Raw genomic sequence first — 181,312 nt, 5'->3', positions numbered from 1 at the left:
CGCGGCTCTCTTGAATTTCGCAGAGGGCAGATCTAGAAGCGAACTTCTTCGTCGCCAGCGGCGCGCCGCCCTCGTTGGTGAGGCGTATATAGTCGGCGCCCGTCCAAACTGTCAACAACCATTTCAAACTTTCTTGCGGAGAACTGTTAGCCGCGCAAAGCCAGGGGCTAGCCTGTCCCCATGCGGCGGAACCGTCTCCAATCCTGTCCTTCTATATGGGAACAAAACAGGAAACTTCAAGGATCACGCGCCCCGTGCCCGGTCTGCAACGCGTATTCATGGCAAACGGGGACTGGAGCCCGACGGTTTCGGCGGATCTGCATGGCGGCGCGGCCGAACGGCTGGAACCATTCGTCCCGGCTGTTGGTTCCATCAGCGAAGAACGGGACCGCCGAGCGGGCGTCGCAGCGCAACAGACTTGAGGCCCTCAACAAGTCCTCCAGACATCTCGCTCGACGACCGGCAGGCGGGATCGGACTGAGTTCAGCGGCTCGCACCAGAAGCCTGCCCTCGGGCCCGGGGGTGAGCACCGGCTTTGAGAAGTCCGATGCTCACAATAGAGCAGCGGTACGAGTCGGTTTGAAACTCCGCCGCTCTAACGCTGCCGCGTCTCAAAGAGCACCAAAAGCGACGACTCGACCGGGTCCTAATCCGACCTTCCTGTCATATGCCGGGAGCGTCGATGACGCCCCCGGGGGATGCACTAGCATCTTGCGCGTTTTCCGCTTGCGCTCTTGGCCGTGGCTCAGAGCTACGGTTGGGCGATGTCAGTTCGGTGCCACCGCGGTATCGCCCAGCACCACACCCTTGGCAGCCTGTTCGATCACGTCGGCTACAGCCTCTGGCTGGGTAAGGAACACCACATGGCTGCCTTTGACCTCGGTCGTGACCGCCCCAATACGATCGGCGGTGCTCCGAAGCAATTCGGGCGCAATAGCGCCGTCCTCAGTCGCGACAACGTACCAGCTCGGCTTGGTCTTCCATGCCGCCGTCGTCACCTTGGCCTCAAGCGCCCTCATAGCGATCGGCACCTGGGAGTCGCGCAGGAATGCGGCGTCGGCATCGTTGGTATCCCCAGCAAAGCCGTCCTTAAACGTCTCAGTTTTCAAGAACGCAAAGCCATCGGGCTGCACGTCAGGCTGAAAGTTCGGCGGCGGAGGAACCTCGGCATATTGGTCCAGCGTGGATTGACCGACCTCTGGCGCGAAGGCGGCGACATAGACGAGGCCCGCAACATTGGCAGCGTTGCCGGCTTCTGTAATTACCGTGCCACCGTAGGAATGGCCGACGAGAATGGCTGGCCCATCCTGCCGGGCGAGCACGCGACGCGTTGCGGCGACATCGTCCTCGAACGACGTGAGCGGGTTCTGGACGATCGAGACTTTATAGCCACGGCTTGTCAGTTGGTCATAGACGCCCCGCCATCCAGCTCCGTCGGCAAAGGCGCCATGGACGAGAACGATGTTGCGGAGCGGCACGCTCTGCGCACCGGCAGCAGTTGCCGAAAGCGTCAGCGCACCGACGGCAATCGCTAGGGATTTGATCATGGTAGTCTCCAGTTGGGTTTGCTGTTGATAGGACAATCATGATCTACCCCCAAGGATACGGCTTGATTATCGAGCGGATTCAGACATCAATGTCTCGAAATGAGAGACAATCCGAATTTGCTGGAGGCCCCATATGCTGCGCGACTTCAGCGATACGGTCGCTTTCGTAAAGGTGGTGCAGGAGGGGAGCTTCACAGCGGCAGCGCGCGTGCTCAAGGTGCCGAAGACACGGGTCAGCCGGAAGGTGCAGGAGCTGGAATCCAGACTGCACACACAACTGCTCAATCGGACAACACGCAGCCTGAAGCTGACTGAAGCGGGAGCGGTTTATTTCCAGCACTGCGAGCGAGTGGTGAAGAATCTGGAGGACGCGGAGAACGCAGTGGCGGAGTTGCAGCAACATCCGCGCGGGTGGTTTCGGATTACAGCCCCGTACTGGCTGGCAACTCGCGTCCTCGCGCCGCTGCTCACCGAGTTTCGCCGCTTCTATCCAGAGGTGTTCCCGCAATTGCTGCTTGGGCACGAGGTCGTCGACCTCGTCGCCAAGGACATCGACATCGCTTTCCGGCTCCAGGAAGGCACCCTCCCCGATTCCACGCTCACGGCTCGGCGGCTCGGCGCATTGCCGATGGGCATCTATGGAGCCCCGGCCTACCTGGAACGCGCAGGAACGCCACAGCGTCCTTCGGAGCTAGCGGAACATGCCTGTCTGTTGACAGAGTTCTATTTCAATCGTCCGGCAGTAGAATGGCCCCTATCGAGCGGCGGCGAGCGGTCCCAGTTCAAAGTACGAGCAGTGGCCGTCGCCAGCGATCCAGAGGCCCTTCACGGGTTCCTGCTGGAAGGAGTTGGCCTGTTCATGACCAACCATGTGCGCGTCAAGTCGGACGTTGCCGCTGGAAGACTGGTCCGCGTCCTGCCCGAGTGGGCAGGGCCCGAGCCGACCCTCTATGCGATCCGGCCAGGCGGCGGCGTTCAGCCTCCCAAGGTTAAAGCATTCTTGGACTTTCTCATTCCGCGGCTCGACTTGAAGAGGATTGATAGCAAAGGGAGCCAAATCTGAAGCCGATCCTGCGCACCAAGCGCTTCTTCCGCCGCATCGCCGGGCGTTAAACTGACCCACTACCCCCTTTGGCGGCAGCCGGCTGATCCAGTTCGACCCGAGCGTAGCCCTTATCAACGTTACACCGATTTAATGTGCAAGCGAGCGGGAGAATTGCCATAAAGCTTTGATATCGGCGAGTCATCCTGCGTGTCGGAGTATGCCGTCGCGTCTACTTCACCTTGGGAACTGTAGACGGTATATTTGCCAACCGGAGCGCCGATGGCCACCTGGAAACAGATCGTTTTTGCACTTGTGATCCTCGTCGCGGCCGCGGCCGCCTGGGTTCGCTTTTTTCCAGGCGCGCCGGATGTGCTGGCGCGCTGGGGCATCGACTGGGCTTATGCCGCAACGCCACCAACGGGCGCCGTCGATAAGGCCGGGCAAGCAGGCAGCGGCAACGCCGCCGGCCAGAGGGTGACCATCGTCGCGTCGCCGGCGGCCGCGGCCGTCATCAACGATCGCCTGCAGGCAATCGGCACTGGCCGCGCCAACGCCTCGGTGACGGTCAATCCCTACAGTTCCGGCCGCCTCGTTGAATTCGTGGTCGAGTCCGGCGCCCATGTCGAAAAGGGGCAGGTCATTGCCACCCTCGATTCCGACACCGAGGTGATCGCACAGGACCGCGCCAAAGTTGCTTTGCAGGATGCGCAGGCCAAGCTCGTCCGGGTCAAATCGCTGCGCGCATCCAACGCCGCGACGGCGGTCGCCGTTGCCGATGCCGAAGTGGTGCTGGCCAATGCCAAGCTGGCGCTTCGCGATGCGGAACTGGCCTTGCAGCGCCGCTCGATCGTCGCGCCCATCGCCGGCGTCGTCGGCATCCTGCCGATATCAGCCGGCAATTATGTGACCAGCCAGTCGGCGGTCGCCACCCTCGACGACCGCTCCAGCATACTGGTAGAATTCTGGGTGCCGGAGCGCTTCGCCGCCGCCGTCAAGGTCGGCGCGCAATTGTCGGCGACGCCGATCGCCAATCCCAACAATGCCTATACCGGAACGGTTGCCGCCATCGACAACCACATCGACGAAGCCAGCCGTACCCTTCTGGTCAAGGCAAAGATCGCCAATCCGGCCGATTCGCTGCGTGCCGGCATGTCCTTCCGGATCGCCATGAAGTTCCCCGGCGACAGCTATCCGGCGGTCAGCCCGCTGGCGATCCAGTGGGGGTCGGACGGCGCCTATGTCTGGGCGATCGCGGAAGGCAAGGCCAAGCGGGTGGCCGTCCGCATCATCCAGCGCAACACCGAGACCGTGCTGATCGACGCCCCGATCGTCAGCGGCGACATGGTGGTGACCGAAGGCACCCAGAGCGTCAGCGAAGGCGGCGAGGTCGCCATCGCCGGCGAAGAACAGCGCGCCGCGGACGCCGACGGCTGATGACCGCTTCCAACAACGCCGCCAGCGACACAGGCTTTACCGCGCTATTCATCCGCAGGCCGGTGATGGCCTTCGTCTTGAACACACTGATCGCGGTCGCCGGCCTTGCCGCCTTCTACGGCGTCGAAATCCGCGAGCTGCCGGACGTTGACCGCGCCGTCGTCACCGTTAACACAACCTTTGAAGGCGCGGCGGCCGAGACCGTCGACCGCGAATTGACCGACGTGATTGAGGGCGCGGTCGCCCGCGTCTCCGGTGTGAAGTCGATCTCGTCCACTTCGTCCTTCGGCACGAGCCGCGTCACCATCGAATTCAACGACGGCGTCGACCTCGACGTCGCCGCCTCCGATGTGCGCGACGGCGTCGGCCGCGTCGCCGACCAGATGCCGGACACGGCGGATGCGCCGCGCATCGTCAAGGCCGACGCCAATTCCGAGCCGGTGATGCGGCTGGCTGTCACCTCCGACACCATGTCGGTGCAGGACATGACGGTGCTGGTCCAGGACCAGATCGAGGACGAGCTTGCCGCCGTGCCCGGCGTAGCCGACGTCCAGGTCTATGGCGACCGCGACAAGATCTTTCGCATCGATGTCGACCAGAACAAACTCGCCAGCCTGGGCTTCACCGTCGCCGACCTGAGGGCAGCGCTGGCCTCGGTCGCTTTCGATTCGCCGGCCGGCTCGATCACCACGACCAACCAGGACCTCATCGTGCGCACGACGGCGGACGTGACCACGCCGGAGGAGTTCGAGAACATCATCATCGGCGGCACGACCCGCATCCGCGACGTCGCCACCGTCACGCTTGGCCCCGACATCGGCCAGACCACATTGCGTTCGAACGGCAAGACCGGCATCGGTCTCGGCATCATCCGCCAGGCGGAATCGAACACGCTGGATATTTCGACCGGCGTCAGGGCCGCCGTCGACAACCTGCAGGCAGACCTGCCTCAGGGCATGTCGATCAAGGTCACCAGCGACGATGCGGTCTTCGTCAACGGCGCAGTGCATGAGGTCGAGATCGCCCTCGGCCTGTCGGTCTCCATCGTGCTGATCGTCATCTATGTGTTTCTCCTCGACTGGCGCGCGACGCTCATTCCGGGCCTCGCAATGCCGGTCGCCATGATCGGGACGATCGCCGCTATCTATCTCGCCGGCTTCTCGGTCAACATACTGACGCTGCTCGCCCTGGTGCTGGCGACGGGCCTGGTCGTCGACGACGCCATCGTCGTTCTGGAAAACATCGTGCGACGACGCAACCAAGGCATGGGACCACGCGCCGCTGCCGTGCTCGGCGCCCAGGAAGTGTTCTTCGCCGTCATCGCCACGACGCTGACGCTGGTCGCCGTCTTCGTGCCGATCTCCTTCCTGCCCGGGCAGACCGGCGGCCTGTTCCGCGAATTCGGCTTCGTTCTCGCCATATCGGTGCTTCTGTCCGCCGTCGTGGCGCTGACGCTTTGTCCGATGCTTGCCTCACGCATGCTGTCGGCCGCGCCGCTTCACCACGAAGGCGGCAGCGGCATCGGCGCCCGCATCGGCGGCGCGCTGAACATGCTCTACCGGCGCTGCCTGCGCATCTGCCTCGACGCGCCGTGGATCGTGCTTCTGGTCGCGCTGCTGTTTGCAGCCACCGCCTTCACGCTGTTTGGCACGATCCGCCAGGAACTGACGCCGACCGAGGACCGTGCCGTCGTGCTCATGCGCGTCGACGCGCCGCAAGGGGTCAGCCTCGACTACACGACGCAGCAGATGGAGAAGATCGAGAAACTGATCCAGCCGCTGCGCGATTCCGGCGAAATCCGCAACACGTTCGAGAGCGCCGGCCGAAACGGCGCCTACAATGCCGGCTTCATGGTGATGACGCTGGCGCCGTGGGACGAGCGCACGCGCAGCCAGCAGCAGATCATGGCCGACATTAGCCGGCTCACTCGGCAGGTGCCGAGCGTGCGCGTCTTTCCGATGCAGCCCAACAGCCTCGGCATTCGCGGCGCCGGCAATGGCCTGCAGTTCGCGCTGGTCGGCAACAATCGCGCGGCGCTCGGCGACGCTGCGGTTAAGATCATCGCCGAGATGCAGAAGGATCCCCGCTTCCAGTCGCCCCGGCTCTCCGTCGACCCGACGCAACCCCAGCTTTCCGTGGCCATCGACCGCGAGCGCGCTTCGGACCTCGGCATCGACATCACCGGGCTTGCCGACACTTTCCAGGCCATGCTCGACGGCAATGATGTCGTCGACGTCTATATCGCCGACCGCAGCTACGGGGTGAAGCTCGTCTCGACGACCAACCCGATCAACGATCCAACCGACCTGGAGAATATCTTCCTGAAGACGGCCGACGGCCGCTTCGTGCCGATGTCGACCATTGCCACGCTGACCGAGCGCGCCGTGCCGCCTTCGCTGACCCGCGAGCAGCAACAGCCGTCGGTGGCGATCACCTCCAACCTCAGCGGCGATTTCGCGCTCGGCCAGGCGCTCACCCGCGCCGAGGCAATCGCCACGCCGCTCCTGCCGCCGGGCAGCCGCATCGTCCCCTTGGCCGAGGCGGCGACGCTGGGCGAAACCAACAGTGCCATGATCACCATCTTCGGTTTCTCGCTGGTCATCATCCTTTTGGTGCTCGCCGCCCAGTTCGAGAGCTTCGTCAGCGCGGTCATCATCATGGCGACAGTGCCGCTCGGCCTCGCCTGCGCGATCTTTGCCCTTTTGCTCAGCGGCACCAGCCTCAACGCCTACAGCCAGATCGGCCTAGTGCTGCTGGTCGGCGTCATGGCCAAGAACGGCATCCTGATCGTCGAGTTCGCCAATCAGTTGCGCGACCGCGGGCTTGGCGTGCGCGAGGCGATCGAGCAGGCCTCCACCATCCGGCTGCGGCCGGTGATGATGACGATGATCTGCACCGTGCTCGGCGGCGTGCCGTTGGTGCTGGCGAGCGGCGCCGGCGCCGAGGCGCGCATCGCGCTCGGCTGGGTGATCGTCGGCGGGTTGGGCCTGGCCACCGTCTCGACGCTGTTCCTGACCCCGGTCGCCTATCTCTTGCTCGGCCGCTTCGTCACGCCGAAGGTGGAAGAAGCATCACGGCTGAAGCGCGAGCTCGAGGAAGCCGCCTACACCAATGTCGAGCCGGCGGAGTAGGTTCGGGTCAGGCAGCGGCGCACCAGGCAGGCAATCGCTTCAGCCACTTCTCCCCGTCACTATACGGGGAGAAGTGCCCGGCAGGGCGATGAGGGGCGGCGCTGACTTCAACAAAATTGATCTCCAATGCAAATTGGGCACTGTCATTTGCCTGAAGAGATTTGCCCTAACCACGGCACTTTACCCGTGGCACGGATGATCGCAGTTCGGTTAGTCTTGTCAACGCGAAGCCCTTCCCTTGAACGAGGCAGGGCGCGCGGAGGAGTTGCAATGAGCTATCTGGACGAGCTGTTTTCGGTGGCCGGCAAGACCGCGCTGGTGACCGGGGCTGCGACCGGCATCGGCCGCATGGCGGCAACCGCTTTGGTCAGGGCTGGCGCCACCGTGATGATCGCCTCGCGCAAGGGCGAGGATTGCATCAGCGTTGCCGGCGAATTGAACGGCCTCGGCGGCTCCGGCCGGGCCGAGGGTTTTTCCGGGGATGTTTCCAGCGAGGCTGGCATCGCTGCGCTGGTCGCCGAGGTCAAGGCACGGACGGAGCGGCTGAACATCCTGGTCAACAATGCCGGTGTTTCCTGGGGGGCGCCGCTGGAAAGCTTCCCCTACCATGCCTGGGCCAAGGTGTTCGGCGTCAATGTCACCGCCGTCTTCCATCTGACGCGCGAGCTTCTGCCGCTGCTCGATGCTGCCGCCAGCGACGCCGATCCGGCCCGGGTGATCAATCTGGGTTCGGTGATGGGCACACAGCCGCTGGCCGACGACGCTTATTCCTACTCTGCCTCCAAGGCTGCGGTTCACCATCTGACGCGCACGCTTGCGATCGAGTTCGCCGCCCGTCGCATTACCGTCAACGCCTTCGCCCCCGGGCCCTTTCAGAGCCGGATGACCGCCTTCGCCACCGCGACCGAGGAACAGGCCAACCATGTCGGCGGCCATGTTCCGCTTCGTCGCATCGGCGCGCCGGATGACATTGCCGGCGCAACGCTCTATTTGTGCAGCCGTGCCGGCAGCTATGTCACCGGCGCCGTCCTGCCGATCGATGGCGGGCAGTCGGTGCAGCATGGGCTGACACTGTTCAAGGAATGAAGCCGCTCGCGCTCCGGACGGTTGAAATGGAGGACATCAGCGTGGAACCGATCAGTCTCGATGTGCTTCTGGCCAGCGTCGGCAAGGAAGTCGGCGTGTCGCCGTGGCGGGTGGTCTCGCAGCGCATGATCGACCAGTTTGCCGACGCCACCGACGACCACCAGTTCATCCACTGCGATCCGGAGCGGGCCAAGCGCGAGACGCCGTTCGGCGGCACCATCGCGCATGGCTTCCTGTCGCTTTCGCTTTTGTCGGCGATGACCTTCGAGACCATGCCGCCGCTCGAAAACAGCAAGATGGGCGTCAACCATGGCTTCGATTCGCTGCGCTTCCTGGCGCCGGTGAAGACCGGCGCGCGCATCCGCACCCGTTTCGTGCTGGCCGACGTCAAGGTCAGGCCGTCGGGCTGGGTGCAGACGGCGCATGACGTGACCATCGAGATCGAGGGTTCGAAAAAGCCGGCCCTGACCGCGCGCTGGCTGACGCTGACCCTGATCGAGCGCCAGCCAGAAGCGGCATAGACGGCTCAGCGAGCGTCGCTGGAGATGAACTTCATGTGCCGGCCGATCTGCAGAGCGATGTAGACGACCAGTGAGCAACCGATCGGAAACACGATCTCGTTGAGGCCGGTTGCGATAGCCTGCGGCAGTGCGGGGCAACGTCCTTCACCGCGGCCGTCTCGATCGTCAGCACCGTGATTCCGCCGCCGAACACCGCGCCTATCAAGGCGCCTGCCAGCGTGAAATGGAGCGGACGGGGTTCTTCCTTCGACGCCAGCGAGGCCAGTATCCAGCCGAGCAGGCCGTATTCGATCGCCCGCAGCACCCCCAACGTCGTGAGCGAGAGGATGGCCGGCTTTGCGGCCGCATCAAGCGCACTTACCATGACCTTTTGCGTCCCCTTGGCGATGCCCATCGCCAGTGGCGCCGAGATCGCGCTGATCAAGCCGCCGAGCGAGGCTCGCACCTTGGCGAGCGCCGTTCCGAGGCTGACGCCGGCGCAGACGAAGAACGCCCATGTCACGCCTTGCGCCAATTCGATCAGGACCTGGGTGGTAGCCGGGTGGGAGCCTGCTGCAAATCTGCCAGCCAGAATAAGGGCCTCCATGGCGAAGCCGAGTGCGATCGCCAACCATGCAACCATGACGACTCGCCTGAGCGCCAGCCTGGCACCATGAGAAAGTGGATCCACGTCCGACACGCCGGACGAAAGCTCAGTCGTGGCCATGTTGGCCTCCCCCAAACGGAATTTTTGCAGAACGGCGAACTATCGGTCGGTTGTAACGGCCCGATGTTGCCCGTTTGGGCCAGAGTAACACTCTACGTGAGAAGAAAACGGACATGTCGGAATGCTCAAGCTGGTTTTGACAGCGCCTTGTCCGTTTCCGTACAGCGTATATAATTTAGCCAACCGCCAACGGATAAAGGCAGGCAAATTGCAGCTCAGCGTCCAGACACGCCGCGAGAAACAAAAGGCCGAACTGCGCTCCGAGCTTGTCGATGCGGCGCACAAGCTCGTGCAGGAGGAAGGCTATGAAGGCCTCACCATCCGCAAGCTGGCGAAGCGCGTCGGCTATGCGCCAATGTCGGTCTATTCCTATTTCGCCGACAAGCAGGACATATTGTTCGCGCTGGCCGAGGATGCGTTCGAGACTCTGGCCAAGCGTATCGAGGATCACCCGGCCGACGATCCGATCGAGGCGCTGCAGGTGGTGATGACCGAATATGCGGCCTTCGGCCTTGGCAATCCCAACGAATACCGCACGGTGTTCATGACGGAAAAGACCAGACCGCCGGAAGGCAGGACCTTCGCCGAGATGCAAGAGGGCAACCCGTTGATGAAGGTGCTGATCAGCAGAGTCGAGGCCTGCGTTGCCGCCGGCAGGCTCAAGGGCGACCCACGCGCCATCGCCACCATGCTGTGGGCAGTCGGCCACGGCACGATCTCGCTGCTGATCACCTTTCCCTTCTATCCGTTCGGCGATCAGCAGGCTTTCGTGAAGCGGATGTGCGACTTCACGCTTGCCGGGCTGGCCACTCAGGACGTGCCGCCGCTGACCGGAACGCCGGCCAACTGCTGAAGGAATCTTGGTTTCGAAGACCTGAATATCTCGTAAGGCACTGGTGAACGGCGCCGGGCGGCGCAACTCGGTGCGTGCCGACGCGATGCAATTCCAAACATTCAAATAAAATTGTTCGTACATGTACGACTTCCGGCTTGAGCCCCGCGACTGTCGGGCGTATATGTACGCCATACCGTACATGTACAAAAAAGTTCAGCCGCCGAAACCGGAGACAGACAATGAAAAAGACAATCCTCACCCTCGCGGCCGTCCTGGCATTGTCGGGCGCGGCCCTCGCCGGCCAGAGTCAGCCCGGCAAGCAGGCGCCGGCCGCCTGCGCCGACACCAACATCAAGCTCGATTGCGGCGCGACCGGATCGGTCGAAAAGGTAGGCTCGGCCACTCGCGATGGCTCTACTGAAAAAAGGGAGCCGCGACTCGGCATCGACATCGATCCGTGGATCGTGCCCAGCACGTTCTGAGGTTCGAAAGCAAAAGGGCGGTAGGAAATCCTGACCGCCCGTTTTCGTGGCCATTTCAGCCCGGCTTCACCGAAGCCTGATGGAAGTCATTTCCTGCGCTTCTTCATTCCAGCCACGATCTTGGCCTTGCCGGGCCTTGCGGGAGCGCCGGAAATGGAAGTCCCGGTGATCGACACCGGATCGCTGGCCGGAAACGTGTCCTCGAGCCCTTCCTCGAGCTCCTCTTCGATGTTTGATTCTTCGTGCTTCTCGTGTTCGAGAGAGCGCACGGCCGACGTCTTCTGGACCGGTGGATTCGGCGCGGATTTCGACGGCATCGACATTCTCCCTCGACTTGCTCCGGCAAACGGTCGAGCGCAGCGAATGTTCCTAAGCCGCTGCGTCGCCTGCCGCCTCCGACAGGAAAGTAAAGACATAATCGGAGAAGGAACGCCAGCATTCGACCCGGAACGCATCGGCCGCGGTGCGCAACAGCACAATCTCGACCTTGCCCAGAATGGTGCGCGACGCCGCGCCTACCGGAAAGGCGTCAAGCGACAGATCCTGCGGGCAGCCTGAATTGATTGTTGCCGCGGCTGCCGGGCCGGTGACCGATATGGCGACGTTGCGATGCGAGATGCCGACCGCCGAATGCAGCACTGTCAACTTGGCACAGTCGGCGAGCGGATCTTTTGCCGCCTCGTCGATGACCAGCCATTCGTCCGGCCCTAGCCACAATGCAGTGCGCCCGGCCTTTGCCGCCGAGGTTTTGGGCTTTCGCGGCAGGGTCACGCCGAGCGCCTTCGAAAGCGCCGCGACCGAGGCCTCCGGCGCGCGCAGCGAAATGCGCTCCGCCGGCGGCAACACAGCAAGCGTGACGCCGGTGGCGGAAAATTCCTGGCCGGCGAGCGCCGGGCGGCGTTCGGCCGATGGCGCAGTGGCGGCAGTTTTCTTCGCGGCGGCCTTAGCCATTGAGGCGCTCCCCCTTCTCGTCGAAGAACACCATGCCGGTGACCTCCACCTCGATCGTCCCGTTTGGCATCGGCACGTAAAGCGTCTCGCCAATCCGATCACGGCCTCCGGCAACCAGAGCCAGGGCGATCGAGCGGCCGCAATTTTGCGACCAATAGCTGGAGGTGACATGGCCGATCATGGTCATCGGGATCGCCTGCTTCGGATCGCCGACGATCTGCGCGCCTTCTTCCAGCACCACCTTGGGGTCCTTGGTCTTCAGGCCGACAAGCTGCTTGCGGCCCTTGGCGACAAGATCCGGCCGCGCCATGCCCCTGATACCGACGAAATCGGTCTTCTTCTTGCCGACCGCCCAGTCGAGACCGGCATCGCCAGGCGTCACCGTGCCGTCGGTGTCCTGGCCGACGATGATGTAGCCTTTTTCGGCGCGCAGCACGTGCATCGCCTCGGTGCCGTAAGCGCAGGCGCCATGCTTCTGGCCCTCGGCCCACAGCGCTTCCCAGACGGCCTGGTTGTGGTCGGCCGGCACGTTGACCTCGAAACCGCGCTCGCCGGTGAACGACATGCGGAACAGCCTCGTCGGCACGCCGCAGATCTTGCCTTCGCGCACCGACATATGCGGCAGCGCGTCGTCCGACATGTCGATGCCTTCGACCAGCGGCGCGATGATGTCCCGAGACTTCGGTCCCTGCACGGCGATCACCGCCCACTGCTCGGTGATCGAGGTCAGCCAGACGTTGAGATGCGGGAACTCGGTCTGGAGGTAATCCTCCATATGGTTCACCACCCGCGGCGCGCCGCCCGTCGTCGTCGTCACATGGAAACGGTCCGGCGCCAGTCTTCCAACGACACCGTCGTCATAGATGAAGCCGTCCTCGCGCAGCATGATGCCATAGCGGCAGCGGCCGGGCTCCAACTTCTCCCACGGATTGGTGTAGAGCAGTTCCATGAACTTGGCCGCATCCGGCCCGACCACCTCGATCTTGCCCAGCGTCGAGGCATCGAACAGGCCGGCGGTCTTGCGCACGGTGACACACTCGCGATCGACGGCGGCATGCATGTCTTCGCCCGCTTTGGGAAAATACCAGGCGCGCTTCCATTGGCCGACATCCTCGAACACGGCACCTTGGCGCTCGGCCCAGGGATGAATCGCCGTCTTGCGGGTCGGGTCGAAGAGCGGACCCCGCGCGTGTCCGACGATCGAGCCGAAGGTGACCGGCGTGTAGGGCGCGCGGAACGTCGTCAGGCCGACTTGCGGGATCGGCTTGCCCAGCGTCTCGGCTGCGATGGCCAGGCCGTGCATGTTGGAGGTCTTGCCCTGGTCGGTCGCCATGCCGTTGGTGGTGAAGCGCTTGACGTGCTCGATCGAGCGCATGCCTTCATGCACCGCCTGGCGGATGTCCTTGGCGGTGACGTCGTTCTGGAAATCGACGAAGGCCTTTACCGTCGTGTCCGCACCGGCGCCGGGCGCCGCACCCAGCATGCCGCGCGACCAACTCTCGCTGGTGTCGACCTTCGGCTTGGCGCTGGCGCCGGCATTCTTGACGCCCGCATCCTTGGCCGCCTTGGCGCCCGCCGCATAGGCCTCGTCGATCGTCGCCGACAGCCCGTCCGTGCCGTTGCAGGCGCCGACGGAAACGCAGTCCTGCGCATAGGCGCCGGGCACGAAGCGCTTGGTCTCGTCGTTGAAGGCAACCTTGCCGCGCGACTGCGAGAACAGATGCACCGACGGCGTCCAGCCGGCCGACATCAGGATCGCGTCGACCGGGATGGTGCGCTCGCCACCGCCATTCTTCGGCTGCACGGTCATCGATGAGACGCGCAATTTGCCGCCGGCGCGGATCACCGCACGGCCGAAATTGACCTCGATGCCGAGCGCCCTCGCCTCATCGATCACCGGTCCGGTCGGGTTGTCGCGCAGATCGACGATGGCCGCCACGCCGACGCCGGCCTTCTTCAGGTCGATCGCCGCCGCATAGGCGGAATCATTGGCCGTATAGACGCCGACATTCCTGCCGACCGCGACGCCGTAGTGGTTGAGATAGGTCCGCGCCGCCGACGCCAGCATGATGCCGGGCCGGTCGTTGTCGGCAAACACCATGTGCCGCTCGATGGCGCCGGTTGCCAGCACCACGCGGCTGGCGCGGACCTGCCACAGCCGCTCGCGCGGCAGGTCGCGGCCGGGGCTCTGCAGATGATCGCTGACGCGCTCGACCAGCCCGACGAAATTCTGCGCGTAATAGCCGAAGGCCGTCGTGCGGGACAGCACGCGGACATTGTCCATGGCCTTGAGCTTGGCGACTGCACCTTGCGCCCAGGCAAAACCATCCTGGCCGTCGACCCTGGCGCCACTCTCGAAACGAAGGCTGCCGCCGAAATCCGCCTGTTCGTCGGCAAGGATGACGCGCACGCCGGTTTCGGTCGCGGCAAGTGCGGCGGCGATGCCGGCAGCGCCACCGCCCACCACCAGCACGTCGCAATGGGCATAGCGCGCCGAATAGTGGTCGGGATCCGGCTGGTCGGGGGCGACGCCGAGGCCGGCCGCAGCCCTGATCTTGGGCTCGTAGAGGTTCTTCCAGGCGGACTTCGGCCACATGAAGGTCTTGTAGTAGAAGCCCGCCGAAAGCAGCGGCGAGGCGATGTCGCCGACCGCGCTGACGTCGAAGGAAAGCGACGGCCAGCGGTTCTGCGACTGTGCCGTCAGCCCGTCATAGAGCTCCTGCACGGTGGCGCGGACATTCGGCGTCTTGCGCGCTGCGTCGCGCTTGACTTCAACCAGCGCGTTGGGCTCTTCCGCCCCGGCGGACAGGACGCCGCGCGGCCGGTGGTATTTGAACGAGCGGCCGACCAGATGGACGCCGTTGGCAAGCAGCGCCGAGGCCAGCGTATCGCCCTCGACACCGGCATAGGGCCGGCCGTCGAAGCTGAAGCTGGCCGTCTCTGCCTGCTTGAGGCGCCCAGCGCCGGGAATGCGGAACGCTGCGATCATTTGGAGGCTCCCGGCAGCTTCGCGGGCTTCGGCTCGCCGGCCTTGTAGGTCATCAGGAACCTGTCGCTGACGGTATCGCGCACGGCATTGAAGAACCGCGCGCAGCCATGCATGTGCCGCCAGCGCTCATGGATGATGCCTTTGGGATTCGAGCGGATGAAGAAGAACTTTTCGAAGTCGTCATCGCTTGTCGCGGCCATATCTGACGAACGCGCAATATGCGCCTCGCCGGCGTTGCGGAATTCGAGTTCCGGACGCTCTTCCTGGCAATAGGGGCAGCGGATGAGAAGCATGATTGTTCCTACAATTCGCCGTGGCCGACGCGGGCGCCGGCAGGTTGATCGCAAAGCTTCTGGCCCAACGTCACGAAAGGAGCGACGAGCCGGATGCGCTCCTCGATGCTTGCCGCGGGGCGAAAAAGCGCGCGGTTCGCCATGTTGCCGATAGTGAGCTGGATCGGATCGGTGGTGACGATGAGGCCGCGCGGCTCGAATGGCTCGTCCTCGTCCAGATCGGATGGCCGGCCTTCAAAGAAGGAAACGATTCTTTGCCCGCCGCTCCAGACGCAGGCCAGAACGCCGTCATCGGCAGCAAACGGCCATTCCGCCTCGTTTTCGGCGCGACTGATCGGCTGCACGCGCACCTCGTCTGGCGACGGAAAATGAAACAGGCCTTGCTCTCCCGCGAGCATCAGCGGCATGGCGACAGCCATCTCGGCCATCATCAGTGCGCCACCGCTGCCGCCGCCGCCTCGTCGATGAGGCGGCCGGTGCGAAAGCGCTCGATGGTGAAAGGCGCATTGATCGGATGCGGATCGTCCCTGGCGATGGTGTGGGCAAAGACATGGCCCGAGCCCGGCGTTGCCTTGAAGCCACCCGTACCCCAGCCGCAATTGACATAGAGGCCGGGCACCGGCATCTTGGCCAGGATCGGCGAGCGATCGGGCGTCACATCGACGATGCCGCCCCACGAGCGCAGCATCTTCATGCGGGTGAACATCGGGAACATCTCGCAGATGGCGTCGAGCGTGTGCTGCAGGATATGCAGGCCGCCGGTCTGCGAATAGGAAATATACTGGTCTGTGCCGGCGCCGATGACCAGCTCGCCCTTGTCGGACTGCGAGATATAGGCATGCACGGTGTTCGACATCACCACGCAGGGGAAGACCGGCTTGACCGGCTCCGACACCAGCGCCTGCAGCGGATAGCTTTCCAGCGGCATGCGCACGCCGGCCATGTTCATGATGACGGACGAATGGCCGGCGGCAACGACGCCGACCTTCCTGGCGCCGATGAAGCCGCGCGTCGTCTCGACGCCCATCACCGCACCGTTCGGCGCCCGCTTGACGCCGGTGACCTCGCAATTCTGGATGATGTGGACGCCGCGCGCCGAAGCGCCGCGCGCATAGCCCCAGGCGACGGCGTCGTGACGAGCGGTGCCACCGCGACGCTGCAGGGTCGCGCCCATCACCGGATAGCGGGCATCGCGCGAAATGTTGAGGGGCGGACAGAATTCCTTCGCGGCTTCCGGCGTCAGCCACTCATTGTCGATGCCGTTCAGGCGGTTGGCATGGACGTGGCGCTTCAGCACCTGGATGTCGTGGACATTATGGGCCAGCATCATGACACCGCGCGGCGAATACATGACGTTGTAGTTGAGCTCCTGGCTTAGCCCGTCCCACAGTTTCAGCGCATGGTCGTAGATGCCGGCGCTCTCGTCATAGAGATAGTTGGAGCGGATGATGGTGGTGTTGCGGCCGGTATTGCCGCCGCCGAGCCAGCCCTTTTCCAGCACCGCGACATTGGTGATGCCGTGCACCGTGGCGAGATAGTAGGCGGTGGCCAGGCCATGGCCGCCGGCGCCAACGATGATGACGTCGTACTCCTTCTTCGGCTCTGGCGAGGACCACTGTTCCTCCCAGCCCTTGTGGCCGCGCATGGCCTCCCGGGCGATGGCGAATACCGAGTATTTCTTCAACGTTCCAGCCTCGCAGATAGCGGCCGGGCATCCAATCGAGCGCCGGCGCGCGAGGTGTATCACTAGCGAAACAGCGCTGCCACCCTTGCGCTGTTTGCGACGGCGCTTGCCGTTTTGCGCCGCGACAAAAAAGACCGGTCCGAAGTGGCGGACCGAACGACGATGCATCCGGGCACCTTCGCAGGTATCGGGTGGCTCGCGCCGCCTCGATCTGCGACCAAGCATCCAATTGCCGGCAAAGCTGGCGCGAAAAAGGATGCAAAAAATGTTCGCACTCACCAACAAAGTCGCAATCGTCACCGGCGCCAGCTCCGGCATCGGCCGCGCCACCGCGAAGCTGTTTGCCGAACAGGGCGCCAAGGTGGTCGTCGCTGCCCGCCGCCAGGCAGAGCTCGATGCGCTCGTCGCGGAAATCGAGGAAGCCGACGGCACCGCGATCGCCCTTGCTGGCGATGTCCGAGACGAAGCCTATGCCAATGCCCTTGTGGATCTTGCGGTGGACAGGTTCGGCGGTCTCGACATCGCCTTCAACAACGCTGGCTCCGTCGGCCAGATGGGACCGGTTCCCGACATGTCGCTGAAGATGTGGCACGAGACCATCGACATCAATCTGACCGGCGCCTTTATCGGTGCAAAATACCAGGTGCCGGCGCTGCTGGAGCGCGGTGGCGGCTCGCTGATCTTCACCTCCAGCTTCGTCGGTCGCACCGCCGGCATGCCGGGCATGGCCGCTTACGCTGCGGCCAAAGCCGGGCTGATCGGTTTGACGCAGGTTCTGGCGGCCGAATACGGAGCACAAGGGTTGCGCGTCAACGCGCTGCTGCCCGGCGGCACCGACACGCCGGGCGCGACGACGACCACACCCGAGGCCCGGGCTTTCGTCGAAGGCCTTCATGCCCTGAAGCGCATGGCGCAGCCGGAAGAGATCGCCCGCTCGGCGCTCTACCTGGCGTCGGATGCGTCGAGCTTCACCACTGGAACCGCGCTGTTTGCCGATGGCGGCGTCTCGATCAACCGGACGTGAGGCGTTTCCTGCGCGGGCGAGCGAGCCGCAATGTCGCAAAGGCGGTCTTGCTTTCCAGCGCGATTTGGCGATTTCTTCGGACACTGCTGTTCGAAGACGGACCTAAAACATGCTGCTGATCAGGACCTACATCGCCGCGAGCGCAATCGAAGGCGTCGGCGTCTTTGCCGCCGAGCCGGTCCGGAAAGGGACGTCGATCTGGCAGCTCGATCCGGACTTCGACCGCCTGATCCCGATGGAAAAATATGAGGCGGCGCCGCCGCACCTCAAGGAATTGCTCGACAGATATGCCTATCCAAGTCCGGACCGGCCCGGATTCATGGTCTATGAAGTCGACAATGGCCGCTTTATGAACCACGCCGAACGGCCGAACACGGACTTTTCGCAGCATGGCGGGGCAACCGCGATCCGCGACATAGCGGCGGGCGAGGAAATAACCTGCGACTACGGCGAATTCTTCGAGGACTTCGAGCGGCTTCATTTGGCTACGGCGTCATAGCGATCCGGTTGCGTCGGTGGAAGAGCATCAAACGGCCCGGAGCGACGATCGGCTCCAGGCCACATTTCCAGCCCCCAGCTTTAGTTCCGGTGGGCGTGCGGCTCGTCGGTGTGCCGACCGTCATACTGCAGGTCCAGCTCGCGAATCGCCTCCTTGCCTTTCTTCGGATCGACAAGCCGAAGAAGCGCATCGATTTTGGCCTCCATCCGGTCGGTACTCTCCTTGGATTGCGGCGAACCGACGAAGAGCAGGAACGCCAGGCCACCGACCTGCCAGAGCAGCTGCAGGAATTCCGATTGCCAGTTTTCGAGCGTGTCGCGGCTCATTTCGATCAGGTAGCCGCCGAATTCGGGCGGTTGGCCAAGCGCTCGCTGCTCGTCCAGATAGGCGAACCAGCCGAAACCCCAATGCCCGACGATAGATAGGACAAAGAAAGCCAATGTGATCCAGGCATAGCTATAAGCCCGCCAGACCGAAGGTGACTTCACTCCGGCCGCCGGCCTGTTATCCTCACCGCTTGGCATTGTCGCTGTCCGATGCCGTGCGAGCCAGGAACTGCTCCGTGGTCGCGGGCAGTTTGTTTTTCAGCCACTCGGCCATCGCTTCCTCTTCACGCAGGTTTTGTTCACAGGCGCGAGCGACCTCTGTTTCACCAAGAGATTCGGCGGCCGCGATGAGGATCCTGTAAGAGGCGATCTCCATATGCTCGAAAGTGTAGCTCGCGAGTGAGCCTTTCATCACCTCGTCGCCGGCAAAGACGCCGCTTAGGGACTGCGCCATCGCCAACAGCTTGCCGCCGGCGTCCTTCAGCGTGGATGCGTCTTCGCCCAGTCCTTCAAGGCAGGTTCTAAGACGCGCGGCTTGTCCCTTCGTCTCGTCGACGTGCCGGCTAATGCGCTCACGGAGCTCGGGATAACTGTCGAGCCGGCTCAGCTGGCCGTTCAGCATGGTTTCGGCCTGCTCCTCCATCGCATGCGCGTCCCTGAGCCACTGGACGAGCCATTCACGGGTGTCAGACATCGGTTTTCTCCTGTGCTTTGCTTGTGCGAGAACAACCGTTGGGGAACGAAGTTGGTTCCTTCATCGATAAAGCCAGGCGGGCCGTTTTTGTCGGATTGAGGCAGCAGAAATTTATCGGTGGCGGAGAAATGCCAACGATCGCTCATCCGCGCGACAGGACCGCTATCGAGAAAGCCGACACACCGCCCGAGGTTGCGATTCTTGCTTTTTGACGGCAGTTATGCTAAGTATTTTGGCATGGTGCTGATTTGCGCCGACGACCCGCCGCCGAGGCGGGTTTTTCGTTTCGGCAGTGGACAGAGCGGCATGATTCTGCTATCAGCCGCCACAATTCGTGGTGTAAATCGCTGCGGAGGCTAGTGGCTATGGCCGCTTGCCTGTTGATATCAAACATGAAAGACAGGATTGCCCGTGCAGGTACTCGTCCGCGACAACAATGTTGACCAGGCGCTTCGCGCGCTCAAGAAAAAGATGCAGCGCGAAGGCATCTTCCGCGAAATGAAGATGCGCGGACATTATGAGAAGCCTTCCGAGAAGCGCGCCCGCGAAAAGGCGGAAGCCGTTCGCCGCGCCCGCAAGCTGGCCCGCAAGCGCGCCCAGCGCGAAGGCCTGCTGCCGATGACGCCGCGCCCGGTGGCGGCTGGTGGTGCTGCTGGCGCCGGCGCTCCGCGTCCGCCGCGGTTCTGACGCCAATTTTTCGTCCTTTTCGAAGGATATCCAAGGTGGCGCGATGCGTAATCGCCGCCACCTTTTTGTTTTGAATTCCTCGATTCGGAGAGGCCGGTTCGCGAGGCCGGTTCGTAGGGGAACAGACCTGACGGCGCGGCGGGCAGTGAGGACAGAGCAGACATGAACGCAATAAGCGTGGAGCGCAGAACCGCATTGCGCGGCTTTGCACTGACGGCAACCTTGCTTTCCGGGCTGGCGCTCGCCGGCTGCCAGACAGCCCCGACCGGCGAATTCACCAACATCGACAAGGCACAAGGGTCGGCCGAGAACATCTCCTCGCTGTCGGCCGTTATCCAGCGCAGTCCCCAGGATCCGGAAGGCTACAATGTGCGTGGCTCGGCCTATGGTCGCGGCGGCCAGTATCAGGCGGCGCTCAAGGACTTCAACACCGCCATCCAGCTCAATCCGAATTTCTACCAGGCCTATTCGAACCGCGCTCTCATCCAGCGCTTCCTCGGCGACCAGGCGGCCGCGCTTGCCGACTACAACCGCTCGATCCAGATCAATCCCGACTATGACGCCGCCTATATTGGCCGCGGCAATCTCTACCGCAAAGCCGGCCGCATCCAGGAAGCGTTCAACGATTTCCAGAAGGCGATCCAGCTCGACACGACAGATGCGCGTGCCTATCACAATCGCGGCCTGATCTATCAGAGCCAGGGCCAGCACGCTTTCGCCATCGAGGATTTCTCGACCGCCATCTCGCTGGCGCCGGACGCCGCCGAACCCTACAATGGCCGTGGCCTCTCCTACCTCGCCATGAACGACGAGGATAATGCCTTCGCCGACATCAACATGGCGATCAAGCTCGACGGCAAGAATGCCGAGGCCTGGTCCAACCAGGCGCTGATCTACGAGCGGCGCGGCGACAAGGCCAAGGCGGCAAAATCCTACCGCGAGGCCGTGCGCCTCAACCCCACCTACCAGCCGGCCAAGGACGGCCTGGCGCGCACCAGCGCCGGCTGACCGACGGCAGCGTTGAGCCTGATATGGCAGGCCTGGCGTTTGGCATGCCTTCGAAGCCTTCAATCACTGTGCGTTAACGCCCGCCTTGATCGCGCCAAGTTTTCGGCGGAACGCTCGGGATGCTCAGCCGTTGTTCAAGGCAATTCGCAAAAGGACCCTCCCATGATCAAGAAACTCGCCTGTGCCGCCGCCCTCGCCGCCACGGTTCTCGCCGCCCCTGCCAGCGCGGGCAAGCTTCAGCTCGGCGTGCTCGACTGCACCATCGACGGCGGCACCGGCTATATCATCACATCCAACAAAGGCGTGGCCTGCACCTTTCGCCCCCATCATGGCGGTCCTCCCGAAGCCTATACCGGGATCATTTCCAAGCTCGGCGTCGACGTCGGCAAGACTCACCAGGGCGAATTGATATGGGCGGTTCTGGCGGCCAGCCGCGACCGTGATTCCGGCGATCTCGCAGGCAGTTATTATGGCGTCAACGCCGAGGCCAGCCTGGTGACCGGCGGCGGCGCCAACCTTCTGGTCGGCGGCTTGAACAGCGCCTTCTCGCTGCAGCCTCTCAACGTACAGGCGCAGACCGGCGTCAACCTGGCAGTCGCCGTCACCTCGCTGGAGCTGATCCACTCTTTCAAATAAGCGGCATTGGGTAGCTCTGCGCGGCGGAACAGGACAGGACCTGTTCCGCGCCGCCATGATTTTTGGGAACCGCCACGTCAATGATGTTCACAGCGATCGCCATGATCGCCGCCGGCATCAATCTTCTAAAGCGCGTCGCGTTGAAACGGATTCAATCGACGCGCTTTAAGCCTTTGTTTTTATGCATGTCGTTATCCCAAAACCGCTGCGCACTTTTGGGCGACATGCACTATCATGCTGACTTCCCGCCTTCAGCATCCTCGGTGCACCCGCAAAAAACCTCTTGAACTCAACTGCGGTTGAGGTTTTACAACCCGTCCCCGAAGCGCCGCGTGCCCATCTGGAGACGAAGAGCGCTCCACCATTTTTTGAATCGGCGTATAAGAAAGTTCGGAGGGCGGGGTGACCGAAACCAGCACAAACAGGGTCGATTGGCGCGCGCTGTGGGCGAGCGGCGATCTGGCGCGCTTCTGCTTCATCAGCCTCGGCATCCTGCTGCACGCCACCAATGAAACCATGGTGGCAACGGTGATGCCGGCCATGGTCGGCGAACTCGCCGGCGTTCAGTTGGTCGGCTGGTCGCTGGCGATCTACGAGCTCGGCGCCATCGTCGCCGGCGCCGCCGCCGGGCGGCTGGTGAGCTACGTCGCGCTGCGCACCAACATGGTGGTCGCCGCCCTGCTCTATGCGGCCGGCGCACTGGTCTGCGCCATCGCGCCCTCCATGCCGCTATTCCTAGCCGGGCGCCTGATCGAGGGGTTTGGCGGCGGCGCGCTGGTGTCGCTGGCCTTCGTCTCGGTCGAGCGGCTGTTTCCACGCGCCATCTGGCCGCAGCTTTTCGGCGTCATGTCGGCGATCTGGGGCGTCGCCGCCTTCAGCGGCCCGGTGCTGGGTGCATTGATGACCGAGTTGCTCTCCTGGCGCTGGGCTTTCGGCGTCTTCACGCTCGGCGGCACCGCCATGGCATTGGCGAGCTTCATCGTGCTCGACACGCCTGAGGCGACCAAGCCGCAGGCGATCACTGGGACGGCGCCGCCCTTCCCCTTCGCCGCGCTCGGCTGCCTTGCCGTCAGCGTCGTGCTGATCGCCACGGCCGGGGTCGACATTGCCCTGCTGCGTTCCTCCCTGCTGCTGGCCCTCGGCCTGGTCGGGCTTGCGCTGTTTGTCCGCATCGATGCGCTGAAGCCGCGCTCGCGGCTGTTCCCGTCGCGGCTGTTCTCTTGGCGCTCGCCGGTCGGCGCAGGCATGACCATGGTCGCCGCGTTCTCCGTGGCGACCTGTTCCTTCGCCGTCTACGGACCGCTGCTTCTGACCAGCCTGCACGGCATTCCGATCCTGACCACCGGCTACATCATCGCCGCCGAATCGATCGCCTGGTCGATCCTGTCGATTCTCGTCGCCAATGCGCCGCCGGAGCGCGAGAGGCTGATCATCACCGGCGGCGCGCTGATGATCGCGATGGGCATCGCTGGTTTCGCCTATGCCGTGCCGGCTGGTTCGATTCCGCTGATCCTGTTCTGCGCCTTGCTGCAAGGCGGCGGCTTCGGCATTGCCTGGCCCTTCGTCACCCGCGTGATCGTGGCATCGGCCAGGGATGGTGAGCAGACGATCGCCTCTGCCGCCGTGCCGACCATGCAGCGCATCGGCTATGCGGTCGGCGCAGCACTGACCGGCATCGTCGCCAACGCCAGCGGTTTTTCCGAAGGCCTGAACCGAGAGGCGGCAGCGAATGTCGCCACCTGGTTGTTCCTCGCCTTCGTGCCACTCGGCCTTCTGGGATGCCTTGCAGCCCTGAGGATCTCGGGGCCGGCAGCCCGGCCACAGGAAGCAACGGGCTAGACAGTAATTGTCTTCAGCCGCTCGGCGATCAGTGCCGCAAGCCGCGTCGCCACCTCGTCCTTGCTCATCTCGGGCCATTCGTCGACTCCGGCCTTCGAGACGATCCGCACCCGGTTGCGATCGCCGCCCATCACGCCGCCTACGCGGGACACGTCGTTGGCGACGATGAAATCGGCGCCCTTCTTCCTGAGCTTGGCCTCGGCGTTCTTGACGAGATCCTGCGTCTCAGCGGCAAAGCCGACGACCAGGCTGGGCCGCCTTTTGTGATGACCGACACCGGCAAGAATATCGGGGTTTTCGATCATCTGCAGTGCCGGCGGCCCCTCGCCTGCCACTTTCTTGATCTTCTCGCCGGCCGAAGTCTCGCTACGCCAGTCGGCAACGGCAGCCACGAACACGGCCGCGTCCGCCGGCAGCAGCTGTTCGACCGCGTCCTTCATCTCGTTTGCGGTTTCGACATGCAGCGTGGTGACCCCGGCCGGATCGGCAATACCGACCGGACCGGAGACCAGGCGCACATCGGCGCCGAGCCTTGCCAGCGCCGCCGCAATGGCGTGGCCCTGCTTGCCGGACGAGCGATTGGCGATGTAGCGCACCGGGTCGATCGGCTCATGCGTCGGCCCTGAGGTGACGATGATCTTTCTGCCTGCCAGCGGCTTCGGCCTGATGTCGAGCAGCGCCTCGATCGCGGCGACGATCTCCAGCGGCTCGGCCATGCGGCCCTCGCCTGGCTCGTTGCTCTCTGCCATCTCGCCCTTCGCCGGACCGATGAATGCGATGCCGTCCTTCTGCAACGTCGCGCGGTTTCGCCGGGTCGCCGGGTGCGACCACATTTTCGGGTTCATGGCGGGCGCCATCAAAACCTGCTTGTCGGTTGCAATGAGCACAGTGGAGGCAAGGTCATTGGCGTGGCCGTTGGCGAGCTTCGCCATCAGGTCGGCGGTGGTCGGCGCCACGACGACAAGGTCGGCCTCGCGCGACAAGCGGATGTGGCCGACATCGTGCTCGTCATTGCGGTCGAACAAATCGGTGAAGACGTGGTCGGCAGCCAGCGCTCCAACCGACAGCGTGGTCACGAACTCCTGCGCCGCAGCGGTCATGACGACACGCACCGCAGCGCCCCGCTCGCGCAGCCGGCGGATCAGGTCGAGCGCCTTATAGGCGGCGATGCCGCCGCCGATGATCAGCAGGATGCGCTTGCCGGAAAGGATCATGCCCGAGACCAGTCCTTGTCCAAAGTCATGCCGGCTTCAGTACCGGCGTGATATCGGTATGGATGAAATCATCGCCCTTGAAAAGCAATGGCAGATCTCGGGTCTTGGCGAGAGCGTAGGCGAAGCAGTCGCCTATGTTGAGGTTGGCCGGGTGGCCGGTGCCGCGGCCATAGGTTGAATAGGCAAGGCGAGCTGCAGAAAGCTGCACCAAATCGAAGGCTAGAATTTCGAGTTGAAGCTCCGAAACTATCGCTTCAAGTCGGGCAGCTCCCTCCGGATATCTGCCTCGCAAGGCGACGCAATATGCTTCATATAGCGTGCCAGAACTGATCGACGGCAGCTCCGATCGGGCGATGGCGTTGGCGAACAACACGTTGTCTGATTCCCGCCCCAGAATGGAAATCAATGCCGACGTGTCGACGACAAGAGCGCTCACCGGAGGCCTTCGTCCCACATTTCATCTGCGAGTTTCTTCAGGTCGAAAGGCTCCGCTGGTTTCACGCCAAGCGCCAGAACCTTGTCAACGTCGATCCTTCGTCGTGCAGGGCTTTTAACCTCTCGCGCAAGAACTTCCCGAGCCTCCTGCTCCATCGAAACACCTCGCGCGGCGGCGCGCTCGCGAAGGGCCTGCTTCACGCTGTCGTCAAGATTGCGGATGGTGAGCGTACCCATGGCATTGCTCCTTCTCATCCAACATAGTTGATGAAAGGAATGCTTTCAATGACAGCGCCGACAGCACTGCTGTCATTGCTTGCATTCAAAGCAGCTTCCAAGCGATATAGACTAACGTCACCGCGATCACCCACAGCGCCAGCCGGCCGGAGCGGGTGTAGCGCGCCTCGGCCTTGCCGATCGCGTGCGCTGTCCTTTCGTCGAAGCGCAACCCATGTTCGGCCATCAAATCGATCTCGCGCGACAGCCGCTCGGTGCGGGCGGCGAGGTCCGGCGCCTGGCGGGCCAGCGCCAGCAGCGCGCTGGCGCCGTCGCGCGCGTCGGCCAGCAGAGCACGCGGGCCGAGATTGCCCGATATCCAGCCGCTGACCACCGGTTCGGACGTCTTCCACATGTTGAAGGCCGGGTCGAGGGTGCGGGCGACGCCCTCGACCACCACCATGGTCTTCTGCAGCAGCACCAGTTCGGAACGCGTCGCCATGTCGAAGAGGTCGGTCACCTCGAACAGAAGCGTCAAGAGCTTGGCCATCGAGATGGTATCGGCCGGCTGGCCGTGGATCGGCTCGCCGATCGCCCGGATCGCCTGGGCGAACGCCGCGACATTGTGCTGGCGCGGCACGTAGCCGGCCTCGAAATGCACTTCGGCGACGCGCAGATAGTCACGGGTGATGAAGCCATAGAGGATTTCGGCGAGGAAACGGCGCTCCTTCTTGCCGAGCCGGCCGGCAATGCCGAGATCAACGGCAACGATGGTGCCGTCGGCCTCGACGAACAGGTTTCCCGGATGCATGTCCGCATGAAAGAAGCCGTCGCGCAGCGTTTGACGCAGGAACGACTGGATCAGATTGGCGGCGATCGCCTTCAGATCGTGACCGGCAGCAGCGAGGCCGGCAATGTCGTTCATCTTGATGCCGTCGACCCATTCCATGGTCAGCACGTCGCGGCCGGTGCGCTCCCAGTCGACCATCGGCACGCGAAAGCCGGGATCGTCCTTGGTGTTCTCGCCGAGCTCCGAAAGCGCTGCCGCCTCGAGCCTCAGATCCATTTCGATCTTGGTGGTCTGCGCCAGCGTCTCGGTCACTTCGACCGGCCGCAGCCGGCGCGACGACGGGATGTACTTCTCCTGCAGGCGGGCAGCGAGAAAATAGCTCTCGAGATCACGAAAGAAGAGGCGGCGTACTCCTGGCCGGATGACCTTGACCGCCACCCGCGAACCGACGCCGTCGTGCAGGGTTTCTGCGATATGGACCTGAGCGATCGAAGCCGCGGCAACGGCATCGCCGAAACTGGCGTAGAGGTCGCCGACCTTGCGCCCGAGCGAAGCCTCTATCGCCGCAATGGCCTCGGTCTGCGGAAAGGTCTGCATCTTGTCCTGCAGCATGGCGAGGTCGAGCGCCATGTCGTTGCCGACGACATCGGGCCGTGTCGCCAGGAACTGCCCGAGCTTGACATAGGATGGCCCGAGCCGGACGACCGCCTTGGCCAGCCGGTCGCCACGCTCATAGGCAAGCGCGCGGCGGCGGGTGAACAGCCGTGCCATCCGCCAGCCGAGTTTCGGCAGGCCGGAAAGCTCGTCGCCCGGCAAGGCCGCCACGACACCTTCGCGGACCAGCACCCAGCCGGCCCGCACGAGCCTGAAACCAGCGCCGACCCTGCTCATGACTGCGCTAGCCTCAAAGCTTCCAGCCCGAATGAAGCGCAGCAATGCCGCCGGAATAATTGCGAAAAGAAGCGCGGTCGAAGCCGGCGCGGGAAATCATCGCCGCAAAATTCTGCTGATTGGGAAACTTGCGGATTGATTCGACCAGATAGGAATAGGGCTCGCCGTCACCGGTCACCGCCTTGCCGATCCTGGGGATGGCGTTGAACGACCACGCCTCATAGACCTTGTCGAGCAACGGCATGTCGACCTCGGAAAATTCGAGACAGAGAAAGCGTCCGCCGGGCTTCAGCACGCGATAGGCTTCGGCAAGCGCCACATCGATGCGCGGCACGTTGCGAATGCCGAAAGCGATCGTGTAGGCGTCGAACGTGGCCTCAGCGAAGGGCAGCTCCTCGGCATTGGCTTCGACGAAATCGGTGTTTGCCGTTAGTCCCTTTTTCTCGGCGCGGTCGCGGCCGACGGCGAGCATCGAGCTGTTGATGTCGAGAACGGTGGCATGGGCGTTCCTGCCGCTCGCCTCGACGATGCGGAAGGCGATGTCGCCGGTGCCGCCGGCAACGTCGAGAACGCTCCAGCCCGGTCGTTTCGGTGGATTGAGCCATGTGACCATAGCGTCCTTCCACAGCCGGTGCAGGCCGGCCGACATCAGGTCGTTCATCAGATCGTAGCGGTTCGCGACCTTGTGGAAAACGTCATTGACCAGGGACTGCTTCTCGCCTGCCCCTACACGCTTGAAACCATAGGACGTCTCCATGCCGCCAACGGCCGTGGTTCTCTCAACCGACATTATTTTTGATCCGCCATAAAACCGGCGGGACCATAGCCGATCGATGGTGCCGACGCTATTGTTTAAGGCGCGGTGTTCGGCCGCGCTTCTCGGTTGTGGAATCATGCTTATGGCTCCACGACCCGGGCTGACCTGACGGGATGACTGCATGCCTTTGAAAGCGGAACTGCACTGCCATATCGAAGGGGCAGCGGCGCCCGAACTCGTCATCCGCCAGGCGCAGAAATACGGCAAGGACACCTCGCCCTACATTCAGAACGGCTCTTTCGTCTGGCACGATTTCACCTCCTTCCTCGCCGCCTATGACTTCTCCTCCGACCTGTTCCGCACGGAAGAAGACTATGCGCGGCTGGCCGATCATTACCTGACCAGTCTCGCCCGCGACGGCGCCATCTATTCCGAGATCTTCACCTCGCCGGACCACGCCGACAAGGCCGGCCTGTCGCCCAAGGCCTATACGGACGCGCTCGGCGAAGGCATGGCCCGCGCCAAGGCCAAGACCGGCATCGAGGGCCGCATGATCGTGACCGGCGTGCGCAACGCCGGCGTCTATTCGATCGAGCAGGCGGCGCGCTTCGCGGCCCGCTGCGGGCATCCGCTGGTCACCGGCTTCGGCGTCGCCGGCGACGAGCGGATGGGCGATCTGGAGGACTATGTCAGGGCCTTCGAAATCGCGCGCGAGGCCGGCCTCGGCATCACCGTCCACGCCGGCGAGCTGATGGGCTGGGAAAGCGTCAAGGCGGCGCTCGACCATATCCGCCCCGCCCGTATCGGCCATGGCGTGCGCGCCATCGAAAATCCCGACCTTGTCCGGCGCATAGCCGACGAAGGCGTCGTGCTCGAATGCTGTCCCGGCTCCAACATCGCGCTGAAGGTCTTCGACAGTTTCGCCGATCACCCTTTTCCGGCGCTGCAGGCGGCGGGCTGCAAGGTGACGCTAAACTCCGACGACCCACCCTATTTCTGGACGTCGCTGAAGCGCGAATACGACATTGCCGCAGAGCATTTTTCGATGGACGACAAGGCGCTCGCCGCCGTCACCAGAACCGCAATCGAGGCCGCCTTCGTCGATAAGAAGACCAGGACAGCGCTTCTCGCCCGCCTCAACGCCGCCGCCCGCTAACTCTCTCCTCCTGCAAAAACTGTGCTAGGTGATCGCAAGCAGTTCCTTGGCCGGCGCATTGTCGATAGGGTTCGCGTAAGCAGCCGGAATTTCAGGAGAACACCATGAAGGGCGTCACCGTCGTCGACCACCCGCTTGTCCAGCACAAGCTGACCATCATGCGCAAGAAGGAAACCTCGACGGCCGGCTTCCGGCGGTTGTTGCGCGAGATCTCGCTGCTGCTCGGCTACGAGGTCACTCGCAACCTCGAACTGACGACGACAACGATCGAAACGCCGATCGAGACGATGGAAGCGCCAACGCTGGAGGGCAAGAAGCTGGTCTTCGCCTCAGTGCTGCGCGCCGGCAACGGCTTGCTCGAGGGCCTGCTTGACCTGGTGCCGGCGGCGCGCGTCGCCCATATCGGTCTCTACCGCGATCATGAGACGCTGGAAGCGGTCGAGTATTTCTTCAAGGCGCCGAGCGATCTCGCCGACCGGTTGGTGATCGTCGTCGACCCGATGCTGGCGACCGCCAATTCGGCGATCGCGGCGATCGACAAGCTAAAAGGGCGCGGCGCCACCAACATCCGCTTCCTCTGCCTGCTGGCTGCGCCAGAAGGCCTCGAGCGCTTCATCAAGGCGCATCCCGATGTCCCGGTATTCACCGCGTCCATCGATCGCCAGCTCAACGAGAAAGGCTACATCATGCCCGGCCTCGGTGATGCCGGCGACCGCATGTACGGCACTAAATGACCGTGCCACTCGTTTACCGATCGTTTACGCAAACGGCCGCTTTCCGCATCTGTTAAAGCTGCAAACACCATGTCGCGATAAGCATGGACCTTCACGAAGGCCGGTCCATGCTGCGCAATCTTCTCATCCTAGGCGTGCTCGCCGTAACATCGGCGTCGTTCCCGATCCTCTATCAATCGAATCCGCAGATGCTCGATGGCCTGCTGAAATCGGCGGTCGGGGCGAGGCCCACGGTCGAAACGCAAACGGACCTGAACCTGGCCGCGGTTCCCGACAGACCGGCGACGCCGCAGCCGCTCGGCCGCAAGGTCGTGGTCACGGCGGATGCGCGCGGGCATTTCATGTCGGCGTTCAAGCTCAACGGCCGTCAGGTCGACGGCATGATCGACACCGGCGCCACGCTCGTCGCCATCAACAGTTCGACGGCGCGCAGGATCGGCATTTCGCTGAACGCGTCTGACTTCCGCCACACGGTCAACACCGCCAACGGGGCGATCAAGGCTGCCCTCGTGACCGTCGATCGCCTGCAGATCGGCAAGATCACGGTCGACGGCGTCCAGGCAGTGGTGCTCGACGACAAGGCGCTGCGCACCAATTTGATCGGTCTGAGTTTTCTCCAGCGGCTTGAAAAATATCAGGTCGAAAACGGCGCACTGTTGCTCGTCCAGTGATCACCCGCGCGGCAGGATCCGCCTGATAACGGTTTTTTCCGCGGGCGGCTTCGAAGCGCCGATCGTATAGGCCGAAAGCACGGCGGCCGCGGTCGCCTCGGCATCGGAGGCATTGCGGGCATGGACCAGCGCCAGCGCCTCGCCGGCGCGCACCTCCGCGCCGACCGGCAATAGCCTGGTGATGCCGACCGCATGGTCGATCCTGTCGTCGGGCCGTATGCGCCCGCCGCCAAGCCCGACGACCGCAAGCCCGATGTCGCGGGTGGCGATGCCGGTGACAAAGCCGTTTTCGGTCGCCTTGACCGCAAGCTCAGTCGCCGCCTTCGGCAGGTATTTTTCCGGATTCTCGACGAAGTCGGCCGGACCGCCGAGCGCCGCCACCATGCGCGCGAAGACGGCGGCGGCGCGGCCACCGGCAAGCGTCTCGGCGGCGCGCCGCATGCCGTCCTGGTTGGACGATACCAGCCCGGCGGATTGCAGCATGTCTGCGGCCAATGCCAGCGTCACATCCTCCAGGCGCCGGTCGCGGACGCGGCCGGTGAGAAAATCGACGGCATTTTGCACCTCGACCGCGTTGCCGGCTGCCGATGCCAGCGGCTCGTTCATGCCGGTGACCAGCGCCGAGGCCTTCAGGCCTGCGCCGTTGGCGATTTCGACCAGGCTGTTCGCCAGTGCCGCTGCGTCGCGCGACTTTTCCATGAAGGCGCCGTTGCCGACCTTCACGTCGAGCACCAGTGACTGCAGGCCGGCGGCCAACTTCTTCGACAGGATCGAGGCGGTGATCAGCGGCACCGATTCGACGGTCCCCGACACGTCGCGGATCGCATAGAGCCTGCGGTCGGCGGGCGCGAGATCGGCGGTCTGGCCGATGATGGCGCAGCCGGTTTCGAGCACCACCTTGCGGAAGCGCGTAACATCCGGCTGGCTGACGTAGCCGGGGATGGCATCCATCTTGTCCAGCGTGCCGCCGGTATGGCCGAGGCCGCGGCCGGAAATCATCGGCACATAGGCGCCGCAGGCGGCGACGATCGGCGCCACCATCAGCGAGACATTGTCGCCGACGCCGCCTGTCGAATGCTTGTCGGTGACCGGGCCCGGCAGGTCCGACCAGTCGAGCACGTCGCCGGAATCGCGCATGGCCAGCGTCAGCGCCACCGCCTCGTCGCGGCTCATGCCGTTGAAGAACACCGCCATGGCGAACGCCCCGACCTGCCCGTCCGAGACGGTGCCGGCGGTCACGCCTTCGATGAAGCTGGCGATCTCCTGCGCCGAGAGCTTATGGCCGTCGCGCTTGCTGCGGATGATTTCCTGGGGGAGCATCAGGCCGAGACCTTACTCTCCGGCAGCCCGTCTTCGAACACACGCTGGAGAATGGTCGCCAGCCGCGCGCCGCCAACCGGCGCCATGTCCTTGGTCTCCTGGTGCGAAAGCTCCGCCCCGGTCATCCCTGCTGCAAGGTTGGTGATGACCGAGCAGGCAGCGACGCGCAGGCCGAGGAAGCGGGCGAGAATGACTTCCGGCACGGTCGACATGCCGACGGCATTGGCGCCCATGACGCGCGCCATGCGGATCTCGGCGGGCGTCTCGAAGCAGGGCCCGGAAAACCACATATAGACACCCCTATGCAGCGCGGTAGCCGTCGCCTTCGCCGCCTTCTCGATCGCCGAGCGAAGGCCGGCATCATAGGCTTCGGTCAGGCCGACGAAGCGGCGGTCGCTGGGCTCGCCGATCAGCGGGTTGGAGCCCGAGAAATTGATGTGGTCGGTGATCAGCATCACCGAGCCTGGCCCCATGTCCGGATCGACCGAGCCGGCGGCATTGGTGAGGATCAGTTGCGAGATGCCGAGGCCGGCGAGCACCTCCAGCGCCGGCCGCATCGCCGCCGCGTTGCCGTGCTCGTAATAATGCGCGCGGCCGGACAGCATCAGCACTGGCGTGCCGGCAAAACGTCCCGCCACCACTTCGCCGGCATGGCCGGTGACGCCGCTCCTGGGAAAGCCCGGCAATTCGGCATAGGAAATGCGGACAGCATCCTCGACCTGGTCGACAAGCCCACCAAGGCCCGAACCCAGCACCAGCGCAGTGGCGGGCGCCAGCCCGTCCAGCCTTTCGACGAGATGATCGAGCGCTTCCTTCATTTCAAAATATCGCCCTGGAAGCCGTAGGGCAGCATCTCGCCCATGGTCACGGTCTCGACCACGCCGCCATTGTCGCAGAGATAAAGCTTGGTCTCCGGTCGGCAGAATTCGGCCAGCCGCTGCCGGCAGCCACCACAGGGCGAGCATTTCGCCATGCGCTCGGCAATCACTGCGATCTCCGTGATCCTGCCGCCGCCGCCCATGATGTAGTGGCCGAGCGCGGTGGTCTCGGCGCACCAGCCTTCCGGATAGGACGCGACCTCGATGTTGGCGCCGGCAAAGACGCGGCCGTCGTCGGTGCGCAGTGCCGCCCCGACCGGGAATTTCGAATAGGGCGCATAGGCCTTGGCCATGGCGGCCTTGGCCGCTTCGAACAGGTCATGCGACATTTAGTTTTTCCCTAGAATGATCTGTCCGAAAACCGGCTTCCACTTTTTCGCGGCCGTGCTCATATTTTCCTTTTCGCATGGCCCGGTCCGAAAACCGGCTTCCACTTTTCGGGGCCATGCTCAGCGTTCCTTGACATAGGGCACGCCGCCGGCGCGCGGCGGGATCGCCTTGCCGATGAAGCCGGCGAGCAGGATGACGGTGAGAATATAGGGCAGCGCCTGCATGAGCTGCACCGGCACCTTGCCGATCAGCGGCAGCGGCGTGCCCTGCAGGCGGATCGACAGCGCGTCGAGGAAGCCGAACAACAGGCAGGCGAACATGGCGTTGACCGGCTTCCACTTGGCGAAGATCAGCGCGGCCAGCGCGATATAGCCCTTGCCGGCAGTCATGTCCTTCACGAAGCCGCCGTTCTGCACCATCGACAGGTAGGCGCCGGCAATGCCGGTGAGCACCCCGGTGCAGATCAGCGCCCGGTAGCGCAGCCAGGCGACCGAGATGCCGGCCGTGTCGACCGCGGCCGGGTTCTCGCCGACCGCGCGCATCCGCAAGCCGAAACGGGTGCGGAACAGCACCCACCAGGTGAACGGCACGGCGAGGAACGCGATATAGACCAGCACGGAATGGCCGGAGATGAGTTCCGAATATATCGGACCGAGGATCGGCACGCCCCTGAGCGCGTCCGCGCCGGGCCAGATGATCGCCCCGAACCGCTCGTCCGAGGCCAAAGCTGGCGTACGACCGCCTTGCTGGAACCAGGCCTGGCCGAGCATGATCGTCGATCCGGCGGCGATGAAATTGATCGCGACGCCGGAGACGATCTGGTTGCCGCGATGGGTGATCGAGGCAAAGCCGTGGATCATGGCGAAGGCGACCGAGATCAGGATGGCCATGCCGAGGCCGAGATAGGCGGAGTGGAAGACGGAGGCTGCGGCGGCACCGGCGAAGGCGCCGACCAGCATCTTGCCCTCGAGCCCGATATCGAAGATGCCGGCCCGCTCCGAATAGAGGCCGGCGAGGCAAGCGAGCAGCAAGGGCACCGACAGGCGGATGGTCGAGTCCAGAACCTGGATGACGGCGTTGAACAAATCCATCTCAGGCGCCCTTCCCCTTGATCGCTTCCATGCCGACGGATCTCGGGCTGAGCGAGGCGAACAGCGCCTGGACATAGGGCCGGAACATGTGCTCGAGCGCGCCGGCGAACAGGATGACCAGGCCCTGGATGATGACGATCATGTCGCGGCTGATCGCCGGCATCTCGAAGGCGAGCTCGGCGCCGCCCTGGTAGAGCATGCCGAATAATATTGCGGCGAGCACGATGCCGACCGGGTGCAGGCGCCCCATCAGCGCCACCGCGATGCCGACGAAACCGGCGCCTGAGACGAATTCAAGCGCGACATTGTGCTGGTCGCCCATCGTCGGGTTGAGCGCCATCATGCCGGCCAGCGCGCCCGAAATCATCATGGCGACGATGATGATGCGGGTCTCCGAAATGCCGGCATAGCGCGCCGCTTTCGAGCTGTGGCCGTAGGTGCGCATCTCGTAACCGAGCCTGGTGCGCCAGATCAGCACCCAAACCAGAAAAGCCATGGCCAGCGCCAGCAGGAAGCTGATGTTGAACGGCGCCGAGCGTATCTTGGCGCCGAACAATTCGATGACCCAGTTGAGCTTCGGCAGTTGCGCGCCGTCGAGGAAGGTGCGTGTCTGCGGCGCCATCGAATTGGCCGGCTTCAAAAATCCGACCAGTGCGTAGACCATGACGCTGGCGGCGATGAAATTGAACATGATGGTGGTGATGACGATGTGCGAACCGCGCTTGGCCTGCAAATAGGCCGGGATCAGCGCCCACAACGCCCCCATTACCGCGGCGGCGATGATCGCCAGCGGGAAGGTGAGCCACCATGGCAGCACGCTGTCGAAGGCCAAGCAGACGATGCCGATGCCGAGACCGGCGATATAGCCCTGGCCCTCGCCACCGATGTTGAACAGGCCGCAATGCGCCGCCACCGCCACCGAAAGCCCGCTGAAGATGAAGGTGGTGGCGTAGAAAAGCGTGAACGCGATGCCTTGCCCACGGCCGAACGCGCCCTCGACCAGGACGGCGGCCGCGCGGAACGGATTTTCGCCAACCAGAAGCACGACGAAGCCGGCGACGACGAAGGCAACGGCGAGATTGATCACCGGAATCAGCCCGTAATCGGCCCAGGCCGGCAGCTTGGCGTAGGGAGTGCTCATTCCGCCGCCTCCTGGCGCTCGACGCCAGCCATCAGCAGGCCGAGCTCGCCTTCGCTCGCATCCGGGCCGCACTCGCCGACGATGCGGCCGGCAAACATCACCAGGATGCGGTCGGACAGCGAGCGGATCTCGTCGAGCTCGACCGAGACCACCAGCACCGCCTTGCCCTGGTAGCGCATGGCGATGAGGCGCTTGTGGATGAATTCGATGGCGCCGACATCGACGCCGCGCGTCGGCTGGCCGACGATGAGCACGCCTGGGTCTTGTTCCATTTCCCGCGCCAGCACGATCTTCTGCTGGTTGCCGCCGGAGAAATTGGCGGTCTTGAGCCGGCAGTCCGCCGGGCGGATGTCGTATTTGGCTATTCTGTCCTTGGCGTCGTCGCGGATGGCGTCGATGTTGAGGAACGGCCCCTTCAGGTAGCGCGGATCGTCGTGATAGCCGAGGATCGAATTCTCGTTCTCCTCGAAGGCCAGCACCAGCCCGACATGATGACGGTCTTCCGGCACATGGGCGAGACCGCGGTCGCGCAGCTCGCCGGGATCGGCGGCCCCGGTGAGATCGATCGGCTTGCCGTCGAGCATGACGGAGCCCGAGACGGCCCGCCTGATGCCGGAAATCGCCTCGAGCATTTCGGATTGCCCGTTGCCGGCGACGCCGGCAATGCCGACGATCTCGCCGGCGCGCACATCGAAAGAGATGTCGTCGACCATGGTGACGCCGCGGGAATCCTTCACCGTCAGGTTCTTGACCGCGAGCTTGACGCCGCCGGCTTCCGCCTCGCCCTTCTCGACCCTGAGCAGCACACGGCGCCCGACCATCAGCTCGGCCAGTTCCTCGACCGTCGTCTTCCTGGTCTCCCTGGTCGCCACCATGGTGCCCTGGCGCATGACAGAGACCGTGTCGGTGATCGCCATGATCTCGCGCAGCTTATGGGTGATCAGCACGATCGTCTTGCCCTGCTCCTTCAGCTGCTTGAGGATGCGGAACAGATGGTCGGCTTCTGCGGGCGTCAGCACGCCCGTCGGCTCGTCGAGGATCAGGATCTCGGCGCCGCGATACAGCGCCTTGAGGATTTCGACACGCTGCTGCAGGCCGACCGGCAACTCTTCGATGATCGCATCGGGATCGACTTCCAGCCCGTATTCGCGCTCGAGCCGTTCCAGTTCGGACCGCGCCTTGGCGATGCTCTTCTTCAGCAGCGCATCGCTTTCGGCGCCGAGAATGACGTTTTCCAGCACCGTGAAATTGTCGACCAGCATGAAGTGCTGATGCACCATGCCGATGCCGAGCGCGATGGCGTCGTTTGGCGACTTGATCGACGCCGGCTGGCCGCCGACGCGGATCTCACCGCTGTCGGCCTGGTAGAAGCCATAGAGGATCGACATCAGTGTCGACTTGCCGGCGCCGTTCTCGCCGACAATGCCGTGGATGGTGCCGCGCACGATCTCCAGATTGATGTCGCGGTTGGCGCGCACGGCGCCAAAACTCTTGTTGATGCCGATCAGCTCGATTGCGGCTTGCGCCATGCAGCCTGTCCCACTCTTATTTTTTTATCGCTTGGTCAAAACGCCTAGCATGACGCCCCGTCTGTGCCAATTGGCCGGAGCAGCGTTCACTCTCGACAAATCCCCGCGCGCTTGTCAATTTCGAACGTGGCCGCAGCCTTCACATTCGCTGTCGCATCGGCCGGAAAACCGGATTCGATTTTCGGAAAGCACGATGCGAAGATTGTAAGTGTCAGAGCGTAGTTTGTGCGTCCAATTGGACGCCCGTCGCTCTAATGTGGCAGACCCAGAAAATTCGCATCTCTTGGGAGTTGCGCAGCAAGAACCCGAGGTTTTTCAAATGACCATGCCCGCCGACCGGCTGACAACGCTGGAAATACGCGCCGCCGAGCAGGAGAAGACCATCGAGGAACTGTCCGGCCAGATCGCCGAGCAGTGGAAGGTGATCGAGCGCATGCAGCGCAAGCTCGATGCGCTCACCGACCGCTTCCTGGCGTTGGAGGAACAGGCCGCACCGGACGTGCCGGTGACCAAGCCGCCGCATTGGTGAGCGACTGAGGAAGAGCAACGAGCGTGGCCGGTGAAAGCGACCGCATAGCCGGACGGCCGCGAATACGTGCAGCCGGCCCACGCGGTTCTCAGGTCAGGCAGCGGCTTTCGACGGCTGCCAAAGTTCGATCGGATTGCCTTCGGGATCATGAATGCGGCAGAAGCGGCCGGCCTCTGAATCCCATTCGGCGCGAGTTTCGACGGCGATGCCCGCCGCCTTGAGATCGGCCACGGTCGCATCGATGTCATCGACGCGGAAATTGATCATCCACTGCTGATCCATACGACCGAAATAGTCGCTCTCTCGACGGAACGGTGCGAAGACGGTCGGGCCAGCCTCCTGTTTCCAGACGGTCTTGGCGATGTCGGCAATGCCCAGATGCTTCTCGTACCAGGCGGTCAGCGCTTGCGGGTCGCTGGCGCGAAAGAAGAAGCCGCCTATTCCCGTCACCGTCGCCATCGGCCGTTACCTCCTCTTGCCGGATATTATTTTTGCGGTCCGCCATCCATAACGCAAAACCGCCGGGTTTTCACCCCGGCGGCTTTGATCAGATCCGCGATGTCGGTCGATCAATAAGGGCAGGCGTTGTCCGACATGTAGTCGTGCACCTTGACGGTGCCGGCGATGATGTCGGCCTTGGCCTTTTCGACCGCCGCCTTCATCGCGTCATCGACAAGCGCCTTGTTGTTGTCGTCCATCGCATAGTCGACGCCGCCTTCCTTGAGGCCGAGATCGTTGATGCCGCCGGTGAACTTGTCGTTCTTGGCGTCCATGAAGGTGTTGTAGACGGCAACGTCGACGCGCTTGACCATGGAGGTCAGCACCTTGCCGGGCTGCAGGCCGTTCTGGTTGGAATCGACGCCGATGCCGAGCTTGCCGCCGTCGGCTGCTGCCTGCAGCACGCCAACACCGGTTCCGCCTGCCGCCGCGTAGATCACGTCGACGCCCTGGTCGATCTGCGTCTTGGCGATCTCGCCGCCCTTGGCCGGATCGTTCCAGGCTGCCGGCGTGTCGCCGGTCATGTTCTGGATGACATCGGTTGCGCCGGCCGCCTTGGCGCCGCCGACATAGCCGCAGCCGAATCTGCGGATCAGCGGAATGTCCATGCCGCCGATGAAGCCGACCTTCTTCGACTTCGAGGCCATCGCCGCCATCACGCCGACGAGGTAGGAGCCTTCCTGCTCCTTGTAGACGACGGAGCGGACATTGGGCTTGTCGACGACCATGTCGATGATGGCGAATTTGGTGTCGGGAAACTCGACGGCGATCTTCTCCAGCGCATCCGCCCAGGAGAAGCCCGCCATGGCGATCGGATTGCGGCCATCCTCGGCGAAACGGCGCAGCGCCTGCTCGCGCTGGGTCGCGTTGCTGACCTCGAATTCCACATAGGCGATACCGGTTTCGGCCTTGAATTTTTCGGCGCCATTGAAGGACGCCTCGTTGAACGACTTGTCGAACTTGCCGCCGAGATCGTAGAGAAGCGCGGGCTGAATGTCCGCGGCGAAGGCCGGAAGAACCATCGCAGTTGCGGCCAGGAGGCCGAGAACAATACGTTTCATGTGATCCACACCCTGTCGGTTATTTTTTCCGTTATGCACCGCCCGCCTGCCCGGTTCTCCGGCAGGCATGCGACATCAGACAGGAGCGTCTTCCTCCCGCTTCGGGCCAATCTGGCACGGCCCGAAACAAAATTCACGCGGAATTTTGACCTTTTGGAAAAGCGTGGCGCCGCGTCCCGGCGCCACGGATCATCGCCTCGCCAAGGGCCTCAAGCGGAGACGGCAGCCGGGATGGCGCAGGCAACGCCGGTGCCCTGCAGGTTGCAATAGCCGTAGGGATTCTTCGCCAGATATTGCTGGTGGTCTTCCTCGGCGAAGTAGAATTCGGGCGCCGGCGCGATCTCGGTGGTGATCTTGCCGCGGCCAGCACCGCGCAACGAGGCCTCATAGGCGTCGCGCGAAGCGATCGCCGCCTGGTATTGCGCATCACCGAACGTATAGATCGCCGAGCGGTAGGTGGTGCCGACATCGTTGCCCTGGCGCATGCCCTGCGTCGGGTCATGGCTTTCCCAGAACAGCTTCAGAAGCTGTGCATAGGACACGATCTTCGGGTCGTAGACGACGAGCACGACTTCGGCATGGCCGGTCAAACCGGTGCAGGTTTCCTGGTAGGTCGGGTTGGGGGTGACGCCACCCGCATAACCGACAGCCGTGACCCATACGCCCTCGACCTGCCAGAACATACGCTCGGCGCCCCAGAAGCAGCCCAGTCCGAACATCGCTGTCTCCAGCCCCTCGGGATAAGGCCCCTTGAGCGGCCGCTTCGAGACAAAGTGCTTGGATGCCGTCGGGATAGGCTTGGCACGACCCGGCAGCGCCTCGGCAGGCTTCGGCAGATTGAGCTTCTTGTTCAGCATGTCGCTGAGAAAAAACATGCGCGGTCTCCCTTTCTCTTTGATTTGGGATTTCTCTTCGTTTGGGGACGCCAGAAGGCCATCAGCAACAAGTCATCAAGTCCGGGCGAACCGCCCTGTCGGCCGCTCCCGCCTGTAGCCGATAATGTAGAGAATGAAGGCAAGCACCGCGAACACGGCGAAGCCGGGCTGGTTGAGCACCCAGGCGACGGCGCCGTCCCACAGCAGCGGACTGACCTTGTCGCGGACGAAGCTTTCGAAGGCGCTTCGCGTATCCGGCGAGACGGCGAGCCAGCTTGTGTTGAGCGGGGTCATGACCAGCGCCGAGGCCGCCACCGAGCGTGTCGTATCGAGCACCGCCATGATGACGGAAACCGAAAGCGCAACCATTGCCGCGAGACGGAAAAGAAAGCGAAACATGCAGACCTTTCCTCCCCAGGACTTTAGCAGACAGACTGCAACGTCTGTTTCGAACAGAGAGATAGTGTGCGCGCGCTTTGTTCGCAATCGCGACACGCGAATTTGAAGCTACGCCGCCGGTTTCAGCTTTCGCCGATTGACGCGCCAGACAGCGAGCACACCGCCCGCCACCGCGCCGACAACCAGCCCGGCCAGCCCGACGAACAGGGCAAAATAGGCGCAGGCACCCTCGAAGCAGCTCATGTCGGTGAGATTCGCGACCATCAAGCCGCCGAAAAACCCGGCGCAGGCGCCGAGCGCGGCGCCGAGAATGACCCCGAGCAAGGTGGCGATGATCGAGGCCAGCACCGGCGGGCGTTCGGTTCCCGGATTGGCATAGACTGCATCGGCGCCCGAGCCGCGGCGCAGAAGGTAGATGCAGAGCAAGCCGATGGCGATTTCAGCGCCGGTGATGGCCAGCCCTCTGGCCGAGAAAACGAAGTCCGGCGTGACCAGGATGTAGCACTGCCTCGCCAGCAGCCACAGTATGGTGGCGACCTGCCAAAGCGTGAAATGCCTGGGAAAACGCGCCGAGCGGTTGAAGGCGAGACCGAGGACAAAAAGCCCCCACAGAAAGATGACGATGCTGGCGGCGAGGCTGCCATAGATGAGATAGTAAACGCTGTCCGGCAGGCCGTAGTCGCTGGTCAGCGGCCATCCCGAGATCATGCCGTAAACAGACCAGGCCATGACCAAGGCGAGCCAGGCAGGCGGGATGTAGGACAGCCCGCTGTCCGGTCGCCTGGCCGGCCGTCCGCTGGCCGGCTGCTCGTTGCTCGATGTCATGCCGCCCCCGCAAAGCTGACGGACACTCGATAGGCGGCCAACAGCGAAGTCAAGCGCGGCAGGTTTTTTTCGGCATTTCCCGTGCACGTCGTTCGACAGTCGCCGCATCGGGAGCATTGCGTCGGTAGCACGACAAAACCATCTGTACCCGGCAAAGCGAATAGAGTGCCGTTATGGCTTGGCATTCGATGCCGGATCGACTAGATGAGCCCCGCGCCTGTTGCTTTGACGGCTCAGGTGCGGGGAAAGGGTGTCCGTTGGTTGACGGCGCCCACGGTACCGAGTTCCGGACCGGAATCCCCCAAGGGAGACGCATCTCCCCAACCCGCGCGGCGAAACCGGCCGACGCGAAATGCCAAGACGGAGAGGTGGCCGAGTGGTTGAAGGCGCACGCCTGGAAAGTGTGTTTACGGGAAACCGTAACGCGGGTTCGAATCCCGCTCTCTCCGCCATCCAGCTTCCATAAAAATCCTTTCTTTTCAAAAACTTCCTTGTTGCGCTTGACCAGTGCGAAGCGAAACCTATCTCAGACTGTGTAACAAACTGTGTAACATTAGAGAAAGATAATGCGACGTTCCGCAGCGCCAAGGCCGCATAAACGTGAAGGCATCTGGTATCTCGTTCGCAGGGTGCCGAAGGAATTCGCGGCGTTTGATCGCCGCTGCCTGGTACGCATTTCCACGGGGGTCGCCGTGGCTGACGATCCCCGCGGTGTACGGGCGCGAGATGCAGTGCAAAGCCTCGGCGCAGGGCTGGAGGCGTATTGGCGTAGACTGCGGGAAGGCCAATCCGCCGAGGCGGGGCTGCGTTTCGAAGCCGCGAGGAAGCGCGCGCGGTCATTTGGATTGGCCTATCGCACTAACGAGGAACTAGCAGCGGGGCCGCTCGACGAACTCATGGCCCGCATCAAGCTGCTTCTCGACAAAAAATCGATCGAGGACGCGGAGGACGTCTCGGCGGTGATGGGTGGGGAGAAGCGGCCAGCGGTCCGCCTGAGCGGTCTTATCAAGGAATTCGAGACGATCGAGCAACAGAACTTGCTGACTATGTCGCCCAACCAAATCAAGAAATGGCGTAACCCCAAAAAGCGCGCAGTTGCCAATCTGGTTGGAGTCATTGGCGACAAGGAGATCGCAAGCCTCACTCGGGACGACGCAGTCGCGTTCCGCGAGTGGTGGCAAAAGCGGATCGTTGAGGACGGACTTGATATCGGTACGGCCAACAAGGACATCGGCCATGTTTCGAAAATGCTGCGCGTCGTCGATCTGACTCACCAGCTCAAGCTGGAGCCGGTTTTTCGCAACCTCCGTCTTTCCGGCGCCGTCCCCGGGCAACGCGCTGCGTTCCCAGCGGAGTTCATTCAGGAGAAGATACTCGCTGAAGGCGCGCTCGACGGACTCAATGACGAAGCCCGCCATCTAATCTATGTAATTGCCGATACCGGACTCAGGCTTTCTGAAGCGGCAAACCTCACCACCGAAACAATCCACCTCGATCAAGAAATCCCGCATGTGCGGGTGCGCCCCAATGGCCGTCGCTTGAAGACCGGTCATTCAGCCCGTGACATTCCCTTGGTTGGCGGCGCACTTGCAGCCATCAAGCTCCATCCGGGCGGCTTTCCTCGCTATCGCGACAAGGCCGCCTCACTTTCAGCGCTCGTCAACAAGGTGCTCGCCAGCAAGGAACTTCTGCCGACTTCCGAGCATAGTCTTTATAGCCTGCGTCACACTTTCGAGGACCGGCTGACGGCAGTTGAGGCGCCGGAGAAGGTAATTGCCTCTCTGATGGGCCACAAATGGATCCGGCCGAAATACGGCGCGGGACCTTCGTTAGCGCAAAAGCGCGAGTGGCTCCAAAAAATCGCTTTTACCCCGCCCGGGCGAATGTGATTGCGCCATCCAGGCCGTGAGAACCAACCTCACGGCTCCAGCTGTCCGAGCCATTTAGGTTGAGCGTGGCCAGCACGCGCTGCGCTCGCTCGCGATTTCCGAGCTTCCGCCGCATTTGTTCGACCTCGTATTCCAGCCTTTCGAAGGTCGGTGTATAGGCATCTCCATGACGGATGACCAAGTAGGCCGCAACAGCTAGACAGCATTCGAGCTCCGTGGCCGATGGACCGGAAAAAGGGGCGACGCCATAGCAAGGCGCGCAACGCCTCTCGAAAGCTTCCGAACTAGGCAAACGGCCAGCACGTGGCATCGTGACAGAAACCTATGCCTGATCGACGAACCTGAAGTGCTCACGAAGCTTGACCGGTGCGCAGGCCATCGGAGGGACAATTCCGCTCTGCCTAAAACCGACAAAAATTTTGAAACACCCGTCCCTCCGGCTCGAATTCAAAAGTTCAGCCCAGACAGGAACGCCTGATATCTTGTCGTGCACTGTCACCGTGCCAAACCTGGTGCCGGCGACAACGGCAGTTTGGCGAGCAGAAGAATTCCCGAGACTGAGACGTTCTACGGCTTGGCTCATGTTCGCGTTCCTCCTCGATTGGAAACAGGATGGGCCATATGGAAGCGAATAAAAGGAGGTTGGTGACGAGTCTCGGTAGTGGAGTAGAAACGGATGGAAAAGCTTGCGCTATTCGCCATCGGCGCCGCTAAGCGCACTTGAGAGAAGGGGCATGATCGCCAAGAGATGACGTCCGAAGAACTCTAGCGCGTCGCTTGTCGCCCCACTCTGAACTCTCGTCGGTCTGGTCCATTTATTCGACTCGAGGATGTTCGTCCGTTCATCCGGCAGGCTGCATGATCGGCATTGGCGAGGCAATCGAGGCGACAAACATCGCTCGATATGAGTAGCCGACAGGCAATCTCTAATTGCGAGGAGCGGATAGAATTGGGTACGGTCAAGGGATGAAAACGCGATATGGCTACGCTGGCGTCCATATGTTCGACCGCACATCCAGCCTTAGCCGGTCGCTGTGTGTCAAAGCGATTTAGAGGCGCGACACCGCAAGCCAGTTAGAAATGCGACAGTGACGCGTCTTTTTGGCACGACCTTAGCACCCGATCGGGCCTCAGCTGGTCGTGGTTGCGCAGCCCGATCGGGTGCGATTTTATAGAGCTCCCCTGGCTTTAGCTTTGAGATCCCGTCATCGACACAAATGCAAGGGAACGGTCCGACCGCTTGCGGACATTCGACATGCCGTGGCAGCTTGCTATGGTGAGCCAGCGCATTCCGATACACGTTTTCCGCGCTCTTCAATTCGTCAGGCGTGAGACGGTCGTGACCGCTGCGCCAATTGATCTCGTGGCAGGGTTTGAGAAGCCTCTGGTTCTCGTTGTCGACGGACGAAGCTTTGATCCCACTCGATCAAGAGTGCGCTCTTTGCGAAGCCGGCTATACCGTTGCTCCAGCCCCTGTGCTGAGGCTGAGCGCTTGATCAAGGACAGCCCCCGGCCGCTGCTGTTCTGGACGTGAAGTTGCGGGATGGTGACTGCGTTGAGGTCGCGAAGACCTTGACCGCGGGTACGTTGTTCATCCGGATGAGCGCTGAGCCGAGAAGCGGCCAAGAACGCTTGCCTGTATTCGAATCCTACGGGAACCGCGAAACGAGCGTCCAAGGGACGCAATTCTCCGACGTCGTTCACTCAAGCTCATCTCGCAACTTGAACGCTTGTATCAAGCCGCTGCGTGTGCGCCGGTGGACCGGATTGCTGCATCCAAACCACGTGCTCAGTTCCGCCCCCGCAATAACTCTACCGTCCGAAACGGCTTTCGCGCGCCAGGTCCACCCCACATGAAAGTTCCGCGAGCAGCACGGACGGAGAGGCCGGTCACAACTCCTTCGCGTGCTCTTTTACTACCGAATCAAGTGCCAGATGGAGAGGCACTGCCTTAGAGAACAGGAAGCCCTGCGCGGTTCTGCAGCCAAGCTTGTACAGAGTTTGCCGATCTGCCTCTGTTTCAACGCCCTCGGCCATGACCTCGATCCCGAGCGTCCTACCAAGATCAATCACCGCTTTGACAAGCAGCCGATCCTCCCGGGACTTGGCTAAGCCGCGAATGAAGCCCTGGTCTATTTTCACCTTCGTGATCCGACTGTCCTTGAGCGATGCCAACGTCGAAAAACCGGTGCCGAAGTCATCGAGCGCGATAGAAATGCCAGCATGTGAAAGCCGGCCGAGCTTTTCATCCACTCTGTCCGGATCCACTGGGGCTTCTTCGGTAATCTCGATATCGAACATCGTTGCAGGGAGGTCTTTTGCCGCCAGACCATTAAGAATCATGTCGTCAATATCGCCAGCTTCCAATTCGCGCGGTGAAACATTCATCGCCACACGAACATCACGACAGTCAGCTTTGACCAAGCCCTCGATAAGAGCGCAACAGTCGGCGAATACCGTTTGAGTTAGCAGCTGAAGCATTCCAGTTTCGCGTGCCGCTGTCATGATCTCGGGCGGAGAAATGGGACCGTGAAGCGGGTGAGACCACCTTAGCAAGGCTTCAAAACCGACGACGGCTTCAGTTTCGAGTCTTACGATTGGCTGGAACCAAGGGACCAAGCTTCTCATCGTTATCGCCGAATGAAGATCGCGTTCGATTGACTGGCGGCGTTGCAGTTCCCGGGCTAGCTCGGCATCGAACAGACAAAATTCATTCCTGCCGCGGCGCTTAGCTGTGTAAAGGGCGATGTCGGCCCGCAACAACATTTCCGTTAGTCCGGGGTTTTCAGCCAAGTAGATTCCTATAGACGCTCCAATGCGGACCGATGCGATCCCAGGATAGGGGCGAGCAAGCTTGGCTATGAGATTGGACGCGAGATTGGTGGGAGAAGGAGAATTCTTTCGCGAAGAAAAAATCAGCACGAATTCATCCCCACCGATGCGGGCGAGCGTTGAGCCCTCCGGTGCTTCTTCCTCTATTCGGCGGGCGATCCTGACAAGCAGCTCGTCACCCGTTCTGTGACCGTAGGTATCGTTGACAGATTTGAACCCATCCAGATCAATCAGCATGGCGACAAAGGGCCCATCAGTGTTCTCAAACTGATCGATTGCATGTTCGAGGCCGCGCCTGTTGAGGAGCGCGGTAAGATGGTCCTCCCTGGAATTGCGCTCCATTTCCGCGGCAAGCCGCTCGGCTTGATGTCTCAGGCGGCTCGCGTCACGGAAGCGCGCTTGTCCAACGAACGAGGCTCGAACCAGGCCGCCCTCGAAAAGCAGGACGGCAAAAGCCAGAATGTAGTTTTCCAGGGTTCCCTTCGTCAGCAAGCATGCGGCGGCAATGAGGAGTGGCGGTGTGATGAAGTATATCGCTGCCGCAGCATATGAGCTGCCGTACGTGACCGCGCCAGCTGAAATGCCCGCCAGAATTATTAGATGCAGCGATGCTTGAGACGTAGTGTACCCAGCCGTTAGGACGGCAAGGAATGACCAGGTGAATCCCGCCAGAAGAGCAAGCCTGCCAAACCAGCGAAGCCGCAGCCAAACCCGTGTCAGATCATCCTGGACTCCGGGTTCCTTCAGCTGATGACGGGCGAGTGCAAGGCGGGCGGCATTTATCGCATTAACGACCGAAAACCAGGCCGCGCCAGCAAGACCGTTCCCGGAAAGGGCCTGCACGGTCAAAATCAGCCCGGACAGCACAATGCTTATCGGCATTGAAACGAAAAGGCCTGCCCTCAGATCAGCGAGCTGGTCCTGAAGGATTCTCGCCTCCAGCGGATCTTCTTTTTCCAGGGCTGGACGGGTCAGCTTGCTTACTCCTGCTTGTCCGCAGCCTACGCAGCCCCCCTGAAGGACGGGTTAATTCTTCAATCGGAGATCAGCGTCGGGAGCAGGATTACTCCGGCGCATGATGCACTCTCTCGCATCGCTCGCCCAGCACATCGCGCAAAAATGCAACTGCTGGTGCAGTATCACCGCTGGAGCTCCGCCGAAATCCCATGCCGGACAAGGGGAACATGTTGGGCAAAGCGAAGCCCCAGATGCCTTGCAAGCCGTGCCGCCAGGTGGTCTCTGGAGTAGAGTCCAACCAGTATGTTCGTTGCATGGTAGAGCGGCGCCGCCGACAGGCGCAGCCGCCTTTCGTATATGTGCAGCATGTCGGGGTCGCCAACATTGCGGCCGTCGCGGCACGCGGTCATGATTCCACGGGCGAGCTGCTTCTGGCTGCTGAGGCCGATGTTGAATCCGTGAGCGGTCACCGGGTGCATGCCGATGGCAGCGTCGCCGATGAGTGCGGCGCTCGGGGCCCGGAATTTGTGCGCCCACGTCGTGACCAGCGGATAGGTATGGCGCTTGCTTGCCAAGGTCATTTTTCCAAGGCGCCCTCGACACCGTTTCGTCAACTCCGACAGGAACAAATCGTCATCGAAGGCAAGCAGTCTATAGGCCTCGTTTGAGCGCAATGTGAGCAGCAGCGACGACACGCCTTCCGCGAGGGGCAATATCGCTATCGTCTGATGGTGATCGAACCATTCGATGGCGATCTGGTGGTGGGCGCGCTCGTGCCTCACTCGGCAAATCAGCATCGAGTGGCCAAGCCGGTTGATATCGGCGCCGATGCCCAGCAGATCACGCGTGGCGGACAAACGCGAATCCGCGGCAACAACAAGCCGAGCAGTTAAACGCGCGCCATTAGAGAGCGTTACGACTGCTCCTTCTTGGCTGTTTGTTGCATCGACGACCGAGTGGCCGCACAACAGCCGGGCGCGATCCTGCAAGCGGACGATTTTGAACAGCGCCTCGCGGATCCGGCAATTTGGAACCAAAACCCCCAGCGGTTCTCCAGAGTTGCTGGGAGGATCGAAACGAAGAGCGAATGCGCTCGAGCCGTTGAGCACGCGCGCGCCTTGAAGTGCTGATTTGTCCGAAGCCGGGATGACATCCCAGGCGCCGAGCTCGCGAAGGGTTCTGATCGAAGCGTTGGTCAGCGCGATTTCGCGACCATCGAAAGCCGGATTCGCCAGACTATAGAATGTGTTCTGTTCAACAACTGCCACCTTGAGTTCGCTTTGGGCAAGCGACGCAGCGAACGAAAGGCCGACCGGCCCGGCTCCAACGACAACGATGTCAAAATTCTCGTCAGAGCCCATCAGCGTGCCGCCATCCCGTCGGCTATCCTCGTGTAACGGTGGAACTGAGCCGAGTGACATCCGCTGAGCTCCGTGCCCGCCGCATTGCCTAAAGGCGCTGGGCCGCGGGATTCGCATGGATCGGCAACGAAGCACGCAACCCGCTCAGAGGTGGATGCGGCTAACCGAACCCGCCCTTTCGCCGCGCAGCCGCGCAGATCGCCGCCAGCAAGCGAGACACTCGCGACGCTGGTCAGCCACGGCCGCGCCGCATCGATGGCCACATTCGACTTGGAACCCGTGCGCATAGCTACTCACGCTCCACGACGTCGAAGCGGGTTCTCTTGCTAGGGTATCGAACGTAGCGCTCTCTCTCGTCATCCCAGCCAAGGTAGCGGAAACTTTTATGCACGACCGCGCATATCTTCGCAAGAACCTGCTGCATGGCTTCGATGTCGATGTCCTTGCAATTCAGTCGCCGATAGAGCAAAGCCCACGCGGCGACATAGTCGTCGAAATAGCGCGCGTCACTCGAACCAATGATCAACTTCGGACGGTTGGTCGATCTCGAAAACGCACGTCCCAACCCCGATGATGCTCCGCAGCACGTTGACATCACGAGGATCTTCGGCGCTGGATCCGAGCCCTGGAACATTTCTACGAAGTCAGCCCAAAGTAGGCTACCTCGCCCACTGGATGAAGCGATCCCGTCTCCATTGCCGTGCCCAGCGATGTGAAGCACGTCGCACTTCGCCTTGTTCGCTTGGACTACAGCCTCACGAAAATGCTTTCGGTCCAAAGTAATGCGATAGTCCGAGTGGATGTTGAAAGCCTTTAACAACTGCTGCAGGATCGGTCCCTCGTGCTTGTCGTGGTAGTAGTCTTTCGCGTAGTGGCAGTCGATGATGTGAACGGTTTTCATGGCACTCCAGCCGTTTGTTCGTTGATCGTCGTGACGAGCGGACACCACGCGCCCGGAACCGCGTGACGTACGCTGAGTTCCGGTGCCGTCGCATAGCCTCAAGGCGCGGGCCGGGAATCCGGATGGATCGGGAACGACGCACACAACCCATCAAAGGCGAAAGCTGTTGATCGGCCCCCGTTTCCGCGCAGCCACGCTGATGGCCAGCCAGCAAGCGAGATACACACGACCCTGGTCAGGTAAATGGCTGCGCCGTAAGCACAAGGCATAGCCGACCACACGACAGAAAAACCCGGCACCGTGAAGGTGCTGATAATGACGACCAAACTTTCCGTGAGTCATGCATTTCTCCCTCGAAGACTGGTCTATAGACCACACCGATGAGTATGACCCTGATCTGGATCAGCCAGACATGACCAACCGGCACTGTCGGTTCTCGGTCGGGTGATCGATCGCGACGTTCCACTTTGGAACCCGTGCGCACATTGCCAAGCTCTCGTCGGCCACGCGAGGTACTTTCGTGGCATCAGCCGCCTCATATTGGTGCAATGGGAGGCAGTCCTTCGCACGACAGAGGCTTTTCACAAATCGATGTAGTGCGCAGCTTAGGTCAAGGTGGTCATGGAGCATGGACAGCTTGTTCCCGACCGAGCCGGCTCGACTGACGAGCGCGATCCGCGCATCTTATGCACAGCGGATTGAAATCAGCGTTCCGGTTTGTCGTCCCGATCAATTAGTATCCGCTCGGCGGCTCCGTCGAGATCTTCGTATTGACCGCTTCGCAATGCCCAGACGAAGCCGGACAGGCCCAATGCACCCAGAAAAAGGGCCACGGGTATGAGATAGAGTAAGGTCGTCACGAGGATTGTGCCGAATAGCTGACTGCGGAGCGTCTGACTTTTTGAATAACTTGCACCGTCGCATTCGCCATGAAGCCGTGCAAGCGCAATGCGTTTCCAATAACAAGCAGCGATGAGGCAGACATGGCAATGGCCGCTATCAAGGGCGTGACGTGCCCGAGGATGGCGATTGGTACTGCCACCGCATTGTAGACGATTGCGATTGCGATGTTCTGCCGGATCAGGTGTCCTGCCTTGCGCGAGACGCCCAGGGCGAGCGGCACCGCCAGGAGGCTTTCGCGCAGGAAGACGAAGTCTGCCGCGTTGCGGCCAATGTCGACGGCGGTGGCCGGTGCGATCGAGACATGCGCCACGCTCAGCGCCGGCGTATCGTTGAGGCCGTCGCCAACCATCAGAACCTTGTGCCCAACTTTCGCGAGGGTCTCGATGCGCTCGACCTTGCCCGATGGCAGCAGGCACGGAACGAAGTCGTCGATATCCAGCAGCTTTGCCACTTCGGCGCAGGCTGCGGCGGTATCGCCCGACAGCATTTCGATCGACACCCCGTCACCGTTCAACTGTTGGATGCCCGCTCCAGCGTCGGCGCGCAACGCATCCTCGAAAACGAAGGATGCGGCAATCATCCCGTTTCTCGTCAGGACCGTTCCGCCGTAGCCGTGTTTGCCTTCACCGCCAGTTCGAGCCTTCCAGCCGGCCCATCCGCGTCGACCCAGTCGCCAGGTGCTTCCCGCGTCAGTGGCTTCGATTCCAAACCCGGGATGCTCGGTCACAGTATCGAATTTGTGCTGCCCGCCAGGAGCGGCAAAACCGGCTATGGCCTTTGAAAACGGATGGCGGGAATGCGCAGCCATGTCGGCGGCGATTGCCAGCATCGCCGGATCAATCGAGTCCGCATTGACCAGCCGGGGCTGGCCGAGCGTGAGCGTGCCGGTCTTGTCGAACACGGCAGTATCGATCGCCGCGAGGCGCTCCATGGCCGAACCGTCCTTGACCATGATGCCGCTCTCGAAAAGCCGCCGCGCCGCGACCACCTGCACGATCGGCACCGCGAGGCCAAGCGCGCACGGGCATGTGATGATGAGAACGGCGATGGCGATCGTCATCGCCCGATGCCAGTCGCCGGTCGCCGCCATCCAGCCCAGGAATGTCACAAAGGCGGTGAGATGGACCACTGGGGCATAAAGCGCTGAAACGCGGTCGGCGATACGGCGATAGTGCGCGCGGCCGCCCTCGGCGGCCTCCATCAACCGGACCATTTCCGCGAGGAACGAATCCTTTGCGGCGGCTGTCGCCTCAATCGTCAGCGGGCCGGTAAGGTTGAGCACGCCGGCCTGTACTGCTTCGCCCGGCGCCACGTTTTTCGGCGTGCTTTCGCCTGAGGCCAGCGAGCAGTCGAGATCCGACGTTCCCTGGATGATCTTGCCGTCGACGGGGATCCTCTCACCGGCCGCGATCAACAACCGCATGCCTGGTTCGATCTCGCCGACCGGCAGATAGTCGCGCGCGCCGTCGCCGCGCATCACCATGGCGCCACGCGCGGCCAGCTGAGACAGGCCCTTCACGGCAGTCCGGGCACGCTCCCGCATCACATGATCCAGCGTGCGCCCGATCAAAAGGAAGAACAGCAGCGATACCGACGCGTCGAAATAGGCGTGGTCGCCATGATTGATCGTCTCATAGAGGCTCATGGCATAGGCGAGCGAAACACCGACCGCGATGGGCACGTCCATATTCATGCGACCATGGCGCAAAGCATTCCAGGCCGAACGGAAGAAGATTCCGCCGGCGAAGGCGAGGGCAGGAATGGCGATCAGCGCCGAGACCCAGTGAAACAGGTCGCGGGTAGCACCTTCGGCGCCGGACCAGACAGAGACCGAAAGCAGCATGATGTTGCCCGCCGCAAAGCCGGCAACAGCGACGGCGCGGATCAGTTCGGCAAGCGTCTTGTCCTTGTCATCGACCTCGGGTGTGAACAGATGCGCCTCGTAGCCCAGCCTGCCAAGCGCGGCGACGAAGGGTGGCACCTCGTCTCCTCGCCACCGGACCGCGACCCGCTTCGTCGACAGGTTGACGCGCGCGCTTTCGACGTGATCGAGCTTTCCAAGTGCCGCCTCGATCGTCTGGATGCAGGCGGCGCAATGAACCGTCGGCACTGAAAGATCGGTCTGCCGAAGATTGTCGCCAAGCGATCGGCTCGCCAACCTGATCTCCTGGCTGGATGGCAGGACCGACGTGGCGCCGTTCAGATCCAGCGCCATTTCAGCGCCCGGTGCACAACAGCTCATTGCAGCGCTCCATGGGAAATCATAATCCTGCGGACGTCGCGATAGGGTCGTGTCAGGCCGGCATCGGCGTCGACTTCGACGATCCAGACGCCGTCCTTCGGCATATGCTGGGCGGCGAACTCCTGGCCGGAGGCGAGGGCGAGCGTGACGGACTTGTCCTCTTTCTCGTAGGCGGGATGACGAAACAGCACCTTGACGCCGTGCAGAGGAACCGGCTTGCCGGCGGCGTCGGTGAGGCTGTAGCGGACTTCGCCCCATGCGATGGTCAGCTTGCCGGTCCAACCGAGCGCTGCTTGGGCGCGGCCGGCCTCGGCCTCCTTGTTGAATTGCTGGCTGGCCACATAGGTGTTCTCGACGACGAGGCCGGTCCAGCTCGTATTGGCGAGCGTGGCCATGGTCAGGTTGACGGCGATGACCACCCCGAAGAAGGTGAGAATGATGGCCAGCATGTGCCTGCCGGTGAATTCGCGAAGCTTTTGGGCATTGGCGGTCATTTGGCGGCCTCTGGCGCGTTGAATGTGGCGGTGTATTCGTTCGACTCGAAGCTCGCCTTATCCTCGACACGGAACTTGAAGGTCTGTGCCGGGGCGTGGATCTGGTCCGCGGGCTGGCGAACGAAGACCTTCAACGTTTTCAGGCGGTCGGGTTCGACCGGGATGGCGAAAGACCGGCCCGCCGGGATGTCGTCGCCGACGACGACCATGTCGGCACCCTTCAGACCCTGCATGGTGACGACGATTGTCCTTGGCTCAGGGATCATGTTGAGCAGCTTCACGGTATAGCCATTGCGGATGGAGCCATCGGATAGCGTGACGAATTGCGGATTGCGGTCATGCAGCACGTTCAGTTCGAGCCGATCGCGCGTCAGCAGCGAATAGAGCAGGCCCAGCCCGATCAGCGACCATAGGCCCATGTAGATGTAGGTGCGCGGCCGGAAGATCTTGCGAATGTGAAAATGCGCCACCTGATCGGAGAAGGTGCCGACAGCAGTCCTGACCAGCGACGGATTGATTGAACTGGAGCCGCCTGCGGTCGCCAGCATCATGTTGGCGTTGTAGTCGGAGAGCGTCGCGTAGGAGATCAGCCCGCGCTCCTTGCCGAGCTTGTCCATGACGCCGTCGCAGGCGTCGATACACAGCGCGCAGGTAATGCATTCGAGCTGCTGGCCGTCGCGAATGTCGATTCCCATTGGGCAGACCGCGACGCAGGCATTGCAGTCGACGCAGTCGCCGACGGACTGCCCCGAGGCTTGCACCTTCTTGGCGTGGCGCGATCGCGGCTCGCCGCGCCAGTCATTGTAGGTGACGGTGAGCGAATTCTCGTCGAGCATGGCTGCCTGGATGCGCGGCCATGGGCACATATAGGTGCAGACCTGTTCGCGCATCAGGCCGCCGAACGTGTAGGTGGTCGCCGTCAACACGGCGATGGTGATGTAGGCGACAGGTGCGGCCGTACCGGTGAAAAGCTCGCCCATAAGTGTCGGTGCATCAGCGAAATAGAAAATCCAGGCGCCGCCGGTCGCCGCAGCGATGACCAGCCAGACGGCATGCTTCGATACGCGCAGCATCAGCTTGCGGGCGGTCCAGGGACCAGCGTCAAGTTTCATTCGGGCGTTGCGGTCCCCCTCGATCGCACGTTCAACGAGAAGGAACAGATCGACCCACACGGTCTGCGGACATGCATAGCCGCACCAGGCACGGCCGACAGTCGAGGTAATCAGGAAAAGTCCAACGCCGGCCATGACCAATAGGCCGGCCACATAGAAGAATTCCTGCGGCCAGATCTCGATGAAGAAGAAGTAGAAGCGCCGATTGGCGACATCGAGCAGCACGGCCTGGTCCGGGGCAAATGGACCGCGAGCCCAAGGCAGCCACGCAGCCAGGTAATAGATGCCAAGGGTGATCGTCATCACCAGCCATTTGAAGCGACGAAAGTTGCCCGAGGCGCGCTTCGGAAAGATCTTTTGACGCGCGGCATAAAGGGGCTTGCGGGTTTTGGCGGAATTGACAGTTTCTGTTTCGAGCCGTGTCAACTGCGTCTTGTCACGCACGTGCAACTCCACTTTCCCAGCCAATGTCAGGGGCACCTGTCGAAAAGCCTCGCGGTAGGACAGCCTTGGCGGGTTGTGCAGATCGCATTAGGAATGGTGTCGAGGCCCGGCTCACGCCGGGCCTCGTCCGCTTGGCAGGGGGGACCGAAGAATAGGGCTTCCATTCCTATTCTCCGCCGCCAAGCGAATGGACATAAACTGCAAGTTCCTTGACCTTGATTTCGCCGAGACGGCCAACCCAGGCCGGCATGATACCCTGCTTTGGCGCACGAACCTGGGCGGCGATGGCCGTCTCGCCGGACCCGTAAAGCCAGATCGCGTCGGTCAGGTCGGGGGCGCCGAATTCCCTGTTGCCTTTTGCATTGTCGCCGTGACAGGCGACGCAGTTCTCGGCAAAGACCTTGGCGCCGGGTTGGATCAGACTTGCATCGCGGACCTTGCCGGAAAGGCTGGCCACGTAGGCGCTGACTTGTGCGATCTGGTCGGCGGCGATGATGTCGCCGAAGGCCGGCATTTCTGACAGTCGCGTGTCCGGATCGGAAGCAAAGCGGAGGCCGTGCGTGATCGTCTGCTGGATCTGGTCGGGGCTGCCGCCCCACAGCCAGTCATCGTCATTCAGGTTGGGAAAGCCCTTCGATCCCTGAGCGCCGGAGCCGTGGCATTGCGTACAGTTGACCTTGAACGCGGCAGCCCCGGCAGCGACCGCGAATTCGCGCAAGTCATCGTCAGTCAAGATCTCCGAGACGCTGTTTGCCTGGATGGCTGCAACATACTTGCCATTGGCGGCCTCGGCCGCGGCAAGGTCGTTCTTGACGTCCTTACGGCTTGAATAGCCGAGCATGCCCTTGGTTGCCGAGGTCAGCATCGGCCATGCCGGGTATGCGGTCGTATAGACGAGCGCCCACGCTATGGTGACGTAGAAGGTAATCACCCACCATCGCGGCAGAGGATTGTTGAGCTCCCTGATGCCGTCCCATTCATGCCCGGTGGTTGAGACGCCGGAGACCTCATCGATGTGCTCGTCGCTCATGATCACTCGTCCTCGAGCGGAATGCGGGCAGCTTCGTCGGCCAGCCTTCGGCTGCCGGGGCGTAGGGCAAAGGCGATGCACCCGACGAAGAACAGCGCCATCGCAACCAGGCCCCAGCTGTCGGCAAACGCCCGCATCAAATTGTAGGTCATCAGCGTTCTCCTCAGCGGTAGCCGGCGGCTTCGTCGTAATTTTTGAAGTCGACCAGTGTGCCAAGCATCTGCAGGTAGGCGAGCAGGGCATCCATTTCGGTGACCTGTTGCGGGTTGCCGTCGAAGTCGCCGATCTTGGCTTTGGGGTAACGCGCCTCAAGGCCTGATGTGTCGGCATTGGGATCGGCCTGCGCCGCCAAATCCGCATTGGCGTGCGCGATCATGTCATCGGTGTAAGGGACGGCTACACGCCTGTTGGCGATCAGATGCGTCGAGAAATCCTTCACGTCGATCGGCGTGTCTTTCAGGAACCCATAGCTCGGCATGATCGATTCCGGCACCACCGAGCGCGGGTCGGTAAGATGCGCGACATGCCATGCATTCGAGTAGCGGTCGCCAACCCTGGCGAGATCCGGCCCGGTGCGCTTCGATCCCCACTGGAAGGGGTGATCGTACATGGACTCGGCAGCAAGGCTGTAGTGGCCATAGCGCTCAACTTCGTCGCGGAACGGCCTGATCATCTGGCTATGGCAGAGAAAGCAGCCCTCGCGCATATAGATGTTGCGCCCGACAAGTTCGAGCGGCGAATAGGGGCGGATCCCTTCCACCTTCTCGATCGTATTGTCGAGATAGAAGAGAGGCGCTATCTCGACGATACCGCCGACCGTCACCACGAGCAGCGAGCCAACGAGAAGAAGCGTGGCGTTCTTCTCGATGATTGCGTGTTTGTCCATCAAGCCCATCACCTGGCTCCTGATCGCGCAGGTCGGATGGCGACGGGGCTCGGCATCGGCTCCTCCTCGCGCTGGTGGCCGAGGATGGTCATGGTGATGTTCCAGGCCATGATCAGGGCGCCGGAGAGGTACATGGCCCCACCGATGGCGCGCATGACGTAGTATGGGTGCATGGCAGCGACGGTTTCGGCGAAGGAATAGACCAGGAAGCCCTGCTGGTCGTATTCACGCCACATCAGGCCCTGCATGATGCCTGACACCCACATGACCGAGGCGTAGACGACGATCCCGAGTGTCGCCAGCCAGAAGTGCCAGGTGACGAGCCGCAGCGAGTAGAGCCGGTGACGGTTCCAGAGCTTCGGCACCATGTAGTAGATTGCGCCGAACGAGATCATGCCAACCCAGCCGAGCGCGCCCGAATGGACGTGGCCGATGGTCCAGTCGGTATAATGCGACAGCGAATTAACCGCCCTGATCGCCATGATCGGGCCTTCGAAGGTCGACATGCCATAGAAGGCGACGGCCATCACCATCATGCGGATGATCGGATCGGTGCGCAGCTTGTCCCAGGCGCCGGACAGCGTCATCAGACCGTTGATCATGCCGCCCCATGACGGCATCCACAGCATGATCGAGAACGCCATGCCGAGCGTCTGCGCCCAGTCGGGCAAGGCGGTATAGTGCAGGTGATGCGGGCCAGCCCAGATGTAGAGAAAGATGATCGCCCAGAAATGGACGATCGACAGCCGGTACGAATAGACTGGCCGGTTCGCCTGCTTGGGCACAAAGTAATACATCATGCCGAGAAAGCCGGCGGTGAGGAAGAAGCCGACCGCGTTGTGGCCGTACCACCATTGCGTCAGCGCATCTTGGACACCGGAAAAGGCGGAGTAGCTCTTGGAGCCCAGGAACGAGACTGGCATCGACAGGTTGTTGACCACATGCAGCATCGCGATGGTCACGATGAAGGAGAGGTAGAACCAGTTGGCGACGTAGATGTGCGGTTCCTTGCGCTTCAGGATCGTGCCAAGGAATAGGATAAGGTAAGCGACCCAGACGATGGTCAGCCAGACATCCACATACCATTCGGGTTCGGCGTATTCGCGGCCCTCGGTGATGCCGAGCAGATAGCCGGTCGCGGCCATGACGATGAAAAGCTGGTAGCCCCAGAAGACGAACCAGGCGAGATCACCGCCGAAGAGGCGGGCGCGGCAGGTGCGCTGCACGACATACAGAGACGTGCAAAGCAGCGCGTTGCCACCGAAGGCGAAGACGACACCGGATGTATGCAGCGGCCGCAAACGGCCGAAATTGAACCAGGGCTGGATGTTGAGATCGGGATAGGCGAGCTGAAGCGCGATCACCACGCCGACCAGCATGCCGACGACACCCCAGAACACGGTGGCGATCGCGCCGTAGCGGATCGGACCGTCCATGTGAGCGGATGGGTCGATCGGAGCTGCTGGCTTGAACTCCGTGTTGCGCAACAGGATCGCAGTGAAACCAGCCACTGCGAAGAACAACACCCACATATGTCGGCGGAAAGGTTCATCCACGCCGAAGCCGGCGGCCACCAGGGCCGCAAAAGCGAACACGCTTAGAAGGACGATCTCAGTGCCGAATTTCATTGCAGATCCCGATCTCGAATCTGGTGGATGCCAAATCCGCAGCGCACTAATTGCGCAGCCGCCGCCCCCTCGCCCTGATCTATGTCAGGCCGCACGATTTTGTGTCGGCGGCGCAATCAGCAGGTGGCGAATGAACGAGGAACGCAGCGCGGGCTCACCCCCTCATGGACAAGGGAGGCGTTCCCTGGGTTGGGCGGGCGCAGACGCGATCGATTGAGGCGAAAGCTGAGGCTCTGCGACGCGTTGGATGCTATTGCCGATGCCCTACCAAACGTTGTTCGAATCCCATTGGAAACGAACGCGATCGTTCGGCCGAGCCGTGGCAGCTTAAGGACCGTGCTTCGCCGGTATGTGCCGAAATACACCTGGCGATTGGTCATCGTCCCTATCAAAGCCCGAAAGCTGTCACGACCGTGACGCCGCTTCTTCGAAGGCGCGGCGAGATCGCATTAGAAGGCAAACACGGCCCGCCCCGGAGCCATGCGACATGGGCCTCGCCGCTTAGGGCCGCTCGCGTCCGCCGCCACAGCGCTTCTCCAGACGGCTTATGCTGTCCACCGTCACATGGCGTGCGTTCTCAATCCGAATCACCCCGTCAGCCCGCAATCGCGTCAGTTGGCGGCTCACGGTTTCGTTGGTAATTCCAAGGAAATCAGAGATTTCGGCACGCGTCAGCGGCAGATCGAAGGACGCTGACTTGGAAGCCGCGTCGAGACTGGAATCGATATTCCGGGCCATCATGAGGAGAAAACTCGCCACCTTTTCCGGAGCTGTCTTGCGCCCCAGCGTCACCATCCACTCGCGCGCCTCATCGAGTTCATTCAGCGTCTGTTCGAGCAGGCGATGCTCGAATTCCCGTGACGCCTTCATCATCCGTTCGACGGCCGCTCGCGGAAACGAGCACAGCGTGACTGCTGTTGCCGCTTCCGCATTGATCGAGCTTTCCACCTTGAAAGGACGTCCCAGAAAATCCGGTGCAAACTGGAGACCGACGATCTGCTGGCGCCCATCCGACAGGCTCTTTGATAGCTTTACCACGCCTGAAAGCACGTTCGAGTAGCTGTCGACGTTCTGTGCCTCGCCGGTCAACTCCATTCCTGACTCGATCCGGCGACGCGAGCAAGTCTTGGCGAGCCCAACCAAATTGTCTGGATCGAGCGCACCGCAGACACCGCGACGCCGTGCCTCGCAAGGGAGGCAAAGAACAGGAATGCCGGAAGTATGAATGTCTTGCCGAAAGGTCATGCGTTCGCTTTACCCGATCCTAACTGCCGGCAGGATACCCATCCAGGGTAGAGAAGTCCTGCGGCGGTTTGTCCATGCGCGCGGCTGATCGAGATCAGGGTCTGCTTCAGCGATGCGTGCAGTGTTCGGCGGGCAACACGGTGAACGCGAGATGCAATCGGAAATAGCTGTCAAACTCAGCGAGAACGTCCCACGCTACACCAGCTATCCGACGGCGCCGCATTTCCATTCCGGGGTCGATGCTGCCATTTACCGTGGCTGGTTGGAGGCGCTGGAAAGTGGCGACGAAATCTCGCTGTATTTGCACATTCCTTACTGCGACAAGCTCTGCTGGTTCTGCGCCTGCCACACCAAGCAGACGCACCAATATGAGCCGGTGGCCGCTTATCTGCGCTCGCTGAATGCTAAATCGTCACGATTGCCGGTCTGGTGAGCGGCAAGGCACATGTCCGTGCAATCCACTTCGGTGGCGGTTCGCCAACGATGCTGAGGCCCGATGACATGGTTGCTCTTGGAGCGGCCTTGCGGGACAGCTTCGACCTTCTCCCGGATGCTACGGTCAGCATCGAAATCGGAACCAACGACATGGACAAGGCGCGCCTTGATGCGCTTGCTCAAATCGGCGTAACGCGGGCGAGCCTCGGCGTGCAGGATTTCGATCCGCAAGTGCAAAAAGCAATTAATCGTGAGCAAAGTTTTTTGCAGACCAAGGCAGTCGTCGACGGGGTTCGTTCGCGGGGCGTTGAATCGGTCAATCTGGACCTGCTCTACGGGCTCCCGAATCAGACACGCGAGACGATCTGTTCCACGGTGGCGCAGGCACTGACCTTGGAACCAGACCGGATGGCTCTGTTCGGCTACGCACATGTGCCCTGGTTCAAGAAGCATCAGACGATGATCGACGAGGCATGGCTGCCGAGTCCCACCGAGCGTTTCGCCCAATCTCAACTCGCGGCGCGGGCAATTGTCGCCAAGGGATATGAGGCAATAGGACTCGATCATTTCGCGAAGCCCGACGATGCGCTGGCCATAGCGGCCCGCGCAGGGGTTTTGCATCGCAATTTTCAGGGCTACACCGAGGATCGCTGCCCGACACTGATCGGACTTGGCCCTTCGTCCATCGGTCGTTTTCGCCAAGGCTACGTGCAGAACATGGCTTCGACTGCCGGGTACGGGCGCATGGTTGCGGATGGCGGGTTGGCTGCCGTCCGGGGCGTTGCCCTTTCCGACGACGATCGCGTCCGTGGCTGGATAATCGAGCGGCTGATGTGTGATTTTGCCTTCTCGGCAGTCGATCTGGTGGAGCGGTTCGGCAAAGCCGGCGAGAAGCTCCTTCATCGCTCGAGGTCCATCGCCCTCCACGATCCTGCCCGAGCGCTTGAATTCGATGGCGACAGTTTCGTCGTACGGGCTGAAAGTCGCCCCTTCGTTCGAACCATCGCGGCCAAGTTCGATACATATTTCAAAGGGGGAACGGCGAGGCACTCGGTGGCGGTCTGAGCAAAGCACAGTGCGCTCGCCGTTTGGTCGATCGCGAACCAGCTGCGTTTCATTTTGACCGCTCATAGGCGACTACCGCATCCAATCGAAAATGCAAACTTAGGCTGTTGCGCGGTATTTCCTTCCACATCCTCTCTTACGCATACCTGCATTCCAAGGTGTTTGATCCTATGCTTCGCGAGGAGCAGGTAGGCCGCGACAGCTAGGCAATGTTCCAGCTGCCTCTAGCGGAGGAGTCACGATTTTTCGGAAAGCTCCGTCGGCAGACCTTCTTTTCGGGCCTTGGCAAAGGCTCGGTCGCCTTCCAGAAACGCCGCCAGCATGAAAGGGATGAGTTCTGCCACGGTTTCAGACTGACGATAGGTCTGACGGTAAAGTGCAGCATACTCCTTGAGTGTTTGGCCCAGCTCCGCGCTGACGGTAATGGTGATCTTCGAAGCTGTTCGGTCTGGAAGCTTTCCAAGTTTCAGGTCAGCCATGGTAACTCCTGCTCAACTCGCGTATGGCCGCAGCACGATGTCCTTGTGCACGATGACGCGCAGTGGCCAACCTGGGCGGACGATGATGGTGGGCTGGATATTGAGGTTTTTTTCGGTGATGCGCTGGCCGGCTCGACTGGCGTTCTGCTGGGCTGATTCCCGGATCGCCTTGACCAGATCGCTCTCGTTTTCGCCGAGGCTGAATTCCGTGCCGACACCGAGCAATGTGGCAAGCGCCACCCCCTTGATCAGCTGCCAGGTGTGGAAATCGACTTTGTCTTCCAGCCCTGCGTAGCCGGCGGTGTCGCTCGCGGGCAGATTGTCGATTTCGACCGACGAGCCGTCGGGCAGCAGAATGCGCTGCCAGACCAGCAGCGCTCGCTTTTGCCCGAACGCGACGACGCTGTCGTAGACGCCGATAAGACGTGAGCCCTGCGGAATCAGCAATATGTTGCCCGTGACCGTGTCGTGCACATTCTCGGTGACTTGCGCGACGACAAGGCCCGGCAAATCGGAATTGATGCCGGTGATCAGGCTGGCGGCAATCACGCTGCCAGCCATCAGTTGATACGGCGAGATCGGCGTCTGCAGCGCATGCGGATTGTAGATCCCGCCAGTGCTCCGCTGGCTGAGGAAATCAAGCTTTCGCTGCTGATTGTTCTGGTCGCTTTCCGCCGGCGCCACCGAGGCTGACGCGCGTGCTGCTTCGGATTGGGGAAGTGCCTCAAATGGATGCTGAGCAGTTTGCACGCTCTCACCGACATCTGTCTGTTGAGCTCGATTTTCGACGCGGAAAAGCACCTGCGATTCACGCGCTTCGATCGCCTGCTGCGCTAGACGCTGCTCCTCGGCCGAGATGTCTTGGCCCGGCACGATGCCGAGCTGGCGCTGCCGCTCGAGGATGGGGCGACCGAGGTCGCCCGGCAAAGGTGGCCCAAGGACGGGAGACTTCGGCTTCATGCCGGAATAGTCATGGGGAAGCGTATCGAGTCCCTCGACGGTTGGTTTGCGCTCAGTGCTGTAGAGATCTTCCGCCTGATCCCTGATGCGAAGGGCCGGCCCCTGGAGCGCCATCATGGCAACGCCGAACACAGCGCCGGATCCGAGCGCTGCGATCGCGATGATCACACCGCGCCTGAACCGCACCACGCGGCGGGGAGAGGCCCGAAGCTGCAGTTCCTCGGGATCCAGTTTCGGCGGGATGCCAGAGCGGGAATTTTCGATCATGAGCCCTCACCTCACCGGCTGGAACGCGAAAAGAGCGAGATCCGCCGTAGCGGTTGCCTGTCGTCAATCCTGCTGATGCGGATCACCTGCTGCTGCTTGGTGCCGAGGCGAAGTTCGGCCGCGGCGAAGAGCCGATCGACGATGTAATAGTTGCCGCGCACGCGATAGTTGACGAGCTCGCTGCTCCCATCTGCGCCGACGATGAAGAGTGGTGGCGCCTCGCCCTGATCTATGCGACGAGGGAACTCAATATAGACCTTGCTGCCGTCGTCGAAGGCTCGCGTCGGTCTCCAGGGCGGTGTGTCGCCACTGATCGAGTAGCGAAAGCGAAGGTTTTCGAGCGCGATATTCGACGCGACCGGTGTAACTGCCTCGGCTTGAGCATTGCGCTGGCGAAGCGCGATGATCTGGTCTTGGCTGTAGGTCCAGGAGATTGCCGCCATTGCTGTCTTCTCGGTGCTTTGAAGCTGCAAATGATAGGTCCGCCGGTCCGTCGTAATGACGACATTGGTGGCAAGACCCGGCGCGAAGGGTTTCACCAGAACATGGGTGCGCTGATTGTCACCGGTGCCGCTTGCAGTATCGCCTATGACCCAGCGCACGGTGTCGCCAGCCGACACGGCGGTTAGTTTCTCGCCCGGCTGCAGAGCGATGTCGGTCACGCGCTCCGGCGCGGCATAGAGCTGATAAAGCGCGCCATCGGTGAAGGGGTAGACTTGCACGGCATTAACATACCCGTACTTGGTGGGTTGCTGGGTCGCGGCTTTGTTGGCATCAGCGACGCGTTCTTCAGGGGGGCGCTTGTCCTCGGCCTTGCCGGGCTCGGGCTGCAATTGGCCAGGCAGCGGCAGTGGTTTTGGCACCTCGACAATTCTAATCGGCCTCTCCGGCGCCTTCTCGATCGCGGCCGGTTTGAAGTCAGCAGCGTCATAGGAAATCTCAGGCGGCGGCACCTTCTTCGATGCACAAGCGGAAACGACCGCTGCCGACACCGATAGGATCAGCACGGCACGAATCGGTGACATTTTATCTTTCATTGGTGGACTCCGTCGGAGAAAGCGGGGGTGGGACGGCGCTGTCGAGCTCGCGTGACCAGTCAATGGCGTTGATGAAGACGCCGAGCGGATTCTTGCGCAGCTGATCCGTATTGCTTGGCGAGCGGATCACGATCGTGAGGATCGCAGTCCAGCGCATCGTGCTGGCAAGGCTTCCGCGCTCAAACACCTGCTCGGTCCATTTGACCTGGAATGAACTTTCGGAGGCCCTGACCACGCTGGTGACCTGTACCGAGACACTGCGCGTTCCGATCTGACCGAAGGGGTCGTTCGCCTTGGCGTATTCGTTGAGGAAGAGCGCTGCGCGATCGCTAGCAAAGTCGTAAGCTGCCAACCAGTTCTGCCGTACCAAAACCGGATCGGTGGAAACGGAACGGACATTCTGGATGAAGCGGCCGAGATGCCAGGCGATCTGAGCATCCGAGGGCTCATAATTCCGGATTGCCGGCGCGACGGCGCGCGTCTCGCCGAAGCCATCGACCTCGACGACGTAAGGCACGACACGGCTTTGCATCGACTGCCATACGAGTCCGCCGGAAAGTCCGGTCGCCAAGGCCAGGCACCCAAGGGCCATGAGCCGCCAGTTCCTGGCCTGCAGTCGAGATGAGCCGATGCGCTCGTCCCACAGCTGGGCGGCTTTTTGATAGGGCGTGACCGGTTCGGGTGTTTTGCCGTAACGGTGCACGGGTCGCTTGAAGAGCATCTAGTCATCCTTGTCGTTGAGAGAGGGGTTGGCGCTGCCTCCCGGCCGGTCTCCGTCTCGGACAGCTTGCATGGCAGCGTGGCGATGTGCACGGGCGGTCTGTTCAGAACGTAGGCGCCTTGCCCACGTCGGCGCCGAAACAGTGGCCGAACCGGCAGAGCGTTCGGTCATTGACGCGGTCGGCGTGCCGCCGGTCGCGGTCCACGCGGCATCGCGCCCGGCATCGGCGTTGCGCCCAACACTTGCAGTGGCGGATCGCGCTACGCGTATAGCGGCGCCGCCAGCGGCACTGGTTACACCATGCATTCCAGCAGCCACACCGGAGAGGCCAACGTCGGGCGAGGTTGCGCGCCCGATCTGCCAGGACGTGGAAGCAGCCGATCCCATTGTTGTGCCGGCGCGGATGGCGGCGAGACCGCCGCTGGTTGCCATACGCGCGCCAGAAAATGCCGTGCCTCCAGCAACGAGTGATACACCCGCTGCCGCCGCGGTCGTGCCGAGGGCGGCGCCCGCGCCAAGCTGCGGTGCGCCTGAGACAAGACCCGACGCGATCCCCGGCCCAAAAATGCCAAGGCCAAGCAGTGCCAGTGCGCCCAGTACCTGGGACATGGCAGCGGCCAGATCCGGCTCCTTGCCTTGCAATGCGGAAGCGAACTCCCCGAAGAGCGTGGAGCCGATGCCGACAATGACGGCGAGCACCATCACCTTGATGCCTGACGAGATAACATGGCCGAGCACGCGTTCGGCCAGGAAGGCTGAACGGTTCCAAAGTGCGAATGGAACCAAAACAAAACCTGCCAGCGTGGTGAGCTTGAACTCAAGGATGGTGATGAAAAGCTGGATGGAAAGGATGAAGAAGGCGATGATGACCAGGAACCAGGCCATCAGCAGCACGAAGATGGTCAGTGCGTTGCCGAAGATTTCCGGGAAGCCCAGGAGCTGACTGGCTTGGTCAAGCATTGGCCAAGCACCTTCGAAACCGGTCGCGGCAATGCGGCCCGGGCGCAAGAGATTGTCTGCCGACAGATTGCCGGCCGACGCCTTAATCCCGAGACCGGCAAAAGAACGATAAACGATATCGGCGAGGTTCTTGAAATTGTTCAGGATGAAGGCGAAGACGCCAACATAGAGCACCTTGCGGACAGGCCGGCCGAGAACGCTGGTTTCGTCGCCGAACGCCCACGCCAGGCCGGCAAGTGTGATGTCAATGCCGATCAGAATGGTAGTGAGGAAGGCGACGTCGCCCGATAGCAGACCGAACCCGCTGTCGATGTAGCGGATGAAGGTCTCCATGAAGCGATCGATGACGCCAAGGTCGTTCATGCCGCTGCCTTCCTCGTCGTGATGAACTCGTGATTAATTGCCGGGATAAGCCGAGCCGGTACCCAAGAATCGCTTCGTCATCTCGCGGGCGGCTTCCTCTGACTGGGCCTTGCGGGCGGCATCCTCGGCCTCAGCTCGAAACTGCGTTGCGAGCAGCGTCTGGATCTGCATCTGCTGCTTTGTCGAAAGCGCCATCAGCTGGTTGGTGGCCTGGCTTGCCTGAAGCGCACCGGCCGCCCCTTGGCTGCGGTTGACGAGATCGGCGAGCAGATCGCCGTCGGCGCGGACGTTCTCGACGATTTGCGACTGGACCCCCATGGTCTGGCGGAACGCCTGCATGGCGGTTTGCCAACGCTCGCGCGCAGCACTCGCCACATCGCTGACCTTGATCGTGGCGTCGTAGCTTTCCGGATATTGGCTGCGCCACTGGTCTTGAAGCTTGCCCAGATCAAAGCTGAGGCCACTCGCCTGGTCCATCAAGCCGTCGATGCGATGGAGCGAACCGGTGAGTTGGCCAACGGAAGAGAAATCCAGACGCTGAAGATTGCGCGCCATGTTCTGCAGCATGGTCGCCTGATTCTGCAGCGACTGGATCTGGTTGTTGATCTGCTCCAATGCGCGCGCGGCCGTCAGCACGTTCTGCGCATAATTGGACGGATCGAACACGATAAGGGCGTAGGCGGGCTGCACATAGTCGGCCATAGGCTTGGCGATCAGGGAAACGGTGATCAGGCCGGAGAGAAGGCGTCGCCGCATCATGCTAATTGCTCCTTGTCTGGTTGAGGGAATTGCTTGAGAAGTTCGCCGGCCCAATCGAGGCCGCGCGCGATCAGGAACTGCGAGGCAAAGCTGCCTTGCCCGTCTTCGGACATGATCCTGTCGATCAGAGTCTGCGTGGCCGGATCGGAAGCACCGCAAAGCGCAAGAGCGATGGGGCCAAGCTCGAGCTCGAACAGACGGTTGCCGCGGCGCGATTGCAGATAATACTGACGCTTCGGCGTGGCGCGGGCGATCAATTCGATCTGCCGCTCGCTTAAACCGAAGCGCTCGTAGGCTGTGCGCGCCTGGGGTTCCACGGCACGATCATTGGGAAGGAAAATGCGCTGCGGGCAGCTTTCGATGATTGCCGGCGCTATGCCAGAGCCCGCGATATCAGCCAGCGACTGCGTAGCGAAGACAACCGACACGTTCTTCTTTCGCAGCACCTTCAGCCATTCGCGGATGCGGGCGGCGAACAGCGGATTGTCGAGATAGACCCACGCCTCGTCGAGCATGATCAGCGTGGGCCGTCCGTCGAACCGTTCCTCAAGTCGCTGGAACAGATAGGTAAGCACCGGCAGCAAAGCGCCTTGGCTGTGCATTAACTCCTCGGTCTCGAAACACTGCACATCCGACAAGGCCAGCCCATCATGATCGGCATCGAGCAGGCGGCCGAAGGGACCGTCGAGCGTGTAGGGCATCAATGCGGTCTTCAGCGCATTGGATTGAAGCAGGACCGAAAGACCGGTCAGTGTGCGTTCCTGCGCCGGCGCGGTGGCAAGGCTGGCCAGCGCTGACCAAATAGCCTCCTTCACCTCCGGCGTGACGGTGACGTTCTCGTGGGCAACAAGGCTGGCGATCCATTCGGCCGCCCAGCTTCGGCTAGCCTGGTCGTTGATGCTGCGCAGTGGCTGAAAGGCAAGGGAACCGTCCGCTCCTAGCGCGTGGTGTTCTCCACCCATGGCAAGTGTTGCAGCACGGGCCGAATTGCCTTTGTCGAAGACATAAACCTGGGCGCCGGCATAGCGCCTGAACTGCAGAGCAATCAGAGCAAGCAGAACCGACTTGCCGGCGCCGGTCGGACCAACAACCAGCATGTGGCCGACATCTTCGACGTGGGTGGAAAGCCGAAACGGTGTCGACCCACTGGTCTCGGCAACGAAAAGCGGTGGCGCTTCGGTTTGGGTGACTTTCGCGAGATGCTCGTTTGTCGCAGGACCGGCCCAAACCGACGACAGCGGCATGAGATGGGCAAGGTTCAATGTATGAACGAGCGGTTGGCGAACGTTAGCGTAGACATGGCCAGGCAATGAGCCGAGCCAAGCCTCGACCGCATTGACGCCTTCTCGGATCGTGGTGAAGCCGAGCCCATTGATGATGCGCTCGACCGCGCGAAGCTTCTCTGCAGCGGCTTGGCGATCCTCGCCCCACACCGTCACGGTGGTGGTGAGATAGCCGAAGCTCACATGATCGCCGCCCAATGCCTGAAGGGCTTCGTCGGCATCGAGCGCCTTGTTGTCGGCATCGCTATCGACAAGCGGGACCGGCTCGTTGGTAATGACCTCGCGTAGGATTGCCACGATCGATTTGCGCTTGGCAAACCACTGCCGGCGCAACCGCGTCAGCGTCTTCGTGGCTTCCGTTTTCTCGAGCGGAATGAAGCGCGTCATCCAGCGATAGGCGAAATCCTGATGATTGAGGGTATCGAGGATCCCGGGCCGGGTGAGGTTCGGAAAGCCGAGGATGGTCAGTGTGCGAAGATGCTGCTCACCCAGCATCGGCTCCAGGCCACCGGTAAGCGGCGCATCGACCAGTATTGCATCCAGATATATCGGCGTTTCGGGGGCCATGATAGGATGGCGGCGAGGCGAAATCGTGCCGTGGAGGTAGGTCAGCGTCTGAGCATCATCGAGGACGCGTACTTCGGACATGAAACCCGAGAAGAGATCGAGCACGCGGTTGGTCTCGTCACGGAACCTCGCCAGATCCTGGCGCCAGTCTCTTTCTCCTTGGGAATAATGAGAGTCGACGAGCGCGCTTTCTGCGCGCGCCTGGGCGTCCGGCGGTGGCATAAACACCAAGGTCAGATGATAGCGGCTCTCGTAGTGCGCTACCTTCCCCTCGAAAGCAGCGCGGCGTTCTTCGTCGACCAGCCACGACGCGGCGTCAGGAAAATGCGAGTTCGGATAGCCCAGCGCTTCTATGCGCTCGGCCTCAAAGAACAATGCCCAGCCAGAGCCAAGGCGTCTGAGAGCATTGTTCGCCCGGGCGCAAATGCCGACGAGTTCAGCCTCCGTCGCACTTTCGAGATCCGGGCCGCGGAACCGCAACGTCCGCTGAAAGCTGCCGTCCTTGTTGAGCACGATGCCGGGCGCCACCAAGGCAGCCCAGGGTAGATGGTCGGCAAGCCGGTCGGCTTTGCTTCGATATTCCGAAAGGTTCAGCATGCAAGCCACCCCTTCAGACGTAGGTGGCGCACAAGCACGCTGGCGAAGTCCGGATCGCGTCTTGCGGCAAAGACCGCTAACGAGTGGCCCGCGATCCAAAGCACCAGACCAGCAATCCATTGCTGCAAGCCGAAGCCAATGGCCGCGGCCACTGTACCGTTGAGGATCGCCACCGCGCGCGGAGCCCCGCCGAGCAGGATCGGCTCGGTCAGCGCCCGGTGGACCGGTACTGCGAAGCCCTCGATATGCTGCTCCCCGGCGGCCATCAGACGAGCGCCCCACCACCGAAGGAGAAGAAGGAGAGGAAGAAGCTCGATGCCGCGAAGGCGATCGACAGACCGAAGACGATCTGAATCAGGCGCCGAAAACCACCGGCGGTGTCGCCGAAGGCAAGCGTCAGGCCGGTGGTGATAATGATGATCACCGCAACGATCTTGGCGACCGGTCCCTGCACGGACTCCAGGATCTGCTGCAGCGGCTGCTCCCACGGCATGCCGGAGCCGGCCGCATAAACCGGGGCCGTGATAAGAAACGCGAGCGCTGTGGACGAAAGAAAGCGAAGCTTCTTGCGCATGAGGAAGGCCTTTCAAAGCTGCTGGAGTTGCGAAAGCGTGAGCGGGGCAACGGCGTAATCGCCGCTGCCGTCGAGACCGGTGACCTCGGCGATTGCGTCGATGTGGCGCGACGAGCCGCGTCCCGCTATAAAGACGATCAGATCTATCGCCTCAGCGATGAGCCGGCGGGGAACGGTGACCACCGCTTCCTGGGCGAGTTGCTCAATGCGATAGAGAGCCGAGCGCGCGGAATTGGCGTGTACGGTAGCGATGCCGCCTGGGTGCCCGGTGTTCCATGCCTTCAGCATGTCGAGCGCTTCCGCGCCCCTCACCTCGCCCACGATGATGCGGTCCGGCCTGAGCCTCAGCGTCGAGCGCACGAGATCGGCAAGGGTGACCGAGCCCCGCCTCGTTCTCAGGGCAACGCAGTCCCTGGCCGCGCACTGCAGTTCGCGTGTGTCCTCGATCAGGATCACCCGATCGTCGCATTCGGCGACTTCAGCCAGCAGAGCGTTGGCGAGTGTTGTCTTCCCCGAGGAAGTGCCGCCGGCGATCAGCATGTTGCGCCGCTCGTGGACGGCCTTTTTCAGCGCATCGGCCTGCAGCGGCAGCATGATGCGTTCGGCAACATAGTCGGCCAGGGTGTAGACTTTCGCGGCGGGCTTGCGGATGGCAAAACATGGCGCCAACACCACAGGTGGCAGCAGGCCTTCGAAGCGTTCGCCAGACGGCAATTCGGCACTGACGATCGGGTTGTCGGCGTGCGCCTCGGCGCGCACGTGCGAAGCAACCAGGCGGATGATACGTTCTGCCTCGGACGGGTGCATGTGAACGTCGGTATCGACCCGACCTTCGCCTAACCGGTCGAGTCGCAGCGCGCCGTCGGGATTGACCATCACCTCGATGACGGACGGATCGGCCAGGGCTTCGGTGATTGCCGGACCCATGGCGGTGCGTAGCATGACACGCCGCCGGTGGTCGGCCTCGGGATGAGAGCTCATCCTTCCCCTCCCCCACCATTGTCTTTGCTAAGCGACTTTTTGCCGGAAGCGATCTGGCGGCCGACCTTCTCAACGAATTTCTCGAAACGCTCTTGGGCAATAGCCTGCGTTGCCCGATCCGGGACCGGCGTGTGGGCATGAAGGGTGATCGAAAAGCGGATGAAGAGCGCCAGGCTCTCCAGGATCACCTCGGAATCGCGCCTGACGTGGGCAAGATCGCGGGAGAGCCGGTCAAGCCTTACGCCGTAGCGCCGATCGAACTCGCTCTCGCCACGCCGCTCGATGAACGCCTCGATCGCCTTCGCCACGATCGCTGATTTGGTCGTTGACGGATCGCGACTGAGGTTGTCCAGTTTCTCGCTGAGCTCCGGCTCAAGCAGAAACTGATGGCGAATGCGGTGCGGCTTCATGCGGCTCGTTCCGACGGCCCGGCGTTGCGCCGGCGACGGGAGAAGCATCGGCCAGACGCTCAAAATTGCTTATGGCCGTTATCTACGCTGAGGTGCGCTCTGCAACTCAGCGGACTTCAGAAGCCGGGAATGACATCGTCGCCCCTGCCCTCGTTGATACCGTAGGCGCGGGCCGCAGTGGAAATCCGATCCATGACACGCTTGTCCGCGAGCGCTTCGCTGTCATCGTCTGCGGGCTTGTACAGATCGGCCTGATCGGGCTCTTGAGAGACAACAACGTCTTCTTCGGGCAGGCTTGGATGGCGTTGCTGCTGAACGCCTCCCTCGTCTTCAACTGGCGCGTCGGCGCTTTCCTCGTCCGCAGCAAGTCGGCTATCGACGCTGCACACTTGTCCAGTCCAGCCGTCCGGGCGTGATGCAGGGCAGTCCGCATAGGGCCCGTCGTGCAGCACCGGCGCAGGCAGCACCCGATCTGTGAAATTCTGATCCTGATAATAGCGCAGCTTCTTGGCGCGGATCGGCGGCAACCCAGAAACCAGGACCAATTCGTCTGACGGCGGCAATTGCATCACCTCGCCTGGCGTCAGGAGCGGGCGCGCGGTTTCCTGGCGGCTCACCATGACATGTGAAAGCCAGGGCGCAAGCCGATGGCCCGCATAGTTGCGCATCGACCTAAGTTCGGTTGCGGTGCCGAGGGCATCCGAGATGCGCTTGGCCGTGCGTTCGTCATTGGAGGAAAAGGCAATTCGCACGTGGCAATTGTCGAGAATAGCATTGTTCTCGCCATAGGCCTTTGAAACCTGGTTCAAAGATTGTGCGATCAGATAGGAGCGAATGCCATAACCTGCCATGAAGGCGAGCGCCGTTTCGAAGAAGTCGAGGCGACCGAGCGCCGGAAACTCGTCCAGCATCATGAGCAGCTGATGCTTACGGCTCTTCTTCGGGTCCCCCTCCAGACGCTCCGTCAACCGCCTGCCGATCTGGTTCAAGATCAGTCGCACCAAAGGCTTGGTGCGCGAGATATCCGAAGGCGGCACGACCAGATAGAGCGACAGCGGTCGCTCTCCATCCACTAGGTCAGCGATGCGCCAGTCGCAGGACGAAGTGGCCGCCGCGACCGTTGGATCACGATAAAGCCCGAGAAAGGACATGGCGGTCGAGAGGACGCCTGAGCGCTCGTTTTCCGACTTGTTCAGGAGTTCGCGAGCCGCCGAGGCCACTACGGGATGGACCTGAGGGTTATGCCCCGTCCCGAGATGGTTTGTCGTCATCATCCGCCGTAGCGTTGCGGCAAACGAGCGTTGCGGGTCCGACAGGAAGGTGGCGACGCGGGCCAGCGTCTTGTCCTCTTCAGCGTAGAGCACGTGCAAAATGGCGCCAACTAGGAGTGAATGGCTGGTCTTCTCCCAGTGGTTCCGTCGCTCCAGCGCGCCCTCGGGATCGACGAGGATGTCGGCGATGTTTTGAACGTCCCGGATCTCATCTGGGCCTTTGCGCACCTCCAGCAGCGGGTTGTAGCGTGCCGATCTCGGGTCGGTCGGATTGAACAGAAGGCAGTACGAGAATTTCGACCGCCAGCCGGAGGTCAACTGCCAATTTTCGCCTTTTATATCATGAATGATGGCAGACCCGGTCCAGGAAAGTAGCGTTGGAACAACCAGCCCCACGCCCTTGCCCGAACGCGTCGGCGCAAATGCCATGACGTGCTCCGGGCCGTCATGGCGCAGATAGCGATCGTTCAGCCTACCGAGGAAAACGCCCGCCGGCCGTAACAACCCTGCCGTCTCGACCTCATGAGTCGTGGCCCACCGTGAAGACCCATAGGTCGTAACCGACCCGCGCTGTCGCGCGCGCAAAAGCGAGCCAGCGATTGCGGCGGCACAGCCCAGGAATCCGCTGGCGCCTGCAAGCGTACCGGCTTTGTCGAAGACCTCCGGCGCATAAGCATCGAAGTGGAACCACCATTCAAACAGCTTCCACGGCTTGTAGATTGGCCAGCCGGCGAAGAGAAACCATGGTGCGCCGAGAGGCGTCTGGTAGGTCAGCATTTGAGCGCACCATTGGGTTGCCGTCCATACGCCGATAATGACAATTGCGCACACAACGGCGATCTGCCCGATCAGTAGCTTCGTAGGTGTCATCGGCTTGGCCCGCTGAACAACGCGACCTAGCATCGCGCGGCGCAGCCGGGACAGGAATGTTCCTCACATACGATTTGGGAGCAATGAACGACTTCCTACGTATGCAGGTCGGTCAGCACGCGTGTTGCGCCTTCACGCGACACCATCCGCCACTCCATCCTTTCCATTCACCCTGAGGCCCGGCGCCGCCGACAGTTGCGTGACCGCTCCTCCGCAAAGTTATCTTCTGCGTTCAGGGAGCCACGGCGCCTGGGCTGGCTGATGAACACCGTCCGCTCGCGCATGTGGGGTCGAATTGATTTGTGCCCAAGTGGAGGCAGGCTCGTCTTCCAACAGTTGCCGCAGTTCCCCTGGCTCGAACGCCATCATCGGTGGGGAAGCGGGTTCATCCTCCAACAGTTGCCGCAGTTCCCCTGGCTCGAACGCCATCATCGGTGGGGAAGCGGGTTCATCCTCCAACAGCTGCCGCAGTTCCCCTGGCTCGAACGCCATCATTGGTGGGGAGGCAGGCTCGTCCTCCAACAGTTGCCGCAGTTCCCCTGGCTCGAACGCCATCATTGATGGGGAGGCAGGTTCGTCCTCCAACAGTTGCCGCAGTTCCCCTGGCTCGAACGCCATCATTGGTGGGGAGGCAGGCTCGTCTTCCAACAGTTGCCGCAGTTCCCCTGGCTCGAATGCCATCATCGGTGGGGAGGCGGGTTCATCCTCCAGCAGCTGCCGCGGCTCTTCCTCGTGCGGCAAGCGCCTCCTTAGCCGGTCTTGCAGCGCCTGCCGATCGGCAACGAGGTTGTCGAGGGGCAGCGGCTCGTGGTCTGGCCGCTGCCCTTTCACCAATCGTTCAACCAGCGCCCACGTGCCCTCCAGGACAAATACGCCGCAATCATAATGGTTCGTCTGTCTGGCCATGGGGGCTGGCGCCAAGGTGGCATTCAGCAGTCCTGCGAGCTGTTTTGCAGGCACGTCGTTATATCCCTCTCGCTGGAGGGAGTCGTAGTGATAGGCGAACCGCCTTTCCGGGTCGCGGCGATCAACGAGCAGCAGCGACCAATGGGTGCCGGGGCTAGTAGCCGTGCCATTATTCACTGGCAAGAACAGGAAGTCGGCTGTGGCGTTGTTTTGATTATAGATGGACTGCAATATGCCTCGAGCGTCTTGCGGCGACGTGTGTCGCAGTAGATGGGATACGGAAGGATCCACCAGCCGAGTCCGGGCAGCGAGCGCCGGATTGATCCCCTGCAGTTGCCCCTCCAGCAAATTGTAATCTCTCTGGATATGGGCGTCGCTCAGCCATTCGGCGGCGCCGAGCACCCGCCCCGTTGCAACGTTGGACGGGGCTGTCGGATCGAGCGCCCCGATCTGAGCCCCAGAGGAACTGGTAGTCAGTGTGGTCACATCAACCAGTGGAAGGCCGCGGTAGGTGCCTGGCAGCCTAGCGGTTGCTGGCGAGGCGGGTTGGGGAGCTCTTGCCGGTGCCGCTGGCCCAGCTTCAGCAGCGGCCCCAACGCGCCTGGTGACTGCGTCTGCCGGATGAGCAGAAAGGACAGTTTCGCGCCCGAGCACAATGCGCGGCAGGATATCCCGGAGGTGAGCCAATGCAGAACTGATACTTAGCCTATTACCATAGGAGACAGCCTTGAAGCTCTCAACATCTTTATCCAGCGATTTGTCGTGAATCCGAGCCGCAATCCCAAGCTTGTTATTTTGACGCAGGTACTGACTAAAATGTCTAAGAAAATTTGTATAGCCGCCCACGGTATCTGGATTCCGTCCGGTCGCAGGCGCTGCCAGGTACTCCTTGGTCGAAGCGGCTCTGTAATTTCTAATGAGCTCGGCATCGTCAGGATAGGGGATCACGACAGGGCGAGCCATAATCGGGGCTCCGCCTGTCGACTTCTTGAGGTAACGCAGTGCGCCAGCCACGGTGGAGGAACCACCCGTACTCTCGTACTCCTTGAGATCCTGATCCAGCGACGAATGGTAAAGCCGAGCAGCAAACCCTGGCTTGTTGTTTTGAAGGAGCCACCGACTAAAGCCGAAAAGAGAATTTACATTGTAAGTGACCGTGTTCGCTTTGGCCTTACCCGCGTGGAATGCTGCCCTCAGCCCTTCGATAGCGGTCGCATCGTTGGAATAGACAGGACGCTTGTCGGCACCGTCGGGGACTACAATTGGACGATCCGGCTGCACTGTCGAGGGCATCGACCCACCACCTCCGGGATGCGGTGCTGGGGTGGATTCGTGCTCATCCCTCTGCCTGACGAGCTGCGCCTCACATTCCGGTGTAGCCACCTTATGAGGATCCTGCATCGGTTCGATCCCCTCCATCTCCTGCTGCAACCAAGCCAAAGCTTGGCGAGCGGCCTGCGCGGCTTCATCAACCGCGGAGGATGTCTCCACACCTCTGGCGGACGCCGGCAGAGCCTGCTCCGCCCGCCGTCGAAAGAGCTCTGGCGAGGCGGATTTCTCCGCCCACAATCTGGGCTGCGTAGCGAGTCCCCGTCCAGATTTATGTGGCACCGCCTCGCTTGGCAGCGGGCTGCTCCTGTCCCGTGCAGCTACCAGCTCCTCCGGGGCGCCCTGGTCGCCGTGGCGCCAGTTCAAGTGAGGGACGGCCTCTCCAAAGTCGGGCGCTTGGTGTTGGTGCGCGGTTGGGGCGAGAGACAATGGTAGATCGGTGCCCTCCTTATAACCTACCGGCAGGAGCTCCTCTGGCCAATCGAATCCCTGCTGTGGTGCGGTATGCTGAGCAGCGTCGCCACGGGGACGAGCCTCCATGCTGACCGCGTTTTCCAGATGATTCCCGAGTATAACGCGCGGCGGGTTCTTGCGGAGATAAACTAGCGCAGATTCGATCGGAGCTCCACCATTAGAGGAGGCGGCCTTGTAGCTCTCAACATCTTTATCCAGCGATTTATCGTAAATGCGACCCGCAATTCCGAGCTTGTCATTTTGACGTAGGTAATGACTGAAATGGTTAAGAGCAGTTGCGTAGCCGCTCGCGGATCTGAAATGTCTGGTGAGCGCGGCGTCGTCAGGATGGGGGTTCAGGACAGCGCGACCCACAATCGGGCCGGCTCCGCCCATCGACTTCATCAATTGACGCAGTGCGCCAGCCACGGTGGAGGAACCACCCCTACTCTCGTACTCCTCGAGATCCTGGCTCAGCGACGGATGGTAAAGCCGAGCAGCAAGCCCTGGCTTGTTGTTTTGAAAGAGCCAACGACTAAAGCCGAAAAGAGAATTTGTGCTGCGAGTGACCGTGTCCGGCCTGGCTTTACCCGCAAGGAGTGCTGACTTCAGCCCTTCGATGGCGGTGGCATCGTTGGAATAAACAGGACGCTTGTCGGCACCGTCGGGGACCACAATTGGACGATCCGGCTGCACTGTCGAGGGCATCGACCCGTCGAGATGCGGTGCTGGGGTGTATTCGTGCTCGTCCCCCTGCATCACAAGTTGCGCCTCCCGTTCCGATGTACCCACCTGATGGGTGGGGAGTTGCATCATCACGCGAGCGCCTGAGTTGCCAACCTCACCTGGTTGCCGCTCAGTGACAGCATGCTGCAGATTGCTTTGGATCCTCTGCCTCTTCGTTGGTCTCAACTCACCTTTACCATGCGAGCCATTGACGAGGACCTCCTCGCCTGGCGCACCCATCAACTCGTCCGCCGCCTGCAGTTCGCCCAAGTGCTGCTCAAAACCGGCTTGGCCGGCCTGTCCGCTTGCTCGTGCGGTACGGCGTGCTGCACCTGCAGCCAAGCTGCCACGATGAATGTCTAGTTTGTACGGGTGCACGCTATCCTCACTTCCACAGATCACATGAGCAACCTACTCAGGCAAGCTTTCGAGAGGCTGACGAGGTCCGCCGCCGCGGAAGGCGAAGGCTGGTTTTCTGCTCAGCGGTTGACGGCCTCGCGTGTTGCGGCCGCGCCGGGTATCACGCCAATCAATCTGAATAGTCGATGCGTCAAACGAACCAGGATGGGATTTTCGTAGCGGGGCTGCTCTACTCACTCTTGTCCTGAGGGCAGAATTCAACCATATCGCCGAGCAACTGGATGCCGATTGGATACCCGATCCGGAAAGCTTCAGCTCCTATGTGACGCGATGATGAGGCCTGGTCTCGCAGCGGCATGCGTTCCGAGAGATGCTGCACCAGGTACGAGGCGACCTTATCCAACAAGGCACCACTTGCGCTGTTTTGTGGAGACGAGCGTCGGCATGCATCCATGCGGGTGCTTGAGTGGTGAAGACTCTGAACGACGGTTCCTATGGCGCTGCCGGCGCAATCAGCTGCTTGGGGACGCGTGACGCAGATCAAAGCTCCCCTTGCCGAGCACGGAGCAGGCGAGTGAGAGAGCAGATGAATAGGCGTGTCGCCAATATTTTCGCATTGCTCTAATCGATTATAGTTGTGAGGAGCAATTTGAGACCATTTACTTGCGGCTCAAGTCACCCATAAAAGAAGGCAAGCACCGATTCGGTAGCTTATCCCCTGTCTTTCGCGTACTCGCGGCCGTGGCGCCGGGTGAACGATTGAAGACCGCCGGTCTCACTCGCAGGTGGGTGCCAGGGCGTGGGGCGGTTGGCAAGCCACAGGAGTAGGACAATGTCGAAGGATTCGGGTAAGGGCGATAATCACGGCGGCGGACCGGGCAAGATCGAGATCACGGTGGTGGTGAACGGCCAGCCCACGCAGGTCGAAGCCAATCCCAACCAGCCGCTTCACGTCATTCGTACCAAAGCCCTTGAGAACACGCAGAATGTCGCCCAACCAGCCGAGAATTGGGAATTCAAGGATGAGGCCGGCAACTTGCTCGACGTCGACAAGAAGCTTGGCGATTTTGGTTTCCCGAATACTGTGACCCTGTTCCTCAGCCTGAAGGCGGGCGTCGCAGGTGCCTAAACCCCAAAGTGTGGATCCGGAGGTCTCCCGAGCGAAGTTTGATCGGGAGATCGGCCGGTTCCGGCCATATGCTGATGTCTATCGGGCTCAGGGCTGCTTCTTGATCGAGGCGACTTTTCCGCGCGCTTTCTTCATTTTCGCCAGCCCCAAGTTAAAGCCACGGGTGGTCAGCGCAGCGAGCGAGGTCGACTTCACCGACTACGACTTAAGACCACCGTCCGTGGTCTTCGTCGATCCGTTTACGCGTGATCCGATTGCCCGGAAAGATCTATACCTGAAAATGCTTAGACGTCCGCCGCTGCCCGGAACGCCGCCAGAGATGATAGGAGCTCTCATCCAGCAGAACGCCGTGCCGCTGACGGACTTCATCCAGGCCAACAGTCCCGAGGACGAACCATTCCTGTGCATGGCGGGCGTCCGGGAATACCACGACAATCCAGCCCATTCAGGTGATCCATGGCTACTTCATCGGGGTTCTGGCGAAGGCTGTTTGGCCTTCATCCTGGACAAGATCATCAAGTACGGAATCGTTCCTATAGAGCAGTTGCAGATTCAACTCCAACCGACAATCGTAGGAATGGTGGTATCCCCTCAGGCGATACAAGAATGACTGGTTTGAGAGATGTAACGATCGTGACTCTCCCGCGCGGCTGCATCTCGACCACGCATGGGCATCTGCGCTCAGTTGGTCGCGAGGGCAATGAGGGGATGGCACTTTGGGTCGGCGTTCAGGAAGACCGGCACTTTGCCGTAACAGAGACGGTTATCCCGGCGCAGCGTCACATTCGAACAAACGATGGCGTTTGCGTGATCGTTGCGGCCGAAGAACTGCACCGGCTCAATGTCTGGCTCTACAAAAGCGGCCTGAAACTCTTGGCCCAGATTCACAGCCATCCGGGCCGCGCCTACCATTCGACGACGGACGACGCTTATGCGGTTGCTACCACGGTTGGGTGTCTGTCGCTGGTGGTGCCGAATTTCGCCCGCGAGCCTTTCGATTTTGCTCGGGTCGCCGCCTATCGGCTTGACGAAAAGGCCAAATGGAATGCGCTCCCTCCCGCGGCACTGTCGCGAATGATCATGATATCGAGTTGAACAATGGCATTCGCTAACTTCATCGATCGCGCCGCCACGGCGGCATCTCAGGTCCTGGCCGATTTTCATCTGGGAGACTTCAAAGCAGCTCTTGAAAAGCAGGTCGTGGCAGTCGCCTTCGACCATCAGGCCGCTTCCTGCGCCGAAGGCCAGGCGACATTAGATCTTGCGGTGAGATTGCTCGCTAGGCTCTACCCGGTTCTGGCGATACTCCCGCTGGACAGCGCGGCGAGCTCTCAAGCCCAAGCGCTGGAGCGCTTGGCAAAGTCGATCAATCCAAAAGTCGGCATCCGGCGTTCCGGCAAGTCTGCCACCGTCTGCGTCGTTGCAGGGGTAACGCGCCCATCACTCCGGTGCCCGATCTTTTTCGTGGGATCGGACGGTTGGGCGGCAAAGCTGTCGCGTACGGACCCGGTGGGCTCTGGCCCAAGTCTGCTGCCTTATGGAGCTGGCGCCGCCAGTTGCTTCGGCGCCGCCAACGTCTTTCGAACTATCTTCGCCGCCCAGTTGACCGGCGCCGAGTTGGACGAAACCATCGACCTCTCGCTATGCAGCTACGACAAGACCAAAGCCGGGGAGGCTGGCCCGATCGACTTTCCAGTCGACCTTGGCGAAACCCACCTCGTTGGGCTCGGTGCGATAGGCCATGGCTCGCTTTGGGCGCTAGCGAGACAACCCGATCTCAAGGGTCGTCTGCATGTAATCGATCACGAAGCGATCGAACTCTCAAACCTGCAGCGCTACGCATTGGCCGGCCAGGCGGAGATTGGTATGTCCAAGGCGGTTCTTGCAGCCACCGCCCTTAGATCGACTGCCCTTGAGGTCGAGGCGCACCCTCTGACGTGGGCAGAATATGTTGCGCGCCGGGGCAATTGGGTCTTCGACCAAGTGGGTGTGGCGCTTGACACCGCCGCCGACCGTCTGGCTGTCCAAGGTGCACTGCCGCGATGGATCGCAAACGCTTGGACGCAGGAGCACGATCTCGGTATCTCCCGGCATGGTTTCGATGACGGCCAGGCTTGCCTTTGTTGCATGTACCTGCCATCCGGAAAATCCAAGGACGAGCACCAGCTGATTGCCGAGGAACTCGGAATACCGGAAGCACACGAGCAGGTGAAAACGCTCCTGCAGACCAATGCCGGAGTTCCCAACGACTTTGTAGTTCGCGTGGCTACAGCGATGGCTGTGCCGTTTGAACCGCTAGCCCCGTTTGTCGGCCAGCCCCTGCGCTCCTTTTATCAGCAGGCTATCTGCGGCGGTCTGGTGTTCCAGCTTAGCGAAGGAAGTCGCCGCGTTCGAACTGTCGTTCCGATGGCCTTTCAGTCGGTGCTTGCCGGGATTATGCTTGCCGCGGATTTGGTCAAACATAGTGCGGGGTTTCCCATGAGCCCGACGACGAGCACTCGGGTGAATCTTCTGCGCCCCCTTGGCTCTCACTTGCACGATCCGAAGGCCAAGGACTCCAGCGGCCGCTGCATCTGTAGCGACGACGATTTCATTGCCGCTTACAGGCGCAAATACGGCGAGCCCGTTGATCAGGTAAGCGATGTCTCGGCCGCCTAAGCAGACGCGCACCTCTCCGTGGACGCAGGGGGCGCGGCTTGTGGGCGTGACCATGGGCGCCATTATGACACGCTTGGCCCGCTCCTTTGCCCGCCTATCGTCCTCCGCGCATGATCCCTGACACCTCCTTGCCGACGTGATGATCCAGCACCAGCCGCCATGGCACCAGAGGCTGGTCAAACCTCCGTTGTTGGCCGGTTTGGACAGTGCTGCATCAGGTCTCGACCGACGTCTCGACAGTCAGGGCTGCTTCGACGGGTGTGAAGATGTCAACATCGACCCCAGGCGCCCGAATCGTCACAATCAGGGCGTACCGAGCCAGAGCGTCGACGCGTTCCAGGTAAGGCTTCTCCTTCCACCAGCCCCCGACCGGGAACACGCCGATCGCGTCACGCTCGGCGAGATCGGCGGCGCTGCCCGACCAGAAATCGGCGTGCAACGAGCCGCGATCGCGGAAGGTGCCGAGCAGCCACTCTTCTCCGCCTCCAGCAGGCGCCCCTTCCTCCTCGTCCCGAGCGGCCTGATTGATGCGGGCTCGGAATTCGTCGACTGTCTCGGTCGCTGACTTTACTCTGAACCGAAGACCATGGGACGCGTAACGATGCCGGCGGGTCCATCCGCGTTCACCGGGGTTGGGTTCGATGAAATAGGACAGCGTGACGCGGAGCTCGACCTGGGCAGCGCCGAGCGCCGCGAGCTGCTCCTTCGGCCAAGGCAGGCGATGCAGCTTCATGTCACGCGTTTTGGCAGCCGCGCCGCCCTCGCGCTGGAAAGGCTGAAGCTCATCTTCAACGATAAGCGTCAGGTCGTTCACCGTTGACAGAAGCGCGCGCCCAAGATCTGGCACGCCATAACCATAGCGCCGCACGAGCGCCTGGATCTCGCCCTTCGCTCCGTTGCACGCATCGATGCGTGCGCGCATCGCCGGAGTCCATTCGGCCGAGTGGACGATCAGGGCGCGAACCGTTTCAGGCCACAGCTCGGGGCGCGCTGATAGAATTAGTCCCGCCATCCGTGCGGCATGGGCCGTTGCCGCGCTCGTATCTCCGAGGGTGGTGAAGTGGCGCAGTTCGGGTCGATAGAAAGTGGTCAATATCTGCAGATCGTCGATCGGCTCGCCAGGCAACACACCGTCATGGGCGAGATTGCCGCCTTCGAAGACGACCTCGGGCTTCACCGGCCACTGCCTGTCCCAAACGACCGAAGTGCGACTGCGCGGCGAGAGCTCGCCGACCGGCGCGATCGGAGCGTAGCCCGCAAAGTCGGTGTCAATGATATCGACCTTTTCTGTGAAAGCGCCGACCGTCAGCGCATTCCAGGCCTGAGAAGGATCATCGACTGCTTCCAGATCGTTGCGCGTCAAATGCTCGGCCGGCATGAGGTCATCGCCGATGTTGCCGGCAGAGAGAACGATCAAGCGTCGCTGTTCCTCTTCGAAACAGAGTTGGTCGATAGCGGCAGACCACGATGTGGGCCTTCCACGCGCCGGACTGGCGCTTGTCACAGCCATTGCGATCGCGCGGCGGCGCTCCGGCGCCTGCACCTCGGCGCGGGCGATCGCTTCCGCGGTGATCGCGCCATAGAGTTCTGGATCGTTTGCCTCGTCTTCTGGCGGAAGGATACGAACACTCTCCAGCCGAAAGGGCAATGAACTGGATCGCCTCCGACCAGGAGCGGGACCAGATCACCGTACAGGCCGACACCTGCCATTCGCGTCCCGTGGCCGCTCCACGCAGGTGTGTCGTCGCTGCCCCATGCCGGTTTGACGGTGTGCCAGTCTTCAACGGCAAGTGCGGGTTCGATCAACGGGTGGGTGCGACGCACGCCGCTGTCGAGAATGCAGACCGCAATATCGGTTTGAGGCGGTCTGACGCGCCCGAGAAGCTCGTCGCTCCAGTCCCTTTGCTCCGCGCCGCCAAGGCCCATGAAGAAGGACGGCGTATCCTTCGCGCGCCGCAGCTCGGCGACGACATCGCTGTGCGCAATCATGCGGTCGAGCATTGCCGTGCTGGCGAGTGCCAGCATGACCACCCGCTCCGGAAACCTGACCGCATGCGTGCGCAAAGTGATGTTCAGGGCTTCGGCAATGTGCTCGAAGTTCTCGCGGCGACCGTCGCGCAGCCAGACTTCCCACCACACCTGCTCGTCAGCGGCCTGGGGGAAGAGGTCGTCGTGGTCGGTAAACAACAATCGTGCAGTCGCCAGCCTGACTGTCTCCATGCGGGAGACGAGCGGCTCGTTGCGCGGTCTGCCGCGGTCAGTGTCAACGTCTCGATACGCCTCGACTTTCCGCAAATAATAGGCTTGCGCGCTTTGCGGCAGGAACACCGACGCTGTGATGGGAGCACCGGGTTGAGTTGGCTCATGGACGGCGACCAGCTCCATGTGCTGGCGACGATCGGCCAACTGGTCGAGGGCCGCCCGTCCGGACATGGGCAGATCGATCTCGAGATAAAAGCCAGGCGTGCCGACCGACAGCTGGGGGTCACGCGCCGCAATCTGCTGGCGTGCACTTTCGACCGCTTGTTCGATGGATTGCGTCAAGGCCGCAGCATGCGACGCCCGATCACGCGCCGGCAGCGGCGGTGCATGTATAAGTTGGTTGGGCCGCCGATAGGCTTCCCGAATGCCGTTGTTGCGAAGGTGGATATGGGCGCGGTCGCGCGGAAAATCGTCTGCCATTATGATCTGTGCTGTCGCTACTCAGACAGCGAAGCCTGCCGGCGTTCCTTCAGAGCGTCGATGAGCACTTCCGAGGTGATCCGCTTCCCCCCCCGCAATATGATGGTTTTTGCAGCGTCGTCGGCCGCGCGGGTGATCTCGGCCTGCGACAGTCTCTCTGCCTGAGAGATCGCCTCGTTCCAGGCAAGCCCTCTGGTGTCGAAGCGGTCGAGTCGAGCCCGAAGCAGCGCCTCGATAATCGGCCGATCGGGCACGGCGTATTCGATGACATCGTCGAAACGGCGGAACAAAGCTCTGTCGAGCAGCTCGGGATGATTTGTTGCCGCAATAATCAGGCTGTGGCTGTCGTCTTGCTCGAGAAACTGCAGAAACGAATTCAGCACGCGCCGAATCTCGCCAACATCCTGGCGTTCGCCTCGACGCGCGCCGATGGCATCGAATTCGTCAAAGAAGTAGACGCCCCGCGTCGCCTGCATTGCATCAAAAACAAGCCGCAGCTTTCCGGCAGTCTCTCCCATGAACTTGGTGATCAAACCATCGAGGACGATCGTGAAAAGGGGCAGATGAAGCTCCCCGGCCAATGCCGATGCGGTCATCGTCTTGCCTGATCCTGGCGGGCCGACCAGAAGCAGTTTGCGACGGGGAACAAGCCCGTGCTCGCGCAAGCTTGCTTGTTGGCGCTGCTCTCCCAGCACGCGGTGCAGGCGCGAGCGCAGACTGTCCGGCAAAATCATGTCGGTCAGTCGCAGGTCCGGATAGCGCACATGCAGGAGCCCTGCGAGCTCGCCCTTTGGCTGAAAAAGGGGAACCGGCCGACTGCTCTTGGCAATCCGGGCGTCCCTGCTCTTGGCTGCGTCGACCAGATCCTTGAGCTCCTGAGCAAGCTTGCCATGGCCTTGACGTGCCTCATGCGCAGCAAGCTGCATCGCGATAGAGAGGAAACGATCCTCGTCGCCGGCAATGTGGCTTTTAAGCAGCGTCACGATATGGCGGGCCGTGGTCATGGCTCTCTTCTGGGGTATCCGTTTACTTGGCGAAGCGCATGCAACCTAAACGCTTTCAACGGCGATTTGTATCGCGCAATGGTGTTTTTTCTCTTGTCGATGTTCGCCCGTGGCAACTTCAGCGGTGAACTGTTGCGCCGCGGTCATAGGCCAGCCGGAATAACGCCGGCCAGCAGACAACAGTCCGCATCTTCGAGCGCTCGAAGTCTGGCCACTCACGCAGCGTGTCGGGTCCGAACGCTCCAAAGCCGCCCCGCCTGGCAGGTCCATGCGACCGATTGCGGGCGTGCGGCCATAAGGTCTACGCGGGCTCGCATGGCTGCCCGCGCCGCTGGCTAAAAAGCTGTACACCATCTCACGAAACACCAGGTCCGCTCCTTTGCCGGCCGACGGTCCATGAAATCCCCTCCCCACTCACGACACCGGAGACCTCCTTGCCCACATGGCGCTCAAGCACCGGCCGCCATGGCACCAGCGTGAACTCGCGCGACTTCTCAACGACGGCATATTTTCCGCTGGCAAGCTCGACGGAGCGGCGGAGCGTACCCTCTACTCGTCCTCCGGATCGCGCTTCGGCATAGGGCAGGCCAAGTTCCTCCGACAGTTGGCCAGCAACACGGTTCAGTTCTCGCTGGCGCAGGATCGAAAGCATGTTGGCTCGATAGACGATCCGATCCTGTTCTTCATGCGCGAGGCCTTGCGCGATCAGCCACTCCCGCCGGCGAGCTTGCGCCTCTCTCACGTCGCAGCCGAAGCCGGATCCGTGCAAAGGCTCGGGTCTATCGGCAACCAGCTCCCGGTCGAGCCAGGTGGCGCCGTTGAAGCTGACCTGTCGCTCCAGCGCCATTGAGGAGAGCTTGTCGACAACGACAGGCTCGGCCCTGGCCCGCTGGCCCTCATAATTCGCGACGCGATCGAGATGGTCCGGCGCGATGAGCCAGGTGCCGTTCGGCTCTCGCTCAACGCCGCCGGTCGCGCGGCGGATCGCCTCCAGCCGCCGCACATGCGTTCGCGCAAAGCTCTCGGTGGCGGATGGGTCATGCTTCAGGTGGATATCGACGTCGTAACGGCCGCCATTCGCGGCGGCGATTTCGGCGATGGTACGATCGACCCGCCTCGGCTCGGTGTTCCTTGGCGCGACACGCACGATGCAGCCATTAGGCATCGTTTCCATCGCCTCGCCTCTACCGATGTCGATCCAATGGCTCTTACCGTCGACGGCGTCGACGATCATGTAGTGGCGGTCATTGATCTCGTCGGCCAGTCCACGCGCGACAACGCGACCGACGAGAGACTGGACGGGCTCGCCGGCTCGATCGTGGATCACCCAGTCGGCGGCACTGCGTGCAAGCCCCTTGCCGGCCAGTTCGCGGTGCATGGTCTTGATGATGTCGCCGCGTTCGCCGGTGCGGCGCAGCGTGGCTTCGAGCTCATCGTCGAGGCGCCAGGAGCCAGCGCCGACCTCCGCGGCCAGACCCATCCGCTCGAGCTTGCGCAGCCGTCCCTGGTGCAGCGTCTGGCGAATGGCGTCGGGACCGCCCGGCGAGACCAGGCCGTCATCATCACGCATGCTGAGCAGCCGACGGTCGATGCTGGTGAAGCGTTCCTGCTCCATTTCCCGGCGCAGGCGAAGCTCAATCTCGCGGTCGGTTCGCGGACCGAGATCGAGGCTGACCAGCTCGGCCGCCCGCTCGCGGATGCCAGATGAGATATATTCGCGCGCGATGACCAGGTTCTCGCCACGGTCGTCCCTGCCTCGGACGATGATGTGGCTGTGCGGGTGGCCGGTGTTGAAATGATCAACCGCGACCCAGTCGAGCTTCGTGCCGAGGTCTTCCTGCATCTGCGCCATGAGCCGCCGCGTCAGCGCCTTCAGGTCTTCATACTCGATGCCGTCTTCGGCAGCGACGATGAAGCGGAATTGGTGGCGGTCGCCGTCCGCGCGATCGATGAACGCCTTGCCGTCGACGCGGTCGCTGTCGGCGCCGTAGAGCTCGCCAGGCGCACCTTCTCGGGTGACGCCGTCGCGCTGAAGATAGCGTAGATGGGCACGCGCCCCGTCCGCGCCCTTGCCGGCGAGCTTAACGATCCGCGCCTTGACGATCACCCGGCGCTGGCGGAAGGCGGCATACCGGTCGCGCGATTTCAGCAGCGCCGCAGCCGCCCCGCCGCGCCCTGTCCGGCTGCCCGTGAAGCGACCGCCGGGTTGGGGCTGGCCGCCGGCTCGGTTGACGGCTGCCCGGACTTGACCGGCATAGCGTTTGCCTGCCTTCGAGCCGCGCGACCCGATTTTGCCGAGCTTCGGCCTGAACTCGTCATCCTTCATGCGAGCCTTCCAGACATATCAAGCAAAATCAGACACTTACACGTCCAACCCTCTTGGCACCGGCGGCAGCCTCCTGGAAAAACGATGTGCAGACAAAGATTTAACCGCCTCCTGGAGGCGGTACCTTTATCTTGCCTTACGCGCCCAGCCCCGCCAGACGCGCCCCCGTCCGCCCATGGCTAACGCACCGGCTCCTTCGGCTGCGCGCCGTCCTTGCCGAGCGGCACGAAGAGATCGCCGTTTCGCACGCCTGAGTGAACACCGTCATGAATGAAGAACAGCGACCGTCCGAGAGGAGCGATTTGCGCCTTTGGAGCGTCAGATTGGCTTTCGAACGCCTCGATGTCGGCCGCCGAAACTCCGGCCGCCTTGAGTTGGTCGAGGTACTCGACGGTCTCTTCTGGCAGCGGTTTGCCACGCTTCAAATGCTCGTCGTAGCGCTCGGGACCGGCATTGTAGGCGCCAAACAGGCCAGGAAATCCGAAGCGGTCATACATGGCGCTGAGATAGGCCGTGCCGGCCAGGATATTGTCGCGCGGATCGTGGGGGTTAGGCCCAAGGCCGTGTTCGACCCGCATCTCCTCATAGGTGCCGGGCATCACCTGCATGAGGCCCATGGCGCCAGCGGGGGAGGTGATGGGGCGGCCGCCGCGCATTGTCTTGCCGCCGCTTTCGGCAGCCATGACGGCATAGATCCAGGCTTGGGGAATATGGAAGCGCCGGCTTGCTTCCGATACCAACGTCTGCCACTTTCGCAGCTGCGGACTTTGGGAGATGGCGACCGGCTCAGCGCCGGTCGAGGCGGAACAGGCGCATGGCGCAATGGCGATCATGCCCAACAAGAGGAGGGTCACTCGGTCCATAGTGGTACGAGCCTCCCGATGACATTTTGAGTGGGAACAGGCCCGAAATAGCGGCTGTCGAAGGAGCGGTTTTTGTCGCTGCCGAGCAGGAAAACCTCGTTATCCCCGAGCGCTCGGCAGCCGTTCCACCATGGCAAAGGTCGGCCTTCGGCGTCGATTTTGAGCCGGCGCGCGACGATGTCGCCGCCGATGATGATGGCGTCATTGAAGGCGCAGACATTATCGTCCGGCAGCGCTGCAAGACGTTTTGCCAGCGGCACATTGCGAGGCAGATAGCTGCGCTCGGCGGCGAGATACGCCGCGTATTCAGGCGGGCGCACGAGCACGAGATCGCCACGCGCCAGCGCTCCCGCAGCGATGCGGTAAAGGCCGATCGGCGCGCTGGCCGAGGCGTTCCAGACCAGCCAAGGGGTGGGCTTTCCCAGCGCCGTGAAGCCCAAAAGACCGAGACCGGCCGCGGCCAAGGCGACCGTCTTACGGGCTCGAACACGCCTCAGGCGGCTGCCGATCAGATGGATGGAAGGGCGCCGCCTCATGAACGGCCTCCCGTGCCGCCCTGGCCGGAACCGGCCTTGCCATCGCCGGCGGTGGAGTGCTGCGGGTGTCCTTTCGACCAATGGTCGAGTTCGTCGATGTGATAGCGGACATAGCGGCCGTGCTTGCGGAATTTCGGGCCGCCGCCCTTGAGCCGCATCTTTTCGAGCGTGCGCTGGGAGAGCCCGATATAGAAGGCGGCTTGGGCTGTGCTGAGAAACGGGCTGCCCTTTTTCGCGCGGGCCGCGCGTTCGTTTTCGTCGTCCATGATGATCCTCGTTTCGCTTCGGACAAGCGAGGGCGAGGATGGGCGAGGGAGATCGTCTCGGGGACGGGCGAAGAGTCGGGGGAGAGTTTTCGCCGCCCTTTAGGGCGGACGGGGTTTGGGTGGAACTCCTGGGAATGAGCCCCGCGCCGGGGCTGCGGCGCGAGGCTCTAGCTCGGCCGGTCAGTCGGACGGGTTCCAGATGATGGCGTAGGTGTCGTGATCGTCCTGGCCGGCGGCGCGGCCGAGATTGGCGTAGAACTTGCGCGGTCCGAACTCCGGCGCTGCAATCGACAGGCTCACATAATCCTTGCCGGAAGTCTCGCCGGTGCGGATCCAGCCGGCGCCAACTTCGACCCCTTGCGTAAGCACCCGGAAGTCGGGATGGTTGTCGGCGCTCTTGGCCTGGTTGGGGACGATATCGATGTCGGCGCGGACGCTGAGCGTCTTGAGCTGGCCCTTGTAGGCGCCGTTTTCCTGCTTGTTGACGTAACCGATCGCGGTCATTTCGAAGTCTCCTTTTGTGGTTTCGCCGGGGACCATCCCCTGCGATGGCGCACCGTAATGGGCGCGTCAGGACCGCCTGAATCCGACAGGGCCGCAGCGACAGCGAAGGATCCGAGCGGGCAGCTTTTTTGTGAGCGAAGCGGCGCGAGGAAGCCGCCGCAGGCGGCGGGGAAAAAAGCTGATGGCGAGGGTTTCGGGCGGCCGGACCCGCCCATAGGTCGACAAGCCAGCCGCAGGGATGGTCCTTGGAGAGAGCATGGAGACCGCTCGCCAAGTGCGGTCTTTCAGCCAAGCAGGACGCCGGGATGAAACGGCCTGCAAAGATGCTGCGCCCTTATGCCGGATCGAGATCGTGCCAGCGGGTCGGGCGCCAGAGCAGACATCCGGCATGGTGCGATCTATGAAAGCAGGGCTCGCCAGCGGGAATTTGATACGCGAAGGGGCCAAAGCAAGGCTGGATGAGAAGCCGGTGCTACCTGCAGGTCCAGTGTCATGTGGCGGCGCTCGGGAAACCGCTACGCAACGTGACGCGCTCTTATGAGGCGAACAGACCGGCCCCAAAACCGATCGACCGGTGGTCGGCGCGAAACGCGTCATGCCTGTCCGAAAGCTGACAGTGGCAGAAGACGCATGTCGGGTTCCGCACAATTGACCATGCTGGATTTGTGAGGTTTTCAGGGAGAGCCATGCGTTCACTACCCAGTGAGCTTTGGCACGGCATTTGCACTTGAGATGTGGCAACACGGATCGAAGGTTGACTGCATGCACAAGCGCGAGATGAGCAATGCTCTCCTTTCCTGGAGGCTTGGCAGCAGATTCGATTGTGACGTTGCGAGGAGCTTCAGCCGCTCGCGGCGGAAGTGATCTCAAATCTGAAGGCACCGTTGGGGCCGCAGCCATCAAACACATCTTTCTCTTTTTCGCAGCTCGTCATCAACGCGATGCGGACTTCTTCGCGTCGACGGCGGCCGAAGGTGGAGAAGGGCTCGACTTGCAAAAAGGAGTTGTCAATGACGTCTTACGTTCGCACCAACAGCCCGGCGCAGGTGCGCTCACTGTCCACCTTTGGCAAGCATCTGCAAAGGAGCGTGCTGACGGCGACGCTGCTTGCCGCGGCTTCGACGGGAAGTGAAGCGCAGCCCTATGTTCGTGCTGACGGCAGCACGACTGACGACTTGGAAGCGGCGCGCGCAAGTTGGCGTCATGACGCCGAATTCAATGGAAATGTGGGGCTCGCAGCCATCAACGCGGATGCGCGTATGCGTTGGGTTCCACCGGGGAGGGGGCCAGAGCTCCTCGCCTGCCCTCGTCCGTCTTGACGAGTGCCCGCTTACAGCCTACCTCACTATCGCGTTAGCACTCGTCCATCGCGAGTGCTAACAAAAACCCCTCAACATCCGCACCAGGGAAAAATCCGAAAATGGCAAAGTCGAAGTTCCGCCCGCTGCATGACCGCGTGGTCGTTCGCCGGGTCGAATCCGAATCCAAGACCGCTGGCGGGATCATCATCCCGGATACGGCAAAGGAAAAGCCGCAGGAAGGCGAGATCATCGCCGTCGGCTCCGGCGCCCGCGACGAAGCTGGCAAGCTCGTCCCACTGGACGTCAAGGCTGGCGACCGCATCCTGTTCGGCAAGTGGTCGGGCACGGAAGTCAAGCTCAATGGCGAAGACCTTCTGATCATGAAGGAATCCGACATCATGGGCATCATCGGCTCATATCAGGCCCTTTCGTCAACTGAATTCCCGGGCTCGATTGAAGCCCCTGCCAGGAGCTAAAAATGGCTGCCAAAGACGTAAAATTCTCCCGTGATGCCCGCGAGCGCATGCTGCGCGGCGTCAACATCCTCGCCGACGCGGTGAAGGTCACGCTCGGCCCCAAGGGCCGCAACGTCGTCATCGACAAGTCGTTCGGCGCCCCGCGCATCACCAAGGACGGCGTCACCGTCGCCAAGGAAATCGAACTTGAGGACAAGTTCGAGAACATGGGCGCGCAGATGGTCCGCGAAGTTGCTTCGAAGACCAACGACATCGCCGGCGACGGCACCACGACCGCGACCGTTCTGGCACAGTCGATCGTCCAGGAAGGCCACAAGGCCGTTGCCGCCGGCATGAACCCGATGGACCTGAAGCGCGGCATCGACCTCGCGGTAACCGACGTCGTTGCGACGCTGATCAAGAACGCCAAGAAGATCAAGACCTCCGAAGAGGTTGCCCAGGTCGGCACCATCGCCGGCAACGGCGATGCTTCGGTCGGCAAGATGATCGCCGAAGCAATGCAGAAGGTCGGCAACGAAGGCGTCATCACGGTTGAGGAAGCCAAGACCGCCGAGACCGAACTCGAAGTCGTCGAAGGCATGCAGTTCGACCGCGGCTACCTCTCGCCCTACTTCGTCACCAACGCCGACAAGATGGTTGCCGAGCTCGAGGACGTCTACATCCTCCTGCACGAGAAGAAGCTGTCCAACCTCCAGGCCATGCTGCCGGTTCTCGAAGCCGTCGTGCAGACCTCGAAGCCGCTGCTCATCATCTCGGAAGACGTCGAAGGCGAGGCTCTGGCCACGCTGGTCGTCAACAAGCTGCGTGGCGGCCTGAAGATCGCCGCCGTCAAGGCGCCGGGCTTCGGTGATCGCCGCAAGGCCATGCTGGAAGACATCGCCATCCTCACCGGTGGCCAGGTCATCTCGGAAGACCTCGGCATCAAGCTCGAGAATGTCGGCCTCAACATGCTCGGCCGCGCCAAGAAGGTGTCGATCTCCAAGGAGAACACCACCATCGTCGACGGCGCCGGCAAGAAGGCCGAGATCCAGGGCCGCGTTGCCCAGATCAAGCAGCAGATCGAAGAGACCACTTCGGACTACGACAAGGAGAAGCTGCAGGAACGTCTGGCCAAGCTCGCCGGCGGCGTTGCGGTGATCCGCGTCGGCGGTGCGACGGAAGTCGAAGTCAAGGAAAAGAAGGACCGCGTCGATGACGCCCTCAACGCGACCCGCGCGGCCGTCGAAGAAGGCATCGTTGCTGGTGGTGGCGTCGCGCTGCTGCGCGCTTCGGCCAACATCAAGGCCACCGGCGTCAATGCCGACCAGGCCGCCGGCATCAACATCGTTCGTCGTGCGCTGCAGGCTCCGGCCCGCCAGATCGCGGCCAACGCCGGTGCGGAAGCATCGATCGTTGCCGGCAAGATCCTTGAGAACAAGGGCGCGACCTTCGGCTACAACGCCCAGACCGGCGAATATGGCGACATGATCGCCATGGGCATCGTCGATCCGGTCAAGGTTGTCCGCACCGCTCTCCAGGACGCGGCCTCGGTGGCCGGCCTGCTGGTCACCACCGAAGCCATGATCGCGGAGGCTCCGAAGAAGGAGTCGGCTGGCGGCGGCGGCATGCCTGGCGGCATGGGTGGCGGCGGCATGGGCGGCATGGGCGGTATGGATTTCTAATCCAGCTCTGGCAGCTTTCGCAACGAGAGGGCGGCAGCAATGCCGCCCTTTTTTTGCGAACCTCGGTCCGATAAACGATCGGCGCCAACGCCGGCCATCGGCGTTAGCGCAACCTCAAAAGAACTGTCGAGTTGATTGCGGGCGACTTTTGCGTCATCAGAGGCGCAAGGCGGTCGCGTGTGAGGATTGCGCGCTCCCATGGGCGGTTTCGGCATGTGCCTCGCCTTCGACATCGGCATTGAGGCCAAGCAGGAAATCGGCGGCTTTCGAGGCATGGCTTGCGGCGCGGAAGATGGCGCGGTTGTCCTCGCGCAAAACCGTCAGCCATGAGCCGATGTAGTCGGCATGGCGCACGGTCGGCTCGATGCCGAGACTGCTGCAGATGAAGGCTGATGCGATTTCGGCGACCAGTTCCTCGCGCGCATAGGTCTTGGACCCGAAGGAGCCGGACAGGTCGCGCGCGAGTCGCGTCGGGTGGCCGGTCCAGTGGCCAAGCTCGTGAAAGCAGGTCCGGTAATAGTCAATCTGGTGGAAGAAAGCCGGCTGCGGCGGCACCTGTATGGTGTCGCTGCCGGGCATGTAGAAAGCGCGCTCGCCGCCGATGCGAAAATCAGCGCCGGTTGCATGAATGAGCGCCTCGGCCTGCGGGACCATCTCGCGCTCAGGCAGAGGCTCGCCGGCGGCGTAAAGATATTCGGGCAGATTATCGCACTGCGCGACATTGAAGACGGTAAAGCGCTTCAGGAAGGGCACCGCCTGCGGTTCGTCGCCATCGGTGTCGGCGCGTTCCTTTTCGTTCTTGGGAACAAAGCGGTCAGCGTGAACGATGGTGGTGCCGTGCTCACCCTTCCTGACATTGCCACCTAGGGAAAGCGCCTGCCGGAAGGTGAGCCAGTTCTGGCTGGGGAAACCGCGATCGATGACCCCGCCCCACAGGATCAGGATATTGATGCCGGAATATCGGCGCTGGGTGGCCGCATTCCGCGGCAGGCCGAGGCCTGTCCTTGCCCTGCCCCACGGCTTGACCCATGGCACGGTGCCGCGCTCCAGTTCGGCAATGATGCGGTCGGTGATTTCCTGATAAAGGCTGGCGCCGGTGCGCCCGCCACTCTCTGCGCCAGCCTGTCGGCTGCCGCAACGTTTGTTGTTTGCACGCATCGTGATGTCCTCCGCTCTTCAATCGCGCCCTCCCCGGAAGCGGGGTGGGCGGCGAAAGCGACCGGAAAGGCCCGACGTCGGAGGCGGACTGCATCCGCAGGACCGGAACGGAGTGGAGGACCCGAAGCGAAAGCGAAGGGTTGCGGGACGCCGCGGCGGGCCTAGAAGGGAGTGCTGCCCGCCCTGCGCCACCGGGGAAGGCCACGATAAAAACGACGCCGGCCGACAGGCCGGCGACCGTCAGCAGCCGAAGGCTGCCCCGCGCCAGGGGGCGAAGCCGCAGGGCCAAGACCGCCTGAGCCTGGCGAAGATAAGCGGGCTCGGTTCACGAGCACCCGGCCAGCGCCTTCAGGCGCGGGCGCTCAGGATTGTTGTTGGCGCCCACGGCAGCTGGATGACCGCAACAAGATGCCGAGGAGCAACAGCAAAGCCAGCTGCCACAAACGGCACGCTCCGGCAACAACAGCGTGGCCGATCTACAGATGCTGCCCCGCACGAGAGCCTGCACGCTTTGAGCGCGCATCGGCGAGCAAGCGTTGCAAGCTGGCCATGTCGACCAGGTGGGCGATCACTATATCGCCGACCACCAACGCGGGCGTACGGTCGATGTGCAGACCTTTCGCGAGTGCGCGGACGCGCGCAAGTTCATCTGCGATGGCCGGATCTTGCATTCCCGCTTGAGCTGCTCCACGTCAAGGCCCACACGCGCTGCGATCTTGAGAGTGATCCTTTCAATGATCCAACTGGGGGAAGTCATAAGGGCGCGGTGGAATTCGTCGAACTTTCCCTGTTTTCTCGAGGCGAGTGCGATTGGGAATCCGGTCCCAGGACCGGGAACCGTCTGATCACAAGCTTCAGATTGGGATCATTCTTGAAGGCTTTTTGGTAGTTGAGATCTGCCAGTCTGCAATGCGGACAGTTGTGGTAGTCATTGAATATGACCAGAACGGCATCGCCTTGCGGGTTGCCGGCGATTGGCGAAGGGGGTCGTTGTCGAATGCGCCGCTCCACTTTTGCCTGTCGATCGACCACGCCTGCCGGTGCAGGTTCGCGCTATATTGGCTCGCCAGCACGGCGAGGAGTAAAAGAAGAGCTGCGACAGTGATGGCAGTCGGCTTAGACATGAGTCTCCAATCCATGGACGGCGTGGCAGCAACGGCCCGCCTTTTGGTGTAAAATGCTTTTGATCGAGCCCCGCACTTGCCACAGGGCGCAGTCGCGAGGGCGCACAGCTATAGATGCCGGTGCGCTCTGGCGGTTTCTGGAAAGATGGCCTTGCGCCATCGGGCCCACCCCACCAGCTGAGCGTCGTTCGCGCGGGCCGGGCAACCGCGACCGCCATTCACCACGCCGGGCGACTGACCGTCCGCCCGGCAGAGCGCTGAAGGGTCCCCGGACCTTCCGGGTTGCCGGCGATTTGGCGAAGCGGGGTCGTTGACGAGTGCGCCGCTCCACTTTTGACTGTCCATTGGCACGACTGCATGGGCGGGGGCGGCCTTTCCCGCGGCGGGGGGGCGCTATTATGGCTCGCCAGCACGGAAAGCAGCACGGCGAGGAGAAAAAGGAGAACCGCGAGAGTGGTGGCCGTTGTCTTAGACATGAGGCTCCAATCCATGGACGGCGTGGCAGCAACGGCCCGCCTTTTCGGTGTAAAATGGGTCGCTTTTGATCGTGCCCCGCAGTTGCTACAGGCGCACAGGTGCGGGTGCGATCTGGCGGTTTCTCAAATACGGCTTTGCGCCATCGGGCCCACCCCAATAGCTGAGCGTCGTTCGCGCGGGGAACTGCGTTCACCACGCCGGGCGACTTGACCGTCCACCGCCAGAGCGCTGAACGGTCCGCTAGTGAGGCGCTCCCCGAATCGTCGTTTATCCCGCTCGCCCCAGACCGGGCGACAGCCAGCGTTGCCGCTACGCTGCGGAGAAATATCGTCAGCGCGTGGCATTCGGACATAAGCTGATCGACGCCAAGAATAAGACCCACGGAGGTGACCGGTGCGGCCGGAACAAGAAAGAGCGTTGCAGCCATTGTGACGAGGCCTGCACCGGTAATGCGGGTTGTTCCGTTCGAAGGGAACAATGCGACGAACAGCATGAGGATCCGGCAGCCGATCGGCAGATCAGTTTTCGTCGTCTGGGCGATGAAGAGGGCGGCGAGCATCATATTCGTGCCGTCCAGATTGAATGGAATGAGACCCACGACCGAATGCGTGGCGCCGGCCTTTTCCATCTTCTCCATGAGCGAGGGCAGCGCGGCCTCCGAGGAGGACGTTGCGAGCAGCAGCTCGTCCTTGATGTATCGGACGAGAGAGAAGATCGAGCGGCCGTTGTAGCGGCAGACCGCGCCGAACAGGACCGAGAAGAACAGGACTTGCAGGATGTCGCCTTCCGCGAAGGCACTGGCAATCGTTGACGGGATGATGTTCATCAGGAAGCTGGTCACGGACTGCTCGTGAGCCGTGGCCACATAGCCCTTAACGGCTTGGACATCGAGCGAGGCCGGATCGATGTTGAGGCCGGCGCCAGGTTGAACGATATTCGCGACAATCAGTCCGACAACGAGTGCAAGTGTCGAGAAGGTGAGGAAATAAACCATCGCCTTGGCGGCAACTCGGCCGACCTTCTGCAGATCGCTCATGCCGGCAATGCCGGTCGCAATTGTCAGGAAGATGACAGGTGCGATAATCATCTTGACGACTTTGATGAAGGCATCGCCGAGCGGCTTCAGGCTCTGGCCGGTCTCCAAATGGAAATAGCCGATTGCAGCACCCAGGATTATGGCGGCAAGCACCTGCACGTAGGCCCGGGCAAAATGGCGCTTGCGGGCCGCTGCGTTCGCTATGGGGACTTGTGGAACCAACACCGTTTCTCTCTCCCTGACCGGATCGGGGTGGGGGCTCCTCCTTCTCCCATGCAGTGCTCCGGTCGAACGCTGCGCCCACTTCGGCGCAAGCGATGTGCCAAATAGCAAAGAGGGGAAAACGCGCAGGACCTCTCACGCAGTGCTTGTTCGCTCTCCCGCACTCGCGCTGCGGTTGCCAGTCAACTATGGAAGGGTCAGTTCTTGGGAATTCCAAAGGTCGCTCTTTGCTTCGGCGCAGCTTGGCTGGCTGGAAGGTTTCCTGTTTGCCTTGGGGTCTGGGACCTGCGTCCAGATGGTCAACATTTGCCTGCGCGCCGCACGGGGCTCCAAAGATTCAATCGAGGACGGGCCCTCTTCGAAAACGGGGGCAGCGTTGGTCAAGCCCTTCCACCCTGCTGTCCCACCAAGGGTGTTCAGAAGCTCAGTTCACGATCAAGCGATGGATCAGCTTCATCTGGCGTTTGCGCCATCGCGGCGGCGTTGCAAGGGGTCTGCCAAGGATGAGGAAGCCGCGAGGCAGGGCCCGAGACCTAGACTCCATCCTCATCAACAGCGCGCTCGGCTCGCGTTAGGAATGTTCGAACCGCAGCACGATCAGGTGGGCCACACCGTTGGTCGGAACCGGAACCCGACGAATGATCGTTCGTGACCGACATCTGTGAACAAGCAGTGTGTGTCATTGCAATCACCACCCATTGCGCGCAATTGCCCATATGGCCGTGAATGAACTGGATTTGGTGATTTTCCAGATGGCGGTGGAAAGCGTCCGCTTGCTCTCTTCAAGTTTTGATGAGAAGGCGGCTGAGATAGCCACGAGGAGCCGTGGTAGCCTTCTTTTCGACGTGCGGGTTGACGGTGACCTGGAGGTCCAGCGAGTCGCAGCCATTGGATATCCAGGCGACAAGATCGGTGTGGTGGCATTGGACCGAGAGGGCCTTGTTAGCTGCTGTTGCCTTGTCAATGGCACCTTCTCACCTTTCATTGCACCGTTGGAGAACTGGACCAGCATGCCCCTGTCCATGCAGGCCCAGATCGATGTCACAGGCTATGCGAGGCTCCTTCTGGCCGCCCTGCGAAATGCTGGACATATGCTGGGCAGGTAGCATCACCGATGATGTGTGTGATGAGATGGTGCAGACGGCTAGATGAGGCGATCGCTTGCCGGCAGCTTTGGCCGCCAAGCGATCGGTGAGTTCGCAATGCTGGACACGTCCTGTAGACTCTGCCAGTTAAGTTAGCGGACAACCATCTGACGAATGCCCGATCTGACAGTCTGGACGGCGCGGCATGCCCTCCTAGGAATGCAGCCGTGGTTCTACTCCCTCGGCTGTTTTTGCGTCGAAGGCGACGGGCACACCGTGAACGATGGACGTCGCCGCCACCAATTCCTCAACTCGCGATCGGTCGCTTTGCACGCCGGCATAAGCGTTCGAATGGCGCGGATCGCCTGGGCGGTGGAGAGGAACCGGGCCTTGCCTCTGGACAGAACATAGGCTTCGGCGGCTTTTTCACCCGCCTCCCTGAAACTCTGACTGACACGATCTAGGACGGGAGTTCGGCAGCCTTCAAGCCTATGTCCGATACCGGACAATCAGGCAGCGGTGGCCAGGCCGAAATAACGTTGCTCCTCCTCGCCGTAAGCGCCATGCGTGAGTTCCATCAATCCGACGCGGTCGATAATCGTGACCTCGCCGCGCTTGGCACGGACAAGTCCTCGATATTCAAGCATTTCCAGGGCCGTGGTGACCCCGGGACGGCGGGCGCCGAGCATGGTCGCCAGAAATTCATGCGTCAGGTAGATCTTGTCTCCGTCAGAGCGGTCATGGATCATCAGCAACCAGCGGGCCAGCCGTTCCTCGATTTTGGAGTGGCCATTGACCAGTGCCGTCCGGGACGACTGGACAAGGAACGCGTGGGCATAGTCCAGCACTGACGTGCGCAGCGACGGGCTTTCCGCAACCGCAGGACGAAGGATTTCAACCGGCAGGCGCCAGCCATTGCCTGCGGCCTGGATATAGGTGTCGTTGGAAGAGCTGTCCTGTCCGAGAATGACGGCAATTCCTGTCATCCCGTCATATCCGATAATGCCGACTTCACATTGCCGTCCGCCGGTCATGGTGGCGACCACCGAGGCGACGCCCCTCTCGGGAAAATATCCATTCCTGATCGGCTGATGCGCGATCTCCAACTGAGCCTTGATGTCCAGTTCGACGCGATGCAGCGAAGGTCGCAACAGCGCGAAGTCCTCCGGCGAAAGGGATTTCAGCACCCGGTTGCGAAAAAGGGATTCGGGCAAGGCTCTCTCCCATGCGGGCAAGAGCGCGTACCTCTTACTGTCGGCTGCATCCGAAGTAACTGACGGCCGATGCCAAAGCATAGGCTTCGAAACGCGCGATTGCAAAGCCCTATCGGGGCAGTGCAGCCATGCTAGAAGTCGCGCGGCCTTACGATAGGCGCGGATGACATGATTCCCTTCTGCGGCCACCAAGAACGGCTCGGGCACGCTTTAATCGTTCATACACAAGCTCGCAGGAATGTAAGCGGCGGAACAATCGGGTGATTCGTACCGCCCTGCCCTTTCAGAAATCAAGTCATTGGACGTCAATTCGGGCTGGAACGCCTCGTCGCGGAACGGCACAGGAAACGCAGCCGGATCAGCAATGGTGGTTCACCGTATCTGCGGTCGGATGTGCGGTCCGGCGGCTCATCGCCCAATGGCTTGTCGACGGGGAAGTGGAACTCGTCATGTCGCCGCGAACCGTCACCGCGCTAGCGGGGCGCTTTTGAAGACGCCGGTGTTTTCTTTGTGGAACTGAAACTGGGAGGTGATTGATGCATGACTCAAACTTTTGGGTATTTCCGCTGGATCGGCGACGCACATTGGTCGAAAGTATCGCCCAGGCCCTCGAGACCAAGAAGGGCGAGGCGGCGAGTGCGTTCTGGCGCTGTGCTGCCAAGAAAATGCTCATTCAATTGTCCGATGTAGGAATTGCGCAGAGTTCGCTGCGCAGGAGGTTGGAAGCCTTCTTCATGCGGTCTTGGACGATATGGCCAACCGAACGGTAATGCACATAGCATAGGCTTGGGCGCTGTTGGATCGCGCGTCAGCTCGGGTCCTTATCGGGGGACTGCTCCGACTGGCCGACGGTCCGGCCAAACCGGCATACCGGCAAAGGTTTGAGGTTGGGATCGCTCACGGCGGCCGGTCCAATATTCCAAGGCGACCTCAGAAGCCACATTGGCTTCTTTCCAAGCGGACGGGCGCCATTTTGGCGTGCTCACGCTGGACTGCGGGTTGCGCCTACGGAAATCCGAAGTCCGGCCGCGCGAGTCGATCGACCGGAACAGTCGAATGCTCGTGGGGCCGGGTCCCCTCAGCTTGACGGCGGGCGGTGGCGGCCGTGAGCAGACTTAACCCAGGTCACGGCTGAGCATCCGCAGGCGCTATGCCGATTGGATGAGAACTGGTTGCCACAACACCGGCCCGTTCAGGCGTCCCCTCCAGCGGATGCGCAAGAGACTGGCGTAGGAAATCTCGAGGAAGCCGGCGACTGCCTCGGTGTTGCCGACCTGCTGGGGCTGTCCGATACGTGACAACGGCCAGGTCGCGAGACGAAGGATCCTTTCGATGCGCGTATCTGTCACCGTTACGATCCCGGAGAGATTGTTGGCCAAGCCGAATTCGATGATGCCCGCGAAGAGCTCGTAGGTTGCTTGTGCCAGGCCGCCAGCAGCCTTCGGCGCTGTCGCAGGGAGATCGAGCGCGAAACGACTACTCTCCCAGATATCGGCACTCGCAGGGACCACCATCTCATCCAGCAGCGCCGGAAACGTATCGCGCAACATAGTCGGTCCGGTGGTCGGCAAAAGGCGGACGCAGCCGCAAGTTCGCCAATCGGACCCCTTGAGAAGTAGGTAGACGGGGTTCAGGCTGTCAAACGGGTCCGTTTCCATTTCGCCTTCGGTCTGCACTTCCCAATCGAGCCGCTTCTTGAAAACCCGATACCTAAGCCCGTGCATTTCCCTGAGTTCGCTCGCGAACTCGGCGTAGCAGTCGGGTGTTATCAGCTGCATCATTGTCGTCTCCGTGCGGGATGTGTCCACGCAATCGAAGGGCAAAGCCGTCATGAATGCAGCCTGTAGACCTTTACAGCTAGCCTTGGAGAGGATCAGGATCTCGCCCGAGCAGCCATCCGCACTATGGCCTGGTTGATGGTTCGCACGCCAAGCTTCGCCTTGGCGTTTTCCTGATGGAAGGTCACGGTGCGTTTCGAGACACCGAGAATCTGGCTGATATCCCAGGCCGACTTGCCGCACGCCGCCCATTTCAGGCACTCGAACTCCCGCGGGGTGAGCGTTATGCCATCTACCACGCAATCTTCGGCGAGCCTGCGCCGGGCATGGATATGAACGTTGATCGCAACCAACTGCATTGCTTTTTCGTAGCGCGTCAGCGACCTCAAAAGTGGCGGATGCGCCTCGTTGGAGGCGAAGGTCAGTGCGGCGAACCGGCCGCGAGCATCATGCATCGACATGGTCAGTCCGCCGCGAATGCCGAACTCAGCTGCTTTTTCCAGGACTTCCTGCTGCGAGGTCGGCAAATAACGGTGATCGCGGTCCACACCCCAGTCGAAGGTATCCCAGCCTCGCAGTCCCCGCAGGATCACGGGATCCACGCTGTGGTAGCGCAGTTGCAGGTAATGTGATGTCCATGATGATGGATAATTCGAGATCAATCGCGGCGTGTCGCCGGAAGCGGATGGGTAGGTGAAATAAGCGAAGAACGGAAAGTCGAATCCGGCTGCGGCGGACGCCATTGCCTCATGGAGATCGACGGCATCGACGCTTGCAGAGAGTTGCTCGACCAAGGTTTCAAATACGCGATGCATCTGCGCTTTGCGTACCTCGCGGAGGTTGCTGGAAGCCGGGCGGAGACGTGGTTCTAAATGATGGCCTGTCCCTGCAGGGCGTACGACGCGCCGCCGTCATCACCGCAATTGCTGTGCTGCTTCCGATTGGAGAGAGCTCCGCGCACCTGACCAACTACCGATGGGTGATATTGCGACGTTATCGATGAGCCGCGTGTCGCCAAGCCAAGCCGCAGCAAGCAAGCGTGCCGGTCGGTCAAGGCTTGCTAACGATTGCAGGTCTGTTTCTCCGCGAAGCTCCAGGTATTCGAGCTCGCGATAGCCGGCAGCCAGAATTGTTGCACGCGCTTCATCAAGCGTAGGCAGGATGGGAGAGCCGCGTGCAAGCCGCTCGGCCGTATCGAGCAGGACCGATGCTAGTTTTGGGGCAATGGCGCGTTGGGCTGGGGAGAGCCGCACGTTACGCGACGATAGCGCAAGACCATCGGCTTCGCGGACTGTCGGACAGGGCACAATAGTGATCGGAATGTCGAGGTCCCGGACCAAGCGCCTGACAAGCTGAAGTTGCTGAAAATCCTTTTCGCCAAAAAAGGCGAAGTCAGCGCCGGCCTGCAGGAAGAGCTTGGCCACGACCGTCGCCACGCCATTGAAATGGCCGGGCCGGAATGCGCCGCACAGGCATTCGCTGATGCCGGACACTGAAACGACCGTGGCGAAGCCCGCCGGGTACATTTCCTCTGCGTCCGGCACATAGAGCAGATGCGTGCCCAGCGGCGCGAGCTTGGCAGCATCTTCGCTTTCCGTCCGAGGATAGGCAATCAGGTCGGCGGGGCTGTTGAACTGCTTGGGGTTTACGAACAGCGTCACGATCACCCGCTCGGCCCTTTCAAGCGCCTTCCGCACAAGGCTCAGATGCCCGTCGTGCAAGGCTCCCATGGTCGGCACAGTACCGATCGTGGCACCCGAGCGACGCCATTGCGCAACGACGGCGCGCAGCTCGCTCACGGTTCGAGCGATCGGCACGCTCATGTGAAGTCTCCGGCCTTCAAGGCGTTGACATAGAGATGTTCGACCGCCGGAAAGTGCCGGTTCCGCACATCGGTGGCGTAAGCGGCGATTGCCGCCTCAGCCTGCTCACCGAGCTCGGCATAGCGTTTGACGAACTTCGGCCGAAATGATGTGAAGAGCCCGAGCATATCGTCGCTCACCAGAATCTGGCCGTCGCAAGATGGCGAGGCACCGATGCCGATGGTGGGTATGTCGATATCGGCGGTTATCTGCCGTGCAAGCTGCTCCGGTATCTTTTCGAGCACCAAGGAGAAGGCGCCCGCCTCGGTTACCGCCCTGGCGTCGCGCCTGATCCGCTCTGCATCGGCTCCCCGGCCCTGCACACGATAGCCTCCGAACGTGTTTACCGCCTGCGGCGTCAGCCCCACATGGGCCATGACAGGTACGCCGCGCGCGGTAAGGAAGCGGATGGTTTCCGCGATGGTCTCGCCGCCCTCGAGCTTCACCGCTGAACAACCGGTCTCACCCATCACCCGCGCAGCGTTGCCGAAAGCGTGCTCTGGGCTTTCCTCGTAGGAACCGAAGGGCAGGTCGACGACCATCAGTGCGTGTTCAAGGCCGCGGCGAACGGCCTGTCCGTGCATGATCATCATGTCGAGCGTGACGCCCAGCGTCGACGACAGGCCGTGCAGCACCATGCCGACGCTGTCGCCGACAAGAACGATGTCGCAGTGGCGATCGAGTAGCCTCGCGACCGGCGTGGTGTAGGCCGTCAAGCATACAAGTGGCGTCTGGCCTTTTCGCAATCGAATATCTGGAGGGGTAATCCCTTTTATCTCACCAGCCGCGCTCAACCGACGCCCCCTTCCCTTACGTTACCAACAGCGGGTGTCGCGTTTGGCATATTTTTGTGCGACTGCGAAGAGCTAAAAACAGCGCTTGAGTACTACGGTGTTGACGTGCTGGCTGCCAAGGTTACATTCAATCGATTAAGGCGCTCCGTTGGGCCAACCCACTTTCGCAAACATGGATCCTCAGACAAGAAGAACCAAGAAAGGCAAAGCCGCCGTCAAAGCTGACGAAGCCAAAGTGGACCTGACTGCCGTCGTGGTCGCCGTAAACGACAGTGAGCCCTGTGTCCTCACCGTCGGTCATGCGGACACCCTCCCTTCTGGACCTTTTGCGCTTGAGCATCGATCGCTGCAGTCGGGTTTGAGGGGGTGGGTGGAGCAGCAGACCGGCCATGCACTGGGATACATCGAGCAACTCTACACCTTCGCCGATCGCGATCGCATCGGCACTGAGCGCCACCAGCGCGTCATCTCAATCAGCTATCTTGCATTGACCAGGAAGGAACAGGCAACGAACTCGGCCGCGTGCGGCTGGCAAAGTTGGTACGAATATTTTCCCTGGGAGGACCACCGCTTCGGCACGCCGCCTGTGCTGCTCGATAGATTGCGGCCCCGCCTGATTGAGTGGGCCGGCGGCGCCAGCGAGCCGACCACTCAACGCGAGCGCCGGCAGCGCGCTGCGATAGCCTTCGGCTTCGACGACCGCCATTGGAACGAGGAACTCACGCTCCAACGCTACGAGTTGCTCTATGAAGCTGCTCTGATTGAAGAGGCCGGTGGCGGCAGGGACGCGATTGCGGCCGCGGCTGGCAAACCAATGGTCGCTGACCACCGTCGTATTCTGGCAACCGGGATCGCGCGGCTGCGTTCGAAGATCAAATACCGGCCGGTCGTGTTCGAGCTTATGCGGCCTTCCTTCACGCTGCTGCAACTGCAGCGAACCGTGGAAGCTCTGGCTGGCAGGCTCATCAACAAGCCGAACTTCCGGAGATTGGTCGAGCAGCAGGAACTTGTTGAGGAGACTGGGGAGACCTCCCTCGACACGGGCGGCCGACCGGCGAAGCTTTATCGCTTCCGCCATGCCGTTCTCGACGACAGGGCTATCGCCGGGACAAAATTACCGCTGGCGCGGGCTTGACATACTTATAGTCAAGGTAGACATATTCCCTTATTGTCAAACCGAATATAATCGAGGCGCCAATGACTGGGGCGTTACCTATGGCTGCGTCCCTGTATGAGCGTGTCCGGCGGGTGATCCCTCCCGTTGAATGGCTCGCGTTCGCCGGCGATATTGAAGCCATCTTAGCGCTGAAGCGTGAGCGCAATGCGGTGGTGCTGGCGCACAATTACCAGACGCCCGAAATTTTTCATTGCGTGGCAGACATCGTCGGCGACAGCCTGGCGTTGGCCCACAAGGCGGTGACGGTCGACGCCGACATCATCGTGGTTGCCGGCGTTCATTTCATGGCCGAGACGGCAAAACTGCTCAATCCGAACAAGACCGTGCTCATCCCGGATCTCAGCGCCGGCTGCTCGCTGGCCGAATCGATCACGGCAGACGACGTGCGGTTAATGCGGCTGCGGTATCCGGGGGTCCCCGTTGTTACTTACGTCAACACTTCGGCCGCCGTAAAAGCGGAGTCCGACATCTGCTGCACGTCCGGCAACGCGAAGGCGGTGGTGGAATCGCTTGGCGTGGCGCGTGTGCTGATGCTGCCGGACGAATATCTGGCGAGGAACGTGGCAGCCGATACAGACGTCGAGATCATCGCCTGGAAAGGCCATTGCGAGGTGCATGAGCGCTTCACCGCAGCAGACATTCGGGAACTGCGCGATGCCCATCCAGGCGTCATCGTGCTGGCCCATCCAGAATGCCCACCAGACGTTGTCGCGGAGGCGGAGTTCTCCGGCTCGACCGCAGCGATGTCGGATTATGTCGAGCGGGAGAAACCGACGCGTGTCGTCCTTCTGACCGAATGTTCGATGAGCGACAACGTCGCGGTCGCGCATCCCGACGTCGAGTTCGTTCGCCCATGCAACCTGTGCCCGCACATGAAGCGCATCAACCTCGCCAACATTCGCGCCGCGCTCGAGCAGAACCGGCATGAGGTCCGGATTGATCCGGAAATTGCCGGCCCCGCCCGCCGCGCGGTCGAGCGCATGCTTTCCCTATGAGCCTGGAGGTTCGCGACATCGCCGGGGCGCCGGTCGTCATCGGCGGCGGCATTGCCGGCCTGATGACGGCGCTTCATCTGGCGCCGGAACCGGTCGTGCTTTTGACCAACGCGCCGCTTGGAACCGGAGCCTGCAGTGAGCTTGCCCAGGGCGGTCTTGCGGCAAGTCTCGGCGGCGACGACGGCCCGGATTTTCACCTTTGCGACACGATAGCTGCCGGCGACGGACTCTGCGACGAGGCCACGGTGCGGCGAGTGGTCCGAGCTGCACCCGAAGCGATTAGGACGATCCAAAGGTTCGGCGTCGCCTTCGACCAGCACCCTGACCGCGCGTTGCGACTTGGGCTCGAGGCGGCACACTCGCGACGGCGGATTGTGCATGCAGCTGGCGACGCCACCGGTCGCGAGTTGGTGCGCGTGCTCATCGCCGCGGTTCGGCGTACAGCCTCGATCACCACTATCGAAAATGTGGAGGTCCGCCGGCTGGTCGTGCAGGACGGGTCGGTCATCGCCGTGGTCGCCGCAGGACGAGCCGGCGCGCTCGCTCTGCCCACGCGTCGCGCGGTGCTGGCGACTGGCGGCGTCGGCGGGCTGTTTTGCGATACGACAAACCCCGCTGGCTCATGGGGTCACGGGCTGGCGCTCGCCGCATGGGCGGGGGCGGAACTCGCCGACTTGGAATTCATACAGTTCCATCCAACTGCGCTCGACGGTCCGCGCCGGCCGATGCCGCTGGTGAGCGAAGCCGTGCGTGGCGAAGGCGCGGTGCTCATCGATGAGCGAGGAGAGCGCTTCCTCGCTGACACACCTGGCGGTGAACTTGCGCCTCGCGACGTCGTCGCGCGCGCCATTTGGCACCAGCTTGCCGTTGGACGCCGCGTATTCCTGGATGCACGGCAAAGTCTCGGCCCGAGATTTAGCAAGCGTTTTCCAGGCATCGCCGAATTGTGCCGGAGCGCAGGGGTCGACCCCGCGACCGACCCGATCCCGGTGCGCCCGGCGGCACATTATCACATGGGCGGCGTCGCCGTAGACAGCGCCGGCCGCAGCTCCATCGAGGGATTGTGGGCCTGCGGTGAGGTCGCCTGTACCGGCCTGCACGGCGCCAACCGCCTGGCCAGCAACTCGCTCACCGAAGCGGCGGTCACCGCGAGCTGGGTTGCCGAAAGCGTTGCCGGCACGTCGTATACCCGGCGACCGCGCAGATGCTCCACATTCGTCCCTCCACGACCAGACGCTTCCGCGGTCCGCCCAATTGTCTCCGCCGCCCTGGGTATCATCCGCGACGGCGAGGCAATGCGCGAAGCGGTGGCGACCCTGCTGCCGATCGCAGCTGACAATGTCGCTGCCTCTGGCCCGGCTTTGGTCTCACTGATGATCGCCGTGGCGGCCCTGGGGCGGGAAGAGAGTCGAGGCGCGCACTGTCGGTCCGATTTCCCGCTCCACGATGCCGACGCGCGCCCATCACGGCTGACACTGCACAGCGCAATGCGGGCCGCGGCCGCACTCGATTGCCGGGCTACCATACGGAGCACCTGATATGATTTCATTCTCCCCCCTCCCCGCGACCCTAATCGAACCGATTGTGCGCGGTGCGCTCCTCGAAGACCTGGGCAGATGCGGCGACCTGACCAGCGATGCGGTTATCCCGCATGATTGCACTGCCACGTTGGTGCTCAAATCGAGGCAGGCGGGCGTCGTTGCCGGGCTCGATCTGGTCTCGTACGCCTTCCTGCTCGTGGAACCGGCGATCAACATCCAGATCTGGCGCCCTGATGGCAGCGATGTCGGGGCCGGGGAAACCATTGCAAAATTGTCCGGACCCGCGCGAGGCCTGCTCACGGCCGAACGCACTGCCCTCAATTTCTTATGCCGGCTGAGCGGCATTGCCACTGCCACAGCGGCGATGGTTGAGGCCGTGCGCGGTCACAAGGCGAGGATCGTATCGACGCGAAAGACGACGCCCGGCCTGCGGGTATTGGAAAAATACGCCGTGCGCGTCGGCGGCGGTGCCAATCACCGCTTCGGCCTCGATGACGGCGTGCTCATAAAGGACAACCACATCGCGATCGCCGGCGATATCCGCACAGCAATAGAGCGGGCGCGCGCCGCCGCAGGGCATATGGTGAAGGTCGAGGTTGAGGTCGACACGCTGAAGCAGCTCGATGCAGCGCTCGCGATTGGTGTTGACGCGGTGCTGCTCGACAATATGTCGGTCGAGGATCTTGCCCGCGCGGTTTCTATAGTGGGTGGCCGTACGATCACCGAGGCTTCCGGTCGGGTGACGCCGAAAACGGCGGCGGCGATTGCGGCGACCGGTGTCGATCTCATCTCCATGGGATGGCTGACGCACAGCGCCCCGATCCTCGACATCGGCCTGGACATGCCGGACCACCAGAACATCTGCAAGCATTTGAACTGAGGATTACGGCATGAGGAGCAACATCAGCTCGGCAGGCGTAGGAAGGCGGTGGGAAGACGTGCCGCAGCTCGCCTTTTAGCGAGTGCGCTCCAAAGCCAAGTCGGACCGGGCTTGCCGGTCGACAGACTCCTGAAGGCGTACCGGACTAGCAACAAAGGTTTGACGATGACGGTTGGAATGAACTCGGAGTTCGACGTGAACCAGACCATGCAATCGGTCGATGGAACGCCTCCGCGATGGAACCGCAAAGAGGCTGAGGCCATCTACGGCATGCCATTCAACGATCTGCTGTTCCTAGCTCAGACGATCCACCGCCAGAACTTCGATCGAAACCGAGTGCAGCTGTCGCGGCTCCTTAGCATCAAGACCGGCGGCTGCCCCGAAGATTGCGGCTATTGCAGCCAGTCTGCGCATTACGAAACCGGGGTGAAGGCGTCGAAGCTGATGAACGTCAAGCATGTCATCGACGAAGCGGCCAAGGCGCGTGATGGCGGCGCAACGCGCTATTGCATGGGCGCGGCGTGGCGAAGTCCCAAGGAGCGCGACATGGACGTCGTGGTCGCCATGATCGAGGGCGTCAAGGCGCTCGGCATGGAGACCTGCATGACACTCGGCACGCTCGATCTTGAGCAAGCTGCTCGCCTGAAGCAGGCCGGTCTCGACTACTATAACCACAACATCGATACCTCTGAGCGCTACTATGGCGAGGTTATTTCAACCAGGACTTTTGCCGACCGGCTGGAAACGCTTGGGCACGTGCGCGCGGTTGGGATGAAAGTCTGCTGCGGCGGCATCGTCGGGATGGGAGAAGAAAAGACCGATCGCATCGACATGCTGGTCACGCTCGCGAACCTGCCCGAGCCGCCGGAAAGCGTGCCGATCAACATGCTTATTCCCATCGAAGGCACGCCGCTTGCCGCGGCCGACGCCATCGATCCGATCGATTTCGTCCGCATCGTTGCGCTCGCGCGGGTGATGATGCCGAAATCCTGTGTAAGGCTGTCCGCCGGCAGGACGGCGATGAGCGACGAAACGCAGGCGTTGTGCTTCTTTGCCGGCGCTAACTCGATCTTTGTCGGCGACACGCTGCTGACGGCGGACAATCCCGGCGAGGACAAGGATAGCCTTCTGTTCCAGCGTCTCGGCATCGAGCCGATGGAACTCGCCACGCAATGAACGAGGCAATTCTTGCCCGCTATGACGCATCCTTGCGCGGACTGGCGCGCAAGGACCGGTTGCGGACGCTCGCACCGCGCGCCGGTCTCGACTTCTCGTCGAACGACTATCTCGGACTTGCCGCCTCCAAAAGACTTGGCGAAGCGGTTGCGGCGGCGATTGCGCGGGGCACGCCGGTTGGCGCCACCGGGTCGCGGCTGTTGCGCGGCAACGCACCGGAACATGAGCAACTGGAGGCGGACGCCGCGGCATTCTTCGGCGCCGACCGTGCGCTGTTCTTTGGCAGCGGCTACATCGCCAACTTCGCCCTGTTGACCGCGCTGCCGCAGAAAGGCGACCTGCTGGTCCTCGACGAACTCGCCCATGCCAGCATGCATGAGGGCGCGCAGGCCGGGCGCGCCGAGTTCAAGCTGGCCGCGCACAACGACGTCGACGCTGTCGAGGACGCAATCACCCGCTGGCGCGCTGAAGGCGGCATGGGGCGAGTGTGGATCGCCGTCGAAAGCCTTTACAGCATGGATGGCGACCGCGCGCCGATGGAGAGCCTGGTCGCGCTGGCTGATCGGTACCAGGCATTCATCGTCTTCGATGAAGCGCATGCCACCGGCGTCTGGGGACCGGACGGCCGGGGACTGGCCGCCGCGTGCCAAGGCCGCGACAACATCGTCACGCTCCACTCATGCGGCAAGGCGCTCGGCGCATCCGGTGCACTCGTCACCGGGCCGAGGACACTGTGCGATTATCTCGTCAACCGGTGCCGGCCGTTCATCTACGCCACCGCGCCCTCGCCGCTGATGGCGGCCGCGGCGCGCGAAGCGCTGACTATTCTGTCCGACGAGCCCATGCGCCGCGCTCAGCTGCAGGAACGCGTTGCCTGCGCCGGCCGCCAATTGGCCGAGCGCTGCGGCGTCGTACCCAGCGGCTCGCAGATCCAGCCATTTGTCATCGGCGACGTTGGGCGCACCATGGCGGTGGCGGCGGCCCTGCAGGCACGCGGCTTCGACATACGCGGCATACGTCCGCCGACGGTGCCCGAGGGCACATCGCGCCTGCGCATTTCGCTGACGCTCAACGTCGATGAGACCGACATTTCCGCCATGGTCGAGGCTCTCGTCGAGGTGTTGGCCACAGCATGACCAAACGCATCGTCGTCACCGGAACAGACACCGGAATTGGCAAGACAGTGTTTTCGGCCGGACTTGCCGGGCTGCTCGACGGCTTCTACTGGAAGCCGGTGCAATCGGGCCTCGACGAGGAGACTGACAGCGAGGTCGTCGCCCGGCTTTCCGGCTTGCCCGACGGACGCGTGCTGCCCGAAGTCTATCGACTGACGATGCCGCTGTCGCCGCATCGATCAGCCGAAATCGACGGCGTCGCGATCGAGGCCGACGATCTTTCATTTCCGGTCCTGCCGACACCGCTCGTCATCGAAGGCGCCGGCGGGCTGATGGTGCCGCTCAATCGACAGACAAGGTTCATTGACATATTCGAACAATGGCGGCTGCCGGTCATACTGTGCGCCCGCACCGCGCTCGGCACCATCAATCATACGCTGTTGTCGATCGAGGCCCTGAGAGCCCGCTCCATCCCGCTCATCGGCATTGCCTTCATGGGCGAAGAGGTGGCCGATACGCAAAGGACAATCGTGGAATTCGGCGGCGTGCCGCAGCTCGGCAGGCTGCCGCACCTCGGTCCGCTGACGGGCGAAACGTTGAGAGATGCAATGATTTCCGGCTTCGACCTGGCCATGATTGCCGGAGGCGACTGATGGCGCAGTCTCGAGTCTGGCATCCGTTCACGCAGCACGCGCTAGAGCCCTCGATCCCTGAAATCGTGCTGACTGAAGGCGCCTATCTCCACAAGGCCGACGGCTCCCGCATCCTGGATGCGATTTCTTCCTGGTGGGTCGTCACTCATGGCCACCGCCACCCCCGCATCATGAAGGCCATCGAGACGACCGCGTCGAGCCTCGACCAGATCATCTTCGCAGGCTTCACCCACGAGCCGGCCGAGCGCCTGGCCGAGGCGCTTGTCGGCCTCGCACCCGCCGGCCTTGACCGGGTGTTCTATTCCGACAGTGGCTCGACCTCAATCGAAGTCGCGCTGAAGATGGCGCTCGGCTATTTCCGCAACATCGGCGCGCCGCGTTCGCGCATCGTCGTCATGGAGCACAGCTATCATGGTGACACGATCGGGGCGATGAGCGTCGGCGCCCGTGGCGTGTTCAACGCCGCCTACGAGCCCTTGCTGTTCGAGGTCGACACCATCCCCTTCCCGGCCGCCGGGCGCGAGCAGGAAACGCTGGATCGGTTCGAGGCACTCTCCCGCGACCGGCGCGCCGCCGCGCTGATCGTCGAGCCGCTCGTGCTCGGCGCCGGCGGCATGCTCATGTATCCGGCCTGGGTTCTGACCGAATTGAAGAGGATCACTGAGGCCGCCGGCACGCTGCTGATCGCCGATGAAGTGATGACCGGCTGGGGGCGCACCGGAACCATGTTCGCCTGCGAACAGGCGTCCGTCTCGCCGGACATCCTGTGCACCTCGAAAGGTCTGACCGGTGGTACCATCCCGCTGGCCGCCACGATCGCCACCGATGCCATCTTCCAGGCTCACTATTCCGAGGATCGCAAGAAGACGTTTTTCCATTCGAGCTCCTACACCGCCAATCCGATTGCATGCGCGGCGGCACTTGCCAATGTCGAGATCTGGCACGACGAGCCGGTGGCCGAGCGGATCGCGGCCTCGAGCGCGATGCAGGCCGCTGGCCTCCAGCGCTTTCGCGACAACCCCCGCTTCACCGATTGCCGGGCAACCGGCACCATCACGGCACTCGACCTACGCACCGGCTCAGCCGGTTATCTGGCCGAGATCGGGCCAAAACTGCGCGCTTTTTTTCTTGAGCGCGGCCTGCTCGTGCGCCCGCTCGGCAATGTCCTGTACCTTCTGCCGCCCTATTGCATTACCGGCAACGAGTTGGATGGGCTCTATGACGCCATCGAGGAGGCCGGCGAACGCTTCGGCTCAAAGCCATGAGCCGATCATCGCGCATTCTCGGGTTTGGCCATCATGCGCCCGCGCGCAAGGTGGAGAATCCGGAAATCGAAGATCGTCTCGGGCTTGAACCCGGCTGGATCGAGCGGCGCACCGGGATACGGTCGCGCTTCTGGGCAGCGGACGAAGACACGCTGTCGGCCCTTGCCGCGCACGCCGGCGACATGGCGCTGACCAATGCCGGTATCGACCGCGGCGACATCGGCCTACTGTTGCTCGCTACCTCCACACCCGATCATCTTCTGCCGCCAAGCGCGCCCCTGGTCGCACATCGGCTGGGACTAGGTCGCGCCGGCGCGATCGACCTGACCGGCGCCTGCGCCGGCTTCATCTATGCGCTGATGTTCGCCGACGGGTTCACCCGCCTGCACGGCAAAGCGAGCCTTGTCATCGCCGCCAACATCCTCAGCCGCCGCATCAATTCGGCCGAGCGCGCCAGCGCCGTGCTGTTTGCCGATGCCGCCGGCGCCGTGGTGATCGGCCCGTGCGAAGACACTGACCGGGGCATTCTTGGTGCTTCGGTGGATTCCGACGGTTCGGGCTACGGGCTGATCCAGATTCCCGCCGGCGGAAGCAACACGCCGTTCCATGGCGAGCTCGACCTCGCGCAGACACGGATGACGATCACTGACGGCCGTGAAGTATTCAGCAAGGCCGTGGAGATGATGACCGCCTGCTCGAGAGATGCGCTCACTGCTGCCCGACTGAGGCCGCAAGACCTCGATCGTTTCGTGCCGCATCAGGCCAATGCTCGCATTTTCGACGCGGTCGGCAGGAACCTCGGCATCACAGATCACTCGATGGTCAAGACGATCGCCGAATATGGCAACTCTTCCGCCGCGACGATCCCGCTCTCATTGTCGCTCGCCCATCGGGCGCAGCCGTTTCGGCCTGGCGAGAAAGTCCTCTTGGCGGCAGCGGGTGCGGGTCTCAGCGGCGGCGCGCTTGTCGTGGGAATTTAGTAAAGCGACGCTTGCGCACAGGACTGCTCATGAATGAGACTATGAGAATGGCTCAATACGTAAATAGTCGCCGGCAAGCTCCATAGAGCTGGTTCCGTGCGGTGCTCCGCGATGTCTAAGTACCGAACCGCTTGCTCAAATCGCAGCGCTCATCGAAGGCCAGCAAAACCTCATGCAGAGCGAAAATCCTCAACCGCCCGTTTCAAAGACGCTCGCCCCATTTCGAAACAAGGTGTTTCGCTCAATTTGGACGGCCACCCAGATTTCCAGCCTGGGTTGGCTAGTGCAAACGGTCGCCATCAGTTGGCTTATGGCAACGATTTCTGCGTCCGACCTTATGGTTGCACTCGTCCAGGCCGCATCTACATTGCCGGTGTTCTTCCTCTCAGTTTTCGCCGGAGCCATTGCCGACAACTTCAGCCGCCGGTGGGTGATGTTTGCGGGACACTGCCTGATAGCATCGGCGTCGATGACGCTGATGATTTCTGTGGGTCTGGGATTTGTCAGTCCTTGGCTGATTCTCGGGTTAGGTTTCCTGGCCGGCTGCGGCTTTGCCTTGAATGATCCGGCCTGGCACGCTTCGGTCGGCGATATCCTTCACAAACGCGACATTCCGGCCGCAGTGACGCTTATGTCCGTCGGATACAACATTGTGCGCAGCGTTGGTCCGGCCTTAGGGGGCGTGATCCTGGCCGTCTTTGGGCCGCTGGCCGCTTTCGCCTTGGCTGCGGTGAGTGATCTGGCGCCTATAAGCGCGATATGGCGCACCAAATGGGAGGTCCGCTCTTCGCCTCTCCCTCGTGAGAGAATGACGACGGCAATTCATGACGGAGTGCGCTTTACGGCGATGTCTTTGGAGATCAGGGCAGCGACCGCCCGAGCAGCTCTTTTCGGATTGGCAAGCATCTCCATTCTGGCGTTGCTCCCTCTCGTCGTCCGGGATCAGTTGAAGAGTGGGCCAATTGTCTACGGTATCTTATTGGCCGGCTTCGGCATGGGTGCTTTCATCGCGGGCATGGGCAACGGCTTCTTGAGGAAGGTCACGTCTCAAAACAGGCTGGTGGCCTTCGCCTCTGTGGCTTGTGCAGTCTGTTGCCTCTCCCTTGCCCTGACATCGTCGGTTCCTGTGGCGGCCATTTCGCTGGCGCTCGGCGGAGCGGGTTGGCTTATCACCTGGACGGGCATTGACGTGTCGGTGCAGTTGGCAAGCCCAAGGTGGGTTGTAGGCCGCACGCTCTCCATTTACTACGCCTTGAGCGCAGGCGGTATGGCTGCTGGCAGCTGGATCTGGGGTTCTGTCGCGCAAAACTATTCCTTGACCTCAGCATTGGAGGGCGCCGCGGGCGCTCTGTTGCTGGTTGCAGCAGCGGGGATCGTGTTGCCGGTCCGTCCCTGGGAAGAAACGGATCAAGAAAGTTCAGTTTTTCATCCGCCGGACGTGGCTCTCGATCTGAAACCCAGAAGTGGCCCTATCGTGGCCAAGGTCGAGTATTTGATATCGGAGGAAAATATCGAGGCCTTTCTGGGCTACATGCGCACGCGGCGACACGTCCAGAGCCGTGCCGGTGCACGAAACTGGACGCTCCAGCGAAATCTGCAAACACCGTCACTTTGGACGGAGACATTCCGCACCCCCACCTGGATGGACTTTCTCCGCCTAAATCATCGACTCACCGCAGCAGATAAGGAAGTCGGCCAGCATCTCCTGTCACTGCATGAAGGAGAGGTGCCTCCGCAGACAGTGCTTTCGATTGAACGAACGACCGAGGCAATTCGTACCCGTACCTCGACAATCTTTTCTCGTCCTCCAAGATGACGCCGTCAAGCTGCTATCCAGGGACAGGGTGGATCACCGGTGCTTTGCAGAGCACAGCCTCACACCGAGAGCAGCGTGCTCCGAGTTGTGCGATCGAGCGCACCCAGGCGAGATGATGATGAACGCGGCGTCAAGTGGAAGTCCCCTGCATGCGCTTGCGGAGTCTTCTGCGAGAGCCCATGCCGACGAGCGCCAAACAAGGTCTGATGCCTTCGGAGTCGTGGCCTCAACTCATCGATTCGGTCGCTCGATGATTGCTGCGCGCACCCGGTCATCGTCGGTCAGACGGTGGCCCTTTGATGTCGCCAGACGTCCACTTGCGATGTGCCGGGCGTAAGAATCCCGTGTTACTTCGTTCTGAACGTACCCCTCGCCGACTCGGCCAATAGCCGACGCGCCGAAGCCGATCACGTTTTTGCAAGTATCGGCCGAGTATCCCAGCGAATTACGCCGCAGGCGCCCGGTCTTCTGCGCTAGCGCGAGTTCGTCGTCCGGCAGAGCGAAATGATCGAGCCCGATCTCCCGGTAGCCGGCGCCAACCAGTGTCTCGGCGACAGCTGCAGCCTGTTCGGCGCGAACATCGCCGTCCGGTAGACCTGCCTGCTCGATTAGGCGCTGATTCTTTATCACGGAAGGAATATGCGCGTAGCCGAACACCGCAAACCGGTTGGGGCGCATGGCGACCGCAGCCATCGCGGTCTGGATGCAGGACTGCACAGTCTGTTTCGGGAGACCGAAGATGAGATCGAAGTTGATATGGCCAACGCCATGCCGGCGGAGATTTTCGACGGCAGCGGCCGTCTGCACCTTACTCTGGATCCGATTGATCGCCTTTTGCACATCGGGATCAAAGCTCTGCACGCCGATGCTCGCGCGGTTGACACCGGTAGCTGCCAAGGCTTCGGCCATTTCCGGTGTGAACGTTCGGGGATCGATCTCCACGGCGATCGCAGCAGTTTTGCTGAAAGCGAAGTGGCGGCGTAGAAATTCCATCAGCGCCAAGTGCTCGGCTGGCCCGATAAGGTGAGGCGTTCCGCCGCCGAAATGCACATCGCTCACCGGCAGCCCTTGCCGCGCTTGCTCCGACACCAAACTGATCTCCTGACGCAGCACCGCCAAATAATTAAGGATCGGGCCGTTGCGACGCGTGACCGCGGTAGGGAAGCCGCAATACCAGCACATGGATCGGCAAAACGGAATGTGGAAATAGAGCGACACCGATTCGTCGGCCGGGAGGCCCCTCAGCCATTCCTCATAATCGTCAGCACCAACCGCCGCAGAGAAGTCTGGCACAGTCGGATAGATGGTATACCAAGGCGGCCGGGGGGTCCCGGTACTTTGTCAGGATTGAGGTGTGCAAGGAGCTGTCGTCCCACGTCGCTGATCCATCATTGTTTCGTTGCGCGCTCGTCCTGTCTCTGACCTAAGTCAGTGCGTCCCGCTTTCTCCGCGTTTTCAAGGCGGAGGCGGCGATGTCGCAGTCTCGGTTGGACAGGACGGTATCAACCACGCCGGGGAGTGCGCGTGCCATGGTTCCGCCTGAGGTGATGGTGCGGTGCCGCATTCAACGTTTGAGTACGTGACGCCAGTGCAGTGTACTTGAGGCGTCTGCGGAAGAACTTTGCAATGCGAAATTCATGTCCGACGCCAAACGTCGCAACGCACCTGTCAAGCCTCGTTCAGACGCCATCCAGGTCCAGCCAGCGGCCTTCCCTGCCGGCCGAAAAACCATACCGGCTTTAGCCACCGAGACGCTCTAAAGCTGACGTCCGCTCATTTGATGAAAGGAAGGCGCCGCTAGGGGGTGCACAAGGCTCCCCGGCTTGACGTCGCTTCGAGCGATGAGCGGCGGTGTGGCTTGTCGTCAAGCGCCGGGCAGCGTGCCCCCTACCGATATCCCGAAAAGATCGACCAAGATGGCCATCCCGACGCCACACGCGGTCTGGATGAGGCCGACCATGAAAATGCGATTGGCGCGTTCGTAGATGGGGCGGCGCAAGGAACTCATGTCGAGCAGCATGGACAGCGCTCTCATCTGCAGTGCGATGCCGAGCAGGATCGGCACTACGGCGAACAGATCGTAGAGTTGCCATGGCAAGGGGTTCGCCGCCCAATGAGTGAGGAAGCCGAGCGAAAAGGCAAGCAGGATACCCACGGCAGTGATTGTGCCGTTGCGGAAAATGGTCTCGATCAGTTCTTCCTTCGGATCGTGCTCGTCCAAGCGGCTTCCTTTCGTTGCTCTTTCCGTCGAGACTAAGTTCTCGAGAATGCTGTTCATCGCCAATTACTCGAGGCGAGCCGTAGGCAACCGTTTCAGGGTGCGCTCCCTTCTCGCTACCGGCCGCGCAATGTACCTGCACGGCGAACTTACAGCGGCGAAAAGGTGCTTCGGCCACCATGCGACACATCGGACGTGGACGCCCTCTGTTCCTGGCGCAGCCCTTGCGGACCGCACGCGCGCAGTAATCCTTCTCGGTAGCGCATGAAGCGGCCTCCGTTGCGGTCAGACGGGAAGCCCTCGCTGTTAAACGAGACTGTCACATATCGAACATGGCGAACCGTGTCGCACATTGCTTTTCGCAGTGACCCTCAAAAAAAGTGATTCCAGCGAGACGAAGGCGCGTCGGCCCAATTTTGGTGTCGGCCGCATCTACGCTTCAGGTTGGCATGTCGCTTGCTGCTCTATTCCGAGGCTGCAGCGGTCTGACCGGAGTGTTTCACATATAAACGATAATGAATTTCCTAGCAGAAAACACTATTCTAAGTACATGTGGCTTTTACGCTGGATAACCTCCCATGTCAAGCGGTTTTACGTCCACAAGTTGGAGACAACACGCACAAAATTTAGAGTAAAGCTTTCTCTTACGCCTCTATCCTTTTTATTCCTTCATGGAGATCTAGACATGTACATCAAGAATCGTCTTCTTGGCTTAACTGCTCTGATCGCCGCCTCCGTCGTTCGAGCAGCTGGCGCCGAGCGGGAACCGGCCGAGTACATCAAGATCTGCGACGTCCTCGGCTCGGGGTATTTCTATATTCCCAACACCGACACCTGCCTGCGCATCGGCGGCTATGTCCGTTATGATATCGGCCTGGGTGATGTCCGATCCTATGACAGCGCAAGAACCTCGGATGTGAGAACTGGCGAGGACCAAGGCACTTGGCGAAACAACACACGCTTCACGTTCAAAACTTGGAGCGGCCAGCAGACCGAGCTCGGCGCGTTGACGACCTATACCGAAACCCACGTGAATTTTGGCAATAGCGCTAACTCGCATGACAGTCCTCAGAACTATGATTTCAACAGCGGCCTCGCACTGGCTTCTGCCTGGGTCGAGCTGGGGGGCCTGCGAGTTGGCAAGGACGGGTCGGCCTTCGATACGTTTGTAAGCTACGCTGGCAACGTTCTCGATAGTATGCTCGTTCGGTCGGCCGGCTTCGACACCAATGTGGCTCAGTCCTACTTCGACGCCGGCAACGGCATTTCGACCGTGATTTCGCTCGAACAAGGATCGGGCTCAGCCGGTACTATCGACAGCTATATTCCGCACGTTGTCGCCGGCTTGAAATACACGCAAGGCTGGGGCTCGATCACCGGCGTCGCGGCTTATGACAGCAACTACGAAGCTTTGGCCGGCAAGATCCGTGTCGACGTCGCTGTCACAAACCAGCTGTCGCTGTTTGGACTGTTCGGCTACGGTTCCAATGGCAGTCTCAACGAGGACTCAAACGGCGCAATCGCCAATCATGTGCGCGGCTCGTACAACATCTGGAACGGCCAGTGGGCTTTCTGGGCGGGCACCACCTACGAGTTTGACGAGAAAACTTCGTTCAACTTTCAGGTCTCGAGTGATCAGCTCAAGAATTCTGGTTTGGCTGCAAACGTCGTCTATATGGTCGTTCCTGGCTTCACGGTCACAGCCGAGGTCGATTACGACCACTACGGCAACTTTGGCGTCGGCCCTGCCGACCCTACGACCGTCAAGGGCACGAGCAAGCCGAACAGCGTCGGCGGCATTCTCCGCTTCCAACGCTCATTTTGAAATCTCTCCAGCCGCGAGCATCTCTGGCAAAGGCACTTGCCTCGACAACGCACGCATAGAGAGCTTCTTTCGCCATCCTTGAAGTCTGCATCGACCGTCCACGGCCCATCGTACCAACTTGAGACTGAAAGGGGTGAGCCCTGTGTAATACAGCCTAGCCCTTGACCTGCCCAATGAACCGGCCAGGGGTGGTCAGTTCAAATTCGGGGCCGTTTAGAGGGCAGTGTGAGGCCGTGTCAGGTAAGTGCCACTGCAATGTCGGGACCGCGACACGCCTGTCGCTGTGGATGGCTGGAATTGCCCTTCGCGGCGCCATTCATTCTCTCAACATTTACGTGATAATGCACGCTTAGTCCGATCCGCGTGGCAGCACCCATCCTAGGTCGCTATCGGGTGGCCTTAAACCTGAACAGCTCCATCGTCGCGGCTGCTGCCGAAGCAGGAGCAATCACAGGGACCCGCACTGGTGCTTGTCAGCCGTCTGACCCGCTACTTCGTCTTAGGAAGAGCATTGTCTTTGCCAAAAGCCGGCCAGTATTTCGAGATTGCCAGTGTGGCGCCGGCTGAAGAGAAATGACCATAGTCGAAATACACAAACTCTCCTCTGTCGGAATAGGGGCAGCGTCCTGCGCTGCACAGGAATTTCAGCGGATCGATGAATGTGGCGCCTTTGGTAAATGAGCGCACACGTTCGTTGATGCCGGGGTCCATCGCCATCGGCCAGGACGTATCGTCCAGATTTTGGCGCTTGGCGAAGAACGCAATTTTCCGGACGTCAGTTGGGAACTGCGGAGACTGGCCGATGACAAACACGCGCACGCCCAGGGCACGAAGCGTATCGATTGTTTGCTGAAGACCGTCGAAGCCTCTGACCTCATAGTCACTCCATTTACCGCTGAGGATAACCGTCTTGATGTCCGCTTCCAAGATGATGTCCAAGGCCTTGCGATTGAACCGGACACAATCAAGACGAGCGTAAGAGTAGTAAGAGAGTATCGGCGGGCAGCCGGCGTACGTATATTCCACGATGTTCGCCTGCAACCGATTTATGTTAGCACCCAGGCCGGAAACATAGTGCGCGGCGAAGGAGTCGCCCCACAAAAAAACCGTTGTTGGAAAACCGCGAGTGCGCGTGCAATCCTCCATATTCCAGCTTTCGATCCGGCTGGTGCCCTCGTTGAAACAGATGCCATTCCTCCAGTCCCCGACGGAAATGCGCCGCTGGACATAGTCCGGAAACCGTTGCGGAAAGCCGTTGCCGAGCGCCCCCGCCGCTCCGCCGGCACAAAGAACAACGATCGCGAGCGCTGAAAAGGCGAAGATAGGCCCCGGGGCGGTGAAGGTCCTCTTCTGTCGAAACGGCTGCTCTACAAACTTCCAGGAGAATGCAGCCAATGCGAGGCTTGCCACCAACATCGCACCGGTCATCAACGGATCGAGTTTTTGGAACGAAAGATAATGCGCGAACGCATTGAGCGGCCAGTGAACAAGATACAACGAATACGAGATGAGCCCAATCCAGACCAGCGGCCGGACTTCGAGCATGCGGCTGGCGACCGTCGAGGGGGAATTTTGGCCAACATAGATCAGAAGGGCCGTTCCCATGCATGGATACAAGGCGTTGTAGCCTGGGAACGGATCACTCTCCGAAATCGCGAAGAACCCGATGGCGAGAAGGCCAAATCCGGCCAACCCCACCGACTCCATCAGGAATCGGTTGCCCAACGGCGGGGGGCGTTTGAGCATGAGCAGGGCGCCCAACATGAGTTCCCAGATTCGGGTCGGCAGCAGATAGAATCCGGCGGTGGGCGCCAGCGATGTCGCCATCACCGCCACTACGAAGCTGCAGAGAATTATCGGAAGAAGTGTCGTCAGCCAGCGCTTCCCGATGTAGCGATAGATTAGGAACATCAGGATTGGGGCGAAGATGTAGTACTGCTCCTCTACGGAAAGCGACCAGGTGTGCAACAGTGGTCGAAGCGCGGCATCGATCGAGAAGTAACTTGACGTTTTCCAGAAAAAAACGTTCGACCAGAAAGTCGAGGCAGCTATGATGCTAAGACTGAATTCGCGCAGATCCGATGGCAGAAGAATGAACAATGCCGCAATGCAGGTGAGAAGCATCACAAAGACGAGAGCCGGCAGAATGCGCCGGGCACGGCGCCAGTAGAAGTTGACGATCGAAAATTGGCCGCGTTCAAGGTCATCCAAGAGGCTTCCGCTGATTAGGTAGCCGGAGATGACGAAGAAGATATCGACCCCGCCAAAGCCACCCGGGATCGCCGAAATTCCGAAATGAAAGAGTACGACCGGAAGTACAGCAACAGCCCTAAGGCCCTCGATATCGCGCCTATATTGCATCCAGCGGTTCCTTTGATTTTAGATCAGGGCGAGATTGGAGCTTTCAATCCCCGGTAGGAGTGCTGCCAAGATAAGGGACGGTATCAGCCACCTTTATCCGTCCCGAATGTTCTGTAAGTGGCAACTGGTATAGAAGCACGATCGCCATCGCCGGACTTGACGGCCTGATTGTCGAGCAGATCGCGCGGATCGTTGACCATCACGGCCAGGTTATATCCTGTCGAACAACCAAGCGGCTGTTTGAAGGATTCTTCATTGGGTAAAGCACCATATGAGGGACAGACCGGCGGACGGGCGTGATAGACAATCGCCTCAATTCGCACTGAGCCGGCGTCGTGTTGATCGAGCAATTGAATGTTGTCTGCTTCGATTGCCAACTGCCTGGCCTGATGGGCTACCCGTGCGCTGAGCTGGGGCGAACCGCTGATGAGGAGGTGGAGGGCATCGAACCGGCCGCGACTGGCCTTGTCTAGGAAAACACGCAAACGCTGCCGTTCGGAAGCGCGCAGGCTTTGCAACGTCAGGACGGTGGTCTCCTCTCGGACAAGCATTGGTGCCGATGGTTCGACATCAACTGGCGTAGTACTGGTGCAGCCACTTACGCTTGGTGCCAGAGCGACAAAGAGGATTATAAAACGCAACATCATTGGACGACACTATTCGATGATGAAGCCGAGACCGCCCTGGGCGCTTGGCGCGCCCGCACGGATAGCAGCGCGGTCTCGCGGGGGACTTGCCACGGAATTCGTCGGAGCGCCCCCTCCGTTCAAAGCCGGTGCCGCCCGCTCGGTAGGTGCGCTCATCTGGTTTGGGTTGGAGCCTGGTCTTACAATGTAAGGCGTAACTAGAATGACCAGTTCTGACTCCTCTTTTTGAAACGAGGACGAGCGAAAAAGCGGTCCCAGGATCGGCATTTCTCCGAGCCAGGGAAAGGCCCTGACATCATTGTTGACGTTCCGCCTGATTAGACCGCCGATTGCGAAGCTCTGCCCACTGGCGAGTTCGACGACCGTATCGGCTCGGCGCGTGGAAACTGCCGGCACGGAAATTCCGTTGATTTGCACGGCACCTTGCGTCGACAGTTCACTGACTTCGGGCGTTACGTGAATGTTGATTTGATTGTTGCTGAGAACTGTCGGCACAAATTCCAGACTGACGCCGAAGTGACGGAATTCAACCGATACCTGCCTGTTTTCCTGCAGGACAGGAATGGGAAATTCGCCGCCAGCGAGAAAGCTGGCTTTTTCACCCGACATGGCGGTGAGGTTCGGCTCAGCCAGGACGGACGCTATATGCTCCTTGGCGAGCGCGTCGAGAACCGCGCTGACGTTGACGGCACCGTTGTCGAATCCGATTTCTGCTGTACCGCCACCCTGGGTTGAACCAGACCCAGCGCTTGCACCGCTTCCGCTTAGAACGCCCACTTTGAAATTGCCGATTTGACCGAAGGCGGACAGGTTGACGCCGAGTGACTTCATGGCGCTGCGTGAGACTTCGGCTACGCGCACGCTGAGGTTAACTTGCAGGGATCCAGCGACCTTGATGTTGTTGACGACTTGCGCTCCGTCGCCCAGATATTGCTCAGTGACTCTTTTTGCGGTGTCGGCGACCTCTGCGTCGGGCGCTGTCCCGCTAAGGATTGCGCCGCGCGGCGTATAGTTGACGCGGATGGGATAGTCGCCGACCTGCTCCCGCAACATGGCGCGTAAATCCCCGATCGGTTGCGTGACAACGATACGCAATTCGGCGAGAGGCTCGCCGTTGCCATCCAAGGCGAATAGGCTGGTCCGCCCCGATTTCTTGCCAAAGACGAAGATTGTTTTGCTCGATGGTGCCTGAAAATCCGCGATCGTGGGGTCAGCAACAAAGATGGTCGTGGCTGGCGCGGGCAGATGAACGGTCTCCCCGAGCGAAGAGGAAAGGGTCAGCGTGGCGTTGATGCTATTCGAAGCCGCACGCGGCGCGCCTTTGTCCTGCTTGTTTTGCGCCGCGACACCAAGTGGGAAAGTCACAATAAGCGCACAGAGGAGATGGCCCAGGTAACGGGGCACTGCAGGTCTAGGAACCTTGATGGCGATCGCCCGCCAATTGAGCGCAAGGCAAGGATGTTGAAGGATCAGCAAAATAGATCTTCTTTCGATTCGACAAACTATGCGGATGACGCGTCAGTCAATTCTAGAATGTAACCAATGCCACGGATGGTCTTGATCCGTGGCGTTGCACCTGATCTGGTCAGATGTCCACGTAAACGATAGATTCCGACTTCAAGCGCGTTGGCAGACACGTCGTCGTTGAACGAATAGAGGTGATCTTCCAACTGCGCACGGGGCACGATGCGGCCTGCCCGGTTAAGCAGATGCTCTAGAATACAGAGTTCGCGACGTGCGATCATCATTGGGTGCCCAGCAACGAAAACCTGTCGGGCGACCGGATCGAAGTTGAGATTGCCAAATACGAGCCTCAGGTCGGTCATTTGTGTCGCCCGGCGCAGAATGGCTCTCATTCTGGCGATAAGCTCATCGGTAGAGACGGGTTTGAGCAGAAAGTCGTCCGCACCACCGTTGAAGATCGCAATTCGCTTATCGAGATCGTTGAGGCTGCTCATAATGACGGCAGGAACTGAATGCCCGTGGGTCCTCAACTGCCTCAGCCAACCCAAGCCATCGCCATCTGGCAGAGCCAATTCCAGCAGGAGAATTTCATAGCTGGCGCAAGAAAATGCACTCGAGGCCAGTTCCAGAGTACCAACGACATCAACGACGAAGCCGCCATCCCCGAGCGCAAGTCGCATGGCGCGCGCAAGATCCGCATGATGATCCACGAGCAGCGTTCGCATTTCATCTCCTATCGAAGAGGGACGGCCCATCGAACGCGTCACCGGCGGCCATCTGATCGGAGCACACGGCGCGCAACTCGTCGCAGCTCTCGGAACTGGTCCGAGTCGGAGGGACATGCAAGTCGCTCGGTGGCAATAGGCGCGGGTGAGGACCAACTGGCGGGCTCAAATACGCCGGTCGGCGAACCCACGACGCCAGCAACCCGCGTGCGATTTCTCGTTGCATCATCTCTCCTACGTGCAGCCCCTACGCTCGCAAGGCAGCGTCGCGGCTCAGAGCCCGATTCCCACAGAGGGTAGGGTTAGCTTTCGAGAAACTGATTGAACAAATCGATTATTTGGATCAAATGCATCCACGGTATGGATGCAGCGCCGCATCTTCAACGACTGCGGCGTCCTGATGGATTCTAGTGTCTGTCGTGCTCTGCTTTTTTCGCTGTCCTTCAAGGCTGGCGAGCCTGGTGGAACCTGCGCGTCATTGGCTGTGGTAGCTTGATGCTCAAAAATGGAGCGCCCCGCGGAAAGCCGCTCTCAGATTCCAAAAAGCCTTGCTGGTCCAAAAGAGCACTTCGCGTCTCGACACCAAAATGGGCGAGGAAAACTGACGTCTGACAGGGATGTGTATGCAACAGCCGATTTGCGGCACCAGGAAACGACCGCGTTCAGGCTGGAGATCGACGACCAACGGCTCCTCGATTTCCGCATTCAGGCCACGACGATCGACCGCTTTCCAAGCTCTTCCTGTGCGGGCGGATGCCGGCAAACAGCAGCACAGGGTCAGGGAAACCGCGAGCGGGCCTGCTTGATCGCCATGATCACATTGCCGCTGTTGCGCGTGCGGACCGGAATGCATTCGGTCCAGCCGGTGGCAATTTCGGTCAGCACCATCGTCTGCACGAAGCTCCCCGACCAAGACGTGCCCGAATGCGCTCAACAAAGCCGGGCGGCGGATCTTTCCAATCGCCGAAGGTGCGGGCTTGCACCGAGCGGCGAACTGCCGAACTCATTCCTGCCCGGCGGCGCTGGCCGCCGCGAGCGACGATGCGGACCTCAGCCGCTCCGAAGCCTCCCACAACACGATGAGCGCCTCGCGGACATCGCTGCCGTAACAGCGGCTGCGGCTCTTGCCCGCAGACGGCCTCTGCTCACGACGGTTCATAAGACGGATCGCGCGCGCTTGCGATAATAGCCGATTACCGCCCCGAACTCATTCAGAATGCGCCGCTTGTCAACGCCGCGATAACGCTCCACGATCGCCGCTTCAGTTCCGACCGTGTCGCCATGCTGAGCCGCGCCATACTTCCCCCGAACCGGAATGGCACGACCTGTCCAATGCGGCTCGTTGCCTTCCTTAATTCGCTGACCGGAAAGGTACCGGAAGTCGTCTAACGCATCTTACCCGCTGAAACGGCGGCAACACCTCGACCTCTATCGCGTGGGGGCCTGTGAGCATCCGTTCACCGGGTTTCCGTCATCGGCTGAGGCGAATTGCCACCATCGACCGTTATCGGATGGGCCGCGATACGTCGCCGTATCATGATTAGGGGGCGCACCTAGCGGAGCCATAGCTCTCCACCCAGCCATGTTCCCCTCGTTGGAAGATGTCCGGCGGACCAGAGGGGTGCTGTCCCGTCAGCTTTTCCTGAAGAGCGGCCAAGGCAATCCCTACCAATCCATCACCACCTTCCCCGAATTGCCGCTCTTCATCGCCTCGAAACCGTCGAAGTAGTCATCGACCCCGATGCGGTGTGTGATCAGGCCCGACACGTCGAGAGGACCCTGCACCAGCGCGATCATCTTGTACCAGGTCTCGAACATCTCGCGGCCGTAGATGCCCTTGAGATGCAGCATCTTGAAGATGACCTTGTTCCAGTCGATCTCGAAGCCGGTCGACGCAATGCCCAAAATGGCGATCTTGCCACCATTGTTCATGGTGTCGATCATGTCGCGGAAGGCGGGCGCCGCACCCGACATTTCGAGGCCGATGTCAAAACCTTCGGTCATGCCGAGTGCCGGCATGATATCGCGCAGCTTTTCCTTCGACGCGTCGACCACATGCTGGACGCCGAGTTTTTTCGCCAGCGCCAGCCGCACCGGGTTGATGTCGGTGATGACCACTTTTCGCGCGCCGACGCACTGCGCCACCAGCGCACCCATAATACCGATCGGCCCGGCGCCGGTGACCAGCACGTCCTCGCCGACAAGGTCGAAGGACAATGCGGTGTGGACGGCGTTGCCCAGTGGATCGAAGATCGCGGCGATCTCATCGGGCACGTCGTCGGGGATCGGCACGACATTGTGCTGAGGGATTGCCAGATACTCGCCGAAGGCGCCGGGCCGGTTGACACCGACGCCGAGTGTGTTGCGGCACAGATGCCCCCTGCCCGCCCGGCAGTTGCGGCAATGGCCGCAGACGATGTGGCCTTCACCCGAAACGCGCTGGCCGACCTTGTACTCGGTCACCGCCGCGCCGAAGTCGGCGACGGTACCGACGAATTCGTGACCGGTCACCATCGGCACCGGCACGGTCTTTTGCGCCCACTGGTCCCAATTGTAGATGTGGACGTCGGTGCCGCAGATCGCGGTCTTCTTGATCTTGATCAGCACGTCGTTGGGGCCGATCTCCGGTACCGGCACCTCTTCCATCCAGATGCCCGGCTCGGCCCTGGCCTTGACCAGCGCGTTCATCATGTTCGACATCAGGATCTCCCTATTCCGTGATTGCGCTTCTGGCGAGATAGCCTGCACAACGGGAAGGTAGGCCACTAACTCGTTTGAACGTCCGGAATGGTCAGCCCCGCCTGCTCGGCCTCGCGGCGCAAATTCTGACGGGGCCTGGGGCCGATCTGCTGGATCACCAATCCGGCTGCCAGTGAGCCAAGGTCGCCGCAAGTCTGCAGGTCGCGGCCTTGCGTGTAGCCATGCAGGAAGCCGGCGGCATAGAGATCGCCGGCGCCCGTCGTGTCGACCAGTTCCTTGATGGCGGTCGCCTTGATCACCACGGTCTCGTCGCCGCGCACGATGACGGAGCCCTTTTCAGAGCGTGTCACGGCGGCGATCCGGCAATCCTTGCGGATCTGGGCCAGCGCCTCGTCGAACGACGATGTCTGGTAGAGCGACTTGATCTCGTGGCTGTTGGCAAAGACGATGTCGACCGTGCCCGAGCGCATCAGGTCGAGGAATTCGTCGCGGTAGCGGTCGACGCAGAACGAATCCGATAGCGTCATCGACACTTCGCGGCCTGCCGCGTGCGCCAGCTTCGCCGTCTGGCGGATTGCCTCCTTGGCGCGCGGCGGGTCCCACAGATAGCCTTCGAAATAGGTGACCTTGGCGCCGGACGCCTTGTCGGCCTCGACATCCTCCGGTCCGAGCTCGACGCAGGCGCCGAGATAGGTGTTCATCGAGCGCTCGCCGTCGGGGGTGACGAAGATCATCGAGCGCGCCGTCGGCGGCTCGCCCTTGAGCGGCCTGGTGTCGAAGGCGACACCCTGTGCATGGATGTCGTGGGCGTAGATTTCGCCCAGCGCATCGTTGGAGACCTTGCCGAAGAAGGCGGCGCGGCCCCCAAAGCTGGCGACGCCGGCCGCCGTGTTGCCGGCGCTGCCGCCGGAGGCCTCGATCGCCGGGCCCATGCGGCTGTAGAGCAGTTCGGCGCGTTGTGTGTCGATGAGGTTCATCGCGCCCTTGATGATGCCGTTCGTCTCGAGGAATTCCTCGTCGCACTGGGCGATGATGTCGACAATGGCATTGCCGATGCAAAGCACGTCATAATCCGGCATCAAAATCTCCGCCAAAACCCGAGCCGGCTTCTTGCCACGCCGGCCGGGCGTGGTCTCGCGAGTTGAAATGGGTTGCCGCATGCGCTTGATCCAGCCGCCCTCACGCAGCTGCCGGTCCGGCTTCACGCAGCAAATCGTCAGCTTTGTCCGTCTTCTCCCAAGTGAACTCAGGCTCTTCACGCCCGAAGTGTCCGTATGTCGCCGTCTTGCGGTATATCGGCCGTAAGAGATCAAGCATCTTGATGATGCCTTTCGGTCGGAGATTGAAAACCTCGAGAACAAGGCGCTCGATCCTTTTTTCCTCGATCCTTGCGGTTCCGAAGGTATTGACCATGACAGAAACCGGACTGGCCACGCCGATCGCGTAGGCAAGCTGAACCTCGCAGACCTCCGCAAGGCCGCTGGCAACGATGTTCTTCGCGACATACCGGGCGGCATAGGCCGCCGAGCGGTCAACCTTGGATGGGTCCTTGCCCGAAAAGGCACCGCCGCCGTGACGCCCGGTCCCACCGTAGGAATCGACGATGATCTTCCGTCCTGTGAGGCCGCAGTCGCCGGCAGGCCCACCGACCACGAACCGCCCTGTTGGGTTGACCAGAAATCTGATCCCCGAAGTATCCAGGTGGGCCGGCAGGACCGGTTTTATGATCTCCTCAATGACGCCTTCGCGGACCGTGGCTTGTGAGACCGCTTCGTCATGCTGCGTTGACAGGACTATGGTATCCAGCGCCACCGGGCGGAGCCCTTCGTAGCGTACGGACACTTGAGATTTCACGTCCGGACGCAGCCAGCCAAGCTGTCCCGCTTTCCGGACCTCGGCCTGTCTTTTCGTCAAATGGTGAGCGAGTTGGATCGGCAGGGGCATCAATGTATCCGTCTCGTTGCATGCGAATCCAAACATGATGCCCTGATCCCCTGCCCCTTGCCCGAGATCCTGCCCTCGTCCTTCATCAACGCCCTGGCTTATGTCGGGCGACTGCTCGGTGAGGGCCAGAACGACGGCGCAACGTCGACCATCAAAGCCAATCGCATCATCGTCGTAGCCAATATCGAGTATCGTATCGCGGGCGACTTGGCTGTAATCGATGTGTGCATGGCTGGTGATCTCGCCAGCCACAACGACCATCCCCGTCTTCACCAACACTTCACAGGCGACGCGCGCCTTCGGATCGGCGCGCAGGACCGCATCGAGAATGGCATCGGAGATGTTGTCTGCCATCTTATCGGGGTGTCCCGCGCCGACGGATTCGGAAGAGAACACGAACTGCCTGGTCATAAAAATGCCCTCGCTTCAAGTGCTGGAGTTAGTGAGGAGTTTCTGGATTGGGGTGGCTTATCGGTCGGGGATGCCGGGAACATCGAACGCAGTGCAGAAGTCGGCAACGTCTCTTCGTACGCTCGCATGAACTTCCTGGTCATCGGGCTGGCGGCAGACCGAGTCGATGAAAGCGGCGATCTGCACCATCTCCGTTTCGCGCATGCCCATGGACGTCACCGCTGGTGTCCCTAAGCGGATGCCGCTTGTCAGCGCCGGATGCCGCCGGTCGCCCGGGACCATATTGAAATTCGCAATGATGCCTGCACGCGATAAGCGCTCTGCATAGGCTTTGCCTGACAGCGGCCGGTCCCGAAGATCAAGGATCAGCATGTGATTGTCAGTGCCCCCGGTGACGAGTTCATAACCTCGCTCCAGAAGCGCCTGGGCCAGAGCCTTGGCGTTGTGGACGATCTGCTGACCGTAGACACGAAAGGACGAGTTCGCTGCTTCCTGCAAAGCGACGGCAAGCGCGGCGATAGTATTCATATGCGGTCCGCCTTGCAGAAGAGGGAACACGGCGCGGTCTATACGTTTGGCCAGATTGTGTTTGCTCTTCGGATGATGGAGGGGCTGATAACGGTCTTCATTCCTTGATAAAATGAAGCCACCCCGGGGACCGCGGATCGACTTGTGAGAGGTGCTGGTGACCACATCGCAATGGGACACGGGGTTCGGATGCACTCCTGCGACAACCAGGCCGCAGATGTGGGCGATGTCAGCCACCAGATACGAGTTCACCTCCGAAGCAATTTCGGCCATTGCCGCGTAGTCAAAAATACGCGGATAAGCAGTTCCGCCGACCCAAATTAGCTTCGGGCGTTCCCCCTTGGCGGTCTCGCGCAAGTGGTCATAGTCAATTTGCTGTGTCTTTTCGTGCAGCCTGTACGGGACGCGCTGATAATCGCTGCCGGAAAAATTGACGGACCAACCGTGAGTCAGATGGCCGCCTTCGGGTAAAGGCAAGCCCATGACTTTGTCACGGGGGCTCAAAAGCGCGCGATAGACAGCCTGGTTGGCTGGCGAGCCTGAATAAGGCTGGACGTTGGCGTGTTCACTGCCAAATAGCGCTTTCAGGCGCTCGATCGCGAGGGTCTCAAGCTCATCGACGATCTCGTTTCCGGCGTAGTAGCGCGCACCGGGGTATCCCTCGGCATACTTGTTGGTGAAAATCGACCCGGTCGCTTCCAACACCGCCGAGGAGGCAAAGTTCTCGGAGGCGATCAGTTTGAGAGTTGTCCGCTCCTGGCGCTCCTGTCTTAGAAGCAGTTCGTGAACGCGGGAGTCGACGGCGGCTAAGTGAGGCCGCCCGTAAGTGTCGGGCTGCGCGATGGCGCCGCCGGCGGAGTTATCCATGGTAGTCGCGCTCCATTTGGACTGATCTATTTCACGATCAAGCAGGCGGTCCCTTCAACCGCGCGTCTTGTATTGCTTCCAGGCGTTGTAGGTCTCTTTTATGGTGGCCATCATCGTGGGGCAGGAGATCGACCACCAATTGAGCCAGCCCGCCATCCTTGCCTCCTGCTTGCATATGGTACGAAGACTGCGGACGTTGTTCGTTGCAGCAAAGAAAGTTGGCTCTGACCAGCCGCCGGACGTGGCGTCGAACCTGCTCGCGAGGCAGACTGGTAATATCGGCCAGCTCGCCGACGGTTAGATCCGCATGCGCGCAAAGGCCCAGGATTCGAAGACGATCAAGATGCGCTGCCGTCCTTAGGCGATTTACCAGTGTCAACATTGGCTGGCATCAACCCGGACGGGATGCAGCAAGCCGCTAGCCCTTCTATCCCCATCAATCCGCATGAGACCTCTCTCGTCATTTGCTGTAAATCCGCTGGTATGGATGCTAATGGAAGATGGATCACAGTCCTTTCTACGACTAAGACGCCAGATATTGTGGCGAATGTACCACCTGACAGGAGACTACGCTCACGAACATTATGTGAATTTTTTTTAACGTTGCTGAGAATCAAGAATGAGGTTTGGCGAATGTCTCGCCGTCGACTGCCGAATCCTGCCCGACGGGATTATGGGGTGCGTAGCCTACTTGTCCTTTCCACATGACCAGCGACGATGGGGCGAAGGCGGCAGACATAGCTCTGGAGCATGCTGCGGTGTCTTTGGCCTGAAGCCGAGGAAGGCGGACCGTGGCTTCCGCGCCGCTGCCGGGAGCCCGCGAACAGGCCAAGTGGATCAGCCGGGTGTTGCCGTCATAGAGCGTGAGACGCAAAGCTGGCCAGCCGCGCCCTGAGGCTGACGCACCGCTCAGCGTCCACCTTGCTCTCGAAGCCCATCGGCATAGCGCCGATAACGACTTGACCGCGTGCGTGTCGACGAGCGATCGGTGAGCGCAAGGATCGAGGGTGCAGTGCAGGATAATGCTGTTTTAAATCAGCGCTGTTTTCAGCCGACTGCCTTGAGCGTGGGCACAAGGATATAGGCCCAAGGCAGGAGATCATCGTCTGGCTGTTCGGGAGGCCGCCCTGGGCGCGCGACAGCCGTTCCTTCGGCTGCGCCGCTCCGCCACCATCCGCGCCGTGCCTTCCGGAGACCATCCCCGCTGCCGGCCGGCGCCCGTGAAAACCTCGACCCGGCGCACCGGCTCGAGATGGCTGGGCTCAGCGTAACTCTGAAGTCGTCATATACCGAAGCCTTCACAGACTTCGGACATCCCCCTCACAGTCCGATCCAGATGGCGTCAGGAACACCGCTTGCGTTGATGCGGATGAACCCCTGCTTGTGCCACAATGACCCTTATGTCAGCGCGCGAGCCAAAGCTTCCGCGCAAGGCGACGGCTAGGATAAGGCAATGCCGACGAAGGGCACATTGCTTGCCACACTCTGGAATGATGGCATGCTCGGAAGGCCTAGGTTTTGCTCAGGGCCGCCTGCAAGGCGCGCTTTGAGGTTATTCACATAGCCTTCTGCGTAGTCCTGCGCCGTCGAGACCGAAAGATCAATGCCTGCCGCCAAGGCCTCTTCCATCAGGTGCTTTACGAGCCCATTTCGAATGGCCAGCTTGACCTCGGGGCCTGCGATAAGGCCGATCGCCTGCGCGGCCATATTGAGGCCAGCTTCCTCCAGCGCTCGCTTCATATCGCCTCCGTTAATGGCCGTACGCAGGAGATTGGCTGCTTGCGACTCAGCCTCGAGAACCATCGAGGCAAGATCGGCTACTTGTCCGAGGCCCGGAATGAAGCTGAGCAGTCCCACCGCCGTTGCCGCCAAGTCGAGCACTTTCGTCTCGATTTTGAGCACGGAGTCGACGACGTGCATGACGGCCCCGCCGTTCTTTTTGGCTGACTTAATGTCAGGCTGGTCCATCAGGCCCATCTTCATGTCCGCGACGGCATTCTGCTCTTCTGCGGTTTGGGCGCCGTGGGTGATTGGCTGCTGAACGTTGCGGTTCGCAGACGACATGTTTGTGCAAAAATGGGCAAAGTCTTTTTTGCTGATATTGCCGGAATCAACCGTATGCCCGCCGCCAAAGTCGAAGAATTTATGATGGGTCTTATAGCCCGTGATCGAATTGTTCAGGAGGCCAAACAAAAGAGGATCTGAAAGGAGCTGAGAGGCTGCTTCCCGCACTTTCGGATCAAGGCTCTTGTCGTCTTTCATTTTCGCCAGTTTGTCGCGAGTCAGAACACCGCTTCCAAAGAACGTGTCCTGATGGTCCTTGATCATCTCGACCGTATTCAGCTCAGTTTGCGTGAGGCTCATCGACGATGAGGCGACTTGCAGGAAATCCTCTTTGTGCATCTTCCCTTTCGAGCCACCGCACAACTGGTTCCAAGCATCGGGGTGATCGAGGAAATATTGCGCCGCCGCAATGACCTGGGGCGGAAATTTGCCGTTTTTCGATTCGCCGCCGACCATTTTCTTGAACTCATCCAGACTCAGGTCCTTGGACAGATTTTCGGAGTACCGGTAAAACTCCCGCAAGGCATCGCTCAAGGTCATGACCGAAGGCTGCAAACCTCCGCTGCCGTCGGCTGGTATGTAGTTCTGCTCGTAGCTTTGCGCTTGGGCTTCCTGAAATGCAGCAACTTGTGGGTGGTGGTTTGAAAATCCGGCCAAGTCCTTGGCGTTGATCTTGCCTCCACAGCGGCCGTCGCCCTGCGAGCCAATCGCATAAAAAAGTCCCGAATCCTGCTGCAGTCCCTTGATCGCCGCTTTCAGATCCGGTGGCGTAGAGGGATCATTGGCTTTCTCGGTCAACGACTTCCAACTAAGCGGGCATTGGTCCTTGTGACGGTTGAGTACCGCAACAATCTGCAACTCAGCCGTGGTCAGCGACCCACCGTTCCACGTGATTCCGGGGCTCGGCCTGGGAGCCGGCTCGATCTTCGGGGTGACGCGGAGCAGATGTTGGGCTTCAGTCGCCTTGGAGCGTTGCGATTGGTCCTCCTTGAGAGCCGCCCTCATATGTGGCGGCAGCAGATCCAGTGGGTGTTGCTCCAAGCCCTTCAATGTCGATTCGACATCCGGTGCCAGATGGCCCAAAGGGTCCTGCCGCAATTTATCCATTGTCGAATCAAGATTCGACGTTGGCAGATCCCCTTGCGCGAAAGAGCCGGGCTTGTTTGCCAGCACACAAGTGGACAGCATCGCTTCGAAGCACGATGCACTTTGCTGATGCTGGGTCGCAAAATGGGAAACTTTCAGGCCCGGCCAACCCCTTGCGGACTGTAGCGAATTTGAGCGGTAGAAAGTTGAAAGATTGCTGGCCGACATTGTGCATCCTCAGACGTGACGTTGAAATCCCCACAAGAGACCCCGACAGAAGATCCCTTGCGTTTCACAAAATTCGACAATTCCAAGCGTCGGCAGGTCACGAATGCGCCTGCCCTGCCTTCAATTGCTGTGTTCCGGGCCGGCTCCAAGGTTCGGTCCAACACAATGGCCGGAGTCACCGCGAGAGCTGCCGGGACTCATCATGAGCGGATTAGCTTTCGAGAAACTGACGAGTTTGCGAAGAGTTCACAAAGGGGTAGCCGCAGTCATGTTCTTCAGAGCTGCGGCAAATCCTCAATGTTCATTTCTTGCCCAGCTCAGGCTTCCCGCCAACGCTATCCTGTTGTGGGATGTCAGAAGAATAAGAAGCATCCGGTCGTCCGTCGCGAACGACCGTAGTGGAGGAGCCGCGAAACAAGATCAGCACTGATTCCTTTGGCGTGGCCGCTATGTGAGTCTGCGCCTGCGCCTCCGCCACCAAGCCGTTAAAGGTCTGCTCCACGAGTGCGACGAAGCGCGGTGGACCGGAAACGAAGACGAGGCCATTGCCTGGCACGGGTTTGACCACATAGCGCTCGTCGGAGATATCAAGCTTGTCGAGAGCCCCCTTGAACGCATCGAAGCGAATCGACGTCATCAAAAGCATTCGAGTTTGCGATTCTTGTGCAGCAGACACATAGAGCACAAGGCCGTCATAGTACCATTGGAGACCGTAAAGGTTCGTCAAGCGGTCGAGGAACGCGCGCGGTGGCAAATCAGGCATACGTCCGCGAATTCGCCCCTTCACCGCAGGACTGATGTTGACCCTGATATTCAGGTTGTTGCCGAATTCCTGCAACGCTGCAGCGAGTTCCTGATCCAGAACCGTGTATCTATAGGGTGTCGCCGGAAGGGACAGCGGGACTGCGTGCGCCGGGTGAATCCCGGTGGACAGAAAAAACCCGGCACAGAGAAGTCTCAAAACATGCAGGGTGACGGGTTGGATAAGCGTTCTCGGCATGTCGCACTGATAAACCAAACGCTGAAATCATCACAAGTGACTAAATTGCCGAAGAGATTTTAGATGTCGAAATGACGCCGCCGTTAGTCAGCTTGTTGTCAGCTTGCCCCCCTAGGAGTGTTGCGCCGACACCGGGTGATGAATGGGCGGGGCCCGCCCGGTCAGAGAGAGCAACCGAGTCCTTACATGATGATGCCTGTCACGTCGATCTCTGCCACTCTAACGGCTGGCCTCCCCAGGGTCGGATCACCGTCGATTGTCGAGCAGGCCCAGTTTGAGCGCGCCTTAGGGCATGCAGCCGACTCGCTGAAAAACAATGCCGCCGCGGAGCCAGCGAGTGCGGCGCCAGTTGCTGCGGCGATGGATGTTCAGCGCGCGGCTGCGCCGACGAGCGGCATGGGCGATCGCGTGTTGCAGACGATTTCCTCCCTATATCCACACAACACTGTTTCCTTCCCCGCGCTCGACCATGACATAGCCCTTTCGAAGGGCGCTCTACCGGGACCGGCGCAGAAGCTTCCCGTCGCAGGTGAGGCGGGAACCGGAATCTCGGGCATTCCTCAACAAGGGCAAGACTTCGAAACGATGATGGCTGGTCTTCGGGATGTTTACAACGGCGTCACCCAGGTGGCGCTTATCTCCAAAGGCGTCAGCGGCGTCACATCATCCGTGAATAAACTTTTGAAGGAAGGCTGAACCGCGCGCATGATTGGCTTGGCCGAGGGCGAAATCATGCGTGGCCTGTCAGGGTGGCGGTCGGTTAGACTTGTCATGCTGCTAGTTCTCGTCGCCCTCAGTGCTTGCAAAACCGACCTCTACACGCAATTGCAAGAGCGTGAGGCAAATGAAATGCTCGCACTTCTTGAAGACAACGGGGTCGCCGCGATCCGGGTGGTCGCCAAGGATGGGACCAGCACGATCCAGGTTGACGAAAAGCTGCTCGCCTTCTCAATCAACCTTCTGAACGCCAAGGGGTTGCCGCGCCAATCCTTCAAGAACCTCGGTGAGATATTCCAAGGATCAGGCCTGATTGCCTCGCCGACCGAGGAGCGTGCCCGTTACGTGTATGCCCTGAGCGAAGAGTTGTCGCGGACGATCAGCGATATCGATGGCGTTTTTTCTGTACGTGTTCACGTCGTGCTGCCGCATAACGACCTTGTGCGAGCCGGCGCCACGCCATCCTCGGCCGCGGTGTTTATCAGGCACGACGCCAAAACAAATGTCGCGGCTCTGCTGCCAAAGATAAAGATGCTGGTAGCCGACAGCATCGAAGGCTTGTCCTACGATAAGGTGGAAGTGGTTTTGGTGCCGGTAGAACGGTCCGCACACGAGCAACGGCCCGATCCGACTGCTGTTTTGCCACAAGCATCAACACCTCTTCCTGCGCCAATTCTGGCGACCGTGACAGGTTTTGCCGCAGCCGTATTCGCAGTGGCCTGTTATCTCTTGGTCAGCGTTGCTACGCGTCGGCGCAAGCAATCAACCGGCGTTTCCAAGGTCGAGGGGCGCCGGGATGCTTCTGCTGTCGAGGCCATTCGCAAAAGAATGCCTGCAATTGGACGTGGGTGACATCTCATTGCCAATGCCTATACAGACCGCCCGACCTGATGGTCCGCACCAATTGCGTTTTCCGGGCGCGAGCGAGCTTGCGGCTTCGGCCCATCCGACCCGTCTAGCGGCGCGTCTTGATCCAGCGTTATCGGCAGAAACGTTAGTGAAGTTGCAGAAGTGTTCCAGACTGCATCCAAGGCTGGCAGAATTGCTGGGCAACTATGACGTGGATCTGAACCACATCGGCTGCAGGCCGGACCTTCTACGCGGGCACGATCCATATCGAGCTGCCCTTCTTGCTGGTAGTATCTGGCATGCCCGTTCGCTGGTCGCGTTTGTCTCTCAGCCTGAGCTTGCCATCCTTGTGAAACGCATCGGCGTGGATGCACACGCATTCGGAATCCGACACCTGCTGCATGCCGTTGAGAACAGACTGATCGCGGACCCAGAAAAACTCGCTCAGCAAATCGAATACGATGGACATGCATGTCTTGGGGCTTGGCTCCAGGACAGTTCAGCGACCGAGCGTAACCGCGTGCTTCTTCGGTTGCCCGAGGGGACTGCCGCGGAGACTCCAGCACCTGAGCATTGGACCGCCGCCGGCCAATTGCTTTCACTTGTACTAGCTCATTTTGAGACAGAGACCCCGGTGAAATGACAGCCGAACTTTCCGAGGGGCCAATAGCGCCGCAGATGCGTCCAATCGGACCACTGATACCCGCGAGCGAGCTCGAAACCTGGCACAGCGCCGCGCAAGCGCTTGCCGCGGCAGAACGGCATCGGCAGCGCGTTCGAAACTGGGCACGCGCCGTTTACCAGCGGGCGTGGGTGCGCGGCCACATGGAGGGCTCGAATGCAGGCACCGAGGAGATGGCAGGGCTGATTGCGGAGACAATCTCCGAAATCGCGCGACGAAAGGCGGCTCTGGAGCAGGAATTGCCGCAGCTCGTGATGGAAATATTGAGCGATCTTATCGGCGCTTTCGATCCGGGCGAGCTACTGGTGAGGGCTGTTCGTCACGCCATAGAGTGTCAATACAGCGGCGCCGAAGTTTGCCTTCATGTTTCTCCCATGCAAGTCGACATGCTTGCACGAGAGTTTGCTCGATGCGACGGCCAGGATGGTCGACCAAGGGTGCGGATCGAGCCCGACCCGACGTTGTCGCCGCAACGGTGCGTGCTGTGGAGCGAGTACGGCAATGTCGACCTGGGACTTGACGCCCAGATGCGCGCGCTGCGCCTTGGTTTCGGGACGCTATGTGAAAAAGGCGAGCTATGAGAAAGCCCGTCCCAGAACATAACGCTGACGCCGACACTCGAGCTCTCGTTCCAGCAATCTCGTCTTTGAGGGCTGCGGCCAAGCGAATTGACACGCGTGCGGTGCGCGGTCGGATCACGCGGGCTATCGGCACACTGGTTCATGCCGTCTTGCCAGATACTCGTATTGGGGAACTTTGCCTCCTAGAGGACCCGCGAACCGGGCTGTCGCTCGAGGCCGAGGTGATCGGCCTGTCGGGTGATGGTGTATTGCTGACACCGATCGGGGACTTGGTGGGCCTATCCAGCCGCGCAGAGGTCGTGGCCACTGGCCGAATGCGTGAGGTGCCCGTCGGCGGCGATTTGCTCGGTCGCGTGATCGACAGTCGTTGCCGCCCATTGGACGGCAAAGGCGAAATCAAGACCGTCGAAACTCGGCCCCTGCATGGCAGAGCCCCCAATCCGATGACGAGGCGCATGATTGAGCGGCCATTCCCGCTTGGGGTCCGTGTCCTCGATGGTCTGCTGACGTGCGGCGAGGGCCAGCGGATCGGGATTTATGGCGAGCCAGGTGGTGGCAAGTCGACGCTGTTGTCACAGATCGTAAAGGGTGCCGCCGCTGACGTCGTCATAGTGGCGCTCATAGGCGAACGTGGACGGGAAGTTCGTGAATTCATCGAAAGGAATCTTGGTGAAGAGGGCCTTCTCCGTACGGTCGTCGTGGTTGAAACCTCCGACCGCTCGGCGGTGGAGCGTGCGCAATGCGCTCCAATGGCGACTGCGCTCGCGGAATATTTTCGCGATCAGGGCCTACGCGTTGCTCTCATGCTGGATTCGCTGACGCGCTTCTGCCGCGCTATGCGCGAAATAGGCCTTGCTGCGGGTGAGCCGCCGACGCGACGGGGCTTTCCTCCTTCCGTTTTTGGCATGCTGCCAGGCCTGCTCGAGCGCGCCGGCATGGGTGAGCGGGGCTCAATCACGGCCTTCTATACGGTGCTTGTAGAGGGTGATGGCACGGGTGATCCAATCGCCGAGGAATCGCGTGGTATTCTCGATGGCCATGTCATCCTCTCACGCGCTATTGCGGCGCGATCGCATTTCCCCGCTATTGATGTGCTGCAGAGTCGCAGCCGCGTCATGGATGCAGTCGTTTCGGGGACACATCGCAAGGCAGCATCCATTTTCCGCGAGCTCCTATCGCGCTATGCCGAGACCGAGTTCTTGATCAATGTTGGCGAATACAAGCCAGGTGGAGATCCCCTGACTGACCGGGCCGTCGCGTCAATCGACGAACTGAGGGAGTTTCTGCGCCAGAGCGAAGATGACGCGTCAGATTTCGAGGAGACGGTCGCATGGATGTCGCGTCTGACCGCGTGAACTGGGTTCAGTCTTCGAGGTTACGGCTTCTGAAGGAAATGCAAGAGCGTCGTGCACTTGGCGAGCTGTCCAAGAAGGAAGCCCAGCGCGATGTGGCCGCCTCAGCCGTACAAAATGCCGCTAGGGAGCTTGCAATGATACAGCAACATTGTTCAAGAACAGAAGCAGCGCTCTATCAGCATCTGATGTCACTCGACAACTTGTCTAGCGCAGCGCTCGACCGTCACCGCCTTCACACTGAACAGCTTGCCGCTGAGATCACTTCCAGACGGCAGATGCTTGATGATGCCCAAATCGCTCAAGAGGAGGCTGAGATGGCGGCGTCCAGGACGAGGGAGCTATGGGTCATATGTTCGGCGGCAAGGGACAAATGGCAACAAATCGAGGACGACGTGCGGCGCGCCGTCGAGACTCATTCGGAGGCCGCAGCCGAGATCGAGGCCGACGACGAGATACTGCTGAAATATGCGAGGGGGTCGCTTGCCTAAATGCCGCGCAACCGGATCCGACAGTCGCAAGAGGTCGTCCGAATGACACGACCGTGCAGTCTTTGATAGCCGCTGCGGTCACACCCGCCATGTTCGAACCAGTTCTGAAACTGTCCCGCACGGTTGTCTCGTGGCTCAATGATACAGCAGCGCCCCGCACGCCGTTTCAAAGCCGGATCAACGAGGTGCCGCTATCGGTGCGAACGGCAGGGCTTGTCTGGCAGCAGGAACCTGCTGCCATTCCGATGCTTGACTGCGTCTGGAGAGTGGGAGCCGAAACGGTCATCTTGTCGCTGTCGCGCCCGCTCGTAGAGGAGTTCATCACGACAGTGCAGAACGGCTTGGCCTTCCCTTCCGAGCCAACTGCTTCGCTTATTCTCGAACTCGCTCTTGAGCCGCTTGTCACTCGACTGGAGGAGACGACGCGTCTGAACGTGCAACTCGTGCGCGTATGCGAAGCCACGATGCTGGCTCCTCATCTTGAACTCGACATCATTTTCGGCGCGGTCAAGGGCAAGGGCCGTCTATTCCTGTTCACGCCTCTTGACGGCTTAGTACCGCCTGCGTTTCGCGCGCTAGGCGAACTGCTTGCCCAGTTGCCGCGGCAGCTGGGCGGGCTGCCTCCAGAGCTCCCGCTCATTGTTGCAGGAGAGGTCGGCACGCTTCGCCTTCCTGCGGCGCTTCTTCGAAGCGCATGTGTCGGTGATGCATTGTTGCCCGATATTGCGCCGTTCGGCCGCGGCCAGATCACCCTAGCTGTCGGCCAGTTGTGCGCCGGGGCGGATCTTGACGGCGATGAATTAATCTTGCGGGGGCCTTTCCGCCCGCGACCGTGTCCTTTGGAGAATGCGCATATGACACAACCCGGATCGCAACCGGAGCTTACTAAGGATCTCGACGATGTCGAGATCGTGCTTGTCTTTGAATGCGGCCGCTGGCCTATTTCTCTTGGGGAATTAAGAAGTGCCGGCGAAGGGCATATTTTTGAACTTGGATGGCCGATCGACGGCCCGGTCGACATAGTGGCCAATGGTCAGCGTATCGGGCGTGGCGACATTGTCCGCATCGGAGAAGAGCTGGGCATCAGGCTCCGTGGCGGGTTTGCATGCAATGAGTGAAGCTCAGCCGACAATCCTGGCGCTTCTTGCGGTTACCGCCGGACTCGGTCTGCTGGTTTTAGCAGTTGCCACGACAACGGCCTTTGTAAAGGTATCAATTGTTCTTTTCCTCGTCCGCAATGCGCTCGGGACCCAGACCATACCACCCAATGTGGTGCTGTACGCCGCGGCGATGATCCTCACTATGTTCGTTAGTGCGCCCGTTGCTGAGCAGACCTATGACCGCATGTCGGATCCCAAGCTCCACTATCAGACATTCGACGACTGGGTAAGCGCCGCTAAAGCCGGAAGTGAGCCCTTGCGCGAGCATCTCAAGAAATTCACAAATGAAGAGCAGCGGCGATTTTTCCTATCTTCGACAGAAAAGGTCTGGCCAGAGGAAATGCACGCTGCAGCCACGCCCGATGACTTTGCAATACTTGTACCATCTTTCTTGCTATCAGAATTGAAGCGCGGATTTGAGATAGGATTTCTACTTTATCTGCCTTTTATTGTTATAGATCTGATAGTGACAACTATCTTGATGGCAATGGGTATGTCGATGGTCTCACCAACTGTTATATCTGTCCCGTTCAAGATCTTTTTGTTTGTTGCCATTGATGGTTGGTCAAAATTGATGCATGGGCTTGTGCTGAGTTATACGTTACCGGGAGGCTGATCATCACTGAATACAGCATCATTACTCTTATGAGCCAATCACTGGTGGTTTTCATGATCTGGATTCTACCGCCGCTCATTGCATCAGTGGTTGTCGGCCTCGTCATCGGCATCCTCCAGGCGGCGACGCAGATCCAGGATGAAAGCTTGCCGCTCACCGTGAAGCTTCTGGTCGTTGTCGCGGTGATTGGGCTGTTTGCTCCTGTGCTAAGCGCCCCGCTCATAGAGCTAGCCGATCAGATCTTCACCGAGTTTCCCGCAATGACACTTAGCTACTAGTCCGCCCCATGGACGCGCCATCGGCCGATATTCAAATTCTGATCCAGACGGCTCTCGAACTCGTCGTTGCGGCAGGTCTTGGGGCAGCCCGCGCGATGGGCATCATGCTGATCTTTCCCGTATTCACACGCTCGCAGATCAGTGGGCTGATCCGGGGCTGTTTGGCTGTTGGCTTCGCACTACCATGCCTGGCACACGTCAGCGGCGGATTGCCGGCGCTGGATTCTGATACACGCCTGATCCAGCTAACCCTGCTCGGATTCAAGGAAGTTTTTGTCGGTGTACTCCTTGGCACTTTTCTTGGCATTCCGCTTTGGGGCCTTCAGGCTGCCGGGGAGCTTATCGACAACCAACGCGGCATCAGCAGCCCGACCGCTTCGGCCGATCCCGCGACGAACAGTCAGGCTTCCGCGATGGGCGTTTTTCTGGGGATCACTGCGATTGCCATATTCGTCGGATCAGGAGGCCTGGAAACTTTGATCAGTGTCCTGTACCGCAGCTACTTGATCTGGCCGGTGTATCAGTTTCACCCGACACTGAGCGGGCCAGGAGCAATGGAGTTGTTGGGGCTTCTCGACCGCATAATGCGCACGGCATTATTGGTATCGGGGCCTGTCGTGTTCTTCCTGATACTGATTGATATATCGATGATGCTGCTGCGTCGCTTTGCCCCGCAATTTAAGGCGAGCCAACTGTCTCCGGCAATCAAGAACATTGTCTTTCCAGTTCTCATGGTCACCTACGCTGCCTATCTGGTGGAGAGCATGAAACTGGAGGTCACACAAGCCAACGGCGCGCTGGAGTGGTTCGACAAATTGCTGCCATGAGCGACACAAGTGAAGAGAAGACACACGCCGCCAGCCCGAAGAAGTTAAGTGAAGCGCGCAAAAAAGGACAGCTGCCACGTAGCTCCGATTTCGTCCGCGCGGTCGGGACTTGCGCTGGGCTCGGCTACCTTTGGCTAAGAGGCAGCGTGATCGAGGACAAATGCCGGGAAGCGCTCCTATTAGCCACCAAGTTGCAGAGCCTACCTTTCGATACCGCGGTGCCGCAGGCATTGGTTGTGCTCGTCCAACTCACCGTCGCGGCTGTTGGCCCGCTGCTTGGAACCCTCGTCGCCGCGGTGATTTTGGCCAGCCTGCTAGCCAATGGTGGATTTGTCTTCTCTCTGGAGCCGATGAAGCTCAGCTTTAAGAAAATTGACCCCTTTGAAGGGCTGAAGCGCTTGGGGTCTGCTCGTTCCATGGTCGAAGTCTGCAAGACCATGTTCAAGGTATTGGTTCTCAGCGCAACCTTTTCCATTGTCCTTCTCGGGATGTGGAAGACAATGGTCCCTCTGCCGATCTGCGGCATGGGCTGTGTTGGCCTCATCTTTATGGAGACAAAATTGCTGATGGGAATTGGCGCCGGCGCACTGCTGGTCGGCGGACTGATCGATCTCCTGCTCCAGCGCGCGTTGTATCTGCGCGAAATGCGCATGACCAATACCGAAGTGACGCGCGAGTCGAAGGATCAGCAAGGAGCGCCAGAGTTGAAAGGTGAACAGCGTCGCATCCGCGAGGAGGCGGCCGACGAGCCTGCGCTTGGCGTGCATCGCGCCACGCTGGTCTTAACAGGAAGGGCGGTCCTGATCGGTCTGCGTTACGTTCGCGGTGAAACCGGGGTGCCGTTCTTAGTTTGCCGTGCCGAAGGTGAGCGCGTTTCACATGTGTTGAGTGAGGCGCGGGCACTACGCCTGACGATCGTCCATGACCATGTCTTAGCGCGTCAGCTGATAAGCACTACAAAACTCGGCCACGCGGTTCCTATGCAATATTTCCAGCCTGTCGCGAAAGCATTCTTTGCCGCAGGCTTGGCCTAGTCATTGGAAGTCCACGACTGCCCAGTTCAAAACTGACCTGGTTCCATGCTAGTGGCAAATGTCGGCTGGCCATCCGTGCCCCAGTGTCTCTGTCAGGCCAACCGCGCAACCGCGGGCCTGGGGCAATCACTCCCCTCGGATCTGCCACCCAGCAACTACGGCAAGTCCTCCGGGCATGACCTTTCAGCCTCTGCTGGCCGGTGCGTGGCGCAGTCCGAGGTTTTGAGGCCGGCAGTGCGGATTTGATTGGTGCAGCCGTTGGAATGCCCTCGTCAGCTAGTCGTCAACTAAGCGCCCTATGTTGAACAGCCGTGCTAACTTGAGCTCGGTTGCGAAACATAGGAGTACGAATCGTCATGTATGGTCGAATTGGTGGCTCATCCGATAGTTACCGCGCGCATAATGCCGGCGAGCAATCGGATGCAGGAAGCGAAGGGTTCGCGGACACATTTGCCCGAATGCACTTATCCGGATCGGAAGGTAGCGGCGCCTCATCATCGGCGGCTCCCCAAGCATACTCCCTCAATTCCCGACCTCCTGTGGTGGAGATCAACAGGACTTCCTTCAGGAGACAGGTGAGGCAATTTCATGGTGATGAAATCACGCACATCGCCGACAATCCTCAAGAGTATTCGGAGTTCGTATCGTCACGAGCCAGGCGCACCGCGGACGTTGCTCAGCAATATGGCATCCGTCGAGATACGGAGCACGCGCGATATTTCAGTTACCAATTGGGAGACCGGAGTGCCGGACTGCTGAGAATGGAAGGCGGATTCAGCATGAACGAGTTCGAATCGGAAAGTTGGCGGGAACAATTTCCTGGTCGAACTGAGGTCACTTCCATAGTGGATCTTCAAGTCGCCCATCCGCTCGTCGAAAATGCGGGCGATATTCTGCTGGAGCATCAACTTCGGATAGACGGCGACCGACCGTTGCTGAATTGGCGTGCGGCTAATCCGGAAGCACAAGCGCGCGCGCAGACGATGGGGTTTGTTGAAGTGGATCATGGCGACCTGGTGCTTGACCCTACGCAGCATCCCGACAAATGGACGAAGAACAGTGCCGGTGAGTGGCAGCGTGCAGGCAAACCTCCACTCTATCTCCACAAAACCGAGGACAGCGACAGCAGCGATAGCGGGTCCGACGACGATTTCATGTGATTTGTCGGCCCGCCGCCGAGCCTTGCAACTGGTGACGGTTGCAAGGCTGTTGGCAGTGAATGCTAATTGTCCGGCGACAGCCCCGCCTTAGCGCCAGCGCCGCCGAGCAATCCAGCCCATCTCCCAGACAATAAACTGCGGATGCGCATCGTGGGTGCTTGCGAGCGGATTGTATTCGGGCCGGAACTCCGCCTCTTGGATACGAGCTCTCCCGAATCCAATTTTCTCCACCACACCGTTGGGTCGTTGCGATGCGCCGATCCCGATCGGATCGGCTATGCCTGCTCCGCGCTCGCAGGAAGACCTTCCGCCTCGATCTTGGCGGCGCGATCTCGGCGATAAGTTGGATGGGAGGCAAGATACGCCGCCACGTCAACAGCAGGTAACGCGACATCGCAAATCGGCCCTGACGGTAGCCGATCGACTCCAATCGCCGGACCGCAACTCGCGCAGCGGCATTCGCGGTTTGGCCAGGAGAAATGCTCGCTGACTCACAGCGTGGCCGGCCGCATTCTGCCCTAGACCCCAAAGTACGTGCCCTGTCATGCAGCCTGCGCCGACGGGAGCTCGGCACGCGAATGGCGTGGTTGGCGGCCAAGCCCCGAGGTCAACAAGGACTTACAGAAAGCGGGGGTGAGTTTGCCGCGATGAATTATGACCTTCTCGCGACCGGACCTAGCATCGGCTTCCTCTCGCTCTCGATTGTAGCCGCGCTGTTCGTTGGATTTAACGTGGCAAGCGGTGAATTCGGAATCAGCCAGCCCTTCCAAGTTTCTGGCCATGACGGGGCGACTCGTGTGGATGTGCACCCACATCGGGCTCGGCATCGCACCATTGACCAGCATCTTGGGCTGCAGCTTCATCTCAAACAGCTTTCCTGGCTCGCCACGCAGCGCGATCGGTGCCTCCGGCGGCATCAATTCGTCGGCATTGCACAAATGTTCCAGGTATTTTTGCGCCGGAAATGCGTAGGTCTTCATGCAATCAGTCGTAATGCCGGCTTTTCCTTCATTCAATGCGTTGGCCTGTCCCAGCACCATGTTCAGCAACCCTTTGAGCTGGTCTGTGCGTTCGTGCACTTTGGGTAGCTGGGTGGAGGTGAGTAGCAGGCGTACATTACGCCCCTGCAACCCGGCGAGACAGGTTTGCATCTCAATGGCCTGGGCTCGCAGGTACTGGGCCACATCGTCCACGACCTTACCGGCCTCCTCAGGCTTCATCTGGCGCACTTGGGAGACGACGCTTTGCTGACCGGCCAGATCGAACTGCAAAAGTTCGTCCAATCGTTTGAGCCGCTCCGTCAATACCTCCATTGACAACGCGGCGCCCCCGATTGTCGAGCCTGCCCCCGACGAACTCGCAGCCACCTCTTGCGCTCTCACCTGTGTACTCGCAACTTGATCCGAGCGCGCGAGAACCTTGGCTGCTGGCACTGTGCCGGCGTTCGCAGCGACTGGTGTTGATGGCTGCCCGGCGGCAGAAGTCCCGGCGCGAGCTGCCGACTTATGCTTTGACTTCCCTTTCCTTCGCGCTGTAGTGCCTTCTGACACTGCAGCCGTACCAGCAGTGTCAGCCGGTATCGCAGCGCCTGCCCTGGCCGGCATCGCAGCGCCCGCCTGGGCCTGTGGCGCCATGATGGCTGACGGCGGAGACTGCAGGTTCAACAAGTGCATGGCATCGTGCGCAGTGATCCATGCATCGTCCACGATCCGTTCGAACAGTTTCAATGGGAGGCCGGCATCTGGGTAGGTATGGCTTAGCTTGGTATGCACCTCGTGCAACGCCAATCCAAAATCCGAAAGCCGCTCCATGATTTTTTCTACAACCGCGCAATCATGAGCGTTGAGTGCTTTGCCATCATCCATTATGCCCTTCGCCAAAGAGAGGGCGCGAAGAGCTTCTTGACCGGCGCTTGCCATCAGCTGCACCACTCCATTTCGACCGACGAGGAGTTCCTTCAAATCTGGCTCGAACCTGCTCGCCCGCAGTTCAATCTTGGCCCGCGCAAGACCGATCCGCTCACGGACCAGCCAGATCCTGACACTCAGTACCGAGCCGGCACGCAGCCGCAGTGCGCACCGCTCGGCTTCCCGCATCACGGGCGTTCCACTGGATAGGCTAGCGGTGGCAGCGCAGGCGGATCGCTGCCGTTCGGAGCGCCATGCCTTTTTTTCCCACCACTTAATTGCCGCCGTATGGTGGTTCTCCACATTTAAAATCAACAGCTCCTGCCGGTCCGCCTGGGAGTAGGAGTAGAGTTTATCGACCATACCTGCCGCTTTCTTGGTCTTTTTGTCCAATTTCGTGATCGTCGACAGGCCAAGTTTGTCTACTTCATTCGCGGCGTCGCACACGATCTGGCAACATCTACGCACCTTGTCGTCTGGCATAATTGTCTGCGCCTCAGCCGCAGGCAGGCTAGCGCGGTACTCCAGAATTGCTGAGGCTGCATCGACGACCCGACTGATCAGCTCCACCGCCTCCTCGGGGACGTCGGTTTTCCTGGCCGCAGCCTCGCAATCAGTCAGTTGTTGAACAAGACTGTTCATTCTGAGCTGTGTCGGACTGATATCTTCATTTGACGATGAGCTGGTGCCTTCCACCTGCGCGGTTGATAGTTGGCTACCGACCGGCGCCATGGCTTCGCCCTCAGACATGGAGGGAGAACCGCGCCGCCTTGCGGCTGCGCCACGTGGCGCTACGGTTCCGCGTGGTGGCGCAGCGGCTCCACGTGGCGGTGCGTTCAGGATTTGATCTTCGCCAATCGAGGCGCCTGGCAGACTTTCGCGGGCATCGCCTGGACCGCGCGCAACTGGAAGGGAGGAGGGCCTCCTATCGGCGTCCCCAGAGCGCATCTGCTCCACAACGGAATCGAATGACTGTCCACCTTCTCCCGCAGCAAGACTTGATTGCGAAAGGGAACTGCTCGCCCGCCCCGCGCGGCTGGCTCCAGTTTCAGCCTGCGATTTCCGTGGTCGGCCAATGCCCTTCATATTGCGTCTCCGTAGTAGGCGAGAATGTGCTGCTATTGTGCTGGCGGCTGACGAGACCAGCGGCATCTTTCGGTTAACGTCACGGTCAGCCAGACCCGCGACGGCGTAATGTTCCCGCCAAAGTGCTTCTCAGTAGCAGGCCAAGATTGGCCCGAGCTCACAGGACTTTCGCAACGTTGCCATCGATGTCCTGAGATTATCAGCGCTTCAGTCCGCCGATTTCCAGGAACAGCGAATGAAATCAGACCAACTCGGCTAGCTCCCCTTCCTAGACACGTGCCTGACGATTTTATTGAGGCGTCACTCCTCTCGTTCGCCACCGACAAAGTCACACATTTGCTTCAGAGAAGCGTGTGCGTTGCGTATCGCGCGGGAAACCATTTCGATCTATAGTTACAAAAAGTGTCGAGACGGGACCTTTGGATCCGAAGGTCAGGCACGGCCGGCCTAGATAGACCGCTTGGCTGACGATTAGCTGACGATGGGAGTTCTCACGAACAGGGCAAGAAAATCCGACCGCTTCAAGCTTTCGATATGGTGAGAAGAGGATCCGCACCGGCCTCCCAAAGCCGGCAGACCATCCCATGTTCGTACGGTCGCCGACCTTCTCGAAGCCAATGAGCTCACCGCGCCGGGCCGTGATGTGCAGGCGAGAGAATGGTGATGCAAAGACCGAGTTCCTGCTCGTTGCGTGCGCCCGTGGAGCCAGCAAGAATACGGTCATTGCGGTCATGCAGCACGTGGACCGTGTCTCCTGTTCGACACCACAGCATCGAGGATGCAAACGAGCTGCTGCGGCTGCCATTCGGTCGCGGCATGCGTGGACGGCGGGATTGGCCGAACAGCCGAGATCGTGGTCGACTGTTCGATGCGAGAGCAACATCCTGCAGAGCATACGTTTTTGCGCTGGCCGGTTTTTGTCAAAAGCCGTCAGGTTCTCGAAAGCTCCCGCCCTTAGCTTGATCGAGGTTAACCTTTAACACGTCGCCGCCAATGGCAAATGCCGGAGTACCTGATGATAGCAGCAATTGGGAGTGGAGTTGGCAACCTCGGGACTTCCTTGATCCGAAAGGGCCATGGGGATTCGAAATCCGAGCATTCTGGTGATGGCAAGCCGGCTGGTGGCAATGATGGCAAGCCAGCTGGTGGGAATGATGGCAAGCCAGCTGGCGGGAACGATCGGGCGGATAACCGGACCGTTTCAAATGATCAACTTCAAGACAACTCACAGTCTGCAGCACAAAGTGAAGCCTTCCAAAGTATCCTGCGATCGTTCGCGTTCCAATTCGCGAACGATGCGATGGCTGAGGCCGATGAAGCTTTGGATGACACAGAAGATGCCTGACGCGGGAAAATCCGGCGTGAGGTCATACAGGCCGTTATTGACGGCACAACTCCAACAGAAAAAGGAATGATCATGGCTGCAGTTGATAATAATAAAAAATCAGGCAATACCAATACCAGTAGCGCCGGCAATACCGATAAAACTAACAGTGGCACTCCCGGCAATACAAGCGGAGCTGATGCTACTGCTTTTCAGGCGCAAGTGCAGGAACTAACCAATGTTAGCTTGGAGGCGACGAAAAGGAGTGTCCAGTTGCGCACTCTAACGACCAATCTCCAGACCATCAAGAAGGCCGCCGACGAACGCGTTTCGTAATGTCGGAAGCGGGTTTTAGACTGCCCCCTAGCGCGTCTCCTTATTGACGCGACGTAGTCCCGAAATGAGCCGCATGGCAATTGCCATGCGGCTTCTATCCTGTTTGAGAGATGCTCTGTGGATGACGCCGTTTCCCTCCGTTTCGAAGTGCGTTCGGGGCACTATTGCGGTCTGACCGGCAAGACGGATCTTCAAAAGTGTTTAATCGGCAGCGGCTTCGATGCCGATTTGGTCTTTGTCGAGCAGGGACTGGCACCGCATCACCTTCGTGTAACTCTTCTTGGCAAGTCGATCGAACTGGAGGCGCTTGCACCCGGACTCAGTATCGAGGGCAACCGGAATATCGCCGCAGGCCAGTCCGTTGTTGTGCCCCTTCCTGTCGTCCTGCTCGTAGGCGAGATGTCCATTGCTTTGTCCGTGCAGGATGCAGAGCCGCCTGGTTCGACCGGCATACCGCGCCTACCGATCGGTGTGCTCGCCATGGTCATAATCAGCTCACTCGGGATCGGCGCGCTTTCAGGCACGATCTCCTATCTTGGCAATGCAAGTGGATCGAGCCCCAATTCACTTCGGGCTGAAGTCGCGTCCAGAACGATCAGTCACCGCGCTGACAATGAACTTACGGAGGCAGCGGCCCAAGAGCTGCAGGAGGAAGTCGATCGAGCGGGTCTTCTCGACGTCAAGATTGGGTCGGCAAAGGGTGTTGTGACCGCCGAAGGCACCGTCACGTCTGAATCGGTCATCAGCTGGCAGAAGCTTCAGCAATCGTTCGATCGTCGCACCAAGGGTACTCTAACACTGGTGAACGGAGTGCTCATCAAAGAGGAGAAGGCGCCATCCGCAATCGCGGTCGAAGCTGTGTGGCATGGGGTCCAACCATATATTGTCATCGACAGCGAGAAGTATTTTGTCGGCGCCATTTTGGCTGATGGATGGGTGGTCGATCGTATTGAGGACAGCCGTGTGCTGCTGAGCAGGAATGGCCGCATTGCTGCTCTCCAATATTGAAAGCTCGCAGGCCCCATCAAGCAGCACTCTATGGCCAGCCAAACATCCTGTCGCGCTCGGTGCTGACAAGCTGGCTGCGTTGGAAACATTTGCTGCCCAGCCATTTCGCGCCTGCTTGTGGCTCTCATGCAGGGTCACGCGCTGGCCAAGGCTGAGGCGCCTTCGGAGTTCGAAAGCCACGTTTCATGGCGTAACAGCAGAGTAAGTCTCAACCGATTGCAAAGGTGTCTCGATGGCCAACGTCCTGCGTGACTTCATCAAGCGTGCGCCGGCCAGCCCGGATTTAATGGTTGCGTTGATGCTGCTTCTGGCTGTCGCGATGATGGTCATGCCTATCCCGGTCGTGGTGGTCGACGCCCTGATAGGATTCAATATGGGGTTGGCCATACTGCTGATGATGGTTGCCCTGTATGTCAGTACTCCACTTGATTTTTCCTCTTTGCCCGGCGTTATTTTGATTTCCACTGTATTCCGTCTCGCGCTCACGGTCGCAACGACGCGACTGATCCTGGCCGAGGGGGAGGCCGGCAGCATTATTCATACTTTTGGCGATTTCGTCATTTCAGGCAATATCGTGGTGGGTTTCGTCATATTTCTGGTCGTCACCATGGTGCAATTCATGGTCCTCGCGAAGGGTGCCGAACGGGTGGCAGAAGTGGCGGCGCGTTTCACGCTGGATGCTCTGCCGGGCAAGCAAATGGCGGTCGACGCAGAGCTACGCAACGGCCACATCGATGCCAACGAATCCCGCCGGCGGCGCGCCGAATTAGAGAAGGAAAGCCAACTCTATGGTGCGATGGACGGCGCGATGAAATTTGTGAAGGGCGATTCCATCGCCGGGCTGGTGGTTATCTGCATCAACATGCTGGGTGGAATTTCGATCGGCCTGCTCTCCAAGGGCATGTCCTTCGGCGAGGTACTGCATCACTATACTCTGCTGACGATAGGCGATGCATTGATATCGCAGATTCCGGCCCTTCTGCTCTCCATTACTGCGGCGACCATCGTCACCCGTGTGACTGGGACGGCGAGGATCAACCTCGGTACCGAAATGGTCAGTCAGCTCACGGCCAGCACTCGAGCCTTGCGACTGGCGGCCGGCGTCCTGGTTGTAATGGGGTTCGTTCCTGGGTTTCCCCTCCCCGTCTTTCTGATGCTGGCCGCAGTGTTCGCTGCGGCAAGCATTGTCAAGGCTGATGTGCTGGGCGCCGGCACTGCCGATGCGAAAGGTGGAACTGCAGCGGAGCCTAAGCAAGCCGCGCCTGCGAAGGAATTCCCGATCGCATTTTTTCTAGCGCCAGATCTTATGCAGGCGGTCGATCAAGCCGAATTGCAAAAACATATTGGGCGCGTTTCGCTCCTGGTCACAGCCGATCTGGGCATTATCGTTCCTCGCATCCCTGTCTTGGTTGACGAGCAGCTGCCTGCATCGCAATTCCGGATTGATGTCGAGGGCGTGCCAGTCGAACAGGACGCCTTAGATCCAAACCAGATGACGCTCCGAGCCGATGTAGCGCACGTCGACTCGAGCGGTGTCCCCCTTAGACGTGAGCCGAAAACGGACAGACTCCCGGTTGAACATACCCCTGCAAAGGCCCTTACGGGCGCCGGCACGGAGCATAGGGCTCCCGGCGAACTCCTCGCCTTGCGCGTCCATGCAGCGTTGACCCGCTACGCACCGCGATTGGTGGGCATCCAAGAGACCCGACATTTCCTGGGCCGAATGGAGCAGGAATATTCTGAGCTTGTGAAAGAGGTGCTACGCACGACGCCGATTCCTCGGATTGCCGATGTTCTGCGCCGCCTCCTGGAGGAAGGTATCCCAATCCGCCACACCCGTCTCGTGTTGGAGGCATTGGCCGAATGGAGCGAGCGTGAGCAAAACGTTGCCCTGCTGACGGAATATGTCCGTTCTGGTTTGAAGCGACAGATCTGCCACCGCCATGCCAACACGGAGGGCATCGTGTCCGCCTTGGTCGTCGAGCGCGAGAGCGAGGATGTGATGCGTGGCGCGGTTCGAGATTCGGATGCAGGCCCCTATCTCGCACTGGAGGATCGGCAAAGCGAAGCGATGCTATCACAGATACGTCAGGTCCTTTCGAACGCAGAACCGGGTCAAACCCGCCCTATTCTGTTGACGTCGATGGATGTCCGACGTTTCGTCCGCGGCTTTCTGACGCGAAACGGGATTGATCTCGCCGTGCTGTCTTATCAAGACCTCGCCTCCGACTTTACAATTCGCCCCGCAGGATCCGTCACACTCCCGCACGGATCGAACAGCGGATTGTTAGAGTAGTCCCACCTTTCCTAACTGAACGCCACGCGCCTCCCCGATAACTGAGAGATAATATGAATAGTAATACAGTTTCTCCATCGCCTATGTTTCTGCGCCGGAACTCACTTCTTTTTGCCCTACTCGCCATTCTGCCTTTGGGCGGTTGCGCCAGCTGGCAAAAGCCGGCTCTTTCCGTGCAGGAGACATCTTCCCCCGAGTTGCTCAGCGCCGATCAAATCGATCCGGCTATGCGCGAACGCATTTTGCGCGAAGTTGGTCAGGATGTTCAAGAGCGGGCTTTGCGGGATGAGGTGAAGCAGCACCCGGACAATGTTGATGCGGCGATACGACTTACAAATGCCTTGGTGGGCCAGAAGCGCCCGCACGAAGCGGTTGAGGTGCTCGACAGCGTCTTGGTTGCAGCCCCAGGAAACGTACGTGCATTGAATGCGAAGGGCGTGATTTTGGACATTGAGGGGCGGCATGACGCGGCACAGGCCCTGTATCGGCGAGCTCTCGAAAACGAGCCAGGCAATCAGATGGTGCAGCATAACTTCAATCTGTCGCTTGCCTTTAACGGCAAGTCCGAACAACCAAGGTTAGCACGATCGCAATAGGTGGGCACAGCGCATGTGCAGCCTGTTCCCCCGCTCGAACACGCGCTCGGCTCCCATCATAGATGGCCCCCTGAAGAGAGCCATATCTATGCAAAACAGTTGCTCCAGATCTGGCCGGCAGAGATCGGCAGGAGAGCCGGATGACATCACGCGGCCACCCGCAAGGCCACCCGCCTCGCTTCGTTGCCAGAGCGCCCTCTCCCTCGCCGGTCACCGTCTCGCAATGCGGCGACCTGGCTTAAGGCGGTCGACCGAGCGCCCGATGCAGTAGCCATGAATACGTAACGCAGCGATGGACCCGCCGGATCGTGTCGCGCTTGTGCTGGCCGTCCCTGCCATTACAGCACGGTGATTGTAGCTGGATCCTATTCTAGAGGCATCGATGGTGCGGATGCCTTCGATCCAAACAATCGATTTGTTGAATTCGTCCGCCTGAGGAAATTAGCTGCGGCGATCCGACTTCCGACGCCTGCAGGCGCAAAACCAACAGCGTGAGCGCTGCGGGTCCGGAGGCAGGCTGCAAAGTGCAATCACCAGCGCTGATAAGCGGCAAGTGAAGAATGTATCGCTCGGGCGACTCCTGTGTTGTGCACGGTTGCCCCGCGAGGTGAACTGTAGCAGCTTGGCAGCTCAGCGTTCACGAAAGGAGAAAAGATTTGGGGCCAAGCAAAGACCGGCTTTTTTGATTGTCTTGCTGTATCGCTATGGTGGGGCGGGCGCGACCGCTCCCATAATTCAATACGCTGCCTTTAGCGATGGACGATGACGGGATGCGTCGCCGAGACTTCAATGGTGGAGGAGCAGCGCACCCGTCGATCCATTTGCTTTCAGCGGCAACCGCCACTATGTAGCGACACTTCGCCCAACTGTGTTTCAAGCTGCCCGGAGAAGTTTATGACAGAAGAACCCCACAAGACCGACATCCTCATCGAGCTCACTGCCGATGTTGTATCAGCCTACGTCTCCAACAACCCCGTCCCGGCGGGGGAGCTTCCTGCCCTGATCGCCCAAGTGCACGGGGCTCTAAACGGCACGGCTGGACTCATACCGGCAGAAGAGCCTGTGCCTGTAAAAAAACCTGCTGTCCCGATCAAAAAGTCGATCGAACCGGACTACATCATTAGCCTTGAAGACGGCAAGAAATTCAAATCGCTAAAGCGCCATCTGGCGACGCACTATGGTCTGACCCCAGACGAATATCGCGCCAAATGGGGTCTGCCGTCGGATTATCCCATGGTGGCGCCGAATTACGCCGCTGCGCGCTCCGCCTTGGCCAAGACCATGGGACTCGGCCGCAAACCGAAAGAGCCGGAAGCCCCCGCCCCGGCGCCGGCGAAACGGACCCGCAAGAAGGTCGCAGCCTAAATCCGTATCAACAGTCGTTCCGGACGCGCAGCAGCCGTAGGCCCAATCTGCGCGGAATCAAAGGGCGGGGATGAGCCCCGCCTTTCCCGTCCAAGAGCCTCATTTCCAGAGTAATTAATGATGGCTCCAGCAATCCCTGCCGCGGCATTAACTTGCATGCTCCGGCCCGGGTTTCGAGCCGTCAATGCGTTCCGGCGATGACGAAACCTTGCCAAGGCTTTCCCGGACCGTTAGCCAGCCTTGCTGAGGCTGCCTGCAGAGGACTTTCCCGTGCGGCGATCCTGTTCCACCTCGTAGTTGATCTTCTGGCCCTCATTAAGGGTCGACAGGCCCGCTCGTTCAACAGCGGAAATGTGGACAAAGACATCCTGACCGCCGTTGTCAGGCTGAATAAAACCAAAACCCTTCGTGCTGTTGAACCACTTCACCGTTCCAGTCGCCATATCCATTCCTTTGTAATAAGTCGCACTTAGGCAGGCCATTCACGCCAGCCTGATTTGTACACGAGACTTTAGGCGCAGCAAAATCGGAAAAGCAAGGCCCACTCGATCGCCTGATCTCCAGCAGCAACTGCAACATATGCGAGGCTCGTGCCAGACGAGGCGTATGCCAGACGTTTCGTCGTGCGCTGTCGCTCGAACGTTGACAGAAACAATGACACACCTTGCAAACTCGGCACATCTTGTGGACGTGCTCGGGTCGCTTCTCGACTGCGATACCCGCTCCTGACCGGGTATCGTCGGCCAAAATGAGGGTTTTTGTCATGTGCCGCCAGACCGAAAGATCAGGCGCGCAGCGACCTGCACACTCAAACCGGAACCCGCGAACCTCGATTAGCTTTTGCCTGCTCCGAAGGGCGGTAGCCTGCTCTGAGGCGGGCCACTGTCGGGTTGAAAACCAACTGTCGGGTTCGGAACCCCAGATTGTCGGCAAGGTACGCGCCGCCCACTGGTTGGCCAAAGGGGCACTGGCTCCTGATCCTGCCGCCATGCTCGCCCGATCTCAACCCGATCAAGACAGGTCTGCTCAAAACTCAAGGCGCGGCTGCGGAAGAAGGCGGCCAAAACTTTCGACGCTCTCTGCGGAACTCTCGGCGATATCTGCCAGCTGTTGGAGCCAAATCAAAAACCATTAATTGCGACAGGTGATTTTATGACATTCATTGCGAAGAGGCCAGAATGAACAGCGGAAGAGAGTAGCAGCTCTCTGGTCGCGGCGAGGTGGATCGTCGACACGATCGGCACCTGGCCCGTGCGGGGATCGCACCGCAGCCAGCACCAGAGCCAGACCTTGACCGCTTGCCTTGCTCAGGCGCCACAACAACGAGTGGCTGGAGCAGATCCACGTGAACTCAGCGATATCGATCAGACGATGCTTACCCTCATGAAAGCCGATCCCGACGCTGTCCAGCGCCGCGAAATCCTGACCAGCATATGGCGCCTCGGATGCCACCGCCTGCACACTCACCATCGACATGCCGGAACTCGGAACCAAAGGCCGCAAGCCTCGCCGGCCTCGGCAAAATGGAGCGGCCGCGCCTTCATCCGGGGCGGCCGGGCCAATGTTCGCCAGGCCCTCTACATGCCCGGCCTTCGCCCTGCGCTTCAACCCCGACCTCAAGGCAAAATACCAGGCGCTAAAGGCGGCAGGCAAACCCGCAAAGGTCATCATCTTGTTGCGAAAGCTCCTCATCCTAGCAAACGCTCTCCTCAAGGCGCAGCGAAAATGGCCCCTAAAACCCTTGACCGAAACGGATACCTTAGCCTTTCAGGTGAGGCGGGCCGACATAGACCAACCGCGGGTTTAACTTCGCGAGTTTAAGCTGATTATGCCGATGCCAACTCTAGCGCCTGCGCGACCGTTTTAGCTTCCATCAACAAGGCGGCAGGGTGGGAGGAAGTACCCTCCCCTGCCGCGAACAAGCTTTGGACAAAACCCCACCTTTTTTGTCCGTAATGTGATCGGGAGGCCGGGGCGCGGCGGTGCTCAGCGGATGTGACGCGCGAGATCTGCGACCCTACCCATCAGCACTTCCATCGGTCCTCGCTGGAAGACGCGCAGCCAAAGCACCGCAAAAGTGCTGATAACCACAACGAAGCCAAAGAGCGTGGACAGGCTCTCGTCTTTGAAAATGTTTATCTTCATAAGATAGGCTATTCCCGCAATGTGCAGCACATAGGCCGTCAAAGACATCGAGCCGACTGCGATTATTGGCCAGACCAGCTTTCGCAGACGCGGGAGCGCATCCACAGCGAGCATGCAAGCCGCCAAGATGATCATTGCGCAACCGGTGCTGCCCACGATCGAAAGCGTCGTTTCGCTATGAGGTGCGGCTATCCATGACGACTTGACTATCAATGACGACTTGGAAGGCTCAAAAAAGCCGTCAACGTCAGACCACCACAAGGAGGTTTCAGTCAAAGCGCGGGAACTCAGCGCGAGCAAGGATCCCCCATGGCCCAACACGGCCAGCGCGACCCCCGCCAGACCAAGGCGCCAATGCGCTGCTAGCGTATTAAGATTAAGGCGCGCGATGGCCATGCCAGCGATGAGGAAAGGAACCCAGGTCACCGCGGGATAGTAGCCGTTGACCATGAGGTTGAAGACCGGGTCGAGGAGGTTGGGGGCAACCGACAGAAGGGAGGAACGGACTTGCGGGAGAACTAATGCCGTAGCGGCAGCGATCAAGCCCAGCTGATATGCGCTGAGCCGATGGAGCGGCAATACCAACAAGAAGCAAATTCCGTAGTATTCTAGGATGACTTCGACCTGGGTACCGAGGCAGCCCAGGATTGAGCCAAGCGCGAGCAAAACAAGGGCACGAATTGCGACTCTGGCGATGGCCTGTCTACCGGCTATCCCCGACTTCGGCGCCTTGCGACCTGTAATCAGGAGGATTGAAAAACCGGCCAATACGGCAAACAGGGCCGACGGCCGCCCATGGGTTAGTTCCATCAGAAACCCGACTAGTCCTCCTTCGCCGGGGTCGGGACCGAGATGGGCGGCATACATCCCGAAGACAGCCAGGCCCCGAGCGAGGTCGATGCCGACCAGCCGATCTACTACCGACCCATTCCTAGCGTCGGCAACCGGTGCCTTCATTACCATGGTAGATTCCCTTGTTGGGTGTGTGGATCGCGGGAGCCGCGATAGGAGAGCCGGTCGGCTGCTGCCGTCGCCTCGTGAAAGGGTTCAAAACATCGCGCCATCTGGCGCATCGAGCCGGCGACAGAGCTGTTCAGCCATTAGCCTGGGGTAAGAACAACAGATCGGCTCACAAAGCCTGTGTCACGGACCTGAAAAGTGGTGTCGCGGAACCGTCGTTTTTTGCATGATGGCTAAGCCGAGAGATCCACTGCACCGACGAGAGACTCAGCGACGTTGGATATCCGATCAGTACGCCGCGGCTCCGCCGGTGACGATCACCCCGGGTGTCAAGGCCAGGGCGTAAACCTGCCATAATCTGTGGTGGTGCGCCCGCGACCAATCCGTTCGACAAAGCTCGGCGCATGGTCGAGCCAATCATATTCTTCCATGTGGCTGTTGCCTGAAAAACCGAAGACGCCGTTCGCTGGTCCAGCTGTTCCAGACCTCGGCCTGCGTCGGTCGTTAGAACCGGCGCGCCTGTTTCCCAAATCAATTTGCTGATGCAGCCGCCGGGGGTCACATTGAGCAAAAGTGCCGAGGTCAGGACGGGTTTCATAGGGGCTCTTCGTTTGGCTTTGTTAACGACCCCTTTCTTGCAAGTTGTAGCTGACAGCAGCCTGAAAGCTCCCCAAATAATTCGCTGCCGCCGGTTCAGCCTATTGTCAGCTTCGACCAATAAGATGGGAGCCTTGCCCTCATACCGGAGCTCGGCAGCATGATGCGAATACTGCTCACTGAAGACGATAAGGACCTTGGAAGTGCTATGCACGATCATTTGGTGGCTGGTGGCCACGCGGTCGACTGGGCCAAGAACCTGTCCGAAGCGCGCGATTATGCAGCTGTGGTCGGCTACGACCTTATTTTGCTCGACGTTCACCTGCCGGACGGCAATGGGATCGACTATCTGCGGGAGCTGATCAAGGAACTTGAATCGGCACCGGTCATCATTCTGACAGCCTGCGATCGGATTTCGCATCGCATCGAGGGCTTCAACGCTGGAGCCGACGACTATTTGGTCAAGCCGTTCGATCTGGGGGAACTCTCAGCGCGTATCCATGCAGTGGCACGTCGCCATGGGCATTTTCCGGAGCCGCAATTTTCGGTTGGGACGCTTTCCATACAGGCAGCCGAGCGACGCCTCTTCCGCGACGGGCAGGAGGTCTACCTGACTTGACGCGGATGGGCGGTGCTCGACTACCGTCTGCCCCAGCCCTGCACGGTCGTTTCAAAAGGGAAGATCGTGGACGCGCTTTTCGGCAGACGGCGCTGATTCATACTCTAAAAGAAAATTCGGCTTCCAGTTGCCTTGGCCATGACTGCCCTTCCCGAGAGATGGGTGACATTTCATTCCGGATAGATGGGTTACACTTTCGGCCCTTTGCAAGGAGAGCAAGGTGCCTTGGAAGGAGTGTAACGTCATGGAAGAGCGGCTGAAGTTCGTCGCCCGGCTGCTGGACGGCGAGAAGATGGCGGTGCTTTGCCGGGAGTTCGATATCTCGCGCAAGACCGGCTACAAGATCCTCACGCGCTACAATGATAGCGGCCTGGAGGGGCTGACGGACCGATCGCGGCGGCCCTATCGCCACGCCAATCAGCTTCCGTTTCAAATCGAGAAGCTGATTGTGCGCCTCAAGCAAGACAAGCCGACATGGGGTGCGCCGAAGATACGCGAGCGGCTGGCCCGGCTGTATCCGGATGTGCACCGGCCCGCGATCTCGACGGTGCATATGCCGTGCTCGACCGCCACGGCATGGTCGAGCGCCGCAAGCGCAGGCGCAACAGGGCGACGGGGACACCACTTTCAAACGGCTGTCGCCCTAACGATCTTTGGTGTGCCGACTACAAGGGCGAGTTCGGCAGAGAACACGGCCGGGACAGGGGATCACAAACACTTGACCGTTCCAGACCCTGGCAGTGGCGCATCGATTGACCGTTGGCTCTGTTCGTGGGCACCGAAAATAGGGCCTTCTTGGTCCTCGGCAGAGAATATGGCCCGGACGGGGGATAACAAACACTTGACCGTTCCAGACTCTGGCAGTGGCGCATCGATTGACCGTCGACTCTGTTCGCGAGCGCCGAAAATACGGACGACCCCTATGGTCAAAGTGCACTTCTGACCTGCTAGGCACTGTTCGATAACTGGAGGCACCCGCTACGGTGCCCTCGTATTTAAGACACCTGTCAGTTTCAAGCCTGGACATTGACGCGTGGCGCGGCTGCCATTCGTTGACCGCCACGTCGAATTGCCCGCCAACCAGTGTACAGCCGCCGGTGGTCACATTGAGCAAAAGTGCCGAGATCAGGAGGGGTTTCATAAGGCCTCTTCGTTTGGCTTTGTTAACGACCCCTTTCTTGCAATTGTAGCTGACAGCAGCCTGAAAGCCCCCAGATATTCGCTGGCGCCGGTTCAGCCTACTGTCAGCTTCGATCAATAAGGCAGGAGCCTTGCCCTCATACCGGAGCTCGGCAGCCTGATGCGAATACTGCTCATTGAAGACGACGACGACCTTAGAAGTGCTGTGCACGATCATTTGGTGGCTGGTGGCCACGCGGTCGACTGGGCCGAGGACCTGTCCAGAGCGCGCGTTCATGCAGCTGTGGCCGGCTACGACGTTATTTTGCTCGACGTTCACCTGCCGGACGGCAATGGCATCGACTATCTGCGGGAGCTGATCAAGGGGCTTGATACAACGCCGGTCATCATTCTGACAGCCCGCGATCGGATTTCGCATCGCATCGAGGGGCTCAACGCTGGCGCCGACGACTATTTGGTCAAGCCGTTCGATCTGGGGGAACTCTCGGCACGCATCCGTGCAGTGGCACGTCGCCAAGGGCATTTTCCGGAGCCGCAATTTTCGGTTGGGACGCTTTCCATACAGGCAGCCGAGCGACGCCTCTTCCGCGACGGGCAGGAGGTCCACCTGTCTGGACGCGAATGGGCGGTGCTCGACTGCCTTCTACGCCAGCCCGGTTCGGTCGTTTCAAAGGGGAAGATCGAGCACGCGCTTTATTCATTCAATTCGGAGTTCGAGAGCAACACAGTGGAGGTTTATGTCAGCCGGCTCCGCAAGAAGATCGGCGGGGATAGAATAGCAACCGTGCGTGGCTTCGGATACAGGCTCGTGGTCACATGACGAACTCGAACAGCATGACGAGAAAGCTGATATCGTGGTTAGGCGGGGCAACGCTCCTGGTTTGGATCGCCGCCCCAACCATTGCTGCGTTCATTTTTTGCAATAATGTAAACGAAAGTTCGGATGACTTGCTCCAGGCGAGCGCAAAGTACAGACAACCAGAGCTGATCAAGGTCTTGAATGGAAAACACGTTGATCAATACAATAACCACTTGCCAACTTATGAAAAGTACTGGACCTATCGTGAGCAGGTTATTAATAAGTACGGGGTAGTGCTTATTTCTGAACCGGAAGAGGGTCAGCAGCCCTTCCCTGATGCTCCCCTGAGTAACGGCTTTTGGGGAAACGCTGATTACCGCGTCTACACAGAGCAGATCCAAGACGGCGTGTATCATCAGTTGGCCGAACCGCTTGATGGCCGCCGTACCACAATCGCGAAGGGCGCACTTTTTGTCTTCCTTCCGACACTCGTGCTCCTGCCCTTTAGCTTAGCTGTTTGGTGGATCGTGATCCGGCGCTCGCTGCGGCCAATCGAGGTACTGCGACAGCAGATCGGATCGCGCGACGGCGGCAATCTGTCACCAATGGACTTGAGCGATTTCCCGGCAGAGTTGGCTCCAATCGCGGCATCCGTCAATCGGCTTCTCGATCGTCTGCGGGCGGCTCTCGAGGCCGAACGCGAGTTCGCCGCAAACAGTGCGCATGAACTGCGCACGCCGATCGCAGGTTCAATCGCTCAGATGCAGAGATTAGTGGCCGAGCTCCCCAATGGGTCGGCCAAAATGCGTGCGCGCGGCATCGAGCAAGCGCTGTCGAGCCTTGGCCGCCTTGTCGAAAAAGTGCTTCAGCTCGCTCAAGCTGAATCGGGGGTTGGCATGGCGGATCACGCGATCGATCTTGTCCGATCGGTTCGGCTGGAAATCGACGACCTGAGGAAAAAGCCGCAATATGCCGGACGCCTGCATCTTAACGTCGACGGCTGCCCCACTTTGATGCGCAAAGTGGATGTCGATGCGTTTGGGATCCTCCTTCGTAACCTGATCGAGAATGCGCTGATACATGGACTGGCCACTGTTCCGACAACAGTTTCCGTCCAAACTGATGGAACCATCGCTATTGCAAACGCCGGACCGGTGGTGCCCCTCCCCGACCTCGAAGGGCTTACAAAGCGATTTAGTCGTGGTGCTACTCCTGCTGCGGGCTCAGGCCTTGGTCTACATATCGCTAACATGGTTATCCAGCGGATCGGTGGCAGTCTAGAGCTTGCGTCGCCCGCCCGCGGTCGCAATGATGGTTTCGAGGCGATCATACGAATTCCTCAATGACACCGGTGAATTCGACGACAGTTGGACACAGGGCGGATTGCTGGCAAGGCTGCTGACATGGCGAACTGTACGGCAGTATGTATACGGCGTAGAAATCGTACTTCACACAACGCATTTCGGCCGCGGCAATCAATGCCGCTATCATCGTCTGAGCAGTTCGATCGAAGCGACACGACATGATCGGCAAAATCGAAGGCTCCGCCTCACCGCTCGCTCGATTTCGCCCGGGGAGAAAAAAGGCCATCCGAGAAAGTGCAAGCCGCCGCGCAAAGGCGACGTGTCCAATTGTCTGGGTGCCCCTGTGCGCCGGCCCGATCGGGTTGGCGCAGGTCCAGTAAGGACCCGGACCAACCATTCCATTTAGACGACCGGCAGGTTTTAATCGGCGTCCGGATCGCCGTCCCAAAATGCCCCAAGTATACGGCTAGAAAGGCTGCCAACGATCGAGCTTTGGTCGGAGGCGTGCTTGTCAGCGTCTTGGGTGCTTGACCGGCCCTTGCAATGGCCATCGCCATCGCAAGTATCGTGCGTGGCAAGTGAGACCGCAATTTCATCAGCCTGGAGCCGACCGTATCGGTGCTTTTTTCTGATTTAGGGATTTTTCGTTTTCCTCTTGGATCATCACGGGTTTGGAGAGGATCTGGTGTTAAGTGCCATTCGGAGCGCCGGCGAACCGCCCGAAATTAATGTGGTCGAGTCATGAAGCCTCCCGAATGCGTTAAACGAGACCCTTTATGGCGGCCCTGGCTGACAACAGTCTGAAAGCTGCAAGCGGCATGCGAAAATGGGGCGATCCTGAATGACGACAGATGCTATCAACATGAAAGAGGCTCGCCCTGAAAGCTGAGCACGCTTTATGCTCAGGCTGCTGACAAGGCCGAAGCAGCGTAAGTGCGTAGTGAAATCCAAGGTCCACATGGGTCGTCGCGCGTCCCGTGCGCCTGGGAAGGCGCCGGCCCGGCCAAGCTTTCCCAGCTCGTCCGCATGATGCTTCGCTGAGCGTCAATGGACGTTGGCGCGAGACCAAGGCGTCGTGCGTTGCAATCCGGACGGTCCAGGGTATCAGGAGTTTCACGGCCTCGGCCCGCTTGGCTGGCCACAGTTGAAGCTCCAACGTACCGGCTGGCACCGGGAAATTGGGCTCTGCGCTGCCTCAACGCTGATGGCACGGTCAATGCTTGCCTACCGCTGGGGCCGCCCATGCCGTGATGCTGTCGGTCGACGTTCGCAAACCAGACCCTCGCGAGACCCAGCGAAGGGGCTCGCCGGTACGACGAGGGACCTTACCTCTTTATGCGCGGCATCATTATCGAGGATGACATGTTGCCTTACACGTCGTCCCTCGCGCTCGGGTCTTTGTGGGGCGGATGAAGTCCTGATCGCGGTGGCACTGCTGCATGTTTGCGTAAGACCCATCCAGTCACGATCGCGCTGTCCTTCGATGTCGCGGTGCTGATAGGCGGGCAGATCGGTGTGCGCGGCGCCCGCCAAAGGATCGTCGTCACGCCGGAGGAGGCGAGCGTCATAGCCGGCGCGCCGGCGAAAGGCGCTTTCTGTCGGATGCCCGACAATGTCGGATATCGCAAGTATCAAGGTTGGATCAAACCTTGCGAATCGGGGCTTTCTTACTTGGCACGGGGCATGCTCAGGTATCCGCAAACACCCAATGGATAACGAGCAGACTTCCCATGGCCTCACCATGCCGAAAGTTTCCCGGACGCATCCAAAGATGAGGCTCGGGTCAGGCCCAGCAACACGCTGACGGCTCACGTGGCTCGGCGTCGCGTGCCGATCCACTTTCTCCCAATAGGCGTTCGGGAGACATAGATCCTTCAAAATGAGGAACAGATCACTTTGCCGGGAACGCAGCCCATAACCCCACTCTCCCTATCAGAACTACCAAGCAAGCCCCGCACTCATGGGCTTCGCAGGACGTCCGTTGCGTCCGAGTTGGTCGGCGCGGGGACGGCTCCGATCCCCGTCGCATGGGAGGACGGCAAGGCGAGGGATTTCGTGCTCGACAACGGCATGGAGGTGGTCGTCATTCCCAACCACCGGGCGCCGATCGTCACCCACATGGTGTGGTACAAGATCGGCAGCGCCGACGAGCCGCCGGGCAAATCCGGCATTGCCCATTTTTTCGAGCATCTGATGTTCAAGGCGACGACCAACCATGCGGCCGGCGAATTCGACCGCGCAGTGTTCGAGATCGGCGGCTCGCAAAATGCCTTCACCTCCTCCGACTACACCGCCTTCTATCAGACAGTGGCGCCGTCGGCGCTCGAGCTGATGATGAGCTTCGAGGCCGACCGAATGCGAAACCTCATCCTGACCGACGATGTCGTCAAGACCGAGCGCGACGTGGTCATCGAGGAGCGCCGCTCAAGCACCGACACTAACCCGCAGGACGTGCTCCATGAGGAGATCGACGCGACGCTGTGGCAGAACCAGCCCTATCGCATCCCGATCATCGGCTGGATGCAGGAGATCGAGCAGCTGAACCGCGTCGACGCCACCGCCTTCTATGAAAAGTACTATTGGCCCAACAACTCCGTGCTGATCGTGGCCGGCGATGTCGAGCCGGAGACGGTGAAGGTGCTGACCGAGAAGACCTATGGCAAGGTGGCGCGCGGACCTGACCTGCCGCCGCGCATCCGGCCGGTTGAGCCCGAGCAGAACACCAGGCGCACCGTCACGCTCTCAGACGCCCGCGTCAGCGTGCCCAGTTTTTCGACGCAGTGGGTGGTGCCGTCCTACCACACCGCCAAGCCGGGCGAGGCCGAAGCGCTCGACCTGCTGGCCGAAATTCTCGGCGGCGGTAACCGCGGCCGGCTCTACCAGGCGCTCGCTGTCCAGCAAGGTATCGCTTCCAGCGCCCGCGTCTATTTCCAGGGCACTATGCTCGACGACACCAAGTTCGCCATCTATGGCGCACCGCGCGGCGATGCCAAGCTGGCTGATCTCGAAGCGGCGGCCGCTGCCGAAGTCGCCCGCATTGCCGAGGATGGTGTCAGCAACGAGGAACTAGGCAAGGCCAAGGACCACTACTTGCGCAATATGATCTTTGCGGAAGACAACCTGGACTGGCTCGCCAGCATCTACGGCTCGACGCTGGCCACCGGCGGTACCGTGAAGGATGTCGAGGAACGGCCGAATCGATTTCCACTGTGTGGTCCTCCACCAGCCAGGCGATGATGCCCTTTTCGGACTTCACCTCCTGGATGTTCATCGCAGCATGGGGCCGAGCGCCGAGCGCATCCGCAAGGTTACCCCCGAGCAAATCAAAGCAGTTGCCGCCCGCTATCTCGCGTTCGACCGTTCGACCACGGGCTATCTCTTGCCCAAGACGGAGAATCAAGAGATGACGGTCAACATCGGCTTTGCCTTCAAGGGCGGCACCAAGCAGGACCCGGTCGGGAAGGAGGGGATGGCCAAACTGATGGCCGGCCTGTTCATCGAAGGCGCTGGCCATTACGACAGCGATGCCTTCCAGGTGAAGCTCGACCATGCCGGCGCCGAAATGAGTTTGGACGCGCAAAGCGACGACATCTACGGATCGATGTGCATGCTTTCCAAAAAGCAGGACGCGGCGTTCGGCCTGCTTCGGCTCGCGCTGAACGCGCCGCGCTTCGAGCAGGGGCCGATCGATCGCGTCCGCGCCGAGATTGTCTCCCGCATCGTCGGCAGCGAGCGAGACCCTAACGCCATCGCTCAGCGCAAATGGCTGCGCGCGATCTATGGCGCGCATCCTTGTTCAAGGCCGGGAGAAGGCACAAAAGAGAGCCTCCCCGGCATCACGCCGTCCGACCTCCGCGCCTTCCACCAGGCCATTTTCGCTCGCGACGGGCTCCATATTGCCGTGGTGGGTGACATTGACGCGAACACGTTGAGGGAAAGGCTTGACCAGCTGTTTGGTGATTTGCCTGAGCAACAAACCCTCGTCCCCGTCTACGATGTCGCGCCGAAACTCGGTCAACTGGTGGAGGAGAACTACGACCTGCCGCAGACTTCGCTGACGTTGGCCTGGCCTGGCGTGAAGCCTAGCGCGCCGGATTTCTACGCGGCCGTGCTGCTGAACGACATCCTTGGCGGCTCATACTTGACTTCCCGCCTTTACGAGGAGGTACGTCAAAAACGCGGCCTTGCCTATCACGTCAGCTCTGAACTAACCCTTGACTCGCTTCTGGTTACGACAGAGACACGCTCGGACTGCGCTGCCCAAACACTGAGCATCGTGCGAGATGTGGTAAAGCAGATGGCGCAGCAAGGACCGACCGGGGCCGAGCTCAAGGCGGCGAAGAAGCACCTGATCGGCGCCTATGCCATCGACCAACTGGGCTCGACCCGCTCGATTGCAGACCGGCTCCTGGATTTGCAGATTCACAAGGCCGACGTCGACTACAACCAGCGTCGCGCCCGCAGCATCGGTCGGGTGACGCTCAAACAGGTCAAGGCGGCGGCCAAAAAGCTGCTTTCGGCCGAGCCCGCCATTTTGGTGGTCGGCCCGCCGCTGGGCGGCAAGGATGAGTAAAGAAACTCATCTCACCTTCCTTCTTCATCGGGGCTTCTCGTGGGAAGAGCGAATGTGGAGGCCCGTGGGCCAAGCAGATCATGCAGACGCGCGGAGTCGTTTTCGCCGACCTTGCGCGGCATTGGCGGTCCGGCGGCCTCTCGCCGAAATGGCGCTCCTCAGCATGTATGCCGCCTTTTTGCAGAATTCAGTCGCATGCCACCAGCAGGCATGGTGGATGAAGCAAACATCCGACTGCTCAATCCATCAATTGATGAACCGCGGGCACTCAAACTAACGAAACTGCTGTCTTTTCATCGGGCTAGCGTGGTCTACCAGCTGCTTTGCCGAGGCCCTACGACGAACCCACTGGTGCAGAATACACACTGACGGCCTGTCGACCTGGATGTTCGCTGCGTTGAGGAGGAATCCGGTATTGCCCCTGTGCCTGCCGATGATCCGCCGTCTGAAATCCCCGCACCTGTTTGGAGCCATCGACCGCCTGCCGGCACTCGGCAGACCAGTTGGCAATAAGACGTTCGAGGTCGTCAATCCGTCGACCGGCGAAGTTTTGGCAGAGCTTCCCGATATGGGCGTGGAGGAGACACGTGCTGCGGTAGACAAGGCCTATGTTGCGCAGTCGGGATGGGCCGCGTTGACGGCCCGAGAACGTAGCGACGTTCTTTGGCGATGGCATCAGCTGATCATCGACCATGCAGGCGATCTCGCCGCGATTCTGACTGCGGAAATGGGCAAGCCGCTTGCCGAAGCCATTTCAGAGGTATCGCATGCGGCGGCGTATCTGCAATGGTATGCCGAGGAGGCCAATCGCGTCTATGGCGAGACGATCTCGGCACCCTCGACAGACCGCCGAATGCTAGTGATCAAGCAGCCCATCGGCGTTGTTGGCACGATCACGCCATGGAATTTCCCGGCCTCCATGGTGGCGCGCAAAATCTCGCCGGCCTTGGCTGCGGGCTGCACAATCGTGCTCAAGCCCGCTGAACAGACGCCGCTCGTGGCTGGCGCAATGTTCGCCCTCGCCCATCAGGCCGGCTTTCCCGATGGCGTGGTCAACCTGATCTATGCGTCCGAAGGTGATCGCGTGGGCCGTGAACTCTGCACCAATTCCAAGATTCGAAAGATCAGCTTCACCGGTTCGACCGAGGTCGGACGGCTGCTGATGCGTCAGTGCTCTGACCAGATCAAGAAGGTCAGCCTTGAACTCGGCGGCAATGCACCTTTCATCATCTTCGATGATGCCGACATTGACGGTGCTGTTGACGGTGCGGTCCAGGCGAAGTTCCGCAATGCCGGCCAGACCTGCGTTTCCGCGAACCGCATTTACGTCCAATCGAGCGTTCACGATGAGTTCGTCAAGAAATTCGTGGAAAGAATCCGGCACTTGTCGGTTGGCGACGGATTCGATGCCGGAGTGGACATCGGACCGCTCATCGACAAGCATGCTCTGGCCAAGATCGAGTCTCACATCGCAGATGCCATTGCGAAAGGCGGCACAATACGATGCGGGGGCCAGCGTATCGGCAAGAATGGCACGTTTTTCGAACCCACGGTCCTCACCGAGATTTCCAGCGTCATGGCAGTCGCGCAAGAGGAGACATTCGGGCCGCTCGCGCCGATCATTCGCTTCAACGATGCGGATCAGGTCGTGCGCGAGGCCAATGACACGATCTACGGCCTCGCCGCATACTTCTATGCCTCAAACCTGAAGCGGGTCTGGCGTGTGGCAGAGGCTCTGGAATATGGCATGGTTGGCATCAACACGGGACGCATGTCCTCGGAGGCGGCACCGTTTGGCGGGATCAAACAATCCGGCATCGGGCGGGAGGGTTCCCGTCATGGCCTCGAGGACTATCTGGAAATGAAATATCTTTGCATGGGCGGGATTTGAAACCTGCTGCACTGTCTCTCCGCCCCACCGGGGGGCGGCCTGCGGTCAATGCCGCCACCTAATTGGAAGTTCCAAACGCCGTTGACCTGAAACACGGATGCCCGGCAGGCGACTGAGCTCGCTGCCGGGCCGGACATGCCTTGGGAGGGCATAAGTCAGCGCTCCTAGGGCCGATGGGCCACTCAGTTCGTGCGCCTTTTGCCGATTGCGTTGCATGGGCCGTGCCAAGCCAAAAAGCATTGATAAACCGCCGATGGATCAGCTTTTGCCCTGTTGCGCATTCTACATTGTGGGATATGCGACAATGCCCAAGCGGTTGAATCGTCGTGTTGGAGACGCCCAGACGGGTCATGACTGCTATTCTTAGGACAGTGCGCAGCAAGCCGCTACTCGCTGCACTCCAGGCACACCATTTCCATAATCAAGCGGTGGGTGCTATGTTGACCGAGCTGTCGACCAGGGAACGGTGTGAGGCCTCAAATCCCTCCATATTGTTGCACCCGCCGGTCCAACAGGACTGCAGGTCCGGACTCAAAGGATCTTGGCTGCTATGGCGACATTGCGGTGCACGCCGCTTTCCGACCAATGATGTGCGTCCAGGTCGAGGCCGGCCCTAATGAACCACCGCCTTGGCACCCTCGCCCATCTCATTTCGGCATCGACAAGCTAGACCAGAGCGCACCTTGCAAGGCGCCATGCAGTCCTGTCGGCGGGCGAACTGTTGGTGACGGGTACAGCTGCGAGCGAACGTTCATCCACCGACGCACAGCGCGGACTGTCGCTTTTCAAATTAGGAAATCTCTGTAGCCACCATTCATGAGCGCGCGGCCACGCGAGACGGCCCGACGGATGCGGTCGCGCAGATGATCGCGAGGATCCGCCCAGTCGGCATGGACGCGCCGTTGACCGATGAGAACTTCGGCGAGCTCGCGATGAGGTGCTCCGGCGAGCGAACCGTCGAGCGCACGAAGAACGAAGGACAAACGGACGCCGCGCTTTTCCGGCGCAAACAAGCGGGGGGGCAACTGTTGCCCTAGACTGAGAGCATTGAGGCACTCCAGTCCCCTCAGTCGATGCTTTAAAAGCACCGCGGGCCAGATGGCTTGCGTATGCAGGCAAACAGGGTGGAGGATATTCGCGCCCGAGACGGCGAGCTGCAGCGCGTGGTCCGCATTGCGAAGAAGAACATGCTGGCTCTTGTCGGGCGCCAGCAGGACGGTTGCACGACAGGGCAATGCCGAGAGTTCGAACGGCGGTGTCGGCGACGAGGCAGGCAACCGTTCCGCAATGACCGGCAGCACATGGACGCACCAGAGCGGACACCAGAATACGACCGAAGCGCGGCCACAAGACTCCGCGAAACAGAACACCCCAGCGTGACAGGTCGCCGGCCGACGCGACCATATCGAGAAAGGATTGGAGAGACCAAGTCTTGCAATGCTGGCGCGCAGCGGTCAGATCGCGCTGGAACGCTGGATTGCGGCGTAAGAACTCCCAAGCCCATTCCCGCAGCGTCAGGCCAGCGGTGTAGTCGTATGATCTTTCATCCCGCCAATCGGCCTGATCCGCGCCAGTCAGGAGATTCATGACTGACATCCCCTGCCCGCGCCTGCGTGCGTCGAAACATTATGCCACTTCGCAAAGCATCGGCGAAGGCAGCAGACGTCGAAGACCCCGTTTCGTTGAAGCGTCAGCCATCGCCACTGTCGGCGACAGAAGATGTGCCCAAATTGCCACCAGACCGTCGAACGGGCACAGCGACGGCCAGCGCGACCTGGAATTGATTCCGTAACGGTCATCGGCTCCTGCGTCGCGATCCAGACGTCCCTTGAAGGCGCAGTAGCGCGGCAGTGGATCGCACGCTGCTTGTCGGCAAGTTGTCGTAGCGGCGGCGCCATAGGCACGGTCATTGGAGGGTCTCCTGCGGCAAGTTTTCGCCATTGGAGGCCAATCTCCCCGCTAGGGCAGCCTGTGCAGTTGCACAGGTGAAGCGGATCAATCAGGGGGAGCCATGGCGGAAACTGGATGATGACGGCTTGAGGAGAGCGGCGTATCGAGGCGGGTGATGAAGCCTGCCAGTACCTCTCAAGGAGAGTGATATGCCATGAACGAGACTATCAACACATTGTTCGCCTTCGTCAGCCCGACGAAATCGATGATACCCCGACGGATGTACTTCGCAGCGGCGCGCGCAAATTGCTTGCGCATGCGATCGAGATGGAGGCCGAAGCGTATGCCAAGGCGGTCGACTGACTGACGAAAGATCAGAATGCGTCGCTGGCGCTCTACGATTTCCCCGCCGAACACTGGGATCATCTGCGATCGTCCAATCCCATCGAAAGCGTCTTTGCAACCGTTCGCCATCGCACGGTGCGTAGCAAGGGCTCGCTATCCTGGAAAATCGCCCAGCTGATGGTCTTCAAGCTGGTCATTGCCGCGGCCAGGAGGTGGCACGATTGAAAGGACAAAATCAGTTGCCGAAACTCATCGCAGGTGCCAGGTTCCTGGACGGAATCGAGGTCATCGAAACGAAGCCGCAGAGCGCCGCTTGATCAGCCTCGTCACCCAAATTCCAGCATAGCTCCATCGGAACTGCCAGCCTTCCTTGCCGATCAGGCGCATATCAGCGCTGACGATACCGAGGACGGCGATGGCGGTCACCTCCAGGCCGCCGAGTAACGACCCTCAAAACACCGCACTGGTCGAGGCCAGCCTGAACCGGTATCTTGTGCCTGCCCTCGGGAGTCGCTCTATCCACCATGTGATCGACACCGACATTGCTAACATCACCAAGAAGATCGTCGCCGGGGGTCACCCGCAAGCGGCTAACACGGCCTTCTGGTGTATGCGGGCATTTTTCAACTGGTGTCGCAAACCGCCGCAACGGCTCATCGCGGTTTCCCCGCGAGGGATTGGAAAATCCGGATCCGGCCCCGATCGTCAAGCGCAAGCGAGTGGTGAACGATGCCGAACTGGCGGCTATATGGACGGGCTGTGAGCCCGAACCGGGCGATATCGGCTATTCGTTCGGCTCCATCGTCAAGCTGCTCATTCTGACCGGACAGAGGCGTACGGAAGTTGCCGCGATGCGTTGGTCCTCAACCTTGAAGCCGGAACATGGAACTATCGGGTGACCGCACGAAGAACGAAGAGCCTACGCTTATTCCGCTGTCCACACTGGCGGTGTCGGTCCCCCAGTCGGTACCGAAGACCAATGACACGTTTTTTTCCCTGCGAGGGGCAACGAAAGAAGCCACTTCTCAGGCTACGCGAAGGGCAAGAAGGCTCTAGACGGCAAGGTCAATACTGACGGGGTGGCTTTGGAGAACTGGACCCTTCACGATCTGCGCAGGACGCTCGCGACAAATCTCGGCAGGCGGCAGGTATTGCCACACGTCATCGAGCACATAGTGAACACAAGGCGGCGTCCTTGACAGACATTGGCGAAATCTACAATCTCTATAGCAACGTCAAGGAGAAGCGCGAGGTGTTGCAGATGTGGTCAAATCACATCGAATGGCTGATCAAGCAGGCTGCGGATGACGCTCTGGCGGCGTAGCTGCTGGCATGGGCGGAAGATGCGGCGCAACAATCGTCAGAGCCTCATCGAATTGGAGATCATACTTGACCAGCAAATGCGCGGCCAATGCTTCGATGGCCGACCAGTGATCGAGTACTAGCCGGGCCGTGCAATCTTCGATCCGCCCCCAATCGGGGCGGCGCGGCATCAGGAACCGCAACTCACCATAGATTCGCTTGGCATCCGCGTAGTCGCTGCTCCCCTCATTCCCATCGGATGCATTCATCGCCATATCGCGCGGGTCCAGATAGCCTTCGAATGCGGATTCTGCAAAAGGACCTGCCAGACACGCAACTATCTCCCGGATCGCATCATCGCGTTCCAAACATCGATCCATATCGTCCTCGAAAATCGGCTTTCGCTTCGAGGTGAATCCTTGCGCTAAATAAAAACCCGCGCCTTCGACAACACCACCGCACTCTCCGTCACCGGCGTGGGGGTAAATACTAACACTTGAGAAAGCAGGGAGTTCACGGTCGTCGTCGAACATCTGACGGTGCAAAACGATGGCGGCCACCGCGTGCCCGGCTTCGTGATGCGCCACAAGCGGCAGATATTGGGAGGCTACATTCATGCGGTGCGGCTCTCAGGTCTAGTTTGCTTTTGCGCATAGGACCGCAATTGTCGTGCCAACTGGGAAAATCATTTCGGGCAATGCGATCGCTCCGATAGCGTTGTGTCTCCTGTCTGACATTGTTGGGAAGTCGACACGCGCCCGTCACAATGCGGTCGACCTTCCGCGCGAGTTGGGTGACCCGTGAAGGCGGCCGACCAGGACGATGTTGCGCTGATCGGCGACGAAGGCGCCGCCGGGCGAGATCGCGCATCAGGGGGTGACCGGCGTGTCGGCGAAGTCGAAGTCGTCGATGTCCTTGGCCAGCGGCAACTTGGCGACAGCGAACTGGTATTTGATGGAGCGGGCCTGCTTCTCCGATATCTCGGCCTGCAAGAGATCACCGACAATCCTGGGCGGCTCGTGCCGTCGCTTGATGGCGACGCGCCCATGATCTCGTCATAGGCTCTGCGCATTCCGTAGAGCTTCAGCGCTCCCATCAGTTCCAGTACCTCGGTGCGTTCCATGGCTGTTTGTCCTCCTGAGACTGTCATAGCGGGCGCAGTCGGCGACCGCTCGTGAGCTAGCTCCAGCGCCTGGGGAATGGAAAGGATCGTGCCCGGCGCCGGATCGCGGCTGCGGGCCAGGATGTTGAGGATCACCGGCGCCGACGATGCACCGTGCTCGATGGCTTCCTGACAGGCGGCCTCGACCGCGCTCAATCCGTCGGTCAGCACCCAGGTGAGGATCAACACCATCTGCCGGTCGACGTCATCAACCGCCTTGAGCTGCGCCGCACCTTCTCCATTGCCGACCGCAGGACCCAGCCAAGGAACGGCGCGCGCCGTGTGCCAGGGATCGTAGACGGCCTCGTTGCGGCCAAAGGAGCGAACGTGTTCTCCCACGACCACGCCATCCTCTGGCGGATGCGATCCGATCGACACAAGCATGGATCTCGACGGGCCGACCGACGGCACTCGACAGCACCGAGTATTTGTTGTTGTCGAAGCGCACCGTGCAGGTCTTCGACACCGACGGGGGAATGCAATGGAAGCCGTCGAAGCGACCGGCAGCCGCTGCCGCTGCGGCTTGGCCGCATTCGCCGACAGAAGCCGGTCCAGCGTCTCACGCCGAGCTCCCATGCGGGGATAGGGCTGGTGCTTGCGCTCGTAGCGGAACTGCGTCTCCTCAGAACGCAGGACCTTGCGCACCACCTTGCGCGAGATCTTCAGCTCACGGCAGATCGCTTTGATCGACTTCCGCTGGACCAGCGACAGCCGACGTATCTTTGCAATCGTCTCTAAAACCAACATCCAAAACACAAATGCCTCCGATCAAGCCGGAGGCACCTTGATGACCCCATCGTTAAAGGGTCCCGTTTGGACGAAAATCACCCTTTAAACAGGGTCCCCATTCCACGAAAAATCAATGCACTACCTTCCGCAGCTGCGAGAGATCGCCACCGACCGCTTTGAAGGGGCTTTCGGCGGTCTCGTCAGCGAGGTTGTGGCATGAAGAAACATCAATCCACAGCATTGGGCCGAAGCATGCCACGGGCTCATGCCGCGGGAGAGCGGGAATATATTCTTGAAAGAAGCGGTCTCCGACATCAATACCGACAGGATGGGCAGCTTTCTCACATCACTTGAGGTCGAGCGTGGCAGTTGCGACCCGCAATGCAAGGCTGGCGGCGATGCATGCCTTTGCGCGGTTCCTGATTTCGGAGCACCCCGAATATATGGATACGCTGCAACTGGTGGTGACACTTCCCTTCAAGAGGGCGCGTGGGTGGCACCTGTCGAACATCTCGATGAGCCCGGAAATCAAGAGCGTCCTGGCGCGTATCGACCGCCGCACGCCTTCTGGACAGCGGGATTACGCTCTGTTTTCGCTGATGTTCAATACGGATGCACGAGTTCAGGGATCCTGAATCTTCTATTGTGACCTTCGTCTGGTATCGCCCTGTCCCGCCGAGCAAAGCAACGACCGCCCCACACTGCTCACCCGGTTCGGTGTTCGATACTTGCTGCGCACACATGGCTGCGGGCGAAGGAACCACCCTGGCTGAAAAAAGCATCCATCATCGCCCTTTGCGGGACACGACGGCATCCACCTCGTTAAGGCGGGTGTTGACATCGCCACCATCAGTCGATGGCCAGGCCACTCGGGCTGAACTAACGATGCGCTACGCCCAGGCCGGTATCGATATGAATCGGCAAGCGCTCGAACAAGTCTTCCCCGACGTGATGTCATCGGCAAAAGATCAGACGATCATCGCTTTGATGGCTGGATGTTTGGCTGGCTGCACCGCTTGTAGACGCTCAGTTATGTGGAGTTGTATCGCGGGAAGTCGCGCGTCTTGGGCTTTTGCGGTGTCAGCTCCACATCTCTCCGCAGTGCACGTTGTCACTGTTGAAGAGCCGTTTGTTCAATCTTCGTCCTGGCACGGCAAGGGTTGTCCATATTGTGGGCGTCTTGCGCTTGCCGAGCTTGTCCGAAATCCAGCGCCGGATCAGGCGTGAACACTGTTGCGTAGTTCGTCAGCCAGAGCGCGGAGAACGTCGGCGCTTCCTTCCAGCGCCGTAAAAGCGTAGGGATTGAGGAACTGTCGGCCCCAGAACAGATTGCGATCTATGCCGGATAGCGTAGCTTCCTCGCTGACACGCGGCCAATTCTCGGCAATGCATCGGAGCTGGCCTTCAACAATCGCAAGAGCTTCCGGCGCGCTGAGCAGGAAGTGATGCGCGGCTTCAAGGCAGGACGCTATCCGGCTCATGCGGTTATTGCCGCTGATGAGCATGGCCTGGCTGGCCTCCTGGCCACTGCGGGCCTGCGGACAAATATCGTACGCAGGCGTGAGGGTGAGCCTAGCCCCGTCCCAGAATGCCGCATGGTTGCGGGCATGATCGTCGGTGTTGCCGCAAAGTATGTTGAAGACAATGCGGCTGAACAACTCGCGCAGAGTTTCCGACGGCGCGGTGAATCGGTGGCGAATGATCTCCGCCAAATCCTGGTAGCTGGCGTAACGCGCCATCATCTCATCGAGCGCGAGCATCGTCAGCGCTGAGACCATGGATTTGCGTTGCCAGCCGCCCGTGACCTTGATCCGGTCGAATCGCTCGACGAGCAACACGTCGTTGCCTGCGGCGCGAACGAGCGAGACGGATGCCGCTCTGATGCCGCACAAGGCGGCAAGCCGCATGGCTATGAATTCTCCTTTGACGACGCTGTAAAGGTCGGCAGACGAGGAAAATTTCGCGACATGCTTGACGGCGTCATCCTCGATCAGCGCCTTTGGCCTTGCGCCGCCGATCGAGCTGCCGTGATGCAGCGCCTGATCTAATTCGGGGGTGAGCGGAATACCTTTCTCTACCCGCTCCGCCGATTGGACAAGCTCTTCGAGAGTGGCATTGGCCAGTGCGCGCGGCTCGTAATGCATGGGCGAAAACTGAAAATCGAGCGCGCCGATGCGGTCCGAGCCTGATTCCAGCAAGAACGTCAGTTCTGAAATATCGAGCCGCGCGATTTCATCGCCCTTCACACCGAATTTGCGGTTTAGGATAACCCGTCGTCCCCAGGCATCAGGGGCAGCATCGCGGATGCATCCCGGCATGGTTAGGCCAGGAAGCAAAGGCAATTCGCCTGCCTTCAGGGGCAGTTCCGGGAGATAAAGCGGGATCGCGCTGCCCAGTTCACGAAAGCTCCTGCCATAGTTGAAGCTGACGAGTCCGTCATGGGCATATAGCCGCCCGGCGACAACCGGCGCGGTCTCGCCCGGCAGCCAGACCCAGACATAGGCTTCGTCGTACTTAGGGACCTTAGAACTCATCGACGATCTGCTTGCCGGCCTTGTAGACGTGCTTCGGCAGCAGCGCGATGCGATCGTCCATGCGGCCTGTGAGGGCTGTGATGCCATTGCCGTCGGCATCGAACAGCTTCACACCGACAATGGCAGCAGCTTCGAACATCAGTCCGATTTCGACTTTGGGATCGCCCTTCTCGATGCGCTGCAGGGTGCTGCGTGAAACACCGATTCTCTCGGCTAACTCCTGTGCGGTTAACCGGTGCTGCATCCGGCCAAGCCGGACGGTCTTACCGAAAAGGCCAAGCGCTTCCATCGCGTAGCGCGAATAGGTGCGTTTATGCGTTGCCGTCATTCGGGTCTCTGTGACCTATACATGATCCATATCGCCTTCTTTCGGCCCTTATATAGGTAATGTCACAGAGCGACTGCCAAAGTCAAGACTCCGTATCGTATGACCCTAATCCCCCTGATTCGACTTTATATGCAGCAAGAGTTCGCATCACGGCTACGTTCGGAAAGCGAGATAGAATGCGACGGGAGACGCCAGCGTTACCCATCCGAACGAGGAAGGCGGATATTGCCGACGGCTCCTGCACAACCGGCCAGCTCTGCGCGCCTCGGGCCAGGCAGAGATCTGGCGCTGGATCGCGGACAGCCTTGAGACGCCTCGCATGAGTCATTCCATGGGCGGTCCCAGTGCCACTACGCCAAGCGCGATGAAGCGTTGCGGTCTTCGTCGCGCGCAACGGCGACAGCGTGCAGGAGGATGGCTCGGGTCAGGGTGGACAAGCATCTGCGTAACATTTTGCTTCTGGAGGACGGGACGAGTCCAGGTTGGCCGCTGCTCAAGGCGCTGGCTCCGCAGCAGAGCGGAGGGAACTGGAGGGTCTGGTCCGGCGTCGAGGCACGGCGCAAGGCCTGCCGCGAGGGCGCGGATAGTGCTACTGGCCAGCGAGAGGATTTAGAACAAGGAATTGCCTTACCTTGGTGCAACGCCCAACACGGGGCACATTGCGTCGGCGCTTTGCCGAAAAGTTGTCGCGGTGCTGGGCGCCTCCAATCTGACCTTCGCCTTTGCCAGGTCCAGCCAGAAGCTGCCGGACTGGATCGAGGGCCAGGTGCGGGCGCTCGCCTTCTTCGGCGGCGTCACCAGGGCGATCGTCTGCGACGCCCTTTGGCAGGCGCACGTGGGCTTCAGCTGAACCGCCTCCGAGATGCGCAAGCCGGCAGCATAGCAAGTCGGCCGTGAACAATGAGAGGGATCAGGCTTCGAGCTCTTTCGGCTGACTTTGTAGGGCTGCGATGAGAAGCCACAAAAATCCCTTCAGCCACCTGAGCAGGAGGGAGAAGCTGTATCCGACGGCGGCCAGAATGGCGTTGAGGGCGTCGCCCTGCTGGCCGGCGAGGTAGTTGCGGCCCATGCGGTGTTCGCTCTTGATGTGGCCGATGACGGGCTCGACCGCCGAGCGCCGCCGCATCTGGCGCTTTGGCTGGGGTGACGCGGCGTTTCTGGCCGGCGGTGAAGACCCTGAGCTTGTGGCTCTGCGGTGCGTTATGGCCGCGATAGCCGGCGTCGGCGAGGATGCGGCCGATCTCGTTGCCGATGGTCTTTTCCATGTCGGGGATGACGCTTGCCAGCGTGTGGCCGTCATAGGGATTGCCGGGCAGTGCTTTGCATGCAGGGCGAACTGGCCACCCCTGGAGCGCTTCAGCGTGGTGGCCACCGACACCTTTACCCCGAACTCGTAGGGCATATGTGCCTTGCCCTTGCCGATGCATTCCACCTCGTGCGCGTGCAGGCTGTAGATCTTGCGGCCGCGCTGGCGCTGACGTTGCTCGAGAACGGTGGCAGGCTGGTACAGCGGCCATTTGAAGAGCGCGTCCAGCCCCGCATCGCCGGCGATCTGGCGACCAATGTCGCGAATGGTCCGGCCGAGATAGGTCTTGAGCTTGCGTAGCGCCTTGTTGGCCCGCTTGAACTGCTTGGCGTGGGCATAGCGCTGGTGGCTGATCAGCGCCAGCTTGCCGACCCGCACATAACTCTGGCGCAAATGGAGCCCCGTCCTCTTGGCCAGCCGCACCAGCCGTTCGCGTGCCCGATGGATGAGCTTGGCGTCGGTCGGGAACATGACGTTCTTCGGCTGCACGGTGGTGTCGACGATCACCTGGCGCGTGTCGGCCGGTTTCATCGCCCGGTCTTGACCGCGAGGCTGAGGCTCTCCTGCAACAGCACCATGATCCGCTCCTCGCCCATACGGCTGCGCCAACGCGTCATCGAGGAGCGGTCGAACGGCAGCGTATGGCAAAAGAACGTCTCGCCGGTGAGATACTGGAAGTAAGGGTTCTCCACCCAGCGCTCGCACAGCACCTCATCCGACAGGTTGAAGGTGTGCTTGAGGATCGCCAGCCCCGCCATCAGCCGGGTCGGCAGCGGCGGCATGCCGGGGCCGTCCGAATAGACGGCGCCGAAACGCTCCTCCAGCACCGGCCAGTCGATCGCCTGCGCCAGCCGCACCAGTTCGTGCTTCATGTTGATGATCTGATCGAGCCTGGAGCGGAACAGGTCCTGCTCTCCCGTCTCGCGCTTCTCGCGTGGCCTGGACATTCGCCGTCCCCTCGATTCGCCGCCGCCGAACCGAGTGAATCACGCTCCGCAGCACAAGGGAATCGAAAACCGAATTGCAGGAAAACAGCGTCCAAATACCGCTAATCCTGCAATTCAAAAGACGCTATCCGCTTCCCAGGCCAGATCAATGGCTTGCGGATTAGTTCACGGTCGACTAGCAAGTGGGTTCTTCAGGGACGACTACTAGGGCGTGTCCTCAGTTGAGGAGGAAAGTTATGGCGACGAGTTGGACGACGGCAAGGAAATTGCGCGCGGTCTTGTCATAACGCGTGGCGATGGCGCCGAAGTGTTGAGCTTGTTGAAGAACCGCTCGACGAGATTGCGCTCGCGGTAGAGTGCGAAATCGGTCTGGTGCGGGATGAGGCGGTTGGGCTTGGGGGGGATGACCGGGGTGATTCGGCGGTCCTTGTGGGTCTGGATGAGGGCGTCGGCGTCGTAGGCCTTGTCCGCAAGAAGGGCTTGCGGGTCGACTTGGTCGAGCAGCGGCCCAGTTGGCTAAGATCGGAGGCTTGGCCGGGGGTCAAAGAGAAGCCGACGGGGTTGCCCAAGGCGTCGACCACGGCGTGGATCTTGGTGATCAGTCCGCCTCGGGAGCGTCCGATGGCTTGGTTTTCGCCCGCTTTTTTTGGGCGCCGGCGCTGTGTTGGTGAGCCCGCACGATGGTTGCGTCCAGCGACATGTACTCGTTGTCGTGATCACTGGCCAAAGTCTTGAAGATCGGTCAAAAACGCCACTCTTGGCCCACCGGTCGAAGCGTTGCCAGACAATCTTCCAGTCCCCGAAACGTGGTGGCAGGTCGCGCCAGGGAATACCCGCCCGGTAGCGGTAGAGCACCGCTTCGACAAACAGCCGGTTGTCCTGCGCCGTTCCGCCCACATGGCCCTCACGGCCGGGCAGGAAATCCTTGACCCGATCCCACTGGTCGTCGCGAAGTCCGTATCGCCGCATCGGTCGGTTCCCCAAATCAAACCGACCACCTATGAAGCACTCAAACACTGATTTGGGAATCCCCTAACTGAAGACACGCTCTAGTTCGTCTTCGGGCTCCATCATGTCGCCGACATCCAAGTGAAATTTTTTGGTCTGCGCCCCCCTCCGCGGCGAAGGGCCTCAAGTTGTTCCTGTTTCGCCGCGGGTCGAAAATGGTGTGATCGACCAATCGATCAAGCTGACGGCACCCTCAAGTATCTCCTCCGTCCGCGCAAGGCTAGGTGAAGCGGCTATGACATAGCCAATCCAGTCTCGGGAATCGCCTTTCCTGAGAATCGGCGTCTTGGGTTCAACGCGGAAATTTACCTCGGCGACACCGGATAGTGCGACCGCCCGACTCTCGCCAACGATCGAATCAATTATGCCATCGCGGTCTGGAACAAGTAGCCGCGCGGCTGCAGTGTGGGATTGCCTTTTTTGCAAATCCCATGCCTCGCCGATCGCCAGCTTGATGTGCTCGGTGACAAGATCGATGCCGTAAGCCAGCCGAATCAGTTGGGGAGTTGGTGTGCAAGGAAGACGTGGATTGACTTCGATGACGACTGGGCCACGCATCGTCCACCGGAACTCAATGCCTGTTGGCCCCCAGCCAAGGCCGAGAGCTCGCAAACAGTTCAGCGAAACTTCGGCGATGCACTTACGCTGGTCATAGGCCAGCGCGGCCGGGAAGGCGCACTCTCGAAATACGAAGTATGGAAGATCGCCCAAGTCAGCGGTCCCGATCCCAATGATGTCATTCCCCATTATCTCCGCACTAAAATACGGGCCTTGTGCGAATTCTTCGACCAGTATCCTCGGCGAAGACTGCCATTTATGCTTCCCGCCCAACAGATAGGTCGAATGTTCGAATAACTCATCGACGGTGCGGCACAAGCGGACTCCGCAGCTAAAACTCCCTTCGGCCGGCTTAAGAATCACTGGTAGGCCAATCTCTGTGGCAGAGCGTTCTATGTCCGTCGCGTTCGCTGCTAAACGATAAGCAGGTATTGGGACGCCCGCCTCCGCGAGGAGTTGACGTTGAACTAATTTGTCGCAGCACCGTTCAACGGATTCGGGGTCGGGTCCGGGTAAATCGAAATGCCGGCAGAGCTTTCCAACTGTCGCATAGAATGAGTCACCGGTGCTTGTAATCCCAGCAATGTCATAGTTCGCACGTAGCTGAAGACATTCGTGGATCAGCGCGTCGAGGTTGTCTGTATCGACACGAATGACGATGCTTTGCGGCGTCAGACGGTTGTACCGAGCTGGATCAGCCGAAAGGATAATTGGGTGAAGACCAAGACGCAGGGCCGCTTGGACGTAGAGCGGACCAACGTCCCATGGATAGATTTCGATTAATATGAGCGCTCTTCTTGTCATGGCTGCTGCCCTCATGTCGCTTGCTATTCGGCCGTCTGAGCATACATCAGTTTGCATAGGCATTGATTTTCGGACTGACCTCCTATCATTGTCGTGAACGTACCATTTTCAGCGATTTGCGGTCGTAAAGATTGTGCAAAGTTACTTGAAAGATCTGTTGCAATGTCCGCGCGCGAATTGGCGAGTGGTGGTCAGGCAGTGAGACTGACGAATTGGCCGGGGTAGGATCAGCCTAAGGCCGTAAAATCGTTAAGACTACGTTCTGATTCGAAGCTTCTTTTGGAAGCTTGAAAGCGTGGATACGACCTTTGGCTGCTGGCGCGCTTTCGACGGAGAGATTGTCAGGATCGGAAGTTCCTGGTCTCCCACGGTTCCGTAACGCCCACCAACGCGAATTTCCACGGGTTCCGCGCATTCCGTCTTTTGTCGAACAGCTCTCGATTGTATTCGAGTTTTCTAGAGCTAATTATAAAGTCGCCTTACAGAATTCACATACTTTTTTAACATATTTTAGCTTGTCGTCAGGACGAGTTTGGTCCCTATTCTGACGTCAAATATGGGGAAGAGAAACATAACCTTTCGAAGCAAATTAATGCTTTCGGAAGTCTAATGTAGCGACTTTAAGAGCGGGCTGTTTCCGTAGCGCCGAACGCGTAGGATTCATTGGTACGGGCAGCATGGGGCGACCAATGATCGCAAGGTTCGCGGCAATTGCGCCGCCGATGAGAACTGTACCGCACCTAATTTGCCCCTATACGGAGGAATTGACATGAATACCCTCGATCAGGGGACCGCACTGGAGCAAGCCGCACGCAAACGCATCAAGGATT

General features: G+C 60.7%; 154 protein-coding genes, 1 tRNA gene and 12 pseudogenes. 71 read left to right on the top strand and 96 right to left on the bottom strand.

Annotated features, from left to right (window positions below):
* Positions 1–767: 767 nt before the first annotated feature.
* Positions 768–1,547, bottom strand: coding sequence for an alpha/beta hydrolase (locus EN885_RS17790; RefSeq protein WP_127294676.1), 780 nt, complete (start codon positions 1,545–1,547; stop codon positions 768–770).
* Between the two features lie 133 nt (positions 1,548–1,680).
* On the opposite strand from EN885_RS17790, the gene EN885_RS17785 reads away from it, so the two are divergent.
* From EN885_RS17785 to EN885_RS17760, 5 genes are all read left to right on the top strand, one after another.
* Entirely contained in the window at positions 1,681–2,610 is a 930-nt protein-coding gene (locus tag EN885_RS17785; protein WP_128242868.1) for a LysR family transcriptional regulator, read from the top strand.
* Positions 2,611–2,871: 261 nt separating this feature from the next.
* A complete protein-coding gene (locus EN885_RS17780; RefSeq protein WP_128242869.1) occupies positions 2,872–4,026 on the top strand; it encodes an efflux RND transporter periplasmic adaptor subunit in 1,155 nt (384 codons plus the stop codon).
* Positions 4,026–7,157 (top strand): efflux RND transporter permease subunit, encoded by a 3,132-nt coding sequence (locus EN885_RS17775; protein ID WP_128242870.1) that lies wholly within the window; start codon positions 4,026–4,028, stop codon positions 7,155–7,157. Before EN885_RS17780 ends, EN885_RS17775 begins: the two co-directional genes overlap by 1 nt.
* Before the next feature lie 270 nt (positions 7,158–7,427).
* The gene (locus EN885_RS17765; RefSeq protein ID WP_126105092.1) at positions 7,428–8,243 is read left to right on the top strand and encodes an SDR family oxidoreductase; all 816 of its coding nucleotides are present in this window, start codon (positions 7,428–7,430) and stop codon (positions 8,241–8,243) included.
* 26 nt (positions 8,244–8,269) lie between these two features.
* Positions 8,270–8,764 (top strand): MaoC family dehydratase, encoded by a 495-nt coding sequence (locus EN885_RS17760; RefSeq protein WP_029348059.1) that lies wholly within the window; start codon positions 8,270–8,272, stop codon positions 8,762–8,764.
* Positions 8,765–8,795: 31 nt separating this feature from the next.
* Here EN885_RS17760 and EN885_RS17755 read toward each other — a convergent pair whose 3' ends face one another.
* Entirely contained in the window at positions 8,796–9,470 is a 675-nt protein-coding gene (locus tag EN885_RS17755) for a hypothetical protein (protein ID WP_128242872.1), read from the bottom strand.
* A gap of 208 nt (positions 9,471–9,678) precedes the next feature.
* On the opposite strand from EN885_RS17755, the gene EN885_RS17750 reads away from it, so the two are divergent.
* Both EN885_RS17750 and EN885_RS17745 read left to right on the top strand, forming a co-directional pair.
* Positions 9,679–10,323, top strand: coding sequence for a TetR/AcrR family transcriptional regulator (locus tag EN885_RS17750; protein WP_126105090.1), 645 nt, complete (start codon positions 9,679–9,681; stop codon positions 10,321–10,323).
* A 221-nt stretch (positions 10,324–10,544) separates the two neighbouring features.
* Complete coding sequence (locus tag EN885_RS17745) at positions 10,545–10,787, top strand: DUF680 domain-containing protein (protein WP_126105089.1); 243 nt, start codon at positions 10,545–10,547, stop codon at positions 10,785–10,787.
* 86 nt (positions 10,788–10,873) lie between these two features.
* Here EN885_RS17745 and EN885_RS17740 read toward each other — a convergent pair whose 3' ends face one another.
* Genes EN885_RS17740 through EN885_RS17715 form a run of 6 tightly spaced genes read right to left on the bottom strand, consistent with a single transcriptional unit; the run spans position 10,874 to position 16,704 of the window.
* Complete coding sequence (locus tag EN885_RS17740) at positions 10,874–11,104, bottom strand: hypothetical protein (protein ID WP_095488556.1); 231 nt, start codon at positions 11,102–11,104, stop codon at positions 10,874–10,876.
* Positions 11,105–11,156: 52 nt separating this feature from the next.
* Entirely contained in the window at positions 11,157–11,738 is a 582-nt protein-coding gene (locus EN885_RS17735) for a sarcosine oxidase subunit gamma (protein ID WP_126105087.1), read from the bottom strand.
* Entirely contained in the window at positions 11,731–14,727 is a 2,997-nt protein-coding gene (locus EN885_RS17730; RefSeq protein WP_128242873.1) for a sarcosine oxidase subunit alpha, read from the bottom strand. The genes EN885_RS17735 and EN885_RS17730 overlap by 8 nt, the downstream gene beginning before the upstream one ends.
* Positions 14,724–15,020, bottom strand: a complete 297-nt coding sequence (locus EN885_RS17725; protein ID WP_128242874.1) for a sarcosine oxidase subunit delta — start codon at positions 15,018–15,020, stop codon at positions 14,724–14,726. The genes EN885_RS17730 and EN885_RS17725 overlap by 4 nt, the downstream gene beginning before the upstream one ends.
* A gap of 8 nt (positions 15,021–15,028) precedes the next feature.
* Positions 15,029–15,451, bottom strand: a complete 423-nt coding sequence (locus EN885_RS17720) for a hypothetical protein (protein ID WP_128242875.1) — start codon at positions 15,449–15,451, stop codon at positions 15,029–15,031.
* Positions 15,451–16,704: a sarcosine oxidase subunit beta gene (locus EN885_RS17715; RefSeq protein ID WP_128242876.1), complete on the bottom strand. Its 1,254-nt coding sequence runs from the start codon at positions 16,702–16,704 to the stop codon at positions 15,451–15,453. The genes EN885_RS17720 and EN885_RS17715 overlap by 1 nt, the downstream gene beginning before the upstream one ends.
* A 265-nt stretch (positions 16,705–16,969) precedes the next feature.
* On the opposite strand from EN885_RS17715, the gene EN885_RS17710 reads away from it, so the two are divergent.
* Positions 16,970–17,728, top strand: a complete 759-nt coding sequence (locus EN885_RS17710; RefSeq protein ID WP_128242877.1) for an SDR family oxidoreductase — start codon at positions 16,970–16,972, stop codon at positions 17,726–17,728.
* Between the two features lie 109 nt (positions 17,729–17,837).
* The gene (locus tag EN885_RS17705; protein WP_128242878.1) at positions 17,838–18,227 is read left to right on the top strand and encodes an SET domain-containing protein-lysine N-methyltransferase; all 390 of its coding nucleotides are present in this window, start codon (positions 17,838–17,840) and stop codon (positions 18,225–18,227) included.
* A gap of 80 nt (positions 18,228–18,307) precedes the next feature.
* Here EN885_RS17705 and EN885_RS17700 read toward each other — a convergent pair whose 3' ends face one another.
* Both EN885_RS17700 and EN885_RS17695 read right to left on the bottom strand, forming a co-directional pair.
* A complete protein-coding gene (locus EN885_RS17700) occupies positions 18,308–18,715 on the bottom strand; it encodes a DUF6766 family protein (protein WP_245493088.1) in 408 nt (135 codons plus the stop codon).
* Positions 18,716–18,737: 22 nt separating this feature from the next.
* Positions 18,738–19,247, bottom strand: coding sequence for a DUF892 family protein (locus EN885_RS17695; RefSeq protein ID WP_128242880.1), 510 nt, complete (start codon positions 19,245–19,247; stop codon positions 18,738–18,740).
* A 411-nt stretch (positions 19,248–19,658) separates the two neighbouring features.
* Between EN885_RS17695 and rpsU the strand changes: the two genes are divergently transcribed.
* The 5 genes from rpsU (at position 19,659) to EN885_RS17670 (ending at position 23,417) form a co-directional block, all read left to right on the top strand.
* Positions 19,659–19,934, top strand: coding sequence for a 30S ribosomal protein S21 (gene rpsU, locus EN885_RS17690; protein ID WP_095488505.1), 276 nt, complete (start codon positions 19,659–19,661; stop codon positions 19,932–19,934).
* A gap of 162 nt (positions 19,935–20,096) precedes the next feature.
* Positions 20,097–20,942 carry a tetratricopeptide repeat protein gene (locus tag EN885_RS17685; RefSeq protein WP_128242881.1) on the top strand — a complete coding sequence of 282 codons (846 nt, stop codon included), beginning with the start codon at positions 20,097–20,099 and terminating at the stop codon, positions 20,940–20,942.
* Between the two features lie 162 nt (positions 20,943–21,104).
* A complete protein-coding gene (locus tag EN885_RS17680) occupies positions 21,105–21,578 on the top strand; it encodes a DUF992 domain-containing protein (RefSeq protein ID WP_128242882.1) in 474 nt (157 codons plus the stop codon).
* Positions 21,579–21,658: 80 nt separating this feature from the next.
* A complete protein-coding gene (locus tag EN885_RS17675; RefSeq protein WP_128242883.1) occupies positions 21,659–21,865 on the top strand; it encodes a hypothetical protein in 207 nt (68 codons plus the stop codon).
* A 115-nt stretch (positions 21,866–21,980) separates the two neighbouring features.
* Complete coding sequence (locus EN885_RS17670) at positions 21,981–23,417, top strand: MFS transporter (protein WP_128242884.1); 1,437 nt, start codon at positions 21,981–21,983, stop codon at positions 23,415–23,417.
* On the opposite strand, the gene coaBC is transcribed toward EN885_RS17670, so the two are convergent.
* The 5 genes from coaBC to ubiE form a co-directional block, all read right to left on the bottom strand.
* Positions 23,414–24,631: a bifunctional phosphopantothenoylcysteine decarboxylase/phosphopantothenate--cysteine ligase CoaBC gene (gene coaBC, locus EN885_RS17665; protein ID WP_128242885.1), complete on the bottom strand. Its 1,218-nt coding sequence runs from the start codon at positions 24,629–24,631 to the stop codon at positions 23,414–23,416. The genes EN885_RS17670 and coaBC overlap by 4 nt on opposite strands.
* Before the next feature lie 25 nt (positions 24,632–24,656).
* Positions 24,657–25,067, bottom strand: coding sequence for a type II toxin-antitoxin system VapC family toxin (locus tag EN885_RS17660; protein ID WP_128242886.1), 411 nt, complete (start codon positions 25,065–25,067; stop codon positions 24,657–24,659).
* On the bottom strand, positions 25,064–25,303 hold the full coding sequence (locus tag EN885_RS17655; RefSeq protein ID WP_095488558.1) for a hypothetical protein: 240 nt from the start codon (positions 25,301–25,303) through the stop codon (positions 25,064–25,066). The genes EN885_RS17660 and EN885_RS17655 overlap by 4 nt, the downstream gene beginning before the upstream one ends.
* A gap of 85 nt (positions 25,304–25,388) precedes the next feature.
* A complete protein-coding gene (ubiB, locus tag EN885_RS17650; RefSeq protein ID WP_126105075.1) occupies positions 25,389–26,963 on the bottom strand; it encodes a 2-polyprenylphenol 6-hydroxylase in 1,575 nt (524 codons plus the stop codon).
* A 13-nt stretch (positions 26,964–26,976) separates the two neighbouring features.
* Positions 26,977–27,753: a bifunctional demethylmenaquinone methyltransferase/2-methoxy-6-polyprenyl-1,4-benzoquinol methylase UbiE gene (gene ubiE / locus EN885_RS17645; protein WP_128242887.1), complete on the bottom strand. Its 777-nt coding sequence runs from the start codon at positions 27,751–27,753 to the stop codon at positions 26,977–26,979.
* 148 nt (positions 27,754–27,901) lie between these two features.
* On the opposite strand from ubiE, the gene EN885_RS17640 reads away from it, so the two are divergent.
* The 3 genes from EN885_RS17640 to EN885_RS17630 all read left to right on the top strand — a co-directional run bounded on the left by EN885_RS17640 (position 27,902) and on the right by EN885_RS17630 (position 30,281).
* The gene (locus EN885_RS17640) at positions 27,902–28,876 is read left to right on the top strand and encodes an adenosine deaminase (RefSeq protein WP_128242888.1); all 975 of its coding nucleotides are present in this window, start codon (positions 27,902–27,904) and stop codon (positions 28,874–28,876) included.
* A 104-nt stretch (positions 28,877–28,980) separates the two neighbouring features.
* Entirely contained in the window at positions 28,981–29,610 is a 630-nt protein-coding gene (upp, locus tag EN885_RS17635) for a uracil phosphoribosyltransferase (RefSeq protein WP_095488517.1), read from the top strand.
* Positions 29,611–29,717: 107 nt separating this feature from the next.
* Entirely contained in the window at positions 29,718–30,281 is a 564-nt protein-coding gene (locus tag EN885_RS17630) for a TIGR02281 family clan AA aspartic protease (protein ID WP_128242889.1), read from the top strand.
* On the opposite strand, the gene deoA is transcribed toward EN885_RS17630, so the two are convergent.
* From deoA to EN885_RS17600, 6 genes are all read right to left on the bottom strand, one after another.
* Positions 30,282–31,601 carry a thymidine phosphorylase gene (deoA, locus tag EN885_RS17625; RefSeq protein ID WP_128242890.1) on the bottom strand — a complete coding sequence of 440 codons (1,320 nt, stop codon included), beginning with the start codon at positions 31,599–31,601 and terminating at the stop codon, positions 30,282–30,284.
* The gene (locus EN885_RS17620) at positions 31,601–32,419 is read right to left on the bottom strand and encodes a purine-nucleoside phosphorylase (protein WP_128242891.1); all 819 of its coding nucleotides are present in this window, start codon (positions 32,417–32,419) and stop codon (positions 31,601–31,603) included. The genes deoA and EN885_RS17620 overlap by 1 nt, the downstream gene beginning before the upstream one ends.
* Positions 32,416–32,808 (bottom strand): cytidine deaminase, encoded by a 393-nt coding sequence (cdd, locus tag EN885_RS17615; RefSeq protein ID WP_128242892.1) that lies wholly within the window; start codon positions 32,806–32,808, stop codon positions 32,416–32,418. The genes EN885_RS17620 and cdd overlap by 4 nt, the downstream gene beginning before the upstream one ends.
* A gap of 120 nt (positions 32,809–32,928) precedes the next feature.
* Positions 32,929–33,900: an ABC transporter permease gene (locus EN885_RS17610; RefSeq protein ID WP_128242893.1), complete on the bottom strand. Its 972-nt coding sequence runs from the start codon at positions 33,898–33,900 to the stop codon at positions 32,929–32,931.
* A gap of 1 nt (position 33,901) precedes the next feature.
* Complete coding sequence (locus EN885_RS17605; protein ID WP_128242894.1) at positions 33,902–35,041, bottom strand: ABC transporter permease; 1,140 nt, start codon at positions 35,039–35,041, stop codon at positions 33,902–33,904.
* Positions 35,038–36,570 carry an ABC transporter ATP-binding protein gene (locus EN885_RS17600; RefSeq protein WP_128242895.1) on the bottom strand — a complete coding sequence of 511 codons (1,533 nt, stop codon included), beginning with the start codon at positions 36,568–36,570 and terminating at the stop codon, positions 35,038–35,040. Before EN885_RS17600 ends, EN885_RS17605 begins: the two co-directional genes overlap by 4 nt.
* A 319-nt stretch (positions 36,571–36,889) precedes the next feature.
* On the opposite strand from EN885_RS17600, the gene EN885_RS17595 reads away from it, so the two are divergent.
* The gene (locus EN885_RS17595; protein ID WP_095488524.1) at positions 36,890–37,099 is read left to right on the top strand and encodes a SlyX family protein; all 210 of its coding nucleotides are present in this window, start codon (positions 36,890–36,892) and stop codon (positions 37,097–37,099) included.
* Positions 37,100–37,192: 93 nt separating this feature from the next.
* Here EN885_RS17595 and EN885_RS17590 read toward each other — a convergent pair whose 3' ends face one another.
* The 5 genes from EN885_RS17590 to EN885_RS17570 all read right to left on the bottom strand — a co-directional run bounded on the left by EN885_RS17590 (position 37,193) and on the right by EN885_RS17570 (position 40,757).
* Positions 37,193–37,558: a VOC family protein gene (locus tag EN885_RS17590; RefSeq protein WP_127204616.1), complete on the bottom strand. Its 366-nt coding sequence runs from the start codon at positions 37,556–37,558 to the stop codon at positions 37,193–37,195.
* A 110-nt stretch (positions 37,559–37,668) separates the two neighbouring features.
* Positions 37,669–38,658 carry a BMP family ABC transporter substrate-binding protein gene (locus EN885_RS17585; protein ID WP_128242896.1) on the bottom strand — a complete coding sequence of 330 codons (990 nt, stop codon included), beginning with the start codon at positions 38,656–38,658 and terminating at the stop codon, positions 37,669–37,671.
* A gap of 209 nt (positions 38,659–38,867) precedes the next feature.
* Positions 38,868–39,533: a peptide-methionine (S)-S-oxide reductase MsrA gene (gene msrA / locus EN885_RS17580; protein WP_095488527.1), complete on the bottom strand. Its 666-nt coding sequence runs from the start codon at positions 39,531–39,533 to the stop codon at positions 38,868–38,870.
* A gap of 75 nt (positions 39,534–39,608) precedes the next feature.
* The gene (locus tag EN885_RS17575; RefSeq protein ID WP_128242897.1) at positions 39,609–39,932 is read right to left on the bottom strand and encodes a hypothetical protein; all 324 of its coding nucleotides are present in this window, start codon (positions 39,930–39,932) and stop codon (positions 39,609–39,611) included.
* 108 nt (positions 39,933–40,040) lie between these two features.
* Positions 40,041–40,757, bottom strand: a complete 717-nt coding sequence (locus EN885_RS17570; RefSeq protein ID WP_128242898.1) for a DUF2569 family protein — start codon at positions 40,755–40,757, stop codon at positions 40,041–40,043.
* A 362-nt stretch (positions 40,758–41,119) separates the two neighbouring features.
* On the opposite strand from EN885_RS17570, the gene EN885_RS17565 reads away from it, so the two are divergent.
* A tRNA-Ser gene (locus tag EN885_RS17565) sits at positions 41,120–41,209 on the top strand.
* A 114-nt stretch (positions 41,210–41,323) separates the two neighbouring features.
* Positions 41,324–42,646 carry an integrase gene (locus tag EN885_RS17560; protein ID WP_095488529.1) on the top strand — a complete coding sequence of 441 codons (1,323 nt, stop codon included), beginning with the start codon at positions 41,324–41,326 and terminating at the stop codon, positions 42,644–42,646.
* A 1,890-nt stretch (positions 42,647–44,536) separates the two neighbouring features.
* Here EN885_RS17560 and EN885_RS17555 read toward each other — a convergent pair.
* The 12 genes from EN885_RS17555 to EN885_RS17500 form a co-directional block, all read right to left on the bottom strand.
* Positions 44,537–46,360 (bottom strand): EAL domain-containing protein, encoded by a 1,824-nt coding sequence (locus EN885_RS17555; protein WP_245493087.1) that lies wholly within the window; start codon positions 46,358–46,360, stop codon positions 44,537–44,539.
* Between the two features lie 257 nt (positions 46,361–46,617).
* On the bottom strand, positions 46,618–47,799 hold the full coding sequence (gene ubiM, locus EN885_RS17550; protein ID WP_206073007.1) for a 5-demethoxyubiquinol-8 5-hydroxylase UbiM: 1,182 nt from the start codon (positions 47,797–47,799) through the stop codon (positions 46,618–46,620).
* Between the two features lie 286 nt (positions 47,800–48,085).
* On the bottom strand, positions 48,086–48,697 hold the full coding sequence (locus tag EN885_RS17545) for a hypothetical protein (RefSeq protein ID WP_095488532.1): 612 nt from the start codon (positions 48,695–48,697) through the stop codon (positions 48,086–48,088).
* Positions 48,698–49,401: 704 nt separating this feature from the next.
* Positions 49,402–49,557, bottom strand: a complete 156-nt coding sequence (gene ccoS / locus EN885_RS17540) for a cbb3-type cytochrome oxidase assembly protein CcoS (protein WP_095488533.1) — start codon at positions 49,555–49,557, stop codon at positions 49,402–49,404.
* The gene (locus EN885_RS17535) at positions 49,554–51,842 is read right to left on the bottom strand and encodes a cation-translocating P-type ATPase (RefSeq protein ID WP_095488534.1); all 2,289 of its coding nucleotides are present in this window, start codon (positions 51,840–51,842) and stop codon (positions 49,554–49,556) included. Before EN885_RS17535 ends, ccoS begins: the two co-directional genes overlap by 4 nt.
* On the bottom strand, positions 51,839–52,336 hold the full coding sequence (locus EN885_RS17530; RefSeq protein WP_095488535.1) for a FixH family protein: 498 nt from the start codon (positions 52,334–52,336) through the stop codon (positions 51,839–51,841). The genes EN885_RS17535 and EN885_RS17530 overlap by 4 nt, the downstream gene beginning before the upstream one ends.
* Complete coding sequence (ccoG, locus tag EN885_RS17525) at positions 52,333–53,892, bottom strand: cytochrome c oxidase accessory protein CcoG (protein ID WP_095488560.1); 1,560 nt, start codon at positions 53,890–53,892, stop codon at positions 52,333–52,335. Before ccoG ends, EN885_RS17530 begins: the two co-directional genes overlap by 4 nt.
* Before the next feature lie 166 nt (positions 53,893–54,058).
* Positions 54,059–54,922 carry a cytochrome-c oxidase, cbb3-type subunit III gene (ccoP, locus tag EN885_RS17520; protein WP_095488536.1) on the bottom strand — a complete coding sequence of 288 codons (864 nt, stop codon included), beginning with the start codon at positions 54,920–54,922 and terminating at the stop codon, positions 54,059–54,061.
* A gap of 2 nt (positions 54,923–54,924) precedes the next feature.
* Positions 54,925–55,074: a cbb3-type cytochrome c oxidase subunit 3 gene (locus EN885_RS17515; RefSeq protein WP_024502864.1), complete on the bottom strand. Its 150-nt coding sequence runs from the start codon at positions 55,072–55,074 to the stop codon at positions 54,925–54,927.
* A gap of 11 nt (positions 55,075–55,085) precedes the next feature.
* Positions 55,086–55,817 (bottom strand): cytochrome-c oxidase, cbb3-type subunit II, encoded by a 732-nt coding sequence (ccoO, locus tag EN885_RS17510; RefSeq protein WP_128242900.1) that lies wholly within the window; start codon positions 55,815–55,817, stop codon positions 55,086–55,088.
* The gene (ccoN, locus tag EN885_RS17505; protein ID WP_095488538.1) at positions 55,817–57,436 is read right to left on the bottom strand and encodes a cytochrome-c oxidase, cbb3-type subunit I; all 1,620 of its coding nucleotides are present in this window, start codon (positions 57,434–57,436) and stop codon (positions 55,817–55,819) included. The genes ccoO and ccoN overlap by 1 nt, the downstream gene beginning before the upstream one ends.
* A 501-nt stretch (positions 57,437–57,937) precedes the next feature.
* On the bottom strand, positions 57,938–58,681 hold the full coding sequence (locus EN885_RS17500) for a Crp/Fnr family transcriptional regulator (RefSeq protein WP_128242901.1): 744 nt from the start codon (positions 58,679–58,681) through the stop codon (positions 57,938–57,940).
* Positions 58,682–58,832: 151 nt separating this feature from the next.
* Between EN885_RS17500 and hemN (EN885_RS17495) the strand changes: the two are divergent.
* Positions 58,833–60,181 (top strand): annotated as a pseudogene (gene hemN, locus EN885_RS17495) (oxygen-independent coproporphyrinogen III oxidase).
* Between the two features lie 236 nt (positions 60,182–60,417).
* Here hemN (EN885_RS17495) and EN885_RS17490 read toward each other — a convergent pair.
* The 13 genes from EN885_RS17490 to EN885_RS17430 form a co-directional block, all read right to left on the bottom strand.
* Positions 60,418–60,660: a DUF2274 domain-containing protein gene (locus EN885_RS17490; RefSeq protein WP_128242902.1), complete on the bottom strand. Its 243-nt coding sequence runs from the start codon at positions 60,658–60,660 to the stop codon at positions 60,418–60,420.
* A gap of 12 nt (positions 60,661–60,672) precedes the next feature.
* Positions 60,673–61,887 carry a TrbI/VirB10 family protein gene (locus tag EN885_RS17485; protein ID WP_095488540.1) on the bottom strand — a complete coding sequence of 405 codons (1,215 nt, stop codon included), beginning with the start codon at positions 61,885–61,887 and terminating at the stop codon, positions 60,673–60,675.
* Between the two features lie 11 nt (positions 61,888–61,898).
* Positions 61,899–62,912: a P-type conjugative transfer protein TrbG gene (gene trbG / locus EN885_RS17480; protein WP_164759110.1), complete on the bottom strand. Its 1,014-nt coding sequence runs from the start codon at positions 62,910–62,912 to the stop codon at positions 61,899–61,901.
* Position 62,913: 1 nt separating this feature from the next.
* Complete coding sequence (gene trbF / locus EN885_RS17475) at positions 62,914–63,645, bottom strand: conjugal transfer protein TrbF (protein WP_029354943.1); 732 nt, start codon at positions 63,643–63,645, stop codon at positions 62,914–62,916.
* Positions 63,646–64,968 carry a P-type conjugative transfer protein TrbL gene (gene trbL, locus EN885_RS17470; RefSeq protein ID WP_128242903.1) on the bottom strand — a complete coding sequence of 441 codons (1,323 nt, stop codon included), beginning with the start codon at positions 64,966–64,968 and terminating at the stop codon, positions 63,646–63,648.
* A gap of 33 nt (positions 64,969–65,001) precedes the next feature.
* On the bottom strand, positions 65,002–65,727 hold the full coding sequence (trbJ, locus tag EN885_RS17465) for a P-type conjugative transfer protein TrbJ (RefSeq protein WP_095488543.1): 726 nt from the start codon (positions 65,725–65,727) through the stop codon (positions 65,002–65,004).
* On the bottom strand, positions 65,724–68,174 hold the full coding sequence (trbE, locus tag EN885_RS17460; RefSeq protein ID WP_127294630.1) for a conjugal transfer protein TrbE: 2,451 nt from the start codon (positions 68,172–68,174) through the stop codon (positions 65,724–65,726). The genes trbJ and trbE overlap by 4 nt, the downstream gene beginning before the upstream one ends.
* Complete coding sequence (locus EN885_RS17455) at positions 68,168–68,440, bottom strand: VirB3 family type IV secretion system protein (RefSeq protein WP_024502852.1); 273 nt, start codon at positions 68,438–68,440, stop codon at positions 68,168–68,170. The genes trbE and EN885_RS17455 overlap by 7 nt, the downstream gene beginning before the upstream one ends.
* The gene (locus EN885_RS17450) at positions 68,440–68,748 is read right to left on the bottom strand and encodes a TrbC/VirB2 family protein (RefSeq protein ID WP_024502851.1); all 309 of its coding nucleotides are present in this window, start codon (positions 68,746–68,748) and stop codon (positions 68,440–68,442) included. The genes EN885_RS17455 and EN885_RS17450 overlap by 1 nt, the downstream gene beginning before the upstream one ends.
* 12 nt (positions 68,749–68,760) lie before the next feature.
* Positions 68,761–69,729, bottom strand: a complete 969-nt coding sequence (gene trbB / locus EN885_RS17445; protein ID WP_128242904.1) for a P-type conjugative transfer ATPase TrbB — start codon at positions 69,727–69,729, stop codon at positions 68,761–68,763.
* Positions 69,726–70,139: a CopG family transcriptional regulator gene (locus tag EN885_RS17440; protein WP_095488561.1), complete on the bottom strand. Its 414-nt coding sequence runs from the start codon at positions 70,137–70,139 to the stop codon at positions 69,726–69,728. Before EN885_RS17440 ends, trbB begins: the two co-directional genes overlap by 4 nt.
* A 116-nt stretch (positions 70,140–70,255) precedes the next feature.
* Positions 70,256–72,280: a conjugal transfer protein TraG gene (locus tag EN885_RS17435; protein ID WP_024502848.1), complete on the bottom strand. Its 2,025-nt coding sequence runs from the start codon at positions 72,278–72,280 to the stop codon at positions 70,256–70,258.
* A gap of 219 nt (positions 72,281–72,499) precedes the next feature.
* Positions 72,500–75,964: a Ulp1 family isopeptidase gene (locus EN885_RS17430; RefSeq protein WP_245493086.1), complete on the bottom strand. Its 3,465-nt coding sequence runs from the start codon at positions 75,962–75,964 to the stop codon at positions 72,500–72,502.
* Positions 75,965–76,886: 922 nt separating this feature from the next.
* On the opposite strand from EN885_RS17430, the gene EN885_RS17425 reads away from it, so the two are divergent.
* The 4 genes from EN885_RS17425 to EN885_RS17410 are packed head-to-tail and all read left to right on the top strand — an operon-like array spanning position 76,887 to position 79,841.
* Entirely contained in the window at positions 76,887–77,183 is a 297-nt protein-coding gene (locus EN885_RS17425; RefSeq protein WP_024505654.1) for a DUF2604 domain-containing protein, read from the top strand.
* Positions 77,176–77,793: a putative metal-binding protein gene (locus EN885_RS17420; protein ID WP_091595799.1), complete on the top strand. Its 618-nt coding sequence runs from the start codon at positions 77,176–77,178 to the stop codon at positions 77,791–77,793. The genes EN885_RS17425 and EN885_RS17420 overlap by 8 nt, the downstream gene beginning before the upstream one ends.
* Positions 77,790–78,278: a Mov34/MPN/PAD-1 family protein gene (locus EN885_RS17415; protein ID WP_091595801.1), complete on the top strand. Its 489-nt coding sequence runs from the start codon at positions 77,790–77,792 to the stop codon at positions 78,276–78,278. The genes EN885_RS17420 and EN885_RS17415 overlap by 4 nt, the downstream gene beginning before the upstream one ends.
* A gap of 3 nt (positions 78,279–78,281) precedes the next feature.
* Positions 78,282–79,841, top strand: a complete 1,560-nt coding sequence (locus EN885_RS17410) for an E2 ligase fold family C protein (RefSeq protein WP_091595803.1) — start codon at positions 78,282–78,284, stop codon at positions 79,839–79,841.
* Positions 79,842–80,055: 214 nt separating this feature from the next.
* On the opposite strand, the pseudogene EN885_RS17405 reads toward EN885_RS17410, so the two are convergent.
* From EN885_RS17405 to EN885_RS17375, 7 genes and pseudogenes are all read right to left on the bottom strand, one after another.
* Positions 80,056–82,523 (bottom strand): annotated as a pseudogene (locus EN885_RS17405) (S8 family peptidase).
* Between the two features lie 17 nt (positions 82,524–82,540).
* On the bottom strand, positions 82,541–83,527 hold the full coding sequence (locus EN885_RS17400; RefSeq protein ID WP_128242905.1) for an ATP-binding protein: 987 nt from the start codon (positions 83,525–83,527) through the stop codon (positions 82,541–82,543).
* A gap of 355 nt (positions 83,528–83,882) precedes the next feature.
* Positions 83,883–85,853 (bottom strand): relaxase/mobilization nuclease RlxS, encoded by a 1,971-nt coding sequence (gene rlxS, locus EN885_RS17395; RefSeq protein ID WP_128242906.1) that lies wholly within the window; start codon positions 85,851–85,853, stop codon positions 83,883–83,885.
* A 179-nt stretch (positions 85,854–86,032) separates the two neighbouring features.
* On the bottom strand, positions 86,033–86,716 hold the full coding sequence (locus tag EN885_RS17390; RefSeq protein WP_128242907.1) for a lytic transglycosylase domain-containing protein: 684 nt from the start codon (positions 86,714–86,716) through the stop codon (positions 86,033–86,035).
* Positions 86,704–87,252, bottom strand: coding sequence for a S26 family signal peptidase (locus EN885_RS17385; RefSeq protein ID WP_029354919.1), 549 nt, complete (start codon positions 87,250–87,252; stop codon positions 86,704–86,706). Before EN885_RS17385 ends, EN885_RS17390 begins: the two co-directional genes overlap by 13 nt.
* Complete coding sequence (locus EN885_RS17380; protein ID WP_029354917.1) at positions 87,249–87,518, bottom strand: helix-turn-helix domain-containing protein; 270 nt, start codon at positions 87,516–87,518, stop codon at positions 87,249–87,251. Before EN885_RS17380 ends, EN885_RS17385 begins: the two co-directional genes overlap by 4 nt.
* Positions 87,519–87,698: 180 nt before the next feature.
* Positions 87,699–88,022, bottom strand: a complete 324-nt coding sequence (locus EN885_RS17375; RefSeq protein WP_128242908.1) for a DUF736 domain-containing protein — start codon at positions 88,020–88,022, stop codon at positions 87,699–87,701.
* Positions 88,023–88,806: 784 nt separating this feature from the next.
* Between EN885_RS17375 and EN885_RS33620 the strand changes: the two genes are divergently transcribed.
* The 3 genes and pseudogenes from EN885_RS33620 to groL all read left to right on the top strand — a co-directional run bounded on the left by EN885_RS33620 (position 88,807) and on the right by groL (position 91,460).
* Entirely contained in the window at positions 88,807–89,154 is a 348-nt protein-coding gene (locus EN885_RS33620; protein WP_126038541.1) for a hypothetical protein, read from the top strand.
* A 288-nt stretch (positions 89,155–89,442) separates the two neighbouring features.
* A pseudogene (gene groES, locus EN885_RS17365) lies at positions 89,443–89,736 on the top strand (co-chaperone GroES); the annotation flags it as partial.
* 65 nt (positions 89,737–89,801) lie between these two features.
* Complete coding sequence (gene groL, locus EN885_RS17360) at positions 89,802–91,460, top strand: chaperonin GroEL (protein WP_029354912.1); 1,659 nt, start codon at positions 89,802–89,804, stop codon at positions 91,458–91,460.
* 156 nt (positions 91,461–91,616) lie between these two features.
* Here groL and EN885_RS17355 read toward each other — a convergent pair whose 3' ends face one another.
* The 5 genes and pseudogenes from EN885_RS17355 to EN885_RS17345 all read right to left on the bottom strand — a co-directional run.
* A complete protein-coding gene (locus tag EN885_RS17355; RefSeq protein WP_128242909.1) occupies positions 91,617–92,618 on the bottom strand; it encodes a zincin-like metallopeptidase domain-containing protein in 1,002 nt (333 codons plus the stop codon).
* Between the two features lie 476 nt (positions 92,619–93,094).
* Entirely contained in the window at positions 93,095–93,289 is a 195-nt protein-coding gene (locus EN885_RS34295; RefSeq protein WP_051695369.1) for a hypothetical protein, read from the bottom strand.
* 82 nt (positions 93,290–93,371) lie between these two features.
* Positions 93,372–93,557: a hypothetical protein gene (locus EN885_RS34290; RefSeq protein WP_245458208.1), complete on the bottom strand. Its 186-nt coding sequence runs from the start codon at positions 93,555–93,557 to the stop codon at positions 93,372–93,374.
* Positions 93,473–93,742, bottom strand: coding sequence for a hypothetical protein (locus tag EN885_RS34285; RefSeq protein WP_245457304.1), 270 nt, complete (start codon positions 93,740–93,742; stop codon positions 93,473–93,475). Before EN885_RS34285 ends, EN885_RS34290 begins: the two co-directional genes overlap by 85 nt.
* Positions 93,743–94,505: 763 nt before the next feature.
* Positions 94,506–95,477: pseudogene (locus tag EN885_RS17345) on the bottom strand (cation:dicarboxylase symporter family transporter); the annotation flags it as partial.
* Positions 95,478–96,193: 716 nt separating this feature from the next.
* Between EN885_RS17345 and EN885_RS17340 the strand changes: the two are divergent.
* A complete protein-coding gene (locus EN885_RS17340; RefSeq protein WP_029354905.1) occupies positions 96,194–96,583 on the top strand; it encodes a hypothetical protein in 390 nt (129 codons plus the stop codon).
* A gap of 488 nt (positions 96,584–97,071) precedes the next feature.
* Here EN885_RS17340 and EN885_RS17330 read toward each other — a convergent pair whose 3' ends face one another.
* A complete protein-coding gene (locus EN885_RS17330) occupies positions 97,072–97,983 on the bottom strand; it encodes a Crp/Fnr family transcriptional regulator (protein WP_348631643.1) in 912 nt (303 codons plus the stop codon).
* 329 nt (positions 97,984–98,312) lie between these two features.
* Between EN885_RS17330 and EN885_RS34280 the strand changes: the two genes are divergently transcribed.
* On the top strand, positions 98,313–98,546 hold the full coding sequence (locus tag EN885_RS34280; RefSeq protein ID WP_245461389.1) for a DUF6074 family protein: 234 nt from the start codon (positions 98,313–98,315) through the stop codon (positions 98,544–98,546).
* A 378-nt stretch (positions 98,547–98,924) separates the two neighbouring features.
* On the opposite strand, the gene EN885_RS17320 is transcribed toward EN885_RS34280, so the two are convergent.
* From EN885_RS17320 to panB, 4 genes are all read right to left on the bottom strand, one after another.
* On the bottom strand, positions 98,925–99,557 hold the full coding sequence (locus tag EN885_RS17320; protein ID WP_095486082.1) for an acyl-homoserine-lactone synthase: 633 nt from the start codon (positions 99,555–99,557) through the stop codon (positions 98,925–98,927).
* A 92-nt stretch (positions 99,558–99,649) separates the two neighbouring features.
* Complete coding sequence (locus EN885_RS17315) at positions 99,650–100,369, bottom strand: LuxR family transcriptional regulator (protein WP_128242911.1); 720 nt, start codon at positions 100,367–100,369, stop codon at positions 99,650–99,652.
* A 99-nt stretch (positions 100,370–100,468) separates the two neighbouring features.
* The gene (gene panC / locus EN885_RS17310) at positions 100,469–101,377 is read right to left on the bottom strand and encodes a pantoate--beta-alanine ligase (protein WP_127204250.1); all 909 of its coding nucleotides are present in this window, start codon (positions 101,375–101,377) and stop codon (positions 100,469–100,471) included.
* On the bottom strand, positions 101,374–102,210 hold the full coding sequence (gene panB, locus EN885_RS17305) for a 3-methyl-2-oxobutanoate hydroxymethyltransferase (RefSeq protein WP_127204249.1): 837 nt from the start codon (positions 102,208–102,210) through the stop codon (positions 101,374–101,376). The genes panC and panB overlap by 4 nt, the downstream gene beginning before the upstream one ends.
* Positions 102,211–102,382: 172 nt before the next feature.
* On the opposite strand from panB, the gene EN885_RS17300 reads away from it, so the two are divergent.
* The 10 genes from EN885_RS17300 (at position 102,383) to EN885_RS17255 (ending at position 113,808) form a co-directional block, all read left to right on the top strand.
* The gene (locus tag EN885_RS17300; RefSeq protein ID WP_024505567.1) at positions 102,383–103,345 is read left to right on the top strand and encodes a membrane protein; all 963 of its coding nucleotides are present in this window, start codon (positions 102,383–102,385) and stop codon (positions 103,343–103,345) included.
* A 62-nt stretch (positions 103,346–103,407) separates the two neighbouring features.
* On the top strand, positions 103,408–104,382 hold the full coding sequence (nadA, locus tag EN885_RS17295; RefSeq protein WP_126057765.1) for a quinolinate synthase NadA: 975 nt from the start codon (positions 103,408–103,410) through the stop codon (positions 104,380–104,382).
* Positions 104,379–105,920, top strand: a complete 1,542-nt coding sequence (locus tag EN885_RS17290) for an L-aspartate oxidase (protein ID WP_128242912.1) — start codon at positions 104,379–104,381, stop codon at positions 105,918–105,920. The genes nadA and EN885_RS17290 overlap by 4 nt, the downstream gene beginning before the upstream one ends.
* A gap of 1 nt (position 105,921) precedes the next feature.
* A complete protein-coding gene (gene nadC / locus EN885_RS17285) occupies positions 105,922–106,803 on the top strand; it encodes a carboxylating nicotinate-nucleotide diphosphorylase (protein WP_185928335.1) in 882 nt (293 codons plus the stop codon).
* A gap of 207 nt (positions 106,804–107,010) precedes the next feature.
* Entirely contained in the window at positions 107,011–107,979 is a 969-nt protein-coding gene (gene bioB, locus EN885_RS17280; RefSeq protein ID WP_245461392.1) for a biotin synthase BioB, read from the top strand.
* Complete coding sequence (locus EN885_RS17275; protein WP_127204246.1) at positions 107,976–109,115, top strand: 8-amino-7-oxononanoate synthase; 1,140 nt, start codon at positions 107,976–107,978, stop codon at positions 109,113–109,115. The genes bioB and EN885_RS17275 overlap by 4 nt, the downstream gene beginning before the upstream one ends.
* On the top strand, positions 109,112–109,747 hold the full coding sequence (bioD, locus tag EN885_RS17270; RefSeq protein ID WP_029354884.1) for a dethiobiotin synthase: 636 nt from the start codon (positions 109,112–109,114) through the stop codon (positions 109,745–109,747). The genes EN885_RS17275 and bioD overlap by 4 nt, the downstream gene beginning before the upstream one ends.
* On the top strand, positions 109,747–111,012 hold the full coding sequence (locus EN885_RS17265) for an adenosylmethionine--8-amino-7-oxononanoate transaminase (protein WP_128242913.1): 1,266 nt from the start codon (positions 109,747–109,749) through the stop codon (positions 111,010–111,012). Before bioD ends, EN885_RS17265 begins: the two co-directional genes overlap by 1 nt.
* On the top strand, positions 111,009–111,992 hold the full coding sequence (locus tag EN885_RS17260) for a beta-ketoacyl-ACP synthase III (RefSeq protein WP_127204244.1): 984 nt from the start codon (positions 111,009–111,011) through the stop codon (positions 111,990–111,992). The genes EN885_RS17265 and EN885_RS17260 overlap by 4 nt, the downstream gene beginning before the upstream one ends.
* 172 nt (positions 111,993–112,164) lie before the next feature.
* The gene (locus tag EN885_RS17255) at positions 112,165–113,808 is read left to right on the top strand and encodes an MFS transporter (protein WP_029354881.1); all 1,644 of its coding nucleotides are present in this window, start codon (positions 112,165–112,167) and stop codon (positions 113,806–113,808) included.
* 243 nt (positions 113,809–114,051) lie between these two features.
* Here the strand turns inward: EN885_RS17255 and hemN (EN885_RS17250) are convergent.
* Together hemN (EN885_RS17250) and EN885_RS17245 are read right to left on the bottom strand one after the other, a co-directional pair.
* Positions 114,052–115,168, bottom strand: a pseudogene (gene hemN, locus EN885_RS17250) (oxygen-independent coproporphyrinogen III oxidase); the annotation flags it as partial.
* A 504-nt stretch (positions 115,169–115,672) separates the two neighbouring features.
* Entirely contained in the window at positions 115,673–116,029 is a 357-nt protein-coding gene (locus tag EN885_RS17245; RefSeq protein ID WP_091595902.1) for a hypothetical protein, read from the bottom strand.
* A gap of 682 nt (positions 116,030–116,711) precedes the next feature.
* On the opposite strand from EN885_RS17245, the gene EN885_RS17240 reads away from it, so the two are divergent.
* Entirely contained in the window at positions 116,712–117,851 is a 1,140-nt protein-coding gene (locus EN885_RS17240; protein WP_128242915.1) for a porin, read from the top strand.
* Between the two features lie 489 nt (positions 117,852–118,340).
* Here the strand turns inward: EN885_RS17240 and EN885_RS17235 are convergent, their stop codons facing one another.
* The 11 genes from EN885_RS17235 to EN885_RS17175 form a co-directional block, all read right to left on the bottom strand.
* Positions 118,341–120,212, bottom strand: coding sequence for an acyltransferase family protein (locus tag EN885_RS17235; RefSeq protein ID WP_128242916.1), 1,872 nt, complete (start codon positions 120,210–120,212; stop codon positions 118,341–118,343).
* A gap of 83 nt (positions 120,213–120,295) precedes the next feature.
* Complete coding sequence (locus EN885_RS17230; protein ID WP_095486064.1) at positions 120,296–120,859, bottom strand: CpaD family pilus assembly lipoprotein; 564 nt, start codon at positions 120,857–120,859, stop codon at positions 120,296–120,298.
* 9 nt (positions 120,860–120,868) lie between these two features.
* Positions 120,869–122,290, bottom strand: a complete 1,422-nt coding sequence (locus tag EN885_RS17225) for a type II and III secretion system protein family protein (RefSeq protein ID WP_245493090.1) — start codon at positions 122,288–122,290, stop codon at positions 120,869–120,871.
* 71 nt (positions 122,291–122,361) lie between these two features.
* Positions 122,362–123,048 carry a response regulator transcription factor gene (locus EN885_RS17220; RefSeq protein ID WP_095486062.1) on the bottom strand — a complete coding sequence of 229 codons (687 nt, stop codon included), beginning with the start codon at positions 123,046–123,048 and terminating at the stop codon, positions 122,362–122,364.
* A 1,665-nt stretch (positions 123,049–124,713) separates the two neighbouring features.
* The gene (gene tdh, locus EN885_RS17210) at positions 124,714–125,748 is read right to left on the bottom strand and encodes an L-threonine 3-dehydrogenase (protein ID WP_128242917.1); all 1,035 of its coding nucleotides are present in this window, start codon (positions 125,746–125,748) and stop codon (positions 124,714–124,716) included.
* 65 nt (positions 125,749–125,813) lie between these two features.
* The gene (locus EN885_RS17205; protein ID WP_128242918.1) at positions 125,814–126,827 is read right to left on the bottom strand and encodes an adenosine kinase; all 1,014 of its coding nucleotides are present in this window, start codon (positions 126,825–126,827) and stop codon (positions 125,814–125,816) included.
* A 100-nt stretch (positions 126,828–126,927) separates the two neighbouring features.
* Positions 126,928–128,103 carry a methionine adenosyltransferase gene (gene metK / locus EN885_RS17200; protein WP_128242919.1) on the bottom strand — a complete coding sequence of 392 codons (1,176 nt, stop codon included), beginning with the start codon at positions 128,101–128,103 and terminating at the stop codon, positions 126,928–126,930.
* 57 nt (positions 128,104–128,160) lie between these two features.
* Positions 128,161–129,498, bottom strand: a complete 1,338-nt coding sequence (gene glyA / locus EN885_RS17195; RefSeq protein ID WP_128242920.1) for a serine hydroxymethyltransferase — start codon at positions 129,496–129,498, stop codon at positions 128,161–128,163.
* 37 nt (positions 129,499–129,535) lie between these two features.
* A complete protein-coding gene (locus EN885_RS17190; RefSeq protein WP_084831489.1) occupies positions 129,536–129,880 on the bottom strand; it encodes a helix-turn-helix domain-containing protein in 345 nt (114 codons plus the stop codon).
* A gap of 1,058 nt (positions 129,881–130,938) precedes the next feature.
* Positions 130,939–132,876 (bottom strand): HrpF/NolX family T3SS translocon protein, encoded by a 1,938-nt coding sequence (locus EN885_RS17180; RefSeq protein ID WP_128335197.1) that lies wholly within the window; start codon positions 132,874–132,876, stop codon positions 130,939–130,941.
* Positions 132,877–133,177: 301 nt separating this feature from the next.
* On the bottom strand, positions 133,178–133,876 hold the full coding sequence (locus tag EN885_RS17175) for a secretin N-terminal domain-containing protein (protein ID WP_091595837.1): 699 nt from the start codon (positions 133,874–133,876) through the stop codon (positions 133,178–133,180).
* Positions 133,877–134,062: 186 nt separating this feature from the next.
* Here EN885_RS17175 and EN885_RS17170 point away from each other — a divergent pair, with 186 nt between their 5' ends.
* From EN885_RS17170 to EN885_RS17115, 12 genes are all read left to right on the top strand, one after another.
* A complete protein-coding gene (locus tag EN885_RS17170) occupies positions 134,063–134,572 on the top strand; it encodes a nodulation protein NolB (RefSeq protein ID WP_029354864.1) in 510 nt (169 codons plus the stop codon).
* 9 nt (positions 134,573–134,581) lie between these two features.
* The gene (gene sctJ / locus EN885_RS17165; RefSeq protein ID WP_091595839.1) at positions 134,582–135,445 is read left to right on the top strand and encodes a type III secretion inner membrane ring lipoprotein SctJ; all 864 of its coding nucleotides are present in this window, start codon (positions 134,582–134,584) and stop codon (positions 135,443–135,445) included.
* Positions 135,390–136,085: a nodulation protein NolU gene (locus EN885_RS17160; RefSeq protein WP_268931536.1), complete on the top strand. Its 696-nt coding sequence runs from the start codon at positions 135,390–135,392 to the stop codon at positions 136,083–136,085. Before sctJ ends, EN885_RS17160 begins: the two co-directional genes overlap by 56 nt.
* Positions 136,082–136,705 carry a type III secretion system stator protein SctL gene (gene sctL / locus EN885_RS17155; RefSeq protein WP_091595841.1) on the top strand — a complete coding sequence of 208 codons (624 nt, stop codon included), beginning with the start codon at positions 136,082–136,084 and terminating at the stop codon, positions 136,703–136,705. Before EN885_RS17160 ends, sctL begins: the two co-directional genes overlap by 4 nt.
* A complete protein-coding gene (sctN, locus tag EN885_RS17150) occupies positions 136,702–138,060 on the top strand; it encodes a type III secretion system ATPase SctN (protein ID WP_024505372.1) in 1,359 nt (452 codons plus the stop codon). The genes sctL and sctN overlap by 4 nt, the downstream gene beginning before the upstream one ends.
* Positions 138,036–138,548, top strand: coding sequence for a hypothetical protein (locus EN885_RS17145; protein ID WP_091595843.1), 513 nt, complete (start codon positions 138,036–138,038; stop codon positions 138,546–138,548). The genes sctN and EN885_RS17145 overlap by 25 nt, the downstream gene beginning before the upstream one ends.
* Before the next feature lie 89 nt (positions 138,549–138,637).
* Positions 138,638–139,666, top strand: coding sequence for a type III secretion system cytoplasmic ring protein SctQ (gene sctQ, locus EN885_RS17140; protein ID WP_128242922.1), 1,029 nt, complete (start codon positions 138,638–138,640; stop codon positions 139,664–139,666).
* A complete protein-coding gene (gene sctR, locus EN885_RS17135) occupies positions 139,659–140,324 on the top strand; it encodes a type III secretion system export apparatus subunit SctR (RefSeq protein WP_029354851.1) in 666 nt (221 codons plus the stop codon). The genes sctQ and sctR overlap by 8 nt, the downstream gene beginning before the upstream one ends.
* 2 nt (positions 140,325–140,326) lie before the next feature.
* Positions 140,327–140,602, top strand: a complete 276-nt coding sequence (locus EN885_RS17130; protein WP_128242929.1) for an EscS/YscS/HrcS family type III secretion system export apparatus protein — start codon at positions 140,327–140,329, stop codon at positions 140,600–140,602.
* An 8-nt stretch (positions 140,603–140,610) separates the two neighbouring features.
* Positions 140,611–141,429, top strand: coding sequence for a type III secretion system export apparatus subunit SctT (sctT, locus tag EN885_RS17125; RefSeq protein ID WP_091595845.1), 819 nt, complete (start codon positions 140,611–140,613; stop codon positions 141,427–141,429).
* Positions 141,426–142,463 (top strand): EscU/YscU/HrcU family type III secretion system export apparatus switch protein, encoded by a 1,038-nt coding sequence (locus EN885_RS17120; RefSeq protein WP_029354843.1) that lies wholly within the window; start codon positions 141,426–141,428, stop codon positions 142,461–142,463. The genes sctT and EN885_RS17120 overlap by 4 nt, the downstream gene beginning before the upstream one ends.
* 356 nt (positions 142,464–142,819) lie before the next feature.
* Positions 142,820–143,623, top strand: a complete 804-nt coding sequence (locus EN885_RS17115) for a hypothetical protein (protein WP_024505378.1) — start codon at positions 142,820–142,822, stop codon at positions 143,621–143,623.
* A 542-nt stretch (positions 143,624–144,165) separates the two neighbouring features.
* On the opposite strand, the gene EN885_RS17110 is transcribed toward EN885_RS17115, so the two are convergent.
* Positions 144,166–146,280 (bottom strand): hypothetical protein, encoded by a 2,115-nt coding sequence (locus EN885_RS17110; protein ID WP_245463403.1) that lies wholly within the window; start codon positions 146,278–146,280, stop codon positions 144,166–144,168.
* A gap of 1,351 nt (positions 146,281–147,631) precedes the next feature.
* On the opposite strand from EN885_RS17110, the gene EN885_RS33615 reads away from it, so the two are divergent.
* The 6 genes from EN885_RS33615 to EN885_RS17080 all read left to right on the top strand — a co-directional run bounded on the left by EN885_RS33615 (position 147,632) and on the right by EN885_RS17080 (position 153,541).
* On the top strand, positions 147,632–147,961 hold the full coding sequence (locus tag EN885_RS33615) for a hypothetical protein (protein WP_091595908.1): 330 nt from the start codon (positions 147,632–147,634) through the stop codon (positions 147,959–147,961).
* A 72-nt stretch (positions 147,962–148,033) separates the two neighbouring features.
* Positions 148,034–148,276, top strand: a complete 243-nt coding sequence (locus EN885_RS34275; protein WP_224570034.1) for a nodulation protein NopA — start codon at positions 148,034–148,036, stop codon at positions 148,274–148,276.
* Positions 148,277–148,393: 117 nt separating this feature from the next.
* On the top strand, positions 148,394–149,284 hold the full coding sequence (locus tag EN885_RS17095; protein ID WP_127204234.1) for a hypothetical protein: 891 nt from the start codon (positions 148,394–148,396) through the stop codon (positions 149,282–149,284).
* A 232-nt stretch (positions 149,285–149,516) separates the two neighbouring features.
* Positions 149,517–151,580 (top strand): type III secretion system export apparatus subunit SctV, encoded by a 2,064-nt coding sequence (gene sctV / locus EN885_RS17090; RefSeq protein ID WP_127294597.1) that lies wholly within the window; start codon positions 149,517–149,519, stop codon positions 151,578–151,580.
* 53 nt (positions 151,581–151,633) lie between these two features.
* Positions 151,634–152,176, top strand: coding sequence for a tetratricopeptide repeat protein (locus tag EN885_RS17085; RefSeq protein ID WP_245463404.1), 543 nt, complete (start codon positions 151,634–151,636; stop codon positions 152,174–152,176).
* A gap of 894 nt (positions 152,177–153,070) precedes the next feature.
* Positions 153,071–153,541, top strand: a complete 471-nt coding sequence (locus tag EN885_RS17080; RefSeq protein ID WP_127294595.1) for a MucR family transcriptional regulator — start codon at positions 153,071–153,073, stop codon at positions 153,539–153,541.
* Positions 153,542–153,771: 230 nt separating this feature from the next.
* On the opposite strand, the gene EN885_RS17075 is transcribed toward EN885_RS17080, so the two are convergent.
* From EN885_RS17075 to EN885_RS17065, 3 genes are all read right to left on the bottom strand, one after another.
* The gene (locus EN885_RS17075) at positions 153,772–153,984 is read right to left on the bottom strand and encodes a cold-shock protein (RefSeq protein WP_008874821.1); all 213 of its coding nucleotides are present in this window, start codon (positions 153,982–153,984) and stop codon (positions 153,772–153,774) included.
* A gap of 688 nt (positions 153,985–154,672) precedes the next feature.
* Positions 154,673–155,212, bottom strand: a complete 540-nt coding sequence (locus tag EN885_RS17070; protein ID WP_128242923.1) for a hypothetical protein — start codon at positions 155,210–155,212, stop codon at positions 154,673–154,675.
* 315 nt (positions 155,213–155,527) lie between these two features.
* Positions 155,528–156,649 carry a DUF418 domain-containing protein gene (locus EN885_RS17065; RefSeq protein WP_128242924.1) on the bottom strand — a complete coding sequence of 374 codons (1,122 nt, stop codon included), beginning with the start codon at positions 156,647–156,649 and terminating at the stop codon, positions 155,528–155,530.
* A 754-nt stretch (positions 156,650–157,403) separates the two neighbouring features.
* Here EN885_RS17065 and EN885_RS17060 point away from each other — a divergent pair.
* The 7 genes and pseudogenes from EN885_RS17060 (at position 157,404) to EN885_RS17030 (ending at position 167,569) form a co-directional block, all read left to right on the top strand.
* Entirely contained in the window at positions 157,404–157,862 is a 459-nt protein-coding gene (locus EN885_RS17060) for a response regulator transcription factor (protein WP_224570033.1), read from the top strand.
* Positions 157,863–158,106: 244 nt separating this feature from the next.
* Positions 158,107–158,543, top strand: a pseudogene (locus tag EN885_RS17055) (helix-turn-helix domain-containing protein); the annotation flags it as partial.
* A gap of 619 nt (positions 158,544–159,162) precedes the next feature.
* Positions 159,163–159,822 (top strand): response regulator transcription factor, encoded by a 660-nt coding sequence (locus EN885_RS17050; RefSeq protein ID WP_127294589.1) that lies wholly within the window; start codon positions 159,163–159,165, stop codon positions 159,820–159,822.
* Complete coding sequence (locus tag EN885_RS17045; RefSeq protein WP_128242925.1) at positions 159,819–161,147, top strand: HAMP domain-containing sensor histidine kinase; 1,329 nt, start codon at positions 159,819–159,821, stop codon at positions 161,145–161,147. Before EN885_RS17050 ends, EN885_RS17045 begins: the two co-directional genes overlap by 4 nt.
* 1,950 nt (positions 161,148–163,097) lie before the next feature.
* A pseudogene (locus EN885_RS17040) lies at positions 163,098–164,499 on the top strand (pitrilysin family protein); the annotation flags it as partial.
* The gene (locus EN885_RS17035; protein WP_348627405.1) at positions 164,485–165,678 is read left to right on the top strand and encodes a pitrilysin family protein; all 1,194 of its coding nucleotides are present in this window, start codon (positions 164,485–164,487) and stop codon (positions 165,676–165,678) included. The pseudogene EN885_RS17040 and the gene EN885_RS17035, both read left to right, overlap by 15 nt.
* Positions 165,679–166,093: 415 nt before the next feature.
* Positions 166,094–167,569 carry an NAD-dependent succinate-semialdehyde dehydrogenase gene (locus tag EN885_RS17030; protein ID WP_095486045.1) on the top strand — a complete coding sequence of 492 codons (1,476 nt, stop codon included), beginning with the start codon at positions 166,094–166,096 and terminating at the stop codon, positions 167,567–167,569.
* 785 nt (positions 167,570–168,354) lie between these two features.
* Here the strand turns inward: EN885_RS17030 and EN885_RS17025 are convergent.
* Complete coding sequence (locus tag EN885_RS17025; protein WP_245329899.1) at positions 168,355–168,870, bottom strand: DUF2285 domain-containing protein; 516 nt, start codon at positions 168,868–168,870, stop codon at positions 168,355–168,357.
* A gap of 784 nt (positions 168,871–169,654) precedes the next feature.
* Entirely contained in the window at positions 169,655–169,885 is a 231-nt protein-coding gene (locus tag EN885_RS17020; protein WP_127294583.1) for a hypothetical protein, read from the bottom strand.
* Between EN885_RS17020 and EN885_RS17015 the strand changes: the two are divergent.
* Positions 169,823–170,121: pseudogene (locus tag EN885_RS17015) on the top strand (IS256 family transposase); the annotation flags it as partial. The gene EN885_RS17020 and the pseudogene EN885_RS17015 overlap by 63 nt on opposite strands.
* Here the strand turns inward: EN885_RS17015 and EN885_RS33610 are convergent.
* On the bottom strand, positions 170,090–170,230 hold the full coding sequence (locus EN885_RS33610) for a hypothetical protein (RefSeq protein WP_164546995.1): 141 nt from the start codon (positions 170,228–170,230) through the stop codon (positions 170,090–170,092). The pseudogene EN885_RS17015 and the gene EN885_RS33610 overlap by 32 nt on opposite strands.
* Before the next feature lie 251 nt (positions 170,231–170,481).
* Between EN885_RS33610 and EN885_RS17010 the strand changes: the two genes are divergently transcribed.
* Complete coding sequence (locus tag EN885_RS17010; protein WP_127294581.1) at positions 170,482–170,703, top strand: hypothetical protein; 222 nt, start codon at positions 170,482–170,484, stop codon at positions 170,701–170,703.
* A 296-nt stretch (positions 170,704–170,999) separates the two neighbouring features.
* Positions 171,000–171,128 carry a hypothetical protein gene (locus tag EN885_RS34695; protein ID WP_135907184.1) on the top strand — a complete coding sequence of 43 codons (129 nt, stop codon included), beginning with the start codon at positions 171,000–171,002 and terminating at the stop codon, positions 171,126–171,128.
* On the opposite strand, the gene EN885_RS17005 is transcribed toward EN885_RS34695, so the two are convergent.
* The 3 genes and pseudogenes from EN885_RS17005 to EN885_RS34270 form a co-directional block, all read right to left on the bottom strand.
* The gene (locus tag EN885_RS17005; protein ID WP_127294579.1) at positions 171,094–171,723 is read right to left on the bottom strand and encodes a hypothetical protein; all 630 of its coding nucleotides are present in this window, start codon (positions 171,721–171,723) and stop codon (positions 171,094–171,096) included. The two genes, EN885_RS34695 and EN885_RS17005, sit on opposite strands and share 35 nt — an antisense overlap.
* A gap of 192 nt (positions 171,724–171,915) precedes the next feature.
* Positions 171,916–172,229 (bottom strand): annotated as a pseudogene (locus EN885_RS17000) (ATP-binding protein); the annotation flags it as partial.
* 10 nt (positions 172,230–172,239) lie between these two features.
* A pseudogene (locus tag EN885_RS34270) lies at positions 172,240–172,773 on the bottom strand (IS21 family transposase); the annotation flags it as partial.
* Positions 172,774–173,359: 586 nt separating this feature from the next.
* Here EN885_RS34270 and EN885_RS16990 point away from each other — a divergent pair.
* A complete protein-coding gene (locus tag EN885_RS16990) occupies positions 173,360–173,632 on the top strand; it encodes a hypothetical protein (protein WP_095486041.1) in 273 nt (90 codons plus the stop codon).
* A 582-nt stretch (positions 173,633–174,214) separates the two neighbouring features.
* On the opposite strand, the gene EN885_RS16985 is transcribed toward EN885_RS16990, so the two are convergent.
* Together EN885_RS16985 and EN885_RS16980 are read right to left on the bottom strand one after the other, a co-directional pair.
* A complete protein-coding gene (locus EN885_RS16985) occupies positions 174,215–175,531 on the bottom strand; it encodes a HipA domain-containing protein (RefSeq protein WP_127294577.1) in 1,317 nt (438 codons plus the stop codon).
* Positions 175,521–175,859 (bottom strand): helix-turn-helix transcriptional regulator, encoded by a 339-nt coding sequence (locus EN885_RS16980; protein ID WP_024505831.1) that lies wholly within the window; start codon positions 175,857–175,859, stop codon positions 175,521–175,523. The genes EN885_RS16985 and EN885_RS16980 overlap by 11 nt, the downstream gene beginning before the upstream one ends.
* Before the next feature lie 622 nt (positions 175,860–176,481).
* On the opposite strand from EN885_RS16980, the gene EN885_RS34265 reads away from it, so the two are divergent.
* Positions 176,482–176,709, top strand: a complete 228-nt coding sequence (locus tag EN885_RS34265; RefSeq protein WP_245463519.1) for a hypothetical protein — start codon at positions 176,482–176,484, stop codon at positions 176,707–176,709.
* A gap of 60 nt (positions 176,710–176,769) precedes the next feature.
* On the opposite strand, the pseudogene EN885_RS16970 reads toward EN885_RS34265, so the two are convergent.
* The 3 genes and pseudogenes from EN885_RS16970 to EN885_RS16960 all read right to left on the bottom strand — a co-directional run bounded on the left by EN885_RS16970 (position 176,770) and on the right by EN885_RS16960 (position 180,482).
* Positions 176,770–178,112, bottom strand: a pseudogene (locus EN885_RS16970) (IS5 family transposase).
* 217 nt (positions 178,113–178,329) lie between these two features.
* Positions 178,330–179,081, bottom strand: a pseudogene (locus EN885_RS16965) (IS5 family transposase).
* A gap of 162 nt (positions 179,082–179,243) precedes the next feature.
* Positions 179,244–180,482 carry an acetyl-CoA carboxylase biotin carboxylase subunit family protein gene (locus tag EN885_RS16960; protein ID WP_127294575.1) on the bottom strand — a complete coding sequence of 413 codons (1,239 nt, stop codon included), beginning with the start codon at positions 180,480–180,482 and terminating at the stop codon, positions 179,244–179,246.
* Positions 180,483–181,312 lie beyond the last annotated feature (830 nt).

This window comes from Mesorhizobium sp. M6A.T.Cr.TU.014.01.1.1 (genome assembly GCF_004022765.1).
In the GTDB taxonomy this organism is placed as follows: domain Bacteria; phylum Pseudomonadota; class Alphaproteobacteria; order Rhizobiales; family Rhizobiaceae; genus Mesorhizobium; species Mesorhizobium mediterraneum.
Note: the sequence above shows the minus strand (reverse complement) of the source record. Positions and strands in the feature narration are given on the sequence as shown.

Coding starts and splice junctions, on each gene's coding strand:
- EN885_RS17065 (WP_128242924.1), bottom strand. CDS start 156,649: ATGGTAATGAAGGCACCGGTTGCCGACGCTAGGAATGGGTCGGTAGTA.
- metK (WP_128242919.1), bottom strand. CDS start 128,103: ATGACCAGGCAGTTCGTGTTCTCTTCCGAATCCGTCGGCGCGGGACAC.
- EN885_RS17515 (WP_024502864.1), bottom strand. CDS start 55,074: ATGACCTACAATTTGATGCGGGCGTTTGCCGACAGCTGGGGCCTGGTT.
- EN885_RS17320 (WP_095486082.1), bottom strand. CDS start 99,557: ATGATGCAGCTGATAACACCCGACTGCTACGCCGAGTTCGCGAGCGAA.
- trbE (WP_127294630.1), bottom strand. CDS start 68,174: ATGCTGAACCTTTCGGAATATCGAAGCAAAGCCGACCGGCTTGCCGAC.
- EN885_RS17595 (WP_095488524.1), top strand. CDS start 36,890: ATGACCATGCCCGCCGACCGGCTGACAACGCTGGAAATACGCGCCGCC.
- EN885_RS17115 (WP_024505378.1), top strand. CDS start 142,820: ATGTATGGTCGAATTGGTGGCTCATCCGATAGTTACCGCGCGCATAAT.
- EN885_RS17220 (WP_095486062.1), bottom strand. CDS start 123,048: ATGCGAACGCTGCTCGTGGATCATCATGCGGATCTTGCGCGCGCCATG.
- EN885_RS17685 (WP_128242881.1), top strand. CDS start 20,097: ATGAACGCAATAAGCGTGGAGCGCAGAACCGCATTGCGCGGCTTTGCA.
- EN885_RS34285 (WP_245457304.1), bottom strand. CDS start 93,742: ATGTCTAAGCCGACTGCCATCACTGTCGCAGCTCTTCTTTTACTCCTC.
- EN885_RS34295 (WP_051695369.1), bottom strand. CDS start 93,289: ATGCAAGATCCGGCCATCGCAGATGAACTTGCGCGCGTCCGCGCACTC.
- EN885_RS33620 (WP_126038541.1), top strand. CDS start 88,807: ATGCTCTCCTTTCCTGGAGGCTTGGCAGCAGATTCGATTGTGACGTTG.
- EN885_RS17620 (WP_128242891.1), bottom strand. CDS start 32,419: ATGAAGGAAGCGCTCGATCATCTCGTCGAAAGGCTGGACGGGCTGGCG.
- EN885_RS17490 (WP_128242902.1), bottom strand. CDS start 60,660: ATGGCTGACCTGAAACTTGGAAAGCTTCCAGACCGAACAGCTTCGAAG.
- EN885_RS17390 (WP_128242907.1), bottom strand. CDS start 86,716: ATGGACCGAGTGACCCTCCTCTTGTTGGGCATGATCGCCATTGCGCCA.
- EN885_RS17385 (WP_029354919.1), bottom strand. CDS start 87,252: ATGAGGCGGCGCCCTTCCATCCATCTGATCGGCAGCCGCCTGAGGCGT.
- EN885_RS17145 (WP_091595843.1), top strand. CDS start 138,036: ATGGATGTCGCGTCTGACCGCGTGAACTGGGTTCAGTCTTCGAGGTTA.
- trbB (WP_128242904.1), bottom strand. CDS start 69,729: ATGAGCTCTCATCCCGAGGCCGACCACCGGCGGCGTGTCATGCTACGC.
- cdd (WP_128242892.1), bottom strand. CDS start 32,808: ATGTCGCATGACCTGTTCGAAGCGGCCAAGGCCGCCATGGCCAAGGCC.
- EN885_RS17180 (WP_128335197.1), bottom strand. CDS start 132,876: ATGTCGGCCAGCAATCTTTCAACTTTCTACCGCTCAAATTCGCTACAG.
- EN885_RS17375 (WP_128242908.1), bottom strand. CDS start 88,022: ATGACCGCGATCGGTTACGTCAACAAGCAGGAAAACGGCGCCTACAAG.
- EN885_RS17765 (WP_126105092.1), top strand. CDS start 7,428: ATGAGCTATCTGGACGAGCTGTTTTCGGTGGCCGGCAAGACCGCGCTG.
- EN885_RS17255 (WP_029354881.1), top strand. CDS start 112,165: ATGCAGAGCGAAAATCCTCAACCGCCCGTTTCAAAGACGCTCGCCCCA.
- EN885_RS17315 (WP_128242911.1), bottom strand. CDS start 100,369: ATGCATCGCGTATTTGAAACCTTGGTCGAGCAACTCTCTGCAAGCGTC.
- ccoO (WP_128242900.1), bottom strand. CDS start 55,817: ATGGGCTTGATGGACAAACACGCAATCATCGAGAAGAACGCCACGCTT.
- EN885_RS16985 (WP_127294577.1), bottom strand. CDS start 175,531: ATGAGTTCTAAGGTCCCTAAGTACGACGAAGCCTATGTCTGGGTCTGG.
- EN885_RS16980 (WP_024505831.1), bottom strand. CDS start 175,859: ATGACGGCAACGCATAAACGCACCTATTCGCGCTACGCGATGGAAGCG.
- EN885_RS17425 (WP_024505654.1), top strand. CDS start 76,887: ATGTCGAAGGATTCGGGTAAGGGCGATAATCACGGCGGCGGACCGGGC.
- EN885_RS17725 (WP_128242874.1), bottom strand. CDS start 15,020: ATGCTTCTCATCCGCTGCCCCTATTGCCAGGAAGAGCGTCCGGAACTC.
- EN885_RS17435 (WP_024502848.1), bottom strand. CDS start 72,280: ATGACACCTACGAAGCTACTGATCGGGCAGATCGCCGTTGTGTGCGCA.
- EN885_RS17440 (WP_095488561.1), bottom strand. CDS start 70,139: ATGAAGCCGCACCGCATTCGCCATCAGTTTCTGCTTGAGCCGGAGCTC.
- sctJ (WP_091595839.1), top strand. CDS start 134,582: ATGATTGGCTTGGCCGAGGGCGAAATCATGCGTGGCCTGTCAGGGTGG.
- EN885_RS17050 (WP_127294589.1), top strand. CDS start 159,163: ATGCGAATACTGCTCATTGAAGACGACGACGACCTTAGAAGTGCTGTG.
- EN885_RS17190 (WP_084831489.1), bottom strand. CDS start 129,880: ATGTTGACACTGGTAAATCGCCTAAGGACGGCAGCGCATCTTGATCGT.
- EN885_RS33615 (WP_091595908.1), top strand. CDS start 147,632: ATGATAGCAGCAATTGGGAGTGGAGTTGGCAACCTCGGGACTTCCTTG.
- EN885_RS17720 (WP_128242875.1), bottom strand. CDS start 15,451: ATGATGGCCGAGATGGCTGTCGCCATGCCGCTGATGCTCGCGGGAGAG.
- EN885_RS17075 (WP_008874821.1), bottom strand. CDS start 153,984: ATGGCGACTGGAACGGTGAAGTGGTTCAACAGCACGAAGGGTTTTGGT.
- EN885_RS17785 (WP_128242868.1), top strand. CDS start 1,681: ATGCTGCGCGACTTCAGCGATACGGTCGCTTTCGTAAAGGTGGTGCAG.
- EN885_RS17760 (WP_029348059.1), top strand. CDS start 8,270: ATGGAGGACATCAGCGTGGAACCGATCAGTCTCGATGTGCTTCTGGCC.
- sctL (WP_091595841.1), top strand. CDS start 136,082: ATGACAGCCGAACTTTCCGAGGGGCCAATAGCGCCGCAGATGCGTCCA.
- EN885_RS17710 (WP_128242877.1), top strand. CDS start 16,970: ATGTTCGCACTCACCAACAAAGTCGCAATCGTCACCGGCGCCAGCTCC.
- ccoP (WP_095488536.1), bottom strand. CDS start 54,922: ATGAGCGACGAGCACATCGATGAGGTCTCCGGCGTCTCAACCACCGGG.
- EN885_RS34275 (WP_224570034.1), top strand. CDS start 148,034: ATGGCTGCAGTTGATAATAATAAAAAATCAGGCAATACCAATACCAGT.
- EN885_RS17240 (WP_128242915.1), top strand. CDS start 116,712: ATGTACATCAAGAATCGTCTTCTTGGCTTAACTGCTCTGATCGCCGCC.
- EN885_RS17775 (WP_128242870.1), top strand. CDS start 4,026: ATGACCGCTTCCAACAACGCCGCCAGCGACACAGGCTTTACCGCGCTA.
- EN885_RS17415 (WP_091595801.1), top strand. CDS start 77,790: ATGACTGGTTTGAGAGATGTAACGATCGTGACTCTCCCGCGCGGCTGC.
- deoA (WP_128242890.1), bottom strand. CDS start 31,601: ATGCTCCCCCAGGAAATCATCCGCAGCAAGCGCGACGGCCATAAGCTC.
- EN885_RS17450 (WP_024502851.1), bottom strand. CDS start 68,748: ATGCGCAAGAAGCTTCGCTTTCTTTCGTCCACAGCGCTCGCGTTTCTT.
- EN885_RS17675 (WP_128242883.1), top strand. CDS start 21,659: ATGATGTTCACAGCGATCGCCATGATCGCCGCCGGCATCAATCTTCTA.
- EN885_RS17740 (WP_095488556.1), bottom strand. CDS start 11,104: ATGCCGTCGAAATCCGCGCCGAATCCACCGGTCCAGAAGACGTCGGCC.
- EN885_RS17160 (WP_268931536.1), top strand. CDS start 135,390: ATGCTTCTGCTGTCGAGGCCATTCGCAAAAGAATGCCTGCAATTGGAC.
- EN885_RS17730 (WP_128242873.1), bottom strand. CDS start 14,727: ATGATCGCAGCGTTCCGCATTCCCGGCGCTGGGCGCCTCAAGCAGGCA.
- sctQ (WP_128242922.1), top strand. CDS start 138,638: ATGTTCGAACCAGTTCTGAAACTGTCCCGCACGGTTGTCTCGTGGCTC.
- EN885_RS17705 (WP_128242878.1), top strand. CDS start 17,838: ATGCTGCTGATCAGGACCTACATCGCCGCGAGCGCAATCGAAGGCGTC.
- EN885_RS17630 (WP_128242889.1), top strand. CDS start 29,718: ATGCTGCGCAATCTTCTCATCCTAGGCGTGCTCGCCGTAACATCGGCG.
- EN885_RS17235 (WP_128242916.1), bottom strand. CDS start 120,212: ATGCAATATAGGCGCGATATCGAGGGCCTTAGGGCTGTTGCTGTACTT.
- EN885_RS17005 (WP_127294579.1), bottom strand. CDS start 171,723: ATGAATGTAGCCTCCCAATATCTGCCGCTTGTGGCGCATCACGAAGCC.
- panC (WP_127204250.1), bottom strand. CDS start 101,377: ATGAGCGTGCCGATCGCTCGAACCGTGAGCGAGCTGCGCGCCGTCGTT.
- ubiE (WP_128242887.1), bottom strand. CDS start 27,753: ATGTCGGTTGAGAGAACCACGGCCGTTGGCGGCATGGAGACGTCCTAT.
- EN885_RS17735 (WP_126105087.1), bottom strand. CDS start 11,738: ATGGCTAAGGCCGCCGCGAAGAAAACTGCCGCCACTGCGCCATCGGCC.
- EN885_RS17455 (WP_024502852.1), bottom strand. CDS start 68,440: ATGGCCGCCGGGGAGCAGCATATCGAGGGCTTCGCAGTACCGGTCCAC.
- EN885_RS16960 (WP_127294575.1), bottom strand. CDS start 180,482: ATGACAAGAAGAGCGCTCATATTAATCGAAATCTATCCATGGGACGTT.
- EN885_RS17545 (WP_095488532.1), bottom strand. CDS start 48,697: ATGAAAACCGTTCACATCATCGACTGCCACTACGCGAAAGACTACTAC.
- trbF (WP_029354943.1), bottom strand. CDS start 63,645: ATGCTCTTCAAGCGACCCGTGCACCGTTACGGCAAAACACCCGAACCG.
- EN885_RS17380 (WP_029354917.1), bottom strand. CDS start 87,518: ATGGACGACGAAAACGAACGCGCGGCCCGCGCGAAAAAGGGCAGCCCG.
- EN885_RS17745 (WP_126105089.1), top strand. CDS start 10,545: ATGAAAAAGACAATCCTCACCCTCGCGGCCGTCCTGGCATTGTCGGGC.
- EN885_RS17355 (WP_128242909.1), bottom strand. CDS start 92,618: ATGCGTGCAAACAACAAACGTTGCGGCAGCCGACAGGCTGGCGCAGAG.
- nadC (WP_185928335.1), top strand. CDS start 105,922: ATGATTTCATTCTCCCCCCTCCCCGCGACCCTAATCGAACCGATTGTG.
- EN885_RS17640 (WP_128242888.1), top strand. CDS start 27,902: ATGCCTTTGAAAGCGGAACTGCACTGCCATATCGAAGGGGCAGCGGCG.
- EN885_RS17680 (WP_128242882.1), top strand. CDS start 21,105: ATGATCAAGAAACTCGCCTGTGCCGCCGCCCTCGCCGCCACGGTTCTC.
- EN885_RS17205 (WP_128242918.1), bottom strand. CDS start 126,827: ATGCCGGATTATGACGTGCTTTGCATCGGCAATGCCATTGTCGACATC.
- EN885_RS17175 (WP_091595837.1), bottom strand. CDS start 133,876: ATGCCGAGAACGCTTATCCAACCCGTCACCCTGCATGTTTTGAGACTT.
- EN885_RS17530 (WP_095488535.1), bottom strand. CDS start 52,336: ATGACCGCCAATGCCCAAAAGCTTCGCGAATTCACCGGCAGGCACATG.
- EN885_RS17020 (WP_127294583.1), bottom strand. CDS start 169,885: ATGATCCCAGTGTTCGGCGGGGAAATCGTAGAGCGCCAGCGACGCATT.
- trbL (WP_128242903.1), bottom strand. CDS start 64,968: ATGAACGACCTTGGCGTCATCGATCGCTTCATGGAGACCTTCATCCGC.
- EN885_RS17610 (WP_128242893.1), bottom strand. CDS start 33,900: ATGGATTTGTTCAACGCCGTCATCCAGGTTCTGGACTCGACCATCCGC.
- bioB (WP_245461392.1), top strand. CDS start 107,011: ATGCAATCGGTCGATGGAACGCCTCCGCGATGGAACCGCAAAGAGGCT.
- EN885_RS17585 (WP_128242896.1), bottom strand. CDS start 38,658: ATGAAACGTATTGTTCTCGGCCTCCTGGCCGCAACTGCGATGGTTCTT.
- EN885_RS17655 (WP_095488558.1), bottom strand. CDS start 25,303: ATGGGTACGCTCACCATCCGCAATCTTGACGACAGCGTGAAGCAGGCC.
- EN885_RS17410 (WP_091595803.1), top strand. CDS start 78,282: ATGGCATTCGCTAACTTCATCGATCGCGCCGCCACGGCGGCATCTCAG.
- EN885_RS17085 (WP_245463404.1), top strand. CDS start 151,634: ATGAATAGTAATACAGTTTCTCCATCGCCTATGTTTCTGCGCCGGAAC.
- ccoN (WP_095488538.1), bottom strand. CDS start 57,436: ATGAAATTCGGCACTGAGATCGTCCTTCTAAGCGTGTTCGCTTTTGCG.
- upp (WP_095488517.1), top strand. CDS start 28,981: ATGAAGGGCGTCACCGTCGTCGACCACCCGCTTGTCCAGCACAAGCTG.
- EN885_RS17110 (WP_245463403.1), bottom strand. CDS start 146,280: ATGTCTGAGGGCGAAGCCATGGCGCCGGTCGGTAGCCAACTATCAACC.
- EN885_RS17230 (WP_095486064.1), bottom strand. CDS start 120,859: ATGATGTTGCGTTTTATAATCCTCTTTGTCGCTCTGGCACCAAGCGTA.
- EN885_RS34280 (WP_245461389.1), top strand. CDS start 98,313: ATGCATGACTCAAACTTTTGGGTATTTCCGCTGGATCGGCGACGCACA.
- sctN (WP_024505372.1), top strand. CDS start 136,702: ATGAGAAAGCCCGTCCCAGAACATAACGCTGACGCCGACACTCGAGCT.
- trbJ (WP_095488543.1), bottom strand. CDS start 65,727: ATGATGCGGCGACGCCTTCTCTCCGGCCTGATCACCGTTTCCCTGATC.
- EN885_RS17570 (WP_128242898.1), bottom strand. CDS start 40,757: ATGACATCGAGCAACGAGCAGCCGGCCAGCGGACGGCCGGCCAGGCGA.
- EN885_RS17265 (WP_128242913.1), top strand. CDS start 109,747: ATGGCGCAGTCTCGAGTCTGGCATCCGTTCACGCAGCACGCGCTAGAG.
- EN885_RS17500 (WP_128242901.1), bottom strand. CDS start 58,681: ATGACCTTTCGGCAAGACATTCATACTTCCGGCATTCCTGTTCTTTGC.
- EN885_RS17485 (WP_095488540.1), bottom strand. CDS start 61,887: ATGATCGAAAATTCCCGCTCTGGCATCCCGCCGAAACTGGATCCCGAG.
- EN885_RS17560 (WP_095488529.1), top strand. CDS start 41,324: ATGCGACGTTCCGCAGCGCCAAGGCCGCATAAACGTGAAGGCATCTGG.
- sctV (WP_127294597.1), top strand. CDS start 149,517: ATGGCCAACGTCCTGCGTGACTTCATCAAGCGTGCGCCGGCCAGCCCG.
- EN885_RS17060 (WP_224570033.1), top strand. CDS start 157,404: ATGATGCGAATACTGCTCACTGAAGACGATAAGGACCTTGGAAGTGCT.
- EN885_RS17045 (WP_128242925.1), top strand. CDS start 159,819: ATGACGAACTCGAACAGCATGACGAGAAAGCTGATATCGTGGTTAGGC.
- EN885_RS17340 (WP_029354905.1), top strand. CDS start 96,194: ATGGCCGTGAATGAACTGGATTTGGTGATTTTCCAGATGGCGGTGGAA.
- EN885_RS17170 (WP_029354864.1), top strand. CDS start 134,063: ATGATGATGCCTGTCACGTCGATCTCTGCCACTCTAACGGCTGGCCTC.
- EN885_RS17400 (WP_128242905.1), bottom strand. CDS start 83,527: ATGACCACGGCCCGCCATATCGTGACGCTGCTTAAAAGCCACATTGCC.
- msrA (WP_095488527.1), bottom strand. CDS start 39,533: ATGTTTTTTCTCAGCGACATGCTGAACAAGAAGCTCAATCTGCCGAAG.
- EN885_RS17080 (WP_127294595.1), top strand. CDS start 153,071: ATGACAGAAGAACCCCACAAGACCGACATCCTCATCGAGCTCACTGCC.
- EN885_RS17590 (WP_127204616.1), bottom strand. CDS start 37,558: ATGGCGACGGTGACGGGAATAGGCGGCTTCTTCTTTCGCGCCAGCGAC.
- sctT (WP_091595845.1), top strand. CDS start 140,611: ATGGACGCGCCATCGGCCGATATTCAAATTCTGATCCAGACGGCTCTC.
- EN885_RS17600 (WP_128242895.1), bottom strand. CDS start 36,570: ATGGCGCAAGCCGCAATCGAGCTGATCGGCATCAACAAGAGTTTTGGC.
- EN885_RS17260 (WP_127204244.1), top strand. CDS start 111,009: ATGAGCCGATCATCGCGCATTCTCGGGTTTGGCCATCATGCGCCCGCG.
- bioD (WP_029354884.1), top strand. CDS start 109,112: ATGACCAAACGCATCGTCGTCACCGGAACAGACACCGGAATTGGCAAG.
- EN885_RS17755 (WP_128242872.1), bottom strand. CDS start 9,470: ATGGCCACGACTGAGCTTTCGTCCGGCGTGTCGGACGTGGATCCACTT.
- EN885_RS17535 (WP_095488534.1), bottom strand. CDS start 51,842: ATGAGCTGTTGTGCACCGGGCGCTGAAATGGCGCTGGATCTGAACGGC.
- glyA (WP_128242920.1), bottom strand. CDS start 129,498: ATGGATAACTCCGCCGGCGGCGCCATCGCGCAGCCCGACACTTACGGG.
- sctR (WP_029354851.1), top strand. CDS start 139,659: ATGAGTGAAGCTCAGCCGACAATCCTGGCGCTTCTTGCGGTTACCGCC.
- EN885_RS17070 (WP_128242923.1), bottom strand. CDS start 155,212: ATGATGACCTTTGCGGGTTTGCCTGCCGCCTTTAGCGCCTGGTATTTT.
- coaBC (WP_128242885.1), bottom strand. CDS start 24,631: ATGATCCTTTCCGGCAAGCGCATCCTGCTGATCATCGGCGGCGGCATC.
- EN885_RS17120 (WP_029354843.1), top strand. CDS start 141,426: ATGAGCGACACAAGTGAAGAGAAGACACACGCCGCCAGCCCGAAGAAG.
- tdh (WP_128242917.1), bottom strand. CDS start 125,748: ATGTCGAACATGATGAACGCGCTGGTCAAGGCCAGGGCCGAGCCGGGC.
- EN885_RS17575 (WP_128242897.1), bottom strand. CDS start 39,932: ATGTTTCGCTTTCTTTTCCGTCTCGCGGCAATGGTTGCGCTTTCGGTT.
- EN885_RS17275 (WP_127204246.1), top strand. CDS start 107,976: ATGAACGAGGCAATTCTTGCCCGCTATGACGCATCCTTGCGCGGACTG.
- EN885_RS17555 (WP_245493087.1), bottom strand. CDS start 46,360: ATGCCGATAAGCATTGTGCTGTCCGGGCTGATTTTGACCGTGCAGGCC.
- EN885_RS17790 (WP_127294676.1), bottom strand. CDS start 1,547: ATGATCAAATCCCTAGCGATTGCCGTCGGTGCGCTGACGCTTTCGGCA.
- ubiB (WP_126105075.1), bottom strand. CDS start 26,963: ATGAGCAGGGTCGGCGCTGGTTTCAGGCTCGTGCGGGCCGGCTGGGTG.
- nadA (WP_126057765.1), top strand. CDS start 103,408: ATGACTGGGGCGTTACCTATGGCTGCGTCCCTGTATGAGCGTGTCCGG.
- EN885_RS17290 (WP_128242912.1), top strand. CDS start 104,379: ATGAGCCTGGAGGTTCGCGACATCGCCGGGGCGCCGGTCGTCATCGGC.
- EN885_RS17780 (WP_128242869.1), top strand. CDS start 2,872: ATGGCCACCTGGAAACAGATCGTTTTTGCACTTGTGATCCTCGTCGCG.
- EN885_RS17300 (WP_024505567.1), top strand. CDS start 102,383: ATGGATCCTCAGACAAGAAGAACCAAGAAAGGCAAAGCCGCCGTCAAA.
- trbG (WP_164759110.1), bottom strand. CDS start 62,912: ATGTCACCGATTCGTGCCGTGCTGATCCTATCGGTGTCGGCAGCGGTC.
- groL (WP_029354912.1), top strand. CDS start 89,802: ATGGCTGCCAAAGACGTAAAATTCTCCCGTGATGCCCGCGAGCGCATG.
- EN885_RS17695 (WP_128242880.1), bottom strand. CDS start 19,247: ATGTCTGACACCCGTGAATGGCTCGTCCAGTGGCTCAGGGACGCGCAT.
- rlxS (WP_128242906.1), bottom strand. CDS start 85,853: ATGAAGGATGACGAGTTCAGGCCGAAGCTCGGCAAAATCGGGTCGCGC.
- EN885_RS17605 (WP_128242894.1), bottom strand. CDS start 35,041: ATGAGCACTCCCTACGCCAAGCTGCCGGCCTGGGCCGATTACGGGCTG.